Origin of the sequence: Haloferax marinisediminis, assembly GCF_009674585.1 — an archaeon.
In the GTDB taxonomy this organism is placed as follows: Archaea; Halobacteriota; Halobacteria; order Halobacteriales; family Haloferacaceae; genus Haloferax; species Haloferax marinisediminis.
Map to the genome: position 1 here is coordinate 332,891 of NZ_WKJP01000001.1, position 221,812 is coordinate 554,702.

At 61.9% G+C, this 221,812-nt stretch carries 233 protein-coding genes, 5 tRNA genes and 1 pseudogene (1 of these 239 only partly in view); 105 read left to right on the forward strand and 134 right to left on the reverse strand.

Features of this window, described 5'->3' with window-relative positions:
* The 4 genes in view from GJR98_RS01790 to GJR98_RS01805 are tightly spaced (at most 12 nt apart) and all read right to left on the reverse strand, a layout consistent with a single transcriptional unit that may run on beyond the window.
* Positions 1 to 2,613, reverse strand: the 5' portion of a protein-coding gene (locus tag GJR98_RS01790) for a DNA-directed RNA polymerase subunit A' (RefSeq protein ID WP_151139363.1). The gene continues 312 nt to the left of window position 1, outside the view; 2,613 of the gene's 2,925 nt are visible here — the first part of the coding sequence; its start codon is at positions 2,611 to 2,613; its stop codon lies off the left edge, out of view.
* A 12-nt stretch (positions 2,614 to 2,625) separates the two neighbouring features.
* Positions 2,626 to 4,455, reverse strand: coding sequence for a DNA-directed RNA polymerase subunit B (gene rpoB / locus GJR98_RS01795; protein ID WP_151134874.1), 1,830 nt, complete (start codon positions 4,453 to 4,455; stop codon positions 2,626 to 2,628).
* 1 nt (position 4,456) lies between these two features.
* Positions 4,457 to 6,022 carry a DNA-directed RNA polymerase subunit B'' gene (locus tag GJR98_RS01800; RefSeq protein WP_151134876.1) on the reverse strand — a complete coding sequence of 522 codons (1,566 nt, stop codon included), beginning with the start codon at positions 6,020 to 6,022 and terminating at the stop codon, positions 4,457 to 4,459.
* On the reverse strand, positions 6,019 to 6,246 hold the full coding sequence (locus tag GJR98_RS01805) for a DNA-directed RNA polymerase subunit H (RefSeq protein WP_058571323.1): 228 nt from the start codon (positions 6,244 to 6,246) through the stop codon (positions 6,019 to 6,021). The genes GJR98_RS01800 and GJR98_RS01805 overlap by 4 nt, the downstream gene beginning before the upstream one ends.
* Positions 6,247 to 6,513: 267 nt before the next feature.
* Between GJR98_RS01805 and GJR98_RS01810 the strand changes: the two genes are divergently transcribed.
* Positions 6,514 to 6,586, forward strand: a tRNA-Asp gene (locus GJR98_RS01810).
* Positions 6,587 to 6,616: 30 nt separating this feature from the next.
* Positions 6,617 to 6,689, forward strand: a tRNA-Asp gene (locus GJR98_RS01815).
* 286 nt (positions 6,690 to 6,975) lie between these two features.
* Here the strand turns inward: GJR98_RS01815 and GJR98_RS01820 are convergent.
* The 3 genes from GJR98_RS01820 to GJR98_RS01830 are packed head-to-tail and all read right to left on the reverse strand — an operon-like array spanning position 6,976 to position 8,737.
* A complete protein-coding gene (locus GJR98_RS01820; RefSeq protein WP_151134878.1) occupies positions 6,976 to 7,332 on the reverse strand; it encodes a fluoride efflux transporter FluC in 357 nt (118 codons plus the stop codon).
* Positions 7,329 to 7,667 (reverse strand): CrcB family protein, encoded by a 339-nt coding sequence (locus GJR98_RS01825; protein ID WP_151134880.1) that lies wholly within the window; start codon positions 7,665 to 7,667, stop codon positions 7,329 to 7,331. The genes GJR98_RS01820 and GJR98_RS01825 overlap by 4 nt, the downstream gene beginning before the upstream one ends.
* A gap of 20 nt (positions 7,668 to 7,687) precedes the next feature.
* Positions 7,688 to 8,737 carry an ATP-binding protein gene (locus GJR98_RS01830; protein ID WP_151134882.1) on the reverse strand — a complete coding sequence of 350 codons (1,050 nt, stop codon included), beginning with the start codon at positions 8,735 to 8,737 and terminating at the stop codon, positions 7,688 to 7,690.
* A gap of 75 nt (positions 8,738 to 8,812) precedes the next feature.
* Here GJR98_RS01830 and GJR98_RS01835 point away from each other — a divergent pair, with 75 nt between their 5' ends.
* Positions 8,813 to 9,262: a DUF7382 domain-containing protein gene (locus GJR98_RS01835; RefSeq protein WP_151134884.1), complete on the forward strand. Its 450-nt coding sequence runs from the start codon at positions 8,813 to 8,815 to the stop codon at positions 9,260 to 9,262.
* A gap of 18 nt (positions 9,263 to 9,280) precedes the next feature.
* On the opposite strand, the gene GJR98_RS01840 is transcribed toward GJR98_RS01835, so the two are convergent.
* Entirely contained in the window at positions 9,281 to 10,549 is a 1,269-nt protein-coding gene (locus tag GJR98_RS01840) for a tRNA(Ile)(2)-agmatinylcytidine synthase (protein WP_151134886.1), read from the reverse strand.
* A 142-nt stretch (positions 10,550 to 10,691) separates the two neighbouring features.
* Here GJR98_RS01840 and GJR98_RS01845 point away from each other — a divergent pair, with 142 nt between their 5' ends.
* Positions 10,692 to 11,666, forward strand: coding sequence for a transcriptional regulator (locus tag GJR98_RS01845; RefSeq protein ID WP_151134888.1), 975 nt, complete (start codon positions 10,692 to 10,694; stop codon positions 11,664 to 11,666).
* An 81-nt stretch (positions 11,667 to 11,747) separates the two neighbouring features.
* Positions 11,748 to 12,098: an MmcQ/YjbR family DNA-binding protein gene (locus GJR98_RS01850; RefSeq protein WP_151134890.1), complete on the forward strand. Its 351-nt coding sequence runs from the start codon at positions 11,748 to 11,750 to the stop codon at positions 12,096 to 12,098.
* Between the two features lie 41 nt (positions 12,099 to 12,139).
* Here the strand turns inward: GJR98_RS01850 and GJR98_RS01855 are convergent, their stop codons facing one another.
* The 7 genes from GJR98_RS01855 to GJR98_RS01885 all read right to left on the reverse strand — a co-directional run bounded on the left by GJR98_RS01855 (position 12,140) and on the right by GJR98_RS01885 (position 18,107).
* Positions 12,140 to 12,394, reverse strand: coding sequence for a glutathione S-transferase N-terminal domain-containing protein (locus tag GJR98_RS01855; protein WP_151134892.1), 255 nt, complete (start codon positions 12,392 to 12,394; stop codon positions 12,140 to 12,142).
* Between the two features lie 106 nt (positions 12,395 to 12,500).
* Positions 12,501 to 13,907 (reverse strand): NCS2 family permease, encoded by a 1,407-nt coding sequence (locus tag GJR98_RS01860; protein WP_151134894.1) that lies wholly within the window; start codon positions 13,905 to 13,907, stop codon positions 12,501 to 12,503.
* 170 nt (positions 13,908 to 14,077) lie between these two features.
* Positions 14,078 to 15,565, reverse strand: a complete 1,488-nt coding sequence (locus GJR98_RS01865) for an NCS2 family permease (protein WP_151139364.1) — start codon at positions 15,563 to 15,565, stop codon at positions 14,078 to 14,080.
* 88 nt (positions 15,566 to 15,653) lie between these two features.
* The gene (locus tag GJR98_RS01870; RefSeq protein WP_151134896.1) at positions 15,654 to 16,367 is read right to left on the reverse strand and encodes a phosphoribosyltransferase family protein; all 714 of its coding nucleotides are present in this window, start codon (positions 16,365 to 16,367) and stop codon (positions 15,654 to 15,656) included.
* A 91-nt stretch (positions 16,368 to 16,458) separates the two neighbouring features.
* A complete protein-coding gene (gene pyrE, locus GJR98_RS01875; RefSeq protein WP_151134898.1) occupies positions 16,459 to 16,989 on the reverse strand; it encodes an orotate phosphoribosyltransferase in 531 nt (176 codons plus the stop codon).
* A gap of 69 nt (positions 16,990 to 17,058) precedes the next feature.
* On the reverse strand, positions 17,059 to 17,307 hold the full coding sequence (locus GJR98_RS01880; RefSeq protein ID WP_151134900.1) for a hypothetical protein: 249 nt from the start codon (positions 17,305 to 17,307) through the stop codon (positions 17,059 to 17,061).
* A 248-nt stretch (positions 17,308 to 17,555) separates the two neighbouring features.
* Positions 17,556 to 18,107: a CDP-2,3-bis-(O-geranylgeranyl)-sn-glycerol synthase gene (locus GJR98_RS01885; protein ID WP_151134902.1), complete on the reverse strand. Its 552-nt coding sequence runs from the start codon at positions 18,105 to 18,107 to the stop codon at positions 17,556 to 17,558.
* 126 nt (positions 18,108 to 18,233) lie between these two features.
* Here GJR98_RS01885 and GJR98_RS01890 point away from each other — a divergent pair, with 126 nt between their 5' ends.
* Positions 18,234 to 19,073 (forward strand): proline dehydrogenase family protein, encoded by an 840-nt coding sequence (locus tag GJR98_RS01890; protein WP_151134904.1) that lies wholly within the window; start codon positions 18,234 to 18,236, stop codon positions 19,071 to 19,073.
* 111 nt (positions 19,074 to 19,184) lie between these two features.
* Positions 19,185 to 19,838, forward strand: a complete 654-nt coding sequence (locus GJR98_RS01895; RefSeq protein WP_151134906.1) for a DUF502 domain-containing protein — start codon at positions 19,185 to 19,187, stop codon at positions 19,836 to 19,838.
* 45 nt (positions 19,839 to 19,883) lie between these two features.
* On the opposite strand, the gene GJR98_RS01900 is transcribed toward GJR98_RS01895, so the two are convergent.
* Complete coding sequence (locus tag GJR98_RS01900; protein ID WP_151134907.1) at positions 19,884 to 20,822, reverse strand: branched-chain amino acid transaminase; 939 nt, start codon at positions 20,820 to 20,822, stop codon at positions 19,884 to 19,886.
* Between the two features lie 91 nt (positions 20,823 to 20,913).
* On the opposite strand from GJR98_RS01900, the gene GJR98_RS01905 reads away from it, so the two are divergent.
* Positions 20,914 to 21,804 (forward strand): NAD-dependent epimerase/dehydratase family protein, encoded by an 891-nt coding sequence (locus GJR98_RS01905; protein WP_151134909.1) that lies wholly within the window; start codon positions 20,914 to 20,916, stop codon positions 21,802 to 21,804.
* An 18-nt stretch (positions 21,805 to 21,822) separates the two neighbouring features.
* Here GJR98_RS01905 and ribB read toward each other — a convergent pair whose 3' ends face one another.
* The 3 genes from ribB to GJR98_RS18110 all read right to left on the reverse strand — a co-directional run bounded on the left by ribB (position 21,823) and on the right by GJR98_RS18110 (position 23,706).
* Positions 21,823 to 22,506, reverse strand: a complete 684-nt coding sequence (gene ribB, locus GJR98_RS01910; protein ID WP_151134911.1) for a 3,4-dihydroxy-2-butanone-4-phosphate synthase — start codon at positions 22,504 to 22,506, stop codon at positions 21,823 to 21,825.
* The gene (locus GJR98_RS01915; RefSeq protein WP_151134913.1) at positions 22,503 to 23,216 is read right to left on the reverse strand and encodes a DUF120 domain-containing protein; all 714 of its coding nucleotides are present in this window, start codon (positions 23,214 to 23,216) and stop codon (positions 22,503 to 22,505) included. Before GJR98_RS01915 ends, ribB begins: the two co-directional genes overlap by 4 nt.
* Positions 23,217 to 23,550: 334 nt before the next feature.
* Entirely contained in the window at positions 23,551 to 23,706 is a 156-nt protein-coding gene (locus tag GJR98_RS18110) for a DUF7563 family protein (protein WP_449271765.1), read from the reverse strand.
* A 222-nt stretch (positions 23,707 to 23,928) separates the two neighbouring features.
* Here GJR98_RS18110 and argS point away from each other — a divergent pair, with 222 nt between their 5' ends.
* Positions 23,929 to 25,692: an arginine--tRNA ligase gene (argS, locus tag GJR98_RS01920; protein ID WP_151134915.1), complete on the forward strand. Its 1,764-nt coding sequence runs from the start codon at positions 23,929 to 23,931 to the stop codon at positions 25,690 to 25,692.
* Between the two features lie 27 nt (positions 25,693 to 25,719).
* Here argS and GJR98_RS17395 read toward each other — a convergent pair whose 3' ends face one another.
* Positions 25,720 to 25,857 carry a hypothetical protein gene (locus GJR98_RS17395; RefSeq protein WP_191965404.1) on the reverse strand — a complete coding sequence of 46 codons (138 nt, stop codon included), beginning with the start codon at positions 25,855 to 25,857 and terminating at the stop codon, positions 25,720 to 25,722.
* A 39-nt stretch (positions 25,858 to 25,896) separates the two neighbouring features.
* Positions 25,897 to 27,654, reverse strand: coding sequence for a MinD/ParA family ATP-binding protein (minD, locus tag GJR98_RS01925; protein WP_151134917.1), 1,758 nt, complete (start codon positions 27,652 to 27,654; stop codon positions 25,897 to 25,899).
* Positions 27,655 to 27,822: 168 nt separating this feature from the next.
* Here minD and prf1 point away from each other — a divergent pair, with 168 nt between their 5' ends.
* Entirely contained in the window at positions 27,823 to 29,067 is a 1,245-nt protein-coding gene (gene prf1 / locus GJR98_RS01930) for a peptide chain release factor aRF-1 (protein ID WP_151134919.1), read from the forward strand.
* Positions 29,068 to 29,127: 60 nt separating this feature from the next.
* Here the strand turns inward: prf1 and GJR98_RS01935 are convergent, their stop codons facing one another.
* The 12 genes from GJR98_RS01935 to ahaH form a co-directional block, all read right to left on the reverse strand.
* On the reverse strand, positions 29,128 to 30,306 hold the full coding sequence (locus tag GJR98_RS01935; protein ID WP_225316407.1) for an MFS transporter: 1,179 nt from the start codon (positions 30,304 to 30,306) through the stop codon (positions 29,128 to 29,130).
* A gap of 216 nt (positions 30,307 to 30,522) precedes the next feature.
* Positions 30,523 to 30,906, reverse strand: coding sequence for a DUF6276 family protein (locus tag GJR98_RS01940; RefSeq protein ID WP_151134923.1), 384 nt, complete (start codon positions 30,904 to 30,906; stop codon positions 30,523 to 30,525).
* 75 nt (positions 30,907 to 30,981) lie between these two features.
* Positions 30,982 to 31,662: a V-type ATP synthase subunit D gene (locus tag GJR98_RS01945; RefSeq protein ID WP_151134925.1), complete on the reverse strand. Its 681-nt coding sequence runs from the start codon at positions 31,660 to 31,662 to the stop codon at positions 30,982 to 30,984.
* Between the two features lie 141 nt (positions 31,663 to 31,803).
* Positions 31,804 to 33,777, reverse strand: coding sequence for a bacterio-opsin activator domain-containing protein (locus GJR98_RS01950; RefSeq protein WP_151134927.1), 1,974 nt, complete (start codon positions 33,775 to 33,777; stop codon positions 31,804 to 31,806).
* A 201-nt stretch (positions 33,778 to 33,978) separates the two neighbouring features.
* Complete coding sequence (locus tag GJR98_RS01955) at positions 33,979 to 35,385, reverse strand: ATP synthase subunit B (protein WP_151134929.1); 1,407 nt, start codon at positions 35,383 to 35,385, stop codon at positions 33,979 to 33,981.
* 4 nt (positions 35,386 to 35,389) lie between these two features.
* Positions 35,390 to 37,150, reverse strand: coding sequence for an ATP synthase subunit A (locus GJR98_RS01960; protein ID WP_151134931.1), 1,761 nt, complete (start codon positions 37,148 to 37,150; stop codon positions 35,390 to 35,392).
* A 6-nt stretch (positions 37,151 to 37,156) separates the two neighbouring features.
* Entirely contained in the window at positions 37,157 to 37,477 is a 321-nt protein-coding gene (locus GJR98_RS01965; RefSeq protein WP_151134933.1) for a V-type ATP synthase subunit F, read from the reverse strand.
* On the reverse strand, positions 37,474 to 38,520 hold the full coding sequence (locus GJR98_RS01970) for a V-type ATP synthase subunit C (protein WP_151134935.1): 1,047 nt from the start codon (positions 38,518 to 38,520) through the stop codon (positions 37,474 to 37,476). Before GJR98_RS01970 ends, GJR98_RS01965 begins: the two co-directional genes overlap by 4 nt.
* The gene (locus tag GJR98_RS01975; protein ID WP_151134937.1) at positions 38,517 to 39,101 is read right to left on the reverse strand and encodes a V-type ATP synthase subunit E; all 585 of its coding nucleotides are present in this window, start codon (positions 39,099 to 39,101) and stop codon (positions 38,517 to 38,519) included. Before GJR98_RS01975 ends, GJR98_RS01970 begins: the two co-directional genes overlap by 4 nt.
* Before the next feature lie 21 nt (positions 39,102 to 39,122).
* Positions 39,123 to 39,380 carry a F0F1 ATP synthase subunit C gene (locus GJR98_RS01980; RefSeq protein WP_151134939.1) on the reverse strand — a complete coding sequence of 86 codons (258 nt, stop codon included), beginning with the start codon at positions 39,378 to 39,380 and terminating at the stop codon, positions 39,123 to 39,125.
* 177 nt (positions 39,381 to 39,557) lie between these two features.
* Entirely contained in the window at positions 39,558 to 41,729 is a 2,172-nt protein-coding gene (locus GJR98_RS01985; RefSeq protein WP_151134941.1) for a V-type ATP synthase subunit I, read from the reverse strand.
* A complete protein-coding gene (gene ahaH / locus GJR98_RS01990; RefSeq protein ID WP_151134943.1) occupies positions 41,716 to 42,048 on the reverse strand; it encodes an ATP synthase archaeal subunit H in 333 nt (110 codons plus the stop codon). The genes GJR98_RS01985 and ahaH overlap by 14 nt, the downstream gene beginning before the upstream one ends.
* 156 nt (positions 42,049 to 42,204) lie before the next feature.
* Here ahaH and GJR98_RS01995 point away from each other — a divergent pair, with 156 nt between their 5' ends.
* Entirely contained in the window at positions 42,205 to 42,831 is a 627-nt protein-coding gene (locus tag GJR98_RS01995; protein ID WP_151134945.1) for a methyltransferase domain-containing protein, read from the forward strand.
* 63 nt (positions 42,832 to 42,894) lie between these two features.
* On the opposite strand, the gene GJR98_RS02000 is transcribed toward GJR98_RS01995, so the two are convergent.
* Together GJR98_RS02000 and GJR98_RS02005 are read right to left on the reverse strand one after the other, a co-directional pair.
* On the reverse strand, positions 42,895 to 43,377 hold the full coding sequence (locus GJR98_RS02000; protein ID WP_151134947.1) for a type IV pilin: 483 nt from the start codon (positions 43,375 to 43,377) through the stop codon (positions 42,895 to 42,897).
* A 53-nt stretch (positions 43,378 to 43,430) separates the two neighbouring features.
* Positions 43,431 to 44,762 (reverse strand): DUF7094 domain-containing protein, encoded by a 1,332-nt coding sequence (locus GJR98_RS02005; RefSeq protein WP_151139365.1) that lies wholly within the window; start codon positions 44,760 to 44,762, stop codon positions 43,431 to 43,433.
* Between the two features lie 129 nt (positions 44,763 to 44,891).
* Here GJR98_RS02005 and GJR98_RS02010 point away from each other — a divergent pair, with 129 nt between their 5' ends.
* The 4 genes from GJR98_RS02010 to GJR98_RS02025 all read left to right on the forward strand — a co-directional run bounded on the left by GJR98_RS02010 (position 44,892) and on the right by GJR98_RS02025 (position 49,078).
* Complete coding sequence (locus GJR98_RS02010; RefSeq protein ID WP_151134949.1) at positions 44,892 to 46,040, forward strand: helix-turn-helix transcriptional regulator; 1,149 nt, start codon at positions 44,892 to 44,894, stop codon at positions 46,038 to 46,040.
* A gap of 84 nt (positions 46,041 to 46,124) precedes the next feature.
* Entirely contained in the window at positions 46,125 to 46,919 is a 795-nt protein-coding gene (locus GJR98_RS02015) for an electron transfer flavoprotein subunit beta/FixA family protein (RefSeq protein ID WP_151134951.1), read from the forward strand.
* On the forward strand, positions 46,916 to 47,869 hold the full coding sequence (locus GJR98_RS02020) for an electron transfer flavoprotein subunit alpha/FixB family protein (RefSeq protein WP_151134953.1): 954 nt from the start codon (positions 46,916 to 46,918) through the stop codon (positions 47,867 to 47,869). The genes GJR98_RS02015 and GJR98_RS02020 overlap by 4 nt, the downstream gene beginning before the upstream one ends.
* Before the next feature lie 366 nt (positions 47,870 to 48,235).
* The gene (locus GJR98_RS02025) at positions 48,236 to 49,078 is read left to right on the forward strand and encodes a polyprenyl synthetase family protein (RefSeq protein WP_151134955.1); all 843 of its coding nucleotides are present in this window, start codon (positions 48,236 to 48,238) and stop codon (positions 49,076 to 49,078) included.
* Positions 49,079 to 49,087: 9 nt separating this feature from the next.
* Here GJR98_RS02025 and GJR98_RS02030 read toward each other — a convergent pair whose 3' ends face one another.
* Together GJR98_RS02030 and GJR98_RS02035 are read right to left on the reverse strand one after the other, a co-directional pair.
* Positions 49,088 to 50,215 (reverse strand): DUF373 family protein, encoded by a 1,128-nt coding sequence (locus GJR98_RS02030; RefSeq protein WP_151134957.1) that lies wholly within the window; start codon positions 50,213 to 50,215, stop codon positions 49,088 to 49,090.
* A 102-nt stretch (positions 50,216 to 50,317) separates the two neighbouring features.
* Positions 50,318 to 52,192, reverse strand: coding sequence for a PAS domain S-box protein (locus tag GJR98_RS02035; RefSeq protein ID WP_151134959.1), 1,875 nt, complete (start codon positions 52,190 to 52,192; stop codon positions 50,318 to 50,320).
* Positions 52,193 to 52,299: 107 nt separating this feature from the next.
* On the opposite strand from GJR98_RS02035, the gene GJR98_RS02040 reads away from it, so the two are divergent.
* Positions 52,300 to 53,295, forward strand: coding sequence for a radical SAM protein (locus GJR98_RS02040; RefSeq protein ID WP_151134961.1), 996 nt, complete (start codon positions 52,300 to 52,302; stop codon positions 53,293 to 53,295).
* A gap of 96 nt (positions 53,296 to 53,391) precedes the next feature.
* Here the strand turns inward: GJR98_RS02040 and GJR98_RS02045 are convergent, their stop codons facing one another.
* Together GJR98_RS02045 and GJR98_RS02050 are read right to left on the reverse strand one after the other, a co-directional pair.
* Positions 53,392 to 54,321, reverse strand: coding sequence for a calcium/sodium antiporter (locus GJR98_RS02045; RefSeq protein ID WP_151134963.1), 930 nt, complete (start codon positions 54,319 to 54,321; stop codon positions 53,392 to 53,394).
* Positions 54,322 to 54,548: 227 nt separating this feature from the next.
* The gene (locus GJR98_RS02050) at positions 54,549 to 55,217 is read right to left on the reverse strand and encodes a hypothetical protein (protein ID WP_151134965.1); all 669 of its coding nucleotides are present in this window, start codon (positions 55,215 to 55,217) and stop codon (positions 54,549 to 54,551) included.
* Between the two features lie 90 nt (positions 55,218 to 55,307).
* Between GJR98_RS02050 and GJR98_RS02055 the strand changes: the two genes are divergently transcribed.
* The 3 genes from GJR98_RS02055 to GJR98_RS02065 all read left to right on the forward strand — a co-directional run bounded on the left by GJR98_RS02055 (position 55,308) and on the right by GJR98_RS02065 (position 57,204).
* Positions 55,308 to 55,772 carry a TRAM domain-containing protein gene (locus GJR98_RS02055; protein WP_151134967.1) on the forward strand — a complete coding sequence of 155 codons (465 nt, stop codon included), beginning with the start codon at positions 55,308 to 55,310 and terminating at the stop codon, positions 55,770 to 55,772.
* A gap of 76 nt (positions 55,773 to 55,848) precedes the next feature.
* Entirely contained in the window at positions 55,849 to 56,346 is a 498-nt protein-coding gene (locus GJR98_RS02060) for a Tfx family DNA-binding protein (protein WP_151134969.1), read from the forward strand.
* 72 nt (positions 56,347 to 56,418) lie between these two features.
* A complete protein-coding gene (locus GJR98_RS02065; protein WP_151134971.1) occupies positions 56,419 to 57,204 on the forward strand; it encodes an SDR family oxidoreductase in 786 nt (261 codons plus the stop codon).
* A gap of 36 nt (positions 57,205 to 57,240) precedes the next feature.
* On the opposite strand, the gene GJR98_RS02070 is transcribed toward GJR98_RS02065, so the two are convergent.
* Both GJR98_RS02070 and GJR98_RS02075 read right to left on the reverse strand, forming a co-directional pair.
* Entirely contained in the window at positions 57,241 to 58,245 is a 1,005-nt protein-coding gene (locus GJR98_RS02070) for a mannose-1-phosphate guanylyltransferase (RefSeq protein ID WP_151134973.1), read from the reverse strand.
* A 30-nt stretch (positions 58,246 to 58,275) separates the two neighbouring features.
* On the reverse strand, positions 58,276 to 58,560 hold the full coding sequence (locus GJR98_RS02075; RefSeq protein WP_151134975.1) for a DUF7091 family protein: 285 nt from the start codon (positions 58,558 to 58,560) through the stop codon (positions 58,276 to 58,278).
* A 144-nt stretch (positions 58,561 to 58,704) separates the two neighbouring features.
* Between GJR98_RS02075 and GJR98_RS02080 the strand changes: the two genes are divergently transcribed.
* The 3 genes from GJR98_RS02080 to GJR98_RS02090 all read left to right on the forward strand — a co-directional run bounded on the left by GJR98_RS02080 (position 58,705) and on the right by GJR98_RS02090 (position 60,795).
* The gene (locus GJR98_RS02080; protein WP_151134977.1) at positions 58,705 to 59,640 is read left to right on the forward strand and encodes a replication factor A; all 936 of its coding nucleotides are present in this window, start codon (positions 58,705 to 58,707) and stop codon (positions 59,638 to 59,640) included.
* A complete protein-coding gene (locus GJR98_RS02085; protein ID WP_151134979.1) occupies positions 59,641 to 60,231 on the forward strand; it encodes an RPA family protein in 591 nt (196 codons plus the stop codon). It abuts the gene before it with no gap.
* 147 nt (positions 60,232 to 60,378) lie between these two features.
* The gene (locus GJR98_RS02090) at positions 60,379 to 60,795 is read left to right on the forward strand and encodes a ribbon-helix-helix protein, CopG family (RefSeq protein WP_151134981.1); all 417 of its coding nucleotides are present in this window, start codon (positions 60,379 to 60,381) and stop codon (positions 60,793 to 60,795) included.
* Between the two features lie 39 nt (positions 60,796 to 60,834).
* On the opposite strand, the gene GJR98_RS02095 is transcribed toward GJR98_RS02090, so the two are convergent.
* Positions 60,835 to 61,296, reverse strand: a complete 462-nt coding sequence (locus GJR98_RS02095) for a DUF5814 domain-containing protein (RefSeq protein WP_151134983.1) — start codon at positions 61,294 to 61,296, stop codon at positions 60,835 to 60,837.
* A gap of 145 nt (positions 61,297 to 61,441) precedes the next feature.
* On the opposite strand from GJR98_RS02095, the gene GJR98_RS02100 reads away from it, so the two are divergent.
* From GJR98_RS02100 to GJR98_RS02120, 5 genes are all read left to right on the forward strand, one after another.
* Positions 61,442 to 62,086, forward strand: a complete 645-nt coding sequence (locus tag GJR98_RS02100; protein ID WP_151134985.1) for an NADPH-dependent F420 reductase — start codon at positions 61,442 to 61,444, stop codon at positions 62,084 to 62,086.
* A gap of 107 nt (positions 62,087 to 62,193) precedes the next feature.
* A tRNA-His gene (locus GJR98_RS02105) sits at positions 62,194 to 62,266 on the forward strand.
* A 212-nt stretch (positions 62,267 to 62,478) separates the two neighbouring features.
* Positions 62,479 to 62,685 (forward strand): hypothetical protein, encoded by a 207-nt coding sequence (locus GJR98_RS02110; RefSeq protein WP_151134987.1) that lies wholly within the window; start codon positions 62,479 to 62,481, stop codon positions 62,683 to 62,685.
* A 350-nt stretch (positions 62,686 to 63,035) separates the two neighbouring features.
* The gene (locus GJR98_RS02115) at positions 63,036 to 63,431 is read left to right on the forward strand and encodes a hypothetical protein (RefSeq protein WP_151134989.1); all 396 of its coding nucleotides are present in this window, start codon (positions 63,036 to 63,038) and stop codon (positions 63,429 to 63,431) included.
* Between the two features lie 347 nt (positions 63,432 to 63,778).
* Positions 63,779 to 64,546, forward strand: a complete 768-nt coding sequence (locus GJR98_RS02120) for a competence/damage-inducible protein A (protein ID WP_151134991.1) — start codon at positions 63,779 to 63,781, stop codon at positions 64,544 to 64,546.
* Between the two features lie 3 nt (positions 64,547 to 64,549).
* Here GJR98_RS02120 and GJR98_RS02125 read toward each other — a convergent pair whose 3' ends face one another.
* On the reverse strand, positions 64,550 to 65,722 hold the full coding sequence (locus GJR98_RS02125) for a CBS domain-containing protein (protein ID WP_151134993.1): 1,173 nt from the start codon (positions 65,720 to 65,722) through the stop codon (positions 64,550 to 64,552).
* Positions 65,723 to 65,809: 87 nt separating this feature from the next.
* Between GJR98_RS02125 and GJR98_RS02130 the strand changes: the two genes are divergently transcribed.
* The 7 genes from GJR98_RS02130 to GJR98_RS02150 all read left to right on the forward strand — a co-directional run bounded on the left by GJR98_RS02130 (position 65,810) and on the right by GJR98_RS02150 (position 72,540).
* Positions 65,810 to 66,193: a cupin domain-containing protein gene (locus GJR98_RS02130; RefSeq protein ID WP_151134995.1), complete on the forward strand. Its 384-nt coding sequence runs from the start codon at positions 65,810 to 65,812 to the stop codon at positions 66,191 to 66,193.
* Between the two features lie 71 nt (positions 66,194 to 66,264).
* Positions 66,265 to 68,319: a DEAD/DEAH box helicase gene (locus GJR98_RS02135; protein WP_151134997.1), complete on the forward strand. Its 2,055-nt coding sequence runs from the start codon at positions 66,265 to 66,267 to the stop codon at positions 68,317 to 68,319.
* A gap of 99 nt (positions 68,320 to 68,418) precedes the next feature.
* Entirely contained in the window at positions 68,419 to 70,275 is a 1,857-nt protein-coding gene (locus GJR98_RS02140) for an SLC13 family permease (protein WP_151134999.1), read from the forward strand.
* Between the two features lie 49 nt (positions 70,276 to 70,324).
* Positions 70,325 to 70,397 (forward strand) — tRNA-Pro (locus GJR98_RS02145).
* 64 nt (positions 70,398 to 70,461) lie between these two features.
* The gene (locus GJR98_RS17595; RefSeq protein ID WP_151135001.1) at positions 70,462 to 70,695 is read left to right on the forward strand and encodes a DUF7563 family protein; all 234 of its coding nucleotides are present in this window, start codon (positions 70,462 to 70,464) and stop codon (positions 70,693 to 70,695) included.
* Entirely contained in the window at positions 70,692 to 70,820 is a 129-nt protein-coding gene (locus GJR98_RS17785; protein ID WP_255518392.1) for a hypothetical protein, read from the forward strand. The genes GJR98_RS17595 and GJR98_RS17785 overlap by 4 nt, the downstream gene beginning before the upstream one ends.
* An 88-nt stretch (positions 70,821 to 70,908) precedes the next feature.
* The gene (locus tag GJR98_RS02150; protein WP_151135002.1) at positions 70,909 to 72,540 is read left to right on the forward strand and encodes a helix-turn-helix transcriptional regulator; all 1,632 of its coding nucleotides are present in this window, start codon (positions 70,909 to 70,911) and stop codon (positions 72,538 to 72,540) included.
* Positions 72,541 to 72,903: 363 nt separating this feature from the next.
* On the opposite strand, the gene GJR98_RS02155 is transcribed toward GJR98_RS02150, so the two are convergent.
* The 8 genes from GJR98_RS02155 to GJR98_RS18040 form a co-directional block, all read right to left on the reverse strand.
* Positions 72,904 to 74,040, reverse strand: a complete 1,137-nt coding sequence (locus GJR98_RS02155; RefSeq protein WP_151135004.1) for a hypothetical protein — start codon at positions 74,038 to 74,040, stop codon at positions 72,904 to 72,906.
* Positions 74,037 to 75,131, reverse strand: coding sequence for a hypothetical protein (locus tag GJR98_RS02160; protein WP_151135006.1), 1,095 nt, complete (start codon positions 75,129 to 75,131; stop codon positions 74,037 to 74,039). The genes GJR98_RS02155 and GJR98_RS02160 overlap by 4 nt, the downstream gene beginning before the upstream one ends.
* A 91-nt stretch (positions 75,132 to 75,222) precedes the next feature.
* Positions 75,223 to 75,753 (reverse strand): hypothetical protein, encoded by a 531-nt coding sequence (locus GJR98_RS02165; protein ID WP_151135008.1) that lies wholly within the window; start codon positions 75,751 to 75,753, stop codon positions 75,223 to 75,225.
* 736 nt (positions 75,754 to 76,489) lie between these two features.
* The gene (locus tag GJR98_RS02175; RefSeq protein WP_151135012.1) at positions 76,490 to 77,644 is read right to left on the reverse strand and encodes a hypothetical protein; all 1,155 of its coding nucleotides are present in this window, start codon (positions 77,642 to 77,644) and stop codon (positions 76,490 to 76,492) included.
* Positions 77,641 to 78,396 carry a hypothetical protein gene (locus tag GJR98_RS02180; RefSeq protein ID WP_151135014.1) on the reverse strand — a complete coding sequence of 252 codons (756 nt, stop codon included), beginning with the start codon at positions 78,394 to 78,396 and terminating at the stop codon, positions 77,641 to 77,643. Before GJR98_RS02180 ends, GJR98_RS02175 begins: the two co-directional genes overlap by 4 nt.
* On the reverse strand, positions 78,396 to 78,971 hold the full coding sequence (locus GJR98_RS02185) for a hypothetical protein (protein ID WP_151135016.1): 576 nt from the start codon (positions 78,969 to 78,971) through the stop codon (positions 78,396 to 78,398). Before GJR98_RS02185 ends, GJR98_RS02180 begins: the two co-directional genes overlap by 1 nt.
* A gap of 39 nt (positions 78,972 to 79,010) precedes the next feature.
* Positions 79,011 to 80,411 carry a hypothetical protein gene (locus tag GJR98_RS02190; RefSeq protein WP_151135018.1) on the reverse strand — a complete coding sequence of 467 codons (1,401 nt, stop codon included), beginning with the start codon at positions 80,409 to 80,411 and terminating at the stop codon, positions 79,011 to 79,013.
* Between the two features lie 148 nt (positions 80,412 to 80,559).
* A complete protein-coding gene (locus GJR98_RS18040; protein WP_394349859.1) occupies positions 80,560 to 80,847 on the reverse strand; it encodes a PhiH1 repressor in 288 nt (95 codons plus the stop codon).
* Between the two features lie 392 nt (positions 80,848 to 81,239).
* On the opposite strand from GJR98_RS18040, the gene GJR98_RS02195 reads away from it, so the two are divergent.
* Together GJR98_RS02195 and GJR98_RS02200 are read left to right on the forward strand one after the other, a co-directional pair.
* Positions 81,240 to 82,271, forward strand: coding sequence for a tyrosine-type recombinase/integrase (locus GJR98_RS02195; protein WP_151135022.1), 1,032 nt, complete (start codon positions 81,240 to 81,242; stop codon positions 82,269 to 82,271).
* Positions 82,272 to 82,658: 387 nt separating this feature from the next.
* The gene (locus GJR98_RS02200; protein WP_151135024.1) at positions 82,659 to 83,942 is read left to right on the forward strand and encodes a digeranylgeranylglycerophospholipid reductase; all 1,284 of its coding nucleotides are present in this window, start codon (positions 82,659 to 82,661) and stop codon (positions 83,940 to 83,942) included.
* A gap of 6 nt (positions 83,943 to 83,948) precedes the next feature.
* On the opposite strand, the gene GJR98_RS02205 is transcribed toward GJR98_RS02200, so the two are convergent.
* Positions 83,949 to 84,194, reverse strand: coding sequence for a DUF7861 family protein (locus GJR98_RS02205; protein WP_151135026.1), 246 nt, complete (start codon positions 84,192 to 84,194; stop codon positions 83,949 to 83,951).
* Positions 84,195 to 85,829, reverse strand: coding sequence for a spermidine synthase (locus tag GJR98_RS02210; protein WP_151135028.1), 1,635 nt, complete (start codon positions 85,827 to 85,829; stop codon positions 84,195 to 84,197). It lies immediately after the preceding gene.
* Between the two features lie 109 nt (positions 85,830 to 85,938).
* On the opposite strand from GJR98_RS02210, the gene GJR98_RS02215 reads away from it, so the two are divergent.
* Entirely contained in the window at positions 85,939 to 86,604 is a 666-nt protein-coding gene (locus GJR98_RS02215) for a CRISPR-associated protein Cas4 (protein WP_151135030.1), read from the forward strand.
* A 31-nt stretch (positions 86,605 to 86,635) separates the two neighbouring features.
* Here GJR98_RS02215 and GJR98_RS02220 read toward each other — a convergent pair whose 3' ends face one another.
* The 3 genes from GJR98_RS02220 to GJR98_RS02230 all read right to left on the reverse strand — a co-directional run bounded on the left by GJR98_RS02220 (position 86,636) and on the right by GJR98_RS02230 (position 88,071).
* Positions 86,636 to 87,229, reverse strand: coding sequence for an L-threonylcarbamoyladenylate synthase (locus tag GJR98_RS02220; RefSeq protein ID WP_151135032.1), 594 nt, complete (start codon positions 87,227 to 87,229; stop codon positions 86,636 to 86,638).
* 66 nt (positions 87,230 to 87,295) lie between these two features.
* Positions 87,296 to 87,802 (reverse strand): redoxin domain-containing protein, encoded by a 507-nt coding sequence (locus tag GJR98_RS02225; protein ID WP_151135034.1) that lies wholly within the window; start codon positions 87,800 to 87,802, stop codon positions 87,296 to 87,298.
* Positions 87,802 to 88,071: a glutathione S-transferase N-terminal domain-containing protein gene (locus GJR98_RS02230; protein WP_151135036.1), complete on the reverse strand. Its 270-nt coding sequence runs from the start codon at positions 88,069 to 88,071 to the stop codon at positions 87,802 to 87,804. Before GJR98_RS02230 ends, GJR98_RS02225 begins: the two co-directional genes overlap by 1 nt.
* A 160-nt stretch (positions 88,072 to 88,231) precedes the next feature.
* On the opposite strand from GJR98_RS02230, the gene GJR98_RS02235 reads away from it, so the two are divergent.
* Positions 88,232 to 89,620 carry a hemolysin family protein gene (locus tag GJR98_RS02235; RefSeq protein WP_151135038.1) on the forward strand — a complete coding sequence of 463 codons (1,389 nt, stop codon included), beginning with the start codon at positions 88,232 to 88,234 and terminating at the stop codon, positions 89,618 to 89,620.
* Positions 89,621 to 89,635: 15 nt separating this feature from the next.
* Here GJR98_RS02235 and GJR98_RS02240 read toward each other — a convergent pair whose 3' ends face one another.
* Genes GJR98_RS02240 through GJR98_RS17400 form a run of 3 tightly spaced genes read right to left on the reverse strand, consistent with a single transcriptional unit; the run spans position 89,636 to position 91,314 of the window.
* Positions 89,636 to 89,911 carry a hypothetical protein gene (locus GJR98_RS02240; protein WP_151135040.1) on the reverse strand — a complete coding sequence of 92 codons (276 nt, stop codon included), beginning with the start codon at positions 89,909 to 89,911 and terminating at the stop codon, positions 89,636 to 89,638.
* Positions 89,908 to 91,104, reverse strand: coding sequence for an inorganic phosphate transporter (locus GJR98_RS02245; protein WP_151135042.1), 1,197 nt, complete (start codon positions 91,102 to 91,104; stop codon positions 89,908 to 89,910). Before GJR98_RS02245 ends, GJR98_RS02240 begins: the two co-directional genes overlap by 4 nt.
* Positions 91,105 to 91,146: 42 nt before the next feature.
* Positions 91,147 to 91,314 (reverse strand): DUF7859 family protein, encoded by a 168-nt coding sequence (locus GJR98_RS17400; RefSeq protein WP_191965405.1) that lies wholly within the window; start codon positions 91,312 to 91,314, stop codon positions 91,147 to 91,149.
* 96 nt (positions 91,315 to 91,410) lie between these two features.
* On the opposite strand from GJR98_RS17400, the gene GJR98_RS02250 reads away from it, so the two are divergent.
* Positions 91,411 to 92,400 (forward strand): ArsR/SmtB family transcription factor, encoded by a 990-nt coding sequence (locus tag GJR98_RS02250; protein WP_151135044.1) that lies wholly within the window; start codon positions 91,411 to 91,413, stop codon positions 92,398 to 92,400.
* 201 nt (positions 92,401 to 92,601) lie between these two features.
* On the opposite strand, the gene GJR98_RS02255 is transcribed toward GJR98_RS02250, so the two are convergent.
* A complete protein-coding gene (locus GJR98_RS02255; protein ID WP_151135046.1) occupies positions 92,602 to 93,123 on the reverse strand; it encodes a metallophosphoesterase in 522 nt (173 codons plus the stop codon).
* 132 nt (positions 93,124 to 93,255) lie between these two features.
* Here GJR98_RS02255 and GJR98_RS02260 point away from each other — a divergent pair, with 132 nt between their 5' ends.
* Positions 93,256 to 94,200, forward strand: a complete 945-nt coding sequence (locus tag GJR98_RS02260) for a cation diffusion facilitator family transporter (protein WP_151135048.1) — start codon at positions 93,256 to 93,258, stop codon at positions 94,198 to 94,200.
* Positions 94,201 to 94,242: 42 nt separating this feature from the next.
* On the opposite strand, the gene GJR98_RS02265 is transcribed toward GJR98_RS02260, so the two are convergent.
* The gene (locus tag GJR98_RS02265; RefSeq protein ID WP_151135050.1) at positions 94,243 to 95,268 is read right to left on the reverse strand and encodes a threonine aldolase family protein; all 1,026 of its coding nucleotides are present in this window, start codon (positions 95,266 to 95,268) and stop codon (positions 94,243 to 94,245) included.
* Positions 95,269 to 95,385: 117 nt separating this feature from the next.
* On the opposite strand from GJR98_RS02265, the gene GJR98_RS02270 reads away from it, so the two are divergent.
* Positions 95,386 to 96,471, forward strand: a complete 1,086-nt coding sequence (locus GJR98_RS02270) for an aminopeptidase (RefSeq protein ID WP_151135052.1) — start codon at positions 95,386 to 95,388, stop codon at positions 96,469 to 96,471.
* A gap of 135 nt (positions 96,472 to 96,606) precedes the next feature.
* Positions 96,607 to 96,996, forward strand: a complete 390-nt coding sequence (locus GJR98_RS02275; RefSeq protein WP_151135054.1) for a VOC family protein — start codon at positions 96,607 to 96,609, stop codon at positions 96,994 to 96,996.
* 454 nt (positions 96,997 to 97,450) lie between these two features.
* Here GJR98_RS02275 and lrp read toward each other — a convergent pair.
* Positions 97,451 to 97,915 (reverse strand): annotated as a pseudogene (lrp, locus tag GJR98_RS02280) (HTH-type transcriptional regulator Lrp); the annotation flags it as partial.
* A gap of 120 nt (positions 97,916 to 98,035) precedes the next feature.
* On the opposite strand from lrp, the gene glnA reads away from it, so the two are divergent.
* Together glnA and GJR98_RS02290 are read left to right on the forward strand one after the other, a co-directional pair.
* Positions 98,036 to 99,406, forward strand: a complete 1,371-nt coding sequence (gene glnA / locus GJR98_RS02285) for a type I glutamate--ammonia ligase (protein ID WP_151135058.1) — start codon at positions 98,036 to 98,038, stop codon at positions 99,404 to 99,406.
* A gap of 134 nt (positions 99,407 to 99,540) precedes the next feature.
* Positions 99,541 to 99,735: a hypothetical protein gene (locus GJR98_RS02290; RefSeq protein WP_151135060.1), complete on the forward strand. Its 195-nt coding sequence runs from the start codon at positions 99,541 to 99,543 to the stop codon at positions 99,733 to 99,735.
* Between the two features lie 113 nt (positions 99,736 to 99,848).
* Here GJR98_RS02290 and GJR98_RS02295 read toward each other — a convergent pair whose 3' ends face one another.
* From GJR98_RS02295 to GJR98_RS02305, 3 genes are all read right to left on the reverse strand, one after another.
* A complete protein-coding gene (locus GJR98_RS02295; protein ID WP_151135062.1) occupies positions 99,849 to 100,793 on the reverse strand; it encodes a phosphatase PAP2 family protein in 945 nt (314 codons plus the stop codon).
* Positions 100,794 to 100,795: 2 nt separating this feature from the next.
* Positions 100,796 to 102,136 carry a YihY/virulence factor BrkB family protein gene (locus GJR98_RS02300; RefSeq protein ID WP_151135064.1) on the reverse strand — a complete coding sequence of 447 codons (1,341 nt, stop codon included), beginning with the start codon at positions 102,134 to 102,136 and terminating at the stop codon, positions 100,796 to 100,798.
* 69 nt (positions 102,137 to 102,205) lie between these two features.
* The gene (locus tag GJR98_RS02305) at positions 102,206 to 103,336 is read right to left on the reverse strand and encodes a tRNA (guanine(26)-N(2))-dimethyltransferase (protein ID WP_151135066.1); all 1,131 of its coding nucleotides are present in this window, start codon (positions 103,334 to 103,336) and stop codon (positions 102,206 to 102,208) included.
* A 135-nt stretch (positions 103,337 to 103,471) separates the two neighbouring features.
* On the opposite strand from GJR98_RS02305, the gene GJR98_RS02310 reads away from it, so the two are divergent.
* The 7 genes from GJR98_RS02310 to GJR98_RS02340 all read left to right on the forward strand — a co-directional run bounded on the left by GJR98_RS02310 (position 103,472) and on the right by GJR98_RS02340 (position 108,728).
* The gene (locus tag GJR98_RS02310) at positions 103,472 to 103,816 is read left to right on the forward strand and encodes a metal-binding protein (protein WP_151135068.1); all 345 of its coding nucleotides are present in this window, start codon (positions 103,472 to 103,474) and stop codon (positions 103,814 to 103,816) included.
* A 102-nt stretch (positions 103,817 to 103,918) separates the two neighbouring features.
* On the forward strand, positions 103,919 to 105,109 hold the full coding sequence (locus tag GJR98_RS02315; RefSeq protein ID WP_151135070.1) for an MBL fold metallo-hydrolase: 1,191 nt from the start codon (positions 103,919 to 103,921) through the stop codon (positions 105,107 to 105,109).
* A gap of 121 nt (positions 105,110 to 105,230) precedes the next feature.
* Positions 105,231 to 106,052 (forward strand): HVO_0234 family beta-propeller protein, encoded by an 822-nt coding sequence (locus tag GJR98_RS02320; protein WP_151135072.1) that lies wholly within the window; start codon positions 105,231 to 105,233, stop codon positions 106,050 to 106,052.
* 94 nt (positions 106,053 to 106,146) lie between these two features.
* Positions 106,147 to 106,998: a ribose-phosphate diphosphokinase gene (locus tag GJR98_RS02325; protein ID WP_151135074.1), complete on the forward strand. Its 852-nt coding sequence runs from the start codon at positions 106,147 to 106,149 to the stop codon at positions 106,996 to 106,998.
* 54 nt (positions 106,999 to 107,052) lie between these two features.
* Positions 107,053 to 107,283, forward strand: coding sequence for a DUF7860 family protein (locus GJR98_RS02330; protein WP_151135076.1), 231 nt, complete (start codon positions 107,053 to 107,055; stop codon positions 107,281 to 107,283).
* A complete protein-coding gene (locus GJR98_RS02335; protein ID WP_151135078.1) occupies positions 107,284 to 107,913 on the forward strand; it encodes a uracil-DNA glycosylase in 630 nt (209 codons plus the stop codon). It begins immediately after the preceding gene.
* Positions 107,914 to 108,011: 98 nt separating this feature from the next.
* A complete protein-coding gene (locus GJR98_RS02340; RefSeq protein WP_151135080.1) occupies positions 108,012 to 108,728 on the forward strand; it encodes a hypothetical protein in 717 nt (238 codons plus the stop codon).
* A 113-nt stretch (positions 108,729 to 108,841) separates the two neighbouring features.
* On the opposite strand, the gene GJR98_RS17790 is transcribed toward GJR98_RS02340, so the two are convergent.
* Complete coding sequence (locus tag GJR98_RS17790; RefSeq protein WP_255518393.1) at positions 108,842 to 108,964, reverse strand: hypothetical protein; 123 nt, start codon at positions 108,962 to 108,964, stop codon at positions 108,842 to 108,844.
* Between the two features lie 96 nt (positions 108,965 to 109,060).
* Positions 109,061 to 109,867: a helix-turn-helix transcriptional regulator gene (locus GJR98_RS02345; RefSeq protein WP_449271766.1), complete on the reverse strand. Its 807-nt coding sequence runs from the start codon at positions 109,865 to 109,867 to the stop codon at positions 109,061 to 109,063.
* Between the two features lie 307 nt (positions 109,868 to 110,174).
* Here GJR98_RS02345 and GJR98_RS02350 point away from each other — a divergent pair, with 307 nt between their 5' ends.
* The gene (locus tag GJR98_RS02350) at positions 110,175 to 112,904 is read left to right on the forward strand and encodes a hypothetical protein (protein WP_151135084.1); all 2,730 of its coding nucleotides are present in this window, start codon (positions 110,175 to 110,177) and stop codon (positions 112,902 to 112,904) included.
* Positions 112,905 to 112,987: 83 nt separating this feature from the next.
* Here GJR98_RS02350 and GJR98_RS02355 read toward each other — a convergent pair whose 3' ends face one another.
* On the reverse strand, positions 112,988 to 113,488 hold the full coding sequence (locus GJR98_RS02355) for a hypothetical protein (protein ID WP_151135086.1): 501 nt from the start codon (positions 113,486 to 113,488) through the stop codon (positions 112,988 to 112,990).
* Positions 113,489 to 113,746: 258 nt separating this feature from the next.
* Between GJR98_RS02355 and GJR98_RS02360 the strand changes: the two genes are divergently transcribed.
* On the forward strand, positions 113,747 to 114,166 hold the full coding sequence (locus tag GJR98_RS02360) for an HIT family protein (protein WP_151135088.1): 420 nt from the start codon (positions 113,747 to 113,749) through the stop codon (positions 114,164 to 114,166).
* 284 nt (positions 114,167 to 114,450) lie between these two features.
* On the opposite strand, the gene GJR98_RS02365 is transcribed toward GJR98_RS02360, so the two are convergent.
* From GJR98_RS02365 to GJR98_RS02380, 4 genes are all read right to left on the reverse strand, one after another.
* A complete protein-coding gene (locus tag GJR98_RS02365) occupies positions 114,451 to 115,587 on the reverse strand; it encodes a tyrosine-type recombinase/integrase (RefSeq protein WP_151135090.1) in 1,137 nt (378 codons plus the stop codon).
* Positions 115,584 to 116,021 (reverse strand): hypothetical protein, encoded by a 438-nt coding sequence (locus GJR98_RS02370; protein ID WP_151135092.1) that lies wholly within the window; start codon positions 116,019 to 116,021, stop codon positions 115,584 to 115,586. The genes GJR98_RS02365 and GJR98_RS02370 overlap by 4 nt, the downstream gene beginning before the upstream one ends.
* 653 nt (positions 116,022 to 116,674) lie before the next feature.
* A complete protein-coding gene (locus tag GJR98_RS02375; protein WP_151135094.1) occupies positions 116,675 to 117,802 on the reverse strand; it encodes a hypothetical protein in 1,128 nt (375 codons plus the stop codon).
* 128 nt (positions 117,803 to 117,930) lie between these two features.
* Entirely contained in the window at positions 117,931 to 118,641 is a 711-nt protein-coding gene (locus tag GJR98_RS02380) for a DUF7344 domain-containing protein (RefSeq protein ID WP_151135096.1), read from the reverse strand.
* 318 nt (positions 118,642 to 118,959) lie between these two features.
* Here GJR98_RS02380 and GJR98_RS02385 point away from each other — a divergent pair, with 318 nt between their 5' ends.
* Positions 118,960 to 122,097, forward strand: a complete 3,138-nt coding sequence (locus tag GJR98_RS02385) for a PAS domain S-box protein (RefSeq protein ID WP_151135097.1) — start codon at positions 118,960 to 118,962, stop codon at positions 122,095 to 122,097.
* 48 nt (positions 122,098 to 122,145) lie between these two features.
* Here GJR98_RS02385 and GJR98_RS02390 read toward each other — a convergent pair whose 3' ends face one another.
* Positions 122,146 to 124,254, reverse strand: a complete 2,109-nt coding sequence (locus GJR98_RS02390; protein WP_151135099.1) for a minichromosome maintenance protein MCM — start codon at positions 124,252 to 124,254, stop codon at positions 122,146 to 122,148.
* A 187-nt stretch (positions 124,255 to 124,441) separates the two neighbouring features.
* On the opposite strand from GJR98_RS02390, the gene GJR98_RS02395 reads away from it, so the two are divergent.
* The gene (locus tag GJR98_RS02395; protein ID WP_151135101.1) at positions 124,442 to 124,738 is read left to right on the forward strand and encodes a DUF3303 family protein; all 297 of its coding nucleotides are present in this window, start codon (positions 124,442 to 124,444) and stop codon (positions 124,736 to 124,738) included.
* 154 nt (positions 124,739 to 124,892) lie between these two features.
* Here GJR98_RS02395 and GJR98_RS02400 read toward each other — a convergent pair whose 3' ends face one another.
* Positions 124,893 to 125,708, reverse strand: coding sequence for a hypothetical protein (locus tag GJR98_RS02400; protein WP_151135103.1), 816 nt, complete (start codon positions 125,706 to 125,708; stop codon positions 124,893 to 124,895).
* Positions 125,709 to 125,988: 280 nt separating this feature from the next.
* A complete protein-coding gene (locus GJR98_RS02405) occupies positions 125,989 to 126,594 on the reverse strand; it encodes a conditioned medium-induced protein 4 (protein WP_151135105.1) in 606 nt (201 codons plus the stop codon).
* A 211-nt stretch (positions 126,595 to 126,805) separates the two neighbouring features.
* Between GJR98_RS02405 and GJR98_RS02410 the strand changes: the two genes are divergently transcribed.
* The 4 genes from GJR98_RS02410 to GJR98_RS02425 all read left to right on the forward strand — a co-directional run bounded on the left by GJR98_RS02410 (position 126,806) and on the right by GJR98_RS02425 (position 131,045).
* Complete coding sequence (locus GJR98_RS02410; RefSeq protein ID WP_151135107.1) at positions 126,806 to 127,384, forward strand: biotin transporter BioY; 579 nt, start codon at positions 126,806 to 126,808, stop codon at positions 127,382 to 127,384.
* A gap of 22 nt (positions 127,385 to 127,406) precedes the next feature.
* Positions 127,407 to 128,108: an energy-coupling factor ABC transporter ATP-binding protein gene (locus GJR98_RS02415; RefSeq protein ID WP_151135110.1), complete on the forward strand. Its 702-nt coding sequence runs from the start codon at positions 127,407 to 127,409 to the stop codon at positions 128,106 to 128,108.
* Complete coding sequence (locus tag GJR98_RS02420) at positions 128,102 to 128,806, forward strand: energy-coupling factor transporter transmembrane component T family protein (RefSeq protein WP_151135112.1); 705 nt, start codon at positions 128,102 to 128,104, stop codon at positions 128,804 to 128,806. Before GJR98_RS02415 ends, GJR98_RS02420 begins: the two co-directional genes overlap by 7 nt.
* Positions 128,807 to 128,930: 124 nt before the next feature.
* The gene (locus GJR98_RS02425) at positions 128,931 to 131,045 is read left to right on the forward strand and encodes a heterodisulfide reductase-related iron-sulfur binding cluster (RefSeq protein WP_151135114.1); all 2,115 of its coding nucleotides are present in this window, start codon (positions 128,931 to 128,933) and stop codon (positions 131,043 to 131,045) included.
* A gap of 135 nt (positions 131,046 to 131,180) precedes the next feature.
* Here the strand turns inward: GJR98_RS02425 and GJR98_RS02430 are convergent, their stop codons facing one another.
* The 9 genes from GJR98_RS02430 to alaS form a co-directional block, all read right to left on the reverse strand.
* Entirely contained in the window at positions 131,181 to 131,633 is a 453-nt protein-coding gene (locus GJR98_RS02430) for a ferritin-like domain-containing protein (RefSeq protein WP_151135116.1), read from the reverse strand.
* A gap of 117 nt (positions 131,634 to 131,750) precedes the next feature.
* Positions 131,751 to 132,125 carry a VOC family protein gene (locus tag GJR98_RS02435; protein WP_151135118.1) on the reverse strand — a complete coding sequence of 125 codons (375 nt, stop codon included), beginning with the start codon at positions 132,123 to 132,125 and terminating at the stop codon, positions 131,751 to 131,753.
* Positions 132,126 to 132,188: 63 nt separating this feature from the next.
* Positions 132,189 to 132,512, reverse strand: a complete 324-nt coding sequence (locus GJR98_RS02440) for a 4Fe-4S dicluster domain-containing protein (RefSeq protein WP_151135120.1) — start codon at positions 132,510 to 132,512, stop codon at positions 132,189 to 132,191.
* A 182-nt stretch (positions 132,513 to 132,694) separates the two neighbouring features.
* A complete protein-coding gene (locus tag GJR98_RS02445; protein WP_151135122.1) occupies positions 132,695 to 132,985 on the reverse strand; it encodes a DUF7853 family protein in 291 nt (96 codons plus the stop codon).
* Between the two features lie 108 nt (positions 132,986 to 133,093).
* A complete protein-coding gene (locus tag GJR98_RS02450) occupies positions 133,094 to 134,257 on the reverse strand; it encodes an acyl-CoA dehydrogenase family protein (RefSeq protein WP_151135124.1) in 1,164 nt (387 codons plus the stop codon).
* 175 nt (positions 134,258 to 134,432) lie between these two features.
* The gene (locus tag GJR98_RS02455; RefSeq protein WP_151135126.1) at positions 134,433 to 135,146 is read right to left on the reverse strand and encodes a type 1 glutamine amidotransferase; all 714 of its coding nucleotides are present in this window, start codon (positions 135,144 to 135,146) and stop codon (positions 134,433 to 134,435) included.
* Positions 135,147 to 135,251: 105 nt separating this feature from the next.
* The gene (locus GJR98_RS02460) at positions 135,252 to 136,025 is read right to left on the reverse strand and encodes an alpha/beta fold hydrolase (protein WP_151135128.1); all 774 of its coding nucleotides are present in this window, start codon (positions 136,023 to 136,025) and stop codon (positions 135,252 to 135,254) included.
* A gap of 78 nt (positions 136,026 to 136,103) precedes the next feature.
* Complete coding sequence (locus GJR98_RS02465) at positions 136,104 to 136,676, reverse strand: DUF7504 family protein (RefSeq protein WP_151135130.1); 573 nt, start codon at positions 136,674 to 136,676, stop codon at positions 136,104 to 136,106.
* A 167-nt stretch (positions 136,677 to 136,843) separates the two neighbouring features.
* The gene (alaS, locus tag GJR98_RS02470; RefSeq protein WP_151135133.1) at positions 136,844 to 139,612 is read right to left on the reverse strand and encodes an alanine--tRNA ligase; all 2,769 of its coding nucleotides are present in this window, start codon (positions 139,610 to 139,612) and stop codon (positions 136,844 to 136,846) included.
* A 122-nt stretch (positions 139,613 to 139,734) separates the two neighbouring features.
* Between alaS and GJR98_RS02475 the strand changes: the two genes are divergently transcribed.
* Positions 139,735 to 140,220, forward strand: coding sequence for a TspO/MBR family protein (locus GJR98_RS02475; protein WP_151135135.1), 486 nt, complete (start codon positions 139,735 to 139,737; stop codon positions 140,218 to 140,220).
* 132 nt (positions 140,221 to 140,352) lie between these two features.
* Positions 140,353 to 142,587, forward strand: a complete 2,235-nt coding sequence (locus tag GJR98_RS02480) for a GAF domain-containing protein (protein ID WP_394350809.1) — start codon at positions 140,353 to 140,355, stop codon at positions 142,585 to 142,587.
* A gap of 63 nt (positions 142,588 to 142,650) precedes the next feature.
* On the opposite strand, the gene GJR98_RS02485 is transcribed toward GJR98_RS02480, so the two are convergent.
* A complete protein-coding gene (locus GJR98_RS02485; protein WP_151135140.1) occupies positions 142,651 to 143,634 on the reverse strand; it encodes a replication factor C small subunit in 984 nt (327 codons plus the stop codon).
* Between the two features lie 104 nt (positions 143,635 to 143,738).
* Entirely contained in the window at positions 143,739 to 144,053 is a 315-nt protein-coding gene (locus GJR98_RS02490; RefSeq protein WP_225316353.1) for a GYD domain-containing protein, read from the reverse strand.
* Positions 144,054 to 144,174: 121 nt separating this feature from the next.
* Here GJR98_RS02490 and samp2 point away from each other — a divergent pair, with 121 nt between their 5' ends.
* From samp2 to GJR98_RS02510, 4 genes are all read left to right on the forward strand, one after another.
* A complete protein-coding gene (gene samp2, locus GJR98_RS02495; protein ID WP_151135142.1) occupies positions 144,175 to 144,381 on the forward strand; it encodes a ubiquitin-like small modifier protein SAMP2 in 207 nt (68 codons plus the stop codon).
* 147 nt (positions 144,382 to 144,528) lie between these two features.
* Positions 144,529 to 145,020 (forward strand): peroxiredoxin family protein, encoded by a 492-nt coding sequence (locus tag GJR98_RS02500; RefSeq protein ID WP_151135144.1) that lies wholly within the window; start codon positions 144,529 to 144,531, stop codon positions 145,018 to 145,020.
* A 65-nt stretch (positions 145,021 to 145,085) separates the two neighbouring features.
* Complete coding sequence (locus GJR98_RS02505) at positions 145,086 to 145,475, forward strand: GNAT family N-acetyltransferase (RefSeq protein ID WP_151135146.1); 390 nt, start codon at positions 145,086 to 145,088, stop codon at positions 145,473 to 145,475.
* A 51-nt stretch (positions 145,476 to 145,526) separates the two neighbouring features.
* Entirely contained in the window at positions 145,527 to 145,910 is a 384-nt protein-coding gene (locus tag GJR98_RS02510; RefSeq protein ID WP_151135148.1) for a DUF7344 domain-containing protein, read from the forward strand.
* On the opposite strand, the gene GJR98_RS02515 is transcribed toward GJR98_RS02510, so the two are convergent.
* From GJR98_RS02515 to larB, 4 genes are all read right to left on the reverse strand, one after another.
* The gene (locus GJR98_RS02515; RefSeq protein WP_151135150.1) at positions 145,907 to 147,280 is read right to left on the reverse strand and encodes a phosphoglucomutase/phosphomannomutase family protein; all 1,374 of its coding nucleotides are present in this window, start codon (positions 147,278 to 147,280) and stop codon (positions 145,907 to 145,909) included. The two genes, GJR98_RS02510 and GJR98_RS02515, sit on opposite strands and share 4 nt — an antisense overlap.
* Before the next feature lie 58 nt (positions 147,281 to 147,338).
* Complete coding sequence (locus GJR98_RS02520) at positions 147,339 to 147,578, reverse strand: GIY-YIG nuclease family protein (protein ID WP_151135152.1); 240 nt, start codon at positions 147,576 to 147,578, stop codon at positions 147,339 to 147,341.
* Between the two features lie 94 nt (positions 147,579 to 147,672).
* Positions 147,673 to 147,822 carry a DUF7563 family protein gene (locus tag GJR98_RS18115; RefSeq protein WP_013035558.1) on the reverse strand — a complete coding sequence of 50 codons (150 nt, stop codon included), beginning with the start codon at positions 147,820 to 147,822 and terminating at the stop codon, positions 147,673 to 147,675.
* Positions 147,823 to 148,009: 187 nt separating this feature from the next.
* On the reverse strand, positions 148,010 to 148,768 hold the full coding sequence (gene larB, locus GJR98_RS02525; protein WP_151135154.1) for a nickel pincer cofactor biosynthesis protein LarB: 759 nt from the start codon (positions 148,766 to 148,768) through the stop codon (positions 148,010 to 148,012).
* Positions 148,769 to 148,952: 184 nt separating this feature from the next.
* On the opposite strand from larB, the gene GJR98_RS02530 reads away from it, so the two are divergent.
* Positions 148,953 to 149,120, forward strand: coding sequence for a DUF1931 family protein (locus GJR98_RS02530; RefSeq protein WP_151135156.1), 168 nt, complete (start codon positions 148,953 to 148,955; stop codon positions 149,118 to 149,120).
* 142 nt (positions 149,121 to 149,262) lie between these two features.
* On the opposite strand, the gene rpiA is transcribed toward GJR98_RS02530, so the two are convergent.
* Together rpiA and GJR98_RS02540 are read right to left on the reverse strand one after the other, a co-directional pair.
* Positions 149,263 to 149,949 carry a ribose-5-phosphate isomerase RpiA gene (rpiA, locus tag GJR98_RS02535; RefSeq protein WP_151135158.1) on the reverse strand — a complete coding sequence of 229 codons (687 nt, stop codon included), beginning with the start codon at positions 149,947 to 149,949 and terminating at the stop codon, positions 149,263 to 149,265.
* 70 nt (positions 149,950 to 150,019) lie between these two features.
* The gene (locus tag GJR98_RS02540; RefSeq protein WP_151135160.1) at positions 150,020 to 151,144 is read right to left on the reverse strand and encodes an ORC1-type DNA replication protein; all 1,125 of its coding nucleotides are present in this window, start codon (positions 151,142 to 151,144) and stop codon (positions 150,020 to 150,022) included.
* 468 nt (positions 151,145 to 151,612) lie between these two features.
* Between GJR98_RS02540 and GJR98_RS02545 the strand changes: the two genes are divergently transcribed.
* Entirely contained in the window at positions 151,613 to 152,836 is a 1,224-nt protein-coding gene (locus GJR98_RS02545; protein WP_151135162.1) for a hypothetical protein, read from the forward strand.
* A 117-nt stretch (positions 152,837 to 152,953) separates the two neighbouring features.
* Here the strand turns inward: GJR98_RS02545 and GJR98_RS02550 are convergent, their stop codons facing one another.
* Entirely contained in the window at positions 152,954 to 154,945 is a 1,992-nt protein-coding gene (locus GJR98_RS02550; RefSeq protein WP_151135164.1) for a MutS-related protein, read from the reverse strand.
* A 134-nt stretch (positions 154,946 to 155,079) separates the two neighbouring features.
* Between GJR98_RS02550 and larE the strand changes: the two genes are divergently transcribed.
* Positions 155,080 to 155,958: an ATP-dependent sacrificial sulfur transferase LarE gene (gene larE / locus GJR98_RS02555; protein ID WP_151135166.1), complete on the forward strand. Its 879-nt coding sequence runs from the start codon at positions 155,080 to 155,082 to the stop codon at positions 155,956 to 155,958.
* A gap of 135 nt (positions 155,959 to 156,093) precedes the next feature.
* Here the strand turns inward: larE and GJR98_RS02560 are convergent, their stop codons facing one another.
* Positions 156,094 to 156,738 carry a histidine phosphatase family protein gene (locus GJR98_RS02560; protein ID WP_151135168.1) on the reverse strand — a complete coding sequence of 215 codons (645 nt, stop codon included), beginning with the start codon at positions 156,736 to 156,738 and terminating at the stop codon, positions 156,094 to 156,096.
* A gap of 88 nt (positions 156,739 to 156,826) precedes the next feature.
* Here GJR98_RS02560 and GJR98_RS02565 point away from each other — a divergent pair, with 88 nt between their 5' ends.
* Together GJR98_RS02565 and GJR98_RS02570 are read left to right on the forward strand one after the other, a co-directional pair.
* Entirely contained in the window at positions 156,827 to 157,300 is a 474-nt protein-coding gene (locus tag GJR98_RS02565) for an SRPBCC domain-containing protein (protein WP_151135170.1), read from the forward strand.
* Between the two features lie 81 nt (positions 157,301 to 157,381).
* Positions 157,382 to 158,299: a carbohydrate ABC transporter permease gene (locus tag GJR98_RS02570; RefSeq protein ID WP_151135171.1), complete on the forward strand. Its 918-nt coding sequence runs from the start codon at positions 157,382 to 157,384 to the stop codon at positions 158,297 to 158,299.
* 139 nt (positions 158,300 to 158,438) lie between these two features.
* Here GJR98_RS02570 and GJR98_RS02575 read toward each other — a convergent pair whose 3' ends face one another.
* The gene (locus GJR98_RS02575; protein ID WP_151135173.1) at positions 158,439 to 159,737 is read right to left on the reverse strand and encodes a twin-arginine translocase subunit TatC; all 1,299 of its coding nucleotides are present in this window, start codon (positions 159,735 to 159,737) and stop codon (positions 158,439 to 158,441) included.
* 132 nt (positions 159,738 to 159,869) lie between these two features.
* Between GJR98_RS02575 and GJR98_RS02580 the strand changes: the two genes are divergently transcribed.
* From GJR98_RS02580 to GJR98_RS17405, 4 genes are all read left to right on the forward strand, one after another.
* A complete protein-coding gene (locus tag GJR98_RS02580; RefSeq protein WP_151135175.1) occupies positions 159,870 to 162,026 on the forward strand; it encodes a twin-arginine translocase subunit TatC in 2,157 nt (718 codons plus the stop codon).
* A 79-nt stretch (positions 162,027 to 162,105) separates the two neighbouring features.
* Positions 162,106 to 162,282, forward strand: coding sequence for a ribbon-helix-helix domain-containing protein (locus tag GJR98_RS02585; RefSeq protein ID WP_151135177.1), 177 nt, complete (start codon positions 162,106 to 162,108; stop codon positions 162,280 to 162,282).
* The gene (locus tag GJR98_RS02590) at positions 162,275 to 162,994 is read left to right on the forward strand and encodes a queuosine precursor transporter (RefSeq protein ID WP_151135179.1); all 720 of its coding nucleotides are present in this window, start codon (positions 162,275 to 162,277) and stop codon (positions 162,992 to 162,994) included. Before GJR98_RS02585 ends, GJR98_RS02590 begins: the two co-directional genes overlap by 8 nt.
* Positions 162,995 to 163,044: 50 nt before the next feature.
* Positions 163,045 to 163,221 (forward strand): hypothetical protein, encoded by a 177-nt coding sequence (locus GJR98_RS17405; RefSeq protein ID WP_191965406.1) that lies wholly within the window; start codon positions 163,045 to 163,047, stop codon positions 163,219 to 163,221.
* 52 nt (positions 163,222 to 163,273) lie between these two features.
* On the opposite strand, the gene GJR98_RS02595 is transcribed toward GJR98_RS17405, so the two are convergent.
* Complete coding sequence (locus GJR98_RS02595) at positions 163,274 to 164,047, reverse strand: 23S rRNA (uridine(2552)-2'-O)-methyltransferase (RefSeq protein ID WP_151135181.1); 774 nt, start codon at positions 164,045 to 164,047, stop codon at positions 163,274 to 163,276.
* 191 nt (positions 164,048 to 164,238) lie between these two features.
* On the opposite strand from GJR98_RS02595, the gene GJR98_RS02600 reads away from it, so the two are divergent.
* Positions 164,239 to 165,153, forward strand: a complete 915-nt coding sequence (locus GJR98_RS02600) for an NmrA/HSCARG family protein (protein ID WP_151135183.1) — start codon at positions 164,239 to 164,241, stop codon at positions 165,151 to 165,153.
* A 224-nt stretch (positions 165,154 to 165,377) separates the two neighbouring features.
* Complete coding sequence (locus tag GJR98_RS02605; protein WP_151135185.1) at positions 165,378 to 166,217, forward strand: hypothetical protein; 840 nt, start codon at positions 165,378 to 165,380, stop codon at positions 166,215 to 166,217.
* Positions 166,218 to 166,268: 51 nt separating this feature from the next.
* On the opposite strand, the gene GJR98_RS02610 is transcribed toward GJR98_RS02605, so the two are convergent.
* Positions 166,269 to 166,703: an arsenate-mycothiol transferase ArsC gene (locus GJR98_RS02610; RefSeq protein ID WP_151135187.1), complete on the reverse strand. Its 435-nt coding sequence runs from the start codon at positions 166,701 to 166,703 to the stop codon at positions 166,269 to 166,271.
* 281 nt (positions 166,704 to 166,984) lie between these two features.
* Here GJR98_RS02610 and GJR98_RS02615 point away from each other — a divergent pair, with 281 nt between their 5' ends.
* Entirely contained in the window at positions 166,985 to 167,728 is a 744-nt protein-coding gene (locus tag GJR98_RS02615) for a DNA polymerase sliding clamp (protein WP_151135189.1), read from the forward strand.
* A gap of 149 nt (positions 167,729 to 167,877) precedes the next feature.
* Here GJR98_RS02615 and GJR98_RS02620 read toward each other — a convergent pair whose 3' ends face one another.
* From GJR98_RS02620 to GJR98_RS02630, 3 genes are all read right to left on the reverse strand, one after another.
* A complete protein-coding gene (locus GJR98_RS02620; protein ID WP_225316354.1) occupies positions 167,878 to 169,545 on the reverse strand; it encodes a sensor histidine kinase in 1,668 nt (555 codons plus the stop codon).
* Positions 169,546 to 169,641: 96 nt separating this feature from the next.
* The gene (locus GJR98_RS02625) at positions 169,642 to 171,006 is read right to left on the reverse strand and encodes an MFS transporter (RefSeq protein WP_151135194.1); all 1,365 of its coding nucleotides are present in this window, start codon (positions 171,004 to 171,006) and stop codon (positions 169,642 to 169,644) included.
* A 71-nt stretch (positions 171,007 to 171,077) separates the two neighbouring features.
* A complete protein-coding gene (locus GJR98_RS02630; protein ID WP_151139367.1) occupies positions 171,078 to 171,671 on the reverse strand; it encodes a DUF7474 family protein in 594 nt (197 codons plus the stop codon).
* A 130-nt stretch (positions 171,672 to 171,801) separates the two neighbouring features.
* Between GJR98_RS02630 and GJR98_RS02635 the strand changes: the two genes are divergently transcribed.
* Positions 171,802 to 172,893 (forward strand): DNA primase large subunit PriL, encoded by a 1,092-nt coding sequence (locus tag GJR98_RS02635; protein WP_151139368.1) that lies wholly within the window; start codon positions 171,802 to 171,804, stop codon positions 172,891 to 172,893.
* A gap of 132 nt (positions 172,894 to 173,025) precedes the next feature.
* Here the strand turns inward: GJR98_RS02635 and GJR98_RS02640 are convergent, their stop codons facing one another.
* Positions 173,026 to 173,229, reverse strand: coding sequence for a DUF7472 family protein (locus GJR98_RS02640; RefSeq protein ID WP_151135196.1), 204 nt, complete (start codon positions 173,227 to 173,229; stop codon positions 173,026 to 173,028).
* A gap of 219 nt (positions 173,230 to 173,448) precedes the next feature.
* Here GJR98_RS02640 and GJR98_RS02645 point away from each other — a divergent pair, with 219 nt between their 5' ends.
* On the forward strand, positions 173,449 to 174,096 hold the full coding sequence (locus GJR98_RS02645; RefSeq protein WP_151139369.1) for an SWIM zinc finger family protein: 648 nt from the start codon (positions 173,449 to 173,451) through the stop codon (positions 174,094 to 174,096).
* Positions 174,097 to 174,158: 62 nt separating this feature from the next.
* On the opposite strand, the gene hjc is transcribed toward GJR98_RS02645, so the two are convergent.
* Both hjc and GJR98_RS02655 read right to left on the reverse strand, forming a co-directional pair.
* Positions 174,159 to 174,587, reverse strand: coding sequence for a Holliday junction resolvase Hjc (gene hjc, locus GJR98_RS02650; protein WP_151135198.1), 429 nt, complete (start codon positions 174,585 to 174,587; stop codon positions 174,159 to 174,161).
* Positions 174,588 to 174,698: 111 nt separating this feature from the next.
* Positions 174,699 to 174,986, reverse strand: a complete 288-nt coding sequence (locus tag GJR98_RS02655; RefSeq protein ID WP_151135200.1) for a hypothetical protein — start codon at positions 174,984 to 174,986, stop codon at positions 174,699 to 174,701.
* Positions 174,987 to 175,204: 218 nt separating this feature from the next.
* Between GJR98_RS02655 and GJR98_RS02660 the strand changes: the two genes are divergently transcribed.
* Positions 175,205 to 176,740 carry an ATP-binding protein gene (locus GJR98_RS02660; protein ID WP_151135202.1) on the forward strand — a complete coding sequence of 512 codons (1,536 nt, stop codon included), beginning with the start codon at positions 175,205 to 175,207 and terminating at the stop codon, positions 176,738 to 176,740.
* 46 nt (positions 176,741 to 176,786) lie between these two features.
* Positions 176,787 to 177,506, forward strand: coding sequence for a hypothetical protein (locus tag GJR98_RS02665; RefSeq protein ID WP_151135204.1), 720 nt, complete (start codon positions 176,787 to 176,789; stop codon positions 177,504 to 177,506).
* A gap of 38 nt (positions 177,507 to 177,544) precedes the next feature.
* Here GJR98_RS02665 and GJR98_RS02670 read toward each other — a convergent pair whose 3' ends face one another.
* Entirely contained in the window at positions 177,545 to 178,831 is a 1,287-nt protein-coding gene (locus GJR98_RS02670) for an adenosylhomocysteinase (protein WP_151135206.1), read from the reverse strand.
* A gap of 104 nt (positions 178,832 to 178,935) precedes the next feature.
* On the opposite strand from GJR98_RS02670, the gene GJR98_RS02675 reads away from it, so the two are divergent.
* A complete protein-coding gene (locus tag GJR98_RS02675; RefSeq protein WP_151135208.1) occupies positions 178,936 to 179,247 on the forward strand; it encodes a helix-turn-helix domain-containing protein in 312 nt (103 codons plus the stop codon).
* 43 nt (positions 179,248 to 179,290) lie between these two features.
* On the opposite strand, the gene GJR98_RS02680 is transcribed toward GJR98_RS02675, so the two are convergent.
* Positions 179,291 to 180,583, reverse strand: a complete 1,293-nt coding sequence (locus GJR98_RS02680) for an amidohydrolase (protein WP_151135210.1) — start codon at positions 180,581 to 180,583, stop codon at positions 179,291 to 179,293.
* Positions 180,584 to 180,750: 167 nt separating this feature from the next.
* On the opposite strand from GJR98_RS02680, the gene GJR98_RS02685 reads away from it, so the two are divergent.
* The 3 genes from GJR98_RS02685 to hisG all read left to right on the forward strand — a co-directional run bounded on the left by GJR98_RS02685 (position 180,751) and on the right by hisG (position 182,529).
* On the forward strand, positions 180,751 to 181,101 hold the full coding sequence (locus GJR98_RS02685; protein ID WP_151135212.1) for a DUF7471 family protein: 351 nt from the start codon (positions 180,751 to 180,753) through the stop codon (positions 181,099 to 181,101).
* Positions 181,098 to 181,610: a winged helix-turn-helix transcriptional regulator gene (locus tag GJR98_RS02690; protein ID WP_151135214.1), complete on the forward strand. Its 513-nt coding sequence runs from the start codon at positions 181,098 to 181,100 to the stop codon at positions 181,608 to 181,610. The genes GJR98_RS02685 and GJR98_RS02690 overlap by 4 nt, the downstream gene beginning before the upstream one ends.
* Before the next feature lie 73 nt (positions 181,611 to 181,683).
* The gene (hisG, locus tag GJR98_RS02695) at positions 181,684 to 182,529 is read left to right on the forward strand and encodes an ATP phosphoribosyltransferase (protein WP_151135216.1); all 846 of its coding nucleotides are present in this window, start codon (positions 181,684 to 181,686) and stop codon (positions 182,527 to 182,529) included.
* A 6-nt stretch (positions 182,530 to 182,535) separates the two neighbouring features.
* Here the strand turns inward: hisG and GJR98_RS02700 are convergent, their stop codons facing one another.
* Genes GJR98_RS02700 through GJR98_RS02715 form a run of 4 tightly spaced genes read right to left on the reverse strand, consistent with a single transcriptional unit; the run spans position 182,536 to position 184,900 of the window.
* Complete coding sequence (locus GJR98_RS02700; protein WP_151135218.1) at positions 182,536 to 183,501, reverse strand: CPBP family intramembrane glutamic endopeptidase; 966 nt, start codon at positions 183,499 to 183,501, stop codon at positions 182,536 to 182,538.
* A 29-nt stretch (positions 183,502 to 183,530) separates the two neighbouring features.
* Positions 183,531 to 183,911 (reverse strand): DUF7473 family protein, encoded by a 381-nt coding sequence (locus GJR98_RS02705; protein ID WP_151135220.1) that lies wholly within the window; start codon positions 183,909 to 183,911, stop codon positions 183,531 to 183,533.
* A gap of 49 nt (positions 183,912 to 183,960) precedes the next feature.
* Entirely contained in the window at positions 183,961 to 184,530 is a 570-nt protein-coding gene (locus GJR98_RS02710) for a TATA-box-binding protein (protein WP_151135222.1), read from the reverse strand.
* A gap of 58 nt (positions 184,531 to 184,588) precedes the next feature.
* A complete protein-coding gene (locus tag GJR98_RS02715) occupies positions 184,589 to 184,900 on the reverse strand; it encodes a DUF5658 family protein (protein ID WP_151135224.1) in 312 nt (103 codons plus the stop codon).
* 155 nt (positions 184,901 to 185,055) lie between these two features.
* Here GJR98_RS02715 and GJR98_RS02720 point away from each other — a divergent pair, with 155 nt between their 5' ends.
* On the forward strand, positions 185,056 to 186,012 hold the full coding sequence (locus GJR98_RS02720; protein ID WP_151139370.1) for a TIGR01177 family methyltransferase: 957 nt from the start codon (positions 185,056 to 185,058) through the stop codon (positions 186,010 to 186,012).
* Positions 186,013 to 186,283: 271 nt separating this feature from the next.
* Here GJR98_RS02720 and GJR98_RS02725 read toward each other — a convergent pair whose 3' ends face one another.
* Genes GJR98_RS02725 through GJR98_RS02735 form a run of 3 tightly spaced genes read right to left on the reverse strand, consistent with a single transcriptional unit; the run spans position 186,284 to position 188,457 of the window.
* Positions 186,284 to 186,772, reverse strand: a complete 489-nt coding sequence (locus tag GJR98_RS02725) for a GNAT family N-acetyltransferase (RefSeq protein WP_151135225.1) — start codon at positions 186,770 to 186,772, stop codon at positions 186,284 to 186,286.
* A 56-nt stretch (positions 186,773 to 186,828) separates the two neighbouring features.
* Positions 186,829 to 187,431, reverse strand: a complete 603-nt coding sequence (locus GJR98_RS02730; RefSeq protein WP_151135227.1) for a protein sorting system archaetidylserine decarboxylase — start codon at positions 187,429 to 187,431, stop codon at positions 186,829 to 186,831.
* Positions 187,432 to 188,457: an AAA family ATPase gene (locus GJR98_RS02735; RefSeq protein WP_151135229.1), complete on the reverse strand. Its 1,026-nt coding sequence runs from the start codon at positions 188,455 to 188,457 to the stop codon at positions 187,432 to 187,434.
* A 113-nt stretch (positions 188,458 to 188,570) separates the two neighbouring features.
* Between GJR98_RS02735 and rnz the strand changes: the two genes are divergently transcribed.
* Entirely contained in the window at positions 188,571 to 189,500 is a 930-nt protein-coding gene (rnz, locus tag GJR98_RS02740; protein WP_151135231.1) for a ribonuclease Z, read from the forward strand.
* Between the two features lie 46 nt (positions 189,501 to 189,546).
* A complete protein-coding gene (locus tag GJR98_RS02745; RefSeq protein WP_151135233.1) occupies positions 189,547 to 190,422 on the forward strand; it encodes a PhzF family phenazine biosynthesis protein in 876 nt (291 codons plus the stop codon).
* Between the two features lie 16 nt (positions 190,423 to 190,438).
* Here the strand turns inward: GJR98_RS02745 and GJR98_RS02750 are convergent, their stop codons facing one another.
* Together GJR98_RS02750 and GJR98_RS02755 are read right to left on the reverse strand one after the other, a co-directional pair.
* Positions 190,439 to 190,783, reverse strand: a complete 345-nt coding sequence (locus GJR98_RS02750) for a hypothetical protein (protein WP_151135235.1) — start codon at positions 190,781 to 190,783, stop codon at positions 190,439 to 190,441.
* Positions 190,783 to 191,748 (reverse strand): prohibitin family protein, encoded by a 966-nt coding sequence (locus GJR98_RS02755; protein ID WP_151135237.1) that lies wholly within the window; start codon positions 191,746 to 191,748, stop codon positions 190,783 to 190,785. Before GJR98_RS02755 ends, GJR98_RS02750 begins: the two co-directional genes overlap by 1 nt.
* Positions 191,749 to 191,888: 140 nt before the next feature.
* On the opposite strand from GJR98_RS02755, the gene GJR98_RS02760 reads away from it, so the two are divergent.
* Positions 191,889 to 193,889 (forward strand): DUF460 domain-containing protein, encoded by a 2,001-nt coding sequence (locus GJR98_RS02760; protein WP_151135239.1) that lies wholly within the window; start codon positions 191,889 to 191,891, stop codon positions 193,887 to 193,889.
* Between the two features lie 8 nt (positions 193,890 to 193,897).
* Here the strand turns inward: GJR98_RS02760 and GJR98_RS02765 are convergent, their stop codons facing one another.
* On the reverse strand, positions 193,898 to 194,209 hold the full coding sequence (locus GJR98_RS02765) for an ATPase (RefSeq protein WP_151135241.1): 312 nt from the start codon (positions 194,207 to 194,209) through the stop codon (positions 193,898 to 193,900).
* A gap of 90 nt (positions 194,210 to 194,299) precedes the next feature.
* Here GJR98_RS02765 and GJR98_RS02770 point away from each other — a divergent pair, with 90 nt between their 5' ends.
* Complete coding sequence (locus GJR98_RS02770) at positions 194,300 to 195,286, forward strand: tyrosine--tRNA ligase (RefSeq protein ID WP_151135243.1); 987 nt, start codon at positions 194,300 to 194,302, stop codon at positions 195,284 to 195,286.
* Between the two features lie 18 nt (positions 195,287 to 195,304).
* Here GJR98_RS02770 and GJR98_RS02775 read toward each other — a convergent pair whose 3' ends face one another.
* Entirely contained in the window at positions 195,305 to 195,484 is a 180-nt protein-coding gene (locus GJR98_RS02775) for a DUF7470 family protein (RefSeq protein WP_151135245.1), read from the reverse strand.
* Positions 195,485 to 195,588: 104 nt separating this feature from the next.
* On the opposite strand from GJR98_RS02775, the gene eif1A reads away from it, so the two are divergent.
* The 6 genes from eif1A to GJR98_RS02805 all read left to right on the forward strand — a co-directional run bounded on the left by eif1A (position 195,589) and on the right by GJR98_RS02805 (position 200,883).
* Positions 195,589 to 195,879, forward strand: a complete 291-nt coding sequence (gene eif1A, locus GJR98_RS02780) for a translation initiation factor eIF-1A (RefSeq protein WP_151135247.1) — start codon at positions 195,589 to 195,591, stop codon at positions 195,877 to 195,879.
* 131 nt (positions 195,880 to 196,010) lie between these two features.
* Complete coding sequence (gene rio1, locus GJR98_RS02785; protein ID WP_151135249.1) at positions 196,011 to 196,868, forward strand: serine/threonine-protein kinase Rio1; 858 nt, start codon at positions 196,011 to 196,013, stop codon at positions 196,866 to 196,868.
* A gap of 108 nt (positions 196,869 to 196,976) precedes the next feature.
* Complete coding sequence (locus tag GJR98_RS02790; RefSeq protein WP_151135251.1) at positions 196,977 to 197,519, forward strand: KH domain-containing protein; 543 nt, start codon at positions 196,977 to 196,979, stop codon at positions 197,517 to 197,519.
* A gap of 112 nt (positions 197,520 to 197,631) precedes the next feature.
* Entirely contained in the window at positions 197,632 to 198,372 is a 741-nt protein-coding gene (locus tag GJR98_RS02795) for an NAD(P)H-hydrate epimerase (protein ID WP_151135253.1), read from the forward strand.
* Between the two features lie 144 nt (positions 198,373 to 198,516).
* Positions 198,517 to 200,166: a thermosome subunit alpha gene (thsA, locus tag GJR98_RS02800; protein ID WP_151139371.1), complete on the forward strand. Its 1,650-nt coding sequence runs from the start codon at positions 198,517 to 198,519 to the stop codon at positions 200,164 to 200,166.
* 309 nt (positions 200,167 to 200,475) lie between these two features.
* Complete coding sequence (locus tag GJR98_RS02805) at positions 200,476 to 200,883, forward strand: ABC transporter ATP-binding protein/permease (protein WP_151135255.1); 408 nt, start codon at positions 200,476 to 200,478, stop codon at positions 200,881 to 200,883.
* A 313-nt stretch (positions 200,884 to 201,196) separates the two neighbouring features.
* Here GJR98_RS02805 and GJR98_RS02810 read toward each other — a convergent pair.
* A tRNA-Arg gene (locus GJR98_RS02810) sits at positions 201,197 to 201,270 on the reverse strand.
* Between the two features lie 43 nt (positions 201,271 to 201,313).
* Positions 201,314 to 201,691 carry a YccF domain-containing protein gene (locus GJR98_RS02815; RefSeq protein ID WP_151135257.1) on the reverse strand — a complete coding sequence of 126 codons (378 nt, stop codon included), beginning with the start codon at positions 201,689 to 201,691 and terminating at the stop codon, positions 201,314 to 201,316.
* Between the two features lie 126 nt (positions 201,692 to 201,817).
* Here GJR98_RS02815 and GJR98_RS02820 point away from each other — a divergent pair, with 126 nt between their 5' ends.
* Entirely contained in the window at positions 201,818 to 202,387 is a 570-nt protein-coding gene (locus GJR98_RS02820) for an AAA family ATPase (RefSeq protein ID WP_151135259.1), read from the forward strand.
* A complete protein-coding gene (locus GJR98_RS02825) occupies positions 202,384 to 202,800 on the forward strand; it encodes an RNA-binding domain-containing protein (RefSeq protein ID WP_151135261.1) in 417 nt (138 codons plus the stop codon). Before GJR98_RS02820 ends, GJR98_RS02825 begins: the two co-directional genes overlap by 4 nt.
* 18 nt (positions 202,801 to 202,818) lie before the next feature.
* Here the strand turns inward: GJR98_RS02825 and GJR98_RS02830 are convergent, their stop codons facing one another.
* The 6 genes from GJR98_RS02830 to GJR98_RS02855 form a co-directional block, all read right to left on the reverse strand.
* A complete protein-coding gene (locus GJR98_RS02830) occupies positions 202,819 to 203,793 on the reverse strand; it encodes a nucleoside recognition protein (RefSeq protein ID WP_151135263.1) in 975 nt (324 codons plus the stop codon).
* Positions 203,794 to 203,846: 53 nt separating this feature from the next.
* Entirely contained in the window at positions 203,847 to 204,407 is a 561-nt protein-coding gene (locus GJR98_RS02835) for a magnesium transporter (RefSeq protein WP_151135265.1), read from the reverse strand.
* A gap of 1 nt (position 204,408) precedes the next feature.
* The gene (locus GJR98_RS02840) at positions 204,409 to 204,990 is read right to left on the reverse strand and encodes a magnesium transporter (protein WP_151135267.1); all 582 of its coding nucleotides are present in this window, start codon (positions 204,988 to 204,990) and stop codon (positions 204,409 to 204,411) included.
* Between the two features lie 271 nt (positions 204,991 to 205,261).
* A complete protein-coding gene (locus GJR98_RS02845; RefSeq protein ID WP_151135269.1) occupies positions 205,262 to 205,495 on the reverse strand; it encodes a hypothetical protein in 234 nt (77 codons plus the stop codon).
* A 4-nt stretch (positions 205,496 to 205,499) separates the two neighbouring features.
* Positions 205,500 to 205,877, reverse strand: coding sequence for a twin-arginine translocation signal domain-containing protein (locus GJR98_RS02850; RefSeq protein WP_151135271.1), 378 nt, complete (start codon positions 205,875 to 205,877; stop codon positions 205,500 to 205,502).
* 296 nt (positions 205,878 to 206,173) lie between these two features.
* On the reverse strand, positions 206,174 to 207,568 hold the full coding sequence (locus GJR98_RS02855) for a signal recognition particle protein Srp54 (RefSeq protein ID WP_151135273.1): 1,395 nt from the start codon (positions 207,566 to 207,568) through the stop codon (positions 206,174 to 206,176).
* Positions 207,569 to 207,658: 90 nt separating this feature from the next.
* Between GJR98_RS02855 and GJR98_RS02860 the strand changes: the two genes are divergently transcribed.
* Positions 207,659 to 208,645 carry a D-2-hydroxyacid dehydrogenase gene (locus GJR98_RS02860; protein WP_151135275.1) on the forward strand — a complete coding sequence of 329 codons (987 nt, stop codon included), beginning with the start codon at positions 207,659 to 207,661 and terminating at the stop codon, positions 208,643 to 208,645.
* 9 nt (positions 208,646 to 208,654) lie between these two features.
* Positions 208,655 to 209,272, forward strand: a complete 618-nt coding sequence (locus GJR98_RS02865) for a LysE family translocator (protein ID WP_151135277.1) — start codon at positions 208,655 to 208,657, stop codon at positions 209,270 to 209,272.
* A gap of 53 nt (positions 209,273 to 209,325) precedes the next feature.
* On the opposite strand, the gene ftsY is transcribed toward GJR98_RS02865, so the two are convergent.
* The 6 genes from ftsY to GJR98_RS02895 form a co-directional block, all read right to left on the reverse strand.
* Positions 209,326 to 210,627 carry a signal recognition particle-docking protein FtsY gene (ftsY, locus tag GJR98_RS02870; protein WP_151135279.1) on the reverse strand — a complete coding sequence of 434 codons (1,302 nt, stop codon included), beginning with the start codon at positions 210,625 to 210,627 and terminating at the stop codon, positions 209,326 to 209,328.
* A gap of 19 nt (positions 210,628 to 210,646) precedes the next feature.
* Positions 210,647 to 211,120, reverse strand: coding sequence for a prefoldin subunit alpha (pfdA, locus tag GJR98_RS02875; RefSeq protein WP_151139372.1), 474 nt, complete (start codon positions 211,118 to 211,120; stop codon positions 210,647 to 210,649).
* The gene (gene rpl18a / locus GJR98_RS02880; RefSeq protein WP_151135282.1) at positions 211,120 to 211,296 is read right to left on the reverse strand and encodes a 50S ribosomal protein L18Ae; all 177 of its coding nucleotides are present in this window, start codon (positions 211,294 to 211,296) and stop codon (positions 211,120 to 211,122) included. Before rpl18a ends, pfdA begins: the two co-directional genes overlap by 1 nt.
* Before the next feature lie 81 nt (positions 211,297 to 211,377).
* Positions 211,378 to 212,043, reverse strand: coding sequence for a translation initiation factor IF-6 (locus GJR98_RS02885; protein WP_151135284.1), 666 nt, complete (start codon positions 212,041 to 212,043; stop codon positions 211,378 to 211,380).
* Positions 212,044 to 212,046: 3 nt separating this feature from the next.
* On the reverse strand, positions 212,047 to 212,325 hold the full coding sequence (locus tag GJR98_RS02890; RefSeq protein WP_151135286.1) for a 50S ribosomal protein L31e: 279 nt from the start codon (positions 212,323 to 212,325) through the stop codon (positions 212,047 to 212,049).
* Positions 212,326 to 212,328: 3 nt separating this feature from the next.
* Positions 212,329 to 212,481, reverse strand: a complete 153-nt coding sequence (locus GJR98_RS02895) for a 50S ribosomal protein L39e (RefSeq protein WP_007544136.1) — start codon at positions 212,479 to 212,481, stop codon at positions 212,329 to 212,331.
* A 292-nt stretch (positions 212,482 to 212,773) separates the two neighbouring features.
* On the opposite strand from GJR98_RS02895, the gene GJR98_RS02900 reads away from it, so the two are divergent.
* On the forward strand, positions 212,774 to 213,715 hold the full coding sequence (locus GJR98_RS02900; protein ID WP_151135288.1) for a DMT family transporter: 942 nt from the start codon (positions 212,774 to 212,776) through the stop codon (positions 213,713 to 213,715).
* A 12-nt stretch (positions 213,716 to 213,727) separates the two neighbouring features.
* On the opposite strand, the gene thpR is transcribed toward GJR98_RS02900, so the two are convergent.
* Both thpR and GJR98_RS02910 read right to left on the reverse strand, forming a co-directional pair.
* Positions 213,728 to 214,282, reverse strand: a complete 555-nt coding sequence (gene thpR / locus GJR98_RS02905) for an RNA 2',3'-cyclic phosphodiesterase (protein WP_151135290.1) — start codon at positions 214,280 to 214,282, stop codon at positions 213,728 to 213,730.
* A gap of 26 nt (positions 214,283 to 214,308) precedes the next feature.
* Entirely contained in the window at positions 214,309 to 214,902 is a 594-nt protein-coding gene (locus GJR98_RS02910; protein ID WP_151135292.1) for a histidine phosphatase family protein, read from the reverse strand.
* Positions 214,903 to 214,993: 91 nt separating this feature from the next.
* Here GJR98_RS02910 and GJR98_RS02915 point away from each other — a divergent pair, with 91 nt between their 5' ends.
* Together GJR98_RS02915 and GJR98_RS02920 are read left to right on the forward strand one after the other, a co-directional pair.
* Positions 214,994 to 215,734 (forward strand): tetratricopeptide repeat protein, encoded by a 741-nt coding sequence (locus GJR98_RS02915; protein ID WP_151135294.1) that lies wholly within the window; start codon positions 214,994 to 214,996, stop codon positions 215,732 to 215,734.
* On the forward strand, positions 215,734 to 216,036 hold the full coding sequence (locus GJR98_RS02920) for a DUF424 domain-containing protein (RefSeq protein WP_151135296.1): 303 nt from the start codon (positions 215,734 to 215,736) through the stop codon (positions 216,034 to 216,036). Before GJR98_RS02915 ends, GJR98_RS02920 begins: the two co-directional genes overlap by 1 nt.
* A 68-nt stretch (positions 216,037 to 216,104) precedes the next feature.
* Here the strand turns inward: GJR98_RS02920 and GJR98_RS02925 are convergent, their stop codons facing one another.
* Positions 216,105 to 217,151: a PAS domain-containing sensor histidine kinase gene (locus tag GJR98_RS02925; RefSeq protein ID WP_151135298.1), complete on the reverse strand. Its 1,047-nt coding sequence runs from the start codon at positions 217,149 to 217,151 to the stop codon at positions 216,105 to 216,107.
* A gap of 92 nt (positions 217,152 to 217,243) precedes the next feature.
* On the opposite strand from GJR98_RS02925, the gene GJR98_RS02930 reads away from it, so the two are divergent.
* Positions 217,244 to 217,450, forward strand: a complete 207-nt coding sequence (locus GJR98_RS02930; RefSeq protein WP_151135300.1) for a hypothetical protein — start codon at positions 217,244 to 217,246, stop codon at positions 217,448 to 217,450.
* 160 nt (positions 217,451 to 217,610) lie between these two features.
* Positions 217,611 to 218,885 carry a bifunctional cysteine desulfurase/selenocysteine lyase SufS gene (gene sufS / locus GJR98_RS02935; protein WP_225316409.1) on the forward strand — a complete coding sequence of 425 codons (1,275 nt, stop codon included), beginning with the start codon at positions 217,611 to 217,613 and terminating at the stop codon, positions 218,883 to 218,885.
* Between the two features lie 27 nt (positions 218,886 to 218,912).
* Here the strand turns inward: sufS and GJR98_RS02940 are convergent, their stop codons facing one another.
* A complete protein-coding gene (locus tag GJR98_RS02940; RefSeq protein WP_151135303.1) occupies positions 218,913 to 221,735 on the reverse strand; it encodes a G8 domain-containing protein in 2,823 nt (940 codons plus the stop codon).
* Between the last annotated feature and the right edge of the window lie 77 nt (positions 221,736 to 221,812).

The following is a 221,812-nucleotide window of genomic DNA, read 5'->3' on the forward strand; positions in this document are numbered from 1 at the left end:
GGACTTCGAGGTACGGACTGCAGTGTCGACGAGACCCTCACGACCACCCATCGCGTGGAAGAAGAACTCACGCGGGGTGAGGCCGGCGCGGTAGGAGTTCTCGACGAATCCGTGAGCGTCGGCGGAGAGGTCACCTCGCTGGTAGTGGCTCAGGGTACGACCCTCGTAGCCACGGTTGATGCGCTCGCCCCGAACTGCCTGCTGACCGACACAACCAGCCATCTGGGTCAGGTTGAGCATGGATGCACGCGCACCGGACTTGGACATCACGACTGCCGGGTTGTCCTCTGCGAAGTGGTCTTCGGCGATTTCACCAGCAGAGTCACGTGCCTTGCCGAGGCGCTGCATAATCTTCATCTCGAGCGTCTCGTCGACCGAGCGGCCCGGCAGCGACTCGAGTTCGCCGTTCTCGTAGATTTCGATGAGTTCCTGAATCTTGTCGTAGGCGGCGTCGATGGCCTCGTCGACCTGCGCCGTCGCCTCCTCCGGGATGGACTCGTCGTCGATACCGATGGAGAGACCGAAGTGCATGATGGCGCGCATCGCCAGCGAGGCAATCTCGTTGATGAAGATGCGCGAGCGCGTCTTCGAGTAGTCCTTCGCCAGCGTGTCGACAATTTCGCCACCGAACGCACCGACTGCGTCTTCGTCGATGGTCCCCTCGACGAGCTGTCCGTCTACGATACGGACCGTGTCGCCGACCTTCGACGTGAACTCCATGTCGAGGTCGTCGGGGAGCAGTTCGGAGAAGATCTGTTGACCCGTCCAGTAGGGTCGTCCTTCCTCGTCTTCGCCTGCGGGCTCGGGGAGCGTGTCCACGCGCGTCGCACGAAGCAGGTCGAGCGCCTGCGTCTCGACGAACTGCGGGTTGTCGTGCGTCAGCAGGTACGTTCCCGAAATGTGGTCCTGAATGGCGCCGATGATGTTCTCACCGAAGCGCGGCGAGAGAATCTGCTCTTGGACACGCATGAGGACGCGTGCCTCGGCACGAGCCTCCTCGTTCTGGAGGGCGTGCATGTTCATCTCGTCGCCGTCGAAGTCTGCGTTGTACGGCGGGCAGACGACAGTGTTCAGGCGGAACGTCTTGTACGGCATCACGACGACTTCGTGCGCCATGATGGACATCCGGTGCAGCGATGGCTGCCGGTTGAAGATGACGATGTCACCGTCGACGAGGTGTCGGTTGACCTCCCAGCCGAGTTCGACCTTCTCTGCGAGTTCTTCGCAGTTCTTCTCGGTCACCTTCAGGCGACGGCCGTCAGGGCGACGGACGTAGTTCGCACCGGGGTGCTTCTCGGGGCCGTTGCGGACGTACTGCTGGGCCTCCTCGATGTTCCGCTCGGTGACGTTCATCGTCTGGGTCATCTCGGTCGCGACGCGGTCCGGGACACCGACCTCGTTGAGCGAGAGCGTCGGGTCCGGCGAGATGACGGTACGCGCGGAGAAGTTGACACGCTTCCCGGACAGGGAGCCACGGAAGCGACCTTCCTTCCCCTTCAGGCGCTGACTGAGCGTCTTGAGCGGGCGACCGGAGCGGTGGCGTGCCGGCGGCGTGCCCGAAATCTCGTTGTCGATGAACGTGGTGACGTGGTACTGGAGCAGTTCCCACAAGTCCTCGATAATCAGCTGTGGCGCACCGGCCTCACGGTTCTCCATGAACCGCTGGTTGATGCGGATGATGTCGACGAGCTTGTGGGTCAGGTCGTCCTCGGAGCGCTGCCCGTTGTCGAGCGTAATCGATGGTCGAGCCGTGACCGGCGGGACCGGAAGCACAGTGAGAATCATCCACTCGGGGCGCGACCGGTCGGGGTCGATACCGAGCGTGATGAGGTCTTCGTCCGGGATGTCCTCGAACCAGTCGCGGATGTCCGAGGGCATCAGCTTGTTCATGTCCTCTTCGGTCAGGTCGATGCCGAGGGCCTTCTCCAGCGCCTTGCGGTCGTCGCCGACAGGACGGAACTCTCCGGCGAGGACCTGATTGATGCGGTCTGCGGGAAGGTCGGCCTTCTCCGCGAGGTCGACCGGCGAGATGCCTTCGTCGTCCTCGTCGTCAGGGTCCGGCTGCATCGCGGAGGCGATGCGCTCGGAGAAGTCGCCGGCGAGCACGTTCTGGACCTCGTAGTAGGTCGTCGGCTTCTCGTGTTTGATGTCGTGCTGTGGGGAACTACAGTGGGGACAGCGGTGGGCCTTGCGGGCCTGCCGAACTGCCGACTTCATCACGTCGCTCCAGTCGTCGCCGAGTTCCTTCGTCCGCTTGAGGCTGTCTCGGTACTCGTCTGCTTCTTCCTGCGTGAGCGCGAGGCGGCCACACTCACGGCAGGTCGAACGGAGCAGGCGGCGGATGAGCTTCGTGAAGCCGACGTGGATGACGGGTGCGGCCAGTTCGATGTGACCGAAGTGCCCGTTACACGACCCGGAGTGCTGGCCGCAGGTGCGGCACTGCAGACCGGGGTCGATGACGCCCAGACGTGGGTCCATGAGACCCATGTCGATTGGGTAGCCGTCGTCGTCGTAGGTGTCCGCGGTGATGACCTTCGTCGCGGACATGTCTCGGTACGTCTCCGGGTCCATCAACCCGAACTGAATACTGCCGATTTCTTTGGGTGTCTGCATTGACATGTGTGGTTAGACCGCGTCCTTGAGCTCGATTCGTGGGCGAACACCGAGTGCCACCATCTCGTCGAGGAGCAACTTGAACGCGTAGCTGATGTCGATTTCGTGGATGTTGTCCTCGTCGCCGGTGACGGGGTCGTAGATACGGCGCTGGTCGCGGTCTTCGACGGCGACCATGCCGGTGTCGGCGGAGATGTACACCTTCTCCTTGTCGGAGGAGTCGAGCAGGCGCTCTTGCAGCACCATCGCGGCGCCGTGCCCGATGACGGTGTCACGCTCCATCTCCCCGAGACGAAGGCCACCTTCGCGGGCGCGACCTTCGGTCGGCTGGCGGGTAAGCACCTGCACGGGACCACGCGAACGGGCGTGCAGCTTGTTGCTCACCATGTGGTACAGCTTGTGGTAGAAGATGATGCCGACGAAGATTTCGGCCTCGATCTTCTCGCCGGTGACACCGGAGTACATGACCTCCTTCCCGGAGGACATGAAGCCGCGTTCTTCCAGCGCGGAGCGGAGTTCGTGTTCGTCTTCGCCCTGGAAGGCGGTCCCGTCGACGCGGCGTCCTTCGAGTGCGCCGACTTTGCCACCGAGCATCTCCAGCACGTGGCCGACCGTCATGCGCGACGGCAGTGCGTGCGGGTTGAGAACGAGGTCAGGGACGACACCGTCGGCGGTGAAGGGCATGTCTTCCTGTGGTGCCAAGTGGCCCACGACACCCTTCTGTCCGTGGCGGGATGCGAACTTGTCACCGAGCTCCGGAACTCGCTGGTCACGAACGGAGACCTTGGCGAGTTTCGAGCCATCTTCGCCCTCCATGAGCGTGACGGTGTCGACGACACCGGACTCACCGGAGCGCATCGTGACAGACGTCTCGCGGCGCTTCTGCGGCGAGAGACCTGCCATGTCGTCGGGTTCTTCGAGGAACCGTGGCGGCGAGGTCTTGCCGAGGAGCACGGAGTTCTCGTCGACGACCGTCTCGGGGTTGACGAGACCGTCTTCGTCGAGGTGCGAGTAGGCGTCTTCACCGCGTGCGCCACGCACGTCCTGCGACGGAATCTCGAAGCGGTCTTCCTGTCCACCGGGGTAGCGACGCTCTTCGCCTTCGTAGGTCCGGAAGAAGTGCGAGCGAGCGAGGGCACGTTCGACAGAGCCCTTGTTCATGACGAGTGCGTCCTCGATGTTGAACCCCTCGTAGGACATCACGGCCACGACGAAGTTCTGTGCAGCCGGGCGCTCGTCGAACCCAATCTGCTCCGTGGTCTGGGTCTTGACCATCGAGAGCTGTGGGTAGTGCATGAGGTGCTGGCGGGTGTCCGGGCGGATACGGTAGTTCGCGGCCGGAATCCCCAGCGACTGCTTCATCATCCCTGCACCCATCGTAATACGCGGCGAGGCGTTGTGTTCCGGGTACGGAATCATCCCGGCACCGATACCGAAGATGAGCTGTGGGTCGATTTCGAGGTGGGTGTGGTCTTCGTTGAGTTCGTCTTCGTCGACGCCGACGTAGATGTCCTCTTCTTCCTCGGCGTCGATGAACTCGACGAGTCCACGGTCGACGAGGTCCTCGAAGTCGAGTTCGTCGTTTTCGAGTGCTTCGACGTGTTCGTCCGTGAGCAGCGGTTCACCGTCTTCGACGACGATGAGGGGACGACGGGCACGCCCGGCGTCCGCGTTGATGATCACTTCGCGGGTGCGCTCCTTGACGGAGACGTTCACCATCTGGCTGACGTCGCCGCGGCGACGTGCCTCGCGAATCTGCGCTGCGAGTTGGTTGGGGTCGGGGTGCGTCCCGACGAGACTACCGTTGACGTATACTTTCGCTTCTCGCTGTGCCTGAGCCATGTTAGTCGTCTGCAGGTGTGGGGTCGATGCTGTCGATGCCGGGGATACCCTCGACACCCATCGACGCAAGTTCTCGTTTCAGTGCCTGTTCGTCTTCGACGTTCTGAGAGAGCTCCATCGCCTGCGCGAAGTTCTTCACCAGACCACAGTTCGGCCCTTCTGGCGTCTCAGACGGGCAGATGCGACCCCACTGGGTCGCGTGCAGGTCGCGTGCCTCGAAGTGAGGCTGCGACCGCGAAAGCGGACTGCGAAGGCGGCGCAGGTGAGACAGCACACCCATGTAGTCGGTGCGGTCGACGAGCTGGGAGACGCCGGAGCGGCCACCAACCCAGTTCCCCGTCGCGATGGGGTGTTCGAGACGTTCGGTGAGAACGTCAGACCGAACCACGGTGTTGACCGTGAGATTACGGTTACGCATGTTCGCACGCTCGAGCTGGTACTTCACGTCGCGTGCGAGCTTGTTGAGCGCCGTCCGGAACAGGTCCTTCATCAGGTCGCCGGACACCTTGAGGCGCTTGTTGGCGTAGTGGTCTTTGTCGTCGGACTCGCGGCGCTGGAGTGCGAGTTCGAAACACGCCTCGGCCATGCGGCAGAGGTAGTACGACTTGTTCATGCGCACTTCCTCTTCTTCGGCACCTTCTTCGTGGAGGTGCGGAAGGAGGTAGCGGTCGATGACGTAGTTGGCGCGCTTGAGCTGGTAGTTCTTGCCCTGTCCGCCAGCGACGCGCTTTCCGAGTGCCTCGATGGCCTGTTCTTGGGTCTGAACGTCGGCCTCTTCGAGGTTCTCGAGCATGAACTTCACAATCTCCGGGTCGTCGGAGACGCGGTGGACGATTTCCTCGTCGGATTCGAGTCCGAGTGCGCGGACGAGCGTGACGAAGTTGACGCTCCCCGAGACAGATGGGAACGACACTTCGAGGAGTCCTTCGCGGTTGCGCTCACAGAGAACGAGTGCGCGGTAGCCACGGCGCTGACTGAAGGTCTTGGCGACCTGAATCTCGTCGCCGTACTTCGTGTCGTACTCGGCGAGAATCTTGTTCGGCGCCAGGTCCTCCGAGGTCATGAGCACGCGCTCGGAGCCGTTGACGATGAAGTAGCCACCGGGGTCGACGGGGTCTTCACCGATTTCGACGAGGTCCTCGTCGGTGAGTTCTGCGATGTTACACTTCGAGGAGCCGACCATGATGGGCATCCGACCGACCTTGGTCTCTGCCGTGTCGACGACGACTTCCTCTTCTTCTTCGCCGCCGCGGACGATGGACATCTCCATGAACACGGGGGCGGAGTAGGTGATGTTGCGCAGGCGCGCTTCCTGCGGGAAGAGCAGTTCCTCGGAACCGTCGGCTTCGCGGACACGGGGCGTCTCGACGCGGACGCCACCGAGTTCGACGTAGACCGGTTCTTCGCCCTCTTTGTCACCGATGTCGGTCTCGATGGTCGCCTTCTCCTCGACGACCTCGGACATGCCGCGTTCGAGGAACGCGTTAAACGAGCGGAAGTGATGTTCAGCGAGCCGTTCTTCAGAGAAGTACTTGCGAGAGACCTCGCGTCGCGCTTGTCGGTTCATTCGATCACCAGTCGGTATACGACTGCTTTGTCGGTCGTTCGCGAATTCCGGACAATCTTGATGACGTCACCGGGCTCTGCATCGTCCGGGAGCGCCGGGTCTTTCCTCTTGATTTTCGGGAGATTCGTCTTCTCGACGTTGTACTCCTGTAACACACTCTCGACTTCCTCGTCGTCGAGGACAGTGTGTTCTGGAACCAGTGTGTGTTGGCTTACGTCTACCATGTATGGTGCTGCTGGGTGCTGGAAGAAGCTGTCACGGGATACTACGGCAGATTTTGGGAGCCACCCATTTAACCCTTGTTAACTGCGTCTACGAAAAGCGGGGCTATCGGAGGTCACGCACCGGAGATGCGCGAATCGTCACGTATTGGCATGGGGTATAGCGATATAAATGTCTTCGGGGCAAGAATCGCGGTACCGCACGCCAAGGGCAATCGAGATGGTAAGTCTTATCTATAAACCTCGGCTACGAATGATTGCAGACGGAGGGCCCGGGTGGTGTAGTGGCCCATCATACGACCCTGTCACGGTCGTGACGCGGGTTCAAATCCCGCCTCGGGCGCTCTCCGTATCCGACAACTCACTTCAGTAAGCCCGGGTGGTGTAGTGGCCCATCATACGACCCTGTCACGGTCGTGACGCGGGTTCAAATCCCGCCTCGGGCGCTTTTCCGAACGTCACAGGCCAAGCGACGCGTCTCGTCGCGTCGCGACCCTCTTCGTGCTGTAAACGCCAGACAAAGGGATTTGAACCAGCGAGCAACGCGAAGCGTTGCGAGCGTGGGCGGGCGAACTATTACCCATCAACCAACAGACGATGTGCGTTCCCACACGTCTACGGACCTCTGACACTCGATGCAGTCGTAGATTCGTTCGAATTCGAACGAGACAACACCGGCTTTCGCCTCCCCGAGAGCCTGCTGAACTACTAGCCCCCTCGACGGGCGAGACGTTAGCCGACGATACCGCCCATCGCACCGCCAATCGCCACCCCAATCAACGCCGCCAACAACGTCCCAAAGGCGTAGCGCGCCGCCGTCCGGTAGTCACCCACGTCGAGGAGTTCGGCGACACCGACGGCGAACGAGGAGAAGGTGGTGAACGCCCCGCAGAATCCAGTTCCGGCGAGCGTCGCGAGTGGGTCACCGACCGGCGCGGTTACGACGAACCCCAGTGCGATGCTCCCGAGGACGTTGACAGTGAAGGTACTCCACTTGCCGACGATCTGTTGGTCGACGACGTGTCGGGAGACGGCACCGAGCATCCCGCCGAGGCCGACGAACACGACGGACGTAGCCGAGAGGCTCACAGTTTCTTCCCTCCGACGACGAGGCCCAGCGCTGCAGCGGCGAAGCCGAGTGCGTAGTTCGCGCCGACGTTGAGGAGTCCGCCCGTCATCGTGAGGCCGGCGGTCTGGACGGCAAAGGTGCTGTAGGTGGTAAACGAGGAGAGGAGACCCGTCCCGAAGAGCAACTGCACCCGGCGAGAGGAGACAGTCGTGACGAACGTCCCGAGGACGAAACTCCCGAGGACGTTCACGATGAGTGTCCCGCCGGTTCCGGGGACGCCGACGGCGACGAGATAGCGAAGGGTCGCCCCAACAAACCCGCCGGCGGCGACCAACGCCAGTTCCGAGCGGTCCATACTGACACTCCTCCGGTGGGTTACTCTATGGTTTCGGAAGCGGCGCGCGAGGAGGTGGCTGTCGGGGTTGCACCACCATCACGCGTCTCGAGCGGGCGCACGCGAACGTCGTGAACGGACTCCGTCGTGTCGTCGACGACGAGTGCGCACCCACGTTGGCGCGGGAGTCGAGCTGTGAGCGACTCGTCGAAGTACGTCGGGTCGGCCGCCGCCATCGCCGACACGTCCGGGCCGGCAGTGAGTCGATGCACGATTCGGAGGTCAGCCTGCGAGAGGGCCACGTCGGGGAGTGCCGACGGACGCTGCGTCGCCAGCATGATGCCGACCCCTGGTGCGCGCCCACGCGTGAAGATAGTTCGAATCGCAGGTTCGGCAGTCGTCCCGACGAACGCGTGCGCTTCGTCGACCAAGAGCCACGGAATCCGGTCGACTGTCCCCGCGACGCGGGCATCGTACAGGCCGCTGGCAACGACGCGGACGACGGCACTTGCAGGTTCTGCGTCCATCCCCGAAAGGTCGAGGACGTCGGGAGTCGCGCCACAGAGCGCCGCAGGGTCCAACCCATCGGGGTCGAATACGTCCCACGACTCCGCGAGTGCGAGGTGGTTCGTCGCTGCCCGTCGCGTCGCAGGCGATGCAGTTGAATCCGCGACTGCCGCACGCATCTCCGCGAGCGAATCAGCACTGGCCGCGAGTCGCCAGACGAACGACCCAACGGGTCCAGTCGGGTCGAGGCCGAGGAGGTCTGGCCACGCACTCGGCGGAAGCGCGTCGGCACGGACTGTAGGCGAACAATGGACCGTGGCCTCGACCGGTGCATCTTCGAGACCGGTGAAGACGCCCATCGGGTCCACGACGACCGGTGCGACGCCATCGGCGTGCGCAAGTCCTTCGGCGACGACACCGAGCGTGTGCGACTTCCCACTGCCGCGTTTGCCGACGACGACGGCCGCGTGCGGGTGGTTCACGTCGAGTCCGACGGGGGCACCATCGCTTCCGTCGCGGGCGCGGTACGTGCCGAAGCGGCAGAGCGGTCCATCGTCGTCCGAGTGTCGACCGATGACGTGCATAGCGACTGTTGGCCGCGGAATGGCTCTTGAACCTCCGGACGAGCATTTATATACGAAACCGCGGCCAGACGGGGTATGCTCGATACGTTCCGCTCCGATACGCGTGCCATCGAAGGCCTGCCAGTTCGTCTCGTCGTCGCCCTCGTCGTCGGCGTCGCCAGCATGAGCGTCATGCTCAACATGCTCTCTGGAGTGCAGGGACTCGCCACCTCAGAACTCGACGTGAAACCGACGCCCGACGTGGTCACACCGGGTGAACAGGACCTGACGTTCGTCGTCGTCGACCACGAGGGTAACCCAGTCGAAGGCGCGACGGTCATCGTGAAATCCGGCACCGCTGACATCGACGGTACTGGCGTGCCACGGGCGAAGACCGACGATGGCGGGACGGCGACCCTGTCGCTCGACGCAGAACTCGGGTCGAATCGAGAAGACGGCACGCTCGTCGTGGACGTGAAACCACCCGCCGGGAGTTCGTTCGTGGACCGACGAGAGAACACGAATATCTGGGTCGTGAAGGCCTGAACCGTCAGCGTACGCGCCTCACCGCTCTGGGTGCGTCGGGGCGTCGAATCCGCCCCGAACGAGCGGTTTGGCGATGTGTCGGCGTGCACACGGCGGCACCTCGTACCAGCCGCGTTCGAGGTCTCGGTCGACCGGACGCGCTACTTTCCCGGGTGCCTCGGTGTCGCAGTCACGACAGCGATAGCCCTGATTTCGGCCGGCGCTCTTCATCGTTCGGCCGCAGTCGGGGCAGACAGGTGTCGTTGGTTCCGTCCGAACGAGGTCACGGACCGCGAACTTCTCCAGTTTGAGCGTTCCCTCGGTCACCTCGCCGCAGACGGTGAGTCGGTCACCGACGCGCAGCGAGCGGACGCGGTTTCGGAACCGCTTCGTCGGTTCGAACGCGGCCATCGTGACCGTCGTGTCGTCCGCTTCGATGTCGAAAAAGACGTGGCCGCCAGTCCGAGTCTCCGGGTCTGTGACCACTGTTCCGGTCGTTCGATAAGCCCGCCCGTCCCGAAGTTCAGAGAGCGTTCCGTCACGGAGGTGCGCGTCGCTCCCCTGGTTCGTGAGGAACGTCGCCGACCGGTCGACGGGTTCGGACTCGATTGCGTCGGCGACGTCACGAACCACGTCTGGGTCGTCGCCGCGGATTCCGTAGAGAATCGGCCCGGGTGCGTTGGGGACGCAGACGGCCTCGTTCTCGCCGTGGTCGACGGTATCCCACGCGACCGGATAGCCGGCGTCGGCGGCCTCGAAAACGGAGTCTACGTCCACGTCGCGCGGCGTTCCACAGCGGTGGAACTCCCGGTACGAGATGTGTTCGTACGTCCACTCGTCGAAGGCCGCCCACGCACCGATGGCGGCGAGCGCACCGATTCGACCACGACCACCGTGCCATCCCGCGCTCAGGAATCCAGACCTGTCGGCGAGCGTCTCAGCATCGTCTACGTCGTGGAAGTCGCGGACTGCGCCGCGGGCGAAGTCAGCAACCGCCGTCGAGACTGTCTCGGGCGACCCGGGTGCGACGACGAGGCCCGGACTGGTTCGCTCGTCTTCGGTGACTGCCCACCGGTCGAGTTCCTCGCGGGCGAGGTCGAACGCCGTCCCTGCGGGGAGGTCGGTGTGGAGGGCCAACGCGGCGTTGCCACGCGTCTTGTGCTCCACGGCAGGGTTCAACCGGACGAGCAGTCGCCGTTCGACGGTTCCGCCGCGAGCCTCGATGGCCTCGGCGACGAGTGTCGCGAGGTAGGTCGTACACATCCCGAGGGTTCGGGAGTCCGTGTCGTCGAGGCCGATGACGGTCATCGGGGGAGATAGCCGAAGGGTGAAGTAACGCCTTTCGGGTCAGTCCGACTATATAAACAGGGCCGAGAGAAGGGAGACGAGTCCGCGAGGGCGGCGATTTCCGGGGAAAACGCTTTATGGGCCGAATCACTTATTGCCCCCTATGTCCCGGTCAGCGCTGGTTGGTAATATCGCCGCGATGCTCCAAGATGCGGGTTTCGTCGTGAGCGACCGCATTGCCATCCGGCCGAAGAGCTTCGACCTCGCCGCCCGAAGAGGTGAGGACCTGTTGCTCCTCAAAATCCTCGGAAACATCGACGCGTTCGACGGTGTTACCGGTGCAGAGATGCGACGCCTCGGGTCGTATCTCGACGCGACGCCCCTCGTCATCGGCCTTCGGACCCGCGACGAGGATCTCAAACCCGGTGTCGTCTACTTCCGTCACGGCGTGCCGGTGTTGAACCCCGATTCCGCGATGGATATGTTCGTCGAGGGCGTCCCGCCGCTCATCTACGCCGCGCCCGGCGGCCTCTACGTGAGCATCGACGGCGACATCCTCGCCGAAGAGCGGAAAGAACGTGGCTGGAGTCTCGGCCGCCTCGCGACCGAACTCGGCGTCTCACGTCGTACCGTCTCGAAGTACGAAAGCGGGATGAACGCGAGCATCGACGTCGCGATTCAACTCGAAGAGCTGTTCGACCGGCCCTTTTCGAACCCGGTCGACGTACTGGAAGGAGCCGAAGACGTGCGTGAGTCCGAGCCAACTCCCGAAGACCCGGCAGCAGACCCCGACGACGAACACGTCGTCTCGGTCCTCACGCAGGCGGGCTTTACCGTCCACCCGACGTCCCGCGCGCCGTTCAAAGCCGTGAGCGAAGACGCCGGCCGACGCAAGAAGACCAACGTCCTCACCGGTCACTCGCCGTTCACCCGCTCCGCCGAAAAGCGCGCACAGATAATGTCGTCACTGGGTGAAATCACCCGCACGCGCTCTGTGTACTTCGTCGAAGAGAACCAGAAGCGCCAGTCGGTCGACGGAACCGGTATCGTTAGCTGTGAAGAACTCGCCGCAATCAACGACCCCGACCAGATTCGCGACCTGATTCGCGAACGCGCCCGCGACCCGGCCGAAATCTGACGCGACAAACCCTCGTTCGGCACGTCCCACGCGTGCGTCGCGTCACACACCGTTATCGTGATTCCTGACGTAGCGACAGGTATGTCGAAGTCGAGAGAGGCGTCGCGGGCGGAGGTGGAGTCGCTCGCAGCAGCGGTGGCACGAGTCGTGGGGTCGTGGCCAGCCGTCGAGCGAACCACGATGTTCGGAAAGCCGTCGTTCCGAGCGAACGGGACACTGTTCGCGGTCGTCTCAGAGCAGGGCCTGTCGTTCACGTCGCTGCCGGACGATGCCCGAGTGGCAGTCGCAGCACACCACAGAATCCTCCCGTTCGAGGCGAACGGCCGACTCGTCGGGTCGTGGGTGACCGTGGATATCGAACCGAACCGAGTCCGTGAACTGACAGACGCACTCCGTGCGAGTTACGAGACGGCGTTCCGCAGAAAAGCGTAGTTCGAAGGCGCGACCGACAGCGAGGTGGCGGCGGTCGGTGCTTAGTTCGCTGCGCCGTAGGTCTGTTCGAGGTACTCGACGATATCGCTGCTCTCGGGCATCCCTTCGATATCGTTCTCCTCGTCCACGAGGACCGGTACGCCCGTCTGGCCGCTAATCTCTTCGACTTCGGTCCGCTCGGGGTGCGCACGAGGGACCATCCGCGATTCGTACTCTAAGTCGAGTTCGGCGAGTTTGTTCTTGACTTTCGCGCAGAACGGGCAACCCTCCAGTTCGTAGAGGATGAGGTTTGACATCGACCGTTGGTATGGAGGCCACTACAAAAAGCTCGGCGGAGCTGTGTATCAGCGGTGCAACTAGCGGAGCTTCAGAAAGGGGGAAGAAAATCGGGGTGACGCCGTCTCAGACCTGCGCTTGCAGCATGCCGGAGGTCCGGACGACGAAGTAGACGAAGAACGCGACAGCGAGTGCCCACTGGCCCGCGCTGATCTCGTCGTACTCACCGGAGGCGACCTTCACGAGCGGGTACGAGACGATGCCCGCCGCGATGCCGTAGGCGATGGAGTACGTGAAGGGCATGATGAGGATGGTCATGCCAGCCGGAATCGTGTGCGAGAGGTTGTTCCATTCGATGTCGACGACGTTGCGGAGCATCACGACGCCGATGACGACGAGCGCGATGTGCGACGCGTAGAGCGGAACTGCGGTTGCGAGCGGGATGAGCGCGAGCGACGCGAGGAAGAGGCCGGCGACGACGAGCGCCGTCAGACCGGTGCGGCCGCCTTCTTCGACACCCGTCGCGGATTCGATGTAGGTCGTGACCGTCGAGGTTCCGAGCATGGCACCTGCGGTCGTCCCGATCGCGTCAGCCATGAGCGGCTTGTCGATGTCGGGGAGGTTGCCGTCTTCGTCGAGGAAGTCTGCGGCCTGCCCGACACCGACGAGGGTGCCTGCAGTGTCGAAGAAGTCCACGAAGAAGAACGTGAAGACGATGAGGGCGAAACTGAACGCCTCGATGCCACCGAAGCCGGAGATGAACGCACCGGCGAGGGGCGTGATGTCGTAGGTTGCGGCCGAAGAGCCAGCAACGAGACCAGCCTCGGGGGAGACGACACCGAACGTGGTGAGCGCCCACCCGATAATCGAGGTGGCAGCGATGCCGATGATGATCGAACCGGGAATTCCTGCGGCGTAGAGAGCGAAGGTGAGGAACAGCCCAACGACGGAGACGATTGCGACCGGGTTGGACGCGAGGTCACCGAGCGTGAGCAGCGTCGCGGGGTCGTTCACGACGATGCCCATCGCTTGCAGGCCGATGATCGTCAGGAAGAGTCCGATACCGGTCCCGACAGCCATCTTGACAGGCTGTGGGAACACTTTGATGATGGCTTCGCGTGCGCCGACGGCCGTGAGAGCGATGAAGATCAATCCCTCAACGAAGACGGCGGCGAGCGCAGTCTGCCACGAGACGCCGAGCGCGCCGATGACGGTGAACGCGAAGAACGCGTTCAGGCCGAGACCGGGCGCTTGCGCGAACGGTCGATTGGCGTAGAACGCCATCACTAATGTGGCGATGACGGCGGCGAGGATGGTTACGACCGCGAGCATCGACTGAACCTGCCCAGGGCCGAATCCGGAGATGATGACACCCGGTTTCGCGTCTGGGATACCCGTCATGATGGCGGGATTGACGACGACGATGTAAGACATCGTCAGGAACGTCGTGATGCCGGCGATGATTTCGGTCCCTACCGAGGACCCGTGTTTATGCACGTCGAAGTAATTTGCGAGGGTTTCAGAGAGCCCCATGATGCACGACTAAGCATACCCATGATTGCACACATAAGCATTGCCATCTACCGAGAAAATATATACACATTCGTGCATTAAATGGTGTATTTCGGAGAGACGACCAACACGGCCATGACTACTTTCACACCAAACAGTACTGGAAAGATGGAGTTTTTGTTGTCCAGTTATCAGGAAAGTACGCCAGACCGGACGACGAAGTAGCCGACGAACGCGGCCGCGAGCGCCCAGTGGCCGAGGCGGAGGTCTTCGACGTCACCGACGGCGACTTTCACGAGCGGATACGAGACGATGCCCGCGGCGATACCGTAGGCGATAGAGTACGTGAATGGCATCACGAACATCGTGAGGCCCGCAGGGATGAGCGAGGTAGTGTCGTCGACGTCGATATCGACGACGTTCTGGAGCATCACCACGCCGATGACGACGACCGCGATGTGCGACGCGTACAGCGGAATCGCGGCGACGAGCGGAACCAACGGAATCGCCGCGAGGAACAAGAGTGCGACGACGAGCGCGGTCATCCCGGTTCGACCGCCTTCCTGAACACCGGTCGCCGACTCGATGTAGGTCGTCACGGGCGACGTGCCGAGTGCACCGCCGGCAGTCGTCGCCACCGCGTCGGCCATGAGCGGTTTTTCCACGTCAGGGAGGTCACCGTCTTCGTCGAGGAAGTCCGCGGCCTGCCCGACACCCGTCAGCGCCCCGGCAGTGTTGAAGAAGTCCACGAAGAACAGCACGAAGACGACGAGTGCGAACGAGACTGGTTCGACCTTCGAGAACCCGCCGACGAACGACCCGGCAATCGGCGAGATATCGTACGTCGCGCCCGCGGCAGCACCGGGGACGACGAGGTCGAACGCGCCGACGACTGGCATCGAGACTGGGGTCGTTGCGGCGGCGACGACGAGCCCCGCGTCGAGTCCGACGAGACCGAGTTGCGTCACGACCCACCCGAGTCCCGTGGTGCCGAGAATTCCGAGTACGATGGCACCACGAGTTCCGCGCGCATAGAGACCGAACGTGAGGAACAACCCGACGACCGAGAGGATGGCAATCGGGTCGGAGGCGACGTTTCCGAGACCGACGAGTGTCGCCGGGTCGTCGACGACGACGCGCATCTCTTGCAGGCCGATAATCGCCAAGAAGAGACCGAGACCGGTCCCGACCGAGAGTTTGACCGGTTCAGGGAAGAGACGGAGGATGTACTTCCGCGCCCCGAACGCGGTGAGTGCGACGAAGAGGACACCCTCGACGAAGACGGCCGCGAGCGCCGTCTGCCACGGGATGCCGAGCGACCCCACGACCGTGAAAGCGAACACCGCGTTGATTCCCATTCCGGGAGCCTGTGCGAACGGGCGCTTCGCGTAGAGCGCCATGACGAGCGTCCCGATTGCGGCCGAGAGGATGGTGACGACGGCCAGCATCTGCTGGACCGTCCCAACCTCGAAGCCCGGCAGCACGATTCCCGGTTTCGCGCCCGCGATGCCCGCGAGGATGGCCGGGTTGGCGACGACGATGTACGACATCGTCAGGAACGTCGTGAGACCCGCCAGCACCTCGGTTCGGAGCGTCGTCCCGTGCGCCTCGAAGTCGAAGTACGACCCGAGGGAGTCGACCACGCCGGCGAGGCCGACGCTATCGTCCAGTTGCTGCATCCAATCCATATCGTAACCCGTCGGGTCGATGCGAAACGGAGTAAAAAGGGTACTGAAATCCCGTCTCAGCGTCAGATGGTAGCAGACGTTACTCGAAGACGCTGAGTGCACCGACTGGTGCGTCGGTGAGTTCTTTCGCGCGGGTGGTTCCCTTGTCGCCGACCGCGATGAGCGCGAAGACACCCGCGATGTTGGCGTCGGCTTGCAGGGCGATATCTAAGAGGAGTTCCTGCGTCTCGCCGGAGCGGATGAGGTCGTCGACGACGAGGACGCGTTCGCCGGCGTCGATGGCACTGGCGGGGAGATAGTAGGTCAGTTCGATACCGGAGGCGAGACGCTGGCGGGACTCGATGAAGTCCTCGACTGCCGTCTCTTTGGACTTCTTCGCGTACGCGAGGCGGGCACCGAAGTAACTCGCCATCGCCGCACCGAGTGTGATTCCGTCGGTCGCGGCCGTCAGGACGACGTCTGGTCGTTCGAATCCGAGCGTGTTCGCTGCGACGGGGGCGACGAGGTCGAGGAACGACTGGTCGAACACGACGCCGGAGTTGTCGACGTAGCCTTCGTCGTCGAAACGGACGCGGGCCTCGAGTTCGTCCGCGAGTGCGTCACGGCCGACACCTTCGACGACCTCTCGGGCGCGTTCGACCCCGGGCAAGACGTGCCCGTTGACGTAGCGGTTGAGGTCCCCGGCCGGCAGTCCAGTCAACTCAGCGAGTTCGTCGTACGTCCGGGTCTCTTTGAGCATCCGGAGCACGGAGACAGCCTGCAACTGGAGTGCGGCCTTCTCTGCTCTGTTCATGCCTTCGCGTTCGCGCTTGCACAAAAATGAATACTTCGATTGCGTTTCGTGCGTGAATTAGTCACAGGCGTGTATTAGACACGGACGTGTATTACTGGTCGGCGTCTGCGAGTAAGTCCTCGGCAGTGAGGAGAGATTGTAGTTCGATGTCATGTTCGGCGAGCAGTTCGTCAGCACCCTCCTGCCGGTCGACGACGACGACGACGCGGTCCACGACGGCACCGGCGTCTCGAAGTGCTTCGACGGCGTCGACGGCGCTCTGGCCGGTCGTCGCGATGTCTTCGAGGACGACGACGTGTTCGCCTTCCTCCAGTGCGCCTTCGATGCGCTTGGCCGTGCCGTACTCTTTGGCCTTCTTCCGGGCGATGACGTAGGGCTTGCCCGTCTCGACTGCCGTCGCGGCGACGAGGGGAACTGCGCCGAGAGCGACGCCGGCGAGTTTCTCGTCGTCTGCGACGACCTCGGCGAACGCCTCGGCGATGAGTTTCAGACACCGGGGGTCGGTCTCGAAGAGGTACTTGTCGACGTAGTAGTTCGAGGTTCCGCCGTGGGAGAGTTCGAATTCGCCGAACTGGACCGCGTCGGCGTCACGAAGCGCCGCGATGAGTTCTGAGTTCGCCATCTTGTTTCGAGAGGTATCACAGAGGCGCTTAAGCGGGACGGTTCGGGTGGACGGTGCAACGCGCGTGGCTCACCGGTACCGGAGTTCTGCGACCAAGCCGTATACGACCGCAAGGAGACCAACGACCGCACCGACCCACCGCAGCGGTGAGGCGGCCGTCCAGACCAGTGCAGCGGAGACGACGGTGATGCTCGCTGCGGCGAGTCGAGCGACCCACAGTTGGCGCTTTGCCGTCTTCTGGTCCAGCGCCTCGTCGATGACGAAGATTTCGATGGCACCGGTGAAGATGTGCCCCAGGAGTTCCAAGAGTAGCCCCATCGTGTGGTTGTCGTGACACAACCGGGCATTGTGGGTGTATCGGTCCGCGGCACGGCGTGGTGTACACCGGCACTGTACCGCAAGACGAGCGAAGCGAGTCCTTGCGGCTCTTCTTTGGTCCAGCTTTCTTCCGGGGGTTTGAGGCGACGGCTCTGCCGTCGCCGATGTCGTTTGAGACGCCTTTGGCGTCTCGTGATGCCAAAAACGCTCCGCGTTTTTGAGCAACCCCCGAAAAGAAAGGTGGAGGTTTACCAGGGCTCGTTCTTCAACCCGAGCAGATACGCCCCCACGTTCGTGACGACGTGGAGAATCGGCGTCATCACGAGGACGACGACGAGCACGGGGAGCGTGAACGTCGCGGTGAACCACGCGGGCGCGGCGACGAACGCGAAGACGAGCGCACCGACGACGAAGTCGAGTTGGTCGAGGCCGGGGAAGGCCGCACCGCGTTCGCGACCCGACCGACGCTTCAGGAACGAGGCACCGATGTCACCGAGCATCGCACCGAGTGCGAGACCGAACCCGGCGGCGAGGGGGAACGTGGGAAGGTCGAATCCGACGATGCTGGAGAGGGTCGGTCCGACGGCGTTGAGAACGAGCGCGAGAAGCGTCCCGGCGAGTGTCCCGGCGGCGGTTCCGCGCCACGTCTTTCCGTCGCCGAGGATACGCCGTCCGCCCCACGACCGGCCACCGTCGATGGGGCGGCCACCACCAGCGAGAACGGCGGCGTTGTTCGGGACGTACGCAGGTAACATCGCCCAGAAAGCAGTGACGACGAGAGCGGCGAGAGAGACGGCCATACGAGTACGTCAGGTGGGAGGAATGTAAGTTCCGACGGTTTGTTCGAGGCAGTGGCGACGGAGTCACTCGATTAGCAAACGCCGAAGATGAGAAGTCTGAATACCAGACGGTCGATATCGTTCATCATGATTCCGCCCATCGCGAGCAATTTCGTCGCGGGAGAGTCCGCGGCCGAAGCGCTCGACCACGCTCGACAGATGAACGACGACGGCGTGGCGGTCATCCTGAACCTGCTCGGGGAACACTACCACGAACGTGGGCCGGCCGACGAGGACGCAGACGTGTACGTCCAGTTGGTCGAAGATATCGCGTCGACGGGTCTCGACGCCTGTGTGTCGGTCAAGCCCTCGCAAATCGGCCTCGACGTGGGCGACGAGGTGTTCGAAGAGAACTACCGCCGAATCGCCGAGGCTGCCGACGAACACGACGTGTTCCTCTGGTGTGACATGGAGGACCACGAGACGACCGACGTGACGCTCGACGCCTTCGAAGAACTGGCTCGGAAATTCGGCGGCGGGATGGGCCTGTGCGTACAAGCCAACCTGAAACGAACGCCCGACGACCTCGAACGGCTGGCGGACGTCCCCGGAAAGATTCGCCTCGTAAAAGGTGCGTACGACGAACCGGCGTCCGTCGCGCACAAGAAGAAGTCGAAGGTCGACGAGGTGTACAAAGACCTCCTCGACTACCTCTTCGACGAGTACGTCGGCGGCGTCGCCGTCGGGAGTCACGACCCGAAGATGATCGCGCACGCCCGCGACCTCGCCGCAGAGTACGACCGCGACTACGAGATTCAGATGCTCATGGGCGTCCGCGAAGACGCACAGCGCGACCTCGCCGCTGAGGGCGTCGAAGTCTGGCAGTACGCCCCCTACGGCGACAAGTGGTTCCAGTACTTCTACCGCCGCGTACGCGAGCGCAAGGAGAACGCGCTCTTCGCCCTCCGGGCAGTCGTCGGCATCTAGTCACGGTATCTCTCCCTTTTCGAACGTCTACGTGCCACTCACCGTGAGTATCGGCAGGACGGACCGTACTAGAAATCCCCTTAAGCCCACAGGTACACGTATCGCGTATCAATGTCCTCGTGGAGACGCGACTTCGCAAGCGGTCTAGTGGTCCTCGTTCCGCTACTCGTCATTTTGTACGTCTTATCTATTCTCTACACCAGCATCGTCAAGCTGCCAATCATCGAGAATATTCAACCACCGTACGGCTTCTTCATCGCGATCATCGTCTTCCTGATGCTCGTCCTGTCTGTGGGCTATCTCATGCGGACGACCGTCGGTCGGTTGCTCGAATCGGGCCTCGACACGATGATGAACAAAGTCCCGCTGGTCCGAATCCTCTACAACGCATCTAAGCTCGCGGTCGAAACCGCGCTCACCGGGACCGAAGACCTCCAGAAGCCAGTCCGTCTGGAGACGTGGCCGGGAATCCGGATGACCGGGTTCAAGACGGGCAAGAAGACCGCAGACGGACGGGAGATTATCTTCATGCCGACTGCTCCGAACATCACCACCGGATTCGTGATGGAAGTCGACCCCGACGACATCGAGGAGACCGGCGAACGGGTCGAAGAAGCACTCACGCGTGTCCTCTCGGCCGGGTTCGCCGAGCAGGACCACATCGACCAGTACACCATCGACGTCACGGAAGAATCAGACGGGGAAACGGCCGAAGAAGTCACCATCTCCGGAGAATCGGCAGACGGCGCAGTCGCAAACGAGTAGTCACTCAGCGGCGTCGCGTCTGCAGAAAATGTGTGGTAGTACTGTTTACTGCTCGTCGACGTAGGTGAACCACTCTTCGTGGTCGTCGGTACGACGCTCCACGAGGTCGAAGAAGGCAGTCTGGAGTTCTTCGGTGACCGGACCGCGCGTGCCCTCACCGATGACGACGTTGTCCACCTTGCGGATGGGCGTCACTTCGGCGGCGCTGCCGGTGAAGAACAGTTCGTCGGCGGTGTGGAGTTCGCCGCGACTGATGATGGCGCTGTCGTCGACTTCGTACCCGCGCTCGCGGGCGAGCGTGATGACGGTGTCGCGGGTGATGCCGTCGAGGATGCTCTGAGAGAGACCGGGCGTGTAGATTTTCCCGTCGCGGACCATGAAGATGTTCTCGCCAGGGCCTTCGGCGACGTTGCCTTCCTTGTTCAGGACGATGGCTTCGACGTAGCCGTTCCGGCGGGCTTCCTCGCCGGCGAGGAGGGAGTTCACGTAGAGACCGGTCGTCTTCGCGTTCGTCGGAATCTGGCTCGAAGCGTGCTTCCGCCACGACGAGACCATCACGTCGACACCGTTTTCGAGTGCGTCCTCGCCGAGGTAGGTTCCCCACGGCCACGCCGCGATGGCGACGTCTGTCGGGTTGTCCTTGGGGCTGACGCCGAGTGAGTCGTAGCCGTAGTAGGCGATGGGGCGGATGTAACAGCCACCGAGGTCGTTGCGCTTGATGACCTCGATGGTCGCCTCGGTGAGTTCCTCAGGCGAGTACGGAATCTCCATGTTGTACGGCTTTCCGGAGCTGTAGAGGCGTTCGAGGTGCTCCTCCCAGCGGAAGATAGCCGGACCGCGGTCGGTGTCGTAGGCGCGGGCCCCTTCGAAGACACCCGTGCCGTAGTGAAGCCCGTGAGAGAGGACGTGAATCTGTGCGTCGTCCCAGTCCACGTATTCGCCGTTCATCCAAATCGTGGACACGTCCATGTCGTCAAATCCCATGTGAGGCCCTTCGCAGGCCCCCCTCTAAAATCATGACGAACCGACCCCCGCGTCCTTGGGGACTATGTTTTCTCAGTGGTATTTCTGGCGTATGTCACTCGAATCTGTCGTCGTCACGGGCGGCACCGGAAACATCGGTCCGACCGTCGTTCGCCACCTGCGCGACCACGGATACACCGTCACGAACGTCAGTCGAAGCGGTGGTTCCGACCACGCGGACCACGACTACCGCGTGAGTGCGACCGACTCCGGTGACCTCGTCACGACGCTCGCAGCCGTCGACGCCGACGCCATCGTCCACCTCGGAACCATCTCGACACCCACCCACGACCCCGGTCATCGCGTCTTCGAGAGCAACGTCCAATCGACGTACGTCGTCCTCGAAGCGGCAGCCACACTCGACATCGACACCGTCGTCCTCGCGTCGAGCATGAGCGCCATCGGCGGCGGGTTCGAACCCGACCCCGCGCGAATCGATTATCTACCCGTGGACGAGACGCATCGGGCGACACCGTCGAACCCGTACGGGCTCGGGAAGTACATCGCCGAAGAGACGGCGACTGGATTCGCTCGGCGAGACGACGCACCCACGACGATTGCCAGCCTTCGCTTCCCGTGGATGCCGAGCACAGACGAAGCGCGGACCACCTTCGCAGAGGGCGACCGGACACTCGCCGGCCTCCGCGAAGACGGGTTCTTCCACACGGTACGAAATACGCTCTTTTCGTATCTCGGACGAGGCGACGCCGCGCGAGTGATTCGCCGGGCTATCGAAGCCGACTTCGAAGGGCACGAACTGTTCTGGGCGGTTGCTGACGACACCTCGACCACCGTCGAGTCGGCGGAGATTGCACAGGCGGTGTACCCCGACGCAGAGATTCGGTCGCCACTCTCGGGGCACGAATCACTCGTTTCGACGGAGAAAGCACGGCGGATGCTCGGGTGGGAACCCGAGTGGTCGTGGCGCGACGAACGCGCCTAACGGCCGAACAGGCGAGAGTCAGCGAAGCGCTTCGAGCAGTCGGTCGCCGTCGACGAACGCGAAGTCGTGTCGGGAGGCGTAGTCGCGGGCGGCAGTCTTCGGGAGCGCTGCGCCGCTCTCGTCGTCGAGCATCTCACAGACGACGACTGCAGGTGGGATGTCCGCCTCGTCGGCGAGGGCGAGTCCGAGTTCGGTGTGTCCCTGCCGGTCGTCGAGGAGGTTGGGCGCGCCACGAAGCAGGTGAACGTGGCCGGGTGCGCGGAACTCGTTTCCGAAGTCGACGACGTCGTAGTCGCCCTGGCGAGTCGCCTCGGCGACGGGAGCGAGACGCGAGATAGTCATCGCGCGGTCGCGGTCGGTGATGCCGGTGAACGACTCGCGGTGGTTCACCGTAAAGGAGAACGACGACCGGGAGTCGTACGCGAGGTCGTGCGAACTCGCCGCCGGGTGGGTGAGCACCTCGTCGATGAAGGGCAACGACAGTGCCTCTGCGACGTCGTCTGGAAGGGCGACGCAGACGAGGCCGCCGGCGTCGTTGCGCATACGGGCAACGTCGCGCGGAGCGACCGAACCAGCCGGATAGACGATGTCCACTTCGCCCTCACGGTCGTCGAAGTCGTGGATGAGTACCGGTTCGCCCGCGCGGAACGCGTCGAGGACGCGTTCGACGCTGTCGTAGTCGCTTTCGGCGGAACGACTCATTCGAAATCAGCCTCCTCGACGCGAACAGTGACGCTGTCGCCGTCGGCGAGGTCCAACACGTCACGGAGTTTGTCCGGGGCGATAATCTCCAGCTGTGACTCGTCGTGGTGGGTCCGTTCGGGAACGATGATGTGGACCGGGTCGTACGTGTCGCCGTCCGCCTCGATGACCGCGGCGTAACACGTGGCCGGCCCGAAGGTTCGCTCGTCGTCTTCCCACCCGTCGATTGGGACCGCATCGAGTGCCGACATCCCTGCACGGGAGCGAATCGCGTCGTCGTCGAGACGGACGTTCAGCGTGCCCGGGAACGGTTCGTAGCCGAGGCGCTCGGTGAACTGTTCCATGTACCCCGGAAGTGAGATGTAGTGGCGACCTTCGCCCATCCCGCCGGTCACCTCGCCGTCGAGAACCACGACGGAGGGCGACTCGAAGATGCGGCGATAGTCGGCGTACTCACGCCGCAACGCGGACTCACCGGTGTCGGTGATGGTTATCCACTGCCCGTCAGAGACGACGTCGCGGTCGACGAAGTCAGCCTCTTCGAGGCGCTGGAGACGGCGAGACGCCGTCTGGTTGGAGACGCCCAGTCTGTCTGCGAGGCCCGAACAGGAGACTTTGACTGGGCCGGAGCGGCCACCGTCGAGGGCGACGAGTTTCAGCGTGGCCAACTCGTCGTATCCGACTGTAGCGGCGACTACCGATTCTGACATACTTCAAGATTCGAATGCGCGTCCCATAAGCGTATCGTATGTGAGATGCATTCCAGAAATGAGATGGGCGGCGGCGACGGCGGCCGGGGCAGCGTCTATCGAGAGTTTCGGGCCACCGTTGGTAAGTCCGTCGGTCAGAACAATACCGCGAGAACGTGCGCATTCGCTCGGGTTCTCACGGAAGGGTGGGAGGAGGAGGGCGGAGGCACGGGACGGAGATGTTCGAGTGAGTGCTGGGCGAGAGGGTGGGGCAGGCAGACGCGAGTGTGCGGTGGTATGGCGGGTTGGGGGTGAGGGGTGGGGTGCGTCGGCGGGATAACCGGGATGAGGCGTCTCAGGACTCTGCTGCTCTCCGTTCGGCACTCACCTGTGAGATGCCGGCGTTCGCCGAGCAACTGGGGCAGGCGTAGACGTTTCCTTGGTCGTCACCGAATACACGGATGAAGTTCCTCGACACGAACGCTTCGCAGTGGTTGCATTGGTTCGTCATGGTTGTGGGGTGGGAGATGGCAGACTGTCCTGCCTCGATGTTACCGTGGATTGCTCGTACTATACCGATGCTACCAAACTAGTAAGGTATCAGTTGTAGACGGTACTTTCGGGGGTGATTACGTGGCCGAGCGGCGACGATTCGGCGTCCCAACAGGACTGGAGTGGAACCTGCCCGGACGGTTCGGAAAGGCCTTTAGCCGCCTGTCGAGAATCCGCGTACATGTTCAGACAGTTCCGTGAGGAGGTCGAGGCGGCGCTCTCTGCGGCGCTCTCGTCGCTCGACCTTCCCACCGACGACCTTGGGGTCGAAGAGCCGCCGGAGGACGTACCTGCAACCCTCGCCTCTAGCGTCGCCTTCCGACTTGCTGGCGTCGTCGGTGCTGCACCGCCACAGGTCGCTGCCGACATCGCCGAGGAAATCTCCGTCGAGGGCTACGACTACCTCAGCGCAGTCGACACGCAAGGCCCGTACGTGAACTTCCACGTGAGCGACGCCTACTACGACGACACCCTCGACGCGGCAGCAACCGACACCGAGTACGGTCACCTCCCATCGACCGGGGAGAGCGTCGTCGTCGAACACACGAGTGCGAACCCGACGGGACCGGTCCACGTCGGCCGCACCCGTAACCCCGTCATCGGTGACGCCGTCGCAAATCTACTCGACTTCGCCGGCAACGACGTCGAACGCCACTACTACGTGAACGACGCCGGTCGCCAGATGGCCGTCTTCACGTGGGCGTACGAGACCTTCGACGAGGAAGACCTCGACGGAGAACCAGAACGCGACCGTATCGAGTACGACCTCGTCCGCTACTACCGCAAGGGCAACGCGTACCTCGAAGATGCCGACCCCGACAAGGTCGAGGCCGCCGAAGCAAAGATTACGGAGATTCTCCAGGGCATCGAAGAAGGCGACGAAGAGACGTACGCCCGCGTCGAAGAAGTCGTCGACCAGGTTCTCGGTGGCATGCGCGAGTGTCTCGAACGCCTCCCCGCCGAATTCGACGAGTTCGTCAAAGAGACGCGGTTCATGTTCGACGGGAGCACCCGTGACCTCGCCGACCGCCTCAAAGAGACCGAGTACGCGGTCTACGAGGAAGACGCGTGGCAACTCGAACTCGACGACTACGGCTTCGAGAAGAACCTCGTCTTCCTCCGCTCGGACGACACCTCGCTGTACACGACGCGTGACCTCGCCCACCACGAGTGGAAGTTCGACAACTTCGACCGCGCCGTGACCGTCCTCGGTGAGGACCACAAACTGCAGGCCGGCCAACTCCGCGCCGCACTCGACATCCTCGGCAACGACGTGGACAAACTCGAGAACGTCATCTACTCGTGGGTCAACCTCCCCGGCGGCGAGACGATGTCCACCCGCAAGGGGACCGGCGTCATGCTCGACGACCTGCTCGACGAGTCCATCTCGCGCGCCCGCGACGAAGTCGAAAAGCGCCTCGAAGGTCGCGTCCGCGACGACGACCTCGATGAAGCCGACATCGACCGCATCGCCCGACAGGTCGGTATCGGCGCGGTTCGCTACGACATCGTCTCGAAGCAACCGACGAAGACCATCACGTTCGAGTGGGACCAAGCGCTCAACTTCGAGGCCCAGTCCGCACCGTACATCCAGTACGTCCACGCGCGCTGTTGTGGCATCGTCAACGAGGCGGCCAACGCCGGCATCGACGCCAGCGACGTCGACCCATCGGTGCTCACCACCGAGGCCGAACGCGACCTCATCCGCACGATTGCGCGGTTCCCCGCCGTCATCGAAGCGGCGGCCGACGACCTCGAACCGCACGCAGTCGCCACGTACGCCCGCGAACTCGCCGAAGTGTTCAACACGTTCTACCGCGAGTGCCCGGTGCTCGACGCCGACGAAGACGTCGGTGCTGCCCGGCTGGCACTCGTCAAAGCGGCCCGGAACAGCGTCGCTAACGCGCTCGCTATCGTCGGTGTCGAAGCACCCGAGTCGATGTGAACACGGGCTAAAACGGCTTTTTTCGCGTTAGAGCAAGAGCGGCAGTGCGATTGCAGCGGACACGAGTGACCCGCCGAGCGCCCAGACTGTGATGGCGCCGCCGCCGAGTGCGAGTACGAGGAACAACACTATCCACCAGAAGGGAACGGACTCAGATTCTGCCATAGGGGGCTTTCCGCAGACCCGCGTAAAAGGCCTTCCCGTTTAGCCGAGGAATCGCCTGAAAAAGCCGCTCTTTTCTTCGTCGTCGCCCTCGTCTTCGAGTGCTTCGACCTCTTCGACGAGCGAGGTCGTGTAGACGCCCTCTTCGTCGTCGTCGCCCGCGTCAGAACGCTCTTCAGCGACGGCGTCCGGTTCCGCTTCGGCGACGAGCGGTTCGTCTGCCGACTCCGACGGTGCCTCGGCGATGACCGCCGACGCCTCCGCTGTCTCGTCGGCTGTTTCGGGGGAGTCGGCCGTCTCGGGGTCTTCCTCGATGGAAGCCGCATCCTCGTCAGCGGCAGAGTCGTCGTCTGCGACGGAGGCGTCTCCGACGGACGTGTCGCTCCCACTGGTCGTCGCTTCGACCACTGCATCGCCCGCGAGCGGGTCTGCACCCATCGAATCGGCGTCGTCGAGGTCTGCAGTGACTGGGTCTTCGTCGTCGGCAGCGGTGTCAGCAGTCAGTTCGTCGTCGTCGGCATCACTCGCCAACGGGTCTTCGTCGACCGCTTCAGCGCGTCCGGTGCCGTTTCCACTTCCGAACGGAACTGCGGCGTCGAGCGCTGCTTCGGCCTCGTCTTCGAGTGTTGCCTCGGTCGTCGAACGCTCCTCGGGAGTCGGCGTCGATGCAGTCGAGCGGTCTGGCTCGGGGGTGGAACCCTGTTGGGGAATCGGCTCCGACTCTGCCGACTCCACCTGCTCAGGCACTGATTCGGAGTCGTCCTCTGCGTTGGCTTCGGGTTCGTCGTCCACGTTGGCCTCGGCTTCGGGCGTCTGCGGTTGGTCAGGTTCGGGGTCAGTGTCTGACTCAGAAGTCTGTTCAGCGACGGCCTCCGGGTCTGGCTCCGCGTCGAGCGGTTCCTCTTCGGGGACGTCGATGTCGACCGACGCGTCGTCTGTCGTCACGTCCGAATCGGGTGTGTCGTCGGTTTCGACGACCGTCTCCGCACCGTCGCGTGTGTCGTCGGTCTCGGAATCGTCAGCGTCGGCAGCGGGAGTCGAGGACGACTGCTCGTCTGTCGACTCCGCGTCGTCGGGTTGTGACTCTGGGACTGGAACCGGTTTGCCAGTGAGTGCCTCCGCGAGCGCTCGGTAGCCAGCGGCCGCGATACTCTCTGGCGAGCGCGCGACGACCGGTGTCTGGGTGTGGAGCGCTTCGCGAATCGCGGCGTCTTCGGGGACGACGGCGATGACGCCCGTGTCGAGAAGTTCGGCAACCACGTCGGCGTTCGGGTTCGACTGGTTGACTCGCGTGAGGACGACGCCGACGATGTCCGCACCGATTCGGTCGCCGAGTTGCCGGGTCTTCTCAGTGTCGCCGAGGGCCTCGCGCTCGGTCGTCGAGACGAGAAGCACCTCGTCGGCGAGTTTCAGTGGGACGAACGTGTCGTCACTGAGCCCTGCACCGGTGTCGATGAGGACGATGTCGTGGTTCTCCTGGAGGGTCTCGATGACTGGGTGGAGTTCCTTCGCGTTCGCACTCGCGAACGCCTCCAACGCAGTCGACCCGGGGACGACCGAGAGTCCTTCGGGCCCCTCGTAGGTGGCCGATTCGACTGTCGTGCTGCCAGTGAGCACGTCGTGGAGCGTCTCCCCATCTGGGTCGACACCGAGGGCTCCAGCGAGATTCGGCATCCCGAGGTCACCGTCGACGACGACGACGTCGTGCCCGGCCATCGAGAGGACCGTCCCGAGGTTGGCAGTCGTCGTCGTCTTTCCAACCCCGCCTTTTGCGCTGGCAATTGCGTACACCCGAGACATAAATTCCAACTGTCGAAATCCACCCATGACAGCCACATAAATGTTCTCCGACGAGTCCTCCCATCTGGGCACCGGATTTCATCCTGGTTGGACCGTCGTGTGTGTGTGGCTATCGTGTAGCGTTCCCAGTCAAAGGTTACTTAGCCGCTGGATAGACTAGAAGTAGTGATGAGTAGCGACGCCGAGGAGGCGAGCGAAGACCGCCGTAAGTACGAATTCAAGAAGGTCATCGAGGACCTCAAGGAGTACGAAGGCTCAGGGACTCAGCTCGTCACCATCTACATTCCCGAAGACAAGCAGATTTCTGACGTGGTCGAACACGTCATCACAGAGCACAGCGAAGCGTCTAACATCAAGTCGAAGCAGACGCGGACGAACGTCCAGGACGCACTCACGAGTATCAAAGACCGCCTCCGGTACTACGGCAACTTCCCCCCGGACCGCGGCATCGTCATGTTCTCCGGCGCCGTCGACTCCGGCGGTGGCCAGACGAACATGGTCACGAAGGTCTTAGAGAGTCCGCCGGACCCGATTCAGTCGTTCCGGTACCACTGTGACTCGAACTTCCTCACCTCCCCGCTCGAGGACATGCTCATGGACAAGGGCCTCTTCGGCCTCGTCGTCCTCGACCGCCGCGAAGCCAACGTCGGCTGGCTGAAAGGCAAGCGCGTCGAACCGGTCAAGAGCGCCTCGTCGCTCGTCCCCGGCAAGCAGCGAAAAGGTGGTCAGTCCGCCCAGCGTTTCGCCCGCCTGCGCCTCGAAGCCATCGACAACTTCTATCAGGAAGTCGCTGGCATGGCGAACGACCTGTTCGTCCCCAAGCGCCACGAGATGGACGGCGTCCTCGTCGGCGGTCCGTCGCCGACGAAAGACGAGTTCCTCGACGGCGACTACCTCCACCACGAACTGCAAGACATCGTCGTCGGCAAGTTCGACGTCGCCTACACCGACGAATCCGGCCTCTACGACCTCGTCGACGCCGCACAGGACGTGCTGGCCGACCAGGAGGTCATGAAGGACAAAAAGCAGATGGAGGAGTTCTTCGAGAAACTCCACCGCGGCAACGAGTCCACCTACGGGTTCGAAGCGACGCGAAAGAACCTCGTCATGGGCTCTGTCGACCGTCTGCTCATCTCCGAGGACCTGCGCAAGGACGTCGCCATCTACGACTGTGGCGGCCAAGAGGAGTTCGAGCTCATCGACCACCGTCACAACACCCCGTCACACGACTGTGAAGGCGGCGGCGAGGCCGAGCTGAAAGAACGCGAGGACGTCATCGAGTACCTGATGGACCTCGCAGACCAGCGCGGCACGGAGACGAAGTTCATCAGCACCGACTTCGAGAAAGGCGAACAGCTCTACGACGCGTTCGGTGGCATCGCCGGAATCCTCCGGTACTCCACCGGCATCTAAACGACTCCTCCTCGGCGTCTCTTTTCGACACCGCTCAGCGACCGACACCTCACCACGTCGTCACGGTCGGACGCGCGGGACGAAGTGACCAGTCTCTCGACGAACACCGACCAGAAGGGCCACTGCTGCGACGAGCGGTAAGGCCGCACACGAGAGATAAATTGGTTCGAAGCCAACGGCGTCTATCAACGGAAGGGTGACGATGGGGCCGAATCCACCCCCGATGTCACCGAACACGTTGCTCGTCCCGACGGCACGGCCCATCTCGTCGTCGGGAACCAGGTCGCCCAGCAGTGCCATCAGTGGTCCGCTCGTCCCACCCTGCCCGACGCCGACGAACAGGCAGGCGAGGGCCAACGACAGATTCGAGTCCGCGACGGTCAGCAGGACGAATCCGAGCGACGTAGCGCCCAAGAAGAACAGCAACGTGGGGATGCGAGACTGTCGCCGGTCGCTCACAGAGCCACCGACGTACATCGAGACGCCCGCGGCGACGACGGTGAGACCCATGAAGATACCCGACGACCCCTGCGCGTCGAAGCCGAAGACGCTGAGGTCGTTCTGTCCGAGAAACAGCACCAGCGTGGCGAACAGCGCACCGATGTAGACGAAGAGGACGGCGAAGTTCACCAACCCGACCGTGAGCGCAGGCAGGTCAGTGTTGACGTCCCACGGCTTGGCCGACGTGTTCCGCTCTGCTTCGACGTGCGTCTCGGGGACCGACCAGTATGCGATGGCACTGGCGAGAAATGCGAAGACAGTCGCGACGCCGAACGCCGTCAGCGTCCCCGCGAGTTCACTCAGGACACCGCCGATGACCACGCCCGTCGGGAATCCGAAGAGGACGCCCCCTCTGATGAGACCCATGTTCGCCCCACGAGACCGGCCATCACTCACGTCGGCCGCGATGGTGTACGCCGTCGCGAAGACGAGGGCGCTTCCGACACCCCACAGCAAGCGCGCGAGCAAGAACCACGCCTCGGGGAGCGGTGCAACCATGGCGACGACGTAACCGAATGTCGCCACGCCTTGGACGAACATCCCGACGACGAACGGCGTTCGTGTCCCGATTCGGTCGACGAGGCTCCCTGCCGGTGCGTTCGCCAAGAGTCGGGAGAACCGATTCGCACTCAGGATGATTCCGACGAGGACGGGCGAGATACCGAGCACAGCGCCGAGATTGGGCAAAATCGGGAATATCACACCCCCGCCGAATCCGATGAAGAACGTACTGACGATGACCGCGCCGACGACGAGGTCACCGTCGTCCGCGGCAGCCCGGACGCGACTGGCGAGCCGGGCGACGAACCCGCCAGACGAATGCTGCGACCCTTTCACCGCCGCACCCCGAACGCGCTCCGGTGGACTCGGCTCATCTGGTTCGCTGTTGTACGAAATAGAGTAAAAGGCGTTCGAAGGGCACCCACGTGACACCCACTGGTGGAAGCACCGAACTTACAGAAACATCTCTAACTGCGAGTGCCGTCGCCCCACGTCGAAGTGCGGGTCCGGAACCGAGTGTTCGAGTCTGTCGAGGACGAGATGGACGTCGACGCCGTTTCGTTCGGCGTACTCGGCACACTCGACGATGGCCTCGCGGTTGAGCGCCAACGAGTCGAGGAATCCGACCATCAGAGCTGCGGCGGCGCCACCCTCGCTATCTGGGAGAATGTCAGCGAGTGGCCCCACCCCTCCTTCGGTCAACCGGCCATCACTCGGATGGACTCGGAGGCAGTCGACACACAGTCCAATCGTCAGCGACCCCTCGGGTGCGTACTCGTCGAGCGCTTCGGGGACGGCGAAGACGGCCTCGTCTCCCCCACAGTCAGGACACGACATACCCACCGCTACGCGGGAGTGTGTTGAAAATTGGTCGGTGGGCCGACCAAGAACGTATCGTCAGTCGAGAAGCGATTAGTTCGCGGCAGCGGCGGCAGCCTCTTCGGCGGCCTTCCGCTCTTCTTTCTCTTCTTCTTCCTTCTTCGCCTTGATCTTCTTCAGGCGGAAGATCTCTTCGCGCTCCTGTTCTTCGAGTTTCTGCTCGATGTACTCCTTGTTCTCGTAGAGTTCGGGCAGCAGTTTGAACTCGAGAGCGTTGACACGGCGCTTCGTCGTCTCGATCTCTTCGAGCATCTTCTTCATCGCCGTCTCGACCTCTGCGGCGAGGATGATAGATTCGAGAAGTTCCTCGTACGCGTCGGCGGCCTCGTCGATGCGGGCGGACGACCCAAGGAGGCCGTAGCCACGCTGGTCGAGGCTCTTCTTGACGCGCGACGACTCGATTTGCGGGACGACGACGCCCATGATGTTCTTCGACTGCGTCGTGATTTCGGGGTACTCTTTCAGCGCGGCGGCTGCTCCCCGAACCGCGACGTCACCTTCCATGGCGCGAGCCATGTTGATGGTGCGCTGGGCGCGGTCGTAGTCTGCGTTGAGGTTGGCCCGCACGTCCTGTGCCTGGTCGAGGATGTCCATGAACTCCATGATGAGGCCGTCACGCTTCTGTTCAAGCGTGTCGTGACCCCGCTCCGAAAGCTCGATGCGATCCTCGATCGCCATCAGGTTCTTGCGGGTTGGCTTGACGTCTTCGGCCATCTTTGGCGGGGATTGTTCGTCAGGGGTGTTAATCTTTTACTGTCTGGCCCGTCGGACCGGGTCAAATTCGTCTGTGTTGGGTGACAAGAGGCACGATTCGCCGCCCGAACTCACCACGCGTCCTGCATCTGTCCGCGCCGGCTAGCGTGGACCCACGTCGAAGAACCGCGAGACGAGTTTCCGCTCTGCTGCGCGAAGGTGCTGGTGGAACGTGGCGCGGGAGACGTCCATCGCCTCGGCGAGTTCGTTACCGGTGACGCCGTGCGGCCAGTCGAAAAACCCACCCAGATACGCGAGTTGGAGCGCGGTGTGTTGTCTGTCTGTGAGTTCCGCACCGACGCTGCTGGTGAACTCACGAGCGGTTCGTGGTGGAGACGAGCGCTCTCTGACGGCACGAAGTTCGACACCGCGCGCGGCCTGTTTCAGGTCGTCGAGCAGTGCTCGGCCGACAGTTCGGTCCGGGACAGACACCGTGAACCGACTGCCAGCACGGTCTGCTTCGAGGTCGGTCAGTCGGCCCCCGGCGTCTGCCACGAGGTGAGCGAGTGACCCGCCTTCCAAGACGACTTCGTAGAGGCCAACGTCGTCTCCGCGCGGGAGGCGCGCGATGCTGACGACACCATCTGCGTCGGCGTCTCCCTCCGCCAGTTGTGTCGGCGGTGTCGTCGAGACGAACAGACTGAGCGTGCCATCGTCGTGGAGAATGGACCCTTCGTACGCCAGTTCACACCCTGCCGCGGCGGCGAGGCCGACGAGTGGTTGTGTGGGGTCGCTCACCTCGATTTCGAGTTCGAGAACCCCCTGAGAGATGAGCGACCGTCTGCTCTCGAAGGCGTCGATGGCCGCGCCGACTGCCCGCCCGAGGGTTCCGAAGACGACGGTCACCTCTTCGTGCAGTTCGTCCACGTCGGTGTACACCGTCAACACGCCGTAGAGTGTCTCTCGGTGAATCAACGGCACCGCGATAGCCGAGCGAAACGGCACGTCCGCGCCGTCGTGTAACGGGCCGTCTGTGGCGACTGCAGACTGCACGGCCAACGTGTCCGCGGCCTGTGCGGTGACGTCGGTGAGAGTGTCGCGGTCGATTTCGAGTCCGTCGAGCGACTCCGTGTGTGTCCCCGCCCATTCGTTCGGGACGATGGCTGCGGGCGAGAGGTCACAGTTTCCAATCCACGCGCACTCGAACGAGTCGGTCGCAGCGACTCGCGTACACACGGCCGCTTCGAGTTCTTGGCGCGTCTCGGCCCGGACGAGGGCGCTCGTCACGTCTTCGAGGAGTCCCTCGATGAGGTCGACGAGCGTCTGGAGTCGCGCGCGCTCTTCGTCGACTCGTTCGGCGTACTGCTCTGCGGCCGCTTCGGCACGAACCCGTTCTGTGATGTCCGTCTGGAATCCGACGAAGTGTGTCACGTCGCCGTCCGGCCCGCTCAGTGGGGCGAGGTCGACCCGATTCCAGAACGTCTCGCCGTTCTCTCGGTAGTTCAGCAGTTCGACCGACGCCGACTCCTTCGCGTCGATGGCCTCGCGGAGTTCTGTGACGCGCTCCGGGTTCGTCTTCGGACCCTGCAAGTAACGACAGTTCCGTCCCAGCGCCATCGACTCCGAGTAGCCCGTCATCGACTCGAACGCCTCGTTGACGTAGACGAGTGGTCGGTCGGGAAGTGTGTAGTCTGCGATCGTGATTCCGACCGGTGCTTCGTCGATGGCCTGTTCTTTCAGGTCTTCGGTGATTCGACCTGCGGCCACCGTGCCGTGTCGATGCCATTCGATGGCGTTTTCGACCCGCTTGGGGAGTCGGTCGAAGAGGTTCGAATCGACCACTGGGACGACATCCGACGCGCCTGCATCGAGTGCTTGTGTCGCCGAGAGGTCGCCATCAGGAGGGACGACTGCGACGAGTGGACGTGTCGTCGCCGTGCGCACCGACGAGATGGTGTCGGTCCGGTCGGTCACGAGTACGAGGCAGTCGACCGACGCCGAATCGAGTCGGTCGAGCGCCGCATCGACTGACTGGACAACCGTGACCGAAAGCGGCGAGAGGACGTCTGTGAGGCGGTCGCGCTCCTCCTCACGGGCGACCAGTAGGACACGAGCAGCAGACGAAGATTCGCTCATGGGGGGTAGTCGCACCCGTCACGTAAGGAGGTTGGCGCGGAGTGACTCCTCGGCGGAGGTGGTGAACCGACACTGGAGGGTGGAACGAGCGGGAGGCTGTGAACCGACACCGGCGGGTGGAAACAACGAGAGGCAGCGCTGCCGCTCTCGCCGGAAAATAGAGAGAGAAATCGGGACCGAAACTGCGAACGAAAACCCGGATTAGGCTTCCGCTTCGACCGTCTCGGCGTCTTCCTGGTAGTACTTCTCGATGAGCTCTTCGTCGATACGGTTGAGCTCGGACTTCGGAAGCGTCGACAGAAGATCCCAGCCGATGTCGAGCGTCTCGTCGATAGAGCGGTTGGAGTCGAAGCCCTGGTTGACGAACTCGGCTTCGAAGCGCTCTGCGAAGTCGAGGTACTTGTTGTCACGCTCGGACAGCGCCTCGCGACCGACAATGTTCACGAGGTCACGAAGGTCCTCACCCTCTGCGTACGCCGCGTACATCTGGTCGGAGACGTCGGCGTGGTCCTCACGGGTGAGGCCCTCACCGATACCGTCGTCCATCAGGCGCGACAGGGACGGCAGCGGGTTGATTGGCGGGCGGATGCCCTGCGAGTTGAGGTCGCGGTCGATGTAGATCTGACCCTCGGTAATGTAGCCGGTAAGGTCCGGAATCGGGTGCGTGTCGTCGTCACCCGGCATCGTGAGGATGGGAATCTGGGTGACAGACCCTTCGCGTCCCTCGATACGACCTGCGCGCTCGTAGAGCTGCGCAAGGTCAGTGTACATGTAACCGGGGTAACCACGGCGACCGGGGACCTCTTCGCGAGCCGCACCGATTTCGCGGAGCGCCTCACAGTAGTTGGTCATGTCGGTCAGGATGACGAGGACGTGGTAGTCCTTGTCGAACGCGAGGTACTCTGCGGTGGTGAGGGCGAGACGCGGCGTGACCGTCCGCTCGACTGCGGGGTCGTCCGCGAGGTTCGTGAAGACGACGGAGCGCTCGAGTGCACCCGTGCGCTCGAAGTCTTCCATGAACTCGTTCGCCTCTTCCTGTGTGATACCCATCGCGCCGAAGACCACAGCGAACTCGGACTCTTCGTCGTCGCCTTCTTCCTCAGGCACAGTCGCCTGACGGGCAACCTGGAGTGCGAGGTTGTTGTGGGGAAGCCCCGATGCGGAGAAGATTGGAAGCTTCTGACCGCGAACGAGCGTGTTCATGCCGTCGATGGCAGACACACCCGTCTGGATGAACTCCTCGGGGTACTCGCGGGAGTAGGGGTTGATTGCTGCGCCGACGATGTCACGACGCTCGTCGGGGACGATTTCTGGGCCGCCGTCGATCGGCTGACCGGAACCGTCGAGCACGCGACCGAGGAGGTCCTCGGTCACGGGCATCTTGAGCGTCTCGCCGAGGAATCGGACGGACGCGTTCCTGTCGATACCGGTGGTGCCTTCGAACACCTGAATCGCGACGAGACCCTCACTCGATTCGAGGATCTGTCCGCGCTTGGTCTCGCCTTGAGGCGTCTCGATTTCGACGATTTCGTCGTACCCGATCGGCTCGTCAACCTCGGCGAACACCAGCGGGCCGCTGATTTCGGTGATAGTCTGGTATTCCTTCATGGTCTCAGTACAGCTCGCGGAGTTGCTCGGTAATCTCTGCTTTCAGGTCCTCGATATACACATCCCAGTCTTCCTGGACACCGATACGGTTCAGCTGCGGAGCCGCGTCGATGTCTTGGATGTCTTCGACGGGGACGCCGGCTTCGAGCGCATTGAACGCCTCGTCGTTGAACGTGTGGATAGCCGTGAGGATACCGTACGTCTTCTCTGGCTCACAGAACGTGTCCGTTGGGTGGAACGCGTTCTGCTGGAGGTACGCCTCGCGGAGGTAGCGAGCGACCTCGAGGGTCAGCTGCTGGTCCGCTGGCAGGGCGTCCTTCCCGACGAGCTGAACGATTTCGCGGAGTTCAGCTTCTTCGTCGAGGACGTCGACAGCCCACTGGCGCTCTTCTGGCCAGTCGTCGCGGACGTTCTCAACGAACCACGGGTCGAGCTGGTCCTGGTAGAGCGAGTAGGACTCGTTCCAGTTGATAGCCGGGAAGTGACGACGTTCGGCGAGGTCTGCGTCGAGTGCCCAGAACGTCTTCACGATACGCAGGGTGTTCTGCGTGACCGGCTCGGAGAAGTCGCCGCCCGGCGGCGACACTGCGCCGATGACGGAGACCGAACCCTCGTCACCGTTGATGGTGGTGAAGTACCCTGCGCGCTCGTAGAACTCGGAGAGACGCGCGGCGAGGTACGCGGGGTACCCCTCTTCACCGGGCATCTCCTCGAGACGCGAGGAGATTTCGCGCATTGCCTCTGCCCACCGGGAGGTGGAGTCGGCCATCAGCGCGACGTCGTATCCCATGTCGCGGTAGAACTCCGCGATGGTGATACCGGTGTAGATACAGGATTCACGGGCCGCCACAGGCATGTTGGACGTGTTCGCGATGAGGCACGTCCGGGCCATGAGCGGGTTGCCCGTCTTCGGGTCGTCGAGTTCCGGGAAGTCCTCGATAACCTCGGTCATCTCGTTACCGCGCTCACCACAGCCGACGTAGACGACGATGTCAGCGTCGGCCCACTTGGCGAGCTGGTGCTGCGTAACCGTCTTTCCGGACCCGAACGGACCCGGAATCGCGGCCGTCCCACCTTTCGCGATTGGGAACAGACCGTCGAGGATACGCTGGCCAGAGACGAGCGGTTCGCGTGGCGTCTTCTTCTCCGTCGAAGGACGCGCACGGCGGACCGGCCACTCCTGGTGCATCGTAACTTCTTCGCCGTTGTCGAGTTCGACGACCGTCTCGGTGACGGAGAACTCGCCTGCTTCGGCGGCGACGACTTCGCCACCTTCGAAGGACGGCGGGACCATGACCTTGTGTTCGATGGTCACGGTTTCGGGAACCGTACCTACGACGTCACCGGGGGCGACTTCGTCGCCTTCGGAGACGCTGGGTTCGAACTCCCACTTCTTTTCCATGTCGATACCGGGTGCGTCAACACCACGGTCGAGGAACGGCGAGCCCATCTTGGACTCGAGCACGTCCAGCGGGCGCTGGACACCGTCGTAGATGGCGTCCAGCATCCCGGGACCAAGGTCGACGGTCAGCGGTTCGCCCGTGTTCTCGACGGGTTCACCGGGACCGACGCCCGAAGTTTCCTCGTACACCTGAATGGTCGTGAGGTCGCCCTCAATTTCGATGACCTCGCCCATCAGACCTTCGTCGCCGACGTAGACGACGTCGTTCATGCGGGCGTCAAGGTCACGGGCGGTCACGACCGGACCACTCACGCTTGCGATGAGACCGTCCTCGCGAACGGAATCTTGTGTTGCCTGACTCATGTTTGGTTATTCGTCCATCAGATCGATACCGATTGCTCTCTTGATCTGGTCGCGGAGGCCGCTCGCGCCGCCAGTGCCGCCGAGCGTAACGAGCGTTGGCTCGATACTGCGCTCGACCGACTGGCGAGCGTTACGCGAGAGGTAGTCGAGGTCTTCTTGGTACATCACGATGATGCCCACGTCCTCGTCCTCGAGCGTTCGCATAACGGCCTCGTCGAGTTCTTCGTCCTTTGCTTCCTCGGGGACGTTCTCGAACTTGCGGACACCCGCAAGTCGGAATCCCGTCGTGAAGTCAGGACTGCCGATAACTGCAATTTCCTGGCTCATTGGATGACCAGCTCCGCTTCGATTTCGTCGGGGTCGAGCCCTGCCTCGCGGCCGCGGGCGATCGCCCGAATGTTGTCAACCTCGCGCTCCTTGGCGAGGATGTACGAGATGACTGGCGTGACCGATAGCGGGAACACGTAACCGAGTGTGTCCGCGTACTCCAAGAGCGCCGCATCGAGGGCGCGCTCGAAGCCGATGAGGCTGTCTGCCTCTTCGAGATCCGACAGTGCATTCGAGAGGCGGTCACCGTACCGACTGTCGCGAATCTTCGAGATCAGTTCGTCCGGGTTGGTCGCCAGCGACGCGAGTTCCGTCGCTCGGAACAGCGAGCCACCCTCGATGAAGTAATCAGTTGGGTCGAGGTCGGCGCCACTACGGGCGATACGGAGCGCGTTGCGGGCGTTCCGGAAGTCGATCTCTGCTTCGAGGAATTCGCGGTACTGTTTCGTCTCTTCGCTGACGACCAGCCCATCGAGCAGTTGCTCGTAGAAGGCACGGTCGACAGCGTTCTCTAACGGGACGAGGACGCCAACGTCTTCGTAGTCGTCGTAGGCGGCCTCAATCCCATCCGCGAAAATCGTCCCCGAGAGGAGGTCGACGACTTCCTCGATTTCGGCTGCTTCGAGCAGCCGCGAGAGGAATCGGTCGTCGAACTCGCCAGCCCGGATGAGGTCGGTTTCGACCTCGTCGCGTGGGCTCTCAGAGTAGATGCCGCGGATGATAGTTTTGACGTTCCATGCGTCGAACTTCCGGAGGTAGCGCGCGATGAGGTCGTAGAGGCGGCCGTCAGCCCAGTCGAGGATGTCGTTGAACTGGTTCGCCATGTTGGCGTTCAGTCCGTACTCGATGAGGTCGACGCCAGAGAAGCGGCTTCCCAGGGCGTTGATCTCCGTCTCGTACTCCGACTCCTCCATGAATCGGGCGATTTCGGCCGGTCCCATACGGACCAGCTTGCGGTACTCTTCGTCTCCGAACAAGGCACTGCGTCGCGCTCGCACGCGAGCGATGACGTATTCCGGATTCGAGCCGCCAGCAGCGCTCATTGGTCGTCGAATAGTCGCGCACTCACTTCCTTCAGGTTGTCCTCCCAGGTTGTGTCGAGGACCGAGTCGAAGGTGTTGTTCACCCGAACGCGCGAGTTCGTGCCTTCGACCACGACGCCACCGAGGCAGTCGCGCTCGCCGGCAACTTCGTAGCCGTCGTAGTCGGCAAGGATCTCTTCGAGCAGGTCGGCGTCATCCGCGCGACCGTAGACGTGGACTTCGTCCTCGTCTTCGAACTCGACCGAGGCAGCGTCGAGAAGCGTGCGCGTGAGTTCTTCACGACGCTCGCCTTCGAGCTCGACGAGTTCGTCCTCGACCTGAGAACGAACGCGCTGGAGAACGTCACGGCGTGCGCCGAGACGTGCCTGCTTCGCTTCGAGTTTCGCGCTGGAGAGCGCCTGTTCGCGCTCACGTTTGATCTGGTTCTCGACGGAGACCTCACGCTCTTCGACGAGCGCTTCGGCTTCCGTTTCGGCCTCGGAACGAATCTCGTCGGCTCGTTCTTCGCCGGCCTCTTTGATTTCCTCCGCACGTGCGCGGGCTTCGTCTCGGATGTCCTCAACGACGTTGTCCAAACTCATGATGGGAAAGGAAGGGGTGGTTTAGACCAGGAAGACGACGACCAGCGCGAGGATGACGAGGGTTTCGGGAAGAACCGTAAGGATCAGCCCGTTAACGAAAAGGTCCTCGTCCTCAGCGATGGCGCCCATCGCAGCGGCACCGATGCCACGCTCTGCGTATCCTGCGCCGAATGCGGCGAGACCGACCGCCAGGGCCGCGGCGGCGGAGGCGGTGATTGCGGGGCCAGAAGCTGCTTCACTCTGCAGTGCAGTCATGAGGGGTTCAATTGCTTCAATCATTGTGTGTTCCTAAGTACCGGATTGTCGTCTCCGAACGTTCGTATGTGTAGCAAGGCGTCTCATAAAGGTTCCCAAAACAATCGACGGAAATCGCGGGATTCGGGCGGTTATAGGGCGAGTTCAGACGGGTGCTGCCGCTGTCAGAACTGGTCGAAAGAAAATCACCGACGAAGACAGTTAGTCTTCGGTGGTGAACTGGCGTTCGTAGCCGAACGGTTCGTACTCGCGGCCACCGCCCTCGAAGAACTTGCCGAAGAACTCGACGTACTCGAGACGCACGGCCTGCAGACCGGCGCTCGTGACACCGAGTGCAAGGACGAGTGCGTGTCCGAGGAGGAGGACGACGAGCCCTCCGACCAGACCTGCTGCACCGGAGTGCATCAGGCCGGGGAACAGGATGACTGCTCCTTCGTAGTGTTCGAGTGCGTACTCCGGCCCGTAGTTGAGCAGGAAGTGGAACTCACCGTGGTGCTCGTACGCCCCGAAGAACAGCAGGTTGACTGCGAACGCCATTCCGGCCTTCGCCAGCAACACTGCGGCAAGACGAGTGTACGACAGCACGTTCGAGAGGACGTTGATGAACTCGACGACCTCGATCGGCTCGGCAATCGCGAGGAGCGCGAGGCCGACGAAGAACAGGCCAAGGCCAGCCCAGCCGACGATCTCCGGGAATCCGGAGAAGCCGAGCGGGACGACGCCTTCGCTGCTGAACGTCGTGAAGATGAAGTTCGGCGGGATGTCGCCGAGCGCAGGGCTGAAGATCCAGATCCACAGGCCGTTGAGCATCAGAATCCACGAACCGGCTTCGAGGACCGCTTCCTTCACACCGTGGAGGTCAGCGAGGTCGACGAAGTCGAAGATGTACCCGATGTTGAGGTGGATGATACCGATGACGACGCTCACAGTGAGCCAGCCGAGTGCCCACTCAGCGGTCGCCGGCGACAGACCCTTCTCGATGGGTGCGTGCTCGAGACCGACCACACCGACCCAGAAGTACTCGGTGATGAGGTGCAGCCCGAAGATTTCGCCATACAGGATGCCGAACAGCGTCGTAGACACACCGGCCGCGATGGTGACGCCACCCATGCTCTTGAGCGCGTTGCTGTCGAAGTTCGTGTAGAGGAAGTACCCGATTGCGGTGTACAGCAGTCCGTACCCGAAGTCACCGATCATGAACCCGAAGAACAACGGGAACGTCAGGAACAGGATGACGGTCGGGTCGAGTTCGAAGTAGCTCGGTCGGCTCACTGCCTGCACGAGCAGTTCGAACGGCTTGACCGCACCACCGTTGCTCTGGACCGTCGGCGGTTCGTCGTTGGCCATCGTGAGCGTGCCGCCGTCGGTCGCCGTAGCGGTGCCGCCGGTTTCGCGGACGTCTTCGGTCGCGTGGTCGTGACCGTCGTGGGTGAACGACGCACGTTCGAGTTCTTCGATGTCGACGTGCTCACCGACGATACTCTTCAGTTCACTGGCGAACTCGTTGTACTGTCCAGTCGGAATCCATCCCTCGGCGACGAAGGCGTTCTCCGTCGTCGCGAACGAGAGTGGTGCTTCGGTCTTCTGAACGTCGATTGCGAGACGCTCCTCGGCCGCGAGGAGGAACTCGCCTTCCTCGACCTTCAGGTCGTTGAGTTCAGACTCGACCGTGTCGAGCTTGGACTCGATTTCGCGTTTCTCCTGTTCGAGGTTGCGGACGTGGTCCTCGGGGCTTCCCTCGGCGTCCGGAATCTCGTACGTCGCGAAGTCGGACCCAACGAGTGCGTCCACGAGCGCCGTCTCCGAGGCGTCCTTCGTGGGACGTGCGAAGATGGCGTGGGTGCGCTGACCGGAGAATATCTCGTAGGTTCCGATGGTTGGCGCGTCGACGATGGCGCGCTCGACCGGTTCGAGTTTGCCTTCTCCGACGACGACCTGCAGGGAGTCGTACCCCGAAAGCAGTTCGAGGTCGATTCCGAGGTCGACGAACGGCTCCATCGCGTCGATTTCGTCGTCGAGCGCGTTCCGTTTGTTCTCCAGTTCGGAGCGGCGGTCGTCCAGTTCGTTGACCTTCGACCGAATCTCTTCGAGAGGCTCACCGAGCGCGTCGTCGGGGACGATGCGCTGGCGGCCGGCGTCGTTCTCGTCGACGCCGAGGATGCTCTTGAGCGAGCGAACGGTGACGAGTTTGTCGGAAGCGCTCTCCGCGCCTTCGATTGGGCTCCCCGTCTCGAATCCGAACTCCTCCTGCCACGAGCCGTCGTATTCGGTGACGTCCAGCAGTCGGAGGTCGTGGACAGCCTCGATGACCTCGGGCATGATGCCCTTGGAACCGGTCACCGAGACCTTGCTCATCTGCTCAGGTCTGAGCATCAACCGCCTCCTCGAACTTGCCGACGGCGAATTCGACCGCGTCGTCGATGCGGTCTTCCGCCTCGGCGATCAGTTCGTCACGGGCTTCCTCGCCCTCTTCGAGGATGCGTTCCCGTTCAGCCTCTATCTCTTTGCGTCCTTCCTGCAGACGCTCAGATTCGAGTTCGTTGGCCTGTTCTTCGGCCTCGGAGCGAATCTCGTCGGCCTCGCGGCGCGCCTCCGCGACGAGTTCCTCACGTTTGGCCTCGGCCTCTTCGACGATGTCGTCGGCCTCCTGCTCGGCCGTTTTGATTCGTTCGAGAACCTCTTGTCTCGGCATACTCGTATCACAGGAACGTTGCACAAGCGCTGTATAAGGTGTTTGCGGAAAGTTGTCGAGAGAATCTCCGTTTCAGACTCGATGGAACCGGATGAAACGACCAGAATGCGCGGCGAATCCGCACCGTTATCATCGGTGAGTCCTAATTCCGGCGCAATGGGAGTCCTCGAAAATAAAGCGCGGGCCCGCCTGTTCTACAAATACCTCTCGAAGGTGTACGACCAGGTCAACCCGTTCATCTGGAACGAGGAGATGCGCGACGAGGCGCTCGAAATGCTCGACATCCAACAGGACGACCGCGTCCTCGACGTTGGCTGTGGAACTGGGTTCGGGACCGAAGGACTGCTCCGCTACACGGACGACGTCCACGGTCTCGACCAGAGCATCCATCAGATGCAGAAGGCGTGGGAGAAGTTCGGTAAGAACGACGAGGTCCGGTTCTACCGCGGCGACGCCGAGCGCCTGCCGTTCGCCGACGATTCGTTCGACGTCATCTGGTCGTCTGGGTCTATCGAGTACTGGCCGAACCCCGTCGACGCGTTAGAAGAGTTCCGACGCGTGGTCAAACCCGGCAACAAAGTGCTCGTCGTCGGTCCCGACTACCCGAAGACTGGCGTCTTCCAGAAACTCGCGGACGCGATTATGCTGTTTTACGACGAGGAAGAAGCCGACCGGATGTTCGAGGACGCAGGCTTCGTCGACATCGAACACCACATCCTCCAGCGACAACCCGGAAGCCCGCGGGCGATTGTGACCATCGCACGCGCACCTGAGGACGAATAACGACGCACGAACCGCGCTCAGCACCGATACACCGGCACTACAGTTACCGGCGCTCACAGTTTCTCACGACGCCACAGTTCGGAGCACGGCGACTAGTGTCTCTCCGTCGTACACGCTGACGACGACCCGCGCGCCCGGCGAAATCGCCGGCCGATTCGTCCCCGCGAGTTCGACACTCGCAGTCTCACCGACTGTCCACCGTGCATCCGCAGCGATGTTGAACGGCCCAGTCGGGCCGGGTTGGAATCCGCGCGCCGAGAAGAACGGAACTGGCGGTTGAAACGCCAGTTCGTCTCCATCGACCGTGATTCGAATTCGAAGTGAGCGAACATCCAGCGGCGCACCCTCCTCGTGAGTCAGTGCGACCGTCTCGTCGGCGACATCGACCGACAGGACCGTGGGGCGAAGCGGGGTCGGTTGCGACGCTGCAGCGTCGAGCGCGGCGACACCGACCACGCCGGCGAGGACGACGAGCAGGCCCACGAAGAGAACACTCCCGACGAGCGGGGTCGACCCACGCGTGGCGTGCTGGAACTGACGAGACATCGAGACGGGGTGGCCCCGTCATCGGATAAGAAGGTTCGGCGCGCGGAGGGGTGTTACTGTGCCGCGGTCGTCGTCTCGGTCGGCGGCGTCGATTGGCTGTTGGTCGTCGTGGAGTTCGACGGTGCGGACGTGTTCGTCGACAGCTCGGGTGTCGGCGTTGGCGACGTCGTGAGGACGACTGCCGCGTTTCCTCTGATGACTGTGATGGTGTACGGACTCGACGGTGAGACGGTCCAAATCGCCCCGTCGGGGCCAGTCCGGCCGAGTAACGTACTCTCCTGACTCGCTTCGACACCGATGGTGACGTTCGCGTCGATTGGGTCGTCGCTCGCGGACTCGTTGAGTTGGATACGGAGTGGACCGCCGGGGTAGGTTCTGTAGACCGTGAGGTTGAGGCCGTCTTTGACTTCGGTCGCGGGGGTGCCGCGAGAGACCGAGTCGAGTGGGCGAATCTGTGCCTCTTTGAACACGTTCTCGCTCCCGCTGTCGACGTACGCGAACAGTTGCCCTCTGTCGTGGTTGATTCGGACGAGGTAACTGTTCCCCGCGCCGACGACGTCCGCACCGTTCTGCGTCGCGCGACTCTCCCAGACTTCGGGGTAACTTCCGGCGACAGTGTCCAGTGCCACAGTCGGTGAGAGGCCGCTCTCGTCTCGGTTGCGGAGGTCTCCACGGTAGACCTCTCGAATGTACGAATCGTCAGTGACGGTGCTGAGAACAACCCCGTCCTGACTCGTTCTGACGGAGAACCGCGTCGGGTCTGCGTTCCCCGAGAGGACGTCGGTCGCGTGGGCGCGGACCGGGCCAGTGAACGTGTCGAGTTCGCGTTCGAGTGCCGCTAACCGCCCGGGGTCCACAGAGAAGTCGGGAGTCTCTGTGGCGAGTTCCCGCAGGGCGATACGTCGGTCGTCGAGGTCGCGGGCCTCGGCATCGATGCGAGCGAGTTCGACGAGGAGTTCTCGGGAAGACAGTTCGTCGGCGTTGTACTGGGTGATTGCTGACTGCTGCGCGCTCTGGAGGGCGATTGCCCGTTGTTCGACGCGGTTCAACTCACCGAGTATCAGTTGACTGCGGAGGCTCACGTCGTCGCCGACCGACTCGATTCGTTGGATGGACGCGTACTTCTGAATCTGGCCGCCGGCCCTGAGGGCGGCGAAGTCGAGCGATGGACCGAGGTCGATGTTCTCGGACTCGACTGTCGATTGGACGAGTGAGTCCTCCGTGATATCGAGGACACGGATGGTCTCGTTTGCCGGTGGTTGGGTCTGGGCGAACGCCGCCCCATCGAGAGCTGTCGCTTGGTTCGCAACACCACCGGAGTCGGCCGCAGCGAGAACCGGTGACACCACCAAGAGTACGACGACGAAGAGCGGGAGGGCCTTCATCGCCATATGGGTACACGATGCCGGTACTAAAATGGCCCTCTTGTGACTGATTCTCACGTTCGCAGACAGCAACTGAGGGAGTTGGGTCGATGGAAAGCGTTTTCATCGCCCGACGAAACGATTTCACGTATGCGGAGCGCCGTCCTCATCGTTGCCCTCCTCACTATCGTCGCCGGCGTCGTGGCACCGGTCGCGGCGGAGACCCCGTCCGTGGCCGACACGACCGGCACCGAGACGACGGCATCTTTCGACGACTCGCACGTCGTCGCTCAACAGTCGGCGCTCGAACGCTCACCACAGACGGATATTTTCATCGAACTCCACGGTGACCAGTCGGCGTCGTGGCGCATCGAGATGCGGTACGAACTCGAAACTGAAAACGAGACGGCGGCGTTCGAAGAGTTCGCACGGGAGTACGAAGCAGGAACCTCGAACGTTGGCCTCGACGCCGCCCTCTTCGAACGCGTGAGCGACACGGCCGAATCCCAGACGGGGCGGTCGATGACCATCGAGAACGCCACTTCGACGGCGTTCATCCAAAACGAGACGGGAGTCGTCGTACTGACGTTCACGTGGACGAACTTCCTCGAACAGACCGACAACGGTCTCCGACTCGGCGACGCCTTCTCGGCGGGGGCCGACCAGACGTGGCTCACGTCGCTTCGAGCGAATCAGAACCTCACCATCCAGACACCGCCGGGGTACGCGGTCAGTAGTACGAGTCTTCCGCTCGAAGACAACGCCATCGTCATCGAAGGACCGCGGTCCTTCGAATCGACCGAAGAGTTGACCGTCAGTTACGTCTCGACCGGTGGGCCGCCAGCCCAGATTCCGTGGGAAACGCTCATCGGCGGCCTCGTCGCCGCCGTGGCGCTCGCTGGTGCAGTGGCCGTGTACGTCCGCCGGCAGCAAGGCGACGAACGCGAGCCACCGACTGGCAGCGACTTCACGTCCGGGGCGGACACGGCACACGAGTCAGACCAAGGGCCGATGACGGAACCGTCCGAAGCGGTTGTGGGCCCCACCGAGTCTCCCGACGAGGATGTCGACGTCGACCTCCTCTCGGACGAAGAACGCGTCGAACTGCTCTTAGAGCAGAACGGCGGCCGGATGAAACAGGCGAACATCGTCAAAGAGACCGGGTGGTCCGACGCAAAAGTGTCGCAACTCCTCTCCGCGATGGCAGACAACGGCCGCGTCGAGAAACTTCGTCTCGGCCGGGAGAATCTCATCTCGCTTCCGGACGAGGACGACGAAGACGACGAAGACGGCGCGTGACCGACACCTGACCGACGCGTGAAATAACCCCCGACGAAGCCGGGTCGGAAACGTTTATTCGCCCCCATTCAATAGCAAACGTTGATGAAAGTTCTCGTAACCGTCAAAGAAGTAGCCGAGGTGGAGGAGGACTTCCAGCTCGATGGCCTCCACGTCGCAGAACAGTATCTAGACTACGACCTCAACGAGTGGGACGAGTACGCGGTCGAAGAGGCCGTCCAAATCGCCGAGGAGAACGACGACGTGGAAGTCGTCAGCGTGACCATCGGCCCCGAGCGCGCAGAAGAGACGATTCGGATGGCGCTCGCGAAGGGCGTCGACCGTGCCGTCCGCGTGTGGGACGACGCGCTCGAAGACGTCGACCTTCTCGACGTGAGTGCGAAGGCGAAACTCCTCGCTGCCGTCGTCGAAGAAGAAGACCCTGACCTCGTCCTCACGGGCGTGCAGGCGAACGACGACAGTTTCGGTGCGACCGGCGTCTCGCTCGCGTCCGCAATCGACTTCGAGTGGGCCGCAGTCGTCAACGCCCTCGACCTCGACGTCGATGGCGGCGTCGCCAACGTCCGACGTGAACTCGAAGGTGGCGTCGAAGAACTCACTGAAGTCGACCTGCCCGCCGTCCTCACTATCCAGACGGGTATCAACGAACCCCGCTACGCGAGTCTGCGCGGGATTCGACAGGCCCAGTCGAAGGAAATCAAGCCGATGGCGCTTTCGGACCTCGGTCTCGACGGGTCGGTCGTCGAATCGGACCTCGTCCTCACTAGTGTGTACGAACCGGAGACGGAGTCCGACGCAGTCTACTTCGAGGGTGACGCCGGAGACCAAGCCGCCGAACTTGCTGCTGTTCTCCGTGAGAAGGGGGTGGGCGCCCAATGAGCGACGTTCTCGCAATCACCGAACACCGCCGCGGCGAACTCCGCGACGTGTCGTCCGAACTCGTCACCGCGGGCCGCGAGCTCGTCGGTGAGACCGGCGGAAGCCTGCACCTCGCAGTCATCGGCGGCGACGTCGACGCGTTCGCCGACGAACTCGCGCTCGACGGCGTGGACACCATCCACACCGTCGCCGAGGGCGACGAGTTCAACCACGACGTGTACGTGCAGGCCGTTGCAGCCCTCTACGAAGAACTCGACCCCACGTACGTCCTCATGGGCAACACGGTCAACGGCCTCGACTACGCGCCCGCTGTCGCCGACGTGCTCGACATCCCGCTCGTGACCGACGCCATCGGCCTCGAGAACGACGGCGGCCTCGTCGTCACCCGCGAGATGTACGCCTCGAAGGTCGAATCCACCGTGGAAGTCGACGCTGACCACGCCGCAGTCACCATCCGCCCCTCCGAGTGGGAACCCACCGAAGCGGCAGGGTCGCCCACTGTCGAAGCGTTCGACTTCGAACTCGACGAGTCTCGCGTGCGCTCGCGCGTCACTGGCTTCGAGGAAGTCGGCGGCGGCGACGTGGACATCTCCGACGCGGACATTCTCGTCTCCGTCGGCCGCGGTATCGAAGAAGAAGAGAACCTCGAACTCGTCCAGAACCTCGCCGACGCGCTCGGTGCGACGCTCTCGTCGTCGCGCCCCATCGTCGACAACGGCTGGCTCCCGAAGGACCGACAGGTCGGCCAGTCCGGGAAAGTCGTCACGCCGAAGGTCTACCTCGCCATCGGTATCTCCGGCGCCGTCCAGCACGTCGCTGGCATGAAGGGTGCCGAGACCATCATCGCGGTCAACACTGACCCCGACGCGCCGATCTTCGACATCGCCGACTACGGTGTCGTTGGCGACCTCTTCGACGTGGTTCCGGAACTCATCGAGCAGTTCAGCTAATCTGTCGAAGCGGTTACTCTGTCCACGTTTTTTGGTCCACCCTGAGACGCGTCGCGTCTCACGAGCCTTCGTTCGCTCTCGCTCACGAAGACAGATTTTTGCGAGGTGAGCTGTAGCGAACCTCGGAAAAAGTGGTCGCACGTGGTTCCGGAACTCATCGTGCCGTTCAGAAGCAACCACAACGACTGACTCGTGCCCTGTATTCAGCACGGTCGCCTCGACCTGTCATCGGTCGATAGCTTCGATGGATTTGGTGAACAGATACCGTCGCCAGTCTACGGTCAGAATTCGACGGACACTGGGTCTTGGTCGCGTAGTTTCGTCAAATCCGGTACGTACTTCCCTACCCAACCCTACGAACCGACAATGGAATACCTGGAGCGCCGGGTCACGATGGTAAACGACCGCCTCGAGGAGGTCGTCTCGGCAGTCGAACCATCGGAACTCGCCGACCAACTCGACCACGTCGCTCTGGCGGGAGGCAAGCGTGTCCGCCCCGCCGTGACCATCCTCGCCTGTGAGGCCGTCGGAGGTTCCCCCGAAGACGCCGTAGACTTCGCCGTCGGCGTCGAACTCGTCCACAACGCCTCACTCGTCATCGACGACATCATCGACCGGTCCGACATCCGCCGCGGGACGCCGAGTGCGTGGGCAGAGTACGGCTACGGCCCAGCGATTATCGCATCTGACGGCCTGCTCGGGGAGGCGTTCGCCCTCCTCTCGTCGAGCGACCGCGCGACTCGCATCGTCGCCGAATCCATGGTCGAACTCGGCGAAGGAGAGGCGACCGAACTCGTCGCCATCCCGTCGAACGAGACAGAGTACATGGAACTCGCTCGCCGAAAGACGGGCGCACTGTTCCGCGCTGCGGCCGAACTCGGTGCCGTCGCCGCCGGCGGTGACGCGCAGGTGGTCGAAGCGTTCGGTGACTACGCAGAGCGCGTTGGCGTCGCCTTCCAAATTCGCGACGACGTACTCGACGCGACGGCCGACGCGGAGGAGTTGGGCAAACCCACCGGCCAAGACGCCGAGATGGGTCGCCCATCGCTCGTCCAAGTGACCGACCTCACTCCCGAGGATGCGAATGCACGTGCCAAAAAGCAAGCAGACGACGCGCTCAGCGCACTCGACTCGTCTGGCGTCGGTGACTCCGAATCGCTGGAGTACCTCCGTGACTTAGCGCGGTTCGTCGTCGTCCGCGAGAGTTAAGCAGAACTGTTAGGCGGGTTGTTCGCCATCCGCCGCCGTCGGGTATCGTGATTCTGCCACCGCGAAGGTGAGCGTACTCAGCACGCCGAGGAGCGTGCCGACCGTGAGCGCGACGGCGAGGCCGGTGAGGTAGATTTTCTGGACACCGGGGATTCCCGCCGGGAGGAAAAAGCCCGAGAGCGCGTAGAGTACGATGGCGATTGCGGCCACGTAGAACGGCGCGTTGAGGTAGCGCCACTTGAATCGGTCGTGGAGGTACTCGTCGGTCACCTGTCCGAGACTGCTCGTGATACCGGCGGCGGCGAACCACTCGACTGCGCCGTGGACGAGTGCCGCGAGGACGAGTCCTGCTGCTGGGTTGCCACCGACGCTCTCCGAGACAGTCCGGACGAGTTCGATACCGCGGACGCCGCCGACGACGAGGAGTGCCGCTGCGGCGACGTAGGTGATGATGGTGACGCGGCCAGCGTAGAGCACGTTCCGAGCACGGTTCGCCGCTTCGTCGACTGCGGTTTCGAGTCCGAGGCCGCGGAACAGGGTGTAGAGCCCGAGGAGTGCCGAGATGAGACCTAACACGACGGCACCGGGCACGTCGAAGAAACTCGCGATGGTGACGAAGGGGTAGATGAGAAGCAGGATGCCGAGAGGGACGAGAATCGTCCCGCGAGTCTCGGGGTCGGCGAGCACCTGCTTCATCGTGTAGTACATCGATTCGAGGTTCTGCGCCTGTCTGACGACGACACGGCGGACACCGTCGATAGGAACTCGCGAGCGGATGACCGGGAGCACCGACTCGTCCTGTGCGCCGTCAGAGATGACGATGGCGTGGATGGACTCGCCCGTGGAGATACTGGCGAGGACGGTGTCTATCTCCTCACCGATGGCCCGGTTCGCCTTCACGTCGCTTCCGTCGACACCGGTGACGGCCGCGACTTCGACCTCTTCGTCTTCCTCTTCGAGGAGTTGGTCGTAGACCTGAATCCCCTGAAACAAGACGTTCACGTCAGAGTCCTCTGGGTCGGCGGTAGCGAGTGCTACTGCAGCATCCTCGACGTTCTGCCGGCCGACGACGGGCGTTGCGAGTCCCGTCTTCCGTCCGAGGTCGTCGTCGAGGTCGACACAGAGGACCAAGAGCATCGTTGGTTCCTATGCCGGGGGGATATATCTGCTTTCGGGGGCGTGGTCGCCGAGTCGTCGTCCATCAATCAGTACGGGCCGAGGCGAGCGAACTGGCCGTCGTTACGACGTGGTGTTGGCGTCGCCGACCGTGTCGAAGAGCACTTCGAATCGTGCACCGCCCGCGTCGCTCTCGCCGATACGAACGAGCCATCCGTGCGTGTGGACGATCTGTCGAACGATTCCGAGTCCGAATCCATGCGCTCCGTCCTCCTTCGTGCTGACTCCCGTCTCGAAAATCGTGTCACGCATCGACCGAGGGATACCTCGACCGTCGTCCTCGACGAAGAACCCACGCCTCGACGGAAGCGTCCCCACACGAATCACGAGTTCAGCGTCGTCGTCCGTCGTCGCGTGCTGAATGGCGTTGCGAAAGAGGTTCTCGAAGAAGCGTTTCATTCGACTCTTGTCGGCCTCGACGACCGGCAGTTCGTCGAGTTCGAGTCTGACGGTATCGGTGTCCGACACGCACATCTCCCACGCGGCCGCGGCCGAGTCGGCGAGGGCGACTTCAGACAAGTCCATCGCCGCCCGTTCGTCGCAGGCCATCGAGAGAACGTCTTCGACGACTTCTGTGATTCGGCTGTGGGCGCGTTCGACGTGGTCGAGGTGTGACTGGTCACCGGTTTCGCGGGCGAGGTCGAGTCGACCCTGTGCGACCGCCAGCGGGCCGCGAATGTCGTGTGAGAGGACTCGAGCAAACGCTTCGAGACGGTCGTTCTGCTTGGCGAGTTCCTGTTCGCGACGGATGCGTTCTGTGAGGTCGGTCATCACGCCGAGGACGTTCGTGATACTCCCGTCTTCGTCGAACAGGGGGACTGCGCGGGCGGCGGCCCATCTGACGGTCTCACTCGCTTCGGGAACGAACCGGAATTCGAACTCGTAGCGGTCGTCGGCGGTTCCAGCCTCAATGTCGGCAAACAGCGCCCGGATTCCCCGTTCGAGGCGGTCTCTGTCGTCGACGTGGACGAGGTCCAGAAACGACATCGGGTCCTCGTAGAGCGTCTTCTGCGACCGACCCCAGACCTGCTCGAACGTGTCGTTGATGTAGACGATGTCGAACGCGTCCGGTTCGGAGAGAAAGACCATGTCCGGGAGCGACGAGATGATCTGTCTGGTGATGGGCTCTGACCGTCTGATTTCGCGTTCTGACGCCAGACGAGCAGTGATGTCAGTTGCTGCACCCACGACGATATCGTCACCGCCCAGCGACACGTGTCGTCCAGTTGTCTCCATCGAGATGGGGCGTCCATCCTTGGTCTCGGCGTCGATGGTGTACGTCACCGAGTCGAGACTGTCGTAGGTCCCTGGTCCGAGGCGGTCTTCGACGAGTTGCCTGTCAGATTCGGCCACGAGGTCGGCGAGTGGCTGACCGATGGCGTCCGACGCGCCGCACCCGAGGAGCGTCAAAAAGTAGTCGTTCGCGTACACCAGAAAGCCGTCGTGGACGAGGTAGAGTCCAACTGGCGACTGTTCGACGATGGCTTCGTACCACTGTCGCAGTCCCGTGCCATCTGCCGGCAGAGGACTGGCGGCGACGGCGGCCTCGATTCGGTCGACCAACGCAGCGACTGACTCGTTCGACTCGTTCTGTCCGTTCTTGACGTAGTCGGTCACGCCGGCGGAGATGGCGTCGCTCGCGACAGTTTCGGACCCGTGCCGAGTGAACAAGATGAACGGGAGCGCAGGATGTGACTCTCGGACCGTCCGAAGGAAGTCGATACCGGTGGTTTCGTCGAACGCGTACTCCGAGACGACGCAGTCGACTGACGAGGTCGACAATCGGTCGAGCGCCGCCGAGGGAGAGCAAACTGAGACCACGTCCATCTCTCCGTGTGTTCTGAGCCCTTCGGCAGTCGTCGCTGCGAACGCGCGTTCGTCGTCGACGAGGAGGACGCGAATGGGAGCGTCTGCACTGGAGACGTTCCCGAAATCCATACGATATGTTCACCTTTGTTGATAATAATCGTACCGCTGAATTCGGCCTGTGGCCGGCCCAAGTCGGACGCCTTTTGACGATGCACCAAGTATACGCCTGTAATTGAATGATCTCGAAGGGTTGCGAACAGTGCGCCATGGGCGGAAAGATGGTGATGTTCGTCTACGGGTACTGTGACCAGCGCGATTGCTTCTACTGCCCACTCGGCGAGAACCGCAAGAACGTGACCGACGTGTACGCGAACGAGCGACTCGTCGAGTCCGACGAGGACGTCATCGAGGAGGCAAAGCGCATGGATGCGCTCGGGTCGTCTATCACCGGTGGCGAACCCCAAGAGGCACTCGACAAGACCTGCCACTACATCTCGCTTCTCAAAGACGAGTTCGGCGAGGACCACCACATCCACCTCTACACCGGCATCACCGGTGGTCGAGAGAACATGCGCCGACTCGCCGAGGCCGGCCTCGACGAGATTCGGTTCCACCCACCGCTCGAACTGTGGGGCGACATGCACGGCACCGAGTGGGAAGACATCCTCTACATCGCTCGTGAAGAAGGACTCACGCCAGCGTTCGAGATTCCGGGCATCCGCGCCGAACCGGAGTTCCTCGAATTCCTCGACGAAGGTGCCGCAGAGTTCTGTAACATCAACGAGTTCGAGATGTCTGATGGCAATTATCGAAGAATGCAAGAGAAGGGCTACGAACTCCAAGAGGGCCACATGTCGGCCGTCGACGGGTCGAAGCAGGCCATCCTCGACGAGATGGGTGACCACGAGCGCGTCTACTTCTGTACCTCCGTGTTCAAAGACGCTGCCCAGCACCGCAACCGCCTGAAGCGGATGGCACAGAACCTCAGCCGCCCGTTCGACGAGATTACCGACGACGGCACCATCGTCTACGGCAAGACGTACACGCCGGCCGAGCGCTTCATCGAACTCGGCGTCCCCGACGAGTTCTACAGCATCAAGTCGAACCACGTCGAAGTCGCGTGGTGGCTTCTCGAAGAGATGATAGAAGAAGGCGACATCGAAGACGGCGAAATCGTCGAGCAGTACCCGACCTACGACGGGACGGTTGTCGAGCGGACGCCGCTTGCGTAGGCCAGTAGAGAACTGGCTCTGTCGAAACCCTCTGTTGCTGCTAGTTCGTCGAGGCAGTCCGAACAGTTAGGACAGGTGTTCGAACCTGTGTTGCGGCTACAACAGGTCGAGTATCCACCGGCTCAGATTGATAGCCACGAGCAACGCTCCTTCAAGCCGACCCAAGTACCCCCTCGTTCCAAGGAGAACGACGGTGAGCACGGAGAGTCCGAGTAACCACGTCGTAGTTCCGATAGCAGTCTCGGCGACTGCAATCGGCGCGACTGTCGATGTGACTCCCAGAATCAACAGAATATTGAACACGTTGCTTCCGATGAGGTTGCCGGCCGCGATGTCGCCCATCCCCTTCCGAGCGGCAGCAACAGATGCGACGATCTCCGGTGTAGAGGTACCGACCGCGACGATGGTTTCCCCGATTACCCACTCGGAGAGTCCCGCCGCCCGGGCAATGAACACTGCTGACTCCACGAGAAAGTGAGCACCGACGATGATAGCACCGAGCCCGCCAACGAGGAAGACGGCCGTGCCCAATGTGACTCCCGTTCCGTCATCCGACACCGGTGCTGGCGTATCGGTACGAACGAACAGGATGCCGAGATAGCCAGCGAACACGGACAACAGAACGATTCCGTCGAGACGGCTCACTCGGAGGTCCCACAAAATCGCCAGCAGTAAGAGCGTGGAGGCGACCATCACGGCTCCGTCCCGACGAACCATCCGGGCCGAACTCCGAACACGGACCACAGCGGCAATACCACCGAGAACGATTCCGATATTGAAGAGGTTAGAGCCGACGACGTTCGCCACCGCGATATCACCATTTCCAACGAATGCGGCGTCGATACTGACGGCGGCCTCGGGGGCCGAGGTGCCCATTGCGACCACCGTCAAGCCGATGACGAGTTCCGATAGGCCAAAGCGTCGAGCCACCTGAGCCGCATTGGAGACGAACGCCTCTGCCCCAATCCACAGCGCCCCGATACTGAGAACGAGCGTACCGACAGCGACGAGTTCGCTACTCGTCATCTGACGTTCTGTCTCGTGGATTGCTTCTCTGTCATGTCTGTCCACTTCAAAATCCACACAATAAACGCTTGCTCTCTAGCTACACCCACCAGAGACACACTCACTCCCTTCCTGACGACTGATTCACTAGAGTGGCGTCTTGTTGCATACACCCACTGTCTGTGTCACGCCGCCTCTGTCAAACTCTGAGGGTTTCAACAGAGCCCGAAAACTGACTGTCTCTGTCATTATTTCCGTTTCGCACGCGTGAGCGCGACGAACAGACTCGGTGCGAGCACGAGCACCACCGGTGCCATGACCGTCGCCTCCAGTGGAAGTCGCATTGACAGTCCGAACCACGCGACAGCGACGCCGACGACGACACCGGCAACGACGCCGAGGCGTTGCTGTCGGTACGTCGGCCGGAATCCACGGGCATCAGCGTAGAGTGCCCCCGAGAGTCCGATTACGAGACCGAGCACGGCGCTGAGTGACCCGACGAGGGGAGCGAACGCCACGAACGCCGCGCCGACGGCAGCACACGCAACGAGTGTCTGAATCGGAGAGAGCGGATTCACGTCGGCACCGAATCGCGTCGCGTAGGCGGCCGGGGGGAGGACGACGAGTGCAGCCGCCAAGAGGGCGGGGACGATGCCGACAGACGGTCGTTCGAGGAGCGCAGCGCCGACAGTCAACACGCCGAGGGCGACACCGATGCCGAGGATGAGCTTCGGCGGGAGTGCCTCGGACGGGTCGTCAGATCGGACGATGCCGAACGCGACGAACGGATAGCCGACGACGACGCCGAACAGGAGTGGTCGGAACAGTGTGCCGGTGAGGACGGCGGCAGAGACGGTTGAGGAGAGTCCGAGGAAGACGCCGATGAGGAGTGCAAACTCGGGGACACGTTCGGCCATGGTTCGGGGTTCGGGCGGGCGGCAGAAAGCGTTTCGACGGGTGAGGGCCTACCCGCAAGCGTTTAGAGTGCCCCTAGTGTACCTCCGCCCATGTCGGACTGTCCACTCGCGGACGAGTGCCCCAGTTTCTCGGAACGAATTGCCGGAATGGGGTGCCAATACTACGGCGACCGTGGCGGTGCTGAGTGGTGTGACCACTACGAGCGGCCCATCTACGAACTGAAGCAACAACCCGTCAAGCCGGGTGAGGAAGTCGTCGTGACCGTCGAGGACATCCACGAGAGCGGTGCCGGTGTCGGTCGGACCGAAGACGGATTCATCGTCTTCGTCGACGGCCTGCTTCCCGACGCGCGGGCAATCGTTCGCATCGATCAGGTCAAGGGAAGCCACGCTCGGGCGAAGAAAGTCATCGAGAGACTCCCGCTCGAACCCGAAGCAGAGGAGTCGGAAACCGAATCGACTGCAGACACCGGAACCACGTCGAAGAAGAGCAAGCGCACGGGACCGAAGCGCCCCGAAGCACTCGGAAGCAGAGACAACTTCTGGGGCGAGTAACGGCGCTTCGCCTTCGTCGACCAGTGGACAGTCAGCCTGCTGTATCTTTTTTCACCCCCGAGTCATATTCCGTGGTATGAGCGACGCCGGACCCGACGACGACGAGACGATTCCCGACGTAGACGAGTTACTCGACACTGCTGGGTTCGACCCCGAACAGAGTGTCCTCACCCGCCGTCAAGCCGAAGTCCTCGCGCTCCGCGAGCAGGGCGTCCGTCAGTCGACCATCGCCGACTCCCTCGGAACCTCACGGGCAAACGTCTCCAGCGTGGAAGCGAGCGCCCGTGCCAACGTCGAGAAAGCCCGTGAGACAGTCACGTTCGTCGACGCACTGACCGCCCCCGTTCGCATCGAAGTCCCCGCCGGAAGCGACCTCTACGACGTACCGAAGCGGGTCTACGACGCCTGCGACGATGCGGGCGTGAAGGTGAATCAGACGGCCCCCGACCTGATGAAAATCGTCTCCGACGCCGCCGGCGAGGCGGTGGAAGGCCGAGAAATCAAAGAACCGCTCTTCGTCGGCGTCACGAGTGACGGGCGTGTCCGCGTCCGCCGCCACGTAGACGCGGCCTGAGAGTCAGACTCGACTGTTCGAGCGACATCCACCGACCCTACGTTTTTACTCACGGGGGGTGTCGCGTCTCGCATGGACCTTGGAATCGACGGCGACACAGCGATTGTAACCGCGAGTTCGGCAGGCCTCGGCCGCGCGAGTGCCGAAGCACTCGCCGACGAAGGTGCGAACGTAGTCATCTGTGGACGCGACCCAGCGCGTCTCGAAGCGACCGAAGCAGCCCTGAGTGACCTCGCCGGCGATGTCGTCGGCGTCGAGACAGACATCACGAGCAAGAAAGAGATAGAGGCACTCGTCGAGGCAACCGTCGACGAGTTCGGCGGGGTCGACCACGTCGTCACGTCCGCGGGCGGCGTTCCGCCGGGCGGGTTCACCGACTTGACCGAGAAAGAGTGGTACGGCGCGTTCGACATGCTCGTGATGAGCGCCGTCTGGACCGTCAAGGCGGCCCGGCCCCACCTCGACGCGAGCGACGCCGGAACGATTACCTGCATCACCTCCACGACGGTCAGGGAAGTCGTCGACGACCTCATCCTCTCGAACGCGGTCCGGCGCGGCGTCATCGGCCTCGTGAAGTCGCTCTCGCGGGAACTCGCGCCTAGCGTTCGCGTGAACGCGGTTCTCCCCGGCGCACACGAGACGAGTCGCATCGAAGAGCTGGTCGAGGCGGCCGTCGAACGCGGCGACCACGACACCTACGAGGAAGGCCTCGCCGCGTGGTCCGACGAGATTCCACTGAACCGCGTCGGCGACCCGCGAGAACTCGGCGACGTAGTCGCCTTCCTCGCCAGCGACCGGGCGAGTTTCGTCACCGGTGCGTGCGTGCCCGTCGACGGCGGTCGGCTCCGGAGCGACTGAGTAGGACCACCTCGTTGAGTAGAACCGCCCCGCCGATTAGAACCGACCTTCTTCTTTCAACTGCGCGACCACCTCGCGGACGCGCTGCGCCTCGGCTTTCGGAACGACGAGCACGTTGTCGTCCCACGAGACCACCGCGAGGTCGGAGACGCCGACGAGCGAGACGTTCGTGCCGTCGGTGGCGACGACGTTGTCGGTGGCGTCGACGAAGAGAGAGTCGTCGCCGAGTGCGACGTTTCCGTTCTCGTCTGCGTCGATGATTCGAGCGAGCGCGTCCCACGACCCCAGGTCGTCCCACTCGAAGTGGACCGGGACGACTGCGGCGTCGGTGGCGCGTTCCATCACCGCGTAGTCGATGCTAATCGGGTCGACAGCCTCGAATCCGGAGTCTGGGTCGCCGTCGTCGAGCGCGTCGACGAGTGGTTCGAGCGGCGAGTCTCTGGCGGCGGCGAAGAGGGACTCGGGCGTCCACGCGAACATCCCGGCGTTCCAGAGGTAGCCCTGTTCGACGTACGACGTGGCAGTCTCTGCGTCTGGTTTCTCGTGAAATGCGACGAGGTCACGGTAGTCACCACGGTCTGCGCCGGGTTCGATGTAGCCGTAGCCAGTGTCCGGGCGGGTGGGGTCGACGCCGAACGCGACGAGCGCGTCGGTGTCGGCGGCGACGCGGGCACCGCGGGCCATGGCATCCGAAAAGCCCTCGCCGACGTGGTGGTCGCTCGGAAGGACGACGACGACTGGGTCGTCGTACAGGTCTGCGATGCGGTGGGTCGCGTAGACGAGTGCCGGGCCAGTGTCTTTCGCCGCCGGTTCGGTGACGACATCGGCGTCTGGCGCGTGGTCGGCTATCTGGTCGGCGAACGCCGGACGCGTCGAGACGACGACGTGGTCGGCGAACTCGGCACGGGAGACGGTTTCCGAGAGAAGCGACTGGTCACCGTCGAGCGAGAGGAACTGCTTGGGCCGAGTGCTCCGGCTCGCGGGGTAGAGTCGCGTGCCGGTGCCACCGGCGAGGACGAGTGCGACGATTGGGCGTTCCATACCCGAGCGTCACGCTACAGGCTCAAAGTTCTACCACGTCTCGACGATATCCTCGCGGATGTCTTCGACACAGCCCTGACAGTCCGGGTGGTCGGGGTCGAAGCAGGCGGGCCGGCCTTTGGCGTCGATGGCGACGGCGCGGCGCTCGACGTGCCGTCGACAGACGATTTTCGCCCGTCCTTCGCCATCTCGGGGAAGCGACTCGAAGCCATCTGACGACGAGTGGCCCTCACGGTAGGCGCGTTTGACCTCCTCGTAACGCTTGCCAGCGGTCCGGGCAGCGCTTCGGATGATGCTCTCGAGGCGGTCGTCCATGCACAGTGGTGTGTTCTCCGTAGCTATCAATTCCTCGCTCCAGTGAGGGCTTCACTTCCACTCCGCCTAGGACATTTTTATATCAATACGCATCCAAGCTCCGTATGCCTCCCAATGGAAACCAAGGTGGAGGCGAGGAAGACCATGACTGATTTGCGAACCCACGCAGCAGAGATAGCTGAACAGTTCTCGGACCACCTAGACGTGTCCGCAGACGAGGTCGAAGAGCGACTCGAGAGTCTCGTCAGTGAGTACCGCGTCCCCGTCGACGAGGCGCGCCGAAGCGTCGTCAACAGTTACCTCGACGAGGCAGGCATCGACCGCGACGAGCTCGGCGGCGGCGCCGGCGGCAACGAACAGACCCTGCTCAACGACATCGACGAAGACGAGCAGTGGGTCGACGTGACCGCGAAAGTCGTCGAACTCTGGGAACCCCGGAGTGACGCCATCGCACAGGTCGGCCTGCTAGGCGACGAATCCGGCCGGATGAAGTTCGTCTCCTTCACCACGTCCGAACTTCCCGAACTCGAAGAAGGGAAGTCGTACGCGCTCGGGAACGTCGTCACCGACGAGTACCAGGGCAACTTCTCCGTGAAACTCAACCGCACGACGAGCATCACGGAACTCGACGAAGAGGTCGAAGTCGGCGACGACTCGACGAGCGTCGAGGGCGCGCTGGTCGACATCCAGTCCGGGAGCGGTCTCATCAAGCGCTGTCCCGAGGAGGGATGTACGCGCGTGCTACAGAACGGACGCTGTTCCGAACACGGCAACGTCGAAGGCGAGTTCGACCTTCGCATCAAGGCCGTGCTCGACGACGGCACCGAGGTCCACGAAGTCATCTTCAACCGCGAGATGACCGAGGAACTGACCGGCATCGAGCTGGACGAGGCGAAGCAGATGGCCATGGACGCCCTCGACACCACCATCGTCGAAGAGGAGATGCGCGGCGACCTCGTCGGGTACTACTACCGCGTCACCGGCCCGACGCTGGGTCGCTACGTGCTCGCGAACGAATTCGAGCGCCTGCGCGACCCGACAGATGCTGAAGAACTGCTCATCAAAGCGAGGTCGATGTAAATGAGTTCCAACGAGATTCCAACCCGAGAGGTCGCCCGGCGCGTGTTCGCACAAGAGTTCAACGACGCTGGTTACACGTTCAAAGAGTCCGAAGACGAACGCGCACCCGCCTACGTGCTGCTCCCGACGGGCGAACGCGCCAACCGTGTCTTCCTCGTCGGCACTCTCACCGAGAAAGACGACGTCGGCGAAGACAACGAGTACTGGCGTGGTCGCATCGTCGACCCGACGGGGACGTTCTTCGTCTACGCCGGCCAGTACCAACCCGAGGCCGCCAGCGCACTTCGTGACCTCGAAGCGCCCGCGTACGTCGCAGTCGTCGGCAAACCGCGGACCTACGAGACGGACGACGGGAACATCAACGTCTCCGTCCGTCCCGAGTCCATCACCGAGGTCGACGCGGCCACGCGTGACCGCTGGGTGACCGAGACTGCCTCGCGAACGCTCGACCGCATCGACGCGTTCGACGACGAAGGCAACGAGTACGCCCTGATGGCCCGCGAACACTACGACTTCGACCCCGACGTGTACAAAGACGCCGCCATCGCGGCACTCGAAAGCCTCGAACAGGCCGACGAACTGAGCGCGTAACTCGCCCCCGAGGCGACGCGCCAGCAACTCGGCCCACACAGACGGCCCATTTCCACCGTCACACGCCCTTTTTCGAGCAGTTGCCCGGCGAGCGTCGGCCTCGTCTGACAAAACGTTAAGTGGTCGGCCTACGGACCGAGCAGTATCATGGGCAACAAGAATAAGACCATCTCGTTCCGCGTCAACGAAGACGCGTTCGAGACACTTCGGGAGATAGCCGAAGAGCGGGACATCTCCCTGTCCGCCGTCTTCCGCGACTACGTGGACACGTTAGTTGCCCACGACGGTCAGGTGCAGGTCGTCCCCAAACACGAACTGGAGAAACTGCGCGAAGGCGACGACGAGTCGTTCCCGCCGACCGTCCAAGTGCCGAAGAGTTTCATCCGCGAGCACGAGCGCCTCGAACTGGAGGCCGAACACCTGCGTGAGCAACTCGAAGAGCACAAAAGCTACGTGAACTACCTCCGCGAGCAACTCGACCGCGACCGTGACGACGTCGAGGAGGTCATTCAATTGGAAGACCTCGACGCTCCCGGCGAGGAACACTCGTTTCGACTTGGATAGCTGACGACTCGGTCGGCGACGACCACCCGAATCTCTTCCTTAGCGAGGGCCGACGAGGTCTTTTTTCGCCCGTCGCGCTTCGTCCAGCATCTCACAGTCTCCTTCGACGTCTGCGAGTGCTTCGACCGATTCGAGCGTCCGAACCGCGTCGTCGAGGAACGAGAGCACGTCGCCGGGGTAGGCGTACACCATGTACTCGTCGCTCATCACGTCGACGATGGCGTCGGGGCCGAGTCCCTGCGCCCGCAGTTCGAGGAGGTAGGTGATGAACTGCCGTTCTGGATAGCCCGTGTAGATGTCGTCGGAGTTCTCGCAGTCGAGGAAATCCTCCGCGAAGTCGAGCAGACGGTCACGGGTCGCCCCGTTGACTTTCGAGAGGCCCTCACCGGAGTAGAGAACTTCGAGCGTTGCCCCGCTGAAGACGCGCTTCGGGATGTTCGCATCTAGTTGCGAGACGATTTGGCGATGGTTTTTGAGATAGATTTTGTCCGTGATAGCCACGCGTGGAGGGTGCTACGATGCTGACGAGCAAAAGATTCCCGCTCTCGTTGGGACGCACGGAGCCAGCCTGGTTCGAACGCAGTCTGCGGCGAGGCCTCCGGTCTGGACAACCGGCTATATTCCTGTCGCGTGCGTACTAGGTTGGATGGAAACGAGTCGTATCGGTATCCTCGGCAGTGGAGACGTCGGAAGAGCGCTGGGGCGAGGGTTCGCACGTCACGGATGGGACGTGAAACTCGGTACTCGAAATCCAGACGAACTTCGAACGGAACTCGGGCCTACCGAAGCGGACATCTCCGTCGGGACCTTCGCGGAGGCCGCGGCCTACGGTGACGTGGTTATCCTCGCTGTGCTCGGTGACGCCGCAGAAGCAGTCGTCGAGTTAGCTGGGGAAGCGAACTTCTCGGGGAAACTCGTGCTCGACGCCACGAACCCGCTCGACTTCTCCAGCGGCGTCCCGCACCTCTCACTCGGTGGGACAACGTCTCTCGGCGAACGGATTCAAGAAGCCCTCCCAGAGGCATCGGTCGTGAAATGCTTCAACACGGTATCGAACATGCAGATGGTCGACCCGGAGTTCGAAGCGGGGACGCCACCGATGTTCATCTGCGGGAACGACGACGATGCCAAAACGCAGACGGAAGCGATACTCGTCGAACTCGGATGGCCGGGTGCGATGGACGTCGGCGACATCACGTCGGCCCGCTATCTGGAGGCGCTCGTCCCGTTGTGGGTTCGTGTCGGGTCGAATCTGGGGACGTGGAAGCACGCATTCACAGCAGTGCAGTAGAAGTGTGGTCACGAGTCGTGGGACTTGTGACACTGTGAGACCCTCACACCCCGCCCCCGTAGCGTAACGTATTTTAGTCGTAGCGGATTACAGATGGTTGCAGCGTGTCCGGGTTGGGGTAGTGGACTATCCTTCAGCCTTGTGGAGGCTGAGACGCGGGTTCAATTCTCGCACCTGGACCTCTTCTACAAATTTCACTCGGTGAGCACCGCGTAGCGTGTGCGAACCACGCTGAAATTTGGTGTGAGGTGTGACTGCGAGAATGAACTCGGGAGCGGCGCGAACGAAGTGAGCAGAGTGACCAAAGTTCAATTCTCGTGCGACGCCCCCTCCGTCCGACTCTGGACCTGTCAGGAGAAAATATAACCGACAGTCAACCGGAGATGCCACTGATGGATGACGACCTCCTTCCTCGTACAAAGCAGTATTCGATTGTGCACCGTGACCGGTGGAAACCGCCTGGACACCCCGATGAGGAGGTCAAGCAGTACGAAACCGACGACCTCGACGACGTCCCAATTCCTCCGGAAGGTTTGGGTATCTCGGTTCTGGCATACGACACTGATGGGAATATGTGCGAGTTGTCTGAAAGGGACTGAGCCCAAGAAGCCAAAGAATCCGTCAGAAGCGTCGTAGAGGGCTTGGTATCTGACGAGTAGTTTTCCTAATTTGGGGATGTAGTGATACCACAACCACCCTGCGGTAGAGTAATCCATGTGTGGATAGAAGCTGTACGAAATGTCTGGTAGCAAGCAAAACAGGACTCCCGAAGAACAGCAGATAATCGATAAAGTGGCAGAACGGAAAGGAAAAGAGTACGCGGAGGAACACGCGGAACTGATTCTTCTTCAAGCCCGACGAGTGGGCTCACTATAGCTAATCTAAACCCCCGACGTCGTAACGTTCCTTACCCAGATCAGACGAAAGAGGGAATCTACTCCAAGAATCCATGCGCTCCGCCACGCGATTTCTCGTCCTCTTCGCGGTCCTCCTCTCAGCAGGGTGCCTCGGCGCCGCACCGACTGCCGACCAGACGCAGACGGTGACCACCACAGCAACCCCAATACCGACCGAGACACCGACGCCGACACCTCCAATCAGTGAACGGGAAGCACTCAACCGGGCGACCACGTACCACGAGAAACAGACCGTCGACATGGTCGACCACTACGACAGCTACAGTGTGGGACTGCCAACTGCGCGGGTGACAGACCGGACAGGAGCGGGCGTGTACGTCCACGTGCAACAAGAGTACTCGTACACGACCGAGACGACAGAGGCAGACGGGGTGAACGAGGCGACGTATTTCGTCAACGAGACGGTGATTCGGCAGACGTACTGGTAGCTCACAGCGAACAGGGGACGCGATAAAAATCGGATCGCAGTCAGGCCGAGACTGCGGACCTCAGGATAGACTCTGAAGTCAGTTCTCTCTCGTTCGTCTTCACCGCGTATTTCTGAACGAACCGTTCGAGTTCGTCTTCGCCCTCGGAGTAGGCCGAGAACTTACAGTGTACCCCGCCTCGCGGCAGACGATTGGTTAAACATTTCTGACACACCACCCCCGTCGTATGGTAACATACCACTTTGTTGAGCATAGGCTTTGTGGAGCCGTGCACACTGGTCGCTGGAGTCGCCGACAGCCCACTCAAAACGAGTACGCCTATCTCTCAGCGATGCGACCAGACAGCCATGCAGGTCGCCATCCTCACTGTGGGCAACGAACTCCTCGCGGGCGACATCGAGAACACGAACGCGACGTGGATAGCCCAGCGACTCACCGAGGGTGGCGCGACAGTAACGCGAATCCAGACAGTTCCAGACGACCACGAGGTAATCGCGGACGTGGTCGCGGAGTGGAGCACCGCGTTCGACGCAGTCATCGTCACCGGTGGCCTCGGCGGGACACCGGACGACATCACGATGAAAGCCGTCGCGGCCGGTGTCGACCGGGCGTTCGTCGTCGTCGACGAGGCGGCCGAACAGGTCGAAACGACCATCGCGGCCATCCTCGAACGGCGCCCCGATATCGACTTCGACCTCGATGTTGCGTGGTACGCCTCCATGCCCGAGGGCGCCGAGGTACTGCCGAACGGCGAGGGCCTCGCACCCGGCTGCCGGGCAGGGAACGTCTACGTCCTGCCGGGCATCCCCGACGAGATGAAGCCGATGTTCGACTCGATTGCCGACCGATTCGTCGGCGACCGCGTGTCCCGTGAGTTCTACGCCGACGCACCGGAGGGTGCGGTCGCTCGCGAACTCGGGCTGGTCGCCGAGCAGTTCGGGGTCGAAGTCGGCAGCTACCCGAATCGTGGGGGGCCAACACGAATCAAACTCTCTGGGTTCGACCCCGCCGTCCTCGACGACGCCGTGACGTGGGTGTGGGAAAACGCGACGGTCGACCTCTACGAGAGCGAAGCGGCAGTCGAGCGGGCACGAAGAAGCGAGCAGTCAGGGTAGTGGTCAGCGAAGTTGCGGCAGGCCACCTTCGCTGCGTGGCATCGCGTCGAGTGAGCCACGACTGCGGATGATATTGAAGGCAGTCACGAGGTCCGACCGCGAGACCAGACCGACGAGGTTCCCCTGTTCGTCGACGACCGGCAGTCGGCCGACGCTGTGTTCCTGCATGAGGGCGATGGCGTCCATCGCGTCTGCGTCGGGGTCGATGGTCGCGAGTTCGTCGCTCATGATGTCTTCGACGCGGTAAGCGTCGCGTTCGACTTCCCTGACGCTACGGGCGTCGTCGAGTGTGACCATGCCGACGAGGTCACCGGCGCGGAGGACGGGGTAGCCGGTGTGTCGTTCGACGAACATCCGTTCGAGGAGTTCCGCGACGCTCGTCTTCTCGTCGACGACGTCGAGGTTCTCACGGGTGGTCATGATGTCGTTGACGACGACGTCCTGGAACGTCGCTTTGAGCACGGTCTGTTGGGCCTCACCGGACGCGCCCATGTAGATGAAGAAGGCGAGCGCGACCAGGAAGAGGTTGAAGAACAGCCCGAAGATGCCGAGCAGGAAGGCGAACACTTTCCCGACTTCCGCGGCCATCTGCGTCGCCTTTGCGTGTGGGCGGTTCCGTGCGAGAAGTGCACGGAGGACGCGGCCACCGTCCATCGGGAACCCGGGGAGCATGTTGAACACCGCGAGCGAGATGTTCATCAACGCGAGATAGCCGGTGACGAACTTCAAGGGAGCCAGGGACTCCGGGGTTGCAATAAACCCGGCGTACGCAACGATGCCGATGGCGACAGAGACGAGCGGTCCGGCGACGGCGATGGTGAACTCCTGTTTCCAGTCTTCTGGAATCTCCTTGAAGCGGGCGACACCGCCGAAGAGCCACAGCGTGATAGACTCGATCTCGTAGCCGTATCGCATGGCGACGAGCGAGTGGCCGAACTCGTGGAGGAGGACGCCACCGAACAGGCCAATGGCGGCCGCACTCCCGAGAATCCACTGGAGAGAGCCATCAGAGAGGGCGGCCCCGTCGATGGAGGCGCCGAAGAGGTCGTTGATGAGAAGGGAGAGATTGCCGACGTCAGACCCGATGAGCCACGCGAAAAGCGGGAGGATGAGCAGGAACGTGAGGTCCAACCTAATCGGGATGCCGAAGGCGCTACCGATGCGGATTCCTCGCATACCGGTACTAGTCACGCAGGGGGCTTAAGTAGTCAGGGCAGTGGGACGGGGGGAAGGCTTACGCGGACCGGCGATGCACGGTGAGATATGAGCGATTCCCAGCCAAAAGCAGTCGTGAAGCGCGGCGACGAAATCGACTACGAGGCAGTGGGTGCCGCCGAGGGCATGTCGAAGGGCATCCTCGTCTCCGACGCCGACGGCGCACCGAACTTCGCGATTCGCCGGTTCGTCCTCGACGCGGGTGCCTCCGTGCCGAAGCACACCAACGAGGTCGAACACGAGCAACACGTCCTCTCGGGGCGGTACGTCGTCGGTATCGACGGCGAAGAGTACGAAGTCGAAGCCGGTGACTCGATTTTCATCCCCGCTGGCGTCGTCCACTGGTACCGAAACGAGTCCGACGAGGAAGGCTCGTTCCTGTGTGCCGTCCCGAACGGTGACGACGAAATCGAACTCGTCGACGACGAGTAAGCGACACAGACACACCACAGACGCGACGCGCAGACGAATCCCTGAAATACCACGTCACCGTAGCAGGCATCGTGTCTAAACAGGTCACCCGCGTCGACACGCTCTTTCTCCACCAGACGGACGACGACTATCTCGTCGTCGTCCAGCGAGATGGAAAGCGGGTGCTCCGCGGTAAACTCGAACTCAAAGAGACGAACGCGGGCCCCCGTCCGTTGCGATTCCTCGTCATCCGAAAGGGCGAAGAAACGCCGCGAGACCCGAGTCAGTTCGTCGAGCTCGCCCGGTCGGCCTCTCGGATTCGTATCTCACAGCAGACCTCCCAGCACGGCCGCGAGGAACTCAAAGCGATGCTCGACGGCTACCAACTGGAGGCACTCGTCGTCCGGACCTGTCGCCGATGCTCGGCGAACAGCAGGTACTCCCCCATCACCGACGACACGGCCATCAAGGCCGAACACGAGTACGTTTGCCGCGACTGCGCCGTCCGCGAACTCGAACAGGAACTCTCGTTCGCCGGCGGCCTCACGAGAGCGGCCCAAGACCGCCTCGAAGAACTCCTCTACGAGACCGGGGACCTGACCCGTATTACGAACCTCCTGCAAGGAGAGTTAGACCCCGACCTGACGAAGTTCGACACTATCAGTGCGACGACCGAAGACGTCGACCTCGTCGACACTGCCGACCTCGATATCCATCCGAACCTGAAGTCGATGCTGACAGACCGGTTCGAGACGTTGCTCCCGGTGCAGAGTCTCGCCGTCCGAAACGGCGTCCTCGACGGGAAAGACCAACTGGTCGTGAGCGCCACCGCGACGGGGAAGACGCTCATCGGTGAACTCGCCGGCATCGACCGCATGCTGAAGAGCAAGGGGAAGATGCTCTTTCTCGTTCCGCTCGTCGCACTCGCGAACCAGAAACACGAGGACTTCAAAGAGCGATACGGCCACCTCGGGAAGGTCACCATCCGCGTCGGCGCGAGTCGAATCAACGACGACGGCAACCGCTTCGACCCGAACGCGGACGTCATCGTCGGCACCTACGAGGGCATCGACCACGCCCTCCGGACAGGCAAAGACCTCGGGGACATCGGTACCGTGGTTATCGACGAGGTTCACACGCTGAAAGAAGAAGAGCGTGGCCACCGCCTCGACGGGATGATTTCGCGCCTGAAGTACTACTGCGAGACGCGAGCCAAACGCCGCGACAACTACGACGGCGCACAGTGGATTTACCTCTCAGCGACCGTCGGCAACCCGAAGTGGTTGGCCCAAACCCTCCGTGCCAACCTCGTCGAGTACGAAGACCGACCGGTTCCAATCGAGCGACACGTCACTTTCGCGAACGGCCAAGAGAAACCGCGCATCGAGAACCGTCTCGTCAAACGGGCGTTCGACACGAAATCCTCGAAGGGGTACCGCGGCCAGACGATTATCTTCACCAACTCGCGGCGTCGGTGTCACGAAATTTCGCGAAAGCTCGAGTACAACGCCGCGCCGTACCACGCCGGATTGGACTACAAGCGTCGAAAGCGAGTCGAACGCCAGTTCGCTAATCAGGACCTCGCGGCCGTCGTGACCACCGCGGCACTCGCGGCCGGGGTCGACTTCCCGGCGTCGCAGGTCATCTTCGACACGCTGGCGATGGGTATCGAATGGCTCTCTGTTCAGGAGTTCAGCCAGATGCTCGGGCGCGCCGGCCGGCCGGACTATCACGACAAAGGGACCGTCTACCTGCTGGTCGAACCGGACGCCTCGTACCACAACTCGATGGAGATGACCGAAGACGAAGTCGCGTTCAAACTCCTGAAAGGCGAGATGGAAGAGGTCAGGACCGTCTACGACGAGTCGGCCGCCGTCGAAGAGACGCTGGCGAACATCGTCGTCGCCGGGAAGAAGGCGAAGTCGCTCAACGACCGGATGCTCGGCGAGGTGCCGACGACCCACTCGGTCGGAAAGCTTCTCGAATGGGAGTTCATCGATGGGCTCGAACCGACACCGCTCGGTCTCGCGATCACCCGGCAGTTCCTCTCGCCGAACGAGGCGTTCCGCATCCTCGACGGAATCCGTCAGGGCCTCTCGCCGTACGACATCGTCGCCGACCTCGAACTCGCCGACGAAGGACGATAGCCAGCGCGTCTCCCGGCGACGGCCGCGACGGTCTCCACCCGGCGGAAGCGAGGTTCCGAATCCCGCACGCTTTTCGGGTGCCAGTACGTCCGTGGTTCCGTGGTAGCGATAACGCCGGCCATCCTCGTCGTCTTCGCCGTCATCCTCGTCGCGTTGGCGTTCTTCGCCACCGAACCGGTTCCGGTGGACGTGACAGCAATCGGCATCATGGTGACGTTGATGCTGATTCAACCCATCTCGGAGGCATTCGTCGCAGCGGGACTACTGGGCACCCCCATCATCCTCTTCGAGTCGTATCCCGGTGACGCGCTCTCCGGGTTCGCCAACACAGCGACGCTGACAGTCCTCGCGATGTTCATCTTGAGCGAAGGCGTTCAGCGAACCGGCGTCATCCAGATACTGGGGGCGAAGATTTCGGCGGTCACCGGCGAGAGCGAGTTGAAGCAACTGGGTGCGACCGTCGGTGTCGTCGGACCGATCTCCGGGTTCATCAACAACACCGCCGCCGTGGCTATCTTGCTGCCGATGGTGACCGACCTCGCAGAGCGCGGGCGGACCTCGCCGTCGAAACTCCTCTTGCCGCTCTCGTACGCGTCGATGTTCGGCGGCATGCTGACGGTTATCGGAACGTCGACCAACATCCTCGCCAGCGACGTCTACTCGCGCATCACCGGCGAAGCACCCTTCTCGATGTTCGAGTTCACCACCCTCGGCGCCCTCGTCATGGTGGTCGGAGTCGTCTACCTCCTCACTATCGGCCGCCGACTCACCCCGGCACGTATCGAACCGCGGCTCGACCTGACCGAGGAGTTCGAGATGGCCGAGTACCTCACCGAAGTGGTCGTCCGCAAGGACTCCCCACTCGTTGGACAACAGGTCCAGCGCGCCCTCGTCGAGACGGACTTCGACGTCGACATCCTGCAACTGATTCGTGGTGACAGCGTCTTCCTCGAACCGCTCGGGCCGAAGGAGATACAGGCTGGCGACGTCTTCACCGTCAGAACCGACCGCAACACGCTCGTCGAGCTTCTCGACGTCGAGGGCCTCAACCTCGTCGGGGAAACCGTCACCGAAGACGAACTCGAACTCGCCGACAGAGGGCAGAACCTCGTCGAAGTCGTCATCGCACCCGGGTCGTCGCTCGTCGGCGAGTCGCTCGCAACCGCGAGTTTCCGCCAGCGGTACGACGCCACAGTGCTCGCCCTCCGGCGTGGTGGCGAACTCATCCGTCGCCGGATGGACAACCTTCCACTCCGTGTCGGTGACACACTCCTCGTGCAAGCGACTGTCGAGAGTATCGAACGCCTCGACACCAACCGTGACTTCATCGTCGCCCAGGAAATCGAACGCCACGACTACCGCGAGTCCAAGATTCCCGTCGCTGTCGGCATCGTCGCGGGCGTCGTCCTCTTGGCGGCACTCGGGTTCATCCCCATCGTCGTCTCGGCGTTGCTCGGGTCGCTCGCGATGGTCGCGACGAAGTGTCTTCGACCGACCGAACTGTACGACGCCGTCCAGTGGGACGTCATCTTCCTCCTCGCGGGTGTCATCCCGCTCGGTATCGCGATGGAGAACTCGGGGGCCGCTGAACTCCTCGCCGAGATGGTCGTCATGAGTGGTGAGTTTCTCCCACTGCTCGCAGTCCTCGGCGTGTTCTACTTCGTGACGGCGCTGTTGACGAACGTCATCTCGAACAACGCGAGCGTCGTTCTCATGATTCCCGTCGCAATCGAGGCGGCGACGACACTCGGTGCGCGTCCGTTCTCGTTCGTCCTCGCAGTGATGTTCGCCGCGTCGACCGCGTTCATGACGCCGGTTGGCTACCAGACGAACCTGTTCGTCTACGGTCCGGGTGGCTACAAGTTCACGGACTACATGCGCGTCGGCGGCCCGCTCCAACTGGTTCTCGGGGTCGTGACGACCGTCGGTGTGGCGTACTTCTTCCCACTGACCTGACGAATCAGAACGAAACCCTTTACACTAAGACGAAAAGAGGAGTATATGCGGGACCGTGGGTTAGCCTGGTATACTTCGGGCCTTGGGTGCCCGTGACCCCGGTTCAAATCCGGGCGGTCCCATACCCATTAAGGGGAATTCGGCTTATTTTGCCGGTTTTAACAGCCAACAGCGGTGGTTGGCGTGATGCTCCTCTCCCTCGAGGCCCAGCCTCGTGAGTGTGAGTATTGCGGGTCGCACGTCACCCACAACTTCTGTCGCGTCTACGGCGATTCTGAGGACCGCGTACACCGATGCCGAGAGTGCGACACCGCCGTTCGGATTCAGCGAGGGTCTGCAGCCGGCCGTGACGTTCCAACGCCGGACCCGCAAGAGTCACCCGGTCGTCACGGTGGGCAGCCAGAGAGGTGGTCGAAGTGACGCCTGTCGACTTCGTCCGCGCCTCGAAGCTCTACCACGTCGAGAGTCAGACGGCCGTTCGTCACCCTGCTCTCGACGCGACTGACGCCGACGTTCGTCGAGCGGTCGGAGGTGACACGGCGTGACCGTCGAGTGTCCAACCTGCGGCCACGACAGCGAAAAGCTGCATCGTTGCGAGCGGTGCGGCCGTGACCTCGTCGGAGATGACCGCCAATGAGCCACGTAGCCTCTGCACCCCACGAGACTCGTGGCAACCTACTGTACACGGAGTACGAAGACTCGCCCTACTGGGCCGTCCGCCAGCTGTACAACCACATCGACGGCGGTGCGAAAGGAATCGAGGTAGAAATACCACGCTACGACGCGCCGGGAACAGAGGTTTGGACGGTTTCACTCGGGTTCCACGAGTCCGGGCTGTCTCCCTCGAAACGTGATACCGTCAACTCGCTCCTCGAGTACGACATCAACGCCTACGGTGAGGGACAGCGAAAACTCCCGATTATCATTCAACCCCGACTCGGATGGGACGACGAGAACCGGCCAAACAGCGTTCCTGCGAACCTTGGCCGTTCGACCAACGTCAAACTGAACAACACGGTCAACGTCGAACTTGACGAGATTCCCCATCTCATTCGCGAGATATTACGTGCCGTCTGTGAGAGAGTCGGCTTTGACTGGTCTCGTCGGTACTTCACAGAGACACCTCACGAGTATTCGACCATCACCCAGCACGAGCGGTACATCCGCATCCTTCGGGACATGGCGAAGAAACTCGTCCACAGCGACGGGGTTTTCATGAAACTCTTCATGCTCGTCGCAGACCTGGAGGGGTCGCACGTCGTCTACGATTCGAACAACGAGAAGGTTGTTGGCTACAACCACCAACTCCGATTCGACCGCAAGGCCATCGAGGAGATTTCGAAGAATAGCCGTCATCGACCACGCGGGATGCAGCTCAAGCACTACCATCCCGAGCACGTGCGCAAGAAGTCGGGTGACGACCCACTGTACCACCCGAAGCTCGGTGCGCTCTACAAGAAGAATCTGAACCAAGACCAATCGGTTCGGTGGACCGACCGCCACGACCTCGTCGACGACCTGGAAGAGAAAATGATGAACGTGCTCGAGTGGGCCGGCATTCCAACGAATCCGGGGTCATGGTTCGTCGAAGACGACCACTTCGTTCCCGGAGAATCCGACCGGCGGATTGCGTTCTGGGACGACCCGACGCCGGAAATTGAGGCGTCGCAGGAGTCGGTTATCATCCGGACGCTCCAGGAGCTGGAAGACTCTGACCGCGACGTCCTCGAATACGTCGCCATGGCCGACGGGGGAACTGTCGACGGGGCAGCCGAAGAGACCGGGTGGTCCGAAGCGACCGTCTACCGCGTCCTTCAGCGACTCAGCGGCCTCCTCGACTGCGACAATCGTGTTGTCTCGTGGGTCTCCTCGAAGATGTCCCAACAGGTCCGCGAAATCGTCTCTGTCACCGAGGACGTCGTCGAGTCCAACGCACGACTCATCGAGAATGTCCTCTCTGTCGACCCACGTGACCTGGAACGCTCCGGCCGTGCTCTGCAGAACTGGCTCAATCGATACGGTGCTGAAGTCGTCCAGGGGATGGACGATCGCTCGAAGCGCGTGAAGATTCGCGTTCGGTCGATTCTAACCGAATCGAAGAACAGCACTGCGAAAGGCGAGTACCTACCCGACGTGATCGACGCAGGCTACTCCGCGTGGTGTGACGCCGGCCTCGACGCCGGTCGGTTCTACAACGCCATCATCGAATTCGACCAGGCGTACGGTCCAAAACAGTCCGCAATCGCGAGTCAGCACCTCAGATAGAGCGGCCCTCGTGAGTGGCAACACTACTCGTCGTCTCTTTCTTTTATATACTACACCTTGGTTTTCGCCCGGACCCGTGTTTCGGGTGGACCCTTCGACACCTGTGAGCGACGGCATCGCGCCGGTTCCGCGGCAGGTCGGTCGCACTGCGTGCGACCATCCCCTTAGCGAGTGTGACTAACGTCACAACTTTCAAAAAATAACCCTCCGGCTGTGTAGCTCCAGTTGACGCAGTCGAAAGGGGAGGGGCGAAGGGTTGCATGAAGAATTCGGAAGTTGATGCTTGAGTAACTTCCACGCTCGCTGATTACGCAGTGTGAAGCAGCAACAACCGAACCTATTCGACGCAGGAATGGAATTTGATTAGTCGTCGAACTCGTCCAGACTCGATTCTTTCCGGACGAACTCTTCGCGGGCTCTTTGATAGGCCAATTTTCCTGTCTCCTCGGGAACCATCCCATCAAAGAATTTGTCCTTCACCATGTCTTTGATCTCACCTGGGTCTTCTGACTCCCACATTATCCTAAAGTCACGCTCTTTAACCACGTCTGCGTCTGAATCCTTTATCATACCATAGTTCAGAGCGATCTCCAACAGTTCATCTATCCGCGAATCAACAACGCGGTCTATGTTCCGGCGGTTGGTCCCCAGATGGATTTTGGATTTGAATGTCCGCTCAAACTCTCGTTTTCTAAATTCCTTTGGTTCATCAACCGAGCCCATATTGTTTAAGTAGAGTTGGAGCAGCACTTCGCCGAGAGGAAACACTGGGTGACTGGTTAGGTGGAATCGAATATCGTCGTTCTCAGCAAGTGTTGGGTCGATTCCGTCCTCTCCTAATCTCCTCAAATTTGGATTTTCAACGTGGCCATCGTGGTATTTTATCGTCTTATCTTCCTCGTCTGCTTCAGGAGGCATTTCGGCCTCGATTAATTTCCAAACAGCATACTCGTCGGGATCTGTAGCAATCTTCATCACTTCCATGTCTGCATCGACAAGATCGATTGCTCGAGTGAACGTGAGATACTGAACTGACTGAATTGAAAGGTCTGAACACTGAATGTGTCTTTTTATTTTATCACGCCGTGACCCGGACTCGAGCAGGTCTTTGGTCGTGTTAATTTCATCAACCCAGTGTTGGTATTCCTCGCCACCTACATTACAAGAAACAAAACAGAGATGAACACCACTAGGTTGTTTTTTCGCTAGAAGTAACTCTGCTCCAGAGTCACCAAATTCACGAAGAGGGTTTATGATCGTTGTCTCAAATCCACTATCACTCCCCATTGCAGCGTCCTTAGGGGAAAACGCATTCACGATATCCCGGAAGAGGTTGTACTCTTGCTTACTTGTTGACTGAAAAGTCGTGACATAGCTTTTCCTTGCTCTCTCTTCGTCGATGCTGTCGTATTTTTTAGTGAATAACCGCTCAAAGGAGCGTTTGTCTCCTTTCCCCAGTTCAGCAAAATACCCGTCGTCGTATGGTTTTGGGTCCTTCATGCGACTTTCTTCGGGGTACATTCTGAGTCGAAGTGGTCACTCAAAAAGTTGAATATCCGAAGAGACTGGTCAATGTCAGTCAACTCTCTCGGGAACACCCGAACTTGGTTTCCTTTACTCTTGAGAGTGGTTCTCTCGTTAGTAGTTTCATCAATTAACTCTGCTTGGAAGGATTTGAATTCGGGGTACGCAGTATATTCTGAAACGCTGAATTCCCAAAAGTCGGTATCCATATGCGATTCGAAGTTCTCCAGGTTTTCCGCACTGATACCATCAGCAACCTCAACGGCCCAAGGAGTACTCACAGAGAACTTATCTTCTCCGAAGAATGCACTGTCTGCTTTTCCGTAGTGCCCAGTATTCGCGTACTTTTTCATCTCCTTGACACGTTCAACTTCTTTATTGAACTGCAGCCACAGTTCTTGGAGGCTACCATTGACGTGTACGAACGTACCGTCTGTTTTTATTTTGAATTTGAATTCGTTGGGCTTCTCAAAAACCATTATCTGAGGTAAAATCCCGTAATTATACCTCATCTCACGGTAGGTGTCCAGTCCATCGATAGCACGATACTGAATCGATCGTTCAGTTTCAGGACGACGTCGAGCGCTTATTTTCGAATCAGCAGAGCGTCTCGCACTGAAATATGGGACTAATATATTTTCGTGGTTTGCCACGATATCCTTCCGCAACTCGTCCAGCTCACGCTTGGAAAGCATTAGACGACCCAGGTGAGGCGTTTCGATCAGAAACTTTGAGATGGTGGGTGGAATTTGGTCCGTTTTGTTTGCGTTTGTAATGAACAGAGGAACATGGTCATCGAGGTAGACATAGCTGTAGACCGGTTCTTCATCAACTGTACTGTGTAGTAGATGGAGATCGCCGGACGAGTTAAGGATGCTAAAGCTAGACTGCACAAAGCCTAGGAACTCGTCCTTTCCGCCAGCCAGATTGTTAACTGCGCCAATTATGTTAAATTGGCCAGAGGCTTGCTCATTCTGATAAAGATAGTCAATATATTTAATGAGCGCAGCCTGGTCATCGAAGGACTCATCAATTATATCTAAGAAGTCCGACGACTGCTCAGGCATTAGACACCTCTTAGAGATGATTGCCCACTCTGGCGCTCAATACTTCTCATACCACATGATATGTATAGAGTCCGAATAGTTTTTCGGATATTCATCCTTCAACGAACTTACTTCGAGATACAATTTCAGCGCGAGTCTCTTCTAACTCACCAATATTGTCATACAGGTCCTCTTGTACAGTATCAGGGATCTCCTCAGACACATTCTCTGATTCACTAATCCGTTGGATTACGCCCTTGTATTTGGTCACTTTTGAGTAGAAATCCACCGCGTTCTCTAACTCAGACCCACGGAAAACCCCGCCTAATAGTCCGATATTTACTGCACTGGCTTCATACACCGTTGTCGGGATTGAGTCGGGAGAAGGCATATCATCAGGTTGTAATTGACGACCTGGAGGACGTTTGCTTAACCGCGCCATTTGATTAGCACAATCAGTAATTCCGGTCATTTGGCCGACTTCGGTGAGAAGGGCCCGCTTCAGCTTTTTTCTCTCCCAAACTTGCCTAGCAGAGTACACTAAGAATGCAGATACGAAGGACGCGGCAACTCCGATGATAGTAGAATCCGGTAGACTTGCAGAAGAGCTAGACTGAGCAACGATAGTTGGGAGCGTAACCATACTTATTGATATTCCTGATTCTTTTAAAATCTGAATGGTAATACCCGGCCAGTAACTACGGGTTCATCTCACCTTCAGTCTCAATCGACCTATGGAATGTCTCCAAGAAAAATCAAGAGCTAGGTAATTCAGATTCAATCTATCGACTAATGAGTAATCTATTCCATGGTTAAACAAAGATCCGCCGTGGATGGATTTTCACTTGCTCTGAGTTACGATGTCCACCTGAGCCGTAGAACCGCAGCCGCAGCGACGAGGCTTCGACAGAGCGCATATTTCGAACCCGAATTCCACCACCTCCAGCACCACCAGTAGCAGAGTAGAGCACGAACACGTACAAGCCACCTTCTCGCCGGAGTCGAGCATGGTAGTCCTCGAAAACCCGGAAACGACCGATTTTCCCGCTTCTCCGATTCACCATTGCAGCTTTGATTTCAACGGGGCGGCCGTCGTCGGTCTCAGCGTCCTGCCAAGATGAGTGCGCAGAGACAAGACCGTATCTCTGCCGAGCAGCACGCTCAGCGAGTGCACCGTAGTGGGCTGCTTTCTTACTCCGATTCGTCATGACCTTTGACCCACGACGTCTTCGCGCCGATCACCTCGAGGACAGAGAGCAAAATTCCGGTTCCACGGGGGACGGGCAACCACCGGGGTGCCGCCAATCGGCGCCACTGTGTAAGTAAGTATGCGACCACGGGGGGTGTGTGGTGGTGGTGATGGTCCAGAGTCGCTGTCGTCATGCGCTTTCTCCTTCTGGGGCCGCCACGAGGTCTCGATGTTGTCCCTTCTGCCACTCTCGGACTCTGTCGCCAACCCACGAGGTCGAGTATGGAACGAGGTATTCGGTGTCTTGGCTGTTCTCCTTGCCGATATCGGCGTAACTCATACCGTCGTCATCCCACGGACGGGCAGCACGGATTGCTGTCGAGATAGCTTCCTTCCGCCTCGCATCGTCGGCAGTCTCGACGTCCTCCTGGTCGTCGTCAGTCTCGTCCTCGAGGTCGACTGCGAACGAGGAAGCTTCGTGTTCGTCGTATCGTTCGGCAGTGTCGGTGATACCCTTGTACTCGGCTACTTCCTCGAATTTATCCGTCGTGCCAGTGGATTCGAGGATTTTCACGCGGCCGGGGTCTGCGCGAGATGGCTTCTCGAAGATTGCAGAGTAAAGTCGTCGGAGGTCCTTCGCGGTGTCTGCGCGGGTATGGCCGACGATGAGAACCGAGCCACGTTTCGCGTACTTGTCGCCGGTTTCCTTCTTCCGGACGTACTTGAGCGCCTTGGCGAATCGGTCGGCAGACTGTGCCTCAGCACCGCGCGAAGTGAGCGACTGACTCCCTTCATCAATTATCGCGAGGACAGGGCCATCGAAGTTCGCCATCTCGTCGAGCATCTCCCGAGCACCCGAGATGTGAGTTCCGCCGTTCCACTTGATGTTCGTGACCACCTTCCCGCCAGTGACGGCTTTCCAGATCCGACCGATATCGAGCGTCATCGCGGTCTTCCCCGAACCCGGTGGACCGAGTACGGCACCGATTGCTCCCTCGTCGGTGAGCATCCGGGCCATTCGGGTGAGCCCCTCATCGCCGTCTTTCGTCCTATCGACGAGACCAACCATCCCTTGTAACTGCGAGACGTTTCCGAACTCGTAGGCCGTGTTTATCGAGCGCGTCGAGGAGGACGAGATGATGATTTCGGCCATTCGAGTATCGAGGAAGTCACCCGCGCGGTCGGCCCAGAGTGAGCAGTAGTGGTTGAGGAGGTCGAGCGTGTGAGCGTCGTCGACGAGTCCGGCGAACCGGCGAACGTACTCAGGCCTCTTGTCTCCGAGCTCACCTCGGAGATAGGTTCGTCCCTGTGCGGCGGCATACTGGTCGTTTTTGCTATTGCTCATGGGCTTCCTCCGTCGTTGAGCATCGGGTCAACGGGCTCGAGGGCATCGCCGTCACCTTCGAACACCAGGTCCATTCCGGCGAGGTCGTCCTCGATATCGTCGCTGGCGTCGTCCGACGAGAGTCGGTCCGGTAAGAGGTCGTCCGGCAGCGTCTCGGCAATCACTTCGTCGATAGTCTGGCCACCCATGTTCGGTGCGAGGTGTCCCTCGAGGGCGGCGTTCTGTGCAGCCGCGCGTTGACGGTCAAGTATCCGCACTATCGAGATGAGGTTGTTCCGGATGTGCTGGCCGCGTCGGGCCTCCGGCTCGAGGTAGTTCATCATCTCGTTGATGATGTTGAGCGCCTCGTCGATGTCGTGGTGGCCGACGATGTGTGAATGTGGCCGCATCCCGCGCCACGTACCAACTGCGAGGTTTCGCTCGTCGTCGTAGTGGTAACACTCGTAGGCTTCGCCCTTGCTCTCAGTGAGAGGGTTGAGGCTTCCTGCCGCGACTTCCATCTCAGCAAATTGGTCCTCAGAGAGTTCCCAGTGCTCTACCTTCTCGTCGTTACCACCGTCGATGACGGCGAGCGAGACGGTCGGCGGGTCGGGTATGAGGTCGTCGATCTTCCCACTCGCGACGAGTGCCGCGATGCCTGCGATAACGAACATCCCGACTGCGAGCGGCGTCCACTGCGGGAGTGCCACGTCGCCAGCGTAGACGGCCACGGCACCGATTCCGCCGAGTTTGAGGGCATCGTCGCGCTTCATTAGAGCAACCTCTCTGCGGTCATCTCCTTGTCTTCGCGCTTCTTCTTCACGTACCGGAACGTCCCGGCGGCGGTGACGATTGCAGCACCACCGACGAGCGCGTTCGCGGTTCCCCACTTGACGGGGGGGTTCCCAGCTCGTACCGCATCACTTCGGAGCGCGACGATTCCGTCAGCGTTGCTCGAAGAGATAGTCACTGCGCTGGCTCCGTTGAAGTCCTCGGCGTTGAATTTCACCGTCGTCATTCCAGGGGTCAAGGTCAAGCGACGCATCCGGGCTTTCCCTGCCGCTTCGCCTTCTCCCTCCGAGAGAATTCGCGAGAGTTTCCCGGCGTCGGTGATGGCAACGCGGGTCGGAACGTCGACGTCGAACGTGACGTAGAACGTCCCGTTGTCGAACCGCCAGTTCGTGATACTAGTCGTTTCGGAGAGTTCGATCGTTCGGTCTACTTCTGGCGTCGAGGGCGCGGGCGTCTCCGTCGTGTTTTCGTTCGATTGCGCGGCGACGGTGCCGGCGAGTGCGGGCGTTGCGACTGCGGTCATGATGAGTATGAGTGTGAATATGATTCGGCGCATGGTCGTGGTCCGAAAGGGGAGGTTGGTTAGTTGGCTGTGCTAGCCCTTGATGACGGCAAGGAGCAGAACGACGATCGCACCCGCGATAATCGCCTTATCTTCGGTGCCGACCCCACCGCCGAGGTCAAGGCTGCCACTGCTTGATTTGGCTTCTTCGTACTCGTCGCGGACGGTTTGGAGTCGGTCTAACTCCTCTTGAAGATTCGAGGCGTTCGTTTCCTCGTAGACGTATTCCTGTGGTACTGTGGTGGTCACCGATTCGCCTGTGTCGGTGTTCGTCGCACTCGTGAGAGTGAATTCAGTACCCTCCTGTCCAACGTCGATGATGCCGGACGAGTTGTTATTCTGGTAGGCAAAATACAGCGTTCCGTTGTAGTCAGTGACGTTGTATGTCGTGTTAGTATCCCACCCGGCGGATGCGTCACTGCCGGTATAGAACAGCGTACCCTCATAGGTCGACGTGTTCGTTCCGTTCGTGATTTCGATGGTGTGGGAAACGTTCAGGTCCCCAGATGCACCCATCGCGGCAAGTTGCATTGCCGCGTATGAGTAGTATCCAGTGGAATTGTACTCGGTGGATGCTTGGCTCGCAATGAGCGTCGGGTCCAGTTGTGCTACTTCGGTCGAGTTGAATTCACTACCGTTGTACTGGGAATAGAACGACGTTGCATATACGTCGATGTTCGACTTTACCTGAGTCGATTGATTCCCGAGGTCCGTGTAGGTCTGTTCGTATGGGTCAGACTCAAACACTGCCTGATAAGAACCAGTTGGCGGCTTCGTTTCGACCCAGAAGTCCGTTTCTGCGGGGTCTGTATCGAATTGTAGAGTGTAGCCGGACGTGTCTTTCAGATAGATGGACGTGGCGTAAATCACCGTCCCATTTTCCAGCAAGACGCTACTAACTGTCGGGTCGCCTTGTTGTTCATCGAGGCGGTATAGGTCGCTTGGGACCGTTGCCGAGCCACTGTCGTAGACGTGGCGCATCTCCACGCTCGTCTGGTTCCCGAGGTAGAATATTTGCGCAGCACGTTGGTTGTAGTCTTGAACGAGGTTGTACTGAATGTTCGAATAGTACTCTTCGACGGTCGCGTTCGCCGCGGCGGTCGCGTTCGCTTCGGTGGACCCGTTTTGTAGTTCGTTGATGAGGGTGAGCTTCGCCTTCATGAAGGCCACCGAACGGGTGTCTTGCATGAAGTTGTTAGTCGTCGTCAAGTACGAATTCTGACCCTCGTGGATACCCACAGCGGTTGCGTGGGCATCGGTTGCGGAGACGTTGGCGTAGTCTATTTCTTGCCCAGTGAGCCAACGGCAGCCGGTGTCGGTGCCGACTAGCGTGTTCCACGCCGCGCCTAAGAGTGAGTCTGTTAGGTCGCAGTCTTCGGACCACTCGGCAGAAGCGTCACCGACAGGTGAGGCACCCGGAAGGGCACCACTCATTGCGGCGGTCGTGACGAGCACCCCAACGAGTGCGAGGGTGCCGGTCTGTCTCGCCTTGACCTTGACCCCCAGTCGTTCTCAAGAAGATACTCCAGAATTCTATCGTCCCAAATCGTCATCCAGTCACCTGATTTCCTGACCATGAAATCTACGCAGATGCAGTGCCCTCTCCACCGTTCTCTCCGTCCAATTCCTCTGCGTTGAGTTCTCCCTCTAAGTATTCCTCGCCGATTGGAGTGATGACGTAGACACCATTTCCGAGATGTTGCAACATTCCTTTGTCTTTCAGACGTCGTAGTCGACGCGAAATCTGAGACCGAGAGACCTGAAAATAGCCAGATTTGTCCAACTCACCGGGACTGGCAGAGCCATTCTCGTCAATATATTCAAGAATCCGGTCGTCCCAGATGGTCATCCACGATGCGGATTTCCTCATTCTCTGTGAATATTTGCGTAGGTCACTACTATTGCTACTGTATGTGGTATTAGTGCAGACATATGTATTCAATGCACCGACCACAACATTTATGCAAAAATAACGAATATGAACGAGTACGGAACCACGTGAGATACCGTCGGCTCGAGATGATATTTGTAGGCCCTGAGTGCGGTGAGACCAGCACCGCACCCGGGAAGGTTCCGTCATATAACCATGACGGATGCCACCAAAGCGGGTGTTAACACCCGCATAGTCACCAATGCGGCACAGTTTGATAAGGGCGATGGGTACCCATGTGCGATCTGCCGTGTTCGCGCTGCAATCGGTATCGACGCTAAAACTCGTCTGAGCGTCTGCCGGAAGTGCGCCGGCCGGGAGGTCGAATAAGCATGGACCGACCTTCAGAACTCAAACCCCGCGAGGCAGTTCGCCGGTACCTTGACCGCCGTGGGACGGAACTCTCGTCATCGTCCATCAAGACCTACAAGTACCGCCTGAAGCTCTGGGTCGAGTGGTGCGAGGACCGGAATATCGAGCGCGTCTCTGACCTGAACGGGTGGACGTTCGAGCAGTTCGAGGCGTTCCGCGCCGGTCAGGACATCGCTTCACCAACGCTCCACAGCGAGATGGAGACACTGCTCGGGTTCGTCGAGTATCTCGAACGCATCGAGGCTGTTGACGACGGTCTCTCGAAGAAGGTCCACGTGCCGAGCGTGCCGATGTCGGAACGGTCGCGGGATACGATGTTGGTTCCTGAGGACGCGCTTCGATTGCTTCGGTTCTATCGGTCTCACAGTAGCGTCCGTGGAACTCGGTTCCACGCTGTTCTTGAGCTGGCGTGGCACACTGGAGCACGTCTTGGTGCTCTTCGTGGTCTCGATCTTCGTGACTACTATCCCGACGAGCAGTATGTCGAGTTCGTCCACCGGCCGGAGTCCGAGACGCCATTGAAGAATCAGATGAACGGTGAGCGCACGGTCTCGCTCTTGCCGGAGGTCGTCGAATCGCTGAACACCTACATCAAGAAGTTCCGACCGGATGGTCACGACGACTTCGGTCGCTCACCGTTGTTCGTCACACACCACGGGACTCGTATCTCGAAGAACGGCTTTCGGGGGTGGATGTATCAGGCGACGCAACCGTGCGTTGCTGGTCCGTGTCCGCACGAATACGAGAAAAATTCCTGCGAATTTGCGGGGTCATACACTCAGGGAAGCAAGTGTCCGTCTTCTCGAGCACCACACCACGTTCGGACGGGGTCAATTACGTGGCACAGAGACCGCGGGTTCCCTCCTGAGGTGACGGCAGAACGCGTGAATGCGTCTCAGGACGTTATTGAACAGCATTACGACAAAGCGTCCCAGCGCGAGCGGATGGAACTTCGTCGCCGTCCTCACCTGGACAAACTTCGGATTGAGTGAGCCATGAGTAGGTACATCTCGGTTCAACCGATAGAGGTAGTGGAGAGTCGGCTACTGATGGGTAATTGCACGCCGGGCGGTCCCACTTCTATGCGAACTCAACTACCGAGCACCGCGTAGCGTGTGCGAGGGACGACAAATCCGCAGTGTGTGGACGAAAACGGATTTGAACCCGCCGAGACCGAACGAAGTGAGGTCTCGGCTTGGTTCAACATCCGGGCAATCCCATCCAACGTAACGAAACCAAGCCCTGAGCGACGCACATTCAGAGAAGACTCCCGAGAGAGTGGTTGGGCGTAATCTTCAATCCCTTAGTCGTCGAATTTCTATCACGTATCGGCACGTGGTAACAGTACACACAAAAAATCCAGCAAGCCCAATCCATCGATGCCAGACAGCAACACCGACCGGTACGATGTCGTAATCGCCGGTGCTGGCCCAGCAGGTGCACACTGTGCACGCGACGTGGCCACACGTGGCTACGACGTCGTCGTGTTCGAAGCAGAGTCCGAAGCCGAGTTTCCCCGTCAGAGCAACAAGTCTACTGGCGGGACGTTTCCAGCGATGTTGTCGTCGTTCGGGATTCCGGACGACGTCGTGATGAACTACACCGACAACGTCGTGTTCGAGTCGCCCACCGAACACTACACCCACTACCAACCGGGTGCCGTACTCGACTTCCCCGAGTTCAAGCGGTTCTTGGTCCGAGACGGGCAGAGTTCGGGTGCCGAGTACCGGTTCGACGCGCGCGTCAGTAAACCGGTATTCGAAGGCGGGGAAATCGTCGGTGTGGAGTACGGCGGCGGGCAGACGGTCTACGGTGACATCGTTATCGACGCAACGGGGCCTGCGGCCGTCCTGTCCCGCCAACTCGGAGTGAGCGGTCTCGAACGAGAGGCACAGGCCATCGGCATCGAATACGAGATGGAGGGCCTCACTCTCGCCCCCGACGGCTACGCCGACCTCGCCGACGCGATGATGCTCCGTCTCGACCACGACGTCGCTCCCGGCGGGTACTCGTGGATTTTCCACACTGGTGGCGATACCGCGAAGGTGGGCCTCTGTTACATCCAAAACGATGCGCACCGCGCCTACGCCACCGAGGGGATGCGTATCGACGGCTACCTCCAGCGCTGGCTCGAAACCGACCCTCGCTTCGAGAACGCCGAGCGAATCGCCGAGAGACACCACCGTGGGTCGGCCCACATCCAGCTACCGGACGCACTGAGTACGGACAACTTCATGGCGATTGGCGATACGGTGCCGACAGTCGACCCGGTCTGGGGAGAAGGAATCTACGCCTGCATGAAGTCCGGGCGCGCCGCGGCGACGACCGTCGACCACTGCTTCATCGCGAGTGATGTGGACACGTCGGCCGAGAACCTGGCGGCGTACGACGACCGCTGGCACACCGAGGTAGCCCCACAGATGCGAACCCGGCTGCTCATCAGCCGAGTCCTCTACAACGCGTCGAACGACCGCTACGACACCTTCATTCGAGATATGGAACGGTTGAGCGACGACGAGTTGCGTGCAGTGAACGCTGGAAACCCGCGGGCACTTGCAAAGCTCCTGCACGTCGACGACATTCCACTCCTCGTTCGGGTGTTGACCGAATCGAAAAGCTGGAACCCAACCAAGCTGACGAGCAGAGCGTTGAACCCGTCTTGAATCAACTTAGCCGCCCTTCTTTCGGTACCAGAACCGCTCGCCGACGGGAGACGCACCGTCCTCGATATCGAGTCTGCTGAGAAAGAGGTCTCGAATTGCGAGTGTGACGACCAACTCGACCGATTCGTTGGTGTCGTTTCGGGCGTGGACGACCCAGTGTCCGTCGCGCTCTTCGACTGCCTCGATGGTTCCTTCGGTCCATCGGTCGATGTCGTGTGTCGGTTCTCTCGCGTGGATTCGGTCGTGTGCCATCTATGGGAGGGCAGCCGCCGCCGTCTGTTCACCCAATCGCAGTGTCGTCACACGCATCGCAGACGAGTTGTCCTCGGCGGTCGCATTCTCATCACTCTCGTTCGTTTTCTGGATGACGTAGCGCTGGCCGACCATCGGGTCTAACAGGCTATCGACGGGTGCCCGGTCGTCTCGCAGGAGTGGCACGTCGTCTGTTGGCTCGGAGTTCCGGTACGACGAGACTTCTGCGGCGAGGTCGATACCGATGTCGCGCTGTTGATTCCGCATCTGCAACTCGTCGCGGGTCACGAGCGTCGACTCTTTGGTCGCCACGACTTCGATGTTCTGGACGACCACACTTCCCGCGGTGGGGAAACTGTACACCTGCGGGTACACCGCGTTCATCGTCTTGTACTCCGCGCGGTAGAACTGCGAGGCAGGCCCACTGGGTGCGGAGATAACGTTCGCAAAGAGGATACCATCCTCGTCGAGTCGCTCCGAGGTGAGGCGCATGAACTCCACCGTCGTCAGTTCGAACGGAACCTTGTCTTTCCGGTAGGCGTCGAGGACGATGAGGTCGTACGTCTGGTTGGTCTCGCGGAGATACTGCCGCCCGTCCATCGTGTAGATGTTGAGTCGGTCAGATTCCTCGACACCGAAGTACTGCTTGGAGACAGCTACCACTTCGGGGTCTATCTCCACCACGTCGACGGTGACGTTCGGATACATCTCCGTGAAGACTCGCGGACCGGTGAACCCGCCGCCGCCGACGAACAACACCCGGTCGATGTCGTCCGAAAGGAGGAACGGGACGTGGAAGTACGTCGTGTAGTCGAAGACGTGTCTCGTGGGGTCGTCGAGGTCCATCGCGCTGTGGGGTTGGCCGTCGAGGTAGAGGGTTCGCGTGTCCCCGGCGTCGACGACGCGGAGTTCCTGATACGCAGTCTGGGTGTGGTAGACCGTGGTACCGGCGCTATCGAGACCGACGCCGCCGGAGACTGTGGCGACGACGAGGAAGAGACTGACGGCGATACTCCAGTACGCCTCCTGCCGACTGATGTTCGGGCGGGCGAGGTGAACGGCCGTGCCGACGGAGATGACGCCTAAGACGAGCCCGATTTGGGGGACACTCAGCGACGGAATGAGGACGAAGGTGGTGGCGAACGCACCGACGATGCTCCCGACCGTCCCCACAGCGTAGACGTGTCCGGACGCCGCCCCGACGTCAGACCGACCAGATAACTCCGCCGCGTACGGACTGATGTAGCCGAGGAGGTACGTCGGCGGGCCGAACAGCAGGATTATCGCGGGGAGCGATGCGAATCTGCTCGGGAGCGGAAGGCCGGCCATCGACTGCAAGAAGAGGTCTCCGAAGAGGATGACGCCGGCGATGTACGTGGCAGTGGCGATGAACACACGAACGAGGCTGTCGTTCGACGCCTGCGTTGCCTGTTGGCCGCCGCGGTGGTACCCGAGACTCAACGCAGCGAGGAAGACGCCGATGATGCTCCCCCACGTGTAGATGCTGCTGCCGAACTCGGGGGCGATCATCCGACCGGCGAGAATCTCTAACCCCATGCTCGTGACGCCAGAGACGAACACGGCCAGTTCGGGCCGCGTCATTTTGAGGGGCGAGAAGGAGGGCGAAGAAGCCATACTGGTATCTGTGGGGCGAGAGAGTATTAAATCACGCAAGTGACACCTCTCGGCTGCGGAACGCTGTGACGGGCGGAGATTCTTATACTGGGAGGAGACCAGACACCTCGTGTCGTCTTGTGTCATCGCGTCTGACCTCGCCCACGCCGCCTACTGCCCGCGGCAACTCTACTACGCTCGCCGCGACGACGACAGAGCGCCACCCCCTACCGTCCACGAGATTCGTGACCTCGCCTTGGAGTATCCAACACTCCTCGCAGCCGACGACGGTGAACTGGCAGACCGTCCCTTGGCGACGACACCGACAGTGTACCGCGCTAATCTTCGTCGCATCCGTGAGCGAGATGACTGGGCAGCGCTGTCGAATCCCGACGCCCGCAACGTCCTTCTCACGGGGAAAGACTGTCGCGGCATCGCGCACAAACTCGTCGGCGACCCGCCGGTTCCGTCGCTCGTCTCACCGGGGACCCCACCCGAGCGTGGGGTGTGGGAACCGCAGCGGGTTCGTGTCGTCGCACTGGCGAAGGCGTTGTCGTGGGAACGCGAGGCCGCAGTCGAACAGGCGCTCGTCGAGTATCCTGCGGTCGGCGTCGTCCGAACCGTCCGTCTCACGACGCGAAACAAGGCGGCGTACCGACGAGCACTCCGAATCGCACGGGAACTGGACTTCGTCCCGCCGCGACTTCGCGACTCCGCGAAGTGTCGCGGGTGCACCTATCGAGAACAGTGTGGTGTGAAGACGCGGTCGTTACGGTCGCGCCTTGGATTCGGCTGAGGTTACGGTCGCACCTCAGATTCGGCTGAGGTTACGCCGTCTCTTCGAGCCACGCCTCGATTTCGTCTGCCATCGCGCCACGTCGATGGATGACGCCGCGACCGGGGTCGACGACGGTGCTCTCAGTTCCGGGCGTCGTCCCACCGTCGAGGACGACAGCGACTGCCTCGCGAATCTCGTCCGAGAGTTGCGACGGGTGAGTGATACTCCCGGTTCCGGAGCGGTTGGCACTGGTCGCAGTGACAGGCGTCTCCGCCGCACGGAAGAGTCGACGCGCGAGGTCGTGGTCGGGGACACGGACGCCGACGCGGTCGCGCCCGGCGACGAGCACGTCCGGCAGGCTCTCACGGCGTTCGACGACGACGGTTACGGGGCCGGGAAGGAAGCGACGCATGAACGCCTCTTCACGGTCGTCGGCGACGACGTAGTCGAGCGCCGAATCCACGTCTGGAAACCCTGCTGAGAGTGGTTTCGAGCGGTCTCTGCCTTTGATATCGAAGACACGTTCGACGGCCGCGGGGTCCGTAGCGTCCGCGCCCATCCCGTAGACAGTCTCCGTCGGATAGACTACGGCCTCACCGCGGCGGATAGCGGCGGCCGCCTCTGTCAGGTCGTCGTCGCTCATGACCGAGCAGACGAGAGTCGAGCGAAAAAGCGTGACGAAACGGGGGACGGCGAACGAAAACAGTGATTAGAGCGATTCGACGGCGTCGGCAATCTCGTCGTAGTCGGGGAAGTCCGGCCACTGGGCTGCGACCCACGCGTACTGGATTTCGCGGTCCTCGTCGAGGAGGAACACGGCGGGGCGGTGTTCGGTGATACCGGCCATGTCGTCGAGGTCGTTCTCGATGCCGTAGTCGGCCGCGACACCCGCCGCAGGGTCAGAGAAGAACCGCGCGTCGACCTCGCGTTCGGCGAGGAACGTCTTGTGCTCGTACGGCGACGAGATGGAGACACCGACAGACTGGACCGCTTCGGGGACGCCACGGTCACGAAGGTTGTTCCAGATGTACGTCGATGGGAACGCGCCGTCCATCGTGTGGAAGACGAGGAGGACGGGTCCCTCGTCGGTCAGGTCGGACAGCGAGGTGTCTTCCCAGAACTCTTCGTTGACGAGCGGTCGGGTGAAGTCCGGTGCCGTGTCGCCGACTTCCGGCGCGTCGTGTGGCGGGAGTTCGACCACGTCGAAGTCGACCATTATGCCACCTCCCCGTTTCCGTAGGTGTTTTCGAGGTAGTCGACGATGTTGGCCGATTCAGACATCGTGACGCCCGTGTTCTCGTCGACGAGGGCGGGAACGGTCCGTTTCCCGGAGACCCGCTTGACGACGTTTCGGTCGGAGTGCATCGGTTCGACGAACCGAGAGCGGTAGTCGAGACCCTGTTCGTCGAGGACGCGAACGACCCGCTCACAGTATGGACACGCCTGCAACCGATACAGCGTAATCGCCGGTTGGTCGTCGGACATGGACACCCATTGGGAAGAGACCCGCCTAAGCCCTTCGCTCGCGGGTATCCACGCCGCAATGACGTTCAGAGCCTCTGTTTCTCCACCGACCACGTTCGAGTCTGGCGGTGTTGCCGAGGGCAACTCTTAATTCCGGTGCCATGCAAGACTTTGTAGTTACATGGGTTTGCCGCCGCTACACTCACTTCCAGCCACGTTCCTCGCATCCCTACAGGTCTCGAACGTCCCGCTGGACGACACGACGATCACGGTCCTCGGCGTGGCCGCGATTCTCGTACTCATCGCACTCTCGGCATTCTTTTCTTCGTCCGAGATTGCGATGTTCTCACTGGCGAAGCACCGAGTCGATTCGCTCGTCGAGGATAACGTTCCGGGTGCAAAGCGCGTAAAGGCGCTCAAAGAGGACCCCCACCGGCTCCTCGTCACCATCCTCGTCGGCAACAACATCGTCAACATCGCGATGTCAGCGTTAGCGACGGGGCTCCTCGCAGTCCTCGACTTCTCGCCTGGACAGTCGGTCATCATCTCCACGCTGGGCATCACGACGCTCGTCTTGCTGTTCGGCGAGAGCGCACCGAAGTCCTACGCAGTCGAGAACACCGAGTCGTGGGCACTCAGAATCGCCCGCCCGCTGAAGTACGCCGAGTTGCTGCTGCTCCCACTCGTCGTCTTCTTCGACTACCTGACGCGGGCCGTCAACAGCATCACCGGCGGGCAGACCGCCATCGAGGCATCGTACATCACCCGCGACGAGATTCAGAACCTCATCGAGACGGGCGAGCGCGAGGGTGTCATCGAGGAAGAAGAACGCGAGATGCTCGACCGCATCTTCCGGTTCAACTCCACGATTGCGAAGGAGGTCATGACGCCGCGTCTCGACATGACGGCCGTCCCGAAGGACGCGACCATCGACGAAGCCATCGAGACCTGTGTGCAGGCCGACCACGAACGGGTCCCGGTGTACGACGGTAACCTCGACAACATCATCGGTATCGTCAACATCCGAAACCTCGTCCGCGAGCAGTACTACGGTGAACGCGGCGTGAGCCTCGCAGACATCGTCTCGCCGACGCTTCACGTCCCCGAGTCGAAGAACGTGGACGAACTCATGGCCGAGATGCAGGACACCCGGATGCAGATGGTCATCGTCATCGACGAGTTCGGGACCACCGAGGGGCTCATCACCCTCGAAGACATGGTCGAAGAAATCGTCGGCGACATCCTCGAAGGCGACGAAGAAGAGCCGTTCGAAGAGGTCGACGAAGACACCTTCCTCGTCCGCGGGGAGGTCAACATCGACGAGGTGAACGAGATGCTCGACATCGAACTCCCGGAGGGCGAGGAGTTCGAGACGCTCGCAGGGTTCATCTTCAACCGCGCCGGCCGTCTCGTCGAAGAAGGCGAGGAGATTACCTACGGCAACATCGTCATCCGCATCGAACAGGTGGACAACACGCGCATCATGAAAGCGCGCATTCGGACCAACGCGGGCATCGTCGACGAGGGAGACGACGAAGAAGAAGAAGCAGAAGTCGAGCCCGACACCTAAATCGACACCTCGTTTTTACCCGAGAAGCGTAAACGAGAGCAGTATCAACGCCAGCGAGATGAGCGTGAGCACGACCAACCCGCGTGAGTCTGCGGTGCCATCACTGAGTCGGTTCGCGCGCGCTCGGAACCGAATCGCCAAGAAGAATCCTCCGAGGCCGACTGTCCCGAAGGTGAATCCACGAATCGAGATGCCGGTCACGATCGCCATCGCGACGTGGTAAACCCCAAACCCTGCCCAGAGAGCAGCGACGAGGTTGGCAAGCGCTACACGGAGACCACGGACGTTCACGTAGGTAGTACGCTTGACACGAGCGTAAAGACGCCGTACGAGAGTCCGAACGCGAGGAGTAACGACCCAATCCACGCGAGGACAGTGTAGAGCATCTTCTGTTTGGAGACGCCAGCACCACCGGCCGCGAACCCGGAACCGATGATGGCGCTGACGATAATCTCGTTGAACGAGACGGGAACGCCCAGTGCGACGGCCGTCTGTGCGATTGCGAACGACGGAATCATCGCTGCAATCGAGCGACGCGGGCCGAGCGAGGAGTAGTCCTGTGCGAGGGCTTTAATCATGCGCGGGGCACCGGTCCACGACCCAGCGAGGAGTCCGAGCCCACCGCCGACGAGGACCGCAGTGAGTGGAATCGTCACGGCGTCGAGCAGGGGAACGAGCGGGCCGATTGCGAGGCCGACCTGCGACCCGCCAGCGGAGAACGCGACGAGGCCACCGAGAACGAGCAGGAACCGGCGCTGTCCACTGGTGGGGTCGGTTTGCATCCATCGGCCGACGACGCCGGCCGCGACGACGCCGACGAACAGGACGCTCACGACGAACCAGGCCGTCTCACCGAGCCCCATCCCGGCGAGTTCGATGGCCGACGCACGGGCAATCGACGTGGACGAACCGTCCGTGCCGAGAGCGGCGAACTCCATGTTTGCGACGAGGACGCCCACGATTCCTGCGAGGACCGGAACCGTCGACGTCTCGGGGAATCGCTCAGACCGGAGCGCGCGGGCGGTGGCGTACGATGCCCCACCGCCGATGAACGGTGTGAGAACCCACAGTGACACGATTTGTTGGTACTTCGCCCACGCGGGGTCGCCACCCATCGCGAGGCCGACGCCGACGACCGCACCGGTGACGGTGAACGCAGTCGCGATGGGATAGCCAGCGAAGACGCCGAGCGCGACGAGCACTGCTGCAGTGAGAAGTGCGATGACGGCCGCGGTCACAGTGAGCGTGACGCCGCCGATGAGTTCGGTCCCAACCGCGTTGGTAACGTTCGCACCCTGAAGGACGGCACCAGAGAATCCGAGGATGCCGACGATGAATCCGGCCCGCATCACCGAAATTGCGTTCGCACCGACTGCCGGGGCGAAGGGCGTCGACCCGGACGACCCGGCACCGATTGCCCACGCCATAAACAGACTGGCGAGTGCTGCGACACCGAGTGTTGCGAGCGTCCCAACCGCTACCACAGGAACACCTCCCGCGTTCGGTCCCAGATATTCGAGAGCATGCTAGCGGCGTCGGGCGTCGTCGTACCCCTCGCGCAGGCCCAAGAGGGTCCGTCGGACGAGGAGATACGCGAAGAAGACGAAGAGCAACATCACGATGAGCAACCCAGTGAACACTGGGTCTCCAGCGAGGAAGTCGACGATGCCGTCTACGACCAGAGGGTCGGCCATGTGCGAGGATTCCGAGGCCCCCGGGTATAGCCATTTCGGCGTCGGAACGTAACAGAACACCAACACTCATACGCAGAAGACGTGTACGGCGAATCGATGGCCGACCTCATCCCCTCCACCCCCGGAGACGCAGACGACGACCGGGACGACCGAGACCCACGGGTCATCGGCCTCGACAGCGACGAGGCCGACGACTTACTCGGTGCCATCTCCTCTTCGACCGCCCGGTCGGTCCTCGCATCCCTCCACGAGTCGCCAGCGACGCCCTCCGACCTCGCGACGGAGGTCGACACCTCGCTACAGAACGTCCAGTACCATCTCGGAAACCTCTCCGAGGCGGGACTCATCGAAGTGAAAGACACGCGCTACTCGGAGAAAGGGCGAGAGATGAACGTGTACGCACCCGCCGACCGCGCGCTCGTCGTCGTCGCCGGACGTGAAGACGACACGAGCGGCCTGAAGAGCGCACTCACCCGTCTCATCGGCGGTGTCGGCGTGCTCGGTATCGGCGGGGCCGTGGTGAACCGACTCGCGCGGACGGGTTCTGTCTTCCCGTTCGCGGCAACTGGTGGTGCAAGCGACGGTACAGCGAGCGGTGGCAGTGCGGAACGCGCTGATTCCGGTGGAGCCGGTGCCAGCGGCGGTGCTGGCGGTGCAAACGACTCGACGACTTCGGACGTGGCCGTCTCGTATGAAGGCGAAGACAGCGCGGTGAACCTCACTGGCGACCAACAGACGACTGTCGCGGACGCGACGACCACCTCCGACGGCGGTGGAGGGTACAGTATCGCAGAGGCGACGACCGAGTCCGCAGAGGCAACCCAAACCGCCGCCGAGGAAGCGACGAAGACAGTGACCGAAGCGGCCACCCAGACCGCCGCCGAGACGGCCACGTCGACGCCCGTTCCGGCGGCCGAACCGACCACGACGGCAGCGCAGACGGCCGCAGACGGGGCAGCCCAACTCACGAGTGGGTCCGTGGGTATCGCCGACACGCTCGGGTCGTTGTCACCGGGCGCACTGTTCTTCCTCGGGGGGCTGACCGTCCTCGTGGTGTGGGTCGCACTCGGCGTGGTACAAGACTAAAACATCCGTTTTAGCTTACGGTGCGTATTTCACCGGCGCTCTCTTAGAACTGGGTACGAGGCTACGTCTGGTCTACTGACGACGGGTGCTTTGCCCCTGCCCCCCGTTGCCATCCCCCGTCCGACGTGGCCTCGGAACGCCCACACAGGTCCTCCACCCTGTTTCCGCTGATTCTGCCGGCCCTCCACCGGACTCCCGTGGTCAGTTCCCGCCGGGCACCACACGGAACGTCTTGAACACGTCTCCATCGACTGTGACGAGTCGCCCGCGGAGGCCACCGTCCGGGAGTTCCTCGAATTCGGCGTGTGCCTGCCGGTTCCCTCGTGGTTGTGCGTGACTCCCCGGATTGATGAGCGGAATCGCACCCGTGCGGTCGAACGTCGGACGATGGCTGTGACCGAAGATGACGGCGTCAGCACCGCGTTCGCGACCGAACAGTGAGAGCGCAGTCCCGCCGCCACGGCGCGTGTGCGTCATCGCGAACTCCACGCCGCCGTAGGTGAAGTTCCGTGCCTCGGGGATTCGAGCGCGAATCTCCGGTCCGTCGTTGTTGCCGTAGACCGCGAGGAACTGCTCGGACTCGTCGATGAAGTCGTCGAGGACGGACTCGCGCATGAAGTCTCCCGCGTGGACGACGAGGTCTGCTTCTCGGACCGCCTTGAGCGTGCGACTCGTGAGGCGATGGCCGTCTGTACTGTGTGTGTCGGAGACGACGACGAGCATACCACGCCTATGGGTCGAAGACGTTGAAACCTACCGACTGCGAGCGGAGAGACGAGACACGCAGCCGGCCACAAACCCGATACATGTGTCTGTGGCGGAAAGTCTATCCACCCACGGGGAGTGGCCCACGACATGGCAGGCAGCACATCGGTCGTTATCGCGGCACTCTTCGCGAACGCGGCCATCGCCGTCCTCAAATTTCTTGGATTCCTCGCCACCGGAAGCCCGTCTATGCTCTCGGAGACCTACCACTCTATCTCCGACACTGGGAACCAGGTCTTTCTCCTCATCGGCATTCGGTACAGCAAGCGCGAGGAGACTCGCGCACATCCGTTCGGGTTCGGGAAAGCACAGTTCTTCTACTCGTTTCTCGTCTCTGTGATGCTCTTCGGCATCGCTGGGTGGGAGTCGGCAAAACACGGCTACGAGGCACTGATGCACCCGTCACACGGTGGTGGCGCAGAGAGTCTCTTGCTCTTCGGGATGGAGGTTCGCCCCGTCTACGTCAACGCCGCCATCCTGCTCGGTGCCATCGCGTTCGAGAGTTACGCCTTCGTGAAGGCGAACGAAGAACTGCAGCGACAGATTCAGGAGTACGAGTGGTCGGGGCTCGTCCAAGCGTTCCGTGAGACGAGCGACGTGACGACGCTGACAGCGTTCACCGAGGACACCGTCGCACTCGTCGGTGCGATGCTCGCACTGGTCGGCATCGGCCTCACCGAACTCACGGGGAACGAAGTGTACGACGCTGCGACAGCACTTCTCATCGGTATCCTCCTCATGGGCTTCGCCATCGCACTCGCGTGGGAGAACAAGCGACTCCTTCTCGGTGAGAGCGTCGCCACACGCGAAGAACAGGAACTCAAAGCGATCATTCGGAGTGACCCCAGCGTCGTCCACATCGACAAGTTCCGCGCCTCGTACGTCGGGCCGGAAAAACTGCTCGTCGCGCTCGACGTGAGTTTCGACCCCGACCTCGACACCGAAGAGATAGACGACCACATCACCGCCATCGAAGACAAACTTCGTGAGGCGGACGACCGGGTCCACTTCGTCTACATCGAACCCGAACTGTGAGACGACGCTCGCCGAACGGTCGCCGGTCGGGGACGTCCCGAACTACCGCGATTCGACCGCGTCGGCGACGAGCGAAACTGCTTCTTCGACGTCCGCTCGGGAGACGTTCAGATTCGTCGTAAAGCGGGTGTGATACTCGCCGAATGGACCGCCGAGGACGCCGACCTCGCCGCACAGGTCGACGAACTCCTCGGCAGTCAGTCCCGCGTGTTCGGAGTCCACGACGACGATGTTGGTATCGGGTGTCGGTACCGACAGTCCCTCCACGGCGTCGAGGCCTTCCGCGAGGAGGCGGGCGTTCTCGTGGTCGTCGGCCAATCGCTCGACGTTGTCGAGCGCGACGAGACCCGGTGCGGCGATGATGCCGGCCTGTCGCATGCCGCCGCCGAACTGCTTGCGGACGCGGGTCGCATCCTCGATGAACTCCTCGGGTCCTGCGAGAATCGAACCGACGGGCGCGCCGAGGCCCTTCGAGAGACAGAACATCACGGTATCGACGTTCTCGACCATCGCCGTCGGGTCTTCGTCGAGGGCGACACAGGCGTTGAACATGCGGGCACCGTCGAGGTGGACTGGGATGCCGAGGTCGTGCGCTGCCTCGGCCGCCGCGTCGATGTCTGCTTTCGGAATGGCGACGCCGCCGCGGGCGTTGTGTGTATTTTCGAGACACATGACGCCGGTGCCGGCGACGTGGAGGGACTCTTCTCGCGCGTGCTCGCGTACCTGTTCGGGCGTCGGCGCCGCGCGGTCACCGGCGTCGAAGGCCCGAACCTGCAGGCCCGACAGTTCGGCGAACCCGCCGACTTCCCACTTGTAGACGTGGGCTTCGGCGTCGACGAGTGCCTCCTGCCCGGGCGACGTGTGGACGCGGGCGGCGATTTGGTTCCCCATCGTCCCGGAGGGGACGAACAGGGCGGCCTCCTTGCCGACCATCTCGGCGGTACGGGTTTCGAGTTCGTTCACAGTCGGGTCGTCGCCGTACACGTCGTCGCCGACGTCGGCGTCGCGGGCGGCCACGCGCATCTCGTCAGAGGGGAGCGTAACCGTGTCACTTCGGAGGTCGATCATTGCGCGAAGAGACCGCACCGAGTGAGAAATAGTCGGTGGTTGTTTCGAGAGACGGTACCACGGTGGCAACATTTGCGCTTCGAAAGGTGTTTGCCCCGGGGGCACACACGACGCGGTATGGACCCACGCATCCGCGAACACGCCCAGACCATCGTCGACCACTCGACACGCGTCGAGGGGGGCGACAACGTCGTCGTCTCCGCACCTGCAGTCGCCGACGACCTCGTGACCGCTATCTGCGAACTCATCGGTGAGCGAGGTGCGTACGTCGTCACCACGAGTTCTGACCCACGGTTCATGCGTGCGTATCTCCGCGCGTCCGAGAAAGAGGAGTTCGAGACGCCCGAACACCAGCTCGCGCTCTTCGAGGAGTCGGACGTTCTCATCAACATCCGTGCCGAAACCAACGCCACCGAACAGAGTGACGTCGACCCCAAGACGAACGCCGCGTGGAGGCGCGCCTACAAGCCGATTCAAAAAGAGGCGCTCTCGAAGCGCTGGTGTCTCACACAGTACCCTGCGAAGGGGAGTGCCCAACTCGCCGGCATGAGCACCGAGGCGTACGAGAACTTCGTCTACGACGCCGTCAGCCTCGACTGGGAGAAACAGGCCGACCACCAACAGCAGATGGTCGACCTGATGAACGACGCCGACGAGGTCCGCATCACGTCGGGCGACGAGACGGACGTGACGATGAGCATCGCCGGCAACACCACCATCAACGACAAGGGCGAACACAACCTCCCCGGCGGCGAAGTGTTCACCGCGCCCGTCAAGGACTCCGTCGAGGGCGAGGTGTACTTCGACCTGCCACTGTACCGTCAGGGCCGTGAAATCACCGGCGTCCGCGTCACGTTCGAAGACGGGAAGGTCGTCGACTACTCCGCAGAGCGCAACGAGGAGGTTCTCGACGGCGTGTTCGACACCGACGAAGGTGCCCGCTTCCTCGGCGAACTCGGTATCGGCATGAACCGCAACATCGACCAGTTCACCTACAACATGCTCTTCGACGAGAAGATGGGCGACACCGTCCACATGGCCGTCGGCGCGGCGTACCCCGAGACGGTCGGCGACGACAACGAGGTCAACGAGAGCGCCGAACACGTGGACATGATTGTCGACATGTCCGAGGATTCGGTCATCGAACTCGACGGTGAAGTCGTACAGCGCAACGGTACGTTCGTGTTCGAAGACGACTTCTGAGGCTGGTTTTCCCTCCAACGTTTCCACAAAGTCCCTTCCAACGTTTCCACGAGCGAACACCGTGTGCGGGCGATAGGAGGCGTTAACTAGCTATTTCTCGCTGTTCAGCGTATCGAACAGTGGTGGAGAATCATAATGGCCAGAGTGGTACATTTCGACATCGGGGCGGACGACCCCGAACGAGCAATCTCGTTCTACAGCGAGGTCTTTGGATGGGAGTTCGAGAAGTGGGACGGCCCCATGGACTACTGGTTGGTGATGACGGGAGACCCCAACACACCCGGCATCGATGGTGGGCTCGCACCGCGTGACGGACCTGCGCCGGACGACGACACACCCACCGCAACCTACACCTGCACAATCGACGTGAACGACGTCGACAGTGTCGTCGAATCGGTCACCGAACACGGGGGACGTGTCGCAGACGACCCCCAAACGATTCCGGGAGTGGGCCGTCTCGCCTACTGTTACGATACTGAGGGGAATCGATTCGGTGTGATGGAGAGCGACGAGACTGCCGTCTGAGTTCGCCGCTGAGAGTTCCGATTTTCACAGTATCGCCCGTCAAAACGCCAGTGGAAAGCATCGCTTCACCTCTGGTTTTCGGACCTTCGATGTCGTTACGTCACCGGGTCTCCAGTCGAAACAGTACCCTTCAGAAAGACGGTCGATATGCTAGTGCCAATCCCGTCAGACAGACGTCGTACGAGGCGTGAAATTCTGGAATCTCCAGTCGAAACGGTGCCCTTCGCCCTATAGACAAGATTGTGACACATATTCACATGGCCACCAGACTTAACCGAGTCTCAAAGAGAGATTGCTTCGATGCCAGCGGTTCAGTGTAGAGCGTGTGGACGCGACGTGGCCGTTCACGAGATCGAGACGAGGACGCGAACGAATTCCACGGGGTTCGACACACGGTATCGGTGTCCCTACTGCCACACCGAGATGCGAGACGTGAAAACGCGAATCGTCTAATTTACGCGTCGATATCGAGTTCGAACTGCTCGTTTTCGGTGACGGCGTTGAGCACGACGGAGGTGTTGGACTCACGGATATCGACGTCGGTGAGCAACTTCTTAATCTGCGTGTTCATGCCGTCGGTGTCGCGGAACTTGCCGATGGCGATTATGTCGTAGTCACCGGTGACCTCGTAGACCGAAATCATCTGCTTTTCCTGCTGAAGACGCTCGGTGACGTCGCCGAGTGCCGACCCCTCGACTTTCAGTTGGATGACCGCGGTGACGTCGTAGCCGAGTGCGTCGTAGTTCACGCGTGGGGTGTACCCCTCGATGACCCCCTCGTCTTCGAGATCTCGGAGGTGATTCGAGACGGTCGTGACCGACACGTCGAGTTCTTCGGCGAGACTGCGCAGACTCGCGCGGCCATCTCCGAGTAGTGCGTTGATGAGTTTCGCGTCGAGGTTTTCGTACGTCATTACATTGTGAGTCCGTCCCGGGGCATTAGAATTTTACGAATATCCAATTCTGTGGGAAGATGCGGGGAATTGCATTAAGCGGAAAGGTCTTTATAGTTCGGGTGTTCGACTCGTGTGTCCAGGAAAATGACGGAAGAAAACGTACGCACTGACGGTGGCCTGAGCGCAGAAGCACAGGCAGTCGTCGACGAAATCGAAGAGAAGAATGTCGACTTCCTCCGCCTCCAGTTCACCGACATTCTCGGTACCGTAAAGAACGTCTCCGTCCCTGCCTCGCAGGCCGAAAAGGCGTTCACAGAAGGAATCTACTTCGACGGCTCGTCCATCGACGGCTTCGTCCGCATTCAGGAGTCGGACATGCGCCTCGAGCCCGACCCGTCCACGTTCGCCATCCTCCCATGGCGCCAGAAAGAAAACAGCGCAGCAGCCCGCCTCATCTGTGACGTGTTCAACACGTCCACCGGCGAGCCGTTCGAAGGCGACCCGCGTGGTGTCCTCAAGCGCGCAATCGAGCGTGCCGACGAGATGGGCTACGACATCAACGCCGCGCCCGAGCCGGAGTTCTTCCTGTTCGAAGAAGACGAGAACGGCCGCGCGACGACCGTCACGAACGACGCCGGTGGCTACTTCGACCTCGCGCCGAAGGACCTTGCCTCGGACGTCCGTCGTGACATCATCTATGGCCTCGAAAGCATGGGCTTCGACATCGAAGCGTCCCACCACGAGGTCGCCCAGGGCCAGCACGAGATCAACTTCACGTACGACGACGCTCTCTCGACGGCCGACAACGTCGCAACGTTCCGGTCTGTCGTCCGCGCTATCGCGGCCGAACACGACCTCCACGCGACGTTCATGCCCAAGCCAATCGCCCGCATCAACGGTTCGGGTATGCACACGCACATCTCGCTGTTCCAGAACGGCGAGAACGCGTTCCACGACGACGACGACGAGTTCAACCTGAGCGAGACGGCGAAGCAGTTCACCGCAGGTATCCTCGAACACGCACCGGCAGTCACCGCTGTGTGTGACCCGACGGTCAACTCCTACAAGCGCCTCGTCCCCGGCTACGAAGCACCGGTCTACATCGCGTGGTCCGACCGCAACCGCTCTGCGCTTATCCGTAAGCCGGCCGCCCGCACGCCGGCCGCCTCGCGTATCGAGGCTCGCTTCCCCGACCCGTCCTGTAACCCGTACCTCGCCCTCGCGGCACTCATCCACGCCGGTCTCGACGGCATCGAGCGCGGCCTCGAGTGCCCCGACCCGGTCCGCGAGAACATCTACGAGTTCGACGAGGAGAAGCGCGAAGAGTACGGCATCGAGACGCTCCCGAAGGACCTCGGCGCGGCAGTCGACGCCCTCGAAGAAGACGAAGTCATCCAGAACGCCCTCGGTGACCACGTCTACGACAAGTTCGTCGAAGCCAAGCGCGCGGAGTTCAAGGACTACCTCGTCTCCGTCTCCGAGTGGGAACTCGACCGCTACCTCGAGACGTTCTAAACGGTCTCGACCCACAGACACCACTTTTTGTTGCAGTCCGCACACCGTGAGCGACGGGACCGAGTGTGAGTCGCGAGAGCGAATGTCTGCGTCGCGAGAACGGATTTTTCAGTCACTGGAGTGAGACTGAGACGATGACAGTCTACGCGTCCCTCGCCGTCGTGGTGTTCGGCGTTGTACTGTTCGTCTTCGCGGAGGACATGCTGTTCGCACGTCGGTTTGGGCCGATTACGGAGGGCGCACGGTCCTCCGAGACCGGTGGCTACGCCTTCCGGTTTCTCGGAGTCATCTTCGTCGCAGTCGGCGTCGCGAAGCTTCTCGGGGTGTGAGCGAGGTCGAAAGAGATTCACAGCGGGACCAGGGCGCGACGACTGAACGGTGAACAACGAGCGGTGAACGGTAAAACGGCGAAACGACGAAACGAAGAAACGACGAGAACGTGTCAGTCCGCGCTCTGTGCAACCGAGTCGTCGGCGAATCGAACCTGCAATCGAGGAGCGACGAGGATGAACGCGACGACACCACCCGTCGCGAGAATCGTCACCGGAATCGGTGCGTCGAGCGCATCGGTGATACCCCAGAGGCCACCCGCCCCGAGGAACGAGACGAGTGCGACCGGTGGCGACAGTGTCGGAAGCGACTCGTGGTCGGTGATGCGAGACCAGCCGAGATAGCCGCCGAGTGACCCGCCGAGGGCAGCAGCAGCGTTTTCAGCGTGGTCCGGAGCACCCGTGGCGAGCACGACCGCGAGCGCCAGCGCAGCGAGAACCGCACCGAGTGCGAACAGGCGACGCGGGTCGAGGTGGCCGGGGGCGTCGTCCGCAGCGGCGACTGTGAAGATTCCCTTCAGAACGACGAGGCCGAGGAGCGTGCCGACCACGACGTCGACGCCGTAGTGGACACCGATGACGACGCGGGAGAGCGAGACGACCCCGATGATTGCCGCGGCAGCGACGACGCGACGCCGGCGGTCCCACACGTCGAGGATGACCGCGGCAGCACCGTAGACCATCGTCGTCCCGAGGGCGTGGCCGCTCGGGAAGCCGTAGCCATCGTCGGTCGTGAACGCGACGTAGAGGTCCGCGAGTGGGTCGGGCCACGCCGGTGCGGCGGCGATAGCAGCAGTCGGTGGGCGAGGGAGTGCGAACCCGGCTTTGAGTGCGGTGATGAGCCCAAGCGACACCAATGCGAGCGCGACGAACGAGGCGGCAGTCCGTCGCGGGCGCGCAGAGATTCGGGGCCAGCACAGCCAGTACAGCGAGGTGAAGGCGACGAAGAAGAACCACTGGCCACCGAGTTGCGTGACGAGGCCAAACACGAAGACGATGACCTCGGGGAGGTTCGTGAGAGCGGTCTCACCGAAGCCACGAGTCTGGAGCAGCATCATCGTTAGCTCCGACGTTCTCGAACGGCATCAACAGCGCGCCCGGGGACGCCCAGCACGTTCAGGCCGATGCCGAAGATGACGAACAGGACGTAGAGACCCAGCGTCGACAGGAAGATGATGAGCATCGCGATGACTGCGATGAGGTCCGACTGGAGGTAGTAGAACGCGCCGAGCGTGAGGACGACGCCGTAGAGGAGGACGAGATACGGCCCCCAGCCACGGGCTTTGCCGCGACGCATCTGGCGGCGGACGTACCGCTTCAGTTCAGATTCGAGTTGCGGTTTCTCGACGGTCCGTTCGGTCACGTCGGCCTCGAACGCGTCGAGGTCTGCACGGAGCTCTTCGACCTGCGATTCTAACTCCTCGATATCAGGAGCGCCGCGCGGGGAGACGGACGAACCAGCGCGTGATTCGTCGCTGGTGTCGTCGCCCGTCTGCGAGCCATCAGTGTCACCTCGTTCGTCGCTCATGTCCGTATGACCGTCATGTCGGACTCCCGTATGTTGTACCTGCCGGTCCACTCCGCCAACTCCCCCCCTACGGTCACCCGGTTCCGGAACCTCGCCATCGACGACGCCAGCGAGAACGGCGTTGATGACGGCGCCGGAGAGGAGCGTGATTCCCGAGAAGTAGAACCACGTCACGAGGAGCAAAATCGAACCCAGCGCACCCGCGACCGACGCGCCGGCGAAGCTCGCGTAGATACCGAACCCGATACCGAGAAGCGTCCACGCGACGGCCGCGAAGACCGTCCCCGGAACGACCTGTCTCGGCGTGAGTCCAACGTCTGGGAAGACGTAGTAGAGTGGGAAGAACGCCACACAGAGCGTGAGGAGCAAGATAATCGGGGAGATAAACTGGATGAATGGAAGGTCGATGAGCCCGAGAAGCGCAGTCACGACAGCGACGCCGATGGTTCCCACACCGATGCTGGCCAGTGAGATAATCGCGTCACGAAGTTGGTCGACGATGCCACCAGCCTCCGACCCGTAGATACGAGAGAACGCGATGTCGAGGCCACGAAAGAGTTTCAGCGCGCCCCACACCGTCAGTCCGAGACTCAACAGTCCGATGCTTCCCTGCCCAGTCTGGTCAGAGAGCGCCTCTTCGACGAGACCCTGTCCCGACGGGAGGAGATACTGGTTGATGAGGAGTTGGAGTTGCATCTCGAGGTCTTCGCCACCGATGGCAGTCGCCACGATAACACCCAAGACGAGCAGTGGAATGAGAGAGACGAGCGTGTAGTAGGAGATGCTCGCCGCGAGAAAGGTAATCTCCTTTTCGCGAATCGTGTCGACGACTGACCGACCGACGGGGACGAGATTACGAATCTGTGCGCTCACGTATCACTTCAACGACACCGGAGCAAAAGAAACTACCTCGAACTCACGCGCCCACAGGCGCACGCCACCTCAGGCTTCGGGGTCGAGGTGCGCAGTCGCCTCGCGAATCTCTGCGACAGTCGCGTCCGTCTTGAACGCGGTTCCGTGGTAGTGAGCAGGGGTCGCGTCGAATCCAGCGTCGCGGACGGCGTCGAGGAACTCCTCCATCTTCGATGCCGACCGGCCCCAGAGTTTGCAGAGGCGATGCTGGTCGAAGTGCGTCGGCGTGTCGAGTTCGACAGCGAGCGTGTCGAGCATCCGACGAGCGCGCTTCGCGCTCCCGAAGTCGTCGGTCACTTCGTCGCGGACGGACTCGACGAACTCCGCGTCCGAGATGGGGCCGAGCCAGATTGGACCAGCTTCGAGAATCCGCGTCGACCCACAGTTCGAACACTCCTCTGGCGGGTGAGCGATGAGCGAGTACTCTGCCTCGCGGTGGAGACAGTCTTCGCAGTGGTAAACGAACCCGGTCGATTCGAGGAGTTCGTCGGCTTTGGTCGCCCGTTCGTCGAGTTCGAGGTACGTTCGCGCGTAGTGGCGCGTCGCGTGCGAGAGAATCGGCACGGCCGCCTTGTCGTAGCGGGCAGCGGTTCGGACCATCGCCCCGACGAGGACACGAAGGCCCATCTCGGGGTGGTAGTCGGTGTTCTGCGGGACACACCCGTACTTGCGAATCCCGCTCTTCTGGTGGGCACCACAGAGCGGTGCGGTGTCCGTCGCGGTGACGCAAACGAGGTCGCGCGTGTTGGCGAACGCCGGGTCGGCGAATGGCATGGGCGTGCCGAAGGGGTCGAGGTCGACCACGTCGAACACGGAGTCGTACATGAGTGCGTTCGCGTTTCGGTGGACTGCCTCGCCACCGGTGCCGGCGGCGTCGAGGTTCGATTGGGCGAGTTCGACGGCGTCGGCGTCGAGGTCCGCACAGGTCACGTCGTAGCCCTCGGCGGCGGCGCGGACGCCACGGATTCCTGAGGCGGCCATCGCGTCGAGATACGACTCGGCGCGAGGTTCGCGCTCGCGGAAGGCGCGGAGGACGGCCACCGTGACGTCTCGGTTCAACTCCTGTGTCGGGTTGTAGAAGACGTCGTCGCCGGTCCCCTCGGACGCCCCGTCGCGGGCATCAGGCACCTCGATGTCGACGCCTCCCTCGCTCACGTGCATACCTCGCGTTCGCCCGCGCGGGGGGAAACCGATTGCGATGCGAGGGCGACTTGGCGCGACGCGGGGGCAACTCGGCGATGCCGACCCGACTCCCGCACCGAATGCGTTTTGTCCGGCACCCGCGAACTCGACGACGTGGACACGGTCGACGACTGGCGAGAAGCACTCTCTGAGGCAGGGAAACTCTCGCCGCCAATCGTGCAGGCCATCGCGGATGCCCACGGCGACAGAGGCATCAAGGCCATCGAGGCCGTCTCCGAGCGACGCGTGAAACGCTACCGCGACTTCGACGTCGTCGTCGGCTACGACGACGAGTACGTGGTCGAAGACCGCGGGTGTACGTGCAAAGACTCGATGTACAACCTCGACCCCGACGAGGGTGAACGCTGCTGGCACGTCATCGCCGTCGACGTGGCCGACGCCCTCGACGAAGTCGACTACCACGACATGTGGTACTCCGAAGTGCGCGAATTTCTGTGACCGAAATTCACTGGCGGGTGGGTTCTGTCGAACCCCCTGTTCGGTGAGAGACACACGACGCAGTCTGGCGAGTATTTGCTGGTCGGAGTCCATCTAGTACTGATGGACATCGACAATCTTCCGGGCGCTGACGACGTGGCCTCGATTGGCCCCGAGGCACTGTTAGACCGGATTGCCCGTGGCGACCGGGTTCCTGTCCTCGACGTGCGTTCGGTGCGGGAGTACGACACGTGGCGCATCGAGAGTGAGAGCGTCGATAGCCGAAACGTTCCGTACTACGAGTTTCTGATGGATGTCGACGACGAACTGCTCGCCCGGATTCCACCCAGTGACGACGAACTGGTCGTCGTCTGCGTGAAAGGCGGTGCGAGCGCGTACGTGGTAGGGCTCCTCGAAGCAGAAGGAATCGCAGCGGTGAACCTCGAGGGGGGACTGAACAGGTGGGCACAGGTCTACGACACCATCGAAGTCTCGCGCTTCGAGGGGTCGGGGACGCTCATCCAGTACCAACGCCCGTCCAGTGGCTGTTTGGCCTACATGGTTGTGAGCGACGGCGAAGCAGCAGTCGTCGACCCGTTACGAGCGTTTACCGACCGATATCTCGAAGACGTCGAAGCGTTGGGTGTGGAGTTGCGCTACGCCATCGACACCCACGTCCACGCCGACCACGTGAGCGGCGTGCGCGCCCTCGCCGCCCGAGGTGCGGAAGCCGTCATCCCGAAGCCGTCGGTGGCCCGCGGTGTCGAATACGACGTCGACTACACGACGGTTGCAGACGGCGACGTGCTGTCAGTTGGAGGGCTCTCGATTCGGGCGGTACACACACCGGGGCACACCTCGGGGATGACCTCGTACCTCGTCGACGAGCGCGTCATCTTGACAGGGGACAGCCTGTTTATCGAAAGCGTCGGCAGCCCCGACCCTGAGGGCGAGGGGAGTGCTGTTGCCGACGCAGTGGGCCTGCTGTACGATACGCTCGACCGACAGCTTCTGCGCTTCCCTGACGACGTGCTCGTCGCACCCGGACACTTCAGTGACGCTGCAGACCCTGCCACCGACGGCACCTACACCGCGACGCTCGGCGAACTCCGCGGCTGGATGCCGACTCTCGGCATGACCCGCGAGGCGTTCGTCGAGTCTCTTCTCTCGGACGACCCCCCTCGGCCGAGTAACTTCGAGGAAATTATCGACATCAATCTCGGCCGCACATCGGTGGACGACGACGAGGCGTTCGAACTCGAACTCGGGCCGAACAACTGCGCGGTCAGTGAGCACCCGCTGACGAGTGACTGACCGTATTTTCCGGAGGAAGGAGCAGAGTACGGCGGGAGAGGTACTCACCAGAAGCACTGCAACCGAACACTGAGAACGACCACAACGCTTTCTGAATCCCATCTCCAACCCCGACCAACGGATGGCTGATTTCGACCTCTCTATCGACGAGAAACGGGTGTACGCTGAGAAGTCGGGGAAACAGACGGTGTACGTTGCCTCGGACATGGGTGTCGTGACCGTCGACGTCTCCGCTGACCTCGTCGGCGGGTTCCGCATCGACCACCGCTGTACCCCGCGAGACATCGCCGGGTCGCCGGGCGAAGTGGCTATCGCCACGGCCGACGACGTGCTGTTGGTCCAAGACGGCGAGTATCACGAACTCGGCTTCGGCCCCGCGACGACTGTCGGCTTTCATCAAAACCGCGTCGTCGCCGCCGACGAGTCGGGGCGCATCGCTCGCTACGGTGAAGACGGGTGGGAAGAAGTCGGGAGCGCCGAGGAGGTTCGCGCCATCGATGGAAGCCTCGTCGCGGCCGCTGACGGCGTCTACCGAATCGGCGACGGCGGCCTGACTCACGTCGGCCTCGACGACGCGTCCGACGTGTCCGACCCGGCGGGCCGTCTCGGCGGTGCCGAGGGGGCGTTGCTCGCCGCGACAGCGTCCGGCCTCTACACGCTCGGAAACGGCTGGATGGACGCGCTCGACGGGGAGACCACAGTCGTCGAATCGATGCCCGACGGCCGCGCCCACGCCGTGGGACCAGACGGGGTCGTCTCGCTCGAAGACGACGAATGGATTCCTGACCCGATTCCGATGGACGAGGCGGTCGTTGGAGTCGCTCACGACGCTCAGGCTACGTACGCCGTGACCGACGTGGGGACGCTTTGCGTGCAGGCGACCGAGGGCGACTGGCGGACGCAGGTGCTCGGGTTGGACGCCGTCGGTGTGGCGGTGCAGTAAGACGCGGTTGACGCACACCGCCGCGACACGCTGACACGCGACGTAGCCGACACCAACGAAAAGCGGTTTTACCCCGGACGAGAGACGGATGGGTATGCTCGTACCCGGCGCATCATCTCAGGCACTCACGGCCGCACTCGCTTCGGAACTCGGCGAGCCACTGGCGGCCGTCGAGTACGACCGCTTCCCGGATGGGGAGACGCTCGCGGCGGTCCCCGGTTTCGACGCCGACACCGCAACCATCGTCGCCAGCACCGCCAGCAACGACGCCTACATCGAACTGCTGCAACTCCAAGACGCCGTCCGCGAGGCCGGTGCCGAGGAGGTCACCACTGTCATCCCGTACATGGGCTACGCCCGACAGGACAAGGCGTTCGAAGTCGGCCACCCCATCTCGGCCCGAGCCGTCGCTCGCGCCGTGAGTACGACCACCGACCGCGTCGTCCTCGTCAATCCCCACGAAGATGCCATCGCCGACTTCTTCGACGTTCCCGTGGACATCGTCGACGCCGCCGGGCTGCTGGCCGAGCCGCTTCCAGAACTCCACAATCCACTGTTCCTCTCGCCCGACTCGGGTGCAATCGACATCGCCGAGACCGTCCGCGACGCCTACGGCTCCGGTGAGACCGACTACTTCGAGAAGGTTCGCCACTCGGGGACCGAAGTCGAGATTACGCCGAGCGAGACCGACTTCGAGGGCCGCGACGTAGTCATCACCGACGACATCATCGCGACGGGGTCGACGATGAGCGAGGCCGTCGCCGTCCTCACCGACGGCGGTGCCAACCGCGTCTTCTGTGCCACCGTCCACCCACTGCTCGCGCGGAGCGCCCGGACGAAACTCTCCCGCGCCGGTATCGAGCGTGTCATCGGGACCGACACCATCGAGCGCGACGTGAGCGACGTGTCTGTCGCGCCGGCCATCGCCGACGTTCTCGAACGCTAGCAGACCACACACTCTCTCGCAACGATTTTCTTCTCTCGCCTATCTCGAAGTGCTATGGGACGTTACGGTAACCTCGACTATCCATTCTTGGCAAAGACTGGGCTCAGCCTCGGCCTCGCACTCTTCCTGTTCGGTGCCATCGGCGCGAAAGTCGCACTTGCACTGAGCGGCGGACAGATTCCCGGATGGGAGCGAACGCTGTTCTTCGACGCCGAGTGGATTGGCATCGCACTCATCCTCTTTTCGCCCATCGTCTTCGGCATCGTCCTTCCGCTGACCGAGTAGATGGCCGACCCACGTTTTCCTGACGCCGCCGACACACTCGTCGTCGAACGCGACTGCACCCGGTGTCCTGCGCTCGTCAAGTGCCGGAACCGCATCTCGTGGGGAGTCGGCCCCGCGGACGCGACGGTGATGGTCGTCGGCGAAGCGCCCGGCGCGGGCAACCCCGACGCAGAGCAGTGGCAAGGCGGCAACTGGACTGGGATGTCCTACACAGCCCAGCACTCCGGGCGGCGCATCCGCGAGACGATGGCCACGGTAGGGTACGAAGACGGCGTGTTCTACACGAACGCAGTCAAGTGCTTTCCCTCGGACGGCGAGGGGTCGAATCGAGCACCCAGCGCAGAGGAGAAGGCGAACTGTCTCGACCATCTCGTCACCGAACTCGAAACCATCGACCCCGACGTGGTGATTCCGACCGGTCGGCACGCCACCGAGAGCGTCTTCTCGCTGGACGACATCTCGCTCGACGGCTTCCTCGACACGGTTCTCGAACCCGTCGAGAGCGAGCGATTCGGGTACACGATCGTCCCGCTTCTGCACCCTTCGTACCGTGACGTGTGGCTCTCGCGTCTCGGCTACGAGTTAGACGAGTATTTCGAGGATTTGGCCGAGTTGTTGCCCGTACGGTAGAACCGCTATATCCACGGCGATAGTAGGTACTGCGTACCGTTTCGGGGCATCGGTCGTCGCATCCCGGCGGCACAGCACACGGAGGCGAGGAGGGTCACATGGACAGGCTCAGAGAACTACTCAGGGAGAATCGGAAGCAGTACCTGCTATTTGGGCTCCTGTCGCTCGCAATCCTGGGCTGTGTGGGAGTACTGACTGCCGTGACTCCACAGGTATTTCTCCCGTACTTCGGGAGCCTTCATCCGATGCTCGCGATTCTCGGTGTCATCGCCCTCGGAGTGGTACTGATGACGCTCGTTCTCTCTCGTGGCTGGTTTGCGGTGTACACGCCCGGCCCGCTCCGAGAGCGCCTCGCTCTCACCGTCTTCCTTCCTACGCTCCTCGCCGTCGGGATGGTGTTGGTTGATTCCGTCGCTGTCTTGCCCGAGGATATCAACGTCCCCGTCCCGTACTCCCTGCTGTTCTACCCGACGATGGGGTACGTCGTCGAGATACTCTTTCACCTCCTCCCGCTCTCGCTGGCGTTCCTCGCAGTGCCCTCGTTGGCTGAAGATTCCAACCGGTCTCTCCGGTTGTGGGTCGTTCTCGTCGCAGTCGCACTGCTCGAACCTGCCTTCCAACTCCAGGCCGGGTTTTCCGGACCGATTCCGCTCTGGGCTACGGTGTACGTCGGCCTGAACATCCTCACCATCAATCTGGCTCAACTGTACCTCTTCAGGCGGTACGACTTCCTCACGATGTACGCGTTCCGCCTCGTCTACTACCTCGGGTGGCACGTCGTCTGGGGGACGGTCAGGCTGGGGGTGCTGTTTTGACGGCCGAACGCACCGACTGCGTCCATAAACGAGGGGGGAGGACACGTGCTGTCCGCAGTGGCCACTCAGCGCGTGGTTCGTGTGTTCGGCGTCGACTGCGACTCAAAAATCAGCTACGCAGCTTTTCTAGCGAGCGCGTTGCGGTGTGCTTGGCGAATCACCTGCGCGTAGTCCAGCCGCATCTCTGTGGTCGACATCGGTACTGTGTAGGTCGCCTGCTGGGCTTGGGTTGCCATGACTCACATACGTGGCGTTGCAGTATCATGATGCCCACTGGTACTGATTCAACTCGTGACAGGATTCCACTCCGTGGGACGCTCTCGGGAGATGAGCTACGACAAGTTACTCTCGACTAGAGACACAGAGACCCGAGTTGCTTGGGTTCGGTAGTGGTCGATGGTGTCCGCAACCCACGCACACACCGCTTCGTCGGTCGTTTGGACGAGTCCAAGCGGGATTCCATGTGCTTCCACGGCGCCGATGCCGGCGTACTCGTCGTCGAAGAGTCCCATCACGTACGGGAACGTCCCATCGTACGAGTAGAACTCAGCACGGCCGGACTCGAGTATTTCGAGGAGCAACTGAGACTGGTCGGGGTCCGTAAAAATCTCGTCGAGAACCGAGCTGGTGAACACGACTTCGAGTTCCTGTGTCCCGTCGACGACTGCTCTCCTGTGGTCTTCGAGCGCTGTGTCGTACTCGATGCGCGTGATGAGACGGACCGTGTCCGCTGCCTGTATCATCGCGACGATTCGATGGATGACCTCAGTGACGCCATCGGTACTCGCCGTCGTGATGGTTGCCTCTTTCCAGCACTCGAGGTCACAATCCATCTCCGAAATCGGAAGCGTATCGACGATATTCTTCAGTTGGTGAACCGTCTCGACGGTGTCCAACAGCGCAGACAACTCGTCGGCGAGCAGCTCCCCGAGGAACGTTAGTTCGTACACGTCGTCGTCACGGCGTATCCATGCCCGGTCGTGAAACTCACCGAGAATGCGCCCGAGGGTCGACGAAGGAATCTCCAGTTCCGAGTGCAGTTCGTATCGCACACACCGAGAAACTGCGAGACGTTGCAGTACTGCAACCCGCTGATTCGAGCGTATCAAGAACTTCAGGTCCTCGAGCGCGGCGTTCATCTCAAATGAATAATATGTTCTCCACAGACATGAGTTCCTCCTGTATGAACGAGGACTATCAGTAGGGGGTGACAGTCACCAAGCGGTCTACAAGGCTGGTGAGACGTGCGGTGAGAGACGTTCCAGTGATTGCGTAAGTGGGGGTGTGGAATCAGTACGGCTGTGACGACTCACCGGCCCACGCTGTCTCCCAGTATATGAGAATTTTGACATGAGATAAGCCAGTGCCCGTCGTACGTTCTTGTACAACAATAATCGGGGCAGACACCATGGGGAGCGACAGACAGTACCTGACGGGAGGGACACCGTGAGCCGAATACCTGCAGGTCGCGTGTCTGTACTGGTCGTTACACTCATCGTCCTGTTCTCAGGAATCACTCCGAGTGGGGTGGTCGCCGACAACGGTGGTCCGTCCACGTTGGACGACCTCGACAGTGCATCACTGTGCCCAGCGTCCTATCCGTCCGGACAGGGAAGTTGGAGCCTCATCGCATCCAGTTCTTGGACAGACAGTACCACGCTGCCGAACGGCCTCCAAATCAACACCTGTCGCTATTCAGAACGCGGCCAAGAGCCCATCGCCGGCGGGGAGGGCTACATCACGTTCACTGTTCGTTGGGTCGACGCTGAGAACGTGTTACGGGGCACCGACATCTGCGAAGTACCAGATTCGGACCCGTACTTACGGTCTACCGACCGTGCAGTTCAGGTATCGTGGAGCGGCTGGTACAACCAGACGTACGACCCCGGTGCCGTGGCAGACGCAGACGAATGGTTGGAAAAACTCGCCCAGGGGATGATTGGACCGGACGACGCGGCAGCACGGGCGTTCGGCCAGCAGCTCTTGGAGACAGTCGAACCACACGCGGCACCGTGTACGGACGAGCCTGCGTCGCCGCCGAGTGTCGAACTGACCAACACACCGAGGGAGACGGGACGAGAGATGGCCTTCGGTGGCTACGTCTTCGCCTACGACGAGCAGAACCAGTACCGAGACCTCGAAGAAGTGCAGGTGATTCTCCACGTCACCGAGGGAGCAAAGGTGCGGTCCTTCGTGACTCACACCGACGACACGGGAATTTACGCAATCCGAGTATCGAACGTTAGCCCACAAGCGAGCTATCAACTGGAGGTCCGGTTCGAAGACCGAGACGAGATGTTCAAACTCTACCGTCGTGGTGAACCCACGCTCCTTCCGGTTGGGTACACCACCGCTCCTCTGTCTGTGGAGGCTGCCGAACTAGGCGGACTCGTCCTCACACACGTCATCTTCCAAACGGACATGGCCGACTCGGAGCCAGTTCACCTGCTGGCAGACGGGTCAACGAGTAGGTTAGCGGCAACTGATGGGACGCAGGTGTACCAGACCGCGCTCGTCTACGTGCACGCCCAGACGGCACTCGCCTACGGCCGGGACCGCCTGAACGTCGACTTCGACGAGACCCTGCCAATCTGGCTCGAGGACGGTCCTGGAAACAGTAGTTTCACTCCTGACCCTGCGAACGAACAGATACTCATCAGGGCACCTCCAGCAGCCGAGCGACGACAGACTGTCTACCACGAAATTGGTCACTACGTCAACTACCGGAGCGGAATGGGCAAGACAGACAACATGGGCCACAGACCCGCTTCCCAGAACCACCAAGGTGTGCGGAACCCTGATTCGACCGACTCCTTCGCAGAAGGGTGGGCGGGGTTCTACACCGCTCTCGTCGAAGGCCACCCAAGCAACCCAACCGGGTCGGCGTACTACGCCCTCAGTGGACCAAGCGACCTCCAGGACAACACCCACGAATGGTGGCTCGAAGACCCCGACGAGAGGCTTCCCAACGAGGAGGTGATGGTCGCCTCACTACTCTGGGACGTGATGGACGACGACACCGCCAGGCCGGCAGCGTTCGCCCGACGTGAACCCGGAGACGACGTCGCGTGGGGGCTCTCTCGCCTCTGGGAGGCGATGGGCGACCAAGAGGACCTCACCACGGTCCACGACCTCTACGTCGTGTTGAAAGAGGAGGATGGTGAGCCTCTCCCGGGACCGACCGACCCACCCACCGACCTCGACCGGCTGTTCATCCTCCACGGCTTCTACTCGGAGAACAACGGCGTCCCCGGGTGGCAACAGGGAGAACCGATTGGATTCGCTGACAGGAGCAACTCTATTGTGGACCCCACCGCCCCGTGGGACGGTGATACGCCACCACCCGGTATCCGTGAGACGCCCCCCTCCTTCGCGGGACCGTGGCTCGACGTCACCATCGAAGACGAGGCCGGTCGAACACTTCCGTTCGACCACCTCCACATGACGGTCGTCCGTGAGGACGCGGCCAGTCGCTACGAACTGACCCCCGACGCCGACACCGGGTACTTCCCACTGGCTGTCCCCCCGGACGCCGAGGCCGTCACCGTGCAAGCTCGCCTGCCCGGATATGGGATAGACACGTACAAACTCACCCAGCAGGAGTATGCAGAGATTAGTGAAGTAGCGGGAGCCGATACGGTCGTCTCGGTGACGCTGACACTCCCAAGTGAGCAGGTTACATCTCTCCCTTGGGTCAATGCTGAACGGGAGTCTACCGGCACCGTCTCGCTTACTTGGCCCCAACCTGACGCGGGATCGACCGTCGTGGTAGTCCGACAGGCAGTCCGGCCACCACAGACGCCGAACGACGGCGTCCTGCTGTACGAAGGGTCTGAGACTGGCATCGTCGACCACGAACCGGCACCCGTTCTGGGGACCTACTATGCCGTCTTCGTGGTGGCACCCGACGGGGGCGTCTCACAGCCGACCGTCGCCAGCAGTCAGGCACCGCCGCTCTCACGTAGTCAGGTGGTCGACACGCTCACCAACGAGCAACAACGGCAACAACCAGAACCCACACCAAGTGCGACCGCCTCACCCAGCGCGTCAGACGAGACTGAGGGGTTAGATTCGCTGTTGCTCGGCCTCCTTGGGGTGGGGGTGGGGGTCCTCGTCGTAGCCGCGTTCGCCGTGGGGTATCTCCTTCGGGGACGTGGACACGACGACAAGAAGTAGAACTGGAACGGTCCGAGCAACGTCGAGCTCTTCTAAACTGTCTCTGTAAAAATACGTGTCAGAGTGAACCGAACGATGCGAGATTATCCGTTTCCGTTACAGCCGGTGCCCCCAATCGTCGCCGTTCCGAAGTCCTTGACTTTCGAGAATTCCTTCGCCTGCGGAAGCTTCGCTTTCAAGCCAGTAATGACCGCGCCACAGTCGGACTCTGGAAGTTTGACGTTTTTGCCAGCCTGGTTCGGATAGCCGTCCTCTTTGCCTCTGTACCCCGAGTGCCTCGGCCCGACAGTGACGACCATGCCGTCGAAGCTGCCTCTGTCTGAGAGCAGTTTGATTTTCAGTGGACAGTCGAGTTTGTTGTCGACCCGAATCGTCGGTTGTGCGGCATCAGCGACGTTGGTGGCGTCGACATCTTCATCGTGGTAGTACGGTGGTTCGCACGCCGCTTTGTCCGGTGGGCCGTTTCCGTTGTCTGGTTTTGCAACTGCTGAGCCGGCGGCGAATCCGCCGACGATTGCTGTCGTCCCCGCCGCTTTGAGGACGCGTCGTCGACTGAGTGTAGTTTCGGTATCGTGGTTTGCCATAGTTCGTTCTCCAGACCCGGGGGAACGGTCCCCTCAGGGCAAAAACACGTATTTCAGACAGCAGTATAAATATTGTTAGGGAGTTGACAGAAATTCAGCGCAGAGTGAATGTCAACCATCGAACTCTACTTCCAGATCGAATGACAAACTCGAGATAATAGTCAGCTGACGTATGATTTGAGCAATCGACACCGACCAGATGAACGCTCCCCTGACTCGGTCCGAACTTTCTTTTCCTCGCCAATCGACGTACAACCCATGCCTGACTGCATCTTTTGCGCGATTGCATCGCGCGACATCCACGGCCGAATCGTCCACGAGACCGAACACTCACTGGCGTTCCTCGACGTGAATCCTCTCGCGCCGGGACACACGCTGGTCGTCCCGAAGGACCACTACGCCCGCCTCGACGACCTGCCAGACGAGATTTCGGCGGACCTCTTCCGCACCGTCGACGAACTCGTCCCCCGCGTCGAGGAGGCAGTCGACGCCGACGCGACGAACGTCGGTATCAACAACGGCCCCGCCGCCGGACAGGAAGTCGAACACGTCCACGTCCACATCGTCCCCCGATTCGAGGACGACGGCGGCAACCCCATCCACGCCGTCGCAGGCGACGTGCCGGACCTCTCGGACGAGGAGATGGACGACATCGAAGCGGCACTCTCGGGCCTGTAGCCACGGTAATCGATTGCTGTCGGTTCTTTCTGAATTACGCAACCAGTACCACTACAGAGAGGCGTTGCTCTGAAAACACAGATACCTCAACGGAGTCACTGTCTCGTGAATAGACACAATTGAAATGCGAAGTGGGGGAGGAGGAATGTCAACGGCATCATCAGCGCGGACAGCTATCGCAGTCACCGATGGAAGATTACCTGCTCGCGTCGGCACGTATCGAGTAGCCCACCCCACCCATGTGCTATTGAAAACATTCGAGTCAGAGTGCAGGTGCTCTCGGGCTATAGTGACGAACAGTCGGTTGGAAGTCCAAGCGAATACATCTGCTGTCGATACACCGGTTCAATATCCGCGTAGTATGTATGGACGTAGCTATCGATTGTCTGGCGAGATGGATCGTCGTCGTCAATCCGGTCGCCGCGCATGTACTGGACGAGTTCGCGTGGGATTTCGTTGTCGACCTGCCAGTAGGTGCTGAAACGATGTCGTCCGTAGTGGCTCGTCACTGCTCGATGTTCGTCTGTCTCATCGAATTCTGGCCGGAATGCCTGTTTCCACACGCGATTGATCGCCTCTGGCGTAATCTGGGTTGCCGTTGTGCGACTCTGGAACACCCACGGGTCACCGGTATCCGACCGTATCAGGAGATGCTGGAGAAGTGCTCGTCTGACTTCCGCATCGAGTGGTAATATCCGCGCCCGATGTGATTTGTTCCCTGGTTCGTCGTATCGAGAAGGGATGTACACCGCGTTCTCGCGTCCCGTAAGCGCTGGGTTTGACCCGAGCTCCGGATATGCAGCACGTAATTCGGTGTGCGACACGCTGAGATTGGCGAGTCGCAGCGTGCTCACTTCGCCTGCGCGGAGGCCCAGTTTGAGTTGGAGCACCACTATCAGTCGGTCGCGGACGTCTGTGAGAGTCCGAAGGAGTTCGCCGAGTCGTTGTGGAGAAAGTCGTGGAGGTTCCTTCAACGGAGGTTGCGAAAGATCGGTCGTCGAGTGCACGTACTCGAAGGGATTGTATCCGACTTCGTGTGGGAATACAGGGTCCGACTGCCAATATCGGTATATTTTCTCAAGTCGGTGCAGTTTCGTCCGGACAGTTGTTGGTTTGAGGCCTCGTGCCAGCAGACAGTGGTCGACGTATTCCCTCACGTGATCTGAACTCGGACACGCAGGGTGACGTCCCATGCGTTCCATATGCTGGGTCCAGTCATCGATGAGCCGAAGGTACGCTGTTCGAGTCCCCGGTGCGGGCTGTATTGGGTCCAAACCACTCCGGACGAATACATCGAAGGCGTCTGCATCAAGTTCCTCAAACTGAGGTTCGAATCCAGCGAGTGGGTCTCGTTTGCGGCCAAACGCATTCCCAATCAATTCACGTGCTGCGTCTGGTTCCGATTTTTCCGGGGCGGTCATTCTTCACCTGCTGTCTGATGGCGCATCTTTCGCTTCCACATAGCGTCCGCTGTTGGATAGGATGCAGCAGCCATCCACGCCGGGTTGTACACGTGTGGGTGTGCTGAGTGGCGCTGTAGCCATCTGTAAAATTCCTCGATTCGGACCCAGTACTCCGAATACACCGTATTCAGTGTGCGTGTCTCTGCAAGCTCGACAAGCCACGATTCGATATCGGCGGGGTGTGCGAGTGCATGGTGTCGACCCCTGTCCCGCATGTGAAGTTTGAACGACGACCCCGCCTTTCTGATGGTCGCCGCATAGTGTGCTGAGTCAAACTCGCTATTTCGAGTCGAGGCGAATGCCACCCACACATCGGTCTGTTTGTATCTTGAGTCAAACCGCTCGAGTCGTGAGCGCGGTGGCACATCCTCGATATGTTTGTAGATGCCCATTCGGCGACGTACGTCAGTTGGTTTCTGTCTAATCATTCGATATCGGCCTGTTCAAGCAGCCGACACCCCTGTCGGCTGCTCATAAACAGCTCTCAACTCAAACCCAACACCAAGGGTGTACTATAGCGGTGCTACACGGCAGGGGTGTAGCCGCAAGAAGGCGTTTGTGACCCCTCGAATCGATGGATTTTGAGGCATCGGTGACCACACACAATTCGCTCGAAATCAGCTCATTCAGGCCGTCTCGACACAGAATAGCCGTTCGTTTCTAATGGTATCCTCCCCAAAAACGAGGCTTATCGAATACCCGTATCCCCAGTACACCCCATCGTTAGTGGGGTGTATCGGGTGATTTCGAATGTGCTATCAGGCCGGATTTCGGCGGGGTACCGACAATCCACAATCACATATTTGCGTGTGTCGATTCGTTCGATACTGGGTGTTTTAGACTTCGAATCGCCCGAATTGGACCTCACATCGATGGTGCATGTTTGGCTTTGTTGGATGTATTTCGGATAGCACTGTTTGCGATGGTGGCCTACACCCTTGTTCAATACACTACCTTCGGCTACACCCCCGGGATGTACGATTGCATATAAAGAACAGCCAAAGTTCTGACAAAGCGAAGTGGGCAGTTAGAGATGAAACCCCGATTAATTCCTCTCGTCGGGGAGTTCGTCGAAGAACGCCGGAATACTCGGAATCTTCTCGGCCGTCAGCTCACAGCTCTCGAACGCCGTTTGCGCCTCGTCTTCTTTGTCGGTCTGTCGCTCTGGAATGTCGAGGTCACCGGCAGTCGCTGCTTCGCCGAGCGTGTCGCTCCCCCGTGCGAGGGAATCGGAGAGACACGCGAACTCCTCGACGTACGTGTCGAGCGCTTCGATTGGTTCCACGTCGGCGAGTGCCTCAGAGACATCTTCGAACGCGACTGCCGCACGGAAGAACGTCTCAGTTGCCTCCTCGTAACTCCCGCCGAGGTACTCGTCGAATCCACGCTGTAATCGACGAACGCCGTTTCGCATCGAGACGAGTACGTCCGCGAAGGCGTCGAACTGCGAGATTTCTCGCTCGAGTGCGTCGACTTTCTGGTCGTAGTCGTCCGGTTCGAGTTCGTCAATCTCGTCGAGACTGCTCGCACTCGACTCGTCCAGCAGATTGTCGAGTGACTCTTCTGCGGGTTCGAGTGAGTCGGTGATTTGGTCGACTGCACTGTCGACTCGGGAGTACTCTTCGCCGTAGAACCGGGAGACTGCGTTGTTCGTCCGGGAGAGCGTCACGTTGAGACTCTCGTGGGTTTTGCCCGTCCACCAGAGGAACCAGTACACTTCTTCGAGACGAGCGAGTCGTTGGCGTTGGCGCTCGTCCAACTCGTACTGCGTGAGCGTGCCGAAGTGTCCTCGTGCACGGAACAAGGGGGCAGAGACGTCGTCGAACGGGAACTGAATCGTCGCGTTCAGGTCCTGGAACCCTCCGTCAGGGGCTGCGAGGTCGGCGAATGCCACGACGCCATCGTCGAGGTCCTCCTGTGCCAGCGTGAGTATCTGGTCTGCTTTGTCTGGGGCCTCGGTCTCTGTCTCCGTGGTCGGTGGCTCTTCTGTCGGTTCTGGAGTCGATGTCTGTGTTTCAGTCGTGGGAGAGGGAGATTCCGTCGTCGAGGACGCTGTCGTCGTCGATTCGGGGGTGCTCGTACTCGGACTCGTGGTCGTCTCGGATGTGTCCTGTGTCGAACACCCAGCGAGTAAGAGGAGGCCCGTGGCCGAGAGGTACGCTCGACGATTCATACGTACTATATGACTCTCAGATTACATAGAATTGCTGGCGGAGGGGAACGCACTCGGTCTCCGAACCGACGCGTACACCTTGTGTCTCCCTGCTGTCGAGAGATTGTATCCCCCGCTATCGAGAACGATTACACCCCAACACGCATTCGGGGTGGAAGTGTCTCGACGAACTCACCGAGTTCGAACCATCGGTTTCCCGTGTACGTCACCTCGCCACTGGTGACGTCGTAGTCGACGAGACCGACGTTTGCGAGAACGGGCAGGTGAACGTGGTGGAGTGTTATCTCCACGTCTGCTTTGGTCTCACGTCCACCACTCACAGAACGGTCGATCCCCCGAACCGACGACTCGACCAGCCTCGAAGCGAGAGACTCCATCGTCTGTGTCGGGCCAGATTGTGCGAGCAGTGTGAGCACCGCACCTCTCCGGTTGTCCCGATAGACGGCGGCGACTGCGGCCCACACCTCTTGGTCGACCGAACGAAGCAGGTGCGCGGTCAGCGGGCCGCGATAGATATCGGGGTGGAGGTCGAGTGAGAGGACGTCGTCCTCAGAGTGAACCGAAACGAGTTCGGCACGTTCGAGTTTCGGGACGTGGGTGTGATGGAGGGACGCGAGCAGTGCGTGTTGGTCGTCGAGATCGTCGTCGGAGGGAACGGACTCAGAAGAACGAGAGAGTGCGGACGTGAGTTCACGGAACGCAACCGTTCTTCGCTCCAAGAGCACGCACAGTATTCGTCGCCGAACGGGGGATTCGAGTACCCGAATCGTCGACGGCGAACAGGAGCACACTTCCAGCGCCAGCGGATGATGGTCGAACGCTCGGGAGTCTGTACTCATAGACAATATCTCGTTATTGCGGAGCGAGCAAAGCCAGAACCCCAAATATGTTAGGCACGACTCGTTCAGCCGAACCAGACGTTCGTTTCACCCCTCTCGAATCGTCACTTTTCAGACCCATCTGACACGCTCCAACGGTTAACGACATGACCGTGTGAACACCGGGGGACACCCCCACGTTCTGAGTGATATCTCGTCGGAACGGCCCGCCGTCAGGCGAGGGGCACACAAAACACTCGTTGATGATGGATAGTCACCAGAGAGACGAGATTCCGTCAACGGAAGGGCTATATTTTGTGCTTGGTAACTGCTGGCACTATGTCGGGGCAAGGTGGCGAGTGGGAACGAGAGACCCTTGCGGTGTTCGAACAGACCCGAGGGACCGGCGAGCCGCTGACAACACAGGAAGTCACAGAAAGTCTGGCGTGTACGCGTCGCACGGTGTACAACCGCCTCGACAGACTCGTCGACCGAGGCATTCTCGATACCAAGAAGGTCGGTGCCCGCGGCCGTGTGTGGTGGCGTGTCTCTCCGGATACACCGACAGAGACCACCGAACTGCCGAGTGACGACAGAGGGGTCTCAGATCTCGTGAGAGAGGCGCAGTTCCAATCACTCGTCGAAGAGGTGACGGAGTACGCGATTTTCGCACTCGACACCGACGGACGAGTCCGAACCTGGAACCGAGGAGCCGAGCGAATCAAAGGGTACGAAGCCGAGGAAATCATCGGCGAACATTTCTCGGTGTTCTACCCACCAGCAGAACGAGACGAAAACCTCCCGCAACACAACTTGGTCGAGGCCGCTCGAAACGGAGCAATCAAAGAAGACGGGTGGCGCATCCGAAAAGATGGGACGAAGTTCAGAGCCAAAGTCACGCTGACCGCAGTCACCGACGGTGGAGACATCCGAGGCTACGTGAAGGTCACGCAGGACACGACGAGACAGTACAGAAAGCGACAACGGCTTGCGAAACAACGGGACAACCTCGAACGAGAACTCGACGACGTATTCGAGCGTATCGACGATGGGTTCCTCGCAGTGGACGACGGGTTCAGCGTGGTCTACGTAAACGAGCGTGCCGAGAGCTTACTCGGGAAAACCGAATCCGAACTGCTCGGAGAGACGTTCGGGAGCGCCTTGGAACTGCTGAGTGGAACCGACGTCGAGGAATGCTTCGAACATGTGCGCACGAACCAGGAACCGGTTACGTGTGAGGGCTACGTCGACCTGTTGGGACAGTGGCTCGCAGCGACCATCTATCCCTCTGAAAACGGACTCTCGATATATCTCCGGGATATTACCACACGACGAGAGCGAGCGCGCGAACTCGAGACGAGGGTTCGACAACAAGAAGTCATCACCGAACTCGGATGGCTTGCCCTCGAGAACGGCGACATCGACCATCTGATGTCTCGTGCGGCGTCGCTCGTCTCCGAGACGCTCGGGACCGACTACACCAAAGTGCTCGAACTGCGACCAAACGGTGACGATCTCCTTCTTCGGCAGGGGGTCGGGTGGGACGAGGGCATCGTCGGCGAGACAACCGTATCGGCAATCGACCGCGATTCGCAAGCCGCTCACACCCTCCTCACGGAAGAACCAATTGTCGTCGAAAACCTCGACGAAGAACAGCGATTCAGCGGCCCCGAGTTACTGACCTCGCACGGGGTCGTCAGCGGGGTCAGTACCATCGTCGGGTCGGTCGACTCCCCGTGGGGAATCTTCGGGACGCACCACACCGAGCGCAAGACGTTCACTGACCAAGATATCAACTTCATCCAGTCGGTGGCACACATCCTCGCGACCGCGATTCGCCGACACGAGCACGAACGCGCGCTCCAACAGTACGAGACGATCGTCGAAACGATCGACGACGGCGTGTACGTCCTCGACGAGAACCAGCACTTCGTCATGGTCAACGAGTCCTATCAGGAGATGATGGGGTACGACCGGTCGGAGATGATTGGAGAACACTGCTCGCTCGTCGTCGGAGAGGACATCGCACGAGAGGCCGCAGCCCGCAGGCAGTCGATGAGGGACGACGAGAACCACGAGACGCTGGAGGCGAGAATCGAACGCGCTGATGGGAGTCACTTCTTCGCCGAGAGTAAGTTCACCCGATTGCAGACGCTCGGTGAGGACGAGCGTGGAGACGGGTCGTTCGTCGGGTCAGTCGGCGTCGTCCGTGAGACAACCGAACGACGGGAATACGAACGCACACTCGAACGACAACGGAAGCAACTCGCCGCGCTCAACGACCTGAATGGCGTCATCAGAGACGTCACCGACGCAGTCATCGCCCAATCGACGCGCGAAGAGGTCGAATCCGTCGTCTGTGACCGCCTCGCGGACGCCGAAACCTACCAGTTCGCGTGGATTGGAGAACTCGACCGGTCACTCGACACCGTCCAAATCAAGGCCACGGCCGGCTGTGAGCCCATCGAAGGTGTCGAACTCTCACTCGAAACTGAGCTTCGGGGAGGAGGTGGATACGCCGCCCTCGTCGACGAAGCACTTCGGACCCAAACGGTGCAGTACAGACGAGGTGACGACGAAGACCGTGATGGAGAACTGACGACAGCGAGCAACGAAGCAAACGCGCTGTTCCACGAACTCCTCGCAGAGACCAACGTGGAGTCGTCTGTCGCGATTCCCATCGTACACGACGAGACAGTGCTCGGCGTGCTGATGATTTCGACAGACCGCCCGGACGCGTTCGAAGGTGACGAGCAGGCGGCAATCGACCACCTCGGGTCGATTATCGGCCACGCGCTCGCCAGTATCGAGCGCAAACGAGCGCTCATGAGCGACGAAGTCATCGAACTCAACTTCCGAACCCAGAACCTCTCCAACAGTCTCGGGCACTCGTTCGACATGGAGGGGGAGATATCTATCGAAGAAACGGTCGAAACCGGTGACGGAAACTACACCGCCTACGGGACCGTCACCGACGATGCCATCGACACACTCGATGCGATTATCGAGGCGACACCGAACTGGAAACAGTTGACCGTTCGGAACTCCGAAAATGGAGTCAACTCCTTCGAAGTCCGTCTTTCGGAACCACCAATCACGTCTGCCGTCGCAGCACAGGGTGGAGAGATAATCGAGGCGAGAATCGTCGACGGGACGGTTCATCTCGGCTTCCACCTGCCCCCCGGTGCGGACGTACGCACGGTTATCGAACTGGTCGAATCCCAGTATCCCGAAATCGAGATGGTAAGCCGCAAACAGGTGAAACGGGCGAATCCGCACCTCGAAGACGTCCTCACAGAGAAGTTGACTGACCGGCAACACTCCACCATCGAAGCGTGTTACCACGCTGGGTTTTTCGAGTGGCCGCGGAACAGTTCGGGCGAAGAAGTCGCTGAATCACTCGGTATCAGTCCACCAACGTTCCACCAGCACCTCCGGGCCGCTGAGCGAAAGGTCTTCGAGACACTGCTCTCTTGAAAAGCGTCATCCGCCGTTCAGGCGCTCCGTCACCCAGCCGTTCGGACGCTACGTCGCCCGGTAGACGTCGCCGCGGGGTTCGTAGATGTCGCCTTTCATCTTGAGTTTCTCCAGTTGGTCGTTGACCGTCTTCTCGTCCATGTTCAACTCGGCGTTGGCGCGTTCGACGACTTCGTCGTGTGGCGCGCCCTCCTCGTACTCTTCTTGCATCGTGCGGATGAGTTCGAGCAGGTTCTTGATACGGTCGCGCTGGGTCTTCGACCGGCCCGTCTCGACGATGTCGGCGTCGAACTCGCCAGTTTCGGGGTCCATCCCGATGTCGCGCAGACACGACTCGACGATGTTGGTGACGCGTTCGGCGTCCTCCTGTGTCACCTTGTCAGAGAGACGAACGCGGGCCGATGCCTCCGAGAGACGGACGAGTGCTTCCAGTTTCCGGGCCGTCACAGGGACGGGGGCGTCTTCGTCGGCACCGCGGGCACGGAAGTCGACGTAGAAGTCGCGGATGACCTTCTTCGCTTCGTCGGTCATCGTCGGGTAACAGGTCCGCTTGGAGTACGCGATGTACTTGCGAAGCAGTTCAGCGTCGATGTCGGGTGCGACTTCGTCGGTGACCGCGTTCACCTGTGCTTCGGTGAACTCGGAGTTCGCGACGTGCGTTCGCTGGGTGTTCAACTCGCCAGCGTAGTTCGTCTTGAGGATGTGGTCGGCGAGTTCGGAGTCCGAATCGGGGTCCGGGTTGTCCGTGACCGTGAAGATGAGGTCGAATCGGGAGATGAGCGCGGGTTCGAGGTCGATTTGCTCGCCGATTGGTTCGTACTGGTCGAAGCGACCGTACTTCGGGTTGGCCGCGCCGAGGAGCGAACACCGCGACTTGAGCGTCGCGTTGATACCGGCTTTGGAGACCGAAATCTGCTGTTGTTCGAGGCCCTCGTGCATCGCAGAGCGGTCTTCCGGGCGCATCTTGTCCAGTTCGTCCACCGCCGCGATACCCTTGTCTGCGAGGACGAGCGCACCAGCTTCGAGCGTCCACTGCTGACCGTCACCGAAGTCGTCGCGGACAGCGGCGGCCGTCAAACCAGCTGAGGACGAACCCTTACCGGACGTGTAGACCGACCGCGGCGCGATGTTCCGGATGTACTGGAGCATCTGCGACTTACCGGTACCGGGGTCACCGATGAGGAGCATGTGCAGGTCGCCGCGAATCCGAGAGCCATCGGGGAGGTGTTTCGTGACGCCCGAGAACAACTGGAGAATCATAGCGAGTTTCTCCTGGTCGTAGCCGTAGATGGCCGGCGCCACGGAGTCGATCATCCGTTCGTAGATGTTCGGCGAGTTCGAGAGTTCGATGATTTCGGCGACGTCCTCGTCGGTGATGTCCATGTCCTCGAACTCCTCGTCTTCGATGGCGAGCGAGATGCCCTCCATGTAGTAGTCGAAGATGGGCGTCTTCTCGTTGCCCGACGACTGCTGTTCGATGTGGAGGATACCGACAGCGGTCACGTGGTCGCCGGCGGTGACCTTCCCGGTGATGTCGTCGAAGAGGTTGATGTCGATACTCTGTGGCGTCTCGCCCCCGCGCAGGCCTTCGGGGGACTCTTGGACGCGCAGTTTCTGTGAGTCGACGAAGTTCGACTGGTCGAAGTCGATGTGGAACGGCCCCTGACGTTCACATCCTTGACACTCGTGTGGTTCTTGGAAGCCACCGTCGCCCTGCGGGATGTAACTCATCGTCCCACAGCGCTGGCACTCGAACGCCGCCTCCGTAATCTTCGGGCGGACGTCCGTCGCCTTCCGGACGATTCCTTGGACGGCGATGAGGGTGCCGATGTGGTCGTCGTTGACCCGGATGTTGCGGATGTCGACCGTCTCCGGGAGGTTCTGCATCCGGACGTGTGCTTGACCGAGTTTGACGTCCGCAGGCAGGTCGAACAGGCGAAGAGCCTCTTCGGCGTACTCCTGGTACTGCCCGGGTTTCGTGATATAGTCGTCCGCGAGTTCGGCGTCGAACGTGTACAGGTCGTCGTAGTCGATGTACAGCGAACGCTTCTCTTTCGGGTACTGCTGTGCGAGTTTCCCGATCTCCTCTCGGTAGTAGTTCCGGTAGAACTGGATGAACCGTTCCGTGAGTTCTCGATTCTGCGGGGCCTGCGCCATCGGACAGAGGTATGACCCCTATCGGTTAAGAACCTTCGTCGTTCGGAGAGTATCAACTGTCAGTTGGACGTGCATCGACGGCGCCGAGACAGCCACGTTATGTCCTATGCGAACATATATCAAGGTAGTTCTCGCGTCGTCGAGGAGGCCTCGGACGGGGTGAAGAACGACACAGTGGTGGACTAGTATGAAATTCATCGTTCGGCTCACACACTCGCCGGACAACTGCTGGGCGAGACCAGAGAATCAAGAGAAAGCGACCGAGTTCCAACAGAGACTCGAAAACGTCGACGAAGAACTCGGCGTCACCGTTCATAGCGCGTTCGTCGCACCGAACGAACACACGTTCTACCTCGTCCTCGACGCAGAGTCGTTCGAGGGCGTAGTCGGACTGCTCGGGCCGCCGGTCCTCGAAGACCACGAAGCCGACATCACTCCCGTCATGTCGATCGTCGGCGCCATGGACGTAATCGGCATAGAATGAGCATGACAGCGGTGCGCGCAGAACAGAGTCAGTCACACGAACTGGCCGTGTGATCTATTTTGTGGCCTATCGAGACTCGCAATTCGTGACAGGGATGGCGTGCTGAACACAACGTGCGTATTCGGTACCCGATATCGGACCTTCCGAGAGAAGCTCACCGACGTTCCATAGCGAGGTACAGCACCAGTATGGCACCCAGATACAGCACCATCCCTCCGACGACACCCCACGTCAGGACGTTCGATGTGTCGAAGTTATCCCACACTCTGACGACACCGACCAGTACCAGCGAGAACCCAAGCAGCTGACTCTGGACCAGTATCCGGGCACCGCTCCAGCGCTCGTCGAGGACGACAGCCCCGTTCACGACACCGAAGAGCGCGAACCACCCCGCCAAGATTCGAGCCGTCAACGGGGAGACTGTCCACGGCCAGACACCGACCATCAGTTCGGGGGCGACGAACAGGGCGACGGCACTGACTGTGACGACGAGCCCGAAGATGCCACCGAGAACGCGGACACCTCGGGGAAGAGTGGCGTCACCGACCGTCGGTTCGCCAGTATCGGTCCGGCGGTTGAGCACCCAAACAGCGGGAACGAGTAGCGGAGTTACTGCGTAGAGAACGACCCAGAGGAAGAACGTGACGTGACTGTGGTTGAAATTTTCCCAGTGGAGCACAGTGGCGATTGCCATGAACCACGTGAACGTGGTGATGCCGAGGAAGACTGGAGCGACAGTGTGCCACTTGTCGACGGTCGAAACTCGATAGAAGAAATACACGCCTGCCCCGTAGCCAGCACCCATGATGATGGGCGTCATCTCGGGACGTATCGTCCACGCGAAGAGCTCAGTGGTCCGCGTTGGAAGTCCGAAAAGGACCAGAAACGCCGCAGCCAGAAACGGGATGATGATGCGTGCAACCCATCGGGTAATCGGAAGAACCCTGTCGTCTCGGACAGAGGCGTCCATTCCACGACGAACTGCCACTTTCCACTCACTCACACTCATTTTCTGCTACGTTTCGCATCCAGTTGGCCAGTGAGACACAGACCGTGGGTCGGTCCCAAGAACGAAGGAGTACGCAGAATCGAATCCAACCACGAAGAGGACCCAACGAGTCTCGCACTCCTCTCGTCTGGGTTCATCAACACTAGGACGTCACCGAGGAGCATAACCTCGCTACGTTCCTCGCGCTGTGCGTCGGGTACTGTTGAGAGCTATCTTCGACGGGTCACCGAACCGAAGACACTCAGAGAGAGACGTCCGTCTCGATGTCCTCTGTCGCCTCGCGTAGCCCATCGTTTCGAGCGTCTTCGGCCATGCGCTGCGAGAGGTCGTCGTCGGTGAGCAGTTCCGCGAAGTCGTCGCGGAAGCGATAGTTCTCTCGCGTCGAGCGGATGTCCGCCGCCGCGACGGGGCGGAACTCGCTGACGACCTCGACCGGAACGTCGAGTTTCGCGGCGATTTCCTCGTCGGCAGCGCCGTCGACGAGGAGTTTGTCGAGGCGGTCCATGTCGAACGGTGCGTCACGGTCAGTGTCGCGGACGAGGTGGAGGTCCAGTCGGGCCGTCCGAATCGCCTCGGGTGCGACGTCGAGTTCGACCGCGAGGTCCTCGTCGGTGTCGCCGTCGAAGTACCCGACGACGAGGGAGACGAGCGCGTCGTCTCCGAGGTCGGTCTCGAACTCGTAGCGTTCGCGCATCGTCGCCACGAGGTCGTGAACACGTGCACGCACCTCTTCGGGGTCGTCGACGTCGGCGAGCGACCCACGCGACTCGGACTGCCGTTCGGTCACGGTGTCAGCCCCAGTCGTCTCGATGAAGATGTCGCGGAGTTCGGCGGTCTTCTCGTCCATATCGCATACAGGCACTGCCAGCGTCTTTAATGATGCTGAGGCGACCGACCGTCCCCAGCCGTGAGGGCGGCTTTCGACGACTGGGAAAGTTCGATGACTGCGAAAACGTCGTGGTTCGACCACGCAGACCGCAGGACGACACGGAGACGATTCCACCCGAACAACCTCGTAAACCGGTAACTTCAATGGAGTTTACGAGACAGTGAACCCCATGGCAACAGACCACGAGTCGGTCGAACTCGTCGGCGACGAGCTCGTCGGCAACGTCGCCCGGGCCGCCCTCTTTGCGGCCCTCATGGGCGCCAGCGCGTACGTATCGTTCCCGAACCCGCTCTCACCAATCCCGGTGACACTGCAGGTGCTCGTCGTCTTCCTCGCCGGAATCTTCCTCGGCCCCGTCTGGGGCGGCGCATCGATGGTCCTCTACCTCGTCGCCGGGGCGCTCGGTGCACCCGTCTTCGCCGGCGGGTCTGCCGGGTTCGGTGCACTCGTCGGCCCGACTGCAGGCTACCTCTGGTCGTACCCCATCGCCGCCGCAGTCGTCGGCCTAATCGTCCACGGCGGCCTCGAACTCGGTTCTCACCGCGTCAGCACTGTCCGTCTCGTGGGTGCCATGGTCGCCGGAACCGCCGTCATCTACACGCTCGGCGTGGTTGGCTTCGCGTACGTCCAGAACGTCGGCCTCGGCGTCGCCTTCTGGACCGCTGCAGCGGCGTTCATCCCCGCAGAAGCGTTCAAGATTGCCGCTGCAGTCGGCATCGTCCGCTCGGACGCCATCGCAGCAGAGTGACCGTGACCACCAACTCAGACCGATGATTCGCGTCGACGGACTCGTCCATCGCTACGGCGACACGGTTGCACTCGACGGTATCGACCTCACCATCGACGACGGCGAATGTGTCGTCCTCGCGGGAGCGAACGGGTCAGGAAAAACATCGCTCGTTCGCCACTTCAACGGCCTCCTCGAACCCGACGAAGGTACGGTATCGGTCAACGGCCACGCTGTCTCCGAGAATCTCGTCGCCGCGCGAACCGCCGTGTCGATGGTGTTCCAACATCCAGAAGACCAACTCGTCGCGGCGACTGTGGGCGCCGACGTGGCGTTCGGCCCGGAGAACCTCGGCCTCTCGCGTGACGAAATCGACCGCCGTGTCCACGACTCGCTCGCCGCAGTCAACCTCGATGGTCGCGAATCCGAGCGTGTCGATGCGCTGTCCGGCGGCGAAGTCGAGCGCCTCGCCATCGCAGGTGCACTGGCGATGGAACCGGACCACCTCGTCCTTGACGAACCGTTCACCGGCCTCGACGAACCCTCCCGGCAGTCGGTCCTCGCGCGACTCCGCGAACTTCGCGCGTCTGGAACCAGCCTCGTCGTCGTCACCCACGACTTGCGTGACGTGACCACGCTCGCCGACCGAGTCGTCGTCCTCGCTGGTGGTCGTGTCGCCCTCGACGACACACCCGAAGCGGCCGCAGACCGACTCCCGTCTCTCGGTGTTCGCCCGCCGTGCTGACCTACGAACCCGGAGATTCGTTCGCCCATCGACTGGACCCTCGGTCGAAACTCGCCGTGCAGATTTCGTTCGCGGCGGCAGGTCTCGCACACACGACACCAGTCGGACTCGCAGTTCTCGGGGTCGTCGCCGGGGTCAGTCTCCGTGCGTCGAACACGTCTCCGCGAGCGGCACTGTACGCGCTCCGCTATGCGATTCCGTTTCTCGTCGCCGCCCCAGTGATCGAGGCAGTTCGTCTCGGTGCGCCGTGGTTCGACCCCGCTGCAGCGGTGGCACCGGCCCTCGCAAGCATCCGCGTGCTGCTCGTCTTCCTCGTCGCTGCAGCGTACGTCAGGACGACGTCCATCCGCGAGTCTCGGGCGGCGATTCAACGACTCGTCCCCGGCCGAGTCGGTGTCACGCTCGGCATCGGTGTCGCGCTCGTCTTTCGGTTTCTCCCACTGGTTCGGCGCGACCTCCTCCGCGTCCGTGAAGCACAGGCGGCCCGTCTCGGCGAGAATCGGCGACTGGACGAACGACTCTCGCTCGTCGCAGCGGGAGGCCTTCGCCGGGCGTTCGCGCGAGCAGATTCTCTCGCCCTCGCCCTCCGTGCCCGCTGTTTCGCGTGGAATCCGACGCTTCCCGTCCTTCGGTTCTCTCGACGCGACGTGCCTGCACTCGGACTCGCGTTCGCCCTGCTCGTCAGCGCCTTCGTGTAGGGTCTCGGCACTGCTGTGGAGGTGGATAACCTCACTGCCGAAACGACACCAAAACGGACAGGCTATCGACGTGAAACTAGACGACGGTGGTAAGATTTAACATCTGGTTCTTCGGTGATTGATTATGGTATTTGCGGCCCAGGCGGAGGTCACCCGGGAGACCTTTTGGACTATTAGCCCGGTTGGTGAGGCCCTGTTTTACGGCCTCGCCGTCATCGCCTCCCTCGTGTTCCTCTACGGGGTGTACGACCGGTTCGCCCGCTACGCACGCGGCGAGTCGGACCCATTCGACCGACTGTCCGACCTCCCGGGACGGATTGTTCGTGCGACGAAACTGGTGTTCTCCAACGAGAACCAGTTCAAACGAGACCTGTACGCTGGTGTGATGCACTCGTTCATCATGTGGGGCTTCCTGACGCTCCTCATCGGGACGACCATCCTCGCCATCGACATCGACATCTGGCGGCGCGTGACTGGGAGTTCGTTCTTCGTCGGCGACTTCTACCTCTCGTACTCCTTCGTCATGGACCTCATGGGACTCCTGTTCGTCGTCGGCGTCGGCATGGCGCTCTGGCGGCGCTACGGCGTCCGGCACCCACGTCTGTGGGGGAAGCACACCGGCTTCGAGGACGCCGCGTTCGTCTGGACGCTCTTCTTACTCGGCGTCGGCGGCTACGTCCTCGAAGCCATCCGCATCGTCGGCACCGACTTCCCCGACTTCGAGACGGTGAGTTTCGTCGGCTACTTCGTCGCCCTCGTCTTCGACGCTGCGGGCATGAGTCAGGCCCTCGCCGAGACGCTCTACTGGTTCGGCTGGTGGTCGCACGCCATCCTCGCACTGGCGTTCGTCGCTGCCGTCCCGTACGCGAAACCGCTGCACATGCTCACCTCGTTCGCCAACATCGTCACCGCCGACGAGAAGGCTGGCAAGCGCCTCCCGAAGGTGCCCGCCGACGCCGCCCCGGACGAGATTGGCTACGTCTCCGAAGACGACTTTTCGTGGAAGGCGATGCTCGACTTCGACGCCTGTACGAAGTGTGGCCGCTGCTCCGACGCCTGTCCGGCGAAGGCGTCCGGTCGTAACCTCGACCCGCGTGACGTCATCTTAGACCTGAAGACGTACCGCGATTCGCTGGCCGACGGCGGCGAATCTATCGACATCGTCGCCGACGGTGGCACCTCGGTCATCGCCAGCGAGTCGATGGAGTCGTGTATGGCGTGTATGGCCTGCATGGACGCCTGCCCGGTCGATATCGAGCACCTGACGCACTTCACCCACATGAACCGCCGTCTCACCGAGACGGGCCAGCAGCAAGAACCCGTCCAAGAGGCGATGATGAACATCTTCTCGAACGGCAACGCCTTCGGCGACCCACAACGCAAGCGCCCCGACTGGACCGACGACCTCGACTTCGAGGTGCCCGACGCCCGCGAGGAGTCTGTCGAGTTCCTCTGGTACGTCGGTGACTACCCGTCGTACGACGAGCGCAACCGCGCCGTCGCCCGGTCGATGGCCCGTATCTTCGAGGAAGCGGGCGTCTCCTACGGCATCCTCTACGAGGACGAACAGCACGACGGCAACGACGTGCGCCGCGTCGGCGAAGAGGGCCTCTACGAGATGCTCGTCGAGGACAACGTGGCCGCGATGGCCGACTGCGACTTCGAGAAAATCGTCTGTACAGACCCCCACTCGTACAACACGTTCATGAACGAGTATCCGGAGATGGACGAGTCGTTCGACTACCCCGTCTTCCACTACACGCAACTCGTCGAAGAACTCGTCAACGGCGGCCGTCTCGGCCTCTCGGGAAGCGAACTCTCGGCGCAGACGGTCACCTACCACGACCCGTGTCACCTCGGCCGATACAACGGCGAGTACGAAGCACCGCGCGAAGTCATCCGCGCAACCGGTGTCTCGCTCGCTGAGATGCCACGCAACCGCGACGAGTCCTTCTGTTGCGGCGGTGGCGGTGGCGGCCTCTGGTTAGACCAGGAAGAAGAGTCGAAGCCATCGGAAGAACGCCTCCGTGAGGCGCTCGAAGACACCGAGGCTGGAAACACGGTCGAGCGCTTCGTCGTCGCCTGTCCGATGTGTGCGACGATGTACGAAGACGGCCGCAAGACCGGCGACTACGAAGACGACATCGACATCGTCGATATCTCGGAACTCATCGTCGAAGCACTCGACACGAAGGCCGGTGCAGTTGGGTCCGGGACGACGCCCGCGTCGGCCGACTGAGCAGTCTTTCTTTTCGTTCGTTTCAGCAGCGCTTCCAAGCGGTCGCTCTCGGCAGTACTGCGTGAGTCGTCAGCAAAAAGACAGTCGAGATGCGTAGTCGGAACTGAATCGCCTCGAAAACCGTGCAGCGGAGCGTTATTCGCGGTCGTACTCTTTCTTGAAGCCACGGAACTCGGTCCGGTGGGCTTCTTCGTCGGCGAGGATGGTCACCGCGAGGTCTTCGGTGACGGGGTCGTTCGCTTCCTCGGCGGCGGTGATGAGCGAGCGGTACGTCTGGATTGCGTCCTCTTCGGCCGTGAGGACGCCGTTGATGACCGAGAGCACGTCCGTGCTATCTTCCGGCGGTTGGAGGTCGTGCTGACGCGCTTCGAAGTCACCAGAGCCCGGCGGTTTCTCGTCGAGTTGTTTCAGGCGGTTCCCGAGTTGCTCGGCGTGCGTGAGTTCTTCTTGGATGTCGACCTTGAGAGACTCCTTGATTTCCTCGGCCCGAACGCCATCGAGGACGATGGAGTTCGTCATGTAGTTCATCACCGTCTCGAGCTCGTCCTGATAGGCGCGCTTCAACAGCGCAGTTACGTCCTCAGACATGGCACCCCAGTATTGACGCGCTGACAACAAATAGCTGTTCGCCGACGGGAGGTCCTCCGGGACCCAAAGAAGGAAACGTGTCGAGAAGGCCGCCGTACGGACTCGAAGTTCGGATGTTCAGTCGTCGTATTCGACCAGTTCGACCACGTACCCATCGGGGTCTTTGACGAACGCGGCGGTGGCGTTCGCGGGGTCGATGTACTGTGGTGGTTTCACTACGTCGGGGTGTTCGGCTTCGAGCAGTTCCTCGAAGACGCGTTCGACGTCGTCGACTTCGAGCGCGATGTGGTCGAGTCCCGCCGGTTCGACCCGTGCCGTCGACGTTGGGTCGTACTTGAGTTGGAGTTCCATGTCGGTGTCGTCGCTGCCGATGTAGACGTTCTTCACGCCACCGAGTTCGAACTCGGCTGTCTGTTCGAGGCCGAGTTCGGCGTAGAAGTCGAGCGTCGATTCGAGGTCAGAGACGATGAGTGCGGTGTGGATGAGACCCATGGCCGAGTTCACGTAGGCGGGCGGGATAAAATCAGACCTCGGCGTCAGAAATCAGCGGGAGTCTCAGGCTTGCCGGGAGGCGTCGACGTCGATGGCGTCGACCGGGCAGATATCGACACAGAGCATACAGTCGATACACTGGTCTTCGTTCGTCGGTTCGACCTTCACTTCACTCACGGGGTGGTCTGGCGTGTCGACCCACGTGAACACGTCGACGGGGCAGTTTTCGAGACACGCGCCGTCTGCGAGACAGATGTCGTAGTCGACGGCGACGTGGGTGCCGTGGATGCCGAGTTTCTCCGGCGGTTCGACGGGGCCCCAGACGGCAACCCCATTCTCTTCGCCAACCTTCTCGCGGTTCGTGTCGAAGTTCGGGTCGATAGCCATTTGCAGTGGTCTTCGCCGGGTATCGTACTAAAATGTCCGCATCGGCGGTCGAAAACTACTGGACGAGAACGGGATTGAGACGCCGAACTGGTCAGAAACAAGTTGGCACCACTCCCACAGCGAAAGTGAGACACCGTTCGGTAACACGTTCGGTCGTGGAGTCGAAGCGATGGAGGGTGGCACTACACCTGTGCGGCCTCGATGTGGTCGAGGATATGCGAGATGTAGTGTTGGTCTCGTGTCGGGGCGGTTCCCCGATAGGCACGAAGTGCGTCTACAAGATAGTCGAGTTCGGCGCTGTCGAAGTCTTCGTCGCCCGTTTCGACCCGTGCGAGCAGGCCGGGGGCTGGTTTCGGGTCTTCGTCTGCGTCAACCGCCCGCTCGATCGCTTCGAGCAAGGCGGCGTGAACAACCCACGACTCTTCACGAGAGAGGTCGAGCGCCGCGGGACGGTCCTGGGCCGATGTAGTCATTGTGGGGCCTCTACCGTATCCTATGAGTCCGCAAATATAAATGTATGTGTACTGTTGTCACAGACCACGCACGACTCCGAAAGCGCCGGGGGCGCTCACTCTCAGTCGTTATTCGAACGCTTCGATTCCCGTCAAGTCAGCACCGATGACGAGCGTGTGGATGTCGTCGGTTCCTTCGTAGGTGTACACTGTCTCGATGTTCTCCATGTGGCGCATCGGCGAGTAGTCGGTGGTGATACCGTTTCCACCGAGCACTTCACGGGCGGTCCGTGTCACATCGCGCGCGACGCGGACGTTGTGCCGCTTCGCCATCGACACGTGCTGGTGTCGGAGGTCACCGCGCTCTTTGAGTTCGGCGAGGCGGTGCGCCTGCAGTTGGGCGTTCGTAATCTGCGTCGCCATCTCGGCGAACTTGCCCTGCTGGAGCTGGAATCGTGCGATTGGGCCGCCGAACTGCTCGCGGTCTTTCGCGTACTGAAGCGCATCTTCGAAGGCGTCGCGGGCCGCCCCGACGACACCCCACGAGATACCGAATCGGGCCTGCGTGAGACACGACAGTGGGCCTTTCATCCCTTCGACACCGGGGAGTACGTCGTCTTCGGAGACCCACACGTCGTCGAGGCCGATTTCACCCGTCACCGACGCTCGCATGGAGAGTTTGTCCTCGATCTTGTTCGTCGTCACGCCGTCGAGGTCCGTCTCGACGAGGAACCCACGAACTGGTGACCCGTCGGCAGACACATCACGCGCCCAGACGACGGCCACGTCCGCGATGGGGGAGTTCGTAATCCACGTCTTCGACCCGTTGAGGACGTAGCCATCGGCGTCCTTCTCTGCGCGTGTCTCCATCCCCGCTGGATTCGACCCGTGTTGCGGTTCGGTCAGTCCGAAACAACCGACGGCCTCACCGTTCCCGAGTGCTGGAAGCCATCGCTCTTTCTGCTCGTCGGACCCGTAGGCGTGGATTGGGTAGATGACGAGCGACCCCTGCACGCTCGCCATCGACCGGAGCCCAGAGTCGCCTGCTTCGAGTTCCTGCATCAAGAGGCCGTAGGCACGCTCACCGAGTCCGGGGAGCCCATAGCCCTCGAGGTTGGGTGCGTAGAAGCCGAGCTCACCCATCTTCGGGATGAGGTCCATCGGGAACGTCCCCTGTTCGAAGTGGTCGCCGATGTCGGGCTTCACCTTCTCTTCGACGAACCGTCGAGCCTCGTCGCGGACGAGTTTCTCTTCCCCAGTCAGGTCCGCTTCCAATTCCAGATAATCGAGCATGACAGATGGTCCGACTGGGGCGGTCAAAAGCGATTCGCTCCTGTGGTACGTGGTGGCACGGGAGTGGCGGGGACCTGCTGCAAGAATCGGAAGACGAGTCGCAGACAGTAGAAGAGTAGGAAGTGGAAGAGTAGGAAGTGGAAGAGTAGGGAGTCGAAAAGCAGGAAGTGGAAGATTAGGCCGCAGGTTCGACCGAGTTAGCCCGAACCCGAGTCACGTAGGCGACGAAGTTGTCGAACAGGCGCTTCGCCTTGCAGGCGGCGTCGTAGTTTTCGGGGGTGATACCGTCGAGGACACCCTGAATCTGCTCGTCCGGGAGGAAGTCCTTCGAGCGCGCGATTTTTTCGGCCGTCTTGGTGTCGTACTCGGGGTGGAACTGTACGCCAAAGGCGTGGGTGCGGCGGAAGGCGTGGACGCCAAACTCGTTCTCCGCGAGGAGTTCGGCACCCGGCGGAAGGTCGGCTACGACGTCGCCGTGCGACGTGAACACGGTGAATTGCTCGTCGAGTCCGGCGAGCAAGTCGTCAGCGCCGTCGTCGGTGGTTCGGTCGATGTGGCTGTATCCTAACTCGAAGTCGCCCATATCTTCGACCGTTCCGCCGAGTGCTTCGGCGACCACCTGGTGGCCGAAACAGACGCCGAGAAGCGGAATGTCGCGTTCGTCGGCCTCAGACACGTACGAGACGAGGTTCTGTATCCACGCCTCGTCCCAGTAGACGGACGACGACGACCCGGTGATGACGACGCCGTCGTAGTCGAAGTGGTCGGGAAGGTGGCCGTCGGTCACGTCGAACTCCACGAGGTCGGCATCCAGTTCGCGCCTGAAGTTACGGCGCGTGTTCTCGTCGCCGTGTGAGGCGTCCAAGAAGGCAAATCGCGGTCTAGTCATTGGGATGAGACAGTAGATGAAAGATGAAAGAAGTTGCGTCCGGGACGGCATCTGCCGGCGCCCATGACGGACGGGTCACCGCGCCGACCCTGACCGCGAGAGCAGCTAGTCGTCGAGTGATTCGAGGAAGCCGATGAGAGCGTCGTTGACCACTCGTGACTGCTCGACGGTGACGAGGTGTCGAGCACCGTCGAACGACTCGAAGGAGCCTCGTGGCAGTCCGTCTGCGAGCGAGCGAGCAGCTTCGACCGGCCAGACCGGGTCGTCGGTGCCGTGGAGGACGAGCGTCGGCACCGTCACCTCGTAGAGCGGTCCACTCTCGTAGTCCGCGATAGCGGCGGTTTGTGCCGCCCACGCGTCGGGGGCGGCGTCTTCCATGCCGCGCCACTCGACGATTTGCTCGACGACGGCGGGTTGTTCGGCGCGGAACTCGTCGGAGAGCGCCGGCGCGAGCGACTCGCGGAGCGCCGCCGGGTCGTCTGGCGCGCCGTACAGTGGTTCAGGGTCGATACCGGTGCCCGACCCAGCGGTTCCGACGAGCGTGAGACTCCGCACGCGCGAGGTCGCTTGGGCGGCCTCCAACCCGACCATCCCACCGAGACCGAGCCCGACGACGTGGGCCTTTCGGACCCCCGCGTCTCGGAGAACGGCTTCGAGGTCGGAGACGAGCATTTCGACCGAATACGGACCCGAGGGGGCGTCAGACTGGCCGGTCCCGCGCACGTCCATTACGAGACTCTCGTACGGTCCTGCGACCGCAGCGTGCTGCCACCCCCACTGCCATCCGCCGTATCCCGCATCACCGACGAAGACGACGGTCTCACCGTCGCCGTCAGAGTCGTAGTGAAGTTCGACACCGTCAGTCGTCGCCGTAGGCATACCCGCAGGTCGACTGGCGACGGACTTAGGCGTGACCGTCTGGCGGCCGAGGGAGGTGCGGAAATCGACGGCGACCCGCTATCGGGCACTCACCGTCCACTCCCCATCGTCGCCTCGGCGGGCGACGGCGTCGAACAACGACGCGAGTGTGTGGACCGTCTTGTCGTCCTGCGTCAGCGGGTCGAGGAAGAACACACCGTGGCCATCCGAGTTGGCGATGCGTGTCGTCAGCGCGTGCAGGAACCGGTATATCGCCTGCATACCGGCGTACTGGAAGAGAATCGTGAGCGAGTTGAGGACGACGACGGGTGTGACTGCGTCTGCGCCGTCGTCCCACCGGGCGAGGTGTTCCGTGGCCTTCATCCCGAGTCCAGTCAGGTCCGACGGCGACGTGACCTGTTCGATGGCATCCGCACCGACGGCGTCCGGGTCGCGCGTCTCTGTCGTGACGACGACGAGTTCCGCCGGTCGAAAGCCGAGTCGGCGTTCCCATCGGTCGCGGTCACCCGTGCTTCGTGGCGAGAAGTCCAACGCGAGGAGTGGCAACCCCGACACACCCGTGAGGCCGAACCGAAGTGGCGAGATATCACTGTCGAGAATCAACACCGACCGGGCCGTCTCGTCGTCCAGCGATATCCCCTCGGAACCCATGGACCAACGTTCTGACTGTTCGACACTTAGTTGTACGCATTAGGGGAATTCTGGCGAAATTACCCGCAAAACCGCCCGAGAAACCGCGATGACTCACTTCCAAGGTGAGCGTCTCGTACACCAGACGAGTCAAAAAATCAATCGTGAGAACCAGCGTTGGTCGTTCGTCAGGCGTTCAGGACGTTTTTGAGGACGTCGGACGCCTCGTCGAGGACGTCGTCGAGGGCGTCGACGTTCGGGCCGCCACCCTGTGCGAAGTCCGCCGGGCCGCCGCCGCCGCCGCCGACCTTCTGTGCGAGTTGGCCGACGACCTGTCCGGCGTTGATGCCGACGCCGTCTGGGACGCCGACGACGAACTGGGCGCTCCCGCCAGCGGCAGAGCCGAGGACGGCGACCTTGCCTTCTTCGACGAGGGCGTTGGCCGTGGCACGGAGTTCGTCTGCGTCACTGTCGAGTCGCTGAATCACGGCTGGCGTGCCGTCGATGTCGACTTCGTCGGCACCCGACGCGGCGCGAACCTCGGCGAGTTCGGTCTTCAGACGGTCGATGGTCTTGCCGCGTTCTTTCCACTCGGTGAAGAAGCGCTCGGCAGTCTCCGGGACGTCTTCGGGGTTCACGTCGAGGACGTCGGAGGCCTCGTAGAGCGCGTCTTCGGTGCGCTGGGTGGCCTCGATGGCCGCGTCACCAGCGGCGAAGACGACACGCTCGACGCCGTCTTGCACTGGCTCGGTGTTCAGCACCTTGATGGCGCCGATGTCACCGGTTCGCTTGACGTGGGTTCCACCACACGCCTGCACGTCGCTGCCGACGTGGATGAGGCGAATCTTCTCACCCGGCGGGATGCCACCCTGATAGAGGTCGAAGCCGTACTTGTTCTCGGCGTCGTTGCGGTCGGGCCACTCCTGTTTGACCGGGATGTTGCGCATCACGAGTTCGTTGGCGATGCGCTCGATCTGCTTGACCTCCTCGCGGGTGATGCGCTCGTAGTGCGTCACGTCGAGGCGCGAGCGGTCGACGCCCTTCGAGGCACCGGCCTGCCGGATGTGGTCGCCGAGGACCGTTCGGATGGCGTGGCCGATGACGTGGGTCGCCGTGTGATGTCGCATGAGGCGGCGACGGCGCTCGACGTCGAGTTGGCCGCGGACGAACTCGCCCTTTCCGGGGTCGTCGTCGGTGCGGTGGAGCACCACGTCGCCTTCAATCTGGACGTCGGTCACTTCGACCGTCGTGTCGTCCGTCGAGAGCGACCCGTGGTCGGCGGGTTGGCCACCGCCTTCGGGGTAGAACATCGTCTGGTCTAACACGACGTCGTAGCCGTCCTCACGCTCGAACACGTCGAGGACGACGGCTTCGAACTCCGTGCGCTCCTGGTCGTCGTAGTAGAGTTTGTCCGTCGCGGGCAGGTCACCGAGGCGCTCGTCCTGTTCGGACGTGACCGTCTCGGCGTCTGCTTGCTCGTGTCGGTCCGCGACGAGCGAGTAGAAGTCGTCGGGGATGTCGAGCGTCGCACCGCGTTCCTCGGCAATCTCCTGAACCATGTCGGGTTGGATGCCGTGGGAGTCGTACAGTTCGATGAGTTCGTCGACCGGGATGGGTTCGCCCTTCTCGGCGTAGTCGTCGGCGAGTTGCTGGACTCTGCGCGACCCGCGTTCGAGCGTCTTGCGGTACTTGCGCTCTTCGCTGCGGACGATGTCGCGGATGGTGTCGCGGTTCTGGTAGTCGAGGCGCTCGGCCTGCATGTCCACGAGTTCGTCGAGCGGTGCGTCTACGCCGAGGTTGTCGACGAGACGCTTGGTCCGCCGAAGCACCATGCGGGCGAGGTAGCCCGTCCCGACGTTCGAGGGGACGATACCGTCACCGAACATGTACGCGAGCGTCCGGCAGTGGTCGGCGATGGCGTAGATGTCTTCGAGCGGGCGAAGCAGGTCGGTCAACTCGTCGGCGTCGACGTCGAGTTCGCCGGCGACTTCGGCGCGCGCGGTGGCGAGGTCGTCGATTTCGTCGATGTCGAGGTGACCCGAGAGCATCGCCGCGCGGTGGATGAGTTGTTCTTCTTCCTCGGAGTGCTCGATACCAGCGTTCTCCTTGAGGAAGTCGATCATGTCGGGGTAGACGGCCTCGTAGACCGTCGGCGTCCCCTGTGAGACCCACGTCCACCGTTCGAGGCCGTAGCCCGTGTCCACGATGTACGTGTCCATCGGCGAGTAGGTGTTGCCGTCTTTGAGTTCGTACTCGCCGTCGGGGTCCTGCTTCATCGACATGAAGACGAGGGTCGCGAGTTCGGCACCGCGGTAGAGAACCTCGAAGGCGGGACCGGCGTTGCCGCCACCGACCCACGGGTCTTCGATGTAGGTGATTTCCGAGATGTCGGCACCGAGCGATTCGAAGAACTCGTCGCAGAGACGGACGGTGTTGTCCTTCCAGTAGACTTCGCCCGAGTAGGCGTACTCGTCGCCGACCTCTTCGCGCGCGTTGAACGCGTGGTGCGCCATCATCTCGAACGCCATCGTGTGGCGCCCGGTCTTGCCCACGTTGTCGATGTCCTGCATGCGGATACAGGGCTGCGAAATGGTCAGTGGGTTCGCCGGTGGCGGCGTCTCGCCGGACGTGACGAGTGGCTGGAAGTCGTAGATAGACGCCTGCGTCAAGAGCACGTCGTCACGCCAGCGGTTCGCGGCGACCGGGTAGGGGTCGATTCGCTCGTGGTCATGTTCTTCGAAGAACGAGAGGAACTTCTCTCGCATCTCTTCGAGGGTGTACTCCTCGTCGAAACCGGGGTTGTCGATGAACGTGTAGTCGTCCGCCGGGGGTTCGCCACACGTCTCTCTGTCTGGGTCTCGTGTCCAGAAGTACACGCCCGTGACGGGGCACTGCTTCCGGTAGAAGCCCTCCTCCTCGAAATAGTCGAGGCGGTACTCCTCTTCGAGTTCACTCATTGCCAAAGTCTGGTCTACCGTCGGGTAAAACAGTTCCGGGAAATAGCCGCAGACGCCCGATTCCAGGCAATACCGCCCACACGGCCCGTGTCGTTCATTTCCCTCCGTGCCAATAGGACAGTATGGAACTCGCATCGGTCCGCCGTCGACCTGCTATCGAACTACTCGCGTGGGTCGTCCTCGCGCAACTCGCGGGTGCAATCGGGAGCGTGTTCACCGTCACCGCGCTCGACTCGTGGTACGGGACACTCGTCCGCCCGTGGTTCGCACCACCGAATTGGGTCTTCGGCCCGGTGTGGGTGACGCTGTTTGCCCTGATGGGCGTCGCCGCATTCCTCGTCTCACGGAGCGACAACCCGCGCAGACGCCGCGCACTCGCGGTGTTCGTCGGCCAACTCGTGGTCAACGTCTCGTGGTCGTTCGCCTTCTTCGGACTCGAGTCGCCAGCGGCCGGCCTCGCCGTCATCGTCGTTCTCCTCGCGGCAATCGTCGCGACGATGCGCGAGTTCGCGCTCGTCGACTGGCGCGCCGCCGCCCTCCTCGTCCCGTATCTCGCGTGGGTCTCGTTCGCGACCGTCCTCAACTATGGCTTCTGGTCACTCAACTGAGCGCCGGAATGCAATCCGGCGGCCGTCTGTCGATTCTTGTGAGTAGAGAACATGCCGCAACGGTTATATTTCTCGTATCCGTCGGGAAAACAGAAACTCGTGCACGCGACTGAACGAACGGTCGTCGTAGACGTGGACTCTGACTGCGACATCGATATCGACCTCGACCTCGGTACTGCGGTTCGAGTCACATCGACGAGTGACGAGTCGGTGTCTTCCGACCCCGACTGTGTCGTCGTCTCCGAGTCGAGCGCCACCGTCTCCGACCGCGTGCCAACCGTCTTGTACACCGACGAGGACCCAACAGACGTCGATTCTCCCGAACGGTTCGACGCCTACGTGCCTCGTGGTGACCTCGATGCCCTCGAAGCACAGATTCGGTGGGTACTTTCACGACACACGACCGACGCACCCTCCGGCCGAGACCGACTCAAACGGCTCTACGAAGGGACGACGACCCTCATCACCGCAGAGACGGTCGACGAGTTGTACGACCGCGCGATCGACCTCGCAGAACACATCCTCGAATTCGACAACACGTCGCTGTTGATTCACGAAGACGACGGGTTCTACATCCGCGCGAACGACCGCGGGATGGAAGGAACCGGTCCGATTCCGACCGACACGGGGATTCTGGGGCGAACCTACCGAACACAGCGGTCCCACCTCGTCGACGACGTTCGCGACCACCCGACGGCCCAACCCGAAGACCCGGCGTATCGGTCGGTCGTGAGCGTTCCGTTGGGAGAGACCGGCGTATTTCAGGCGATTTCGAACGAAGTCGGCGCCTACGACCAGACCGACCTCCGACTGGCGGAACTCCTCGTCTCGTACGTCTCGGAGACCCGAGCACGAATCGAGACGGAGACTGCGATGCGGCACAGTCGGGAGCAAATCGAGCGACTCCATCACGGCGCAACCGAGTTGGCCGCGGCGACGAGTCTCGCAGAGTTGTTCGAGCGAACCGTCGAAATTACCGACGACATCCTCGATTTCCACCTGAGTTACATCGGCGTCGTCGAAGGTGACGAAATTATCCCGACGGCAATCTCCTCTGACGCACCCGAAGACGGGGCCGAACGTGTCTCGATAGAAGACGGAGGGACCGCCGCGAAGACGTACCAAACTGGCGAAACACAACTCGTCTCGGACATCGCCAGCGACGCCGACGCAAAGCCAGTCAAACGGACGTATCGCTCGGGGCTGAGCGTTCCAATCGACGACATCGCCGTGTTTCAGGCCGCGTCGTACGTCCCGAACGCGTTCGACGAGACAGACGTCGAGTTGACCGAGCTGCTCATGGCACACGTCGCCGTCACCGCCGACCGAATTTCGGCAGAGACCAACCTCCGTGAAGAGCGTGACCGGTCGAGCGCCCTCTTCTCACACGTCTCCGACGCGGCAGTCGCCTACGACGTCGAAGACGGGTGTGTCACCGTCCGCGACGTGAATCTCGCGTTCGAAGAAATCTTCGGCTACGACGCAGACGACGTGGTCGGAACCGACCTCCTCGGCAGCATCGTCCCCCCAGAATCTGACTCGGATACTGACGACGCCGATGCCGACGGTGACGAAGACCTGCCAGAACTGTGCGTCGCCACGGGAGAGCGATACCGCGGCGAAGTTCGCCGCTGCACGGGCGACGGAGTCCGTGAGTTCATCTTGAACGTCGTTCCGCTGTCACCCGGCGAAGAGCGCGGGTCTGGGTACGCAATCTACACGGACATCACCGAGCGGAAGGTGCGTGAAGACGAGTTGAAACGACAGAACGAGCGACTCGAAGAGTTCTCGAACATCGTGAGTCACGACCTCCGAAATCCGCTGAGCATCGCGCACGGGAACCTCGAACTCGCCCGCGAGACGGGTGCAGACGAACGGTTCGACACGGCAGCAGCAGCACTCGAACAGATGGAGGCACTCATCGACGACCTGCTCTCGCTCGCTCGCCGGGGGCAACTCGTCGACGAGACGAAACCAGTCAACCTCGAAAGCGTCGCCAGACGCGCGTGGACGACGACCGAAACCGCCGATGCGACGTTGACCACGCCAGAAAACGTCGTGTTGGACGCCGACAAAGATAGACTCGGAGAGTTACTCGCCAACCTCTTCCGGAACGCCGTCGAACACGGCGGCGAGGGCGTCCACGTCGACGTCGGTGGCATCGACGGCGGATTCTACGTCCAAGACGACGGCCCCGGTATCGAACCGGACCGCCGCGACGACGTGTTCGAACCCGGTGAGACGACTGGTGACGACGGAATCGGCTACGGACTCGCAATCGTGGAATCCATCGCCGACGCCCACGGCTGGTCAGCTATCGTGACATCCGGCACAGAAGGCGGTGCACGGTTCGAGTTCCGAGGGTAACTGCACCCGGATACACTCGGTCGGACGCGAAAACTCGGTGTTGCTCGAAACGCTCGGTGTCGCTTAGTTTTGCGAGAGTGCGAGCGACGCGAGGAGCGCTTCGAGTTGGACCTGTTCGTTCGCTCCTTCTGAGATGCGGTAGTCGGCTTCGCCGATGCGTTCCATGAGGCGGACGGCCGCACGCTCGTCGAGGTCGAAGTCCCAGACCGAACGGTGGAGTTGGTCGATGATGTCGCCGCCGGCCATGCCGGTGTCGACGATGAGCGTCTCCAGTTTCTTGCGCGCAGTGGTGAACTCGCCGTCGATGGCCGCCCGGACCATCTCTTCGATGTCTTCGGGTCGGGCAGTCGAGGTAATCATGTAGACTGCCTCTTCGTCAACGACTTCGCCCGTCGTCGCGGCGGCCTGCAGCGAGTTGATGGCGCGGCGCATGTCACCGCCGGCGGCGTAGACGAGTGCGTCGAGCCCGTCTTCGGTGAGTTCGATGCCCTCTGCCTCGGCGATGTCTCGCGTCTGGTCGGCAATCGCGTCGTCACCGAGCGGTGAGAAGCGGAACACCGCACAGCGGGACTGGATGGGGTCGATAATCTTCGAGGAGTAGTTACACGAGAGGATGAAGCGCGTGTTGTCGGAGAACTGCTCCATCGTTCGGCGGAGCGCCGACTGCGCGTCGTTGGTCAGCGAGTCGGCCTCGTCGAGGAAGATGATACGGTAGTCGTGGCCACCGAACGACGACCGGGCGAAGTTCTTGATTCGGTCGCGGACCACGTCGATACCGCGTTGGTCGGATGCGTTCAGTTCGAGGAAGTTGCCGCGCCAGTCGTCGCCGTAGATAGCGCGGGCGATTGCCGTCGCAGAGGTGGTCTTCCCGACGCCCGCCGGTCCCGCGAAGAGCAGGTGCGGCAGGTCGTCGCGCTCGATGTAACTGCGCAGTCGCTCGACGATCTCCTCCTGCCCGTAGACGTCGTCGAGGGTCTGCGGTCGGTACTTCTCGATCCAGATTTCGCGACCCGCCGGGGTGTCGCCCGACTCCGCGGCCTCGCTCATATCCACTTCACAGACGGCCGCGCACATAAAGCGTCCGAGACGGTAGTGGCGTGAGACGGTGCGCGTCAAAAACAGGGCCGGTCGCAGACCGATACTGCGTCTGGTCAGGGCAGGTTGGCGATGAGGTCACGGTAGTCTGCTTCTGGCCACGCCTTGAGGGTCTCTCCCGAGATGTTCCCCGACTGGCCGAGTCGAAGCAGCAGTTTCGCTGCGGCGTCGTCGTCTGGCATCTCTATGACTGTGACGACGTCGTATTGGCCCATCGTGAGGTAAAATCCCTTCAGTTCACCACCTAACGACTCTATGAGGTCCATGGCAGCGTCGAGGCGGTCTGGACTGCCCTCGATGTTCTCGATTCCTTGCTGGGTGTAGTTCCACAGGGTGATGTAGGTCGGCATAGTCGTGGTGTCGAGCGACACCTGACAGCGTATTCGTCAGGCATTGGTTTAATAATTGACATATTCCGAGATTCGAGAACGTAACATACGACAGAACTCACAAGCCGACGGACTGAAACCCGCTGCCTCCCCACGCCAGAGCATGGACGTGACCGTCGAAGTCGTCGGCGAGGAGACCCACGAGGTCACTGTCGGTGACGATGGAACCTACGCAGACCTCGTGAAAGCAGTGGACCTCAGTCCACACGAGGTGTCCGTCCTCGTCGACGGCCGCCCCGTCCCCGAGGACCAACCAGTCGAAGTCGACCGGGTGAAGGTACTCCGCCTCATCAAAGGCGGGCGCGACTGACCGAACACATCGTGGCAACCTCGGGCGCATCGTCGCCAACTCGACAGGAGCGTCAGCAACTCGACTGACGACGACTGTTTTCGGTGTTTGGTAGCGGAACCGCACTTCCGGGAGACGATTATACCAGACGTTCTCGACTTCTTGAACGTGTCCGCTACCACGAACGCACTCGACTTCGAACTGCCTAACGTCGCCGCCGGTCCGGAGACGCTCTCACCTGCCGCACTCGACGCCGATTTCCTGGTGTTGTTGCTCCAGCGAGACTACTACTGCAAAGTCTGTCGTCGGCAGGTTCAGTCGGTCAAGCGACGCTACGACGAGTTCGAAGCGCGTGACACCGAAGTCGTCTCTGTCCTTCCCGACCCGCCGGAACGCGCCCACAAGTGGCAACAGAGCTACGACCTTCCCTTCCCACTGCTCGCCGACCCCGGTGCGGAAGTCGGCGACGAGTTCGACCAACCAACGCGGTTCGGTGCCCTCGGGAAACTCCACGACATGGTCGGCCGGATGCCCGAAGCAGTCCTCGTCGACCTCCGCGAGGACGACCCAGACGTCGTCTACACCCACCGCGGGTCGAACCCGAAAGACCGTCCCGAACTCGACGACTTGTTGGACCGTATCGACCGACTGGCCGCGTAACCGCGCACTCTTTGAACGGCGCACGCTCCGCCGGACCTTTCACTGCTCGATGCCCACGGACACTGATGAGTGGCGTCGTCGTCCGCGAGGGCACCCCAGACGAGTTGGTCGCTGTCATGCGTATCCTCGACGCTGGACTCCTCGAAATGGAAGCTAGCGACGTGCGCGACCGACTGGAGACGGGCGATTGCCTCGTCGCCGAGGTATCGGGCCGCATCGCCGGAGCACTCGTCCTCGACGGCGACTACATCGAAGCCGTGGCCGTCTCGCAGAGCCGGCGCGGACGGGGAATCGGAACCACACTCGTGGAGGCCGCGCTAACTCGGCAGGGCCGCCTCGTCGCCGACTTCGACGGAGGCGTTCGCCCGTTCTACGAGTCACTCGGGTTCACCATCGAACCCCGAGAAGACGACCGATTCCGTGGCGTGCTCGACAGGACGGGTGAGCAAAGTTAACAACCGACATGCGTATATCGTCTGGACTGTTATGCTTACAGAGCCAAGCCCATGGCAAATCGAGATCGCGGCGATAGAATCCTCACCGATTGGAATCTGGTGTTCGACGCGCTCGCGGACCCGTCACGTCGCTACGTCCTCGAATACCTGCACGACAGGAGCGTGCCGGTTTCGGTGTGGGAACTCGCCATCGCACTCGCAGTTCGGACGACCGACCGTCCACCGAATCAAGTAGACATCCAAGTCGTCGAACAGGCGGAGACGGGTATCGTACACGTTCACCTGCCAAAACTCGAAGCCGCCAACCTCGTGAAGTCGAACGGAGAGACCCTCGAGTTGACCGACCACGCAGAGACACTTCCGTTGTTCACGCCGGCGTATCGAGGAATTGTTCGCCCACTGGAGAGCGAAGAACGAAGCGACTGGGAGCCTTAGACGAGCGGTTCGACGAGTTCGTGACCCGCTTCGAGGAGCGCAGAGACCGCGTCTTCGCTTCCTGCTTCGGCGTAGACGCGCATTTTCGGTTCCGTTCCCGACGGACGGACCAGAAGCCACGACCCGTCGTCTAAGAGTAGCTTGAATCCGTCGAGCGTGACGACCTTCGCGATGTCACGGCCGGCGACCGTCTCGGGGAGCTCGTCGTCCAGTTCGTCGATGACGCGCGCTTTCTCCGAGTCGGGGCAGTCGATGCTAATCTTGTCGGCGACGATTGCACCGTACTCTTCTTCGATGCGGTCGAGACGAGCGTCGAAGTCCTCTTCGGCGGCGGCAGCGGCCGCGAGCAGTCCCATCAGGACGCCGTCTTTCTCGCGGACGTGGCCACGAACGGAGAAGCCACCCGACTCCTCGCCACCCATGAGCGCGTCGTGTTCGCGCATCGCGTCGGCGACCCACTTGAACCCGACTGCGGTCTCGAACACTTCTTCGCCGTGTGCTTCGGCGATGCGGTCGATGAGGAACGTGGTCGAGACAGTCCGGATAGCCGGGCCGGAGTCCGATTCGAGCAGGTAGTCGTAGATAGCGGCGAAAAAGAGGTTCTCGTCGAGGACGCCTCGCTTGGGCGTGGCGATGGCGAGACGGTCGGCGTCACCGTCGTTCGCGACACCGAGGTCGGCGTCGATGTCGACCATGGCGTCGGCGAGTTCTTCGAGGTTCTCGGGAGACGGTTCCGGTGAGGACCCGCCGAACTCTGGGTCGCGTTCACAGCGCAGGCGGACGACGTCCGCACCGGCCGATTCGAGGAGGGCGTCGGTGACGCCGCGACCACTGCCGTGCATGGCGTCGTAGGCGACTGTCAGTCCGGAGAGGTCGCCGCCGACGAGTTCGAGTGCGTGGTCTGCGTGCGGTGAGACGATATCGACGCGTTCGATGGTTCCGCGCTCAGACTCTGGCAGGAGGTCGGGTTCAGCGAGGTACGTGGCGACAGCGTCCGTGACTTCCGGGAGCGCAGGCGCACCGTCGGAGGGGATGAACTTCACACCGTTGTACTCCGGTGGGTTGTGCGAGGCAGTGACCATGAGCGCACCCGAGAGGCCACGGTCGGCGATGGCGTAGGCGACGAGTGGGGTCGGGCAGTCGCGTTCCGGAAGCAGGACGTCGAACCCGTTGCCGGCGACGACCTCTGCGAGCGACTCGGCGAATCCGGGCGAGGTTTCGCGAGCGTCGTAGCCGACGAAGACGGGGTCGGTGTAGCCCTCTGCGTCGAGATAGTCAGCGACCGCCTGTCCGACGATTCGGACACGCTCGTCGGTGAACGTGTCCAGGGTGGCGCGCCACCCATCGGTCCCGAAGGAGATTTCGTCCATACGCGCACGTCTGCACGACGAGTCAAAAAACTACGTTACGGCCCGACATGTACCGCAATCACGCGTCGACGAGTGTCTGCTTCTGGCGTCTCGTGAGCTGTTTAATCTCGTACTCGCGCGACATCGCCGCCGACTTCGAGTCGAACTCTTCGACGTGAACGAGTTCGACGGGCGTCCGACCGCGCGTGTACTTCGCGCCGTCACCGGCGTTGTGCTCGGCGACGCGTCGCTCGACGTCGGTCGTGTATCCGGTGTACAGTGAGTCGTCGCTACACTGGAGGACGTAGACGAAGTGCACGAGAAAATGGTTCAGGGGCGAGGGTATGAACCCTCCGCCCGAACTCGTGCACGAGACGTTGGCTTCGCGTGGTGGTCTTTGTTCGCTTCAGTGGTCATGCAGTGCGGGCACGCTGTCGAGCAACCTCCGCGATACCGGCGTTCGCCGAGCAGTTCGGGCAAGCGAGAACTTGACCGTTCTTGTCGGCGAACACGCGCGCGAAGCGCTCAGAGACGTGTGACCCGCAATGGTCACATACTGGCATTGTCTGAATCCGGCAGCCACCAAGCCGGTGCGTGATACGTAGTGTCCCACACTATTGAGGGCTTCGCGCGTGTGCGTGCGTACGCGTAGACGGTCGGTTACTCGGGGAGAAACTGGACAGACGTCAACATTCGGCCGGCAGGGCTAAATACGACAAGAGAAGGTCGCCAGCAGAACCGGACAACCAGCTAGTCAGCGTGGCGAGCGTCGGACACGGCACGAGCGACGAGGCCGGCCTGTGCCCCTGCAATGTAGCCAGCGTCGATGTTCACCACGGAAAGAACGGTACACGACTGAACCATGCCGAGGAGCGCTGCTTCACCGTCGCCACCGTGGCCGTATCCGGTCGAGACGGGTAACCCGATGACTGGCGTATCGACCAATCCGGCGACGACGGTGGGGAGAGCACCCTCTCGTCCTGCAGCGACGATGAGAACGTCTGCCGAGCGGAGGAGGTCGAGGTGGTCGAGGACGCGACCGAGGTGAGCGACACCAACGTCTTCGACTCGTTCGACCGTCGCCCCCATCTCACGGAGGACGACGGCCGCTTCGCCCGCAGCCTCGGCGTCCGAGGTCCCGCCGGTGATGATGCCGACCGTGGCATCGAGGTCTGGTCGCTCGAACGATGAGGTCGACGCAACGACGGTTTTCGCCCGAGCGTCGCGGTCGATGGTGCAGTCGGGAAGTGCATCAGCGACGGCCTCGGCGTGGGCAGCACTGGCGCGTGTGACGAGCGCTCGACCGCTCGTCTCGACGGCCGCGACAGCAATCGTTGCGGTTTCGTCTGGCGTTTTTCCCTCAGCGAGGATGGCTTCTGGGAGTCCACGGCGCGTCTCGCGTGCGGCGTCGAACCGTCCGGCACCAGTCGTCGCGTACCCCGCGAGTCGTGCTTCGGCCTCCGCGGGCGAGACGGTCCCGTCCGCGACGGCCTCCAGAATGTCGCGCATGCCCGCACGTTGGCCCGAAGCGTACTCATACCCGTCGTTCTCCCCTCGTGGACAGAAAACATATATAAGGGGACATTGTTCCTCCGAAATCCGTCGTTATAGAAGCGCCATAACCCCCAAATACGGCGGTATTAACGCCACATATAGGAATGTTTATTAAGGGAGAATCGGTAGAATATCCTGTATGGCAGACCTCATTGTCAAGGCAGCCGTCAAGGAAGCGCTTCAGGACAAAAACGTAGCTTCGGACTTCTACGACGCTCTCGACGAGGAAGTCTACGAGATTCTCGAAGACGCTGCACGCCGTGCTGAAGAGAACGACCGTAAGACGGTCCAGCCCCGCGACCTGTAAACCGGTTTAAACTACTACTACTTTCTTTTATCACAGATTGCAGAGCGACAGCGCCAGTCTGCGGACGGTTTAGGAGACGATCTGCTCACCACGAACAGCGTCGAAGAGAGCGCAGAACGGCGGCAGTTAGAGTGCAGAACAGCTACAGTTCGAGAACGTCCACACCGTCGTCGGTTCCGACGTAGACGACGTCGGCGAGGCCGGCGAAGATACCGTGTTCGACCACACCGGGGAGTGCAGACAGCGACCCTGCGAGGGCCGCTGGGTCGTCGATATCGCCGAAATCGCAGTCGAGGACGAGATTCCCGTTGTCGGTGACGACAGGACCGTCTTTGCGCTCGGCCCGGCGGAGTTCTGGGTCGCCGCCGAGGTCCGAGACGGCGGCCGAGACAGTCGTCCGGGCGTCGGGGAGGACTTCGACCGGAACCGAGTGCGAGAGAACGTCGGCCATCTTCGACGGGTCGGCGACGACGAGGAACCGGTCGGCGAAGGCGTCGACCACTTTCTCGCGTGCGTGTGCTGCTCCACCGCCTTTGACCAGCGCATCGCCAGCGACCTGGTCGGCACCGTCGATAGCGAGGTCGACCGTGTCGACTTCGTCGAGGTCGGCGAGCGGGACGCCGGCCTCACGGGCGAGTTCACGTGACGCGAACGAGGTCGGAACGCCGCGAACGTCCATCCCGTCGGCGACGAGGTCACCGATGGCACGGATTGCGAACGCCGTCGTACTCCCGGTGCCGAGGCCGACGACCATCCCGTCTTCGACTGCTTCGACCGCGGCCTCCGCGGCGCGGCGCTTCTGGTCGTCGGTTCCGCCAGTCGTCTTCATGTCTCTGGCGACTCAGTCGGCGAGTAAAAATGGACCTGAAACGAAGCGGTGGGCGCGCTGTGCGTCCGGTTCAGAGACGGTCTAAAACCGCGTCGGCGTCGTAGGCCAGCGAGATTGCCCGAGTCCGTCCGCGGCCTTCGATTTCGGTGTACCGCGCCTCGATGACACCGAGTTGGTCGAGTTTGTTCACGAGTTCGGAGTAGCGCGTGTAGCCCAGTCCAGTCTCTTCGTTGAACGCCTCGAACACCGCGCCGGCGCGTTCGCCGTCGAATTCGGCGACGACACGGACGAGTTCGCGTTCGGGGTCCGACAGTCCGCGGAGACACCGCGAGAGGTGGACGTACTTCGACTTGTCGTAGGCCTCGTCGACGTCTTCCATATCGACTGTCCGCGACGCGCGCATCTCGGCGTGGAGACCGGCGCGTCGGAGTAAGTCGATACCCACTCGAAGGTCGCCACTGTCGGCAGTGAGTTCGGCCACCCGGTCGAGTTCTGGGTCGCCGATGACGTCCTCGTGGAACCCGCGTTTGCTCCGCCCACGGAGGATGTCGACGATTTCGTTCACGTCGTAGCGGGGGAAGAACACCTCTTCGGGCCGGAAGACGCTCTGGACGCGGCCATCGAGTTCGTCGATGACGTCGAGCGAGAGGTCCGACGAGATGATGATGACGCCGATACGCGCCCCAGTGTGTGCCTCGTGGGCGCGAAGCAGCGAGTAGAGCGTGTCGGACGCCTCGTTCTCGTAGAACAGGTAGTTCACGTCGTCGAGTGCGACGACGAGCACCTCGTCGTCTTCGACCAGTCGGTCGGTTATCTGGCCGAACAGCTTCTTGAACGAGATGCCCGACGACGGGGGTTCGTACTCGAAGATGTGTTCGAAGACTCGCGAGAACACCGCGTAGCGAGTCGAGTCGACTTGACAGTTCACGCGGACAGTCCGGACGCCCGACTGCGTCCCCAACTCACCGAAGAGTTTCTGTACGGCGGTGGTCTTGCCCGTTCCCGGTGGACCACGAACCATCGTGTTCAGGGGGCGAGAACCACGAACTGCCGGGCGAAGCGCGTACTTCAGGCTCCGGAGTTGGCTCTCGCGGTGGTTGAACGTCTCCGGGACGTGGTCGATCTCGAAGACGTGTTCGTCGCGGAACACCGTCTCGTCCCACGACAGCATCCCCTCTTCGGGGTCCTCCCTCATCGAATAGAGTACCACACGCAGGGGACTTAATCGTTTACCGGCGTTCGTCCGACGGGAGTCTTGCGAACAGCCTGAGACAGCACCGATGTCTCACTGGCCATGCAGGCGACGTGCGGGTCACCCGCAGATGATAGCGAGTCGGAGGGCATGGCCGGAATTATTGGTAAGGCAAAATAAAAGACGAGAGCGACTCGTGAAGAGCGTCCAGTGGACGAGAGTCAATCGGCCCGCAAGTGGGGGTATTTTCTGCTTAATTGGCTGGTTGCGTGTATAACAATCCCCCGATGGGTCGATTGTTCGACACATTAGCAAGGGGACGATGATACACAACCGACCAGAGGGGATACTCTCTCCACAATTCCACGGTGAACGAGCGGTGACCGAGACGGTACCGTGGGGTCGTTCTAGGCCAACACGTGCTCGTACCAGACTCACTATCGCGCGCAGTCCAACTGAGAGGCTCAGCAGATGACCCTCGTTATCTCCATCGTGGTCGTCGTGACGCTCCTCGGATTGTCCGCAGTCCTGTATTCGAGCAGGGTCCAGAACTCGGAGGAGTATCAGGCGACGGTCGTTCCACTCGCCAATATCATGGACATCGGGTTCGTCGCGATGACGCCGATTATCGTGTTCATCATTGGACTCGAATCGCCCCTCATCATGCTTGGGCTCTGTGGGCTCGGGTTCACGATGGGGTGGGTCATGCGATACAACATCCGGAAATACGAACCGATAGCCGGCGGGAAGGGTGCGCTACACAATGTCGCGCGCTTCGGGCAGGCTTCGTTACTCGTCGCGTCGCTCGTGAACGTCGCCTACTACTTGCAGCTAATGGGGGGAGTCATTATCATCCTCATCGCAGTTCCGCTGGGCGTCAACCTCGACCCCGGCGTGTCGCGGGGGTCAGGACTCGCGGTTCTCTCGCTCGTCGCCCTCGGGTTGATTGGGTTCACCAGAGGACTGGACCAACTCAACAAACTGGGCGAAAAGACGACTGCGTTCAACCTCGCGGCCATCACGGCAATCATCGTCGGATTCCTCGCGTACAACGTCGACGCCGTCCTGGCAGGGGCGTGGGCGCTCCCCAATTACGACCCACCGGTGGGATCCGAAGAGCTCCGGAAGATTCTCGGCCTCTTCGCCATCGTCCAGGGGTTCGAAGCGTCTCGATACATCGGTTCGCAGTACAGCGCTGACCTCCGTATCAAGACGATGCGAATCGCACAAATCATCGCCACGATTGCCTTCGTCCTCTTCCCATTGGCCTCCCTCCTCCTCTTTGCGGATTACCGCCCAGATTCGGCCGACCCAATCTCGATCGTTCTCATCGCGACGGTGGCGAGCCCCATCCTTCCGTGGCTCATCTTGCTCTTAGCGGTTGGGAGTCAGGCATCGGCTGCAGTCAACGCAATCTCCTCACGGTCTGCGGTCCTGCTCGAACTCACCGAAGGAGGCGTAGAGGAGCGCTTCACCTATCCCATCCTCGCTATCGGAGCCATCGCCGTCGTTCTCGTCACCGACGTACTCTCGGCTGTCGCGATTGCCTCGCGGGTGTTCGCGGCGTTCTTCGCCATTCAGTGTGTCATCGCACTCGTCGTGGCCTCGCGAGAGAATGAGTGGGCACGGTTCGTGGGCATCGGGCTGGTCGGTCTGGCGATGCTGACAATCGCTATCTTCGGGCTTCCGACCTGAGCGGAGTCCAAATTGAACCGCGAGCGAGGCCAGCGGCCGAGGCTCGCGGGTGTTTTTCCTTAGGTTTTCACAGTGAGTTGGTCACCTCCGGCGACCCCGAACCGTAAAAAAGTGGGTTTAGAACTTCTCCAGCAACCGCCCGTAGAAACTCGTCTCGTTCTCGCCGGCCAGCTTCTCCACGATGAGTTCGGGCGTCGACCGCGCGAGGTGGTCCTTCACGGGCGAGCGGTTGACGACGAGTTCGCCGTCTTCCAATCCCACGGCTTCGATACCGTCCACGGCGACGTCGACATCTGCGGCTTCACGGATGCCACCCGCGAGGTGCGAGACGAACACCGCCGCCGCGCCCTGCTCGGAGAGTTCTTCGAGAATACCGGCGATGATTTTGGCCGACGCGCCGGGTTCGGTGATGCTCTCCAGTTCGTCCACGAGGACGAGTCGGTCGGCCGCACCGTCGGTGAGCGCGGCGAAGTCACGGAGGGTGCTCTCGAACGCCCCGGCGTCGAGCGTCCCCTGTGACTTGGCGTAGTAGTGGAGTTCGGAGAAGCGCGAGAGACGAACCGACTCGGCCGGGACGGGAAGGCCCATGTGCGCGAGGACGACGACGAGTGCCACGAGGTCCAGCGTCGACGTCTTCCCACCGCTGTTGACACCCGAGAGGAGCGTGACGCCCGACACCTCGTAGTCGACGGGGTCCGCGTCTTCGAAGTCGACGTCGAGAAGCGGCGAGCGTCCCGCCTCGATGGCGAACGAACCCGTGCCGTCGTCGCCGGCGTGGCCGGTGAACTCGGGGAAGACGCAGTCGAAGTCGCGGGCGAACCGCGAGATTGCGAGTCGAACGTCGAGTTCGAGCGCGTCGCGGACGAGCGTCTCGACCGGGTCGCGGAGTTCACCGAGGTCCGATGCGAGGTCGGCTTTCAGTTTCGCGGCACGCCGGTCACGGGCGGCCTTCAGTTCGGTTCGCAGGCGACCCACTGCCTCTTCGTCGTGGCCGAGTGGGAACGACGGGTCTTCGGGGAAGATACGTTCCGTCAGGTCGGCCTCGCTCGGGTCGAGTGCCAGCGAGTCGACGAAGTGGTCGCGGGCGGCCGCGAGCGCCTCGTCGAACTCGTCTTCGAGTTCTCGCGAGAGGAGCGAATCGACGCGCGCGCCCTGTTCGACGAGCGAGAGGAAGTCGGTCCCCTCGATCGTTACGTTGCGTTCTCGAATCGCATCACGGAGATGGTCGTTGGCGACCGATTCGGCAGTCGAGACGGCCGTGTCGATGTCGTCGACGGCGTTCGAGAGTCGTTCGAGTTCGTCGTCGCCGACGATGGTACCGTCGTCGGCGAGACGAGAGAGGGCGTCTCGGAGAGCGCCCACGTCGCACGGCGGGTCGATTCCTGCGACTTCGTGTACGTCGGCCGCGGCCACCAGCGCCTCACGGTTCTCGGCGAAGAATGCGAGCAGTCGCTCGGGGACGACTTCGTCAGTTCGCTCTGCCGCGTCGGGGAGGACGCGCACGTCGCCATCGACGTCGATGCCGGCGAACGACTCGTCGAGCACGACGACGGTCGAGTACGAGCGGGCGAGTTCATCGATGCCGCGCGCGTCTTCGACGACTTCGATGGAGAGTTCCGGGAACGCCTCTTTCGCCGCGGCGTACCGCTCGGCGTCGGCGGTGGCGATACACCGCTCGCGGACTCGGCGCGTCCGCGGGTTCGACAGGGGTTCGACGCCCGAGAGCGCCGCCAGCACGTCGGGGTCGGGGTCGAGGTCGGTTGCGGCGGCAGCGAACTCGCGGACCTCCTCGATTCGTGAGTTCGACCCGGTTGGGAAAAGCGTCTCCAGCCGTTTTTCGGCGTACGTCGTGACGGTGCGTGACTGCAGGAGACCGAGCGCGTCGCGGTAAATCTCCGTCGCACGGTCGGTCGCGAGGAAGCCGCCGGCGTCGTCGTGGTCGCGCCGAATCGCCCCGCGAGCGATGGCCGCAGCCCTACCTTCCGTGAGCCCCGGCGCTCGTGCGAGTGCCACCACGTCGCCCGCTTTGAGCGCTCGTTCGGCGTCGTCGAGCTCCGCGAGCGCGGCCGCCGTCTTCTCGCCGACACCCGGGATGGTCTCGAAGTCCATTCGGGCAGACCTATCGCGGCATAGAACAAAAAGTCGCGGGTGACAAACTGCCTGCCCACGTGCAGATTTCCCGATTCGCGGCCGGTCACGCCGGGTGCGAGGGGCTTTTGACCATCCACCGGGAAGAGAGGGCCATGAGCGAGCGAGACGTCGCGGCGAAGGCCGACGCAGCACGTGAGGCACTCTCGGAGCGAGAGAGCGTCCTCATCGCCTTCTCCGGCGGTGTGGACTCAAGTGTGGTCGCCGCACTCGCCCACGACGCCCTCGGGGAGAACGCGGTCGCCTGTACGGCGAAGAGCGAGACGCTCCCCGAAGCGGAGTTGGAAGACGCAAAACGGGTCGCCGACGAAATCGGCATCCAGCACATCGTCGTCGAGTTCTCCGAACTCGACAACCCGGACTTCGTCGTGAACGACGGCGACCGGTGTTACCACTGCCGGACGATGCGCCTCGGCCGAATGTACGAGGCCGCCCGTGAACGAGGCATCGAGACAGTCTGTGACGGAACCAACGCCTCGGACCCCGGAGAGGGCCACCGTCCGGGCCTCCGTGCCGTCGAGGAGTTGGAGGTCATCTCCCCGCTTCTCGCACACGACATCTCGAAAGACGATGTCCGCGCCATCGCCGACGACTACGGCCTCTCCGTGGCCGACAAACCCTCGATGGCGTGTCTCTCGTCGCGGATTCCGACCGGCCTCGAAGTGACGAAAGAGCGACTCTCACGGGTCGAACAAGCAGAGAGCATCCTCCGAACGTGGGGCTTCGAGCAGTTCCGCGTCCGCGACCACGACGGTCTCGCCCGCATCGAAGTCGCTCCCGACGAATTAGAGCGTGCGCTCGACCCGGATTTCGTTCGGGCCGCCCGCGACCACCTGAAGGACGTCGGCTTCGACCACGTCACGCTAGACTTGCACGGCTACCGGACGGGAAGCGTCAGTCCTGCTTCCGAAGACGACGAAGACGACTTCCTCGTCGACGACGTGTTCGCGCAGGACTACCCGATGCGAAAGTAAGCGTTCGGCACACTCTCGGCAGTGCTGATTTTCTCCGAACGACACAAGACTATCGCACCGAACGTGAGCGCCATCACACCGAACGCATGAGCTACCGATGCCGTGAAGCGGTCGCAGCGAGGTCTGCTAAATCGATTACGCCGTGAGGAAGCGCGTCTCGTTCTCGGAGATGATGTGAACGACTGGTTCGTCCACGTCCTCGTCGACCTCGACTTCGACTTCGAGTTCGCACAGACACCCGTTGTCGAGCGGTTGCGACTGCATCGCCTCGACGATGTCGAGTCCTTTCAGTTCACCCAGTGCGAGTCGGATTGGTGTCCCGTGGGTGACGACGAGAACCGTCTCGTCGGCCGTCATCGAGGCGGCGAGTCCTTCGTGTGCCGTGAGGACGCGCCGACGAACCTCGACGAGACTCTCACCGCTCGGCGGGCGCTCGCGCGCGGCGGGCGAGCCAACCTCCGAGAGGAAATACTGCGGGTACTGCGTCGCCAGTTCGTCGAATTTGAATCCTTGGAGTGACCCGACGTCGCGCTCGCGCCACGAGGGGTCGAGCACTGGTTCGATGTCGAGTTCACGGGCGAGGGGACGGGCGGTCTCTTGGGCACGTTCGATATCTGATGAAACGAGGCGGTCGACCTCGTAGGAGTCTACGACGTGGCGTGCGAGTGCGGCGGCTTGCGCCCGTCCGCGCTCACTGAGCGAGACAGGGGCCCACCCCTGCACACGCCGTTCGAGGTTCCACGTCGTCTCGCCGTGACGGGCGAGAAGGAGGGTTGCCATACAATCCGTGTGTTGCTCACCGGCAATGAACGTTCCGCGCCGAATACTGCACGCGATATTCACGGTCATCGGCCGCGAAGAGACGTGTATGGCACGAAAACTTACGACGAGCACCGAAATCGACGCTCCGCCGGAGCGGGTGTGGGACGTACTCGTCGACTTCGACCGGTACGACGAATGGAATCCCTTCATGCGCATCGCTGGGCGGGCGAATATGGGGGCGACGCTCGTCGTCCGGCTCATGCCACCCGGTGGGCGAGAGTCAGTGTTCGAGCCCGACGTGATACGGTACGAGAAACATCGTGAATTCGGATGGCTCGGCCATCTCTTCGTTCCCGGACTTTTCGACGGAGAACACCAGTTCCGCCTCGAACCACTCGACGGCGGGACGCGAACACGATTCGAACACGTAGAGACGTTCTCGGGTGTGCTCGCGGGACTCACGTTGCGGTTCATCGGCGACGAGACGAAGGCGGGGTTCGAGGCGATGAACGAAGCGCTGAAGATTCGTGTCGAGGCCCTCCTCGCGGCCGACGAGCGAGAATCAGCGGAGTCGGTGTGACGAGAGACACAACGACTAAATGAAGTCTAGTGAACTACTATCACACCATGGCTCGACCGTCCAGACAGCAGGAGTCTCTCGATGTCTGCCGACAATAGCGGCGTCTTCACCCGCGGTGTGCAGAACGCCATCGAGTACCCGGCGCTGACCTACCAACTGCTGTTTTATACGCTCGTCGGATTCGTGAGTCTCGTATTCCTCTTTCCACTGTATTGGCTCCTCGTGCTCTCCGTGACGCCAGACGCAGCGGTTGCGAATCTCGGTCTCCTGCCAAACACAGTGACGCTCAGCAACTATGCCGTAGTCCTCTTCGGAACGTCGTTCCTCAGACATCTCTTCAACGGGGTCGTCATCGCCACCGGGACGACACTCTTCATCCTCTTCGTCGGGAGCCTCGCGGGATACGTCTTCGGCCGACTCGAATTTCCGGGTCGCCGATTGCTTATGTTGTTCACGCTCGGCGTCGCGTACGTACCACCAGTGGCGTTCTTCGTTCCGGTGTACCGCTTGTTGACAGGGAATCTGTCAGTGTCACTTGGTCCAATCACTGTTTCGAGTCCAAATCTGTACAACACACCGTTCTCGGTTGGACTGCCGCTGAGTGCGCTGACCCTCCCGTTGGCTATCTTCATTCTCACCGCGTTCTACCGGCAGATTCCCGACACCTTAGAGGACGCCGCACGTGTCGAAGGAGCAACCCGATTCGGCGCACTCTTTCGGGTAGTACTGCCATTGTCGAAGCCGGGAGTCGCAACCGCAGGTGTGTTTACCTTCATTCAGGTGTACAACGAGTTCTTCTACTCGTTTCTCATGACCGATGGAGACCCATCAAGTTGGGCACCGGTCATCTGGTCGCTGTACGAGCTACGGCTCTCGATGGCGGTGTTCGGTGCCGCCGGGTCCGTACTCGGACTGCTTCCGGTTGTCGTGTTACTGCTTCTCGCGAACGAACGGCTCATCGAGAGCGCAGAAGCGGGGGTTGCGACGAGACTCGACTGAGCCAACCACGAACTGTCGAACCTCATCACATCGACGCGCCACAGACACGGCACCGTTCACGGGTGGCGTCCTCCAGCGACTGGCAGTTTGGACAGACAGAGACCGATGTACTCAGTTGGGCGCGGGGTGAGAGGCCGACTCAGTTCCCAGTCCACCGCAACACGGCGAGTGTCCCCTCGAAGAGGACAATCATCGTCGCACCGATGATGATGGGTGCCATCCCCGTTGGGTCGGGGCTGACGAGGAACGCGAGGCCGAGGAACGCGCCCCAAAAGAGCAGGCGACGGTCTTCGAGCCACTGTCGCGTGACGAGTTTCATCATGATGGCCAACTCCACGAACAGTGGAATCTGGAAGACGATGGCCATGTAGCCCATCAAGATGAGGATGAGGTTGAACGTCTCTTTGAGGCCGAACGCGATGACTGCCGTCCCTTCGGTGTACGAAGTGAAGTACGCGAAGATAGCCGGCAGAACCACGAAGTGCGCGAAGGTGACGCCGACGAGGGCGAGGATGAGACTCGTCGGCACTGCCGCGAGGTAGTATTTCCGCTCTTTGGGGTACAGACCGGGGCGCATGAACAGGTACGTCTGGTAGACGAACACTGGAAGCCCAATGACTGTCCCGGCGAGGCCCGCGACTTTGAGTTTGGTGAGGATGAGTTCGAGCGGACCGTACAGGCGCGGGCGGCGGTCTTCAATCGCGTCGGCGGCGGGGATGTGCGTATTCCAGAGGAAGTTGATGACGTCGGTGGCGCTCGGAAGCCCCGTGTTGACGTAGGCGTTGAGGATGTCTGCACCGGGGAAGAGGATGAGCGTGACGACCCCCGCGACACCGAGGACGACGGCCAACCGACGAATCATCTCCTCGATGTGGTCGGTCAGCGGCATCTCCTGGTCGCTCTCGGGAGCGTTGCTGGCGAGACCACCGTCTTCCAGGTCGTCGTCATCCGGGACCGTGGGTTCGTCGAGTACCTCGGGCGAGTCGCTCTCGTCGAGGTCGTCGCCGGCACTCTCGTCTTCCTCGGTCTCAGAGACGGCACCTTCGTCAGTCTCAGAGACGGCGTCCTCGTCTTCGAAGTCGACAGCAGGGTCGGGGTCGCCGACGACGAGGGTGTCGTCCTCGTCTTCGAAGTCGGCATCGGTGTCGTCGGAAGTCGCGTCGGGTTCGACGGCGTCCGAGTCAGTATCACCGGGAGACTCGTCCAGGACGCTCTCTTCGGGAGGCGTCACGCGACCGTACACTGGTTCGGTGACGTCCGTCTGTGTGTCGTCGGCAGCGGGTTCGTCGCCGGTGGATTCGTCTACAGAAGACTCGTCGCCGGTGGATTCGTCGTCGGAGTCGTCACCACGCGAGACCGAGTCGGTGTCAACCGGGTCCGCCGAGACGTTCGTCTCGGGGGCTGGAGATGACTCCGCGTCGCGCTCCTCGTCCGCCATTCAGGTGACTTAGGCTTCCGGCCAGTTATAGGTCTTTTCGCATCGCCCCGGCGGACCACCCATCACCCACCCCCAAAATACGGATTCGGTGAAAAAGATTGATAACCGCCAGACTGCTTTCCCCGCATACGTATGTCCAGCGCCCTCGACGAGGACACCCAAGAGACACTCGCGGCAGGCCGTGAAACCGCGGGCGCGATGCTCAGAGCGGCGCAAAAAGACCTCCAGAAGGTCTTCATCGTGTTCCTCGTCGGGTTCCTCGGATCGTTCTACGCCCTCAGGCTCTACATCTGGGACTTCTTCAAAGGCGTCACAGTCGCCCAGATGGACGCCGCCACTGAGGGGAACCTCGAAATTATCGCACAGACTCCGTTCGACGTCATCCTCCTCCAGGCGAAAATCGGACTCGTCGTGGGGATACTCATGGCACTCCCGCCGTTCATCTACTTCGCGCGAGACGCGCTGAAAGAGCGTGGCGCGTGGCCGAAGTCACCGGTCGCGCTGTGGAAACTGGCGCTCATCTTGCTCACGATGATAGTGCTGTTCGCCGCTGGCGTCGCCTACGGCTACTTCGTGTTCTTCCCGTTCACGTTCGCGTTCCTCGCGCAGAACGCACTCTCTGCAGGCTTTACGCCGACGTACTCCATCGTGAAATGGGCGCAGTTCATCTTCCTGCTCACGCTCTCGTTCGGTCTCGCAAGCCAACTGCCGTTAGCGATGACAGCCCTGTCGTACGCCGAAATCGTCCCGTACGAACTCTTCCGCGACAAGTGGCGTCACGCCGTCGTCGGAATCTTCGCGTTCGGTGCGCTGTTCACGCCACCGGACCCGTTCACCCAGATTATGTGGGCGGTACCGGTCATCTCGCTCTACGGCTTCAGCCTCTACCTCGCGAAGGTCGTCGTCACGGCCAAGCGGGGCAGCGAGAAGATGGATATCAAGAACACCGCGGCGACCCACTGGAACCTCCTCGCAGGTATCGGTGTCACCGGCGGCGTGCTCGTCTACGCGTTCTACGAGTACGGCGGTGTCTCACTGGCGAACACCGGCCTCGACGCCATCGGCAGCGACTACGCGTTCCTCACGCCCGGGTCGCAATTCGTCCTCGGTGCGTTCGTCGTCTCCGGCGCACTCGTCGGCCTCGCCCTCGGTATCGGGTACTTCGTCTACCGTGACATCGAGCGACTCGAACGCACGGAAGTCGGTGTCGGCGACCCCTCGAAACTCGACCTCGGCGCGCTCGACGTCGACGGCATCCGCGCCGCCCCGCCGGAGGCGTTCGCAGACCTCGACGAAGACGCGGCGATGGGCCTCGCGTCCGCCGCCATCGACGACGGCGACACGGAGAAAGCACAAGCAATCCTCGACCGCTTCGACGAGGCAGAGGCCGACCGAGAAGCAGACGCCGACGCGGCGGCCGACCAGCCCGACGAACTCGAAGACCGGGCGACCCGCGCTGGTGGCGCGTTCTTCTCCGAACTCACCGAAGGTGAGACGGACGAAGACGACATCGGTGGCTACTACAAGGACATCGCGTTCATCGTGGACTCGCTCACGTCCCGGGCGTTCTGGGTCGTCGGATGGTTCATGCTCGTCCTCGCCGGGACGTTCGGCTGGCTCTACACCGGTGGTATCCGCGACGTCTATCAGGACTTCCTCCGCCGCTTGCCCGACGTGGTGACGCCCGAAGAAGTGCTGAACGTCGTCGCCCTCCACCCGATGGAAGCGCTCATCTTCGAGGTGAAGTTCTCGACAATCTTGGCCGCACTCGCGACGATTCCGCTCATCGCGTTCTTCGCGTGGCCTGCACTCCGCGAGCGGAACGTCGTCCGGCAGCGTCGCCGGACCGTCTTCCTGTGGACCGGCGCACTCGCCGGTGGCCTCCTCGGTGGGTTCGCACTCGGGTACAGTTACGTCGCACCCGCCGTCATCACGTTCCTCGTAGAGGACGCCATCGCGGCGGAGATGATCATCGCCTACCGCATCACCAACTTCTTCTGGCTCATCTTCTTCACGACGGCCGGAATCGGTCTCCTCGCCGACGTGCCAATCTTGATGATTCTGCTCAACACGGCAGGCATCACCTACGACACGATGCGGAACCGCTGGCGCGAGGTGACGGTGCTCATCCTCGCGCTCTCGGCGATCTTCACCCCGGCGAGCATCACGACGATGTTCATGGTGACGATTCCGCTGATGGCCGCCTACGGCATCGGACTCGGCATCCTGTTCATCGTTACGTTCGGTGGACGGCGAAACCTCGCACCCGCCCGCGGCGCGACCGAATAACGCCGCGACGGCTTTTCTACAGATATTGCCGAAGAAGACTGTTGAAAAGGCGTAAGTATTCTCACGAGAATCGCCCAGTATGGCCAAGATTAGTGTCGAGATTCCCGACGAGCTGCTCGCCGATTTGGACGAGCACGTCGGTGACGACAAGAAGTTCGTGAATCGAAGCGACGCAGTTCGGTCTTCGATTCGCAAGACACTGGACATCCTCGACGAGATCGACAAACGACACAACCGACTGGCAGACGATGAGTGAGGGGCAATCGAACGTCGGCCAAGTCGTCCTCGTCGGCCTGTTCGTCACGGCGCTGACGACGGCGCAGTTGACGGCGTCGAAACTACTCGCGATTCCGCTGCCGTCGGCCCTCGGCGAACTCCCGGTCGTCGGTGCAACTATCATCTTGCCGGGTGCAGCGCTGGCGTACGCACTCACCTTCTTCGCGTCGGACTGTTACTCGGAACTGTACGGTCGACGGCCAGCACAGGTGATGGTGAACGTCGGGTTCGCGATGAACTTCGTTCTCCTCGGACTCGTCTGGAGTACAATCGCCGCACCTGCGGCCAACCCGGAGTTCGCCGGCCAGTTCGCCGACGTCCTCGCCTCGGGGACGAACATCGTCGCCGGGAGTCTGCTCGCGTACCTCGTGAGTCAGAACTGGGACGTCATCGTCTTCCACAGCATCCGAGAACTGACCGATGGCGCGTTCCTCTGGCTTCGGAACATCGTCTCGACGGCGACGAGTCAGGCTATCGACACGGTCATCTTCGTCGGCGTCGCGTTCTACGTCGCGCCGACGGTGCTCGGAATTGGACAAGCGCTCCCACGAAACGTCCTCGTCGGACTCATCGTCGGGCAGTATCTGCTGAAACTTCTCATCGCCATCGTCGACACGCCGTTCGTCTACGGTGTCGTCGCACTCTTCGGTGACGAGTCGTCCGCGTCGGACGACGGATGGGTCGTCGACTGAGACTCACAAACCGACGCACCAGTTATGTCTTTTGGTACCATATCTCACCCATGAGCGTAGAGCACCGCGTCCGCCTCACGGAGCGGGACGGGATGGAGATGGGTATCCGATGTCCGAACTGTGCCACGTACACGTCGTTCGGCGATATTCTCGCGACAGGGTACTGTCGAGGTGGGTGGAAAGGGTGTCAGACCGAACTTCGGTTGGACCTCGTCGTACAGGACTGACGACCAACGAGCACAGACCGACAGAACGAGCGAGCGAGTGACCGAGGCGCGTTCAGTCGTCGAGCGGTTCAGCGAATGCGAACCGCGGTTTCACGTCGGTGATACGGACGCGTGGTGTGTCGCCTTCTTCGACGCCCGAGACGAAGATAGTGAAGTCTTCGACCTTGGCGATTCCGTCACCTTCGCTTCCGACGTCGACGATTTCGACGTCGACTTCGTCGCCCTTGCGGACCGGCGCGGTGAGGAAGTGCTTGCCGACGAGGTACTGCTCGGACGAGCTGTCACGCGATGCCTTCGGGCGAATCGACCGCACGTACTGGAACTCTTTTTCCATGTCGGCGCGGAAGTCTGCGAGGTCCTGCCCGTCGAACACCTTCACGGCGAAGTCGCCGCCGGTTGCGAGGAGTTCTTGTGCGACCTCGAACGCCTGCCGAGCGAGGTAGACAGAGCGGGCGTGGTCCAGTGAGTACTCACCGGTCATGTTCGGTGCCATGTCGGAGACGACGGCGTCTGCACCGCGTTCGCCGATAATTGCGGTGAGCTTCTCTTTCGTCTCGTCTTCGGTCATGTCGCCACGGATAGTCTCGACGTTGTTCAGGTCGAGGCCGCGGATTCGCTGGAGGTCGACACCGACGACTTTGCCGTTGGATTTGACTCTCTCGGACGCGACCTGGAGCCACCCACCGGGGGCGGCACCGAGGTCGACGACCGTGTTGCCGGGACCGAACAACCCGACTTCCTCGTCGAGTTGTTTGAGTTTGTAGGCCGAGCGGGCGCGATAGCCCTCCTGTTTGGCCTTGTTGTAGTAGTGGTCTTTGCGCGCCATGGTTCGTTGCGGGTCAGTAGCGTATCAGGCCGTATACCGCCTTCGGCTTTGGTTTCAGGCCGTGCGAACGCTAGACACGAGTCACCAACGCTGCTCGCCCACTCGCAGGTGACATAGGTGTCACCACCTGTCGCGTATGTTGCCAGAATTATATGTGTGATTTGACCGAAGTAGAAGACAGGTCAGTACCAATGTCTGCCGAACAAACACACGTACTCGTTGTCGGAGCAACCGGAAACCAGGGTGGCGCAGTCGTCGACCACCTCCTTGAGAGTGAACACGAATTCGAGGTCAGCGGCCTCACGCGAGACGTCACCAGTGACGCCGCACAGGCGCTCGAAGCCCGTGGTGTCACGATGGTCGAAGGTGACCTCGAAGAGCCGGAGACGCTCCGTGAACCCATCCGTGACGCGGACGCTGTCTTCGCCGTCACGAACTTCTGGACACAGGGCTACGACGCACAGGTTCGACAGGGGAAGAACATCGCGACGGTCGCCAGTGAGGAGGGCGTCGAACACTTCGTCTTCTCGGGCGTCGGCAGCCACGACGAGGACACGGGTATCCCACACTTCGACTCTGCGGACGAAATCGACCAACACATCCGCGACCTCGACCTCCAGTGGACGATTCTCAAGCCCGTCTTCTTCTTCGAGAACTTCGAGGCGTTCGCCGAGAATATCGTCGAAGATGGCCAACTCGCACTCCCACTCGCAGAGGGCGTCAGCCTCCAGATGGTCAGCGACGACGACATCGGCCACGCTGCTGCTGTCGCACTCGCGAACCCCGACGCGTTCGTCGGCGAAGCAATCGACCTCGCAGGCGATTCGAAGACGCTCGAAGAGGCCGCCGCGATTCTCTCGGACGTCACTGGCCGCGAAGTCGAAGCGATTCACGTCCCAATCGAAGACGCATACGAGACGTTCGGTGAGGAGTTCACCGTGATGTGTGAGTGGTTCAACGACGTCGGGTACAGCGCCGACATCGACGCACTCGAAGAGACGTTCGGCTTCGAGTTCACCGACCTCGAAACGTACCTCCGAGAGCACGGTTGGGAGGACAAGGACGGAATGGCGAGCGTCCCCGGGTGGGTCAAGGCGATGCAGTAAGACAGACGACACGCACTCCTCGAGTGTCGTATTCTACGAGACAACACTCCATTTTCTGACAGTCGTTATCCGGCCCGTTAGTTTCCCCAGAACCAAGTGACATCGACCACACCACAGTCGTGTATATGAGATGGTTATTATTTATTAAAACTATTTCTTATTCGTAAAATATAGAAACATCTAGTCGAACAATCACATCGATGTCACAGAAAGGGAGTTCACCAATGCACAGTCGCAGAACAGTACTCGCAGCAGCAATTGGCGGGGTGACGACTGCACTCGCAGGGTGTACGGGTTCGACGGAAAGTTCGGACACGACTGACGAAGCGACCTCAACGCAGACACAGACGAAAGCCGAGACGGAAACACAGACGACCACGTCGACGCAACAGTCGCTGGAGGCACAGCTCGAGACGGTTCGTGAAGCGAGTGCGAAGTATACGGACATCGAAGCAGCACTCGAAGACGGATACCAGTTCGGTGGCCCGTACGTGCCGGGGATGGGTTGGCACGTACAGAACCCCGAGTACCTCCAACAGGCCGCGGAGAACGGCTTCGACCTCGAAAAGCCGCCAATTCTCACCTATCTCGAGACCGACGACGGACTGACACTCGGTTCCGTCGAATTCGGTGCACCCGCAGCGGCCATCCCCGAGAATCCAGACCTATTCGTCGACGAGGGCACCGACGCCACCGAGGAGTGGCACTCGCACGACGCCGCAACGCACGTGTTCGCCACGCCCGACGACCAGCAGACGAACCCGAAAGACCTCACACTCTCGGAACTTGCCACCAAGGACTACTGGACGGAGTTCCACCCGCCAGACTCTGACCTCTCTGCCGGAGAGACGGTCGCACTTAACTGGGGGACTGCAAGCGGAAAAGAAGGCGAGCGAACCGAACGTGTTGCCGACATCGTCGCCACGCATCCCGGTCTTCGAACCCTCCACGTCTGGGTCCACGCAGAGAACCCAGAGGGTGTGTTTGCCCCCATGAACCCACAGTTCGCGGAGAGTGACGGCGGTCACCACGGCGACAGTTCCGAGACGGAACACAGCCACTGACTGGACTCTCCGACCTGAATCAGAACACAGATACGAGAGAAATGGGCGGCGTCAGGCCTCGCCGACGAGTTCGTCGAAGAGCGCCGAGACACGTCCCTCGATGTCGTCGCGAATCTCGCGAACGGCGTCCAACTCCTGTCCATCGGGGTCGTCGAGGTCCCAGTCACGGGCGTCACCGCGCCACGTCATGGGACAGATTCCCTCTGCCGAACAGCCCATCGTGATGACGATGTCCACGTCCATAATCTCGTCTTGGCTGATGGCTCGCGGCGTCTCCCCTGCGAGTTCGAATCCCTTCTCGCTCATCACGTCGACCACCTCGTCGTGGACGTGGTCCGCCGGGTCGGTGCCGCCGGTGAGGATGTCGATTTCGTCGCCGACGTCGCGCTCGTCTCGCTCGCGCCGGGCGAACGCCGTCGCCATCTGACTTCGGCCAGCGTTCTGGACGCAGACGAACGCGACACGGGTCTGCTCGTTGTGAGCCATATATCTATCCAGTTGCACAAACGCTCATTTGAGTGTAACGGTGTCTGAAACCCCCGAAATCGGGGTTTTCAGTATTTTGAACCCCCATGCCAAGAATAGTCATGGAGAGGGGTCGAGAGGCGAAGAGGTGGTTGCAGTGATGGGAGTACGGGTCGCGCCGACAGTGAGGGGAGCGCGGGTCGCCCTGTGTCGGGTCGCGCACGCGAGAGGGCGTGCGGGAACATCATACAGGAAGTCCAAATCAGGAGTATTTTTAATACCGCTGTCGTACGACGGCACATATGTTCAAGGCCATCGTGAGTGCCGCGACGCTCCGGGACGCGCTCGACTCAGTGAGCGTCCTCGTCGACGAGTGTAAGATTCGACTCAACGAGGAAGACCTCGCCATCCGCGCAGTCGACCCCGCGAACGTCGGCATGGTGGACCTCACGCTCGACGCTGCAGCGTTCGAATCCTACGAGGCTGACGGCGGCGTCATCGGTGTCAACCTCTCCCGACTCGAAGAAGTCGCCGGTATGGCGGGTTCGAACGACCTCATCCACCTCACGCTCGACGAAGAGACGCGCAAACTCAACATTCGCATCGACGGACTGTCCTACACGCTCGCGCTCATCGACCCCGACTCGATTCGACAGGAACCGGACATCCCGGACCTCGACCTCCCCGCGAACATCGTCGTCGAAGGAACCCACCTCGACCGCGGTATCAAGGCGGCCGACATGGTCTCCGACCACATCCGTCTCCGCGTCGACAGCGCCGAAGAGACGTTCCACATCGAAGCAGAGGGCGACACCGACGACGTGGACCTCTCGCTTCCCCCGGCGGACCTCATCAGCATCGAGGCAGGCGACGCCGACTCGCTGTTCTCGCTCGACTACCTGAAGGACATGAACAAGGCGATTCCGTCTGACGCCGAAGTCACCGTCGAACTCGGCGAAGAGTTCCCGGTCAAACTCCACTACCAGATTGCCGAAGGGATGGGCACCATCACGTACATGCTCGCCCCGCGCATCCAGAGCGACTAACGACGCGTCCCCACCTCTTTCCAGCAACTCGACGCCTTCGAGCGGTTGCTCCGCTCACGGTTGTCGGTACATAGTCTAGACACCATCACGACCACGGCCGGCCAGTCAGGACGAAATTACGACCACCGACTACGACCACCGACACACAGTCAGGACGAACCTGACTCACCGTCGGACTGACACCAGTGTGGGAGTCGGACCGTCGCTGTCGTCCCGTCGTCTACGTCCAACGCCAGGCGCCCACCGAGCGCATCGACCGTCCAGCGGACTGCCCACAGCCCGAGGCCGCTTCCGTGTTTGAGGGGCGATTCGCCGCCTGTTTCGACGACGGTTCGTTCGTACTCCGGGACGCCCGGGCCGTCGTCGCTGACGCCCACCACGAGGTCTGTGTCTGCTTCGTGGAGCGTAACACGAACTGTTGGGTCGTCGCCGCCGTACTCGAGGGCGTTCTCCACCAGTTCACGGACGAGAAGTTTGGCCGCAGGTTCACTCCCGGTGACGAGCAGTTCGTCGGGAGCGTCGACGGTCACGGACCCAGCATCGAAGTCGGACTGGACGTCGGAGACGCACGTCTGGACCGTGTCGACGACGTTGAAGCGCGCGCTGGCATCGATACCGGCCATGACGCGTTCGACCGTCCGCGCTTTTTCGCCGAGTGAGAGCAAGGCGTTCGACCGCGTTCGAATCGTCTCGGTGATATCCCGTTCTCCCGGTGGGAGTCTGTCCGAGACCATGTCGGCGTACCCGATGACGACGGTCATGTCGTTTCGGAGGTTGTGCCGGAGGACGCGGTTCAGCACCTCCAGACGCTGTCGTCGCCGGACCCGCCCCGTCACGTCGGAGATACTGACGGTCCGGCCGAGACGGCGGTCGTGTTGGTCTGTGACCGGCGACATCGTGACCTCGTAGGTTCGGCGACGACGGTCGACGGTCACGTCCACGAGTTGCCGGTCCTCGTCGAGGTCGACGCCGGGGAGAACTGTCGAGACCGGGTCGAACAACACCGACCCGATGTCGAAACTGAGGAGCGACGTCGCGGCCGCGTTGGCGTCCACGATGCGACTCTCGCGGTCGAGCACCAAGACCCCGACTGCCACGTCGTCGATAGCGGCCCGGCGTCCCAGACGCCCCGTCGCCGGCGAGAGGCCGAACAGTTGGAAGCGATAGAGCGCGTATCCGAACGTCGCGCCGGTCACCGAGAGGGCAATCGGCGTGAAGTTAACCATCGGAAACGGGCCGAGCGCGAACGTGTGTGCCACGTGGGCGACAGTCGGCGCGATGGACCCGATGGCGAGCGCGACGGCCTGTTCGCGGTACCGTGAGAGTCGCTCTAAGAGCATCCCGACGACGAGGACGATGCCAGTTCCGATGATGACGTACCCGTAGACGGCGTGGACGTAGTACCAGAGGTTCGGTTCGAACTGGACCGTCGCAGCACCGAAGACGGGAACGAGGCGGTAGTTCGACCAGAGGAGGCCGTGGTACGGGTTCGTCACGAGAGCGACGACGGTGACCGCCGGAAACAAGAAGAGTGCCAGAACGAGGCGACGTGACGCGAGTTCGCCGCGACCGGTGTACGCGAGCGAGAACGCAAGCCACGCCGGTGCGATAATCCCCTGTGCGATTTCGATAGGTACCTGAAACCAGATTCGGAGATTCGGGTCGAACGTCACGAGCGCGAGCGCGTAGGAACTCGCCCACAGCGTCGCAGCGACCAACAGAACCGAGAACCATCTGGACCCCGGTTCGGACCCCTCCCACCACGCGACCGTCGCGATAGACCCGGAGACGCTGGCGGCGATGATACAGAGTATCACCAGGGGAGAGACCGAAAGCACGGATAGGTCTCTGCGTGTGCCGGCGTAACGTTTACGGGACTAGGTTCGGCGACAGGGTCACTTGCGACGACAGAGTCACTGACTGGTAGTACGCGGGCGACGTGCGACTGACGCGAGGACGTAGATGACGGGGACGATGAGTACCGCCCCGACGACGAACGGCGACCAGTATGTGAGGACGTACAGGGCGGCCATCGCGGGCGGTCCAATCGTCCGACCGAGACTCCCTGCACCCTGTGTGACACCGAAGGCGTTCCCCTGTTTCTCTGCAGACGCAGAGGTGGAGACGAGCGTCGACAGCGAGACGTTCAGCATCCCGTTTCCGAACGACAACAGCGCGCCGACGAGCATGAGCGCCAGCAGTTCCTGTGTGAACCACGCTGGACCGCCGACCGGTGGAAGGAGTTGCCCAATCTCCGGCGAGAACGGGAGGAACGCCAACGAGAGCATGAGCCCAGTCGCCCCGACGACGGCCAGTTTCGCCTCGGAGTAGCGGCGTGCGAGTTGCCCGACGACGACACCCTGATTCAGCGTGCCGAGGAGGCCGATGTACGTCAAGAACAGCGCCGTCTCAGTCTCGCCGTAGCCGTAGATGTCCGCCGCGAACGGGATGAACATGACCTGAATTCCGGAGAAGGCGACCGAGACGATGAAGAACGACACGACTAGTCCGCGGAGGTTGTCGTCAGAGAGGGCGTCGCGGAACTGCGTCACGAGTGTCGTCGTCGACGACCCGGCTGGTGCACGCTGTCTATCGGGTTCGCGGAGGAACACGAACGCGAACACGAGGCTGATGAGACTCAATGCGGCCGCGGTGAAACTCGGCAGCGAGAAGCGCGTAGCGGGAATAGCTGCCGGGAACACGTCGCGGGCGGCCGCGACCACCGGTTCAGAGGCCATGAGACCGCCGATGGCCGGGCCGAAGATGAACCCGAGACTGAACGAGGCACCGATGAGTCCGAGCGCGCCGGCGCGGCGTTGTGGCGGCGTGATGTCGGCGATGTACGCCTGTGCAGTCGCGATGTTGCCACCCATCGCACCGGCGAGCATCCGCGACGCGAACAGCGTCGCCACGGCGAGCGTCGTCCCGAACAGGACGTCCATCTCGCCTGCGAGGCCGAAGACAGTCCACGCGAGAACACTGCCGACCAGCGAGAGCATGATGACGGGACGGCGCCCGCGCTGGTCGGAGAGTCGGCCGAGAATGGGCGCAAAGAGGAACTGCATGATAGAGTACGAGGCCGCCAAGAAACCGATGAACACGTCGCTGACGCCGAAACTCCGGACGTAGAACGGGAGAATAGGAATGACCACGCCGAACCCGAGGAGGTCGATGAACACGATGGCGATGACGACGGCGAGAGCGCGTCGGTTGCCACCTGCCGCTGCATCCGGTGGGGCGGATGCCTCAGAGACCGGTGCCGATTCGGGTGCACTCACGACTCACCAAACGCGAGACAAATCCCTAACCATTGCGCCCGTATCGCGGTGAAAATCCAACGAGGTGTCGTTCAGGTCCGGTAGCGGTCGATGACGCGCTTGGCCGAGGTGGCTTTCTCTTTCCACCCGTAGCCAGCGTCGTAGACGTGGCGCTTCTTCTCGACGAGTTCCTGTGGCGTGGCCTCTTCGAATCCACCGCGGTCCCACGTTCCAGTCTCTCGAATCCAGTTCACTACGTTCTCGCGGGTCTCCGGCCACGACAGGCCAACCATCTCGTACCACGCAATCATGGCGAAGACGGCGTTGTCGTGGCAGCCGGGGACGCTTCCGTACGTGAAGAGCGTCCGCATGGGTTCGCGCGTCGGTTCGGAGACCTCTTCTCTGAACTCCTCCGCAGTGAGCAGTCGGAGGACGCCGGACTTCGCCTCAGAGATCCGGTCGTCACGTTTGAGCCGAGTGAGCGCGGACTGCTGAAGCGCACCCCACTCGCCCGGCGCCTCGCGGCGAAGCGTCTCTTCGTCACACGGCCCGCCCGTGAGGACGGACACGATGTCGACGTAGGCGCGTTCGACGTCCACCCACGGCGTCCCCTCGAACTGACAGTCGGCGTCGTGGAGGCTGGTCGTCGCGCGGCAGTCCGGACACGGATAGTCGAAGTGCGGCACGTGAGTGGGTGAGGAAGCGGTCCGTAATAGGTCGTGTGATGCGTCGCTGCCGAGCGGTGTCACCGGCGACCGGGGCACCGGGGAATTCGTCGCGTTTATCGGGTGGCACCCGGAACGTGGCGGTATGCGGATGCGCCCGCTCCACGCTCGATACCCATTCTTCGCCACCGCTAGAGATGCGGTCGAATCGGCAGACGTGGCTATCGCGACGCTCGTCGCCGAGGACGCCCCAGCAGTCGAGCGCGGGGTTGAGCGCGTCGAACGCGCCCTCATGGAGGGCACCGTCGAAGCCGAATCGCCCTACTCGTGGGACACGAAATCCGAACTCCTGTCGTACCCCATCGCCCGCATCATCGTCTCGCTCGTCGAGACGCCGGCGGCGGTCGACAAGTACGCACGTGCCGAAGCAGACACGGCCTACGAGCGTATGGTCGCGGACTTCGAGTCCAGCGACGACGACATCAACAGCGACGCTCGCGCCAGCCTCGACGACGTACTCCGCGAGTTCGACCTGACCGGTGCCGTGCGCCCGGCAGAGAGAGGGAACAGTCGACGTGGTCCAGCACACTACTGGGTCGACGTCGGCGCGTACCTCACCTACTGTGACCCTGACTGGGGCGACGACTGGCGACTCGTCAACCGCGCGCTCGCCGACGGCGCGGTTCGCGTCGCTCGCGAGGAACTGTACGAACTCCTCCGAGAGGCGACCCGACGCCGCGTCGCCGAAGGGTTGCCCTTCACGGTTCGCGGGAGCGACGCGGGTGACCAACTCGCGTCGGCACTCCAACCACACGTCGAACGACTTCGGAACCTGCTCTCTGACCGGGGCGCCATCAACGTCGTCTACACCGACACGGTCGAACCTGACCTGTTCCCCCCGTGTATCAGCGCGCTCTTGACGCAGGCACAGGACGGCGACGACCTCTCGAACGAAGCGGCGTTCACGCTCGCAGCGTTCCTCGTCGGAATCGGCCTCGAACCCGAAGCAGTCGGAAGCGTCGTCGGCGACGCCCACGCCGAGGCCCTCGAAGCACGCGCGACTGTCCTCGCCGACTCCAGCGGATCTCAGTACGCACCCCCGACCTGCGAGACGATGCAAGCGTACGACCTCTGTGTGAACCGAGACGACCGCTGCGACACGATTTCGCACCCGATGACGTACTACGAGACGGCGACGCAGGACGCAGCGGCCACCGACGCAGCGACTTCCGACGCAGACTGAGACGAGTCCACTCGCGCGGACCGAAGAGAACAGACCGACCTCGAGAGCGACTGCTGTCGCTCGAGACCGACGTGTGCTGTGACGGCGAGGACGACGGTGAGAACGTCACCGACCGCATCGCCGAGACGTGCTTCAGGACGAACGAGAGAGCCAGACGCCGATACCTGCCATCACGAGGACGAACGCTGCGATGGCACCCACGAGTGCGAGGCCGCCCGTGGCGACCAATCCGCCTTGGTTGAAGGTCGCACCGATGCCGACGATGAGGGCGATAAATACCCCGACCGCGACCATGGAGACGACAATCTTCCGACGCATCTCCGCTTCGATAGCCATGCGACGACGTATCCGCGGCCATTCTAAAAGGTCTTCGATGGGTCGATGACCGACGAGAGCCACTCACACGGTCGATTTCCACACAGAACGAGGGTTTAGGTCGTCTCGGCACCTATATTCGGTCGATGGAAACGGCCCCAAAATCGCCGTACGGCGAGGGGTCGAAACCGCACCACCATGACGCACATCGCATACACACCCGCGTCGACTCGCCGCCCGGTGCGCCGTAAGACCACGCTCCCGTCCGACGGGATGACCGGCCGCGCGCGCCGTGCCCGCGTCGAACCGATGGCAGTCCGCCCGCTTCGTGACGGTCGGTACGTCGTCGAGACCGACGGCGGCACCTACGTCGTCGACGTGGAAGCCCGCACCTGCACCTGCCCCGACAACGCCATCCGACACGCCCGGTGTAAGCACCTCCGCCGGGTCGCTATCGAGATTACCACCGGTGAGGTCCCACCGCCGGGTCGCCGACGCGCCACCTGTGCCGTCTGCGGCGACGACACCTTCGTCCCGATGGACGCCCGTGGGCCGCAACTCTGTCACGAACACGAACACCACCCCGGTGACCTCGTCCACGACAGAGAGGTAGGGAGCCTCCTCGTGGTTACGCGAGCACTCCACTCCCGCGCCGACGAGACGCCGACGGAGACGGGAACGCTCGTCTCCGACTACGAGAGCAATCTGGAGTACGGCGACCACGAACCTGTCTTCGAAGCTGTCTACCTCGATTCGCTCCCCGCGAACGCCGGCCTCACCAAACTCGGCGAGTTGCGCGCGTATCGATTCCCCGCCTCGCGTCTCCAACGAGTCGAACGAGGGTTCATCAGGTCACGGTCACTCGCCGAACGACTCGCTCACGCCTGAGTTCGAAGCAGGAAACCAGTCAGAGAACGCCGACAGCAGTCAGTCGTCCGCGTCGACAGCAATCAGTCGTCCGCGTCGCTGAGTCGCGTCTGCGTCGGGCCGCCGACGAACGAGTCGAAGTCTTCGCCCTCCGCCAGCGCCGTCTCCTTTTTTACGCGGTAGTTGCCACCGTCGGTCACGTAGAGTTCACCGGGGTGGAAGAAGTACCAGTCCTCACGGTCGAATCGGACTGCGATTCGCGCCTTGGCACCGAAGTTCTGTGAGAAGTAGATGAGCGCTTCGACCTCTTCGCCGCTGAGATAGATGGGTCGGCCGCTGGACGCCTTCGCCTCGATGGCGTAGAAGACCTCACCGTTGCCCGCGAGCACGTCTGGGAGTTCGCGCGTCGTCGCGCTTCCCGAAGCAGGGGCGCGCATCACCGCGAATCCGGCCTCGTCGAGTTTGTTGACGAGTTCCCGTTCGCGTCGGTCGCCCTTTCTGTTCGAAGACATGCTCGTGACTCGGCCGTGGTCGTTCATAAATGGGACGACCACCGCCGATGTGGCGCCGATACGTTCAGTAGAATCTCACATACGGACGTTGATTTCGTCTGAGAGCGCCAGTCACGTGCCACCGCCGTTCCCGCCGTACCCACCGGCTTCTGCCTGCATCTCTTTTTCTCGTCGTTTCGTTGCGTCGCTCTTCTCAGAATCGTGGTCACGGTGGGTGTCTCGACGTGACCGTGTCCGTGTTCGACGCATTGCCCAACTCACGATGAAGAGTCCAGTGACGAACGAGAGTACCGAGTACAGCGCATACGACGTGCCGCCAACGACGAGAAACGACACCGCAAGTACGAGACAGAGTCCGACTGCATAGCCAAATTTGTTGGGCCGTTTCGGGAGGTCCACGGGTACTCCGAAAGTTGGCATTCGAGTGTCAATAAATCTGAGCCACTCCCACTGAGACAGCGCGCCCAACTCGGCACAGCCACGTCCTCCAGTCACCAACGACGAATTCGGCCACGTCGGCAATATTTCGGGTGGCCACGAACGGTTTGGCCGGTCTGGCGGCTGAACTGACAGTCACCAAAAGAATAAGGCAGGCATCGACTAACAGGGAGTTCGAGATGGAGGGACTGCGGGGGCACGGTGTCAAATATGGCGGATTCGTGGTCGCGGCCATTGGCTTCGTCGCGACGCGATACACTGTCTTAGAGTCGATCGACGCCAGCGCGAGTCTCGTCGAATTTCTCCTCGGGCAAGCGACGTTCCTCGCGTTGGGCCTCGGGTTGACTGTCTTTGGCATCGGGCTATCTGTGAGTTCGTACGACGAGTCGTTCGTCAACACCATCGCCACGTGGAGTGTCCTCGGCACCGCGTCGATGGTCCTCGTGTTGGGGTTGACGTTCGTCGGCATCGGCGACGTCGACACGGTTGGCACCGCCACACGGTCTGTCCTCGTCGCGAACGTCCTCATCGGGGGGTCCATCGGCGGCGTGCTCACTGGCTTTCGCGCCGCGTTGAACAACCACAACCGTCGTGAACTGTCGAAGCAGGCAGACCGGTTGACCGTCCTCAATCGCATCCTCCGACACGAGGTCCTGAACAAGGTGAACGTCATCCGCGGCTACGCTGACCTCGGTACCGAGCAGACGGCGGTGGGGACGTCGAGTCTGCAGGTCATCCAGCGAAACGCCGACCGTATCGACGACTCGATTACCGAACTGCGGGCTATCGTCGGGCCGGCGGGCGAACGCCCCGTCTCGACCGACGTGCTGTCGGCGCTTCGAACGGCAGTCGACGACGTCTCTGCGGCACATCCCGAGGCGACGATTTCGCTCGATATCGATGCACAGGAGCGGCTACGGGTTCTTGCTGACGCCCACCTCGATACTGCGCTCAGGCACCTGTTGGACAACGCAATCGTCCACGCCGGCTGCGACAGCCCACACGTCTCGGTGGCCGTCTCGGCGGCAACAGACCGCGTCGAAATCGCGATTGGAGACGAAGGACCGGGCATCCCCGACGACGTGGCGGCCGTCCTCGAAGAGCGTCGCCTTCCCGAGTACGACGACCCGACGACAGGATTCGGACTCACACTCGTTCGTCTCCTCATCGTCGACAAATACGGCGGCATCGTCGACGTCGACGCCACCGACGAAGGGTCCGTCGTGGCCGTCACGCTCGCCCGACCGATAGACAGGAGCATCGCCGACAACAGCGAATACGGCGTCCCACCGTTCATCCTCGGCGTGACCGCCATCGCTGGAATCGTCGCCGGCGTCCTGATGGGTCTCGTCTCGCAGGAACTCACGGGCTCGCTCGCCATCATCGGCGCGCTCTACGGCGTGATGAACGGCGGCGTCGGCTGGGTTCTCCACATCTTCCACAGTGTCGTCTTCGGCATCCTCTTCGCAGTGGCCGTGACCCGCCGCAACCCATTGGACGTCCTCAACCGACCGGTTGCGACGACGGCGCTTGGCGTCGCCTACGGCCTGTTCCTCTGGTTCTTCGCCGGCGGGTTCGTCATGCCGCTGTGGCTTCGAGCCGTCGGGATTCCCGCGACTGTCCCGTCGCTCTCGATGCCAATCTTCGTCGCACACGCAGTGTGGGGTGCCGTCTTCGGTGCGATATTCGCTGCGGGTATCGCCCGTCACTGGTGAGCTAAGAGCTACCAAACATTTGTCAGGTTGGGTGAGTGGACTGTGTATGAACCGCCAGAACTGGCGAGGGTTCGTCTTCCTCCTCGTGGGGATTGCACTTCTGGCGAATCCGCTCTATCTGTATCCTGACAACGTCTCCTACGAGACAGCGGTGACGTTCGAGGGGGAGCAAATCGACGAGATTCCTCGCCACGGGCAGCTCGAAATGGACCTCCGCTACGGGAACCTCCAAACGGACATCCACTGGTGTCCGGGAAACGGTCGTGAGTGCGCGATTGCCGAGGCACTGGCCGACGGACAGACGCTCCGATACGACATTCCGTCACATCGCGAACCCGGAGACTACGACGAACCGTTCCCCGCGGACTACGACTACATTCACCTCAGCGAAGGAGAAGGCGACTATTATCGGCCCGCTCAAACGGTCGAAAACGGGTCGGTGGTCCTCTCGCTCGAACAGGTCGACGAAGGGACGGTGATGCAGGCCGCCGCCGAGGAGTATCACAGCGACCGACCCCTCCACGCGGCCGTCGAAAACGGCACCACCACAGTCGTCGAGGACGAAGTGTACTGGGACGGGGCGATACTCGTCGAACAGAACGGGAACTACTACGTCGTTCGCGCAGTCGAGAGCGACCGTTACCCGACCGGCTGGGGATGGAAAGCACCGTCACCAATCGTCATCGACGCGATGCGACTCGCGGCGTGGATTGGCGGCGTCGCGCTCATCTGGCGCGCAGGTGAGTGGACAGAACGCGGTCGCTAGCGGGGTGAAAACAGGAAAAATGGTTCGAGCGAGCCGGCTTACGTTCCGTGTGCCCAGCTGCCCATGTATTCGCGCTGTTCGTCGGTCAGCGAGTCGAACTCGATGCCTTCTGCTTCGAGTTTGATTTCGGCGACTTCGCGGTCGAGTTCGTCCGGCACGTCGTGGACGCCGGCGTCGTAGGCGTCACCGTTCTCGACGATTTCGCGGACGACGACGGCTTGCACACCGAACGACTGGTCCATGACTTCGACGGGGTGGCCGAGTGCGATGGGCGACGCGAGGTTGACGAGGCGGCCCTCTGCGAGGACGTTCAGGCGGCGACCGTCTTCCATCTCGTAGGCGTCGACACCGTCACGGGCTTCGTACTCGTCGACGGCGAGGTCCGAGAGCGCGTCGAGGTCGATTTCGATGTCGAAGTGCCCGGCGTTCGCGAGGAGGACACCGTCTTTCATGTTCTCGAAGTCCTCGCGGGTGATGACGTCGCGGTTGCCGGTGGTCGTGATGAACACGTCACCGACCTTCGCGGCCTCTTCCATCGGCATCACGTCGTAGCCTTCCATGTGGGCTTCGAGGGCGCGGCGTGGGTCGACTTCCGTGACGATGACGTCTGCGTTCTGGCCGGCGGCCTTCTTCGCGACACCCTTGCCACAGTAGCCGTAGCCACCGACGACGACGTTCTTGCCGGCGTACGAGAGGTTGGTCGTCATGGCGATGGTCGCCAGCGACGACTCACCGGTGCCGTGGACGTTGTCGAAGAGCGTCTTCATCGGCGTGTCGTTAACGGCGAAGACGGGGTACTTCAGTTCGCCGTCGGCGTCCATCGCTCGAAGGCGGTGGACACCAGTCGTCGTCTCTTCTGCGCCGCCGAGGATGGTGTCGATGAGTTCGGGGTACTCCTCGTGGATGGTGAACACCATGTCCATCCCGTCGTCGACTGTAATGGTCGGTTCGTGGGCGATGACTGCGTCGATGGCAGCGTAGTAGTCGTCGTCACCGACGCCGCGAACGGCGTACGACGTGATGTCGTCGTTCGCGTCGAGTGCCGCCGAAACGTCGTTGTGCGTCGAAAGCGGGTTGCACCCGGTGATGGCGACTTCCGCGCCACCGAGGGCGAGCAGTTCGACGAGGTTCGCCGTCTTCGCCTCGACGTGCATAGCCATCCCGATGACCTGCCCGTCGAACGGTTTGTCGGCCTCGAACTGGTCGCGCAGTTCCTGCAGGATGGGCATGTGCTGGAGTGCCCAGTCCATCTTGCGACGTCCCTCTTTCCGGGCGGCCTCGACGTCGTCGAGGTGCTCGGAGACAGGAGCGTAGTGTTCGCTCATGGCCGGTGGTTCGGAGAGGTGTCCGAAAACCCTACCGAAGGGAGATGCACCAACTGACCCCGAATCTACAAGTGTCAACGGAGCGATTGGCATGGAGAGGCCTGATGCTCGTTATAGATGACGGCACGACGATGGCCGAGCAAGAGCTGTTCGCTCTGATGAGTGCACCAGCGGTTCCCGACCTGCTGCGCGTGGCTGACGAGCCACTGACAGTCAAAGAGCTGAGTTGCCGCGCCGACGTTCCCCTCTCGACGGCGTACAGAGAGGTCAAACGCCTCCACGAGGCATCGCTCCTCGAGAAGTCGATAATGGTCGACCACAGCGACGGCCGACACGTGGCGCAGTACTGTCGAACGTTCGAGCGGATGGAGGTCTGCGTCACCGACGACGGCCTTCGCATCGAACTCGCAAGGTAGCCCCGACTTCGGAGTGGGGTCCGATTCTGTCGATTCTGAACGCTCAGGCGCGTTCGTGGAGTGCTTCGGTGGCCTCACGAGCGCGGTCCATGACGGCCGACTCGTCGAGCGTCAAGACCTCACGGTCACGCATCAAGACCTGCCCGTCACAGATGGTGTGTCGAACGTCTGACCCGCGGGTGGCGTAGACGAGATGACTCACGAGGTTGGTCGCGGGCGTGAGGTGCGGTGCGTCGAAGTCGACGACAGCGATGTCGGCGACACCACCGACTTCGAGTTTCCCACCCGGAAGGCCGATAGCTTCCGCAGAACCGGCTGTTGCCATGCGAATCACGTCCGGCGCAGCGACCGCACTGGCGTCGTCTGCAGCGAGTTTTCCAATCATCGCGGCGTCACGCATCTCGTCGAACATGTCGAGGTCGTTGTTCGAGGCGGCGCCGTCGGTTCCGATGCCGACCGTGACTCCCGCGTCGAGCATCGCTTGCACTGGTGCCATACCCGAGGCGAGTTTCATGTTCGACGCCGGGCAGTGGACGACGCCCGTGCCCGCGTCGGCGAGCAGGGATATCTCTTCGTCGTCGACGTGGACGCCGTGAGCGAGGAAGTCGTCGGCCGTCAGCATGCCGAGGTCCTGTGCGTACGCGAGTGGGCGCTCGTCGCGTTCGTCGACGATGGGGTCGACTTCGTTCGTCGTCTCGTTGGCGTGGTAGTGGACCGGAATGCCCTCGTCGTGTGCTTCTTCGGTTGCCCCACGCAGGTACTCTTCACCGACCGTCGTCAACGAGTGCGGCATCACTGCCGTCCGGATTCGGCCGTCTGCGGCACCATCGAACTCACGGGCCACGTCGAGGCTCTCTTCGATGTCGTCCCACGCGTCTTCGTCGTCTTTCCCGATGGTGACGGCGCCGTGACCGACGCGGGCTCGGAGCCCTGCTTTCTCGACGGCAGCGACGACTTCGGGGACGTGGAAGTACATGTCCGCGAACGCAGTGGTTCCGGATTTAATCATCTCGACCAGCCCGAGTTCTGCGCCGATGCGCACGTCGTCGGGCGTGAGCGCGGCCTCTGTCGGCCAGATGTCTTCTTGCAGCCACGCATCCAGTGGCTTGTCGTCGGCGTAGCCTCGGAGCAGCGTCATCGAGACGTGACAGTGAGCGTTGACCAGACCCGGCATGACCAGACAGCCCTCGGCGTCGAGTGTCTCGTCCGCCTCAGCGTCGAGGTCGGACCCGATGTCGAGGATGGTTCCCTCGTCGCGGTCTACGAGAACGTCGGCGTCTTCGACTGTCCCGTCGGGACGGAGAACCTGTCCGTCCGTGATTCGGAGCGTATCCATGTCGGGCGTTCGGTTCGGGTACGTCGTGAATCCACCGTCTCGGCGCGACGGTCGAACGAAGAGTTTTCAAATCCCGCCTCGTCGGCCCACTCAGCGCCCAGAAACCCGGTTCCCGAAAATCGAGAAGCAGGAAGCCCCTTACGTATAACCCCCAATTATGCAGGTGCATGGAGCCCCTGTTACGGTTCGCGCTCGTTCCGGGGCACGTCCAGACTGCAGAGAGTCCGTTCATCACTGTCGTCGTCGTCCTCGCAGGGATTGCATCGGTGATGCTCGCGGGCCTCGGCGTCGCGGTGTTCTACCGCAGACAGACGCGGTCGCACCTGCTCATCGCGCTGGCACTCCTCGTGTTCGCGTCACGAGCGTGCATCGCCGGCCTGTCGCTCGGCGGCGTCCTCTCGTCGTTCGACCACCACATCGTCGAACACGGGTTGGACTTCGCGATGGCGTCACTCGTCCTCGCGGCCATCTACTACGCCCGGAAAATCGAGCGCGAAGCAGGGGTAAACGAACCATGAGCGAGACACGAATCCGCGTCGCAGACCACATCAAGCACAACCCGGGAGTCCACTTCAACGAGCTCGTGCGCGCGCTCGACCTCGCCCCCGGCCAAGTACAACACCACGTCCGCCGACTCCTCTCCGACGAGACGGTTCATCGAACCGAATACTACGGGCGAACCCACTACTATCCGCCCGAGTTCGACGAGTGGGAGCGCGGCGCTCTCGCGCTCGTCCGACGGGAGACGTCGCGTGACATCCTCGGGCATCTCATCGAACACAGTGAGGCGCGTCCCGACGACGTCGCCGAGGAAATCGGCGTCGCCCGAAGCACGCTAGAGTGGCACCTCAACCACCTCACCGAGCGCGACGTGGTCCGAAAAGAACGTGACCTACACAATCGCGTGACGCTCGTCCTCACCCACCCGAACCGGACTACCAAACTCTTAGACGACGTGTCGCCGTCGCTTCCGGCACGGTTCGTCGACCGATTCGACCGCCTGCTCGACGCACTCATCGACGGCTAACCCGCCGACCACCCGTTTCCCATCTCCGTGCGTCGGGCGAAAGCCAATTAGCCCCTGAGTGTGAGGTGTCGGTATGCGAATCGCCGTGCCCAACAAGGGCCGTCTGCACGAACCGACCATCGACCTCTTGGAACGTGCGGGACTTCACCTCGACAACGGTGCCGACCGAAAACTCTACGCTGGAACCGTCGACCCCGACGTGACCGTTCTCTTCGCGCGCGCCGCCGACATCCCCGAGTACGTCCGCGACGGGGCCGCCGAAGTCGGCATCACGGGACTAGACCAGGTCCGCGAGTCCGGCCACGAACTCGAAGACCTCCTCGACCTCGAATACGGCAAGTGTCGTCTCGTCCTCGCCGCGCCAGAAGACGGCGACATCGACTCGGTCGAAGACGTCGCCGGCAAAGTCGTCGCCACCGAGTTCCCACACATCGCCCGGACGTACTTCGACGAGAAAGGTATCGACGCCGAAGTCGTCGAAGTGACCGGTGCGACGGAACTCACTCCCCACGTCGAGATGGCCGACGCCATCATCGACATCACCTCGACGGGGACGACGCTCAGAGTCAACCGACTCGCCGTCATCGACGAGGTCCTCTCGTCGTCGGTTCGACTGTTCGCCCGTCCCGACGTGGTCGACGACCCGAAGGTCCAGCAACTCGTCATGGCGCTCGAATCCGTCCGCTCTGCGGAGGGCAAGCGCTACTTGATGATGAACGCACCGCGCGAGAAACTCGACGAGGTTCGAGAGGTCATTCCGGGCCTCGGCGGCCCAACCGTGATGGACGTCGCCGGCAACGACACCGTGGCCGTCCACGCCGTCGTGAACGAACGCGACGTGTTCGAAGTCGTCAGCGACCTCAAGAACGTCGGTGCCAGCGGTATCCTCGTCACCGAAATCGAACGGTTGGTCGAATAGCGGAGTTCACTTCCGCCACCGTAACTCCGGAATCGTCACGCTGGGGTCCAATCGGAGTGTCCCGTATCTGAACTGCACGTACCACGCGATGACCGCCATCCCCGCGACCATCGCACCCACACCGAAGAGGCCTGCTTCCGGGCCGAATGCGCCACCGGTGACGATATCCGGTCCCTGTTCTGTCGTCTCGACGAGTGACGTTCCGAAGTCGAGGCCACTCACGGCGAACCCGTAGACGCCACCCTGCACGAAGTTCCACGAGATGTGGATACCGACTGGAATGGCGAGGTTGCCCGTCAGAACGTATCCAAAGCCGAGCATGACGCCCGCGAACGTGATGCTGAGCGTACTGGCGACACTCGAATTCGGGTTCTGGAGGTGGGCGAGGCCGAAGAGTGCAGACGAGGCGACGAGGGCGACGAGAATCGCCGTCCGGACGTCGAATCGCCAGCGCATTCCCTCGGCGATGTCCGTGAGCACGACACCTCGCAACAGGAGTTCCTCTGCGAGTCCGACGGAGATGAAGAACACGAACAGCGCCGCAGCGCCAGCGAGGCGGTCGATTCCGAACCCAACCTCGTCGACGACGAGCCACTCGGTCGCGAGTCCGACGAGGAAGATACCGGTCATCAACGCACCACCGAGAACGAGTCCGAACACGAGGTCAGTGAGCCAGTCACGGTCGATGCCGAACCCGAGGTCGGAAATCGTCCGCCGGTCGACGTACCGGGCGGCGACGTATCCACCGATTCCGGTCGCACCAGTCAGGACGACGGAGACGAAGACTCGGGCGAGGACGCTCGTCTCGACGACGTCACTGAACGAGATGGTGATTCCCACACCGATGACGAGCGAGATGAACACGACGACGACGAGCGTCGCCACCAGTCGAAACGGGGCGCGCAAGCGTCGTTCGGCGTCGTTCCAGACGAGTCTGCGTGGAGACACGCGTGTCGGTTCTCCGTCATCCATTAAGAAAGTACGCTGGGACGAGCGTCACCTCAGATGGGTGCGCTCGTCAGGAGGACGAGGAGGCCGAACAGGATGACCCCGAGGATGATGGTTACGACGAAGTGGATGAACACCGCGTACGCAGTGAGTCGAGTCGACCGGCCGTAGAGGTACTTGACCAGCACGAAGTCGGACCCGATCGCGAGTGCGAGGGCGACGAACGAATTCCACCCGAACGACGTGAAGACGACGGCAATCGCCGCGGGGACTGGGCCGACGGCGAACGCCTTCTTGCGTTCGACGTCACCGAAGACGTTTCGCACGGCGATGTGCGCAGTGAGAGAGAGAAACAGCGCGAACAGCGCGAACGTTCCGGCGACAGCGGTGACCGGCGCACCGGAAGCGGCCGTCTGCAAGATGAGCGCGTCCATATCGGCCCGTCGGACGCGACGAACTTAGGTTCGGTCGATTCGTGTCGCGTTAGAACGAGCTGCCGAGCAGTCCGAGTTCTGAGAGTCGCTCCATGATAACGTCGACTGCTGCCTCTGCATCTGCTGGTTTCTTGCCGCCGGTGATGACGAGTTTGCCCGACCCGAAGAGAAGCGCCACCACGCTCGGTTCGTCGAGACGGTAGACGAGACCCGGGAACTGCTCGGGTTCGTACTCGATGTTCTCCAGACCGAGGCCGATCGCGATGGCGTTGAGGTTCAGATTCTCGCCTAAGTCTGCGCTGGTGACGATGTTCTGAACGGTGATTTCAGGGTCTTCGTCGACAGGAATCTGGAGTTCTCGAAGTTTGTCGAAGACGATACCGAGACTCTCGTGTACGTCGGCCGTCGACTTCGCACCGGTGCAGACGATCTTACCCGAGCGAAAGATGAGCGCCGCAGATTTCGGATTCTGCGTCCGATAGACGAGACCCGGGAACTGTTCCGGGTCGTAGTCGGCGCCTTCGAGGTCCATAGCCACACTCTGGAGGTCGAGTTCTTGGCCGATTCCCGTGGAGGCGACGACGTTTTCGATGTTGATGGTGTCCTTGGGGTCGGTCATGCAACATTTTAAGTCTCGTATTTAACGTTTAAAAAGATTGGTGCAAGAGTTTGACAATTTAGATTCGCCGTCGGATAATCTGGACGTTCCGGGCCGTGACGATGGTCCCGAGTAATGTCAATGCAGTGGGAACTGCGAGTCGGGCAGTCGTCGGTCTGAGTGTCCAGTACGCGGCGACGAAGAGCACGACTGAGACGACTTTCAAGACGGCGAACGACCCCGGTCCGGGGTCACCACCAGAGAGAAATCGAACGATTGGGTTGCCCTCCTGTACGCCTGCCATCCTGACCCCGACGATGGTCGTGACGTAGTCGCCGAGGCCGTAGGCGAGTGCCGCCGCACCCCAGAGGATGGCGTCGAGCGAAGTCATGCGGGTGGATTCGGACCATCCATGATAAATCTCGCCGTCTGTGGTCGAACAGATACCGTCTCTCTGGTGGGTGCCCGACTGCCGACTCGGACGGCAGACTCGTCGGCGACCGATACCCTCATTTTTCCGCCCCGTCAGGTCCGAGCGTGTACGGATTGGAACTCGCCGGCGAGGAAGACCCGTTCGCCGCGCGTGAGGCCGAAGCGGCCGCGACGGCAATCGAGGTCGTCGCACCGGGCCTCGCCACCGCCCGCGGCGTCGACATCGAGCGAGCCACGCAGCTCGCGTACACCCGCCGCGTCGTCGAACTCGTCGGGAACTGCGACCCCGACGTCGAGGCCGCTAGCGCACTCGTCGAAGCCGCCAGCATCGACCGCGAAGGAACCGTCGCCGTCCGCGCCCGCGACATCCGTGGCCTGACAGACGTCAGTACGACCGACGCCGAGCGGACCGTCGGGTCGGTCCTCGTCGAGCGCGGCTTCGACGTGGACTTGGACGACCCAGACCACGAACTCCGCGTCTACTTCTCGGAAGGAACGTGTCTCGTTGGCTGGGCCGTCGCCGAGAGCGTCCGTGACTTCGCGGACCGTAAACCAACCGACCGCCCGTTCTTCCAACCGGGGAGCATGGCCCCCGTGGACGCCCGTGCCTTCGTCAACATCGCTGGCGCGGAACCGGGTGCTCGAATTTTGGACCCGATGTGCGGCACCGGCGGCGTCCTCCTCGAAGCGGGACTCGTCGGTGCCGACGTCGTCGGCGTCGACGCACAGGCGAAGATGGCCCGTGGTGCGCAGGTGAACGTAGACCACTACGTCGGCGACGGGCACGTGATTCGTGGAGATGCGACGTCACTCCCGCTCTGTGACGACACCATCGACGGCGTGGTGTTCGACGCGCCCTACGGAAGACAGTCGAAGATTGCCCGACACACGCTTGCGGACTTAGTCGGCGGTGCGTTAGAAGAGGTGTACCGGGTCGCGCCGCAGTGTGTGATGGTCGCCGACCGGTCGTGGGTCGACGAAGCAGAAGCTGCGGGCTGGGAGGTCGAACAGGTGTTCGAGCGGCGAGTTCACCGGTCGCTCGTCAGGCACGTGCATATTCTGCGCCGATAACGTCGGCAAGACAGCTTTCGAACCTCCACACGTGGCACTCAGCGTAGTTCTACTCCAGTACCGCAGTGTGACGAGCGCAACCGCTCAGAGTGTTAGAACGACGGGGTAGGTCAGCCAGCCAAACCCACCGTGGAAACCACGAGGGTCGAAAGGAGCCGTCTGACCGTGCCGTCTACATGAGACTCTCTGCTGGCGCTATAAGACACCTGCGGAACTACAGTTTGACACGTGCGCCAAACGCCGGCGAGAGAACGTGAACAACCTACCCGGCTTATTCCAACGCGTACCGATTTTCCCGATACGAGTCGCCACCGATGGTCGTCTTCGCCTCGTCGACGAACTCGAATCCGAACTGTTCGTAGAAGGTGTTTCCCGGCTCGTTCTCGGCGAGAACCATCGCGTTGATTCGGTCGACGCCTTCGGTAGAGAGGTCGCCACGTATTCGTTCGAGCAACTCGGACCCGACGCCCTGCCGTCGGTGGTCGGGGTGGACGTACAGACGGAGGATGTACCCCTCGTGTTCGTCGTTGCTCCACGTCGCGTGAGCGAATCCGACAACCGATTCGTCGCGTTCGGCGACGAGCACGAGTGACCGCGCCGGGAGCAGCGCATCCGCGATTTGCTCGTGTGCGTACCAGTCTTCGACACCCGCGTCGATAGTCTCGCGTGTCAGTATCTCCGGGTAGTCAGTCTCCCACGACCGTTTCGCCACCCGTCGAATCGCCTCGATGTCGTCCTCGGTGGCCGCTCGTATTGGCATGAGAATAAGTACCACGGGTACACCGATATTCCTTCCCTTCAGCACGGACTGCGAGATTACCGCTTCGCCAACACCGTTTCGCCCGCTCGAACCGACTCGCCTTTCTCCACGACGATGTCGTCCGAACTGAACCCCTCGGGCAACAGCACGTCCGCCCGAGAGCCAAAGTCGATGTGGCCAATCTTGTCGCCGCGTTCGAGGTCGTCTCCAGCGGAAACGTACGGGTGTATTCGCCGGGCGAACGCACCCGCAATCTGGGACACCTCGTACTCGCCGTCGTCGGATTCGACGGTGATATCGACGCGCTCGTTCTTGTCCGAGTCTTTCGAGAACGCCGGTTTGTGCGCACCGGGACGGTGCGTCACGTCCTGAACGGTTCCGGAAACGGGGGCGCGGTTGACGTGAACGTCGGTGACGTTCATGAACACCCCAACACGAATCCGGCCGTCTTCGACGCGAATCACCGAAACGTGGCCGTCGGCGGGTGAGATGATACCCGATTCGGCGGGTGGCGACCGGTCCGGGTCACGGAAGAACCACAGAACGAACACGCCGACGCCGAGGAGGACGGCACCTACCGGTGGGAACACGAACGTTGCGACTGCCGCGCCGAGGAATGCAGGAACGGCAAACCGTCGATAGCCGGGGGCGAACTGCATCTATGCCTCACCACGGACGTCGGCGCCCCAACTCGTCAGGAGGTGCGTGATGTGCAGACGGTCGTCGATACCTGTCGAGAGGTCCAGATCCACCTGGCCGGCGATTTCGTGGAGGCGCGCGAGTTCGCCGTCCGCGAAGCGTTCGGGAGTGGCGTCCGCGACACGGAGGACGTCACGGAGGAGTTCCTGCCCCTCGTAGCCCTCGTCGTCGAGGAGCGTCGTAATCGTCTTGCGGGCGTCCTTAATATCGCCGTCGCGAGCGTTGATGAGGAGCGTCTTCAAGTCGTCGTCGAAGCCGACGTCGCCGAGCGCGGCGTGGACCGTCGACATGGTGACTTCGTCCGCCTCGTTGGCCGTTCGCTGGGCCGAGAGGATGGCCTTGCGAATGTTCCCACCGGAGGCGTCGACGAGGAACTGGAGGCCGCCAGCGTCGTAGTCGATACCCTCGGCATCGAGGATGTCCGCGACGAGGGCTTCGAGCGCGTCGTCGTCCGGTGCGGGCATCGGGATGGGGAAACACCGCGAGCGAATCGGTGGGATGAGTTTCGACGGCTGGCGCGTGGTGATGACGAACTGCGTCGTTCGGTGGTGTTGTTCCATCACCCGGCGGAGCGCCTGCTGGAAGTCCTCGCGGATGGCCTCGGCGTTGTCGAGGACGATGGTCTTGTACTCACCCGACATCGGGGCGTAACTGGCCGACTCCTTGAGCACGCGATTTATCATATCGCGTTTCGCCATGCGACTCCGGCCGTCGAGGAACTGCTCGAAGCGCGGGTCCTGTCGAATCTGCTTCTTCGTCCGGTTGAAGAAGTCCGCGACGTTGAGTTCGATGAGGTCGTTCTCCGGGTCGGCGTGTGCTTCCTCTGCGAGTGCACGGACTGCAGCAGTCTTGCCGACGCCCGGCGGCCCCTGAACCACGAGGTTCATCGGTTCGTCCACGGCGCGACGAAGGCGCTCGCGGACCTCCTGTTGTGGGAGGTCGTCGAGCGTCGGCGCATGCGTCTCGGTCCACAGCGGCGCGTCCATTGGATTTCGGTAACAGTCGGTCGGGTAAGAATCGGTCGGTCCGTCGCACTCGGTGGGGTCTGAGCCCAGAACGATTCGACGCACGTTTAGCCCCGCCGCTATCAGTATCAGCCATGTCCATGCGTGCGACCTTCCTCGGGACCGGCGGGGCCGTCCCCACCACGGCGCGAGCGCCGAGCGCGTTTCTCGTAAACCGCGACGGCGAGCGCCTGCTGTTCGATTGCGGGGAGGGAACTCAGCGACAGATGATGCGGTTCGGAACCGGGTTCGGCATCAGCCACCTGTTCGTCACGCACCTCCACGGCGACCACATCCTCGGCATTCCGGGGCTGATTCAGACGCTCGATTTCAACGAGCGAGAGGGGCCACTGGCCATCCACGGCCCACCGGGAAGCAAGCGCCATCTCCGGCGTCTCGTCCACGCCGGTGGCTACCAGCCCGGATTCCACGTCTCGTTCCACGAAGTCTCTCCCGGGAACGTCGCCTACAGCGCCGACGACTACGAAGTCCGAACCTTCGAGACCGAACACCGAACCTCCTCGATTGGCTACGCCCTCGTCGAAGACGACCGGCCCGGCCGGTTCGACCGCGAAAAGGCCGAAGAACTTGGCGTCCCAGTTGGCCCGGCCTTCGGTCGCCTCCACAACGGCGAAGACGTCGAACTCGAAGATGGGACCGTCGTCAAGTCTGACCAGGTCGTCGGCGACCCCCGACCCGGTCGAAAAGTCGTCTACACCGGCGACACGAGACCACTCGACTCGACAGTCGACATCTCCCGCGACGCCGACTTGCTCGTCCACGACGCGACGTTCACCGACGAGGAAGCAGACCGGGCAAAATCGACCGCCCACTCGACTGCACGTGAAGCAGCGCGCGTCGCCCGCGACGCGAACGTTCGCCGGTTCGCACTGACTCACGTCTCGGCCCGGTACGCGGCCAATCCGAACCCGCTTCTCGAACAGGCGCGAGAAGTCTACCACGGCGACGCGTTCGTCGCCGAAGACGGGCAGAAAGTCGAGATTCCGTTCCCGGATAGCGAGTAGCCACCCGACACGCACGCTTTTCTCGCCACCGCACACATCGTCTTGCGTGCCAACCAACGCCTTCCACATCGTAGACGTGTTCGCGACGGCGACGTACGCCGGGAACCAACTCGCCGTCTTCGAAGACGCCGACACGCTCACAGACGAGCAGATGGCCGCACTCGCACAGGAGATGAACTACTCCGAGACGACGTTCATCGAAGGCGGCAATCCGGACGACGGCTTCGACGTTCGCATCTTCACCCCCGGCGGAGAGATTCCGTTCGCCGGCCACCCTACGCTCGGAACTGCCGCAGTCCTTCGCGAGCACTTCGACGCCGGCGACGAGGTGACGTTGAACCTCGGTGTCGGACCGATTCCGGTCGAAGTGCGCACGGGGAACGGCAACGAGGAGTACTGGATGACGCAGAACGCGCCGGAGTTCGGCGACGAACTCGACCACGAGACGCTCGCAGACGTACTCTCGCTCGACGTATCCGACCTCGACACTGACTGGCCGGTACAGGTCGTCTCGACTGGCCTCCCTGCGGTGATGATTCCGCTACTGGACCGCGATGCACTGGGCCGATGCACGGTCGACCCGGCAGCGTACCAGGCATTCGTGAGCGACGTGGGCGTCGAGAATCTCTTTCCGTTCTGTCCGGACCCACGCGACGAGGCGAACGACATCGCAGCGCGAATGTTCGCCCCTGGTCACGGCGTCCCCGAAGACCCAGCCACTGGAAGTGCAAACGGGAACTTCGCCGGCTATCTCGCCCGCCACCGCTACTTCGGTGACTCCGAAGTCGAGGCGACCGTCGAACAGGGCTACGAGATGGGTCGCCCCTCGCACCTCTTCCTCGAAGCGAGCGACGACGGCGACGAGGTGTCCGTCCGCGTCGGTGGAGCGGTGGAGTTCGTCGCAGAAGGGAATCTGGTCTGAGTCGGCAGTTCTGGACTCAGTCCAGGTGGTCGTCACAGACCGGATTTCGGCCGTCGTCGAGAAGCACGACGGGGACGCCGAGAACGACCCATTCACGCACGTATCGCCGAATGGTCGTCGCCGGCGCGCCACACTCGACGCACGTGGCATTCGTGTCTGAGGACGTCGATTCGAGTATCCGCCTACGCGGCCCAAACGTCGTCCGCGAGTACGCCGGTGTTTTGAACAAGAGATAGCCGAGACTGGCGACGACACCGACAGCGACGAGTGGCAGGACGAACCGCCCTGCACTCGTCCGCACGAGTGCGCCGATGATGACTAAGAGAACAACCACGACGACGAGTTCGCGGCGGAGTCGCATCAGGCCGAACTGGTGGAGTTGCTGGAATCGCTCGACGAGGACGACGAAGACGAGGATGAGGACGTGGAGGAGGACGACCCGTCACTGTCGAGCGACCGCACGAACTGCGGATAGCCGTCCCCACCGACCGGGATGTACACCGTGTCCGTCTCGTCTAACTTCTCGATGTACTTCTGGGCGAGCACCTCGTCAGAGAGTGACTCCGCGAGGATGCGGTTGGCGTCGGCTTCACCCTGTGCCTCGATTCGCTTCCGTTCTGCTTCGAGTTCTTCGACGGCCAGTTCGTCTTGTTTCTGTTGGCGTCGTTGTTCGGTAATCTCCTTTTGTTCGACGGCCTGCGCGTACTCGGAGGGGAGTTCCACGTTGCGAATCTGAACCGCTTCGAGGATGAGGCCGGCCTCTTCGAACTCCGCACCGAGTTCTCGTTCGGCGGCGGCCTTCAGCTGCGTCTGGCCCTCGCCGGTGTAGATGACCGTGACCGGGAGGCGTCCGGCCTCGGTGCGGAGGACAGACCGAATCGACGGCCGGATGAGACGCTCTTCGGCGGACTCGACCGTCCGGTAGTTCTGGTAGAACTTGACCGCTTGCGCGGCGTCGACGCGGTAGCGGACCGTCACGTCGATGTCGGTTCGGAGGCCGTCCTGTGTGAGGACGGTGATGGCGTCGTCGCCCTGTCGTTCACCTTCGCTGGCAGCCGAAGACATCGTGTACGACTGCGGACGAACCGAGAGGGAGACGGTAGATTGCGAGACTGGATTGACGAGGTGCGCACCGGGGTCGAACACCGTGCCCGTCGTCGCACCCCACTTCTTGACCACCTTTACGTTCCCCTCTTCGACGGGTTCCCACGCGAGCAGTCCCGCGATGGGTGCAGCGACGAGGAGGAGGGCGATACCAGCAATGAGGGCAATCCGCGTCAGCGACCGGGGAGTCACCGACGGCGGGTCGGGGATGTCTGAGCTCATCGTGTCGATATTATGCCCATCTGATTTGTTACTTCCGTGTCAAGCCACGTCACAACCGGCAGCGTGCGTCACGACGCTCGTGGACTGAACTGAGACACCTCGGCGTGGAGTATATATTCAGTGCGTCCCTAGTCGGCGACGTGAACGACCGGACGAGCGCGCTCGACTCGGTCGTCTTCGGCGTTGATATCCAAAGCGGCGACGTCCGCGGGGATTCCCCCTCGTACGCCCTCGTCGTGTTGGACACCCGAGACACCGAGTCAGACGAGGTCCGAATCGAACGAGACGTCGTCTCCTTCCGCAAGTTACGTCGCCTCATCGAGCGCGACGAACCCGCACTCGTCGCGACGGACAACATGTACGAACTCGCGACGGACAAAGACGACCTGGTTCGCTTCCTGCGATGGCTTCCTCACGAGACCAGACTGGTGCAAGTCACGGGGGCCGAACGGCCAGAACCACTCTCCCGAGTGGCATCACGCCACGGCGTCCCCTACGGCAAAGAGCCGATGAAAGAGGCGGAAGCGGCCGCCAGACTCGCCCTTGCGAACGTCGGCTACGAAGTCGTCGCCTTCGAGAACACGACCACAGTCAAGGTCTCTCGCGGGCGGTCGACCGGTAAGGGTGGCTGGAGCCAAGACCGCTACACGCGGCGTATCCACGGGTCGGTCAAACAGCAGTCCCGTGAGGTCGAAGCGGCGCTCAAAGAGGCGAACCTCACGTACGAACACGAGGTGACCGAAAAGTACGGTGGCTACTCACAGGCGCTGTTCACGGTCGAAGGGCGACCACAGGACATCCCCGTCTCCTCACGGCGGTCCGGTGACACCCGTATCGAAATCGAGCGCGAACGACGCGACGGCATCGAGTTCGAACCGCTGGTCAAGCGGCGTGACCGCGTCATCGTCGGTATCGACCCCGGAACGACCACCGCCGTCGCTGTCGTCGGACTCGACGGACGCGTCCTCGACGTCCACTCGACCCGAACCGCGGACACAGCGACCATCATCGAATGGCTCATCGAACGCGGTCGCCCGAGTCTCGTCGCCGCCGACGTCAACCCGATGCCAGAGACGGTCGAAAAGTTCCGCCGGAGTTTCGACGCCGCTGGGTGGGCCCCGCCGAGCGACATCCCGGTCGACGAGAAACTCCATCGGACGCGCGAGGTGAACTACGAGAACGACCACGAGCGCGACGCACTCGCGGCCGCGCTGTTCGCCTTCGACGACCACGAAGACCAGTTCGAACGTATCTCGCGGAAGGTTCCCGCCGACGTGGACCGCGAAGAGGTCATCTCTCGCGTCCTCACGAGCGAGGAATCCGTCGAAGCCGTCCTCCGGGAGATGAACGACGACGACACCGACACGGGTGACGACGACGCCGACGAGACACCCGAGCAACCCGAACTCACTCCCGAAGAGCGTCAGATTCGGACCCTGAAGTCGCGTGTGGCCCGGCTGGAATCTCACGTCGAAGACCTGAACGAGTCGCTCGACGAGAAGAACGAGACCATCGAGGAGTACAAGAAGGAGCTCTCCGATGCCCGCCGCGAAGAACGGCGTGAGGCCCGCGAGCGACGTGAAGTGAACCGACTCGAACGCGAAAACGGACGGCTGGAGCGGGAAGTCGAGTCACTCGAAGCCGACAAGGAGGAGTTGGCAGAGAAACTCGACCGCCTCAAGTCGCTGTGGAAACTCGACCACTCGAACTTCGATGACGTGAACACCGACGGCAACCTCGCCCCCGTGAAAATCGTCGAGCAGTTCACCAACGGGGCGCTGGACCACACCGTCGAAGAGTACGGCATTGCCGCCGGTGACGTGGTCTATCTCCGTGACGCCAGCGGAGCAGGGCGAACGACGGCCGAGCGACTCGCAGCGTTCGAGCCACGCGTCGTCCTCCGGTCAGGAAACCTCTCGGACGTCGCCGACGAGGTGCTCTTCGAAGCAGAAGTGCCGGTCGCACCCGCCGACGACCTCACGATTCAGGAGATAGACGAACTCGCCGTCGCCCGCGAATCCGAAATTGCGGCCGCCATCGACGCGTGGGAAGAACGCGCCGAAGCGCGTCGGAAGAAGAACAGAGAGTCGATGGTCGACCAGATTATCTCCGAGCACCGCGCCGAGAACCGGCGACAGTAACGTCGTTTTTATCCTGTCACGTCGTCGCCGCCGGCGAGTCCCCCGACGACGAAGTACAACGCCGCACCGAGGAGTGGCACGAAGAACGCGAACGCGGCCCAGAACGTCGCGTTTCGGCCTTTGAACGTCGCGTCCTTGTGGACCCGATAAGGAAGATAGATGTGGAAGACGAGGAAGTAGACGGCGAAGCCGAGGATGTACGGGAGGAGGTCACCACCGCTCACCGACGCCCACATGACTGCCAGCAGGCCGAAGACGGCGAGCATGAGCGCTGCGAAGATGAAGATTGGCGCTCTCGTTCGAGTTCCTGAGTCGGACATCACCCGGAGTTAGGACCGGGACGTGTTGTCGGTTTCGCCCGCGAGCGGGTTTCCAGAAGTCATATCCCACATCCCCGTCAGAAACCACGTATGGACGCATACGACCTGATCACTCGGAACGCCTCCGAAGTGGTCACGGAGGACGAAGTGCGCGCGCTGGCCGACGACCCCGATGGAAAGCGAGCGTACGTGGGCTACGAGCCTTCGGGAGTCCTCCACATCGGTCACATGCTCACGGCAAACAAGCTCATCGACCTGCAGGACGCGGGCTTCGAGGTCGTCGTGCTGCTCGCCGACGTGCACGCCTACCTCAACGGCAAGGGCACGTTCGAGGAGATTCGCGAGACGGCCGAGCGGATGAAAGAACAGTTCATCGCCTACGGCCTCGACGAGAGTCAGACCGAGTTCGTCCTCGGGTCGGAGTTCCAACTCGACGAGAGCTACGTGCTCGACCTGCACGCGCTCGAACTGGAGACGACGCTCTCGCGTGCCGAGCGTGCGATGGCCGAAATCAAGAGCGGTGAGAGTGTGACCGTCGCGCAGGCAGTCTACCCCATCATGCAGGCGCTGGACATCGTCTACCTCGACGTCGACCTCGCCATCGGTGGGATGGAACAGCGGAAGGTCCACATGCTCGCCCGTGACACGCTCCCGAGCATCAACGAGGACGCACCGACCTGTATGCACACACCGCTCATCGCGGACCTCGCGACTGGCATCGGCAAGATGTCTTCCTCGAAAGGCGTCACCATCTCGATGGAAGACACCACCGAGGACATCGAAGCGAAGGTCAACGATGCCTTCTGCCCGCCGACGGCGGACCCCGAGCCGACCGACGACGGCGAGGCACGTGAGAATCCTGTGCTTCAAATCTTCGAGTACCACGTCTTCCCGCGCTTCGAACGCGTCGTCGTCGAGCGCCCCGACAAGTACGGTGGCAACCTCGAATACGACGACTACGAGTCGCTCGAAGCCGACCTCGAATCCGGTGAACTCCACCCGCTCGACGCGAAGGGCGCGCTCTCGGGCTACCTCGACGAACTCATCGCACCGGGCCGCGAGAAGATAGACGCCTAATCGGCGAACAGGGCCGTCTCAGGCCATCCCGAACATTTTCATCACGTTCTCTGCGAGACCGCCAGCGACGAGCCCCAGTCCCGCGACGACGAGTGCGATACCGGCCGCGACGAGAGGTGCTTGGACAGCGACGATGGCGATTCCTGCGAGGAGACACGCCACGCCAGCGATGCCTTTCGTTCCGAGTTTGTCGAGCATACCACGACGGCGGGCCGGCAGCCCCCTAAACGCGTCGTTCGGCGCGACAGTCCCGTCAGACAAACGTCGGCGGGTTTAAACATGACGACGTAGAAGCGTCGCGCATGAGCGACGACGAGAACGAGCGCCGCCGAGACCTCCGAATGCCGAACGACGACGAAGTGTTCGCCGTCGTGACCAACATGCTCGGTGCCAATCGTGTCCGCGTCCGCTGTGCAGACGGCGTGGAGCGGACCGCTCGCATCCCTGGCCGAATGCAGAAGCGTATCTGGATTCGAGAAGACGACGTAGTCCTCGTCGAGCCGTGGGACTGGCAGGACGAGAAAGGCGACGTGACGTGGCGCTACGAGAAGTCCGAAGCCGACCAGCTCCGCCGCGAAGGCCACATCCAGTAGACTGACTCGCATCGACACCGCGACACCACGATATCGACCGAGACAGACGCTCTGGACGGTCCAGTAGCCGACAAATCCCACGAAGACAGAGCCTGTGGCCTTTTCATCTCGCCTCCCGTAGGCCTAGTTCAATGAGTGACGAGTTCGGCTTGGTCGAACCCCAAGAGGGCGAGGCGTTTGGCGACGAGTGGGAAGAGATAGACCTCTCTGACGACGAGGCAGACCGCATCGCCAAGCGGCGTGACCGCGACTTCGACGAGTTCAGGATTCGGATGAAAGACGCCGACCAGTTCAAAGTCGAACAGTCGGTGTTCGACGACGCCACCTTCGCGGCAATCTACAAACTCGTCCAAGACGGCCACATCGCCGCCTTCGGTGGCCCCATCTCGACAGGGAAAGAGGCCAACGTCTACGAAGCACTCGGCCCCAACGAGACCGAAGTCGCCGTCAAAATCTATCGCATCAACGCCTCGGACTTCCGCCACATGCGGGACTACCTCGAAGGCGACCCGCGATTCGAGGGCATCGGCCACGACAAAGGACAGGTCGTCCGCGCGTGGGTCAGAAAGGAGTTCGCCAACCTCGAACGCGCCCAACGCGCCGGCGTCCGGGTTCCAAAGCCAATCGACGTCCAGCGGAACGTCCTCGTGATGGAACTCGTCGGATTGGCCGAGGACCGGGCGCGCCGTCTCTCCGAGGTGAACGTCGAGAACCCACAGACTGCGTTCGAAGTCGTCCGCGAGTACATGCGCCGCCTCCACCGCGCTGGCCTCGTCCACGGCGACCTCTCCGAGTACAACCTCATCATCCACGACGGCGAACTCGTCGTCATCGACCTCGGCCAAGCGGTGACGATTCACCACCCGAACGCCGAAGAGTTCCTCCGGCGTGACTGCCACAACGTTGCCAAATTTTTCCAGCGGCAGGGTGCCGATGCCGACGAAGACATGCTGTTCGAGTTTGTCACGGCCGACGAAGAGGAGGAATAGTCGATGACGGGAGGCGTCAGGAGTCGATTCCTCGTCGGAGCGTGCGAGTGAGACACGTAGCGCTCCCGCGAGCGAACGCTTAAACCACTCCACTGGGTATCCATCCCTATGCAGCACGTCAAGGTGCCGCAGGACCGTATCGGTGTTCTCATCGGCGAAGGTGGCTCGACGCTTCGAGAGATCGAAAGTCGCGCAGAAGTTCGACTCGACGTCGACTCCGAAAACGGCAGCGTCGCAATCGACAGCGTCGGCGACCCCGTTCTGGGTATGGTCGCCCCCGATGTCGTCCGCGCCGTCGGCCGTGGCTTCGCCCCTGAGGACGCGATGTCGCTCCTCGACGACGATATGCGGATGTTCGAACTCATCGAAATCGACCGGCACACCCGGAACAAGAACGACATGCGGCGCAAGAAGGGCCGACTCATCGGTGAGAACGGGCGCACCCGCGAACTCATGGAAGAGTTGAGCGGTGCAACCGTCGTCATCTACGGGTCGACGCTCGGCATCATCGGCCAACCCGAGGAAGTCGAAGTCGTCCGTCGCGCCGTCGAGATGATTCTCGATGGTGCGCCCCACGGCGCCGTCTACTCGTTCCTCGAACGCAAGCACAACGACCTGACCAGCGGCTTCAACGTTCGCCAGAACAACTGAGGCGCCACCACCGACGGGGCATCCGCAACCGCGGGACCTCACAGACGAGGACACCGTTCACGCGGTCCTGACCCACCGTATCATCTTTTTGCCACACATCGTATCGTGAGTCATGACGCCGCAGTTCGAGACGGTGGATGGACGGTCCGTCCCCGCCGTCACGGCCGACCAGATGCGAGAGGTGGACCGTGTCGCAGTCGAGGAGGTTGGACTCGCACTCCTCCAGATGATGGAACACGCCGGGCGCAATCTCGCCGAGGTCGCTCGTGAAGTCGCAGATGGTGGCCACGTCGTCGTCCTCGCAGGCGACGGTGGGAACGGTGGCGGCGGCATCTGCGCCGCTCGACATCTGGCGAACGGCGGCGCGGACGTGACGCTCGTCCTCGACCGAGACGCAGACGAGTTGACCGGTGCGGCCGCTCGACAGCGTCGCATCCTCGCCGCCACGGATGCGAACGTGGTCGCAGCAGCGGACGCGACACAGACTGAAGTCGCAGCGGCGCACATCCGAGACGCAGCAGTCGTCGTCGATGCACTCGTTGGCTACGGGCTTTCGGGAGCGCTCCGCGGAACGGCAGCATCCCTCGCCGAAGCGACGCTCGACGCCGCCCACGTCGTCTCGCTCGACGTTCCCTCGGGGATGGATGCGACGACCGGCGAGACACCCGGCGTCGCAGTCGAGCCCGACACGACGCTCACACTCGCACTTCCGAAGACGGGACTCACTGCGGCGACTGCTGGCGACCTCGTCCTCGCCGACATCGGGATTCCCCGCGGCGTCTACGACGAACTCGACATCGACTATCGTGACCCCTTCGCTGGCGCACGCCGAGTCTGGCTTCGGATTCGGTAATAAACCCTCGTGATTAGCAGCCCTCTTCGGGGTGCCACTGCACCACTGTGTTGCGTTTTGACATACCAATAAACACAACCCTTTTATAGAATCACAAACAATCAGGCGATGACTATGAGCCAGCGAATGCAGCAGGGTCAGCCCATGATCATTCTGGGTGAAGACTCGCAGCGCACATCCGGTCAGGATGCGCAGTCGATGAACATCACGGCCGGCAAAGCTGTTGCCGAAGCCGTACGCACCACGCTCGGCCCCAAGGGGATGGACAAGATGCTCGTCGATTCGTCGGGCCAGGTCGTCGTCACGAACGACGGCGTCACCATCCTCAAGGAGATGGACATCGACCACCCCGCGGCCAACATGATCGTCGAAGTCTCCGAGACGCAGGAAGACGAAGTCGGAGACGGGACGACGACGGCCGTCATCATCGCAGGTGAACTTCTCGACCAGGCCGAGGACCTCCTCGAGTCTGACGTCCACGCGACGACCATCGCACAGGGCTACCGCCAGGCCGCCGAGAAGGCCAAGGAAGTCCTCGAATCGAACGCCATCGAGGTCACCGAGGACGACCGCGAGACCCTCATGAAAATCGCCGCCACGGCGATGACGGGCAAGGGCGCAGAGTCCGCCAAGGACCTGCTCGCCGAACTCGTCGTCGACGCCGTGCTGGCAGTGCAGGACGACGACGGCATCGACACGGACAACGTCTCCGTGGAGAAGGTCGTCGGCGGCTCCATCAACAACTCCGAACTCGTCGAGGGCGTCATCGTCAACAAAGAACGCGTCGACGAGAACATGCCCTACGCGGTCGAGAACGCGAACGTCGCCATCCTCGACGACGCGCTCGAAGTCCGCGAGACGGAGATCGACGCCGAAGTCAACGTCACGGACCCAGACCAGCTTCAGCAGTTCCTCGACCAGGAAGAAAAGCAGCTGAAGGAAATGGTCGACAAACTCGTCGACGTCGGCGCCGACGTCGTCTTCGTCGGTGACGGCATCGACGACATGGCACAGCACTACCTCGCCAAGGAAGGCATCCTCGCAGTCCGCCGCACCAAGTCCTCTGACCTCAAGCGCCTCGCCCGCGCCACGGGCGGTCGCGTCGTCAGCAACCTCGACGACATCGAGGAAGACGACCTCGGCTTCGCCGGCTCCGTCGGCCAGAAGGACGTCGGTGGCGACGAGCGCATCTTCGTCGAGGACGTCGAAGACGCCAAGTCCGTCACGCTCATCCTCCGCGGCGGCACCGAGCACGTCGTCGACGAACTCGAGCGCGCTATCGAGGACTCCCTCGGCGTCGTCCGCACGACGCTCGAAGACGAGAAGGTCCTGCCCGGTGGCGGCGCCCCCGAGACGGAACTCTCGCTCGTCCTGCGCGAATTCGCTGACTCCGTCGGTGGCCGCGAACAGCTCGCCATCGAAGCCTTCGCCGAAGCGCTCGACATCATCCCGCGCACCCTCGCCGAGAACGCTGGTCTCGACCCCATCGACTCCCTCGTCGACCTCCGCTCCCGCCACGACGGCGGCGAGTTCGCCGCTGGCCTCGACGCCTACACGGGCGAGGTCATCGACATGGAAGCAGAGGGCGTCGTCGAGCCCCTCCGCGTCAAGACGCAGGCCATCGAGTCCGCAACCGAAGCCGCTGTCATGATTCTCCGCATCGACGACGTCATCGCTGCTGGCGACCTCTCCGGTGGCCAGACCGGCGACGACGACGACGAAGGCGGTGCACCCGGCGGCATGGGTGGCATGGGTGGCATGGGCGGTATGGGCGGCATGGGCGGTGCGATGTAAATCGCCCCCTGTTAGGCCACCATACACCCACCATCTGACCCACGCACAGACTCGAATCGTCGGCCCGATTTCGCACCGTTTTTTCTGAGTTCACACCCGCGAGTGGCGTCCACGCCCTGAGAATCACGGTTGTCGTCGCGTTAATCGAGCACCGGGAGCGCGCTGGAACACTCAGTGGACCACAAATAGCCTATTTGTTCAGTATCTGAGACAGAAGTTGACAAAACGTTCTAAAATACCAGTTATGGTGTTCGAAATGTCGGTGGGGGAATCTATACTTATACCCCGTGGCAACCACTGACAAGGTATATGACCTCCACCGAGACATCGGACCACTCCGCCGTCTCGGACGCTGCCGACCCAGCGAGACGACCGGCGTTTCTCGCTGTGGTTGGTCCCCGCGTCTCCGAGGCGGCATCGGTCGCCGCCACGTTAGCCTCCGGGCCACTCGTCCACGCCCCTCTCAGCAAGTCGCCGTCGCGACTCCGTGCGACACTCGCGGCGATGCGCCAACCAGATACGCCGTTCGTCGTCGCGACCGACAGCGCCGCCGCAGTCCGGGATGCCGACCACGTCCTCGTCACCGACGGCGGGGTCGTCGTCGAAGACGGAACACCGACAGACCTCCTCGCCATCCCCGGTTACTACGCCCAGCGATACGGTGACGAAATCGGTGCGAACTTCTCCGACCCCGGGAAGGACGTCGCCGACGAGTGACGAACCGGCCCCCAACCTTCTCTTTGCGTGCTCTCGTAGCCTCTGCCATGGGCGACAGAGCGTGCTACCGTGAGTTCTGCCCGGACTGCGACGCGCAGGTGACGGTCGTCGACGACGAGTGCCCGGGGTGTGGGCGTGAGTTGGAACTGAAGTGAGCAGATTTTCCCGAAGAGCCGAATCCCGCGCGAGTCTGTTCCAACACGCCTCGCTGTGGCTCTCCGATTTTCCATCAACGAAAAGAGCGCGACGGGACTCCCGTGAGCACCGCGAGCGGGAGTCAGGAGCGCTCGCTGAACGAACGAAGTGAGAGAAGCGAGCGCGACGGGATTCGAACCCGCGGCCGTCGGATTAGAAGTCCGACGCTCTGTCCAACTGAGCTACGCGCCCTCGTATCTCAAAAACAGGTGCCAAATGAAAAACGAATCGGCTTCTATCCGTCGAAGCGGTACAGCGACGTGACCGCCGGAAGCCGGTTGAACATCCAGTAGGCGATGGGCAAGCCGACGATCGTAACCGCGAAGAACGCGGCGACGTTCGCCCAGAACCAACTGAGCCACCAGCCGACGAAGAGGAAGTACACGCCACGGACGAGGAGCGAGCGCTGTCCCCGGCCAGCGTCGGGCGCCCCGAGTGAGCGCGGTTCTTTCAGCGAAAGTACCGTCGGCACGAGATTGATGAGTTTGATACCCAGTGGAAGGCCGATGATGGTCGCGTTCAGGAACCACGCGATGTTGACGACGGCGGGCGTCGCCCACCACCCGATGAACAGGAACCAAATCGCCCTGACGAGGAGGGACCGTTGTTTCATACACGACAGTATGCGACAGGGGAGGAAAAGAGACGTGGCCACACGAGAGTCGGACGGCCGCTGATTTTGCGTGCCCGGAGCGACGTGAAGGGAGGCTTTAACAGCGCGAACACGGTATCACCGCCTATGAGAGTCATCGGGACGGTCGGCTTGCCCGGAAGCGGAAAGGGCGAACTCGCCGAAGTGGCCCGCGAAGCAGGCATCCCTGTCGTGACGATGGGCGACATCATCCGCGAGGAGTGTCGCGCCCGCGGTCTCGACCCGGCGACGGACCACGGGAAGATAGCGAAGGCGCTCCGCGAAGAGGAAGGCGATGACGCCATCGCCGCGCGCTCGCTTCCCGTCATCGAAGACCACCTCGAATCGAACGACGTGGTCGTCGTCGACGGACTTCGGTCGGGCGTCGAACTCGACCGCTTCCGTGACGCATTCGGCGACGAGTTCGTCCTCGTGAGCGTCGAAGCGCCGTTCGAGATGCGCGCCGACCGCCTCACCGACCGCGGCCGCGACGAGAGCGACACCGACGTCGAGGCGCTGAAGAAGCGCGAAGCGCGTGAACTCGACTTCGGCATGGACGAAGCGATGGAGCGTGCAGACGTGGTCATCGAGAACACGGGGACGCTCGACGAATACCGCGAGACCATCACGCAGTTGTTCGAAGCGGGACCAGACGCGGTTACGGAGACCGCCGAATGATATACAGCGTCGACGTTCGAATCGAGGCCCCAGTTCGAGATACCGAGGTCACAGACCGCGTGGCGGACGCTGTCGAGAACCTCTTCCCCGGCGTCGAACTCACCCACGAACCCGGGAAACTCGTCGCCGAGACCCACGAGTTAGAACGGTTCTCCGAGCGTCTGCACGAGCAGGCGATTCTCGACACTGCTCGTCGGGAGTTCGACAAACGTCGCGACGAGGACAGTTTCTCGTTCGCCCTCAAGAAGCAGGCCGCGTTCAAAGGCGTCGTCAACTTCTCTGTCGGCAATCCCGACGAACTCGGCGACATCGAAGTCCACGTGACCGTCCGCGACCCGTCGGTCGAAGAACTCGTCGACTACATCGCGCCACCGACCGAAGACGGCCGGCCAATCGACCCCGCAGACAGATAACGACGCACACGCACCGGCTCACGCGACCAACAGCGCCACCGCGATGGCGATGAAGACGATTTTGAGACCGGTGTTGACGGCGATAACTTTCGACCCAAACTCCGGCCCCCAGATACCGTACTGGAACGGAATCGACCGCTTGAACGTCGAGACGGCGAAGGAGATGATGCCGCCGATGAGCATCGTCGCCACAGCCTGTTTCGGCGTGAACGTCTCCCCAATCGCGGGCGCAATCGTCGCGGCACCGGTCGTCGTGTCGAACGCAAAGGCGACGACGACGGGAACGGCGGCACCCGGGAGGCCGACGAGGTTCGTCAGCGGACTGGCGAGTTCGGTGAACGATTCGAGGTCGGTCGTCTGCAACAAGAGGGTGACGAGTACGTAGACGACGGCGAGTCGTGGGACGATTCGGCGAACCGTCTTCCACGTCTTTCGACCGGCGTCTTCGACCATCGACCGAACTCCTGATTCGTCCTCGTCGGTCGTCCCACCTGCCCCGTCTGTCTCGGCGAGTGCCGACGGGGTGACGTTCTGCTTCGAGAGGAGTACCGCACCGGCGACGACACCCGTGAGCGTGATGGCGAGTGCGATTGCCGCACGAGCGCCGACGTACATGAACCCGACTTCACGGCCGAGAATCGGGATGAGGACCGGCCAGTAGAACGTGAAGATGTGCTGGACGAACCCGAAGAACGTGTTGATGGTGACGGCGACGAGCGTCGCTCGGTCGTCGAGGACGCCCGACTCGCGGAACTCTGCGAGCATCCCGTACCCTGCCGTCGTCGATGCAGCGGTCGTGACGATAGCCGTGCCAACCTCGTCGGGGAGGTTCGCGGGACTCGTCAGGTAGCGCGAGAGGCCGGCGATGCGCTCGACGAGGCCGAAGGCGACGACGAGGTTCGCCGCGAAGACACCGAGCGCGATGTAGACGGCGATGCGAGCGACCCGTGGAAGGACCTCGAACAGCACCGGGAGGACGGTCGACGTCTGCACGGGAGGTGGTCGGAGGCCAGGTAACTAATCGCCGTCGGTCGGTGACGCCCGGTTCAAATGAGCAACTGTGCGACGGCGAAGAGGACGACCACACCGAGCACGTCACAGACGTTCGTGACGACCGGGATGACCACGTCGTCAGGGTCGAGACCGAACCGGTACGCGATGTAGGTGGCCGTGAACGTCACGAGGACGGCCAAGACGGCGAGCACGATACCACTCGTCAGCGCGATCAAGACGACAGAGGAGATAGCCAGCGCCGGGTCGCCGGTGACGACGAGCGTCGCGAACCACGCACCCGTTCCGATGATTGGGAACACCGTTATCGCGAGGACGACAGTCGCCAGCGCGTTCCCTGCGAGTTCGTCGTCTGTCGGTGAGAACGTGAGCGTCCCGAGGTGGAACGACGTGGAGAGTCGTGCCGCGAGGATGCTCCCGAGGTTGCCCGCCGTCCCAATCGTGACTGGCACGAGGACGAGCAACGACGGGAATCGAAGCAACTGCGCCTCGAAACTGCCGAGGACGAGTCCACTGCCGAGTTCGACGAGCGTGAGTACCAACAAGACAGGGAGCATCGCCCGTGAAATCGCGCGAACGGTCCACTCTGTTGGCACGTCAGAACACCCCTGCGATGGCGAGGACTGTTCGCACGGCGATGAGCAAGAACAGGATACCGAAGACGTCGCCGGTCGTCGTCACGAGTGGGCCGACGATGGTGTCGGGATTTCGCCCGCGTCGGTAGCCCGCGAAGACGACGGTAATCACGACGACGGTGAGGACGACACCCGAGAGCAAGCCGGCAACGATGGCGATACCGACGAGAATCGGGAGCGGTGCCACCCGCTGTCCGAGAAACGTGAGGAGAAAGAACGCCACGATGGAAGCGAACGTGCTCGTCAACACGCCGTTTGCGAGGGCGGCAGTCGCGGCGGCCCGCAGTCGCCTGTCGCCGCCGACGACGTAGGGTTCGATGAGACCCTGATGGAGTGCGGTCGCGATGCGAGCACCGAGTGACCCGTAGACGTTCCCGCGAGTCGCGAGCAGTGCCGGGATGAGAACGAGTAAGCCCGGGACTGCTCGGAGTTCGGCACGCATGCCGCCGAGGACGACACCGGCGATGAGTCCCCCGACGAGACTCGCCGCGAGCGCAGGGAGGGCTTCTTTGTAGGCCTCGACTGCCACGTCTCGGACCGTCATTGTCGGGTTCGACGGCCCCGAGCGTTAAAAGTCGGCGGTATGTCGAATCGCAGTACGGAGTGGTCTGAGTCGAGATGTCTCTCGGTGGTGAACGTGGAGAAAACGCCGATTCAGGGGTCAGTACTGTTCGAAAAATGGGTGAAGTCTATCGCAATTAGTCCGGCTTCCTTGCCGGAGCGAACGCTGCGTTGTATTCACATTTGTATGAGCCCGAGGTAGTCACTGACAACGCGACGAAACGGCGGAGCAAAAGAACCGAGTGGGAGAGTCGCTACGTCTCGACGACTTCAGTCGGGCCGAACGCGGCTTTCGCAACCGTTGGGAGTTTCTTGTAGCCAGTCCCATTCGAGGGGACGGAATTGCCATTCGGGAGGTTGGGAACGACGGGGTCCTTGCACTCGTGTGCAGGCGAGTTGAACCGGTAATACGACCCGACTGTCAACTCTTTTCGCGTCGCGATGACCGTCATGCCAACGGGCTTCGAATTGATTCCGTTGGTCTTCACGCCATTAGACGGGTACAGGTACCGAACGAGGTAGAAGTGGTACTTTTTCAGCGCCGACTCGCTCGCGTGGCAGCTCGCAGGCAAGCAGTACTGGAACGCCGGAGCGGGACACAGGGCCTCCCACGGCGCTTTCCGCTGGAATGCAGAGAGACGGGGGCAACGAGATGTAGTTGTACTTCTTGGGCAGCGCGAACGTCGGGGGAGGACAGTAGTCGTTCATCATGACGAGCGCCGTCCCGCCCGTGGTTCCGTCGTTCTGTGCCGCCGCGTCGCCTGCGAAGGCGACACCACCGAGTGTCAGCGCACCTGCTGTAATCGCACTCTTCCGCAGTACCCCTCGCCGAGAGATACGGTCACCTACCGAGTTTGTTTTTCCTGTCATAGCGTTCTCTGGAGGGGAATATCACCACAGCCCCTCTGTCAGTATTTCAACTCATTAGATGATAATATATATTCACAATCTGTCATATTATCGCATTTTAGAGAACGTCTCAGGTCAGGAATAGTTTAGCAGAGAACATCTCGAGTCAGTACTACTCTGGGCAGACAACGCGACGTACACGAAGTCGTGCGCATCGCGTGAATTAGGTACTGACAAGCCTCACTCGACTCCCGGAAGCCACCGGCGTCTCTACCCGCGAATCAAACGACTCGCGTCGAAGCGACGCGTGGTCAGGGTCAGAACGGCCCCATGCCGCCGAGACCGCCCATACCGCCACCGCCGCCGCCCTGTTGCTGGAGTTTCTTCATCATCCGCTGCATGTCGCCGTCGCCCATGCCCTGGAACTGCTTGATGGTGCGCTCCATCATGCGGTGCTGTTCGAGGAGTTCCTGAATCGTCTCTTCGTCCTTCCCCGACCCCTGTGCGATGCGTTTCACGCGGGAGGCACCGACGATACGCGGATTCTCCAGTTCCTCGTCGGTCATGGAGTCCATGATGACCTCGAACGAGCGCATCCGGTCTTTGGTCACGTCCATCGCGTCGTCCGGGAGTTGGTCTTTGAGTCCGCCGCCGAGGCCCGGAATCATGTCGAGGACCTGGTCGAGCGGCCCCATCTTGTTCATCGCCTCCATCTGTTTTTGCATGTCCTTGAGGGTGAAGTTCCCCTTCATCATCTCCTCGGGGTCCCAGTCCTCGTCTTCGGCCTGGGTCTCGGACATGGCGCGTTCGACGCGCTCGGAGAGTTGCTTCAGGTCGCCCATCCCGAGGAGACGCGAGATGAAGCCGTTGGGTTCGAACCGCTCGATGTCTTGGACCGTCTCACCCATCCCGAGGAAGGCGATAGACGAGTCCGTCTCGTTGACGGCGGTCAGCGCACCGCCACCTTTCGCCGTCCCGTCGAGCTTGGTGATGACGACGCCACCGATGCCGATGGATTCGTCGAACTGCTGGGCCTGGTCTTTCGCGCCCTGCCCGATTGCCGCGTCGAGGACGAGCAGATTCAGGTCGGGTTGGACGACATCTTCTATCTCTTCGATTTCGGCGATGAGGTCGTCTTCGAGCGCGTGGCGACCGGCCGTGTCCACGATGTGGATGTCGGCGTCTTCGGTCGCTTCGAGACCCTCACGTGCGATTTGGACTGGGTCGTCGCAGTCGGGGTCGCCGTAGAATTCGACCTCGGCGCGTTCACACATCTGCTTGGCCTGGTCGTACGCGCCGGGGCGGAAGGTGTCGGTCTGAATGACCGCCGGGCGAAGGCCTTTCTTCGAGAACCACCACGCCATCTTGGCGGAGGTGGTCGTCTTCCCCGACCCCTGCAGGCCGGCGAGCATGATGGTCTGTGATTCGAGCGGAATCTCCGTCGACTCACCGATGAGGCCGACGAGCTCCTCGTAGACGATTTTCAGGACGTGGTCGCGAGCGTTCGTCCCACCCGGTGGCTCTTCCTCCAGTGCCCGCGTCTTGATGGAGTCAGAGAGGTCCATGACGAGGCTGACGTCGACGTCTGCAGAGAGCAAGGAGCGCTGAATCTCCTTGACGATCTCCTGAACGTCGTCCTCGTCGAGACGGGACTTACCCCGCAGCTTGTCGAGACTGCCGCGGAGAGAACTCCCGAGATTATCGAGTACCATTGTCCCCACCTACGCCACCGCGCCGGTAAAGGCTTTATCCGTCGCGTCCGCGGCCGAAGACTTAACCAACGAGCCAGCGACGCGTCTACGATGGTTCGAATCCTGGTCCTCGACCAACCCGCAGACAGTATCCCTGCTGAGGTGCACGCCGACGCGCTCCGTGAACGACTCCCCGACGAGACCATCGTCCATCCGAAGACGACCGAAGAAACCCTCGAAGCTGCACGAGACGCAGACGTAATCACTGGGTCCAGACTCCCGGACGGTGTTCTCGATGTGGCCGACAACCTCACACTCTTTGCGGGTGCGATGGCTGGATACGACCATCTTCCGCTGGAGGCGTTTCGCGAACGGGGCGTCGCCGTCACGAACGCCTCGGGCGTCCACGGACCCAACATCGCCGAACACGTCATCGGGTGGCTGTTGACCATTACCCGCCGCCTCGACGAGGGAATCCGCCGACAAGACCGCGGCGAGTGGCGATACTTTCAGGCCTACGGGGAACTGCAGGGGTCCACCGTAACCGTCGTCGGCCTCGGCGCGATTGGGCAGGCAGTGGTCGAACGCCTCGACCCGTTCGGCGTCGAAACCATCGGCGTTCGCTACACACCCGAGAAAGGCGGCCCGACAGACCGTGTGATTGGCTTCGACGAACTGGACTCGGCCCTCGTCGAGACAGAGTACCTCGTGCTCGCGTGCCCGCTAACCGACGCGACGCGGAACCTCATCGACCAGCAGGCGTTCTACGCACTCCCGAACCACGCCGTCCTCGTGAACGTCGCCCGCGGAGGCGTCGTCGATACCGACGCACTCGTCAAGTCGGTTCAGCGCGGACATATCCGAGCGGCCGCACTCGACGTGACCGAGCCAGAACCACTCCCACACGACCACCCGCTGTGGGACTTCGAGAACGTGTTCATCACCCCGCACGTCGCGGGCTACACGCCACACTACTTCACCCGACTGGCCGACATCCTCGCGGAGAACGTCGAGCGGCTACGAGATGGCGACCCAGCTGTCACGCTTCGGAACCAAGTGCTTCCCCAAACCCCACGTACTTCATCCGAGGATACATAGCGAGAGTCGATGACGGGACTCGTGTTCGGACTGCAACCCACCACTGTCCTCGCCTTCTCCGGGGCGGCCATCGCGCTCATCCTCACACCCGGTCCCGACACGATGTACGTCCTCGCGCGCGGACTCGACGGACGTGAGTCGGGCGTTCGCTCGGCGTTCGGTATCGCAACCGGCGTCCTGTTTCACACGATGCTCGCCACGCTCGGCGTCGCCGCACTCCTCCAGACGGTGCCCGAAGCGGCGATGGCAATCCAGTACGTCGGTGCGGCGTACCTCATCTACCTCGGCGTGGTGGCCTTACGAAACGACGAGTTCGACCCATCTGTCGAGACGGACGCGTCGGGGAGTTTTCGTCGGGGCGTCCTCGTCAACGCATTGAACCCGAAGGTCGCGCTGTTCTTCCTCGCATTTCTGCCCGGATTCGCCGGACGTGGCCCCGGTGCAGGCCAGCGGATGGCGTTCCTGGGTGCGCTGTACGCGCTCCTCACGGCGATATATCTCTCCAGTGTCGCACTCGGTGCCAACAGACTCGGCGACGCACTGGCCGAGACACGAGTCACCCGCCTGTTGAACTACGTCGGCGCGGGGACGATGCTACTACTCGGTGTCGTACTCGCGCTGGAATGAGAAGAACGACGGACTGAGTCGACTGCAGAGCGCAGTGGCGTGTCTGCAGTGCGTTACTCGTCGTCGCCGAGGAGTCGTTCGACCATCGCTTCGGGGTCGAACCGCTCGATGTGGTCGTAGCCCTGTCCCACGCCGAGGAACAAGATTGGCTTGCCCGTGACGTAGGCGATGGAGATTGCCGCGCCACCGTTCGAGTCGGCGTCGGCCTTCGTGAGGATGGCACCGTCGATGGCCGCCGCGTCGTTGAACTTGCGGGCGCGTTCGACTGCGTCCTGTCCGGCGACGGCCTCGTCCACGAAGATGGTGAGGTCCGGGCCGACGACGCGGTCGATTTTCTCCAACTGCGCCATCAGGTCGTTCGACGTGTGAAGTCGACCGGCAGTGTCGCCGAGGACGATGTCGATGTCGTGCGCGTCGGCGTACTCGACGGCGTCGTAGATGACGGCCGCCGGGTCACCACCCTGTTCGTGGGTGATGAGTTTCTTGTCGAGCGCCTCTGCGTGCTCGCGAATCTGCTCGTTCGCACCGGCGCGGTAGGTGTCACCGTTGGCGAGGACCGTCGAGTAGCCCTGCTTTTCGAAGTAGCGGGCGAGTTTCGCGATGGTCGTCGTCTTCCCGACGCCGTTGATGCCGGTGAAGATGAGGGTGACAGGCTTGTCCGCGTCGGCGATGTGCTGGTCGAAGTCGAACTGTCCGACGCTGATGACTTCGTAGAGCGCATCGTGGAGCGCTTCGGAGACGAGTTGGCCCGTACTCTGGACCTGTTTTCGCGTCTCGCCGATGAGTTTCTCGCGGATGGTATCGAGAATCTCCTCTGCGACCTGCATCTCGACGTCGCTCTGGAGGAGCGCCATCTCCAGTTCCCACAGGGGGTCTTCGAGGTCTTCTTCCTCGATGACGACTTTCCCCGTGGCGAACGCGGCAGCGCGCTTCAGTCTGCTCGCACTGGACGACGAATCCGTATCGTCCTCCTCGGCGAGGGCCGCTTTGGCGGCGTCCGACGCGAGCGACTCACGCGTCTCTTGGTCAGTCGCGGCGTCCGAATCGTCTGCCGTCGTCTCGGCTGCGTCGTCCGCTTCGGGGGCGGGCGTCTCGGCCGATGCAGCGTCTGCTTCGTCGGCCTCGGCGGCCGTATCGGGTTCCGAAGCGTCTGCTGTCTCGGTGTCGGCCGATGCCGCATCGGTCTCGGTCACCGGTTCTTCGTCGAATTCCGCCTCTGTCTCTGCGTCTGCTGCTTCGGCTTCGGCGTCTGCTGCCTCTGCCTCGGCCTCAGCCTCCGCTGCGGCTTTCTCTTCGGCGGTATCTTCGACGTCTTCCCGGAAGCGGTTGAGTTTCTTCTTCAGTCCGTCGAACATCTGAATAGGGGTTTAGGGGTTACTCGTCGTCGCCGTCTTCGCCTTCGCCCTGCATCTGCTGCTGCATCTGCTGCATCTGCTGCTGCTGCATCTGCTGTTGGGCCTGCATCGCCTGCTGTTCGACCTGTTCGCTCTCTTCTTCGAGCTCTTCGATCTCGCCGCGGATGCTGGCGATCTCTTCGTCGAGCATGTCCTGCTTGCGGCGGAGCGCTTCGACTGCGCTCGACTGGTCCTGTTCGGCGGCGTAGTTGGCACCGAGCGAGACGATGACTTCGTCGATGTCCTGCACTTCGGCGCGGAGGTACGCGTCGCCACCGAGTGGGACCTGCACGGTCGAACCCGTCTCGAGCGTCTCGATTGCTTCGACGGCTTCGTCGATTTCGGCCTTCTCGTCGTTGAGGTCCGAGACCTCGCCTTCGAGTTCTTCGATTTCCTCGTCGAGTGCCTGAAGCTGCTGGGAGAGCTGCTGGAGTTGCTGCTGACCGCCGCCCATCATGCTGCGGTCACCTCCGTGAGTTCGACCTTCGTACGTTTGATGCCGTGCTCACTCCCGATGAGAGAGAATGCACGGTCTCGTGCGACGTTCTCGTTGGGTGCGTCCACAGTTTTCGTGAACTCGTGGGTCACTCCACGGCTCGTGAAGCGTCCAGAGATAGTGAACTGGCTCATGCACGTCGGTCGGGTGGCGAGCGGGAAAGGTCTTCCTACTCGAAGCGAAAACGAGCCGCGAAAAGGGGGAACGAGTGACCCTCAGTCGATGTAGCCGAGGGCGTCTTCGATGCGGCCCAGTTCTGGACCAGTCGTATCTTCGCCGACGAGGTACGACTCGTCGTTGGCGACGAGGCCAGACCCGACGAGCGGGCCACCGTAGTTGATGGTTCCGAGGTCGGCGCGAACGTCGAGGAGCGCTTCGAGCGCTTCGAGTTCGGGTTCGCGGGACTTCGGGTGGCAGAGGACGCCACGGTTGTTGGCAACCGCGGCCATCCCGACGGTTCGAACGTCGGCGAGGTCGCCGCGTTCGACGGGGACCTCGAGTGCCTCTTCGACGACCGAAACGGCCTCGTCGGAGAGGTCAGCGTGGACGTACGCGCCGTAGTCGTTCGCGAGAACGACGTTCCCAGCGGCGTTGATGCGACCGGGTAGTTCGTAGACGGGGAGGTCTACAGCGTCGGCGAGTGCCTCCTGTTCGCGGGTCGTCGCACGGCTCGAGACGAGCAGTCCGTTCTCGTTACCTGTCGCTAATGCACCGACGGTCCCGGACCCGCCGACGGTCGTCTTGACCAGCGGCACGTCGAGTTCCTCGGCCATCTGCTCGGCGAGCGAGTCGTCAGCGTCGGGGCGAACGAGGAGTACGTCGTCGGTCGCCCGAGCGAAGACGCCGATGTAGGATGAACCGGCGAAGGAGGCGCGGAGCACCGTTTACTCGGCCGGTTCGGCTTCGACGACCGACTCGCCGTCCTCGTCGAACCGTGCGGCGCGGACGCGGAACTTGCTCGGCGGGTCCTGTCGACCGTGCGCCCAGATCGTCTCGTTGATCTGCGTGTCGAGACGCACGTCGTCGGCGTCGACCTTGAAGTGCTTCGCGAGGTGCTCGCGGATGATCTTCATCGCGCGGCCAGCACGCTCGTAGGACGGGACAGCCTTCACGTCGCGGAGCGGGACGGTGACGACGCGCTCCTCGAAGTCGTTTGCGCTCATTGCTTACTCGTCCGTGTTGCTTCGCCGCCAGTTGCGACGCTTGGGGTTTCGCGTAACTTCCATGTCGGTCTTGAGCATGACCCACGCGGGGACACGACTGTTCTGGCGTTCGAGCTTCGCCAGACGCTTCTTCTTAGCCTTCGACTTCTTACCCATAGTGGCCTACAGTTTCTATCCTCCGCATAAAATCTTGTTCCTTCGCGTTTGAGAGGTGTGAGAAGCGTCCACAGGGCTAAATCTGCAGAATTCACCCGATGGGCGGTTCTCCACAGCCGAATCGACCTGTTCGAAACGATGGACGAATCCGGACGTTCAGGAATCGCAGACCGCTCCCGAAGTCAAGAACCGAAGACGAACACAAAAGTCAGAGACGACGGGCGAACCGGCTCGGACGGAACCGACGTTCGAATCGACTCATTCAGTATCGTCGGTACAGAATCACGGATGAATGAGTCGGGCCCGTACACTCGTCGGTTTTCTCGCTCTCTCTGCCGTCTGGGGAAGTGCCTTCCTCGCGACCGAAATCGCCCTCGAGACGGTTCCACCGGCGTTTCTGGCGGCGATTCGGTTCGACATCGCTGCCGTCCTCTTGTTCGCGCTCACCATCGCCCGTGGCGACCGGTTTCTCCCCAAACTGCGAAGCGAGTGGCGACCGATTCTCGCCGGCGGCGTGTTCAGCATCGGGGCCCACCACGCACTCTTGTTCTCGGGGCAGGTGTACGTCCCCGGGTCCGTCGCGTCCGTTCTCCTCGGCATCATCCCGCTCGCGACGCCGACACTCACTCGACTGACCGCCACGCGAGAGCGCATCTCGTCGGTTCAGGCGGCGGGGCTAGTCCTCGGATTCCTCGGCCTCGTCGTCATCGCCAACCCGAACCCCGAGAACTTGCTGTCGTCGAACCTCGTCGGCGCAGTGTTGGTGTTTGGGTCCGCCATCGCGTTCGCCCTCGGGGCCGTACTCACCCACGACAGCGAGACGGGCATGTCGCTGCTCGCGGTGCAGGCGTGGATGATGCTCATCGGTGCGATTACGCTCCACGTGACGAGTATCGCGCTCCCGTGGGAGTCTGCTGCCGACGCGACGTGGATTCCGACGACACTCGTCGCGACGGGATACCTCGCGGTCGTCGCAGGTGCCGGAGGCTTTCTCCTCTACTTCTGGCTCCTCGACCGAATCGGACCCATCGAGGTGAGCCTCTTGGAGTACGTCATCCCGTTGTTCGCCGCCCTCGCAGAGTGGCTGGTTCTCGACCGCGTCCCGACACTGACGACTGTCGCTGGGTTCGCACTCATCTTCGGTGGCTTCCTGCTGTTCAAGCGAGAGTCGCTTCGTGGAGTGCTTCGTCGCGCAGTCGAACGGAGACGGAAACGCAAACCTGTCGACGACTGAATCGAGAAACGGTTACAGCGAGAATCGAGAGACTGTCTCGTATTCGGGGCCGTCGGGACCGAGTTCGCTCTTCTTTAACCGCACCTCTCGAACGGGGAACGACCCGATAGTTGGGTCTTCGTGTTGGACGACACGCGTGACGTAATCCTTTCCGCGCGCGTCGTTCATGCGGGCGAGCGTGACGTGTGGAGAGAAGTCGTGACCTTCGGCATCGAATCCAATCGCTGTCGTCTCCCGTTCGATGGCCTCGTGGAGGCGAATCATCTCGTCGGCACCGTCGTCCACACCAGTCCAGACGACGCGGATGTAGTCCAGTGAGGGGAACACACCCAACCCACCAACCGAGGCGTCGAACGGGCCGACGTCGGCAGCGTCGATGGCCGATTCGACCGCCTCTTCGACTGCAGAGACGCGGTCCGATGGCGTCTCACCGAGAAACTTCAGCGTGATGTGGGCCTGTTCAGGGTCGGTAAATCGGAGCCCACCCGCGTCGTGGAGCAACGCCTGCGCCGCGGCGACACCCTCCGAGAGCGACGACGGCAGGTCGAGAGCGAGGAAGAGCCGCATGGAGGATAAATGACGGGAGAACGACGTTAAGCTTCCGCCGACTCCTCGTTCGGTGGCACCCACGTCCGCACGATACCGGCGAGTTCGCCGTCGACGAACGTCGCTTCGTACACGTCGGGCATCGACAGGCCACTCCAGAACTCGTAGCCGTAACGGGGGTCGTAGGCGTTGAACACGAGTGCCATGAGCGTTCCGTGCGTCCCGACGACGACGTGGCGGTTGGGGTACGCGTCGACCAGTCGTTCGACGGCAGCGACGCCGCGTTCCTGTGCTTCGGCGTGCGACTCACCACCTGGATGGGAGGCCGTCGGATTCGCCCAGAGGTGTTCGACAGCCGCGTCAAAGTCCTCGACGTGTTCCCCTGCAAGTTCGCGCTCTCGCAAGTCGTCGTCCAGTACGAGTGGGACGCCAGCAGCGTCGGCGATTCCTTCGACGGTTGCGCGAGCACGTTCGAACGGGCTCGTGACGACGATGTCGGCGACAGGAGCGAGGTGGGCCGTGATGGCGGCGGCCGCCCGCCGACCCTCCTGTGAGAGCCCACGACGCCGCTCGGCGTTCGGGACGTACGGCGAGTGCGCGTGTCGGACGAACGAGACCACAGTCGTCGAGGGGGGTGACATTCGGCGAGAGTACACGAACTGTGAGTAAAAAGCGGTCGGTGTCGCCCCTCTGACGTAGCGTTTAACCGCCGTGAATCCCAATCGCGCCTATATGACCGACGACGGCAAGCGACCCCACCGCTTCTCTGAGGGGCAGGGGTTCGACGAGGACTACTCCGACTTCTCGCTCGACCCACCCGAACTCTCGGTGGACCCGACGAAGGTCGACCCAGTTGACTCGCGCGTCCTGACCGACATCCTCGACCGTCGCAACATCGACCCCGAGGACGTCGACGTCGAGAAACTGCTCGACGTGGGCCTCTCGTACATGCAAATCAACCGGTTCGAGGAAGCGACCGAAGCGTTCGAGCGGACGGCACGCTTCGCCGGCGAAGACTCGCCCATCGCACAGGAGGCGTGGGTGAACAAAGGTGCGGCACACGCCCAGCTCGAAGAGTGGGACGAAGCAGTCGGATCCTACCGCGAGGCGCTCCGAGTCGACGATGACAGCGAACACGCCGCGACGGCCCACACGAACCTCGCGTACGCGCTGTGGGAGTCGGGACAGACTGCCGACGCCCTCGACCACGCAGAACGTGCCGTCGAACTCGACCCCCGCTTCCCCCAGGCGTGGTACAACCGTGGGTTCTTCCTCCTCGAACGCGGCCTGAGCGAAGACGCGGTCAACGCGTTCGACAACGCCATCCGTCTCGGAATGCGGACGCCCGCCGTCCACGAAGAGAAGGCGCGCGCACTCGAAGAACTCGGCCGCGACGAAGAGGCAGAACAGGCCCAAAAACAGGCTGACGACATTCGCGAGCAGGCCGAAGCGGAACTCGTCGAGGACTACTGATGCTGCTTCGCGAACGCGAGACCCCGGAAGGACTCCTCGTCTCAGTCTGTGACGCGGACTGCATCGGTGAGACGTACACGGACGGCGGTGTCTCGCTGGACGTGACCGAAGACTTCTACGGCGGCGAAGAGGCCCAGACGGTCGACCAAGATGCCGTCGTCGAGAGCCTCACCCGCGCAACCGTCGCCAACATCGTCGGTGAAGAGTCGGTGAACGTCGCCATCGACGCCGGCCTCGTCGACGAGGAGACGGTCCTCGAAGTCGGTGGGACGCTCCACGCACAGCTCCTCTGGCTTCGGTAATCTCGTCGCCGTCGACCACGTCGTCTGGTTTTCTCGTCTTCGACCACCGACGAGCAGTCGCTTCTCGTCTACTCGCCCAGTTCGACGCCCGTGATTTCGAACCGAGCACCGCCTGATTCTGACTCGGTGAGTTCGATACACCACCCGTGGGCGTCGACGGCCTGCGAGACGATCGACAGTCCGAGACCCGTTCCATCGGTTTCCGACGAGTATCCATCGTCGAACACGTCGTCGCGTTCGTCGGCGGGGATGCCGACGCCGTCGTCTTCGACGTAAAATCCGGTGTGTTCGGTCTCGTCAGCGAGTGTTCCCACCGTCACAGTCAACTGGGAGTCGGTGTCTCGACGGCCGTGTTCGACCGAATTGCGAAACAGGTTCTCGAAGATGTGTGCGAGGCGATTCGAGTCCGCCTCGAACGCCACCGAGTCGGCAACGACCAACGACTCGTCGGCTGTTTTGACGTGCGACCACGCAGTGCGGGCCTCCGATTCGAGGTCGACAGTGGCCAACTGCGTCACCGAATCCTGTCGGGCCAACACGAGCGCATCTGAGACGATGTCGTCCATACGCTCCAGTGAGTCGACGATACGGCCGAGGCGCTCGGTCGCGATTCCTTCGTCGATGAGCGTCTGCGCGTACCCGAGGGCGACAGCGAGCGGGTTCCGAAGGTCGTGCGACAGGATGTTGGCGACGTTCTGTAGTCGTCCAGCCTTCTCGTCGACTTCGAGTTCGGCGAGTTTCCGGTCGGTTATGTTCAAGTGGACGACCTGAATGTACGTCTCCTCCTCGTGGGAGAACCGAGTGGCACGCATCGTGAACCATCGCCGTTCGTCGGGTGAGTGGCACGGATACTCGTGCGAGAAGTCGTCTGTCTCACCGTCGATGACCGACCGAATCCCGTCGGCGACGGCGTGTAAGCTTCCGTCGTCGCTGAGTTCGCAGACACCGAGGTAGTTCTCTCCGACGAAACTGCTGTCGCCGACGTAGTCGTTCGCTTCGCCGAACGCTCGCCACGCCTCGTTCGTGTAGATGATCTCGCCGTCCGTGTTCAGAATCGCGAGTTGCATCGGAAGCGCGTCCAAACTGGACGAGGCGAGAGGAGACGAGGGAGACATACACCGATACACACGCGTCCAGTACTTCATTGATGCGCCCGAGACGTTCGTGCTCGCCAACAGGTACTTTTCCACAGAGAGCCATACACGCTGTGTCTTCGAAGCCTACTATCCATCCTGCCGTGCTCGTCAAACTCGACGCCATAATCGGGTTACTCCTCGTCGTCAGCCTCCTCCTCGCACTCGTCGTGGTCGGTGTCGCCGGCACGCTCGGTGTTCTCGGCGTCCTCGTCGTCGCCGTTCTCGGTGTGGTTGGGTGGTACAGCTATCTCAAGAACCTGAATCGGTACGACGCGTAGGCCAGCGACCCACCGAAACGACGACCGATTTCTCGTGGCCCCCCACGGTCGTCGCTCTCTCCGGCAACAGACGCCGGGTCACGTAACGGGTTTTAGTTTCACGCGAACGCCGGGACCGAAGACGTGTTGTGCCTCGGGTGGTAACTCATTCGCAATGGGAGTGCAGGAATCGTACCCTGTCGACGTCGAAGCCATCCGTGAGGATTTCCCAATCCTCCAGCGGAAGGTCGGCGGCGACATCTCGACGCCCGGCGAGCACGACGACGACACCGTCCCCCTCGTCTATCTCGACAACGCCGCCACGAGCCACACCCCGAAGCAAGTCGTCGACGCCATCGTCGACTACTACTACGGCTACAACTCGAACGTCCACCGTGGCATCCACCACCTGAGTCAGGAGGCCTCGGTCGCATACGAGGACGCTCACGACCGAGTCGCCGAGTTCATCGGCGCCTCCGGCGGCCGCGAAGAAGTCGTCTTCACCAAGAACACCACCGAGGCGATGAACCTCGTCGCGTACGCGTGGGGTCTCGAAGAACTCGGTCCCGGTGACTCCGTCGTCCTCACGCAGATGGAGCACCACGCCTCACTGGTCACCTGGCAGCAAATCGCCAAGAAGACCGGTGCCGACGTTCGCTACATCCGTGTCACCGACGACGGCCGACTCGACATGGAACACGCGAAGGAACTCATCGACGAGTCGACCAAGATGGTCTCGGTCGTCCACGTCTCGAACACGCTGGGTACCATCAACCCCGTCTCGGAGCTCGCCGACATGGCCCACGAAGTCGGTGCGTACATCTTCGTCGACGGCGCGCAGTCGGTGCCGACCCGTCCGGTCGACGTCGAAGCCATCGACGCAGACTTCTTCGCGTTCTCGGGACACAAGATGTGCGGCCCGACCGGTATCGGCGCTCTGTACGGCAAGCGCGACATCCTCGAAGAGATGCACCCGTACCTCTACGGCGGCGAGATGATTCGTCGCGTCACCTTCGAGGAGTCGACGTGGGAAGACCTGCCGTGGAAGTTCGAGGCCGGAACGCCGCCAATCGCACAGGGTATCGCGTTCGCCGCCGCCGTCGACTACCTCGACGACATCGGCATGGAGAACGTCCAGGCCCACGAAGAACTCCTCGCCGAGTACGCCTACGACCGCCTAAGCGAGTTCGACGACATCGAAATCTACGGGCCGCCGGGCGACGACCGGGGTGGCCTCGTCGCGTTCAACCTCGACGGCGTCCACGCGCACGACCTTTCGAGCATCCTCAACGAGCAGGGCGTCGCCATCCGCGCCGGCGACCACTGTACGCAACCGCTCCACGACATCCTCGGCGCATCCGCCTCGACGCGAGCGTCATTCTACATCTACAACACCAAAGAGGAAGTCGACAAGTTGGTCGATGGACTCCAGGTTGCACGCGACCTCTTCGCCTGAGGCGGCGTCAGAACCCTCGATTCGTTCTTATCGCTCTCGAACGAACACGGTGTACATCGAGTGCGTATCGGGTGCACCGCCGAGACGGGCCGTGCCCGCGTCGAACTGTTTTCGGTAGACACGTCGCGTCCCATCAGTCGTCCCGATGGTATCGCCAGTGTCTGTCCATCCCGAGAGCCACTTCGGCCGTGTCTCGGCGTCGTAGGCGACGAACACAGTCGCCGGTGCCGAGAGCGTGAGCGTCAAGAACGACTGACGTTCCGAGTCGGCGTCGTCGTGTTCCGGGCGGATGTACGGCAGTCCAGTGTACCGACCCGGGACCGTGAGGAACGTCGCTTCGTCGAAGACGTACAGTGGTTCGTCCGACCGAAGGCGCCCGAGTTCGTACACCGACCCCTCGGCAGAGTGGACGCGTTCGACCGGGCCGAGCGACTCGGAGATTGCCGGACCAGACCCACCGACGACGAACCCACCTTCGACACCCGGAGCAGGGCCGGCGTCGTCCGGACGCACGTCACCTTCGACGGCGAGGCCGTAGGCGTCGAACAACTCGGCGTTCGTTTTGCCGACGAGCGCGTTCGGCGACACGTCGCTCAAGTCGGCGAGGGCGTCGTCATCGGGGTCGGCAGCGTTCAGGTCGGAGTTCGTCGGGAACGGGACAAAATCGGGTGCCTGCTCGGCGAAGTAGAGCGCCTCACCGTCGCGGCGGACGTGCCCCTCGGGGGTAAAGAGTCCGTAGATGTGGTCGTCGAGTTCGGCGCTGAGGAACAGGTCGGCACGGCCGCTCTCGGCGAACTCGACTCCCTCTACGTCGATTTGCTGTTTCTTCGACCAGCGGCGGTCGGTGGTCCCGCCGATGACGTGGACGTCGATGTAGTTGTCGAGTCTGCCGCCACGAATCGGTGCAGATCCGCGTGGTGGCGCACGAATTCCAACGAACCAGCCTTCGACGTCGGGGTTCTCGACGTGGACGTTCGCGGGTGCGTGGTTTCGGTTGATGCCGACGCCACGGCGGCCGCCCGACCCTGAGACGAGCGTCGGATTTCGGAGGACGACGTTCGCACTGTAGCGAATCGAGATGCCGTTTTCTCCACCCTGCGCACCACGGTCGTTGGGCGTTCGGAGGTGGTCCCACTGACTGTAGTGTGACCCGATGTTGAACGCGGTGAAGTCCTCGACGACGCTGTAGGCGTCGACCCGGTCGTGCGAGAACGTGAACATGTGCCGCGAGATGTCGAGGCCGCCGCCAGAGGCGAAGACAGTGTTGCGAGCGAACGACGCGAAGCGGACGAAACTCGACGGGACCATCCCGTCTTCGACGCGGTCGGAGCGAGCGAGTTCGGGTTGGCCATCGAGGGCTTCGACGGGGATGTTCGGAACCTTCCCGACGAGGCTATCGAGTGTCTCGGGAGAGACTTCGGCGTCGGGTTTCGCTCGGTTCCAGTAGACGAAGCCGTAGTGTCTGTGGCCGGCGGCGACGTTGTCTTCGACCACGACGGCCGGCCCCTGAAACCAGAATCCGTAGCCACCGTGGCCGAAGTCGTCGATGTTCCCTTCGGAGTCGGCTTTGAACTGCCGACCGTCGGGGACCGACCCGGACCCGTGCGAACGGAGCGCAAAATTCCGACGGAACGTTCCACGTTCGGCACCCGTCTCGGCGACGAATCCCGCGCCGAAGACACGGAACGAGACGTTGTCTTCGAATCGGACGTGACTCGCGTGGTTGACGTAGCCCCAACCGGGACTGCCATCGACGACGCAGCCTTCGACCACACGCGGTCGATTCTCGGTGCTGGTTCCAGTGCGATGGAAGTGGCAAGCGTACCGAGACTGTGGGTTCGGGTCGGCATCGCTGGGTGGGACACCGTTCTTTGGGTCGGTGAAGGGCCGAGACTTGTCGGTGCGGCCGAGCGACGAGAACCCGGTGTGGCTGATGTGAACGTCGTCGCTCATGAACATCACGTGCCCACGGCGGTTCGTCTGCGACGACTCGGATTCGAGTGTCACCGCACGGGTCAACGAGGCGACGACTGCCGAGAACGAGTCGCGCGGCGGAACGTGGTCGAATTCGAGCGGCGTGTCGAGACGGACGCGTCGACCATCGACGCCGGCGACGGTCAGCACCTCGTCTTCGTCGCGGTCGGGGTGCATTCCGGCGAGGGCGAGCGTGTCACCGATTTCCCATCCAGTCGGTGATTCGGCGAGAAGAAGTTCCGCATCGCCGGCTCGGGGCGCGCGCTCCAGAGTGGCCCACGGCGTCACCGTCGCACCGGCAATTCGGATGGTCGCGCCGGCGAGCGTCAGCAACCCGCGCCCGATTCGTACGGGGTCTGCCGCCTCGTCGAGTGGACCACGGTCGAGGAACGTGAGTCGGGAGCCAGCACCTCGCTCGATGGGGTTCTCGGGCGTTCCGAGTTCGAGTGTCCCCGTCTCGGTGACGACGAGCGTGTCGAGGAGGAGCTGTGTCGTCGCCGTCGGGTCGACTGTGAGCGTCCCATCGACGCGAACCGTCCGTAGACGAGCGGTGGCTTCGTGGTCGAGCGTCATCGTCACGCCCTCGGGGACGAGGACACGAGCACCGTCGTCGGGGACCGCACTATCCCACGCGTCGGCATCGCGCCAGCGACCACCGGCCGCTCGGTGAGTGACGTCGTCAGTCGAGACGAGTGCGCGGACGTGATGTGCATCAGAGTGGCCGTCGTCGCCGTCGACGAAGCGCGTCACGTCGGGAACGCCAGTCAGCGCACCCGCTGTCCCTGCGGCACCAACGCCGAGTCCGGCGAGGAAAGCACGACGGGAGGTGACGAGCGCACGGTCGGTCGTATTGGAGGCAGGAGGGTCGTCAGACATGGGAGCCGTTCAGGTTCGGGAGAACATCCGTATCGAAAGAATGCACTCGCATAAAACTGGACCCAAACATCTTCGAC

Excerpts from the sequence above, each read along its gene's own strand:
- rpoB (WP_151134874.1), bottom strand. The coding sequence starts at position 4,455 with ATGGCTCAGGCACAGCGAGAAGCGAAAGTATACGTCAACGGTAGTCTC.
- GJR98_RS01800 (WP_151134876.1), bottom strand. The coding sequence starts at position 6,022 with ATGAACCGACAAGCGCGACGCGAGGTCTCTCGCAAGTACTTCTCTGAA.
- GJR98_RS01805 (WP_058571323.1), bottom strand. The coding sequence starts at position 6,246 with ATGGTAGACGTAAGCCAACACACACTGGTTCCAGAACACACTGTCCTC.
- GJR98_RS01825 (WP_151134880.1), bottom strand. The coding sequence starts at position 7,667 with ATGGACCGCTCGGAACTGGCGTTGGTCGCCGCCGGCGGGTTTGTTGGG.
- GJR98_RS01830 (WP_151134882.1), bottom strand. The coding sequence starts at position 8,737 with ATGCACGTCATCGGTCGACACTCGGACGACGATGGACCGCTCTGCCGC.
- GJR98_RS01835 (WP_151134884.1), top strand. The coding sequence starts at position 8,813 with ATGCTCGATACGTTCCGCTCCGATACGCGTGCCATCGAAGGCCTGCCA.
- GJR98_RS01840 (WP_151134886.1), bottom strand. The coding sequence starts at position 10,549 with ATGACCGTCATCGGCCTCGACGACACGGACTCCCGAACCCTCGGGATG.
- GJR98_RS01845 (WP_151134888.1), top strand. The coding sequence starts at position 10,692 with ATGTCCCGGTCAGCGCTGGTTGGTAATATCGCCGCGATGCTCCAAGAT.
- GJR98_RS01850 (WP_151134890.1), top strand. The coding sequence starts at position 11,748 with ATGTCGAAGTCGAGAGAGGCGTCGCGGGCGGAGGTGGAGTCGCTCGCA.
- GJR98_RS01855 (WP_151134892.1), bottom strand. The coding sequence starts at position 12,394 with ATGTCAAACCTCATCCTCTACGAACTGGAGGGTTGCCCGTTCTGCGCG.
- GJR98_RS01860 (WP_151134894.1), bottom strand. The coding sequence starts at position 13,907 with ATGGGGCTCTCTGAAACCCTCGCAAATTACTTCGACGTGCATAAACAC.
- GJR98_RS01865 (WP_151139364.1), bottom strand. The coding sequence starts at position 15,565 with ATGCAGCAACTGGACGATAGCGTCGGCCTCGCCGGCGTGGTCGACTCC.
- GJR98_RS01870 (WP_151134896.1), bottom strand. The coding sequence starts at position 16,367 with ATGAACAGAGCAGAGAAGGCCGCACTCCAGTTGCAGGCTGTCTCCGTG.
- pyrE (WP_151134898.1), bottom strand. The coding sequence starts at position 16,989 with ATGGCGAACTCAGAACTCATCGCGGCGCTTCGTGACGCCGACGCGGTC.
- GJR98_RS01880 (WP_151134900.1), bottom strand. The coding sequence starts at position 17,307 with ATGGGGCTACTCTTGGAACTCCTGGGGCACATCTTCACCGGTGCCATC.
- GJR98_RS01885 (WP_151134902.1), bottom strand. The coding sequence starts at position 18,107 with ATGGCCGTCTCTCTCGCCGCTCTCGTCGTCACTGCTTTCTGGGCGATG.
- GJR98_RS01890 (WP_151134904.1), top strand. The coding sequence starts at position 18,234 with ATGATTCCGCCCATCGCGAGCAATTTCGTCGCGGGAGAGTCCGCGGCC.
- GJR98_RS01895 (WP_151134906.1), top strand. The coding sequence starts at position 19,185 with ATGTCCTCGTGGAGACGCGACTTCGCAAGCGGTCTAGTGGTCCTCGTT.
- GJR98_RS01900 (WP_151134907.1), bottom strand. The coding sequence starts at position 20,822 with ATGGGATTTGACGACATGGACGTGTCCACGATTTGGATGAACGGCGAA.
- GJR98_RS01905 (WP_151134909.1), top strand. The coding sequence starts at position 20,914 with ATGTCACTCGAATCTGTCGTCGTCACGGGCGGCACCGGAAACATCGGT.
- ribB (WP_151134911.1), bottom strand. The coding sequence starts at position 22,506 with ATGAGTCGTTCCGCCGAAAGCGACTACGACAGCGTCGAACGCGTCCTC.
- GJR98_RS01915 (WP_151134913.1), bottom strand. The coding sequence starts at position 23,216 with ATGTCAGAATCGGTAGTCGCCGCTACAGTCGGATACGACGAGTTGGCC.
- GJR98_RS18110 (WP_449271765.1), bottom strand. The coding sequence starts at position 23,706 with ATGACGAACCAATGCAACCACTGCGAAGCGTTCGTGTCGAGGAACTTC.
- argS (WP_151134915.1), top strand. The coding sequence starts at position 23,929 with ATGTTCAGACAGTTCCGTGAGGAGGTCGAGGCGGCGCTCTCTGCGGCG.
- GJR98_RS17395 (WP_191965404.1), bottom strand. The coding sequence starts at position 25,857 with ATGGCAGAATCTGAGTCCGTTCCCTTCTGGTGGATAGTGTTGTTCCTC.
- minD (WP_151134917.1), bottom strand. The coding sequence starts at position 27,654 with ATGTCTCGGGTGTACGCAATTGCCAGCGCAAAAGGCGGGGTTGGAAAG.
- prf1 (WP_151134919.1), top strand. The coding sequence starts at position 27,823 with ATGAGTAGCGACGCCGAGGAGGCGAGCGAAGACCGCCGTAAGTACGAA.
- GJR98_RS01940 (WP_151134923.1), bottom strand. The coding sequence starts at position 30,906 with ATGTCGTGTCCTGACTGTGGGGGAGACGAGGCCGTCTTCGCCGTCCCC.
- GJR98_RS01945 (WP_151134925.1), bottom strand. The coding sequence starts at position 31,662 with ATGGCCGAAGACGTCAAGCCAACCCGCAAGAACCTGATGGCGATCGAG.
- GJR98_RS01950 (WP_151134927.1), bottom strand. The coding sequence starts at position 33,777 with ATGAGCGAATCTTCGTCTGCTGCTCGTGTCCTACTGGTCGCCCGTGAG.
- GJR98_RS01955 (WP_151134929.1), bottom strand. The coding sequence starts at position 35,385 with ATGAAGGAATACCAGACTATCACCGAAATCAGCGGCCCGCTGGTGTTC.
- GJR98_RS01960 (WP_151134931.1), bottom strand. The coding sequence starts at position 37,150 with ATGAGTCAGGCAACACAAGATTCCGTTCGCGAGGACGGTCTCATCGCA.
- GJR98_RS01965 (WP_151134933.1), bottom strand. The coding sequence starts at position 37,477 with ATGAGCCAGGAAATTGCAGTTATCGGCAGTCCTGACTTCACGACGGGA.
- GJR98_RS01970 (WP_151134935.1), bottom strand. The coding sequence starts at position 38,520 with ATGAGCGCTGCTGGCGGCTCGAATCCGGAATACGTCATCGCTCGCGTG.
- GJR98_RS01975 (WP_151134937.1), bottom strand. The coding sequence starts at position 39,101 with ATGAGTTTGGACAACGTCGTTGAGGACATCCGAGACGAAGCCCGCGCA.
- GJR98_RS01980 (WP_151134939.1), bottom strand. The coding sequence starts at position 39,380 with ATGATTGAAGCAATTGAACCCCTCATGACTGCACTGCAGAGTGAAGCA.
- GJR98_RS01985 (WP_151134941.1), bottom strand. The coding sequence starts at position 41,729 with ATGCTCAGACCTGAGCAGATGAGCAAGGTCTCGGTGACCGGTTCCAAG.
- ahaH (WP_151134943.1), bottom strand. The coding sequence starts at position 42,048 with ATGCCGAGACAAGAGGTTCTCGAACGAATCAAAACGGCCGAGCAGGAG.
- GJR98_RS01995 (WP_151134945.1), top strand. The coding sequence starts at position 42,205 with ATGGGAGTCCTCGAAAATAAAGCGCGGGCCCGCCTGTTCTACAAATAC.
- GJR98_RS02000 (WP_151134947.1), bottom strand. The coding sequence starts at position 43,377 with ATGTCTCGTCAGTTCCAGCACGCCACGCGTGGGTCGACCCCGCTCGTC.
- GJR98_RS02005 (WP_151139365.1), bottom strand. The coding sequence starts at position 44,762 with ATGAAGGCCCTCCCGCTCTTCGTCGTCGTACTCTTGGTGGTGTCACCG.
- GJR98_RS02010 (WP_151134949.1), top strand. The coding sequence starts at position 44,892 with ATGCGGAGCGCCGTCCTCATCGTTGCCCTCCTCACTATCGTCGCCGGC.
- GJR98_RS02015 (WP_151134951.1), top strand. The coding sequence starts at position 46,125 with ATGAAAGTTCTCGTAACCGTCAAAGAAGTAGCCGAGGTGGAGGAGGAC.
- GJR98_RS02020 (WP_151134953.1), top strand. The coding sequence starts at position 46,916 with ATGAGCGACGTTCTCGCAATCACCGAACACCGCCGCGGCGAACTCCGC.
- GJR98_RS02025 (WP_151134955.1), top strand. The coding sequence starts at position 48,236 with ATGGAATACCTGGAGCGCCGGGTCACGATGGTAAACGACCGCCTCGAG.
- GJR98_RS02030 (WP_151134957.1), bottom strand. The coding sequence starts at position 50,215 with ATGCTCTTGGTCCTCTGTGTCGACCTCGACGACGACCTCGGACGGAAG.
- GJR98_RS02035 (WP_151134959.1), bottom strand. The coding sequence starts at position 52,192 with ATGGATTTCGGGAACGTCTCCAGTGCAGACGCTCCCATTCGCGTCCTC.
- GJR98_RS02040 (WP_151134961.1), top strand. The coding sequence starts at position 52,300 with ATGATCTCGAAGGGTTGCGAACAGTGCGCCATGGGCGGAAAGATGGTG.
- GJR98_RS02045 (WP_151134963.1), bottom strand. The coding sequence starts at position 54,321 with ATGACGAGTAGCGAACTCGTCGCTGTCGGTACGCTCGTTCTCAGTATC.
- GJR98_RS02050 (WP_151134965.1), bottom strand. The coding sequence starts at position 55,217 with ATGGCCGAACGTGTCCCCGAGTTTGCACTCCTCATCGGCGTCTTCCTC.
- GJR98_RS02055 (WP_151134967.1), top strand. The coding sequence starts at position 55,308 with ATGTCGGACTGTCCACTCGCGGACGAGTGCCCCAGTTTCTCGGAACGA.
- GJR98_RS02060 (WP_151134969.1), top strand. The coding sequence starts at position 55,849 with ATGAGCGACGCCGGACCCGACGACGACGAGACGATTCCCGACGTAGAC.
- GJR98_RS02065 (WP_151134971.1), top strand. The coding sequence starts at position 56,419 with ATGGACCTTGGAATCGACGGCGACACAGCGATTGTAACCGCGAGTTCG.
- GJR98_RS02070 (WP_151134973.1), bottom strand. The coding sequence starts at position 58,245 with ATGGAACGCCCAATCGTCGCACTCGTCCTCGCCGGTGGCACCGGCACG.
- GJR98_RS02075 (WP_151134975.1), bottom strand. The coding sequence starts at position 58,560 with ATGGACGACCGCCTCGAGAGCATCATCCGAAGCGCTGCCCGGACCGCT.
- GJR98_RS02080 (WP_151134977.1), top strand. The coding sequence starts at position 58,705 with ATGACTGATTTGCGAACCCACGCAGCAGAGATAGCTGAACAGTTCTCG.
- GJR98_RS02085 (WP_151134979.1), top strand. The coding sequence starts at position 59,641 with ATGAGTTCCAACGAGATTCCAACCCGAGAGGTCGCCCGGCGCGTGTTC.
- GJR98_RS02090 (WP_151134981.1), top strand. The coding sequence starts at position 60,379 with ATGGGCAACAAGAATAAGACCATCTCGTTCCGCGTCAACGAAGACGCG.
- GJR98_RS02100 (WP_151134985.1), top strand. The coding sequence starts at position 61,442 with ATGGAAACGAGTCGTATCGGTATCCTCGGCAGTGGAGACGTCGGAAGA.
- GJR98_RS02110 (WP_151134987.1), top strand. The coding sequence starts at position 62,479 with ATGGATGACGACCTCCTTCCTCGTACAAAGCAGTATTCGATTGTGCAC.
- GJR98_RS02115 (WP_151134989.1), top strand. The coding sequence starts at position 63,036 with ATGCGCTCCGCCACGCGATTTCTCGTCCTCTTCGCGGTCCTCCTCTCA.
- GJR98_RS02120 (WP_151134991.1), top strand. The coding sequence starts at position 63,779 with ATGCAGGTCGCCATCCTCACTGTGGGCAACGAACTCCTCGCGGGCGAC.
- GJR98_RS02125 (WP_151134993.1), bottom strand. The coding sequence starts at position 65,722 with ATGCGAGGAATCCGCATCGGTAGCGCCTTCGGCATCCCGATTAGGTTG.
- GJR98_RS02130 (WP_151134995.1), top strand. The coding sequence starts at position 65,810 with ATGAGCGATTCCCAGCCAAAAGCAGTCGTGAAGCGCGGCGACGAAATC.
- GJR98_RS17595 (WP_151135001.1), top strand. The coding sequence starts at position 70,462 with ATGCTCCTCTCCCTCGAGGCCCAGCCTCGTGAGTGTGAGTATTGCGGG.
- GJR98_RS02150 (WP_151135002.1), top strand. The coding sequence starts at position 70,909 with ATGAGCCACGTAGCCTCTGCACCCCACGAGACTCGTGGCAACCTACTG.
- GJR98_RS02155 (WP_151135004.1), bottom strand. The coding sequence starts at position 74,040 with ATGAAGGACCCAAAACCATACGACGACGGGTATTTTGCTGAACTGGGG.
- GJR98_RS02160 (WP_151135006.1), bottom strand. The coding sequence starts at position 75,131 with ATGCCTGAGCAGTCGTCGGACTTCTTAGATATAATTGATGAGTCCTTC.
- GJR98_RS02165 (WP_151135008.1), bottom strand. The coding sequence starts at position 75,753 with ATGGTTACGCTCCCAACTATCGTTGCTCAGTCTAGCTCTTCTGCAAGT.
- GJR98_RS02175 (WP_151135012.1), bottom strand. The coding sequence starts at position 77,644 with ATGAGCAATAGCAAAAACGACCAGTATGCCGCCGCACAGGGACGAACC.
- GJR98_RS02180 (WP_151135014.1), bottom strand. The coding sequence starts at position 78,396 with ATGAAGCGCGACGATGCCCTCAAACTCGGCGGAATCGGTGCCGTGGCC.
- GJR98_RS02185 (WP_151135016.1), bottom strand. The coding sequence starts at position 78,971 with ATGCGCCGAATCATATTCACACTCATACTCATCATGACCGCAGTCGCA.
- GJR98_RS02190 (WP_151135018.1), bottom strand. The coding sequence starts at position 80,411 with ATGAGTGGTGCCCTTCCGGGTGCCTCACCTGTCGGTGACGCTTCTGCC.
- GJR98_RS18040 (WP_394349859.1), bottom strand. The coding sequence starts at position 80,847 with ATGAGGAAATCCGCATCGTGGATGACCATCTGGGACGACCGGATTCTT.
- GJR98_RS02195 (WP_151135022.1), top strand. The coding sequence starts at position 81,240 with ATGGACCGACCTTCAGAACTCAAACCCCGCGAGGCAGTTCGCCGGTAC.
- GJR98_RS02200 (WP_151135024.1), top strand. The coding sequence starts at position 82,659 with ATGCCAGACAGCAACACCGACCGGTACGATGTCGTAATCGCCGGTGCT.
- GJR98_RS02205 (WP_151135026.1), bottom strand. The coding sequence starts at position 84,194 with ATGGCACACGACCGAATCCACGCGAGAGAACCGACACACGACATCGAC.
- GJR98_RS02210 (WP_151135028.1), bottom strand. The coding sequence starts at position 85,829 with ATGGCTTCTTCGCCCTCCTTCTCGCCCCTCAAAATGACGCGGCCCGAA.
- GJR98_RS02220 (WP_151135032.1), bottom strand. The coding sequence starts at position 87,229 with ATGAGCGACGACGACCTGACAGAGGCGGCCGCCGCTATCCGCCGCGGT.
- GJR98_RS02225 (WP_151135034.1), bottom strand. The coding sequence starts at position 87,802 with ATGGTCGACTTCGACGTGGTCGAACTCCCGCCACACGACGCGCCGGAA.
- GJR98_RS02230 (WP_151135036.1), bottom strand. The coding sequence starts at position 88,071 with ATGTCCGACGACCAACCGGCGATTACGCTGTATCGGTTGCAGGCGTGT.
- GJR98_RS02235 (WP_151135038.1), top strand. The coding sequence starts at position 88,232 with ATGGGTTTGCCGCCGCTACACTCACTTCCAGCCACGTTCCTCGCATCC.
- GJR98_RS17400 (WP_191965405.1), bottom strand. The coding sequence starts at position 91,314 with ATGGCCGACCCTCTGGTCGTAGACGGCATCGTCGACTTCCTCGCTGGA.
- GJR98_RS02250 (WP_151135044.1), top strand. The coding sequence starts at position 91,411 with ATGGCCGACCTCATCCCCTCCACCCCCGGAGACGCAGACGACGACCGG.
- GJR98_RS02255 (WP_151135046.1), bottom strand. The coding sequence starts at position 93,123 with ATGCTCGTCGTCGTCTCCGACACACACAGTACAGACGGCCATCGCCTC.
- GJR98_RS02260 (WP_151135048.1), top strand. The coding sequence starts at position 93,256 with ATGGCAGGCAGCACATCGGTCGTTATCGCGGCACTCTTCGCGAACGCG.
- GJR98_RS02265 (WP_151135050.1), bottom strand. The coding sequence starts at position 95,268 with ATGATCGACCTCCGAAGTGACACGGTTACGCTCCCCTCTGACGAGATG.
- GJR98_RS02270 (WP_151135052.1), top strand. The coding sequence starts at position 95,386 with ATGGACCCACGCATCCGCGAACACGCCCAGACCATCGTCGACCACTCG.
- GJR98_RS02275 (WP_151135054.1), top strand. The coding sequence starts at position 96,607 with ATGGCCAGAGTGGTACATTTCGACATCGGGGCGGACGACCCCGAACGA.
- glnA (WP_151135058.1), top strand. The coding sequence starts at position 98,036 with ATGACGGAAGAAAACGTACGCACTGACGGTGGCCTGAGCGCAGAAGCA.
- GJR98_RS02290 (WP_151135060.1), top strand. The coding sequence starts at position 99,541 with ATGACAGTCTACGCGTCCCTCGCCGTCGTGGTGTTCGGCGTTGTACTG.
- GJR98_RS02295 (WP_151135062.1), bottom strand. The coding sequence starts at position 100,793 with ATGATGCTGCTCCAGACTCGTGGCTTCGGTGAGACCGCTCTCACGAAC.
- GJR98_RS02305 (WP_151135066.1), bottom strand. The coding sequence starts at position 103,336 with ATGCACGTGAGCGAGGGAGGCGTCGACATCGAGGTGCCTGATGCCCGC.
- GJR98_RS02315 (WP_151135070.1), top strand. The coding sequence starts at position 103,919 with ATGGACATCGACAATCTTCCGGGCGCTGACGACGTGGCCTCGATTGGC.
- GJR98_RS02320 (WP_151135072.1), top strand. The coding sequence starts at position 105,231 with ATGGCTGATTTCGACCTCTCTATCGACGAGAAACGGGTGTACGCTGAG.
- GJR98_RS02325 (WP_151135074.1), top strand. The coding sequence starts at position 106,147 with ATGCTCGTACCCGGCGCATCATCTCAGGCACTCACGGCCGCACTCGCT.
- GJR98_RS02330 (WP_151135076.1), top strand. The coding sequence starts at position 107,053 with ATGGGACGTTACGGTAACCTCGACTATCCATTCTTGGCAAAGACTGGG.
- GJR98_RS02335 (WP_151135078.1), top strand. The coding sequence starts at position 107,284 with ATGGCCGACCCACGTTTTCCTGACGCCGCCGACACACTCGTCGTCGAA.
- GJR98_RS02340 (WP_151135080.1), top strand. The coding sequence starts at position 108,012 with ATGGACAGGCTCAGAGAACTACTCAGGGAGAATCGGAAGCAGTACCTG.
- GJR98_RS17790 (WP_255518393.1), bottom strand. The coding sequence starts at position 108,964 with ATGGCAACCCAAGCCCAGCAGGCGACCTACACAGTACCGATGTCGACC.
- GJR98_RS02345 (WP_449271766.1), bottom strand. The coding sequence starts at position 109,867 with ATGAACGCCGCGCTCGAGGACCTGAAGTTCTTGATACGCTCGAATCAG.
- GJR98_RS02355 (WP_151135086.1), bottom strand. The coding sequence starts at position 113,488 with ATGGCAAACCACGATACCGAAACTACACTCAGTCGACGACGCGTCCTC.
- GJR98_RS02360 (WP_151135088.1), top strand. The coding sequence starts at position 113,747 with ATGCCTGACTGCATCTTTTGCGCGATTGCATCGCGCGACATCCACGGC.
- GJR98_RS02365 (WP_151135090.1), bottom strand. The coding sequence starts at position 115,587 with ATGACCGCCCCGGAAAAATCGGAACCAGACGCAGCACGTGAATTGATT.
- GJR98_RS02370 (WP_151135092.1), bottom strand. The coding sequence starts at position 116,021 with ATGGGCATCTACAAACATATCGAGGATGTGCCACCGCGCTCACGACTC.
- GJR98_RS02375 (WP_151135094.1), bottom strand. The coding sequence starts at position 117,802 with ATGAATCGTCGAGCGTACCTCTCGGCCACGGGCCTCCTCTTACTCGCT.
- GJR98_RS02380 (WP_151135096.1), bottom strand. The coding sequence starts at position 118,641 with ATGAGTACAGACTCCCGAGCGTTCGACCATCATCCGCTGGCGCTGGAA.
- GJR98_RS02385 (WP_151135097.1), top strand. The coding sequence starts at position 118,960 with ATGTCGGGGCAAGGTGGCGAGTGGGAACGAGAGACCCTTGCGGTGTTC.
- GJR98_RS02390 (WP_151135099.1), bottom strand. The coding sequence starts at position 124,254 with ATGGCGCAGGCCCCGCAGAATCGAGAACTCACGGAACGGTTCATCCAG.
- GJR98_RS02395 (WP_151135101.1), top strand. The coding sequence starts at position 124,442 with ATGAAATTCATCGTTCGGCTCACACACTCGCCGGACAACTGCTGGGCG.
- GJR98_RS02400 (WP_151135103.1), bottom strand. The coding sequence starts at position 125,708 with ATGGACGCCTCTGTCCGAGACGACAGGGTTCTTCCGATTACCCGATGG.
- GJR98_RS02405 (WP_151135105.1), bottom strand. The coding sequence starts at position 126,594 with ATGGACGAGAAGACCGCCGAACTCCGCGACATCTTCATCGAGACGACT.
- GJR98_RS02410 (WP_151135107.1), top strand. The coding sequence starts at position 126,806 with ATGGCAACAGACCACGAGTCGGTCGAACTCGTCGGCGACGAGCTCGTC.
- GJR98_RS02415 (WP_151135110.1), top strand. The coding sequence starts at position 127,407 with ATGATTCGCGTCGACGGACTCGTCCATCGCTACGGCGACACGGTTGCA.
- GJR98_RS02425 (WP_151135114.1), top strand. The coding sequence starts at position 128,931 with ATGGTATTTGCGGCCCAGGCGGAGGTCACCCGGGAGACCTTTTGGACT.
- GJR98_RS02430 (WP_151135116.1), bottom strand. The coding sequence starts at position 131,633 with ATGTCTGAGGACGTAACTGCGCTGTTGAAGCGCGCCTATCAGGACGAG.
- GJR98_RS02435 (WP_151135118.1), bottom strand. The coding sequence starts at position 132,125 with ATGGGTCTCATCCACACCGCACTCATCGTCTCTGACCTCGAATCGACG.
- GJR98_RS02440 (WP_151135120.1), bottom strand. The coding sequence starts at position 132,512 with ATGGCTATCGACCCGAACTTCGACACGAACCGCGAGAAGGTTGGCGAA.
- GJR98_RS02445 (WP_151135122.1), bottom strand. The coding sequence starts at position 132,985 with ATGACTACATCGGCCCAGGACCGTCCCGCGGCGCTCGACCTCTCTCGT.
- GJR98_RS02450 (WP_151135124.1), bottom strand. The coding sequence starts at position 134,257 with ATGCTCGATTATCTGGAATTGGAAGCGGACCTGACTGGGGAAGAGAAA.
- GJR98_RS02455 (WP_151135126.1), bottom strand. The coding sequence starts at position 135,146 with ATGACTAGACCGCGATTTGCCTTCTTGGACGCCTCACACGGCGACGAG.
- GJR98_RS02460 (WP_151135128.1), bottom strand. The coding sequence starts at position 136,025 with ATGCCTACGGCGACGACTGACGGTGTCGAACTTCACTACGACTCTGAC.
- GJR98_RS02465 (WP_151135130.1), bottom strand. The coding sequence starts at position 136,676 with ATGGGTTCCGAGGGGATATCGCTGGACGACGAGACGGCCCGGTCGGTG.
- alaS (WP_151135133.1), bottom strand. The coding sequence starts at position 139,612 with ATGAGTGAACTCGAAGAGGAGTACCGCCTCGACTATTTCGAGGAGGAG.
- GJR98_RS02475 (WP_151135135.1), top strand. The coding sequence starts at position 139,735 with ATGGAACTCGCATCGGTCCGCCGTCGACCTGCTATCGAACTACTCGCG.
- GJR98_RS02485 (WP_151135140.1), bottom strand. The coding sequence starts at position 143,634 with ATGAGCGAGGCCGCGGAGTCGGGCGACACCCCGGCGGGTCGCGAAATC.
- samp2 (WP_151135142.1), top strand. The coding sequence starts at position 144,175 with ATGGACGTGACCGTCGAAGTCGTCGGCGAGGAGACCCACGAGGTCACT.
- GJR98_RS02505 (WP_151135146.1), top strand. The coding sequence starts at position 145,086 with ATGAGTGGCGTCGTCGTCCGCGAGGGCACCCCAGACGAGTTGGTCGCT.
- GJR98_RS02510 (WP_151135148.1), top strand. The coding sequence starts at position 145,527 with ATGGCAAATCGAGATCGCGGCGATAGAATCCTCACCGATTGGAATCTG.
- GJR98_RS02515 (WP_151135150.1), bottom strand. The coding sequence starts at position 147,280 with ATGGACGAAATCTCCTTCGGGACCGATGGGTGGCGCGCCACCCTGGAC.
- GJR98_RS18115 (WP_013035558.1), bottom strand. The coding sequence starts at position 147,822 with ATGCCAGTATGTGACCATTGCGGGTCACACGTCTCTGAGCGCTTCGCG.
- larB (WP_151135154.1), bottom strand. The coding sequence starts at position 148,768 with ATGCGCGACATTCTGGAGGCCGTCGCGGACGGGACCGTCTCGCCCGCG.
- GJR98_RS02530 (WP_151135156.1), top strand. The coding sequence starts at position 148,953 with ATGGCAGACCTCATTGTCAAGGCAGCCGTCAAGGAAGCGCTTCAGGAC.
- rpiA (WP_151135158.1), bottom strand. The coding sequence starts at position 149,949 with ATGAAGACGACTGGCGGAACCGACGACCAGAAGCGCCGCGCCGCGGAG.
- GJR98_RS02540 (WP_151135160.1), bottom strand. The coding sequence starts at position 151,144 with ATGAGGGAGGACCCCGAAGAGGGGATGCTGTCGTGGGACGAGACGGTG.
- GJR98_RS02545 (WP_151135162.1), top strand. The coding sequence starts at position 151,613 with ATGACCCTCGTTATCTCCATCGTGGTCGTCGTGACGCTCCTCGGATTG.
- GJR98_RS02550 (WP_151135164.1), bottom strand. The coding sequence starts at position 154,945 with ATGGACTTCGAGACCATCCCGGGTGTCGGCGAGAAGACGGCGGCCGCG.
- larE (WP_151135166.1), top strand. The coding sequence starts at position 155,080 with ATGAGCGAGCGAGACGTCGCGGCGAAGGCCGACGCAGCACGTGAGGCA.
- GJR98_RS02560 (WP_151135168.1), bottom strand. The coding sequence starts at position 156,738 with ATGGCAACCCTCCTTCTCGCCCGTCACGGCGAGACGACGTGGAACCTC.
- GJR98_RS02565 (WP_151135170.1), top strand. The coding sequence starts at position 156,827 with ATGGCACGAAAACTTACGACGAGCACCGAAATCGACGCTCCGCCGGAG.
- GJR98_RS02570 (WP_151135171.1), top strand. The coding sequence starts at position 157,382 with ATGTCTGCCGACAATAGCGGCGTCTTCACCCGCGGTGTGCAGAACGCC.
- GJR98_RS02575 (WP_151135173.1), bottom strand. The coding sequence starts at position 159,737 with ATGGCGGACGAGGAGCGCGACGCGGAGTCATCTCCAGCCCCCGAGACG.
- GJR98_RS02580 (WP_151135175.1), top strand. The coding sequence starts at position 159,870 with ATGTCCAGCGCCCTCGACGAGGACACCCAAGAGACACTCGCGGCAGGC.
- GJR98_RS02585 (WP_151135177.1), top strand. The coding sequence starts at position 162,106 with ATGGCCAAGATTAGTGTCGAGATTCCCGACGAGCTGCTCGCCGATTTG.
- GJR98_RS02590 (WP_151135179.1), top strand. The coding sequence starts at position 162,275 with ATGAGTGAGGGGCAATCGAACGTCGGCCAAGTCGTCCTCGTCGGCCTG.
- GJR98_RS17405 (WP_191965406.1), top strand. The coding sequence starts at position 163,045 with ATGAGCGTAGAGCACCGCGTCCGCCTCACGGAGCGGGACGGGATGGAG.
- GJR98_RS02595 (WP_151135181.1), bottom strand. The coding sequence starts at position 164,047 with ATGGCGCGCAAAGACCACTACTACAACAAGGCCAAACAGGAGGGCTAT.
- GJR98_RS02600 (WP_151135183.1), top strand. The coding sequence starts at position 164,239 with ATGTCTGCCGAACAAACACACGTACTCGTTGTCGGAGCAACCGGAAAC.
- GJR98_RS02605 (WP_151135185.1), top strand. The coding sequence starts at position 165,378 with ATGCACAGTCGCAGAACAGTACTCGCAGCAGCAATTGGCGGGGTGACG.
- GJR98_RS02610 (WP_151135187.1), bottom strand. The coding sequence starts at position 166,703 with ATGGCTCACAACGAGCAGACCCGTGTCGCGTTCGTCTGCGTCCAGAAC.
- GJR98_RS02615 (WP_151135189.1), top strand. The coding sequence starts at position 166,985 with ATGTTCAAGGCCATCGTGAGTGCCGCGACGCTCCGGGACGCGCTCGAC.
- GJR98_RS02635 (WP_151139368.1), top strand. The coding sequence starts at position 171,802 with ATGCGCCCGCTCCACGCTCGATACCCATTCTTCGCCACCGCTAGAGAT.
- GJR98_RS02640 (WP_151135196.1), bottom strand. The coding sequence starts at position 173,229 with ATGGCTATCGAAGCGGAGATGCGTCGGAAGATTGTCGTCTCCATGGTC.
- hjc (WP_151135198.1), bottom strand. The coding sequence starts at position 174,587 with ATGTCTTCGAACAGAAAGGGCGACCGACGCGAACGGGAACTCGTCAAC.
- GJR98_RS02660 (WP_151135202.1), top strand. The coding sequence starts at position 175,205 with ATGGAGGGACTGCGGGGGCACGGTGTCAAATATGGCGGATTCGTGGTC.
- GJR98_RS02665 (WP_151135204.1), top strand. The coding sequence starts at position 176,787 with ATGAACCGCCAGAACTGGCGAGGGTTCGTCTTCCTCCTCGTGGGGATT.
- GJR98_RS02670 (WP_151135206.1), bottom strand. The coding sequence starts at position 178,831 with ATGAGCGAACACTACGCTCCTGTCTCCGAGCACCTCGACGACGTCGAG.
- GJR98_RS02675 (WP_151135208.1), top strand. The coding sequence starts at position 178,936 with ATGCTCGTTATAGATGACGGCACGACGATGGCCGAGCAAGAGCTGTTC.
- GJR98_RS02680 (WP_151135210.1), bottom strand. The coding sequence starts at position 180,583 with ATGGATACGCTCCGAATCACGGACGGACAGGTTCTCCGTCCCGACGGG.
- GJR98_RS02685 (WP_151135212.1), top strand. The coding sequence starts at position 180,751 with ATGGAGCCCCTGTTACGGTTCGCGCTCGTTCCGGGGCACGTCCAGACT.
- GJR98_RS02690 (WP_151135214.1), top strand. The coding sequence starts at position 181,098 with ATGAGCGAGACACGAATCCGCGTCGCAGACCACATCAAGCACAACCCG.
- hisG (WP_151135216.1), top strand. The coding sequence starts at position 181,684 with ATGCGAATCGCCGTGCCCAACAAGGGCCGTCTGCACGAACCGACCATC.
- GJR98_RS02700 (WP_151135218.1), bottom strand. The coding sequence starts at position 183,501 with ATGGATGACGGAGAACCGACACGCGTGTCTCCACGCAGACTCGTCTGG.
- GJR98_RS02705 (WP_151135220.1), bottom strand. The coding sequence starts at position 183,911 with ATGGACGCGCTCATCTTGCAGACGGCCGCTTCCGGTGCGCCGGTCACC.
- GJR98_RS02710 (WP_151135222.1), bottom strand. The coding sequence starts at position 184,530 with ATGACCGACCCCAAGGACACCATCAACATCGAAAACGTCGTCGCCTCC.
- GJR98_RS02715 (WP_151135224.1), bottom strand. The coding sequence starts at position 184,900 with ATGACTTCGCTCGACGCCATCCTCTGGGGTGCGGCGGCACTCGCCTAC.
- GJR98_RS02725 (WP_151135225.1), bottom strand. The coding sequence starts at position 186,772 with ATGCCAATACGAGCGGCCACCGAGGACGACATCGAGGCGATTCGACGG.
- GJR98_RS02730 (WP_151135227.1), bottom strand. The coding sequence starts at position 187,431 with ATGCAGTTCGCCCCCGGCTATCGACGGTTTGCCGTTCCTGCATTCCTC.
- GJR98_RS02735 (WP_151135229.1), bottom strand. The coding sequence starts at position 188,457 with ATGGACGCGCCGCTGTGGACCGAGACGCATGCGCCGACGCTCGACGAC.
- rnz (WP_151135231.1), top strand. The coding sequence starts at position 188,571 with ATGTCCATGCGTGCGACCTTCCTCGGGACCGGCGGGGCCGTCCCCACC.
- GJR98_RS02750 (WP_151135235.1), bottom strand. The coding sequence starts at position 190,783 with ATGCGACTCCGCCGCGAACTCGTCGTCGTGGTTGTTCTCTTAGTCATC.
- GJR98_RS02755 (WP_151135237.1), bottom strand. The coding sequence starts at position 191,748 with ATGAGCTCAGACATCCCCGACCCGCCGTCGGTGACTCCCCGGTCGCTG.
- GJR98_RS02765 (WP_151135241.1), bottom strand. The coding sequence starts at position 194,209 with ATGTCCGACTCAGGAACTCGAACGAGAGCGCCAATCTTCATCTTCGCA.
- GJR98_RS02770 (WP_151135243.1), top strand. The coding sequence starts at position 194,300 with ATGGACGCATACGACCTGATCACTCGGAACGCCTCCGAAGTGGTCACG.
- GJR98_RS02775 (WP_151135245.1), bottom strand. The coding sequence starts at position 195,484 with ATGCTCGACAAACTCGGAACGAAAGGCATCGCTGGCGTGGCGTGTCTC.
- eif1A (WP_151135247.1), top strand. The coding sequence starts at position 195,589 with ATGAGCGACGACGAGAACGAGCGCCGCCGAGACCTCCGAATGCCGAAC.
- rio1 (WP_151135249.1), top strand. The coding sequence starts at position 196,011 with ATGAGTGACGAGTTCGGCTTGGTCGAACCCCAAGAGGGCGAGGCGTTT.
- GJR98_RS02790 (WP_151135251.1), top strand. The coding sequence starts at position 196,977 with ATGCAGCACGTCAAGGTGCCGCAGGACCGTATCGGTGTTCTCATCGGC.
- GJR98_RS02795 (WP_151135253.1), top strand. The coding sequence starts at position 197,632 with ATGACGCCGCAGTTCGAGACGGTGGATGGACGGTCCGTCCCCGCCGTC.
- thsA (WP_151139371.1), top strand. The coding sequence starts at position 198,517 with ATGATCATTCTGGGTGAAGACTCGCAGCGCACATCCGGTCAGGATGCG.
- GJR98_RS02805 (WP_151135255.1), top strand. The coding sequence starts at position 200,476 with ATGACCTCCACCGAGACATCGGACCACTCCGCCGTCTCGGACGCTGCC.
- GJR98_RS02815 (WP_151135257.1), bottom strand. The coding sequence starts at position 201,691 with ATGAAACAACGGTCCCTCCTCGTCAGGGCGATTTGGTTCCTGTTCATC.
- GJR98_RS02820 (WP_151135259.1), top strand. The coding sequence starts at position 201,818 with ATGAGAGTCATCGGGACGGTCGGCTTGCCCGGAAGCGGAAAGGGCGAA.
- GJR98_RS02825 (WP_151135261.1), top strand. The coding sequence starts at position 202,384 with ATGATATACAGCGTCGACGTTCGAATCGAGGCCCCAGTTCGAGATACC.
- GJR98_RS02840 (WP_151135267.1), bottom strand. The coding sequence starts at position 204,990 with ATGACGGTCCGAGACGTGGCAGTCGAGGCCTACAAAGAAGCCCTCCCT.
- GJR98_RS02850 (WP_151135271.1), bottom strand. The coding sequence starts at position 205,877 with ATGACAGGAAAAACAAACTCGGTAGGTGACCGTATCTCTCGGCGAGGG.
- GJR98_RS02855 (WP_151135273.1), bottom strand. The coding sequence starts at position 207,568 with ATGGTACTCGATAATCTCGGGAGTTCTCTCCGCGGCAGTCTCGACAAG.
- GJR98_RS02860 (WP_151135275.1), top strand. The coding sequence starts at position 207,659 with ATGGTTCGAATCCTGGTCCTCGACCAACCCGCAGACAGTATCCCTGCT.
- GJR98_RS02865 (WP_151135277.1), top strand. The coding sequence starts at position 208,655 with ATGACGGGACTCGTGTTCGGACTGCAACCCACCACTGTCCTCGCCTTC.
- ftsY (WP_151135279.1), bottom strand. The coding sequence starts at position 210,627 with ATGTTCGACGGACTGAAGAAGAAACTCAACCGCTTCCGGGAAGACGTC.
- pfdA (WP_151139372.1), bottom strand. The coding sequence starts at position 211,120 with ATGGGCGGCGGTCAGCAGCAACTCCAGCAGCTCTCCCAGCAGCTTCAG.
- rpl18a (WP_151135282.1), bottom strand. The coding sequence starts at position 211,296 with ATGAGCCAGTTCACTATCTCTGGACGCTTCACGAGCCGTGGAGTGACC.
- GJR98_RS02890 (WP_151135286.1), bottom strand. The coding sequence starts at position 212,325 with ATGAGCGCAAACGACTTCGAGGAGCGCGTCGTCACCGTCCCGCTCCGC.
- GJR98_RS02895 (WP_007544136.1), bottom strand. The coding sequence starts at position 212,481 with ATGGGTAAGAAGTCGAAGGCTAAGAAGAAGCGTCTGGCGAAGCTCGAA.
- GJR98_RS02900 (WP_151135288.1), top strand. The coding sequence starts at position 212,774 with ATGAGTCGGGCCCGTACACTCGTCGGTTTTCTCGCTCTCTCTGCCGTC.
- thpR (WP_151135290.1), bottom strand. The coding sequence starts at position 214,282 with ATGCGGCTCTTCCTCGCTCTCGACCTGCCGTCGTCGCTCTCGGAGGGT.
- GJR98_RS02910 (WP_151135292.1), bottom strand. The coding sequence starts at position 214,902 with ATGTCACCCCCCTCGACGACTGTGGTCTCGTTCGTCCGACACGCGCAC.
- GJR98_RS02915 (WP_151135294.1), top strand. The coding sequence starts at position 214,994 with ATGACCGACGACGGCAAGCGACCCCACCGCTTCTCTGAGGGGCAGGGG.
- GJR98_RS02920 (WP_151135296.1), top strand. The coding sequence starts at position 215,734 with ATGCTGCTTCGCGAACGCGAGACCCCGGAAGGACTCCTCGTCTCAGTC.
- GJR98_RS02925 (WP_151135298.1), bottom strand. The coding sequence starts at position 217,151 with ATGTCTCCCTCGTCTCCTCTCGCCTCGTCCAGTTTGGACGCGCTTCCG.
- GJR98_RS02940 (WP_151135303.1), bottom strand. The coding sequence starts at position 221,735 with ATGTCTGACGACCCTCCTGCCTCCAATACGACCGACCGTGCGCTCGTC.